At 37.7% G+C, this 224,203-nt stretch carries 253 protein-coding genes, 1 tRNA gene, 4 pseudogenes and 3 riboswitches (1 of these 261 cut by a window edge); of the genes and pseudogenes, 171 read left to right on the top strand and 87 right to left on the bottom strand.

From position 1 onward, the window contains the following. Positions 1-183 carry the 3' portion of a DHA2 family efflux MFS transporter permease subunit gene (locus ACFX40_RS07230; protein WP_028410977.1) on the top strand. 1,341 nt of this gene lie to the left of the window's left edge, so 183 of the gene's 1,524 nt are visible here — the last part of the coding sequence; its start codon lies beyond the left edge, outside the window; it ends in the stop codon at positions 181-183. A 34-nt stretch (positions 184-217) separates the two neighbouring features. Here the strand turns inward: ACFX40_RS07230 and ACFX40_RS07225 are convergent, their stop codons facing one another. After that, a complete protein-coding gene (locus tag ACFX40_RS07225) occupies positions 218-1,270 on the bottom strand; it encodes an aromatic ring-hydroxylating oxygenase subunit alpha (protein WP_063248321.1) in 1,053 nt (350 codons plus the stop codon). Positions 1,271-1,480: 210 nt separating this feature from the next. Between ACFX40_RS07225 and ACFX40_RS07220 the strand changes: the two genes are divergently transcribed. The 5 genes from ACFX40_RS07220 (at position 1,481) to ACFX40_RS07200 (ending at position 5,976) form a co-directional block, all read left to right on the top strand. Then, positions 1,481-1,553 (top strand) — tRNA-Thr (locus ACFX40_RS07220). Positions 1,554-1,818: 265 nt separating this feature from the next. Beyond that, entirely contained in the window at positions 1,819-2,769 is a 951-nt protein-coding gene (locus tag ACFX40_RS07215) for an ABC transporter ATP-binding protein (RefSeq protein WP_377254700.1), read from the top strand. Beyond that, positions 2,769-4,292, top strand: coding sequence for an ABC transporter permease/substrate-binding protein (locus ACFX40_RS07210; RefSeq protein ID WP_028410980.1), 1,524 nt, complete (start codon positions 2,769-2,771; stop codon positions 4,290-4,292). Before ACFX40_RS07215 ends, ACFX40_RS07210 begins: the two co-directional genes overlap by 1 nt. Positions 4,293-4,570: 278 nt before the next feature. After that, the gene (locus ACFX40_RS07205; RefSeq protein ID WP_377254697.1) at positions 4,571-5,317 is read left to right on the top strand and encodes a YwaF family protein; all 747 of its coding nucleotides are present in this window, start codon (positions 4,571-4,573) and stop codon (positions 5,315-5,317) included. Between the two features lie 140 nt (positions 5,318-5,457). Further along, on the top strand, positions 5,458-5,976 hold the full coding sequence (locus ACFX40_RS07200) for an NAD(P)H-dependent oxidoreductase (RefSeq protein ID WP_028410982.1): 519 nt from the start codon (positions 5,458-5,460) through the stop codon (positions 5,974-5,976). Positions 5,977-6,002: 26 nt separating this feature from the next. Here the strand turns inward: ACFX40_RS07200 and ACFX40_RS07195 are convergent, their stop codons facing one another. Both ACFX40_RS07195 and ACFX40_RS07190 read right to left on the bottom strand, forming a co-directional pair. Further along, positions 6,003-6,368 (bottom strand): hypothetical protein, encoded by a 366-nt coding sequence (locus ACFX40_RS07195; protein ID WP_014458652.1) that lies wholly within the window; start codon positions 6,366-6,368, stop codon positions 6,003-6,005. A gap of 214 nt (positions 6,369-6,582) precedes the next feature. Next, positions 6,583-7,314 (bottom strand): LCP family protein, encoded by a 732-nt coding sequence (locus tag ACFX40_RS07190; protein ID WP_371400142.1) that lies wholly within the window; start codon positions 7,312-7,314, stop codon positions 6,583-6,585. 537 nt (positions 7,315-7,851) lie between these two features. Between ACFX40_RS07190 and ACFX40_RS07185 the strand changes: the two genes are divergently transcribed. The 3 genes from ACFX40_RS07185 to ACFX40_RS07175 all read left to right on the top strand — a co-directional run bounded on the left by ACFX40_RS07185 (position 7,852) and on the right by ACFX40_RS07175 (position 10,503). Beyond that, positions 7,852-8,526: a hypothetical protein gene (locus tag ACFX40_RS07185; RefSeq protein ID WP_028410983.1), complete on the top strand. Its 675-nt coding sequence runs from the start codon at positions 7,852-7,854 to the stop codon at positions 8,524-8,526. Between the two features lie 75 nt (positions 8,527-8,601). Next, on the top strand, positions 8,602-9,702 hold the full coding sequence (locus ACFX40_RS07180) for a M24 family metallopeptidase (RefSeq protein WP_060747168.1): 1,101 nt from the start codon (positions 8,602-8,604) through the stop codon (positions 9,700-9,702). A 222-nt stretch (positions 9,703-9,924) separates the two neighbouring features. Then, positions 9,925-10,503 (top strand): suppressor of fused domain protein, encoded by a 579-nt coding sequence (locus ACFX40_RS07175; protein ID WP_013084584.1) that lies wholly within the window; start codon positions 9,925-9,927, stop codon positions 10,501-10,503. A 41-nt stretch (positions 10,504-10,544) separates the two neighbouring features. Here the strand turns inward: ACFX40_RS07175 and ACFX40_RS07170 are convergent, their stop codons facing one another. The 3 genes from ACFX40_RS07170 to ACFX40_RS07160 all read right to left on the bottom strand — a co-directional run bounded on the left by ACFX40_RS07170 (position 10,545) and on the right by ACFX40_RS07160 (position 12,757). Further along, a complete protein-coding gene (locus ACFX40_RS07170) occupies positions 10,545-11,486 on the bottom strand; it encodes a DMT family transporter (RefSeq protein WP_028410985.1) in 942 nt (313 codons plus the stop codon). Continuing rightward, the gene (locus ACFX40_RS07165) at positions 11,483-12,163 is read right to left on the bottom strand and encodes a GntR family transcriptional regulator (RefSeq protein WP_098334052.1); all 681 of its coding nucleotides are present in this window, start codon (positions 12,161-12,163) and stop codon (positions 11,483-11,485) included. Before ACFX40_RS07165 ends, ACFX40_RS07170 begins: the two co-directional genes overlap by 4 nt. A 75-nt stretch (positions 12,164-12,238) precedes the next feature. Next, positions 12,239-12,757 (bottom strand): acyl-CoA thioesterase, encoded by a 519-nt coding sequence (locus ACFX40_RS07160; protein ID WP_034649541.1) that lies wholly within the window; start codon positions 12,755-12,757, stop codon positions 12,239-12,241. 150 nt (positions 12,758-12,907) lie between these two features. On the opposite strand from ACFX40_RS07160, the gene cuyA reads away from it, so the two are divergent. Then, on the top strand, positions 12,908-13,900 hold the full coding sequence (gene cuyA / locus ACFX40_RS07155) for a D-cysteate sulfo-lyase (RefSeq protein ID WP_377254690.1): 993 nt from the start codon (positions 12,908-12,910) through the stop codon (positions 13,898-13,900). A gap of 35 nt (positions 13,901-13,935) precedes the next feature. Here cuyA and ACFX40_RS07150 read toward each other — a convergent pair whose 3' ends face one another. Together ACFX40_RS07150 and ACFX40_RS07145 are read right to left on the bottom strand one after the other, a co-directional pair. Beyond that, on the bottom strand, positions 13,936-15,285 hold the full coding sequence (locus ACFX40_RS07150) for a sensor histidine kinase (RefSeq protein ID WP_028410989.1): 1,350 nt from the start codon (positions 15,283-15,285) through the stop codon (positions 13,936-13,938). After that, positions 15,282-15,953, bottom strand: a complete 672-nt coding sequence (locus ACFX40_RS07145; RefSeq protein ID WP_028410990.1) for a response regulator transcription factor — start codon at positions 15,951-15,953, stop codon at positions 15,282-15,284. The genes ACFX40_RS07150 and ACFX40_RS07145 overlap by 4 nt, the downstream gene beginning before the upstream one ends. Before the next feature lie 222 nt (positions 15,954-16,175). On the opposite strand from ACFX40_RS07145, the gene ACFX40_RS07140 reads away from it, so the two are divergent. After that, the gene (locus ACFX40_RS07140; RefSeq protein ID WP_377254687.1) at positions 16,176-17,450 is read left to right on the top strand and encodes a S1C family serine protease; all 1,275 of its coding nucleotides are present in this window, start codon (positions 16,176-16,178) and stop codon (positions 17,448-17,450) included. Then, positions 17,447-18,349 (top strand): peptidyl-prolyl cis-trans isomerase, encoded by a 903-nt coding sequence (locus tag ACFX40_RS07135; RefSeq protein ID WP_377254684.1) that lies wholly within the window; start codon positions 17,447-17,449, stop codon positions 18,347-18,349. Before ACFX40_RS07140 ends, ACFX40_RS07135 begins: the two co-directional genes overlap by 4 nt. A 274-nt stretch (positions 18,350-18,623) precedes the next feature. Here ACFX40_RS07135 and ACFX40_RS07130 read toward each other — a convergent pair whose 3' ends face one another. Next, entirely contained in the window at positions 18,624-19,079 is a 456-nt protein-coding gene (locus ACFX40_RS07130; protein ID WP_043978416.1) for an Lrp/AsnC family transcriptional regulator, read from the bottom strand. A 120-nt stretch (positions 19,080-19,199) separates the two neighbouring features. Here ACFX40_RS07130 and ACFX40_RS07125 point away from each other — a divergent pair, with 120 nt between their 5' ends. The 4 genes from ACFX40_RS07125 (at position 19,200) to ACFX40_RS07110 (ending at position 22,431) form a co-directional block, all read left to right on the top strand. After that, complete coding sequence (locus ACFX40_RS07125; RefSeq protein ID WP_377254681.1) at positions 19,200-19,658, top strand: carboxymuconolactone decarboxylase family protein; 459 nt, start codon at positions 19,200-19,202, stop codon at positions 19,656-19,658. 115 nt (positions 19,659-19,773) lie between these two features. Then, positions 19,774-19,918, top strand: a riboswitch (cyclic di-AMP (ydaO/yuaA leader). A gap of 123 nt (positions 19,919-20,041) precedes the next feature. Then, on the top strand, positions 20,042-20,701 hold the full coding sequence (locus tag ACFX40_RS07120) for a potassium channel family protein (RefSeq protein WP_013058591.1): 660 nt from the start codon (positions 20,042-20,044) through the stop codon (positions 20,699-20,701). 3 nt (positions 20,702-20,704) lie between these two features. Then, on the top strand, positions 20,705-22,024 hold the full coding sequence (locus ACFX40_RS07115; protein WP_050689897.1) for a TrkH family potassium uptake protein: 1,320 nt from the start codon (positions 20,705-20,707) through the stop codon (positions 22,022-22,024). A 326-nt stretch (positions 22,025-22,350) separates the two neighbouring features. Continuing rightward, positions 22,351-22,431, top strand: coding sequence for a YjcZ family sporulation protein (locus tag ACFX40_RS07110; RefSeq protein WP_377255011.1), 81 nt, complete (start codon positions 22,351-22,353; stop codon positions 22,429-22,431). 186 nt (positions 22,432-22,617) lie between these two features. On the opposite strand, the gene ACFX40_RS07105 is transcribed toward ACFX40_RS07110, so the two are convergent. Next, a complete protein-coding gene (locus ACFX40_RS07105) occupies positions 22,618-22,704 on the bottom strand; it encodes a YjcZ family sporulation protein (protein WP_016765201.1) in 87 nt (28 codons plus the stop codon). 174 nt (positions 22,705-22,878) lie between these two features. On the opposite strand from ACFX40_RS07105, the gene ACFX40_RS07100 reads away from it, so the two are divergent. The 4 genes from ACFX40_RS07100 (at position 22,879) to ACFX40_RS07085 (ending at position 28,848) form a co-directional block, all read left to right on the top strand. Next, positions 22,879-23,376 (top strand): tetratricopeptide repeat protein, encoded by a 498-nt coding sequence (locus ACFX40_RS07100; RefSeq protein WP_230933405.1) that lies wholly within the window; start codon positions 22,879-22,881, stop codon positions 23,374-23,376. A gap of 409 nt (positions 23,377-23,785) precedes the next feature. Continuing rightward, on the top strand, positions 23,786-25,864 hold the full coding sequence (gene ggt, locus ACFX40_RS07095; RefSeq protein ID WP_377254677.1) for a gamma-glutamyltransferase: 2,079 nt from the start codon (positions 23,786-23,788) through the stop codon (positions 25,862-25,864). A 417-nt stretch (positions 25,865-26,281) separates the two neighbouring features. Beyond that, on the top strand, positions 26,282-27,181 hold the full coding sequence (rocF, locus tag ACFX40_RS07090) for an arginase (protein ID WP_013058586.1): 900 nt from the start codon (positions 26,282-26,284) through the stop codon (positions 27,179-27,181). A 233-nt stretch (positions 27,182-27,414) separates the two neighbouring features. Beyond that, the gene (locus ACFX40_RS07085; RefSeq protein WP_043978423.1) at positions 27,415-28,848 is read left to right on the top strand and encodes an amino acid permease; all 1,434 of its coding nucleotides are present in this window, start codon (positions 27,415-27,417) and stop codon (positions 28,846-28,848) included. 51 nt (positions 28,849-28,899) lie between these two features. Here the strand turns inward: ACFX40_RS07085 and ACFX40_RS07080 are convergent, their stop codons facing one another. The 3 genes from ACFX40_RS07080 to ACFX40_RS07070 all read right to left on the bottom strand — a co-directional run bounded on the left by ACFX40_RS07080 (position 28,900) and on the right by ACFX40_RS07070 (position 32,020). Beyond that, positions 28,900-30,072: a hypothetical protein gene (locus ACFX40_RS07080; protein ID WP_255257691.1), complete on the bottom strand. Its 1,173-nt coding sequence runs from the start codon at positions 30,070-30,072 to the stop codon at positions 28,900-28,902. A 167-nt stretch (positions 30,073-30,239) separates the two neighbouring features. Continuing rightward, positions 30,240-30,473, bottom strand: coding sequence for a YczF family membrane protein (locus ACFX40_RS07075; RefSeq protein WP_377254674.1), 234 nt, complete (start codon positions 30,471-30,473; stop codon positions 30,240-30,242). Between the two features lie 137 nt (positions 30,474-30,610). Further along, positions 30,611-32,020: a polysaccharide deacetylase family protein gene (locus tag ACFX40_RS07070; RefSeq protein ID WP_377254671.1), complete on the bottom strand. Its 1,410-nt coding sequence runs from the start codon at positions 32,018-32,020 to the stop codon at positions 30,611-30,613. Between the two features lie 157 nt (positions 32,021-32,177). Between ACFX40_RS07070 and ACFX40_RS07065 the strand changes: the two genes are divergently transcribed. From ACFX40_RS07065 to ACFX40_RS07055, 3 genes are all read left to right on the top strand, one after another. Further along, positions 32,178-32,678: an RNA polymerase sigma factor SigV gene (locus ACFX40_RS07065; RefSeq protein WP_377255008.1), complete on the top strand. Its 501-nt coding sequence runs from the start codon at positions 32,178-32,180 to the stop codon at positions 32,676-32,678. After that, positions 32,675-33,538: an anti-sigma-V factor RsiV gene (gene rsiV, locus ACFX40_RS07060; RefSeq protein WP_028411007.1), complete on the top strand. Its 864-nt coding sequence runs from the start codon at positions 32,675-32,677 to the stop codon at positions 33,536-33,538. Before ACFX40_RS07065 ends, rsiV begins: the two co-directional genes overlap by 4 nt. A 196-nt stretch (positions 33,539-33,734) precedes the next feature. After that, positions 33,735-34,265, top strand: a complete 531-nt coding sequence (locus ACFX40_RS07055) for an HTH-type transcriptional regulator Hpr (RefSeq protein WP_013058578.1) — start codon at positions 33,735-33,737, stop codon at positions 34,263-34,265. 40 nt (positions 34,266-34,305) lie between these two features. Here ACFX40_RS07055 and ACFX40_RS07050 read toward each other — a convergent pair whose 3' ends face one another. Further along, positions 34,306-35,595 carry a protoglobin domain-containing protein gene (locus ACFX40_RS07050; RefSeq protein WP_377254666.1) on the bottom strand — a complete coding sequence of 430 codons (1,290 nt, stop codon included), beginning with the start codon at positions 35,593-35,595 and terminating at the stop codon, positions 34,306-34,308. A 184-nt stretch (positions 35,596-35,779) separates the two neighbouring features. On the opposite strand from ACFX40_RS07050, the gene ACFX40_RS07045 reads away from it, so the two are divergent. The 8 genes from ACFX40_RS07045 to ACFX40_RS07010 all read left to right on the top strand — a co-directional run bounded on the left by ACFX40_RS07045 (position 35,780) and on the right by ACFX40_RS07010 (position 43,433). After that, on the top strand, positions 35,780-36,454 hold the full coding sequence (locus tag ACFX40_RS07045; RefSeq protein WP_377254664.1) for a C40 family peptidase: 675 nt from the start codon (positions 35,780-35,782) through the stop codon (positions 36,452-36,454). A 266-nt stretch (positions 36,455-36,720) separates the two neighbouring features. Continuing rightward, positions 36,721-37,068, top strand: coding sequence for a DUF2642 domain-containing protein (locus tag ACFX40_RS07040; protein ID WP_034649577.1), 348 nt, complete (start codon positions 36,721-36,723; stop codon positions 37,066-37,068). An 18-nt stretch (positions 37,069-37,086) separates the two neighbouring features. Then, a complete protein-coding gene (locus tag ACFX40_RS07035; RefSeq protein ID WP_013084559.1) occupies positions 37,087-37,287 on the top strand; it encodes a hypothetical protein in 201 nt (66 codons plus the stop codon). Between the two features lie 2 nt (positions 37,288-37,289). Next, positions 37,290-38,816: a glycosyltransferase family 2 protein gene (locus ACFX40_RS07030; protein WP_377254661.1), complete on the top strand. Its 1,527-nt coding sequence runs from the start codon at positions 37,290-37,292 to the stop codon at positions 38,814-38,816. Then, on the top strand, positions 38,809-40,032 hold the full coding sequence (locus ACFX40_RS07025) for a nucleotide sugar dehydrogenase (RefSeq protein ID WP_377254658.1): 1,224 nt from the start codon (positions 38,809-38,811) through the stop codon (positions 40,030-40,032). The genes ACFX40_RS07030 and ACFX40_RS07025 overlap by 8 nt, the downstream gene beginning before the upstream one ends. A gap of 44 nt (positions 40,033-40,076) precedes the next feature. Next, a complete protein-coding gene (locus ACFX40_RS07020) occupies positions 40,077-41,498 on the top strand; it encodes a glycosyltransferase family 2 protein (RefSeq protein ID WP_377254655.1) in 1,422 nt (473 codons plus the stop codon). A gap of 155 nt (positions 41,499-41,653) precedes the next feature. After that, positions 41,654-42,049, top strand: a complete 396-nt coding sequence (locus tag ACFX40_RS07015) for a DoxX family protein (RefSeq protein ID WP_013058570.1) — start codon at positions 41,654-41,656, stop codon at positions 42,047-42,049. A gap of 169 nt (positions 42,050-42,218) precedes the next feature. Beyond that, the gene (locus ACFX40_RS07010; protein WP_028411016.1) at positions 42,219-43,433 is read left to right on the top strand and encodes a cytochrome P450; all 1,215 of its coding nucleotides are present in this window, start codon (positions 42,219-42,221) and stop codon (positions 43,431-43,433) included. A gap of 23 nt (positions 43,434-43,456) precedes the next feature. On the opposite strand, the gene ACFX40_RS07005 is transcribed toward ACFX40_RS07010, so the two are convergent. Next, a complete protein-coding gene (locus tag ACFX40_RS07005) occupies positions 43,457-43,825 on the bottom strand; it encodes a winged helix-turn-helix transcriptional regulator (protein WP_013084552.1) in 369 nt (122 codons plus the stop codon). 239 nt (positions 43,826-44,064) lie between these two features. Between ACFX40_RS07005 and ACFX40_RS07000 the strand changes: the two genes are divergently transcribed. From ACFX40_RS07000 to ACFX40_RS06985, 4 genes are all read left to right on the top strand, one after another. Continuing rightward, positions 44,065-44,583 (top strand): enoyl-CoA hydratase/isomerase family protein, encoded by a 519-nt coding sequence (locus ACFX40_RS07000; RefSeq protein WP_223272391.1) that lies wholly within the window; start codon positions 44,065-44,067, stop codon positions 44,581-44,583. A 139-nt stretch (positions 44,584-44,722) separates the two neighbouring features. Then, the gene (locus ACFX40_RS06995; RefSeq protein ID WP_016765178.1) at positions 44,723-44,848 is read left to right on the top strand and encodes a hypothetical protein; all 126 of its coding nucleotides are present in this window, start codon (positions 44,723-44,725) and stop codon (positions 44,846-44,848) included. A gap of 244 nt (positions 44,849-45,092) precedes the next feature. Beyond that, positions 45,093-47,411 carry an RNA polymerase recycling motor HelD gene (gene helD / locus ACFX40_RS06990; RefSeq protein ID WP_279620219.1) on the top strand — a complete coding sequence of 773 codons (2,319 nt, stop codon included), beginning with the start codon at positions 45,093-45,095 and terminating at the stop codon, positions 47,409-47,411. Between the two features lie 388 nt (positions 47,412-47,799). After that, positions 47,800-48,390: a CPBP family intramembrane glutamic endopeptidase gene (locus ACFX40_RS06985; RefSeq protein WP_377254651.1), complete on the top strand. Its 591-nt coding sequence runs from the start codon at positions 47,800-47,802 to the stop codon at positions 48,388-48,390. 102 nt (positions 48,391-48,492) lie between these two features. Here ACFX40_RS06985 and comJ read toward each other — a convergent pair whose 3' ends face one another. Both comJ and ACFX40_RS06975 read right to left on the bottom strand, forming a co-directional pair. Beyond that, a complete protein-coding gene (gene comJ, locus ACFX40_RS06980; RefSeq protein ID WP_028411020.1) occupies positions 48,493-48,900 on the bottom strand; it encodes a competence protein ComJ in 408 nt (135 codons plus the stop codon). Positions 48,901-48,935: 35 nt separating this feature from the next. After that, complete coding sequence (locus tag ACFX40_RS06975; protein ID WP_377255006.1) at positions 48,936-49,310, bottom strand: NucA/NucB deoxyribonuclease domain-containing protein; 375 nt, start codon at positions 49,308-49,310, stop codon at positions 48,936-48,938. A gap of 445 nt (positions 49,311-49,755) precedes the next feature. On the opposite strand from ACFX40_RS06975, the gene ACFX40_RS06970 reads away from it, so the two are divergent. Both ACFX40_RS06970 and ACFX40_RS06965 read left to right on the top strand, forming a co-directional pair. Continuing rightward, the gene (locus tag ACFX40_RS06970) at positions 49,756-50,016 is read left to right on the top strand and encodes a metal-sensitive transcriptional regulator (protein ID WP_013058561.1); all 261 of its coding nucleotides are present in this window, start codon (positions 49,756-49,758) and stop codon (positions 50,014-50,016) included. 156 nt (positions 50,017-50,172) lie between these two features. After that, positions 50,173-52,122: an FUSC family protein gene (locus tag ACFX40_RS06965; RefSeq protein ID WP_251626457.1), complete on the top strand. Its 1,950-nt coding sequence runs from the start codon at positions 50,173-50,175 to the stop codon at positions 52,120-52,122. Positions 52,123-52,157: 35 nt separating this feature from the next. On the opposite strand, the gene ACFX40_RS06960 is transcribed toward ACFX40_RS06965, so the two are convergent. Then, positions 52,158-52,976 (bottom strand): squalene/phytoene synthase family protein, encoded by an 819-nt coding sequence (locus ACFX40_RS06960; protein WP_028411023.1) that lies wholly within the window; start codon positions 52,974-52,976, stop codon positions 52,158-52,160. A gap of 325 nt (positions 52,977-53,301) precedes the next feature. Between ACFX40_RS06960 and ACFX40_RS06955 the strand changes: the two genes are divergently transcribed. From ACFX40_RS06955 to ACFX40_RS06930, 6 genes are all read left to right on the top strand, one after another. Beyond that, the gene (locus tag ACFX40_RS06955) at positions 53,302-53,973 is read left to right on the top strand and encodes a response regulator transcription factor (RefSeq protein WP_028411024.1); all 672 of its coding nucleotides are present in this window, start codon (positions 53,302-53,304) and stop codon (positions 53,971-53,973) included. Between the two features lies 1 nt (position 53,974). Continuing rightward, a complete protein-coding gene (locus tag ACFX40_RS06950; protein ID WP_377254648.1) occupies positions 53,975-55,009 on the top strand; it encodes a sensor histidine kinase in 1,035 nt (344 codons plus the stop codon). Between the two features lie 87 nt (positions 55,010-55,096). After that, the gene (locus ACFX40_RS06945) at positions 55,097-55,453 is read left to right on the top strand and encodes a DUF1093 domain-containing protein (protein ID WP_272767013.1); all 357 of its coding nucleotides are present in this window, start codon (positions 55,097-55,099) and stop codon (positions 55,451-55,453) included. Then, positions 55,450-56,217 (top strand): ABC transporter ATP-binding protein, encoded by a 768-nt coding sequence (locus ACFX40_RS06940; protein ID WP_377254645.1) that lies wholly within the window; start codon positions 55,450-55,452, stop codon positions 56,215-56,217. Before ACFX40_RS06945 ends, ACFX40_RS06940 begins: the two co-directional genes overlap by 4 nt. Continuing rightward, entirely contained in the window at positions 56,204-58,114 is a 1,911-nt protein-coding gene (locus tag ACFX40_RS06935; RefSeq protein ID WP_028411028.1) for an ABC transporter permease, read from the top strand. The genes ACFX40_RS06940 and ACFX40_RS06935 overlap by 14 nt, the downstream gene beginning before the upstream one ends. Before the next feature lie 128 nt (positions 58,115-58,242). Next, positions 58,243-59,175 (top strand): patatin-like phospholipase family protein, encoded by a 933-nt coding sequence (locus tag ACFX40_RS06930; RefSeq protein WP_028411029.1) that lies wholly within the window; start codon positions 58,243-58,245, stop codon positions 59,173-59,175. A gap of 11 nt (positions 59,176-59,186) precedes the next feature. Here ACFX40_RS06930 and ACFX40_RS06925 read toward each other — a convergent pair whose 3' ends face one another. Further along, positions 59,187-59,552: a DUF3221 domain-containing protein gene (locus ACFX40_RS06925; protein WP_028411030.1), complete on the bottom strand. Its 366-nt coding sequence runs from the start codon at positions 59,550-59,552 to the stop codon at positions 59,187-59,189. Between the two features lie 174 nt (positions 59,553-59,726). Between ACFX40_RS06925 and ACFX40_RS06920 the strand changes: the two genes are divergently transcribed. The 3 genes from ACFX40_RS06920 to ACFX40_RS06910 all read left to right on the top strand — a co-directional run bounded on the left by ACFX40_RS06920 (position 59,727) and on the right by ACFX40_RS06910 (position 61,278). After that, positions 59,727-60,335: a hypothetical protein gene (locus ACFX40_RS06920; protein WP_028411031.1), complete on the top strand. Its 609-nt coding sequence runs from the start codon at positions 59,727-59,729 to the stop codon at positions 60,333-60,335. Between the two features lie 136 nt (positions 60,336-60,471). Beyond that, positions 60,472-60,732: a hypothetical protein gene (locus ACFX40_RS06915; RefSeq protein ID WP_016765166.1), complete on the top strand. Its 261-nt coding sequence runs from the start codon at positions 60,472-60,474 to the stop codon at positions 60,730-60,732. 195 nt (positions 60,733-60,927) lie between these two features. Continuing rightward, positions 60,928-61,278 carry a hypothetical protein gene (locus ACFX40_RS06910; RefSeq protein WP_377254642.1) on the top strand — a complete coding sequence of 117 codons (351 nt, stop codon included), beginning with the start codon at positions 60,928-60,930 and terminating at the stop codon, positions 61,276-61,278. Between the two features lie 30 nt (positions 61,279-61,308). On the opposite strand, the gene ACFX40_RS06905 is transcribed toward ACFX40_RS06910, so the two are convergent. After that, a complete protein-coding gene (locus ACFX40_RS06905; protein WP_013058548.1) occupies positions 61,309-61,782 on the bottom strand; it encodes a YtxH domain-containing protein in 474 nt (157 codons plus the stop codon). A 327-nt stretch (positions 61,783-62,109) separates the two neighbouring features. On the opposite strand from ACFX40_RS06905, the gene ACFX40_RS06900 reads away from it, so the two are divergent. Then, positions 62,110-63,585, top strand: a complete 1,476-nt coding sequence (locus ACFX40_RS06900) for a glycoside hydrolase family 32 protein (protein ID WP_060747192.1) — start codon at positions 62,110-62,112, stop codon at positions 63,583-63,585. A 50-nt stretch (positions 63,586-63,635) separates the two neighbouring features. Here ACFX40_RS06900 and ACFX40_RS06895 read toward each other — a convergent pair whose 3' ends face one another. Beyond that, positions 63,636-63,917, bottom strand: a complete 282-nt coding sequence (locus ACFX40_RS06895; RefSeq protein WP_013058546.1) for a hypothetical protein — start codon at positions 63,915-63,917, stop codon at positions 63,636-63,638. An 86-nt stretch (positions 63,918-64,003) separates the two neighbouring features. Next, positions 64,004-64,192, bottom strand: a complete 189-nt coding sequence (locus ACFX40_RS06890) for a hypothetical protein (RefSeq protein WP_013058545.1) — start codon at positions 64,190-64,192, stop codon at positions 64,004-64,006. A gap of 123 nt (positions 64,193-64,315) precedes the next feature. On the opposite strand from ACFX40_RS06890, the gene ACFX40_RS06885 reads away from it, so the two are divergent. Then, on the top strand, positions 64,316-64,606 hold the full coding sequence (locus ACFX40_RS06885) for a P-loop NTPase family protein (RefSeq protein ID WP_098249075.1): 291 nt from the start codon (positions 64,316-64,318) through the stop codon (positions 64,604-64,606). A 49-nt stretch (positions 64,607-64,655) separates the two neighbouring features. Here the strand turns inward: ACFX40_RS06885 and ACFX40_RS06880 are convergent, their stop codons facing one another. Further along, a complete protein-coding gene (locus tag ACFX40_RS06880) occupies positions 64,656-65,900 on the bottom strand; it encodes an MFS transporter (protein ID WP_231504562.1) in 1,245 nt (414 codons plus the stop codon). Further along, positions 65,897-66,640, bottom strand: coding sequence for a MerR family transcriptional regulator (locus tag ACFX40_RS06875; RefSeq protein WP_060747194.1), 744 nt, complete (start codon positions 66,638-66,640; stop codon positions 65,897-65,899). Before ACFX40_RS06875 ends, ACFX40_RS06880 begins: the two co-directional genes overlap by 4 nt. Before the next feature lie 83 nt (positions 66,641-66,723). Here ACFX40_RS06875 and ACFX40_RS06870 point away from each other — a divergent pair, with 83 nt between their 5' ends. The 3 genes from ACFX40_RS06870 (at position 66,724) to ACFX40_RS06860 (ending at position 69,701) form a co-directional block, all read left to right on the top strand. Beyond that, positions 66,724-67,404: a CPBP family intramembrane glutamic endopeptidase gene (locus tag ACFX40_RS06870; RefSeq protein ID WP_377254638.1), complete on the top strand. Its 681-nt coding sequence runs from the start codon at positions 66,724-66,726 to the stop codon at positions 67,402-67,404. A 447-nt stretch (positions 67,405-67,851) separates the two neighbouring features. Then, positions 67,852-68,598: an SDR family oxidoreductase gene (locus ACFX40_RS06865; RefSeq protein WP_377254635.1), complete on the top strand. Its 747-nt coding sequence runs from the start codon at positions 67,852-67,854 to the stop codon at positions 68,596-68,598. Between the two features lie 140 nt (positions 68,599-68,738). After that, the gene (locus ACFX40_RS06860; RefSeq protein WP_098966610.1) at positions 68,739-69,701 is read left to right on the top strand and encodes an aldo/keto reductase; all 963 of its coding nucleotides are present in this window, start codon (positions 68,739-68,741) and stop codon (positions 69,699-69,701) included. 36 nt (positions 69,702-69,737) lie between these two features. Here the strand turns inward: ACFX40_RS06860 and ACFX40_RS06855 are convergent, their stop codons facing one another. After that, a complete protein-coding gene (locus tag ACFX40_RS06855; RefSeq protein WP_050689933.1) occupies positions 69,738-70,124 on the bottom strand; it encodes a MerR family transcriptional regulator in 387 nt (128 codons plus the stop codon). Between the two features lie 185 nt (positions 70,125-70,309). On the opposite strand from ACFX40_RS06855, the gene ACFX40_RS06850 reads away from it, so the two are divergent. The 6 genes from ACFX40_RS06850 (at position 70,310) to ACFX40_RS06825 (ending at position 72,869) form a co-directional block, all read left to right on the top strand. Further along, on the top strand, positions 70,310-70,480 hold the full coding sequence (locus tag ACFX40_RS06850) for a hypothetical protein (protein WP_162871439.1): 171 nt from the start codon (positions 70,310-70,312) through the stop codon (positions 70,478-70,480). 62 nt (positions 70,481-70,542) lie between these two features. After that, the gene (locus ACFX40_RS06845; protein WP_176524057.1) at positions 70,543-70,701 is read left to right on the top strand and encodes a hypothetical protein; all 159 of its coding nucleotides are present in this window, start codon (positions 70,543-70,545) and stop codon (positions 70,699-70,701) included. Positions 70,702-71,128: 427 nt separating this feature from the next. Continuing rightward, positions 71,129-71,650: a hypothetical protein gene (locus tag ACFX40_RS06840; protein WP_136789684.1), complete on the top strand. Its 522-nt coding sequence runs from the start codon at positions 71,129-71,131 to the stop codon at positions 71,648-71,650. 64 nt (positions 71,651-71,714) lie between these two features. After that, positions 71,715-72,233, top strand: a complete 519-nt coding sequence (locus ACFX40_RS06835; protein ID WP_098792006.1) for a GNAT family N-acetyltransferase — start codon at positions 71,715-71,717, stop codon at positions 72,231-72,233. Between the two features lie 2 nt (positions 72,234-72,235). Continuing rightward, a complete protein-coding gene (locus ACFX40_RS06830; RefSeq protein WP_377254630.1) occupies positions 72,236-72,718 on the top strand; it encodes a DinB family protein in 483 nt (160 codons plus the stop codon). Then, a complete protein-coding gene (locus ACFX40_RS06825) occupies positions 72,702-72,869 on the top strand; it encodes a hypothetical protein (RefSeq protein WP_169305186.1) in 168 nt (55 codons plus the stop codon). The genes ACFX40_RS06830 and ACFX40_RS06825 overlap by 17 nt, the downstream gene beginning before the upstream one ends. An 11-nt stretch (positions 72,870-72,880) precedes the next feature. Here the strand turns inward: ACFX40_RS06825 and ACFX40_RS06820 are convergent, their stop codons facing one another. Both ACFX40_RS06820 and ACFX40_RS06815 read right to left on the bottom strand, forming a co-directional pair. Continuing rightward, a complete protein-coding gene (locus ACFX40_RS06820; RefSeq protein WP_028409778.1) occupies positions 72,881-73,522 on the bottom strand; it encodes a pyridoxamine 5'-phosphate oxidase family protein in 642 nt (213 codons plus the stop codon). A gap of 124 nt (positions 73,523-73,646) precedes the next feature. Then, positions 73,647-73,901: a hypothetical protein gene (locus ACFX40_RS06815; RefSeq protein WP_377254627.1), complete on the bottom strand. Its 255-nt coding sequence runs from the start codon at positions 73,899-73,901 to the stop codon at positions 73,647-73,649. Between the two features lie 296 nt (positions 73,902-74,197). On the opposite strand from ACFX40_RS06815, the gene ACFX40_RS06810 reads away from it, so the two are divergent. Together ACFX40_RS06810 and ACFX40_RS06805 are read left to right on the top strand one after the other, a co-directional pair. Then, entirely contained in the window at positions 74,198-75,208 is a 1,011-nt protein-coding gene (locus ACFX40_RS06810; protein WP_377254624.1) for an aldo/keto reductase, read from the top strand. Positions 75,209-75,405: 197 nt separating this feature from the next. Continuing rightward, positions 75,406-75,509, top strand: a riboswitch (purine riboswitch). 155 nt (positions 75,510-75,664) lie between these two features. Next, positions 75,665-76,543 (top strand): 5'-methylthioadenosine/S-adenosylhomocysteine nucleosidase, encoded by an 879-nt coding sequence (locus ACFX40_RS06805; protein ID WP_377254621.1) that lies wholly within the window; start codon positions 75,665-75,667, stop codon positions 76,541-76,543. Positions 76,544-76,616: 73 nt separating this feature from the next. Here ACFX40_RS06805 and ACFX40_RS06800 read toward each other — a convergent pair whose 3' ends face one another. Continuing rightward, positions 76,617-78,113, bottom strand: coding sequence for a gluzincin family metallopeptidase (locus ACFX40_RS06800; RefSeq protein WP_377254619.1), 1,497 nt, complete (start codon positions 78,111-78,113; stop codon positions 76,617-76,619). A 206-nt stretch (positions 78,114-78,319) separates the two neighbouring features. Between ACFX40_RS06800 and ACFX40_RS06795 the strand changes: the two genes are divergently transcribed. Next, a complete protein-coding gene (locus ACFX40_RS06795) occupies positions 78,320-79,870 on the top strand; it encodes an ABC transporter substrate-binding protein (RefSeq protein ID WP_377254616.1) in 1,551 nt (516 codons plus the stop codon). 166 nt (positions 79,871-80,036) lie between these two features. Here ACFX40_RS06795 and ACFX40_RS06790 read toward each other — a convergent pair whose 3' ends face one another. Then, the gene (locus tag ACFX40_RS06790) at positions 80,037-80,771 is read right to left on the bottom strand and encodes a class I SAM-dependent DNA methyltransferase (RefSeq protein WP_342839691.1); all 735 of its coding nucleotides are present in this window, start codon (positions 80,769-80,771) and stop codon (positions 80,037-80,039) included. A 156-nt stretch (positions 80,772-80,927) separates the two neighbouring features. On the opposite strand from ACFX40_RS06790, the gene ACFX40_RS06785 reads away from it, so the two are divergent. Further along, positions 80,928-82,277 (top strand): TcaA NTF2-like domain-containing protein, encoded by a 1,350-nt coding sequence (locus ACFX40_RS06785; RefSeq protein ID WP_342839692.1) that lies wholly within the window; start codon positions 80,928-80,930, stop codon positions 82,275-82,277. Positions 82,278-82,376: 99 nt separating this feature from the next. Here the strand turns inward: ACFX40_RS06785 and ACFX40_RS06780 are convergent, their stop codons facing one another. From ACFX40_RS06780 to ACFX40_RS06765, 4 genes are all read right to left on the bottom strand, one after another. Next, complete coding sequence (locus tag ACFX40_RS06780) at positions 82,377-83,102, bottom strand: AbrB/MazE/SpoVT family DNA-binding domain-containing protein (RefSeq protein WP_377254613.1); 726 nt, start codon at positions 83,100-83,102, stop codon at positions 82,377-82,379. Positions 83,103-83,570: 468 nt separating this feature from the next. Beyond that, positions 83,571-83,726 carry a hypothetical protein gene (locus ACFX40_RS06775; protein ID WP_169305187.1) on the bottom strand — a complete coding sequence of 52 codons (156 nt, stop codon included), beginning with the start codon at positions 83,724-83,726 and terminating at the stop codon, positions 83,571-83,573. Between the two features lie 144 nt (positions 83,727-83,870). Beyond that, complete coding sequence (locus tag ACFX40_RS06770; RefSeq protein WP_141425866.1) at positions 83,871-84,071, bottom strand: hypothetical protein; 201 nt, start codon at positions 84,069-84,071, stop codon at positions 83,871-83,873. Positions 84,072-84,093: 22 nt separating this feature from the next. Continuing rightward, complete coding sequence (locus tag ACFX40_RS06765; protein ID WP_028409787.1) at positions 84,094-84,612, bottom strand: ferritin; 519 nt, start codon at positions 84,610-84,612, stop codon at positions 84,094-84,096. Between the two features lie 281 nt (positions 84,613-84,893). Between ACFX40_RS06765 and pgaC the strand changes: the two genes are divergently transcribed. From pgaC to ACFX40_RS06740, 5 genes are all read left to right on the top strand, one after another. Continuing rightward, complete coding sequence (gene pgaC / locus ACFX40_RS06760) at positions 84,894-86,150, top strand: poly-beta-1,6-N-acetyl-D-glucosamine synthase (protein ID WP_098249058.1); 1,257 nt, start codon at positions 84,894-84,896, stop codon at positions 86,148-86,150. Then, positions 86,108-86,569 carry a poly-beta-1,6-N-acetyl-D-glucosamine biosynthesis protein PgaD gene (gene pgaD / locus ACFX40_RS06755; protein ID WP_098526172.1) on the top strand — a complete coding sequence of 154 codons (462 nt, stop codon included), beginning with the start codon at positions 86,108-86,110 and terminating at the stop codon, positions 86,567-86,569. The genes pgaC and pgaD overlap by 43 nt, the downstream gene beginning before the upstream one ends. Beyond that, complete coding sequence (icaB, locus tag ACFX40_RS06750) at positions 86,566-87,432, top strand: intercellular adhesin biosynthesis polysaccharide N-deacetylase (protein ID WP_060747211.1); 867 nt, start codon at positions 86,566-86,568, stop codon at positions 87,430-87,432. Before pgaD ends, icaB begins: the two co-directional genes overlap by 4 nt. A gap of 380 nt (positions 87,433-87,812) precedes the next feature. Then, entirely contained in the window at positions 87,813-89,528 is a 1,716-nt protein-coding gene (locus ACFX40_RS06745; RefSeq protein ID WP_377254610.1) for a putative bifunctional diguanylate cyclase/phosphodiesterase, read from the top strand. A gap of 84 nt (positions 89,529-89,612) precedes the next feature. Then, entirely contained in the window at positions 89,613-89,762 is a 150-nt protein-coding gene (locus tag ACFX40_RS06740; RefSeq protein ID WP_013084503.1) for a hypothetical protein, read from the top strand. Between the two features lie 24 nt (positions 89,763-89,786). On the opposite strand, the gene spoIIP is transcribed toward ACFX40_RS06740, so the two are convergent. Beyond that, positions 89,787-90,971, bottom strand: a complete 1,185-nt coding sequence (spoIIP, locus tag ACFX40_RS06735) for a stage II sporulation protein P (RefSeq protein WP_025750039.1) — start codon at positions 90,969-90,971, stop codon at positions 89,787-89,789. 190 nt (positions 90,972-91,161) lie between these two features. Between spoIIP and ACFX40_RS06730 the strand changes: the two genes are divergently transcribed. Further along, the gene (locus ACFX40_RS06730; RefSeq protein WP_162871436.1) at positions 91,162-91,314 is read left to right on the top strand and encodes a hypothetical protein; all 153 of its coding nucleotides are present in this window, start codon (positions 91,162-91,164) and stop codon (positions 91,312-91,314) included. A gap of 26 nt (positions 91,315-91,340) precedes the next feature. Here the strand turns inward: ACFX40_RS06730 and ACFX40_RS06725 are convergent, their stop codons facing one another. Then, positions 91,341-91,727 carry a VOC family protein gene (locus tag ACFX40_RS06725; RefSeq protein WP_098433133.1) on the bottom strand — a complete coding sequence of 129 codons (387 nt, stop codon included), beginning with the start codon at positions 91,725-91,727 and terminating at the stop codon, positions 91,341-91,343. Positions 91,728-91,899: 172 nt separating this feature from the next. Here ACFX40_RS06725 and ACFX40_RS06720 point away from each other — a divergent pair, with 172 nt between their 5' ends. Further along, positions 91,900-92,427, top strand: coding sequence for a YcxB family protein (locus ACFX40_RS06720; RefSeq protein WP_336128412.1), 528 nt, complete (start codon positions 91,900-91,902; stop codon positions 92,425-92,427). A 59-nt stretch (positions 92,428-92,486) separates the two neighbouring features. Here ACFX40_RS06720 and ACFX40_RS06715 read toward each other — a convergent pair whose 3' ends face one another. The 3 genes from ACFX40_RS06715 to pruA form a co-directional block, all read right to left on the bottom strand. Further along, positions 92,487-93,290, bottom strand: coding sequence for a YwqG family protein (locus ACFX40_RS06715; RefSeq protein ID WP_098433131.1), 804 nt, complete (start codon positions 93,288-93,290; stop codon positions 92,487-92,489). A 172-nt stretch (positions 93,291-93,462) separates the two neighbouring features. Beyond that, on the bottom strand, positions 93,463-94,377 hold the full coding sequence (locus tag ACFX40_RS06710; RefSeq protein WP_025750035.1) for a proline dehydrogenase family protein: 915 nt from the start codon (positions 94,375-94,377) through the stop codon (positions 93,463-93,465). 73 nt (positions 94,378-94,450) lie between these two features. Continuing rightward, complete coding sequence (gene pruA / locus ACFX40_RS06705; RefSeq protein WP_098526177.1) at positions 94,451-96,019, bottom strand: L-glutamate gamma-semialdehyde dehydrogenase; 1,569 nt, start codon at positions 96,017-96,019, stop codon at positions 94,451-94,453. 532 nt (positions 96,020-96,551) lie between these two features. Between pruA and ACFX40_RS06700 the strand changes: the two genes are divergently transcribed. The 3 genes from ACFX40_RS06700 to ACFX40_RS06690 all read left to right on the top strand — a co-directional run bounded on the left by ACFX40_RS06700 (position 96,552) and on the right by ACFX40_RS06690 (position 99,861). Then, complete coding sequence (locus ACFX40_RS06700) at positions 96,552-97,946, top strand: amino acid permease (RefSeq protein WP_377254607.1); 1,395 nt, start codon at positions 96,552-96,554, stop codon at positions 97,944-97,946. A 40-nt stretch (positions 97,947-97,986) separates the two neighbouring features. Continuing rightward, entirely contained in the window at positions 97,987-99,375 is a 1,389-nt protein-coding gene (locus ACFX40_RS06695; protein ID WP_252123732.1) for an amino acid permease, read from the top strand. Between the two features lie 372 nt (positions 99,376-99,747). Continuing rightward, entirely contained in the window at positions 99,748-99,861 is a 114-nt protein-coding gene (locus tag ACFX40_RS06690) for a YjcZ family sporulation protein (RefSeq protein WP_075419294.1), read from the top strand. A gap of 40 nt (positions 99,862-99,901) precedes the next feature. On the opposite strand, the gene ACFX40_RS06685 is transcribed toward ACFX40_RS06690, so the two are convergent. Continuing rightward, on the bottom strand, positions 99,902-100,576 hold the full coding sequence (locus ACFX40_RS06685; RefSeq protein ID WP_028409798.1) for a hypothetical protein: 675 nt from the start codon (positions 100,574-100,576) through the stop codon (positions 99,902-99,904). Between the two features lie 97 nt (positions 100,577-100,673). Between ACFX40_RS06685 and ACFX40_RS06680 the strand changes: the two genes are divergently transcribed. From ACFX40_RS06680 to sigH, 4 genes are all read left to right on the top strand, one after another. Beyond that, on the top strand, positions 100,674-101,234 hold the full coding sequence (locus ACFX40_RS06680) for a histidine phosphatase family protein (RefSeq protein ID WP_098334093.1): 561 nt from the start codon (positions 100,674-100,676) through the stop codon (positions 101,232-101,234). A 319-nt stretch (positions 101,235-101,553) separates the two neighbouring features. Next, positions 101,554-101,754, top strand: a complete 201-nt coding sequence (locus ACFX40_RS06675; RefSeq protein WP_013058502.1) for a cold-shock protein — start codon at positions 101,554-101,556, stop codon at positions 101,752-101,754. Positions 101,755-101,831: 77 nt separating this feature from the next. Continuing rightward, positions 101,832-101,987, top strand: a complete 156-nt coding sequence (locus ACFX40_RS06670) for a DUF3934 family protein (RefSeq protein ID WP_162837669.1) — start codon at positions 101,832-101,834, stop codon at positions 101,985-101,987. Between the two features lie 384 nt (positions 101,988-102,371). Further along, a complete protein-coding gene (gene sigH / locus ACFX40_RS06665; RefSeq protein ID WP_013058500.1) occupies positions 102,372-103,022 on the top strand; it encodes an RNA polymerase sporulation sigma factor SigH in 651 nt (216 codons plus the stop codon). 21 nt (positions 103,023-103,043) lie between these two features. On the opposite strand, the gene ACFX40_RS06660 is transcribed toward sigH, so the two are convergent. Next, a complete protein-coding gene (locus ACFX40_RS06660; RefSeq protein WP_025750030.1) occupies positions 103,044-103,472 on the bottom strand; it encodes a hypothetical protein in 429 nt (142 codons plus the stop codon). 254 nt (positions 103,473-103,726) lie between these two features. Between ACFX40_RS06660 and ACFX40_RS06655 the strand changes: the two genes are divergently transcribed. From ACFX40_RS06655 to ACFX40_RS06645, 3 genes are all read left to right on the top strand, one after another. Further along, complete coding sequence (locus tag ACFX40_RS06655) at positions 103,727-104,179, top strand: MarR family winged helix-turn-helix transcriptional regulator (protein ID WP_013058498.1); 453 nt, start codon at positions 103,727-103,729, stop codon at positions 104,177-104,179. Beyond that, entirely contained in the window at positions 104,148-105,347 is a 1,200-nt protein-coding gene (locus ACFX40_RS06650) for an MFS transporter (protein ID WP_377254604.1), read from the top strand. The genes ACFX40_RS06655 and ACFX40_RS06650 overlap by 32 nt, the downstream gene beginning before the upstream one ends. A gap of 179 nt (positions 105,348-105,526) precedes the next feature. After that, entirely contained in the window at positions 105,527-106,777 is a 1,251-nt protein-coding gene (locus tag ACFX40_RS06645) for a C40 family peptidase (protein ID WP_377254600.1), read from the top strand. A gap of 39 nt (positions 106,778-106,816) precedes the next feature. Here ACFX40_RS06645 and ACFX40_RS06640 read toward each other — a convergent pair whose 3' ends face one another. Beyond that, the gene (locus ACFX40_RS06640; RefSeq protein WP_377254597.1) at positions 106,817-107,356 is read right to left on the bottom strand and encodes a DUF2199 domain-containing protein; all 540 of its coding nucleotides are present in this window, start codon (positions 107,354-107,356) and stop codon (positions 106,817-106,819) included. Positions 107,357-107,508: 152 nt separating this feature from the next. Here ACFX40_RS06640 and ACFX40_RS06635 point away from each other — a divergent pair, with 152 nt between their 5' ends. From ACFX40_RS06635 to ACFX40_RS06625, 3 genes are all read left to right on the top strand, one after another. Then, the gene (locus ACFX40_RS06635) at positions 107,509-108,174 is read left to right on the top strand and encodes a sigma-70 family RNA polymerase sigma factor (protein WP_377254594.1); all 666 of its coding nucleotides are present in this window, start codon (positions 107,509-107,511) and stop codon (positions 108,172-108,174) included. A gap of 29 nt (positions 108,175-108,203) precedes the next feature. Continuing rightward, entirely contained in the window at positions 108,204-108,785 is a 582-nt protein-coding gene (gene clpP / locus ACFX40_RS06630) for an ATP-dependent Clp endopeptidase proteolytic subunit ClpP (protein WP_377254591.1), read from the top strand. A gap of 144 nt (positions 108,786-108,929) precedes the next feature. Continuing rightward, positions 108,930-109,574, top strand: a complete 645-nt coding sequence (locus ACFX40_RS06625; protein WP_028409806.1) for a Bax inhibitor-1/YccA family protein — start codon at positions 108,930-108,932, stop codon at positions 109,572-109,574. A gap of 193 nt (positions 109,575-109,767) precedes the next feature. On the opposite strand, the gene ACFX40_RS06620 is transcribed toward ACFX40_RS06625, so the two are convergent. Next, positions 109,768-110,016 (bottom strand): hypothetical protein, encoded by a 249-nt coding sequence (locus ACFX40_RS06620; protein WP_098791990.1) that lies wholly within the window; start codon positions 110,014-110,016, stop codon positions 109,768-109,770. 152 nt (positions 110,017-110,168) lie between these two features. On the opposite strand from ACFX40_RS06620, the gene ACFX40_RS06615 reads away from it, so the two are divergent. Continuing rightward, positions 110,169-110,852 carry a hypothetical protein gene (locus tag ACFX40_RS06615; protein WP_255257945.1) on the top strand — a complete coding sequence of 228 codons (684 nt, stop codon included), beginning with the start codon at positions 110,169-110,171 and terminating at the stop codon, positions 110,850-110,852. A gap of 106 nt (positions 110,853-110,958) precedes the next feature. Here ACFX40_RS06615 and ACFX40_RS06610 read toward each other — a convergent pair whose 3' ends face one another. The 3 genes from ACFX40_RS06610 to ACFX40_RS06600 form a co-directional block, all read right to left on the bottom strand. Continuing rightward, on the bottom strand, positions 110,959-111,120 hold the full coding sequence (locus tag ACFX40_RS06610) for a hypothetical protein (protein ID WP_165575905.1): 162 nt from the start codon (positions 111,118-111,120) through the stop codon (positions 110,959-110,961). A gap of 67 nt (positions 111,121-111,187) precedes the next feature. Next, on the bottom strand, positions 111,188-112,504 hold the full coding sequence (locus ACFX40_RS06605; RefSeq protein ID WP_013084478.1) for a CitMHS family transporter: 1,317 nt from the start codon (positions 112,502-112,504) through the stop codon (positions 111,188-111,190). 296 nt (positions 112,505-112,800) lie between these two features. Further along, a complete protein-coding gene (locus ACFX40_RS06600) occupies positions 112,801-113,661 on the bottom strand; it encodes a LysR family transcriptional regulator (protein ID WP_025750019.1) in 861 nt (286 codons plus the stop codon). Positions 113,662-113,845: 184 nt separating this feature from the next. Here ACFX40_RS06600 and ACFX40_RS06595 point away from each other — a divergent pair, with 184 nt between their 5' ends. The 3 genes from ACFX40_RS06595 (at position 113,846) to ACFX40_RS06585 (ending at position 116,575) form a co-directional block, all read left to right on the top strand. Next, positions 113,846-114,973 (top strand): 2-methylaconitate cis-trans isomerase PrpF family protein, encoded by a 1,128-nt coding sequence (locus ACFX40_RS06595; RefSeq protein ID WP_098334181.1) that lies wholly within the window; start codon positions 113,846-113,848, stop codon positions 114,971-114,973. Between the two features lie 94 nt (positions 114,974-115,067). Continuing rightward, positions 115,068-115,736 (top strand): cyclase family protein, encoded by a 669-nt coding sequence (locus tag ACFX40_RS06590; RefSeq protein ID WP_377254588.1) that lies wholly within the window; start codon positions 115,068-115,070, stop codon positions 115,734-115,736. Continuing rightward, positions 115,733-116,575 (top strand): GNAT family N-acetyltransferase, encoded by an 843-nt coding sequence (locus tag ACFX40_RS06585; protein WP_098334100.1) that lies wholly within the window; start codon positions 115,733-115,735, stop codon positions 116,573-116,575. The genes ACFX40_RS06590 and ACFX40_RS06585 overlap by 4 nt, the downstream gene beginning before the upstream one ends. A 27-nt stretch (positions 116,576-116,602) precedes the next feature. On the opposite strand, the gene ACFX40_RS06580 is transcribed toward ACFX40_RS06585, so the two are convergent. Beyond that, positions 116,603-117,187 (bottom strand): YjgB family protein, encoded by a 585-nt coding sequence (locus tag ACFX40_RS06580; RefSeq protein ID WP_098791987.1) that lies wholly within the window; start codon positions 117,185-117,187, stop codon positions 116,603-116,605. A 331-nt stretch (positions 117,188-117,518) separates the two neighbouring features. Between ACFX40_RS06580 and ACFX40_RS06575 the strand changes: the two genes are divergently transcribed. Together ACFX40_RS06575 and ACFX40_RS06570 are read left to right on the top strand one after the other, a co-directional pair. Then, on the top strand, positions 117,519-119,129 hold the full coding sequence (locus ACFX40_RS06575) for a putative polysaccharide biosynthesis protein (RefSeq protein ID WP_377254585.1): 1,611 nt from the start codon (positions 117,519-117,521) through the stop codon (positions 119,127-119,129). Positions 119,130-119,142: 13 nt separating this feature from the next. Next, positions 119,143-119,511 carry a hypothetical protein gene (locus ACFX40_RS06570; protein WP_098966656.1) on the top strand — a complete coding sequence of 123 codons (369 nt, stop codon included), beginning with the start codon at positions 119,143-119,145 and terminating at the stop codon, positions 119,509-119,511. 90 nt (positions 119,512-119,601) lie between these two features. On the opposite strand, the gene ACFX40_RS06565 is transcribed toward ACFX40_RS06570, so the two are convergent. Further along, complete coding sequence (locus tag ACFX40_RS06565) at positions 119,602-119,760, bottom strand: hypothetical protein (protein WP_176550097.1); 159 nt, start codon at positions 119,758-119,760, stop codon at positions 119,602-119,604. Between the two features lie 330 nt (positions 119,761-120,090). Next, positions 120,091-120,197: riboswitch (SAM riboswitch) on the top strand. Between the two features lie 75 nt (positions 120,198-120,272). Between ACFX40_RS06565 and ACFX40_RS06560 the strand changes: the two genes are divergently transcribed. From ACFX40_RS06560 to ACFX40_RS06540, 5 genes are all read left to right on the top strand, one after another. Further along, on the top strand, positions 120,273-121,283 hold the full coding sequence (locus ACFX40_RS06560) for a BMP family lipoprotein (protein ID WP_195782231.1): 1,011 nt from the start codon (positions 120,273-120,275) through the stop codon (positions 121,281-121,283). 82 nt (positions 121,284-121,365) lie between these two features. Then, positions 121,366-122,898 carry an ABC transporter ATP-binding protein gene (locus ACFX40_RS06555; protein ID WP_377255003.1) on the top strand — a complete coding sequence of 511 codons (1,533 nt, stop codon included), beginning with the start codon at positions 121,366-121,368 and terminating at the stop codon, positions 122,896-122,898. Beyond that, positions 122,873-123,940 (top strand): ABC transporter permease, encoded by a 1,068-nt coding sequence (locus tag ACFX40_RS06550; RefSeq protein WP_377254582.1) that lies wholly within the window; start codon positions 122,873-122,875, stop codon positions 123,938-123,940. Before ACFX40_RS06555 ends, ACFX40_RS06550 begins: the two co-directional genes overlap by 26 nt. After that, positions 123,927-124,844 carry an ABC transporter permease gene (locus ACFX40_RS06545; protein ID WP_377237798.1) on the top strand — a complete coding sequence of 306 codons (918 nt, stop codon included), beginning with the start codon at positions 123,927-123,929 and terminating at the stop codon, positions 124,842-124,844. Before ACFX40_RS06550 ends, ACFX40_RS06545 begins: the two co-directional genes overlap by 14 nt. Before the next feature lie 24 nt (positions 124,845-124,868). After that, on the top strand, positions 124,869-125,531 hold the full coding sequence (locus tag ACFX40_RS06540; protein ID WP_082178510.1) for a sulfite oxidase-like oxidoreductase: 663 nt from the start codon (positions 124,869-124,871) through the stop codon (positions 125,529-125,531). Between the two features lie 33 nt (positions 125,532-125,564). On the opposite strand, the gene ACFX40_RS06535 is transcribed toward ACFX40_RS06540, so the two are convergent. Both ACFX40_RS06535 and moaC read right to left on the bottom strand, forming a co-directional pair. After that, positions 125,565-126,077, bottom strand: coding sequence for a MogA/MoaB family molybdenum cofactor biosynthesis protein (locus tag ACFX40_RS06535; RefSeq protein WP_377237797.1), 513 nt, complete (start codon positions 126,075-126,077; stop codon positions 125,565-125,567). A 12-nt stretch (positions 126,078-126,089) separates the two neighbouring features. Then, positions 126,090-126,578: a cyclic pyranopterin monophosphate synthase MoaC gene (moaC, locus tag ACFX40_RS06530; RefSeq protein ID WP_377237796.1), complete on the bottom strand. Its 489-nt coding sequence runs from the start codon at positions 126,576-126,578 to the stop codon at positions 126,090-126,092. A 114-nt stretch (positions 126,579-126,692) separates the two neighbouring features. On the opposite strand from moaC, the gene ACFX40_RS06525 reads away from it, so the two are divergent. Together ACFX40_RS06525 and ACFX40_RS06520 are read left to right on the top strand one after the other, a co-directional pair. Then, positions 126,693-127,958, top strand: a complete 1,266-nt coding sequence (locus ACFX40_RS06525; RefSeq protein WP_377237795.1) for a molybdopterin molybdotransferase MoeA — start codon at positions 126,693-126,695, stop codon at positions 127,956-127,958. A 432-nt stretch (positions 127,959-128,390) separates the two neighbouring features. Further along, positions 128,391-128,777, top strand: coding sequence for a hypothetical protein (locus ACFX40_RS06520; protein ID WP_121945795.1), 387 nt, complete (start codon positions 128,391-128,393; stop codon positions 128,775-128,777). A 127-nt stretch (positions 128,778-128,904) separates the two neighbouring features. Here the strand turns inward: ACFX40_RS06520 and ACFX40_RS06515 are convergent, their stop codons facing one another. Then, on the bottom strand, positions 128,905-129,282 hold the full coding sequence (locus tag ACFX40_RS06515) for a winged helix-turn-helix transcriptional regulator (RefSeq protein WP_060747240.1): 378 nt from the start codon (positions 129,280-129,282) through the stop codon (positions 128,905-128,907). Between the two features lie 119 nt (positions 129,283-129,401). Between ACFX40_RS06515 and ACFX40_RS06510 the strand changes: the two genes are divergently transcribed. Next, entirely contained in the window at positions 129,402-129,974 is a 573-nt protein-coding gene (locus ACFX40_RS06510; protein WP_377254579.1) for an NAD(P)H-dependent oxidoreductase, read from the top strand. 277 nt (positions 129,975-130,251) lie between these two features. Here the strand turns inward: ACFX40_RS06510 and ACFX40_RS06505 are convergent, their stop codons facing one another. Further along, the gene (locus ACFX40_RS06505; RefSeq protein ID WP_377254577.1) at positions 130,252-130,596 is read right to left on the bottom strand and encodes an SPW repeat domain-containing protein; all 345 of its coding nucleotides are present in this window, start codon (positions 130,594-130,596) and stop codon (positions 130,252-130,254) included. 190 nt (positions 130,597-130,786) lie between these two features. On the opposite strand from ACFX40_RS06505, the gene ACFX40_RS06500 reads away from it, so the two are divergent. After that, on the top strand, positions 130,787-131,053 hold the full coding sequence (locus ACFX40_RS06500) for a DUF3973 domain-containing protein (RefSeq protein WP_377254574.1): 267 nt from the start codon (positions 130,787-130,789) through the stop codon (positions 131,051-131,053). Positions 131,054-131,096: 43 nt separating this feature from the next. On the opposite strand, the gene ACFX40_RS06495 is transcribed toward ACFX40_RS06500, so the two are convergent. Further along, complete coding sequence (locus tag ACFX40_RS06495; RefSeq protein ID WP_377254571.1) at positions 131,097-131,738, bottom strand: DUF1232 domain-containing protein; 642 nt, start codon at positions 131,736-131,738, stop codon at positions 131,097-131,099. Positions 131,739-131,857: 119 nt separating this feature from the next. Here ACFX40_RS06495 and ACFX40_RS06490 point away from each other — a divergent pair, with 119 nt between their 5' ends. After that, the gene (locus ACFX40_RS06490; protein WP_377254568.1) at positions 131,858-132,439 is read left to right on the top strand and encodes a manganese efflux pump; all 582 of its coding nucleotides are present in this window, start codon (positions 131,858-131,860) and stop codon (positions 132,437-132,439) included. 376 nt (positions 132,440-132,815) lie between these two features. Beyond that, positions 132,816-133,385 carry an MEDS domain-containing protein gene (locus tag ACFX40_RS06485; protein WP_377237792.1) on the top strand — a complete coding sequence of 190 codons (570 nt, stop codon included), beginning with the start codon at positions 132,816-132,818 and terminating at the stop codon, positions 133,383-133,385. Positions 133,386-133,507: 122 nt separating this feature from the next. Here ACFX40_RS06485 and ACFX40_RS06480 read toward each other — a convergent pair whose 3' ends face one another. Further along, positions 133,508-133,960, bottom strand: coding sequence for a DUF4288 domain-containing protein (locus ACFX40_RS06480; protein ID WP_377254565.1), 453 nt, complete (start codon positions 133,958-133,960; stop codon positions 133,508-133,510). Between the two features lie 168 nt (positions 133,961-134,128). Between ACFX40_RS06480 and ACFX40_RS06475 the strand changes: the two genes are divergently transcribed. The 6 genes from ACFX40_RS06475 to ACFX40_RS06450 all read left to right on the top strand — a co-directional run bounded on the left by ACFX40_RS06475 (position 134,129) and on the right by ACFX40_RS06450 (position 138,273). Then, positions 134,129-134,626, top strand: coding sequence for an ankyrin repeat domain-containing protein (locus ACFX40_RS06475; RefSeq protein WP_377254562.1), 498 nt, complete (start codon positions 134,129-134,131; stop codon positions 134,624-134,626). 101 nt (positions 134,627-134,727) lie between these two features. Next, a complete protein-coding gene (locus tag ACFX40_RS06470; protein WP_377255000.1) occupies positions 134,728-135,222 on the top strand; it encodes a DUF3267 domain-containing protein in 495 nt (164 codons plus the stop codon). Between the two features lie 631 nt (positions 135,223-135,853). Further along, complete coding sequence (locus ACFX40_RS06465) at positions 135,854-136,039, top strand: hypothetical protein (protein ID WP_377237789.1); 186 nt, start codon at positions 135,854-135,856, stop codon at positions 136,037-136,039. Positions 136,040-136,119: 80 nt separating this feature from the next. Then, entirely contained in the window at positions 136,120-136,401 is a 282-nt protein-coding gene (locus ACFX40_RS06460) for a hypothetical protein (RefSeq protein ID WP_025749994.1), read from the top strand. Positions 136,402-136,684: 283 nt separating this feature from the next. Further along, positions 136,685-137,218, top strand: coding sequence for a hypothetical protein (locus ACFX40_RS06455; protein ID WP_377254559.1), 534 nt, complete (start codon positions 136,685-136,687; stop codon positions 137,216-137,218). Between the two features lie 536 nt (positions 137,219-137,754). Beyond that, positions 137,755-138,273 (top strand): YfiT family bacillithiol transferase, encoded by a 519-nt coding sequence (locus ACFX40_RS06450; protein WP_377254556.1) that lies wholly within the window; start codon positions 137,755-137,757, stop codon positions 138,271-138,273. 204 nt (positions 138,274-138,477) lie between these two features. Here the strand turns inward: ACFX40_RS06450 and ACFX40_RS06445 are convergent, their stop codons facing one another. Then, positions 138,478-138,948: a hypothetical protein gene (locus ACFX40_RS06445; RefSeq protein ID WP_377254553.1), complete on the bottom strand. Its 471-nt coding sequence runs from the start codon at positions 138,946-138,948 to the stop codon at positions 138,478-138,480. A 4-nt stretch (positions 138,949-138,952) separates the two neighbouring features. Then, a complete protein-coding gene (locus ACFX40_RS06440) occupies positions 138,953-139,741 on the bottom strand; it encodes a hypothetical protein (protein ID WP_377254550.1) in 789 nt (262 codons plus the stop codon). A 265-nt stretch (positions 139,742-140,006) separates the two neighbouring features. On the opposite strand from ACFX40_RS06440, the pseudogene ACFX40_RS06435 reads away from it, so the two are divergent. Beyond that, positions 140,007-140,108 (top strand): annotated as a pseudogene (locus ACFX40_RS06435) (esterase); the annotation flags it as partial. Continuing rightward, entirely contained in the window at positions 140,083-140,250 is a 168-nt protein-coding gene (locus ACFX40_RS06430) for a hypothetical protein (RefSeq protein WP_165592302.1), read from the top strand. The pseudogene ACFX40_RS06435 and the gene ACFX40_RS06430, both read left to right, overlap by 26 nt. A gap of 78 nt (positions 140,251-140,328) precedes the next feature. Here the strand turns inward: ACFX40_RS06430 and ACFX40_RS06425 are convergent, their stop codons facing one another. The 3 genes from ACFX40_RS06425 to ACFX40_RS06415 all read right to left on the bottom strand — a co-directional run bounded on the left by ACFX40_RS06425 (position 140,329) and on the right by ACFX40_RS06415 (position 141,263). Next, a complete protein-coding gene (locus ACFX40_RS06425) occupies positions 140,329-140,487 on the bottom strand; it encodes a hypothetical protein (protein WP_377254547.1) in 159 nt (52 codons plus the stop codon). Positions 140,488-140,571: 84 nt separating this feature from the next. Continuing rightward, a complete protein-coding gene (locus ACFX40_RS06420; RefSeq protein WP_050690258.1) occupies positions 140,572-140,781 on the bottom strand; it encodes an alpha/beta-type small acid-soluble spore protein in 210 nt (69 codons plus the stop codon). Positions 140,782-141,098: 317 nt separating this feature from the next. Then, positions 141,099-141,263, bottom strand: a complete 165-nt coding sequence (locus tag ACFX40_RS06415; protein WP_377254544.1) for a hypothetical protein — start codon at positions 141,261-141,263, stop codon at positions 141,099-141,101. A gap of 186 nt (positions 141,264-141,449) precedes the next feature. Here ACFX40_RS06415 and ACFX40_RS06410 point away from each other — a divergent pair, with 186 nt between their 5' ends. The 8 genes from ACFX40_RS06410 (at position 141,450) to ACFX40_RS06375 (ending at position 145,124) form a co-directional block, all read left to right on the top strand. After that, entirely contained in the window at positions 141,450-141,656 is a 207-nt protein-coding gene (locus ACFX40_RS06410) for a hypothetical protein (RefSeq protein ID WP_013084439.1), read from the top strand. 133 nt (positions 141,657-141,789) lie between these two features. Continuing rightward, positions 141,790-141,972 (top strand): hypothetical protein, encoded by a 183-nt coding sequence (locus tag ACFX40_RS06405; RefSeq protein WP_025749972.1) that lies wholly within the window; start codon positions 141,790-141,792, stop codon positions 141,970-141,972. Positions 141,973-142,192: 220 nt separating this feature from the next. Then, positions 142,193-142,936, top strand: coding sequence for an HAD family hydrolase (locus tag ACFX40_RS06400; protein ID WP_377254541.1), 744 nt, complete (start codon positions 142,193-142,195; stop codon positions 142,934-142,936). Positions 142,937-143,059: 123 nt separating this feature from the next. Continuing rightward, positions 143,060-143,248 (top strand): hypothetical protein, encoded by a 189-nt coding sequence (locus tag ACFX40_RS06395; RefSeq protein WP_377254538.1) that lies wholly within the window; start codon positions 143,060-143,062, stop codon positions 143,246-143,248. 186 nt (positions 143,249-143,434) lie between these two features. Further along, positions 143,435-143,773, top strand: coding sequence for a CotD family spore coat protein (locus tag ACFX40_RS06390; RefSeq protein ID WP_377254535.1), 339 nt, complete (start codon positions 143,435-143,437; stop codon positions 143,771-143,773). Between the two features lie 201 nt (positions 143,774-143,974). After that, entirely contained in the window at positions 143,975-144,082 is a 108-nt protein-coding gene (locus ACFX40_RS06385; protein ID WP_016766356.1) for a YjcZ family sporulation protein, read from the top strand. A gap of 284 nt (positions 144,083-144,366) precedes the next feature. Next, positions 144,367-144,519: a YjcZ family sporulation protein gene (locus tag ACFX40_RS06380; RefSeq protein WP_013058439.1), complete on the top strand. Its 153-nt coding sequence runs from the start codon at positions 144,367-144,369 to the stop codon at positions 144,517-144,519. A gap of 191 nt (positions 144,520-144,710) precedes the next feature. Next, the gene (locus ACFX40_RS06375) at positions 144,711-145,124 is read left to right on the top strand and encodes a helix-turn-helix domain-containing protein (RefSeq protein WP_098334117.1); all 414 of its coding nucleotides are present in this window, start codon (positions 144,711-144,713) and stop codon (positions 145,122-145,124) included. 11 nt (positions 145,125-145,135) lie between these two features. On the opposite strand, the gene ACFX40_RS06370 is transcribed toward ACFX40_RS06375, so the two are convergent. After that, positions 145,136-145,297 carry a hypothetical protein gene (locus ACFX40_RS06370; RefSeq protein WP_176528168.1) on the bottom strand — a complete coding sequence of 54 codons (162 nt, stop codon included), beginning with the start codon at positions 145,295-145,297 and terminating at the stop codon, positions 145,136-145,138. 329 nt (positions 145,298-145,626) lie between these two features. Between ACFX40_RS06370 and ACFX40_RS06365 the strand changes: the two genes are divergently transcribed. Then, positions 145,627-146,097, top strand: coding sequence for a DinB family protein (locus ACFX40_RS06365; protein WP_098249014.1), 471 nt, complete (start codon positions 145,627-145,629; stop codon positions 146,095-146,097). Between the two features lie 92 nt (positions 146,098-146,189). Next, positions 146,190-146,603: a general stress protein gene (locus tag ACFX40_RS06360; protein WP_028409844.1), complete on the top strand. Its 414-nt coding sequence runs from the start codon at positions 146,190-146,192 to the stop codon at positions 146,601-146,603. Positions 146,604-146,701: 98 nt separating this feature from the next. Here ACFX40_RS06360 and ACFX40_RS06355 read toward each other — a convergent pair whose 3' ends face one another. The 3 genes from ACFX40_RS06355 to ACFX40_RS06345 all read right to left on the bottom strand — a co-directional run bounded on the left by ACFX40_RS06355 (position 146,702) and on the right by ACFX40_RS06345 (position 148,998). Further along, on the bottom strand, positions 146,702-146,983 hold the full coding sequence (locus tag ACFX40_RS06355) for a YrhK family protein (RefSeq protein ID WP_013084430.1): 282 nt from the start codon (positions 146,981-146,983) through the stop codon (positions 146,702-146,704). 248 nt (positions 146,984-147,231) lie between these two features. Continuing rightward, a complete protein-coding gene (locus tag ACFX40_RS06350) occupies positions 147,232-148,401 on the bottom strand; it encodes an MFS transporter (protein WP_377254532.1) in 1,170 nt (389 codons plus the stop codon). 81 nt (positions 148,402-148,482) lie between these two features. Continuing rightward, positions 148,483-148,998 (bottom strand): cyclophilin-like fold protein, encoded by a 516-nt coding sequence (locus ACFX40_RS06345; RefSeq protein ID WP_377254529.1) that lies wholly within the window; start codon positions 148,996-148,998, stop codon positions 148,483-148,485. 178 nt (positions 148,999-149,176) lie between these two features. Here ACFX40_RS06345 and ACFX40_RS06340 point away from each other — a divergent pair, with 178 nt between their 5' ends. The 8 genes from ACFX40_RS06340 to ACFX40_RS06305 all read left to right on the top strand — a co-directional run bounded on the left by ACFX40_RS06340 (position 149,177) and on the right by ACFX40_RS06305 (position 156,258). After that, entirely contained in the window at positions 149,177-150,079 is a 903-nt protein-coding gene (locus ACFX40_RS06340; RefSeq protein WP_377254526.1) for a LysR family transcriptional regulator, read from the top strand. 292 nt (positions 150,080-150,371) lie between these two features. Continuing rightward, on the top strand, positions 150,372-150,527 hold the full coding sequence (locus ACFX40_RS06335; protein WP_098249009.1) for a hypothetical protein: 156 nt from the start codon (positions 150,372-150,374) through the stop codon (positions 150,525-150,527). Positions 150,528-150,807: 280 nt separating this feature from the next. Continuing rightward, on the top strand, positions 150,808-151,137 hold the full coding sequence (locus tag ACFX40_RS06330; RefSeq protein ID WP_028409849.1) for a PadR family transcriptional regulator: 330 nt from the start codon (positions 150,808-150,810) through the stop codon (positions 151,135-151,137). Beyond that, a complete protein-coding gene (locus ACFX40_RS06325; RefSeq protein WP_028409939.1) occupies positions 151,124-151,687 on the top strand; it encodes an HAAS signaling domain-containing protein in 564 nt (187 codons plus the stop codon). Before ACFX40_RS06330 ends, ACFX40_RS06325 begins: the two co-directional genes overlap by 14 nt. Further along, positions 151,677-152,540, top strand: coding sequence for a DUF4097 family beta strand repeat-containing protein (locus ACFX40_RS06320; protein ID WP_098526205.1), 864 nt, complete (start codon positions 151,677-151,679; stop codon positions 152,538-152,540). The genes ACFX40_RS06325 and ACFX40_RS06320 overlap by 11 nt, the downstream gene beginning before the upstream one ends. 376 nt (positions 152,541-152,916) lie before the next feature. Next, positions 152,917-154,083 carry an alanine dehydrogenase gene (locus ACFX40_RS06315; protein WP_377254523.1) on the top strand — a complete coding sequence of 389 codons (1,167 nt, stop codon included), beginning with the start codon at positions 152,917-152,919 and terminating at the stop codon, positions 154,081-154,083. Between the two features lie 21 nt (positions 154,084-154,104). After that, on the top strand, positions 154,105-155,523 hold the full coding sequence (locus ACFX40_RS06310) for a sodium/glutamate symporter (RefSeq protein WP_098966706.1): 1,419 nt from the start codon (positions 154,105-154,107) through the stop codon (positions 155,521-155,523). Positions 155,524-155,871: 348 nt separating this feature from the next. Next, positions 155,872-156,258 (top strand): hypothetical protein, encoded by a 387-nt coding sequence (locus tag ACFX40_RS06305; RefSeq protein ID WP_195696205.1) that lies wholly within the window; start codon positions 155,872-155,874, stop codon positions 156,256-156,258. Between the two features lie 152 nt (positions 156,259-156,410). On the opposite strand, the gene ACFX40_RS06300 is transcribed toward ACFX40_RS06305, so the two are convergent. Continuing rightward, positions 156,411-157,523, bottom strand: a complete 1,113-nt coding sequence (locus ACFX40_RS06300; protein WP_377237925.1) for a type II asparaginase — start codon at positions 157,521-157,523, stop codon at positions 156,411-156,413. A gap of 207 nt (positions 157,524-157,730) precedes the next feature. Between ACFX40_RS06300 and ACFX40_RS06295 the strand changes: the two are divergent. After that, a pseudogene (locus tag ACFX40_RS06295) lies at positions 157,731-158,009 on the top strand (glucose PTS transporter subunit IIA); the annotation flags it as partial. Positions 158,010-158,187: 178 nt separating this feature from the next. Next, positions 158,188-158,571, top strand: coding sequence for a PTS sugar transporter subunit IIA (locus ACFX40_RS06290; RefSeq protein WP_377254520.1), 384 nt, complete (start codon positions 158,188-158,190; stop codon positions 158,569-158,571). 108 nt (positions 158,572-158,679) lie between these two features. Here the strand turns inward: ACFX40_RS06290 and bioC are convergent, their stop codons facing one another. From bioC to bioF, 3 genes are read right to left on the bottom strand one after another with little or no spacing between them, the layout of a single operon-like run. Then, positions 158,680-159,504 carry a malonyl-ACP O-methyltransferase BioC gene (gene bioC, locus ACFX40_RS06285; protein ID WP_263035569.1) on the bottom strand — a complete coding sequence of 275 codons (825 nt, stop codon included), beginning with the start codon at positions 159,502-159,504 and terminating at the stop codon, positions 158,680-158,682. Next, complete coding sequence (locus ACFX40_RS06280) at positions 159,497-160,243, bottom strand: alpha/beta fold hydrolase (protein ID WP_377237772.1); 747 nt, start codon at positions 160,241-160,243, stop codon at positions 159,497-159,499. Before ACFX40_RS06280 ends, bioC begins: the two co-directional genes overlap by 8 nt. After that, positions 160,240-161,418: an 8-amino-7-oxononanoate synthase gene (bioF, locus tag ACFX40_RS06275; protein ID WP_098433139.1), complete on the bottom strand. Its 1,179-nt coding sequence runs from the start codon at positions 161,416-161,418 to the stop codon at positions 160,240-160,242. Before bioF ends, ACFX40_RS06280 begins: the two co-directional genes overlap by 4 nt. A gap of 936 nt (positions 161,419-162,354) precedes the next feature. Here bioF and ACFX40_RS06270 point away from each other — a divergent pair. Further along, on the top strand, positions 162,355-163,275 hold the full coding sequence (locus ACFX40_RS06270) for a CPBP family intramembrane glutamic endopeptidase (protein WP_377254517.1): 921 nt from the start codon (positions 162,355-162,357) through the stop codon (positions 163,273-163,275). Positions 163,276-163,318: 43 nt separating this feature from the next. Beyond that, positions 163,319-163,465 (top strand): hypothetical protein, encoded by a 147-nt coding sequence (locus ACFX40_RS06265; RefSeq protein ID WP_169305188.1) that lies wholly within the window; start codon positions 163,319-163,321, stop codon positions 163,463-163,465. Between the two features lie 53 nt (positions 163,466-163,518). Here the strand turns inward: ACFX40_RS06265 and ACFX40_RS06260 are convergent, their stop codons facing one another. Beyond that, positions 163,519-164,232 carry a hypothetical protein gene (locus ACFX40_RS06260; RefSeq protein WP_025749947.1) on the bottom strand — a complete coding sequence of 238 codons (714 nt, stop codon included), beginning with the start codon at positions 164,230-164,232 and terminating at the stop codon, positions 163,519-163,521. A 652-nt stretch (positions 164,233-164,884) separates the two neighbouring features. On the opposite strand from ACFX40_RS06260, the gene ACFX40_RS06255 reads away from it, so the two are divergent. The 5 genes from ACFX40_RS06255 (at position 164,885) to ACFX40_RS06235 (ending at position 169,074) form a co-directional block, all read left to right on the top strand. Further along, entirely contained in the window at positions 164,885-165,454 is a 570-nt protein-coding gene (locus ACFX40_RS06255) for a TetR/AcrR family transcriptional regulator (RefSeq protein WP_098249003.1), read from the top strand. Positions 165,455-165,759: 305 nt separating this feature from the next. Further along, a complete protein-coding gene (locus tag ACFX40_RS06250) occupies positions 165,760-166,881 on the top strand; it encodes an ABC transporter permease (RefSeq protein WP_377254514.1) in 1,122 nt (373 codons plus the stop codon). Further along, positions 166,882-167,568, top strand: a complete 687-nt coding sequence (locus ACFX40_RS06245; RefSeq protein WP_377254511.1) for an ABC transporter ATP-binding protein — start codon at positions 166,882-166,884, stop codon at positions 167,566-167,568. Between the two features lie 411 nt (positions 167,569-167,979). Continuing rightward, positions 167,980-168,489 (top strand): GNAT family N-acetyltransferase, encoded by a 510-nt coding sequence (locus ACFX40_RS06240; protein WP_098579953.1) that lies wholly within the window; start codon positions 167,980-167,982, stop codon positions 168,487-168,489. A 417-nt stretch (positions 168,490-168,906) separates the two neighbouring features. After that, complete coding sequence (locus ACFX40_RS06235) at positions 168,907-169,074, top strand: hypothetical protein (RefSeq protein ID WP_176524059.1); 168 nt, start codon at positions 168,907-168,909, stop codon at positions 169,072-169,074. A 398-nt stretch (positions 169,075-169,472) separates the two neighbouring features. On the opposite strand, the gene ACFX40_RS06230 is transcribed toward ACFX40_RS06235, so the two are convergent. Next, positions 169,473-169,664: a hypothetical protein gene (locus ACFX40_RS06230; RefSeq protein WP_195696209.1), complete on the bottom strand. Its 192-nt coding sequence runs from the start codon at positions 169,662-169,664 to the stop codon at positions 169,473-169,475. Positions 169,665-170,343: 679 nt separating this feature from the next. Here ACFX40_RS06230 and ACFX40_RS06225 point away from each other — a divergent pair. Both ACFX40_RS06225 and ACFX40_RS06220 read left to right on the top strand, forming a co-directional pair. Then, on the top strand, positions 170,344-171,234 hold the full coding sequence (locus tag ACFX40_RS06225) for a LysR family transcriptional regulator (RefSeq protein WP_028409867.1): 891 nt from the start codon (positions 170,344-170,346) through the stop codon (positions 171,232-171,234). 344 nt (positions 171,235-171,578) lie between these two features. Continuing rightward, entirely contained in the window at positions 171,579-172,781 is a 1,203-nt protein-coding gene (locus ACFX40_RS06220; protein ID WP_377239000.1) for an iron-containing alcohol dehydrogenase, read from the top strand. 109 nt (positions 172,782-172,890) lie between these two features. Here the strand turns inward: ACFX40_RS06220 and ACFX40_RS06215 are convergent. Beyond that, positions 172,891-174,119, bottom strand: a pseudogene (locus tag ACFX40_RS06215) (oligosaccharide MFS transporter). Between the two features lie 395 nt (positions 174,120-174,514). Here ACFX40_RS06215 and ACFX40_RS06210 point away from each other — a divergent pair. The 8 genes and pseudogenes from ACFX40_RS06210 to ACFX40_RS27600 form a co-directional block, all read left to right on the top strand. After that, complete coding sequence (locus ACFX40_RS06210) at positions 174,515-175,507, top strand: LacI family DNA-binding transcriptional regulator (RefSeq protein WP_098334131.1); 993 nt, start codon at positions 174,515-174,517, stop codon at positions 175,505-175,507. A 239-nt stretch (positions 175,508-175,746) separates the two neighbouring features. Then, positions 175,747-177,456, top strand: coding sequence for an alpha-glucosidase (locus tag ACFX40_RS06205; RefSeq protein ID WP_377238999.1), 1,710 nt, complete (start codon positions 175,747-175,749; stop codon positions 177,454-177,456). Between the two features lie 54 nt (positions 177,457-177,510). Then, the gene (locus ACFX40_RS06200; RefSeq protein ID WP_377238998.1) at positions 177,511-179,025 is read left to right on the top strand and encodes a glycoside hydrolase family 32 protein; all 1,515 of its coding nucleotides are present in this window, start codon (positions 177,511-177,513) and stop codon (positions 179,023-179,025) included. Positions 179,026-179,185: 160 nt separating this feature from the next. Beyond that, positions 179,186-179,383: a ChaB family protein gene (locus tag ACFX40_RS06195; protein WP_028409873.1), complete on the top strand. Its 198-nt coding sequence runs from the start codon at positions 179,186-179,188 to the stop codon at positions 179,381-179,383. A gap of 438 nt (positions 179,384-179,821) precedes the next feature. Next, a complete protein-coding gene (locus ACFX40_RS06190; protein ID WP_098966727.1) occupies positions 179,822-180,454 on the top strand; it encodes a TetR/AcrR family transcriptional regulator in 633 nt (210 codons plus the stop codon). A 136-nt stretch (positions 180,455-180,590) separates the two neighbouring features. Beyond that, on the top strand, positions 180,591-182,288 hold the full coding sequence (locus tag ACFX40_RS06185) for an MFS transporter (RefSeq protein WP_272801180.1): 1,698 nt from the start codon (positions 180,591-180,593) through the stop codon (positions 182,286-182,288). Between the two features lie 200 nt (positions 182,289-182,488). Next, positions 182,489-182,995 (top strand): DinB family protein, encoded by a 507-nt coding sequence (locus tag ACFX40_RS06180; protein WP_098966733.1) that lies wholly within the window; start codon positions 182,489-182,491, stop codon positions 182,993-182,995. 72 nt (positions 182,996-183,067) lie between these two features. Next, positions 183,068-183,214, top strand: a pseudogene (locus tag ACFX40_RS27600) (SF0329 family protein); the annotation flags it as partial. Between the two features lie 399 nt (positions 183,215-183,613). Here ACFX40_RS27600 and ACFX40_RS06175 read toward each other — a convergent pair. Then, positions 183,614-183,808, bottom strand: a complete 195-nt coding sequence (locus ACFX40_RS06175; protein ID WP_043978207.1) for a hypothetical protein — start codon at positions 183,806-183,808, stop codon at positions 183,614-183,616. A 564-nt stretch (positions 183,809-184,372) separates the two neighbouring features. Between ACFX40_RS06175 and ACFX40_RS06170 the strand changes: the two genes are divergently transcribed. Further along, positions 184,373-185,818 (top strand): DHA2 family efflux MFS transporter permease subunit, encoded by a 1,446-nt coding sequence (locus tag ACFX40_RS06170; RefSeq protein WP_095378516.1) that lies wholly within the window; start codon positions 184,373-184,375, stop codon positions 185,816-185,818. 252 nt (positions 185,819-186,070) lie between these two features. Then, complete coding sequence (locus ACFX40_RS06165; protein ID WP_377254508.1) at positions 186,071-186,538, top strand: hypothetical protein; 468 nt, start codon at positions 186,071-186,073, stop codon at positions 186,536-186,538. A gap of 264 nt (positions 186,539-186,802) precedes the next feature. Here the strand turns inward: ACFX40_RS06165 and ACFX40_RS06160 are convergent, their stop codons facing one another. Beyond that, a complete protein-coding gene (locus tag ACFX40_RS06160; protein ID WP_045293495.1) occupies positions 186,803-188,101 on the bottom strand; it encodes a CitMHS family transporter in 1,299 nt (432 codons plus the stop codon). A gap of 728 nt (positions 188,102-188,829) precedes the next feature. Next, positions 188,830-189,681, bottom strand: coding sequence for a MurR/RpiR family transcriptional regulator (locus ACFX40_RS06155; RefSeq protein ID WP_048019337.1), 852 nt, complete (start codon positions 189,679-189,681; stop codon positions 188,830-188,832). 436 nt (positions 189,682-190,117) lie between these two features. Between ACFX40_RS06155 and ACFX40_RS06150 the strand changes: the two genes are divergently transcribed. From ACFX40_RS06150 to ACFX40_RS06135, 4 genes are all read left to right on the top strand, one after another. Then, on the top strand, positions 190,118-190,798 hold the full coding sequence (locus ACFX40_RS06150; protein WP_377238993.1) for an RraA family protein: 681 nt from the start codon (positions 190,118-190,120) through the stop codon (positions 190,796-190,798). Positions 190,799-190,818: 20 nt separating this feature from the next. Next, positions 190,819-191,709 (top strand): prephenate dehydrogenase/arogenate dehydrogenase family protein, encoded by an 891-nt coding sequence (locus ACFX40_RS06145; RefSeq protein WP_045293501.1) that lies wholly within the window; start codon positions 190,819-190,821, stop codon positions 191,707-191,709. A 45-nt stretch (positions 191,710-191,754) separates the two neighbouring features. After that, on the top strand, positions 191,755-191,907 hold the full coding sequence (locus ACFX40_RS06140; protein ID WP_377238992.1) for a hypothetical protein: 153 nt from the start codon (positions 191,755-191,757) through the stop codon (positions 191,905-191,907). A 1,023-nt stretch (positions 191,908-192,930) separates the two neighbouring features. Further along, positions 192,931-193,407: a hypothetical protein gene (locus ACFX40_RS06135; RefSeq protein ID WP_377238991.1), complete on the top strand. Its 477-nt coding sequence runs from the start codon at positions 192,931-192,933 to the stop codon at positions 193,405-193,407. A gap of 244 nt (positions 193,408-193,651) precedes the next feature. Here ACFX40_RS06135 and ACFX40_RS06130 read toward each other — a convergent pair whose 3' ends face one another. Genes ACFX40_RS06130 through ACFX40_RS06120 form a run of 3 tightly spaced genes read right to left on the bottom strand, consistent with a single transcriptional unit; the run spans position 193,652 to position 195,001 of the window. Then, positions 193,652-194,062: a DUF5360 family protein gene (locus tag ACFX40_RS06130; protein ID WP_377238990.1), complete on the bottom strand. Its 411-nt coding sequence runs from the start codon at positions 194,060-194,062 to the stop codon at positions 193,652-193,654. A gap of 4 nt (positions 194,063-194,066) precedes the next feature. Next, entirely contained in the window at positions 194,067-194,429 is a 363-nt protein-coding gene (locus ACFX40_RS06125) for a DMT family transporter (RefSeq protein WP_328107772.1), read from the bottom strand. A gap of 14 nt (positions 194,430-194,443) precedes the next feature. Then, positions 194,444-195,001 carry a TetR/AcrR family transcriptional regulator gene (locus ACFX40_RS06120; protein ID WP_328107773.1) on the bottom strand — a complete coding sequence of 186 codons (558 nt, stop codon included), beginning with the start codon at positions 194,999-195,001 and terminating at the stop codon, positions 194,444-194,446. Positions 195,002-195,272: 271 nt separating this feature from the next. Between ACFX40_RS06120 and ACFX40_RS06115 the strand changes: the two genes are divergently transcribed. The 9 genes from ACFX40_RS06115 (at position 195,273) to ACFX40_RS06075 (ending at position 202,111) form a co-directional block, all read left to right on the top strand. Then, positions 195,273-195,638, top strand: coding sequence for a DUF2089 domain-containing protein (locus tag ACFX40_RS06115; RefSeq protein WP_377238989.1), 366 nt, complete (start codon positions 195,273-195,275; stop codon positions 195,636-195,638). Between the two features lie 11 nt (positions 195,639-195,649). Beyond that, complete coding sequence (locus ACFX40_RS06110; RefSeq protein ID WP_016766321.1) at positions 195,650-196,039, top strand: SHOCT-like domain-containing protein; 390 nt, start codon at positions 195,650-195,652, stop codon at positions 196,037-196,039. 10 nt (positions 196,040-196,049) lie between these two features. Next, positions 196,050-196,331, top strand: coding sequence for a hypothetical protein (locus ACFX40_RS06105; RefSeq protein ID WP_377238988.1), 282 nt, complete (start codon positions 196,050-196,052; stop codon positions 196,329-196,331). A gap of 539 nt (positions 196,332-196,870) precedes the next feature. Further along, entirely contained in the window at positions 196,871-197,269 is a 399-nt protein-coding gene (locus ACFX40_RS06100; RefSeq protein ID WP_377238987.1) for a DoxX family protein, read from the top strand. Between the two features lie 141 nt (positions 197,270-197,410). Next, a complete protein-coding gene (locus tag ACFX40_RS06095; RefSeq protein WP_060747307.1) occupies positions 197,411-198,349 on the top strand; it encodes a ring-cleaving dioxygenase in 939 nt (312 codons plus the stop codon). A gap of 155 nt (positions 198,350-198,504) precedes the next feature. Further along, complete coding sequence (locus ACFX40_RS06090; RefSeq protein WP_028409904.1) at positions 198,505-199,071, top strand: NADPH-dependent FMN reductase; 567 nt, start codon at positions 198,505-198,507, stop codon at positions 199,069-199,071. A gap of 174 nt (positions 199,072-199,245) precedes the next feature. Next, positions 199,246-199,890, top strand: a complete 645-nt coding sequence (gene ycaC, locus ACFX40_RS06085; RefSeq protein ID WP_377238985.1) for an isochorismate family cysteine hydrolase YcaC — start codon at positions 199,246-199,248, stop codon at positions 199,888-199,890. Positions 199,891-200,146: 256 nt separating this feature from the next. Continuing rightward, positions 200,147-201,238 carry a low temperature requirement protein A gene (locus tag ACFX40_RS06080; RefSeq protein ID WP_141235301.1) on the top strand — a complete coding sequence of 364 codons (1,092 nt, stop codon included), beginning with the start codon at positions 200,147-200,149 and terminating at the stop codon, positions 201,236-201,238. A gap of 36 nt (positions 201,239-201,274) precedes the next feature. Beyond that, complete coding sequence (locus ACFX40_RS06075) at positions 201,275-202,111, top strand: alpha/beta fold hydrolase (RefSeq protein WP_217598715.1); 837 nt, start codon at positions 201,275-201,277, stop codon at positions 202,109-202,111. 337 nt (positions 202,112-202,448) lie between these two features. Here ACFX40_RS06075 and ACFX40_RS06070 read toward each other — a convergent pair whose 3' ends face one another. Together ACFX40_RS06070 and ACFX40_RS06065 are read right to left on the bottom strand one after the other, a co-directional pair. Then, positions 202,449-203,066, bottom strand: coding sequence for a methanogen output domain 1-containing protein (locus ACFX40_RS06070; RefSeq protein WP_098334154.1), 618 nt, complete (start codon positions 203,064-203,066; stop codon positions 202,449-202,451). A gap of 303 nt (positions 203,067-203,369) precedes the next feature. Next, positions 203,370-204,269 (bottom strand): alpha/beta hydrolase family protein, encoded by a 900-nt coding sequence (locus ACFX40_RS06065; RefSeq protein ID WP_377254505.1) that lies wholly within the window; start codon positions 204,267-204,269, stop codon positions 203,370-203,372. A 210-nt stretch (positions 204,270-204,479) separates the two neighbouring features. Here ACFX40_RS06065 and ACFX40_RS06060 point away from each other — a divergent pair, with 210 nt between their 5' ends. The 3 genes from ACFX40_RS06060 to ACFX40_RS06050 all read left to right on the top strand — a co-directional run bounded on the left by ACFX40_RS06060 (position 204,480) and on the right by ACFX40_RS06050 (position 206,537). Further along, positions 204,480-205,262, top strand: coding sequence for a GNAT family N-acetyltransferase (locus ACFX40_RS06060; RefSeq protein WP_377254502.1), 783 nt, complete (start codon positions 204,480-204,482; stop codon positions 205,260-205,262). Positions 205,263-205,512: 250 nt separating this feature from the next. Next, the gene (locus tag ACFX40_RS06055) at positions 205,513-205,944 is read left to right on the top strand and encodes a terpene synthase (protein ID WP_377254499.1); all 432 of its coding nucleotides are present in this window, start codon (positions 205,513-205,515) and stop codon (positions 205,942-205,944) included. A 167-nt stretch (positions 205,945-206,111) separates the two neighbouring features. After that, positions 206,112-206,537: a GrpB family protein gene (locus ACFX40_RS06050; RefSeq protein ID WP_377254497.1), complete on the top strand. Its 426-nt coding sequence runs from the start codon at positions 206,112-206,114 to the stop codon at positions 206,535-206,537. A 622-nt stretch (positions 206,538-207,159) separates the two neighbouring features. On the opposite strand, the gene ACFX40_RS06045 is transcribed toward ACFX40_RS06050, so the two are convergent. After that, positions 207,160-207,639 carry a LysE family translocator gene (locus ACFX40_RS06045; protein WP_377254494.1) on the bottom strand — a complete coding sequence of 160 codons (480 nt, stop codon included), beginning with the start codon at positions 207,637-207,639 and terminating at the stop codon, positions 207,160-207,162. A 113-nt stretch (positions 207,640-207,752) separates the two neighbouring features. Between ACFX40_RS06045 and ACFX40_RS06040 the strand changes: the two genes are divergently transcribed. Continuing rightward, a complete protein-coding gene (locus ACFX40_RS06040; RefSeq protein ID WP_028409913.1) occupies positions 207,753-208,307 on the top strand; it encodes a helix-turn-helix domain-containing protein in 555 nt (184 codons plus the stop codon). A gap of 748 nt (positions 208,308-209,055) precedes the next feature. Here the strand turns inward: ACFX40_RS06040 and lepB are convergent. Then, the gene (lepB, locus tag ACFX40_RS06035) at positions 209,056-209,610 is read right to left on the bottom strand and encodes a signal peptidase I (RefSeq protein WP_377254491.1); all 555 of its coding nucleotides are present in this window, start codon (positions 209,608-209,610) and stop codon (positions 209,056-209,058) included. Positions 209,611-210,170: 560 nt separating this feature from the next. Then, positions 210,171-210,575 (bottom strand): hypothetical protein, encoded by a 405-nt coding sequence (locus tag ACFX40_RS06030; protein WP_060746384.1) that lies wholly within the window; start codon positions 210,573-210,575, stop codon positions 210,171-210,173. A gap of 704 nt (positions 210,576-211,279) precedes the next feature. Here ACFX40_RS06030 and ACFX40_RS06025 point away from each other — a divergent pair. The 3 genes from ACFX40_RS06025 to ACFX40_RS06015 all read left to right on the top strand — a co-directional run bounded on the left by ACFX40_RS06025 (position 211,280) and on the right by ACFX40_RS06015 (position 213,525). Next, on the top strand, positions 211,280-211,492 hold the full coding sequence (locus ACFX40_RS06025; RefSeq protein WP_377254488.1) for a hypothetical protein: 213 nt from the start codon (positions 211,280-211,282) through the stop codon (positions 211,490-211,492). 450 nt (positions 211,493-211,942) lie between these two features. Further along, on the top strand, positions 211,943-213,106 hold the full coding sequence (locus ACFX40_RS06020) for a DUF418 domain-containing protein (RefSeq protein ID WP_377254485.1): 1,164 nt from the start codon (positions 211,943-211,945) through the stop codon (positions 213,104-213,106). A 131-nt stretch (positions 213,107-213,237) separates the two neighbouring features. After that, the gene (locus ACFX40_RS06015) at positions 213,238-213,525 is read left to right on the top strand and encodes a 3-isopropylmalate dehydrogenase (protein ID WP_377254482.1); all 288 of its coding nucleotides are present in this window, start codon (positions 213,238-213,240) and stop codon (positions 213,523-213,525) included. 90 nt (positions 213,526-213,615) lie between these two features. Here the strand turns inward: ACFX40_RS06015 and ACFX40_RS06010 are convergent, their stop codons facing one another. Beyond that, entirely contained in the window at positions 213,616-213,753 is a 138-nt protein-coding gene (locus ACFX40_RS06010) for a hypothetical protein (RefSeq protein ID WP_182030138.1), read from the bottom strand. Between the two features lie 294 nt (positions 213,754-214,047). Here ACFX40_RS06010 and ACFX40_RS06005 point away from each other — a divergent pair, with 294 nt between their 5' ends. Beyond that, complete coding sequence (locus ACFX40_RS06005) at positions 214,048-215,457, top strand: glycoside hydrolase family 1 protein (protein WP_034267302.1); 1,410 nt, start codon at positions 214,048-214,050, stop codon at positions 215,455-215,457. Positions 215,458-215,497: 40 nt separating this feature from the next. On the opposite strand, the gene ACFX40_RS06000 is transcribed toward ACFX40_RS06005, so the two are convergent. After that, positions 215,498-216,385: a MurR/RpiR family transcriptional regulator gene (locus tag ACFX40_RS06000; RefSeq protein ID WP_033580092.1), complete on the bottom strand. Its 888-nt coding sequence runs from the start codon at positions 216,383-216,385 to the stop codon at positions 215,498-215,500. Between the two features lie 31 nt (positions 216,386-216,416). Between ACFX40_RS06000 and ACFX40_RS05995 the strand changes: the two genes are divergently transcribed. Together ACFX40_RS05995 and ACFX40_RS05990 are read left to right on the top strand one after the other, a co-directional pair. Beyond that, positions 216,417-217,826 (top strand): PTS transporter subunit EIIC, encoded by a 1,410-nt coding sequence (locus ACFX40_RS05995; protein WP_220462343.1) that lies wholly within the window; start codon positions 216,417-216,419, stop codon positions 217,824-217,826. 23 nt (positions 217,827-217,849) lie between these two features. Then, positions 217,850-218,326 (top strand): PTS sugar transporter subunit IIA, encoded by a 477-nt coding sequence (locus ACFX40_RS05990; RefSeq protein WP_098626308.1) that lies wholly within the window; start codon positions 217,850-217,852, stop codon positions 218,324-218,326. 154 nt (positions 218,327-218,480) lie between these two features. Here ACFX40_RS05990 and ACFX40_RS05985 read toward each other — a convergent pair whose 3' ends face one another. Genes ACFX40_RS05985 through ACFX40_RS05975 form a run of 3 tightly spaced genes read right to left on the bottom strand, consistent with a single transcriptional unit; the run spans position 218,481 to position 220,192 of the window. Next, a complete protein-coding gene (locus tag ACFX40_RS05985; protein WP_034267293.1) occupies positions 218,481-219,008 on the bottom strand; it encodes an NAD(P)H-dependent oxidoreductase in 528 nt (175 codons plus the stop codon). A 49-nt stretch (positions 219,009-219,057) separates the two neighbouring features. After that, positions 219,058-219,705 (bottom strand): SDR family NAD(P)-dependent oxidoreductase, encoded by a 648-nt coding sequence (locus ACFX40_RS05980; RefSeq protein WP_028414818.1) that lies wholly within the window; start codon positions 219,703-219,705, stop codon positions 219,058-219,060. Between the two features lie 49 nt (positions 219,706-219,754). Beyond that, a complete protein-coding gene (locus ACFX40_RS05975) occupies positions 219,755-220,192 on the bottom strand; it encodes a MarR family winged helix-turn-helix transcriptional regulator (protein WP_014458900.1) in 438 nt (145 codons plus the stop codon). A gap of 226 nt (positions 220,193-220,418) precedes the next feature. Between ACFX40_RS05975 and ACFX40_RS05970 the strand changes: the two genes are divergently transcribed. Beyond that, positions 220,419-220,832 carry a DUF6892 domain-containing protein gene (locus ACFX40_RS05970; protein ID WP_377254477.1) on the top strand — a complete coding sequence of 138 codons (414 nt, stop codon included), beginning with the start codon at positions 220,419-220,421 and terminating at the stop codon, positions 220,830-220,832. Positions 220,833-221,059: 227 nt separating this feature from the next. On the opposite strand, the gene ACFX40_RS05965 is transcribed toward ACFX40_RS05970, so the two are convergent. Beyond that, on the bottom strand, positions 221,060-221,881 hold the full coding sequence (locus ACFX40_RS05965) for a MerR family transcriptional regulator (RefSeq protein WP_377254474.1): 822 nt from the start codon (positions 221,879-221,881) through the stop codon (positions 221,060-221,062). Positions 221,882-222,073: 192 nt separating this feature from the next. On the opposite strand from ACFX40_RS05965, the gene ACFX40_RS05960 reads away from it, so the two are divergent. Together ACFX40_RS05960 and ACFX40_RS05955 are read left to right on the top strand one after the other, a co-directional pair. Next, positions 222,074-222,955, top strand: a complete 882-nt coding sequence (locus ACFX40_RS05960; RefSeq protein ID WP_377254471.1) for an ABC transporter six-transmembrane domain-containing protein — start codon at positions 222,074-222,076, stop codon at positions 222,953-222,955. A gap of 105 nt (positions 222,956-223,060) precedes the next feature. Beyond that, positions 223,061-223,630, top strand: coding sequence for a GNAT family N-acetyltransferase (locus tag ACFX40_RS05955; RefSeq protein WP_377254469.1), 570 nt, complete (start codon positions 223,061-223,063; stop codon positions 223,628-223,630). A 262-nt stretch (positions 223,631-223,892) separates the two neighbouring features. On the opposite strand, the gene ACFX40_RS05950 is transcribed toward ACFX40_RS05955, so the two are convergent. After that, positions 223,893-224,203: DJ-1/PfpI family protein (locus ACFX40_RS05950; RefSeq protein WP_377254466.1), on the bottom strand; the 311-nt coding region annotated here is incomplete at its 5' end.

The following is a 224,203-nucleotide window of genomic DNA, read 5'->3' as shown; positions in this document are numbered from 1 at the left end:
GCTCAAATGAAAGAACAGATTGGGATGCAGGCAATGGTACAAGGGATTAACGATGCGTTTGCCGTCTCAGTAGTACTAGTGGTGGTTGCCTTAATTCTTTCATTGTTTATGAAACGCGCCACGCCGGCAAGTGAAGATGAAGTGGTAAAGGAAAAAGCAGGACGCGAGCAGTTTGCTAAATGAAAAAGAAATCCCCGCTGAGACAGCGGGGATTTCTTTAGCTTGTATATCTAAAGCTTAAGCCCATTTTCTTTAATAATTTCCGGTAGCCGATGGACGTTTGATCAGCCATAATATGCGCTTCCATCTGCAGGTCTAAAGGCAAGTCTTCAGGCTTTTGGTTTTCAACCATTTCACGGTCTTCGTCAAAGACCCGAAGGTTAAAGTCATACACACCTTCAACGGGAGAATCTTTGTCAAAGTTTCGAGCGATTGGTGCGAATAAACGTGTTTCGCGGGCTGAAATAGGAGAGACTGCATTCATAATCCACAGCTCTGCGCCTTCTGGGAAGTATACTTTTAGCGTAGCTGTAAACGGCGGATAAACATCAAAGACGCGAAGCCATTTAAAATCAGGTGGATTTAAATGCTGCTGTTCTTTGGAATAATTGCTCACGGTGCTTGTATATTCTACATGAAGCCCATAATCTGTATCGCTTACTTTATATTTAGGCACAAAGGCGTTGTTTCGATCACCAAATGTGTCCGTGTGAACCCAGGCAAAATGAGCTACGTCTAAAAAGCCTTCCATTTGACGACCGGCCGAACCCATGATATCAAAGCTCGGACAAACAATCTGCTGAAAATCAGGATCCTCCCACGCATCGAAGTAAGGCAGGTTATCTTGTTCTCCTGTCAGGGAAGTCCACACTAATCCAAATCGTTCAATAACTGGATAGACGGCCATACACAAGCGGGGAGAAATGTTGGCATCAGGGTGAGCTGGAATCGACGTGCATGCGCCGTCCGTTGCATAGCGGAAGCCGTGGTAAGGACAGACAATTTCATCATCTTCCACCCAGCCCATGCTAAGCGGGGTGCCTCGGTGAACGCATAAATCACGAGCTGCTACTACTTTGTGTGTGGTACGGTATAGAACTAGATTTACATCTAGCAGTTTTACGGACGTTGGTTTCTCTGTTACATCACTGCAGCGTGCGACGGGGTACCAATACTTAGCGAGCGTCGTCCAATCTTCCAGGCTGAACGTGCAGTCTCTTGGGTAGGGAGTTGCCGTTTTTGATTTTGTCATGGTTGGTTGTTGTTCCATCTATTTTCTTCCCTTCTTTTGTAAGCTCTTTTACTAAGGGTAATATAAAAAAAGAAAATTCACACAATTTATGTAAGGAGTTCTAACATAAAATATGGAACTTTGTAGAAAGTGAGAATTTCAGAAGACGCAAATTAGAGAATATATCAATAAAAAAAATTAAAAAAGCGCTTCCTAAATGAATTTAAACGTGATATAATTTTCCAAGACGCTGGTGTAGCTCAGTAGGTAGAGCACTTGCATGGTAAGCAAGAGGTCGCAGGTTCGATCCCTGTCGCTAGCATACTAAAAAACCTTCTTTCTTGTTGAAAGAAGGTTTTTTTATTTGTGTCGGCTTTAAAATTATTCTCCAAATTATTCTTTCCTGCCTTGTGAAAACTTTAACAGTTTGATAGCCTTACTAGGAGGCTGTGAGAAAATATGTGTATCTTTTCCACTATGTCTTATGAATCATATTTAGAAATATTCTTAAAAGAATGTTTATTGCCTCTAAGTATTGGGTACACGAAACTAGGGCTTAAATTTCAACAGGGAGTGTGAACGATAATTTGATTACGTTTAAGAATGTGTCAAAGCAATATCCAGACGGTACGACCGCCGTGAAAAATATTAATCTAGAAATTAAAGAAGGAGAGTTTTTCGTTTTAATTGGTCCGAGTGGGTGTGGGAAAACAACCACCTTAAAAATGATTAACCGTCTCCATGATATTACCGAAGGAGAACTATACATAAAAGATAAGCTCGTATCGGACCACAACATACATGAGCTACGCTGGAACATTGGTTATGTCCTACAGCAGATTGCTCTTTTTCCTCATATGACCATTGCTGAAAATATAGCCATTGTACCCGAGATGAAGCATTGGAAGAAAAATAAAATCAAGACGCGCATTGATGAACTGCTTACCTTGGTAGGACTAGACCCAAAGCAGTATCGAAACCGAAAGCCGTCTGAGCTCTCAGGTGGCCAGCAGCAACGTGTAGGTGTAGCACGTGCCCTCGCAGCTGATCCCCCCGTTATTTTAATGGACGAACCCTTTAGTGCCCTCGATCCGTTAAGCCGCGAACAGCTTCAGCAAGATGTTATTAGCTTAAAAGAAAAAATCAAAAAAACATTTGTGTTTGTTACGCACGATATGAGCGAAGCCATGACGCTTGGAGATCGTATCTGCCTAATGAAAGATGGGGAAATTGTTCAAGTTGGAACCCCGGAGGAATTCATTCAAAAGCCTAAAAATGAATTTGTAAAAACATTTATTGGGAATCAAGGAAATACTTTATTTGAGACATTGGATATGTTTGTCAAAGAAAGTGAACAGCCAGACGTAGAACCTACTGAAGAGCTAGCTTCAACCGCTACTGTTCAGCAGGCAATGGACGCCCTTTACGACCATGAAGCAATAGCCGTGAAAAAAGGGAGCAAACGTATTGGCGTTGTAACGCGCAAAACTCTATTAGCGTTTCTTTCTGATAAAACGAAAGAAGGAGAAACGCTGTAATGAATGCACTAAGCACATTATTAGATCAACGAGGAGATGCACTGTTTCAAGCTCTTCTTGAACACATTCAAATTTCAGTACTGGCTCTTGTTATCGCCGTATTAATTTCAGTGCCGCTCGGACTGTACTTAACGAGGCATGACCGCATTGCTGAACCGATCATTGGTGTAACAGCCGTACTGCAAACCATTCCTTCACTCGCTTTATTAGGATTACTGATTCCTCTTGTCGGAATTGGAACCTTTCCCGCGGTTATTGCACTGTTTTTATATTCGCTTCTTCCTATTGTACGAAATACATATACCGGAATTAAAGAAGTGGACCCATCTTTAATTGAAGCATCCAAAGCCATGGGGATGAACTCATGGAGACGATTAATTAAAGTAGAACTTCCTCTAGCGCTTCCTGTCATTATGGCCGGAATTCGCACAGCGATGGTACTCATTATTGGTACAGCAACAATCGTGGCTCTTATCGGAGCGGGCGGACTCGGAAGCTTAATTTTGCTTGGTATTGACCGAAGCGATAATAGTTTGATTTTATTAGGAGCCATTCCAGCAGCATTATTAGCGCTTATTTTTGATGGAATTCTGCGAACGATTGAACACTCAGCTAAAAAAGGGTCCAAAAAACGCTCGTTTATTATGATCCTCGTATTAATACTCATTCTTGTTTCTCCGTTTGCAGCGATGAGCGCAACAAAACCAGACCTTGTTATCGGAGGGAAAATTGGTGCAGAACAAGATATTTTAATTAATATGTACAAAGAATTAATTGAAGATCAAACCGATATGAAAGTAAATCTTCGTTCGTCGCTTGGGAAAACGGTATTTGTATTTGAGGCTCTGCGTAACAAGGAAATTGATTTGTACCCTGAATATACGGGTACAGCCATTGTGACGCATCTAAAGGAACAGCCGGACAGCAAAGATGAAACAGAGGTGTACAAGCAGGCAAAAGAAGGATTTCAAAAGAAATTCGGCCTTGTCTATTTAGATCCAATGAAGTTTAATAATACGTACACATTGACCGTGACAAAAGAATTTGCCAAAGAAAACAATCTAACGACTGTTTCAGATTTGGCAAATGCAACAGATAAAGTAAAAGCAGGATTTACGCTTGAGTTTAAAGATCGTGAAGACGGCTATGTAGGCATTCAAAAAGAATATGGCCTTACCTTCCCGAATATTAAAACGATGGAGCCGAAGCTTCGCTATCGCGCTGTAGAAAAAGGCGATATTAACATGCTTGATGCTTACGCAACGGACCCTGAAATCAAACAGTTTGGTTTAAAAGTCTTAAAAGACGATCAGCAGTTCTTCCCTCCGTATCAAGGAGCGCCTGTGCTTCGTGAAGATACGCTAAAAGAGCACCCTGAACTGAAAAAAATCTTAAATCAACTGGGCGGTAAAATCAGTGATGACGAAATGCGTGAAATGAACTATCAAGTAAATGCGAAAGGAAAAACGGCTGAAGAAGTTGCTCATCAATTCTTAGTGAAAAAAGGATTAATTAAAGAGTAAAAACGAAGAAACAGAGCTAGGACAACAGTATGTTAGTTGAAAGAAGATCCGAATGATGAATCGTTCGGATCTTTTTAGTTTAGTTGTTTCTAGCAGTTGATTTCCCTGCAAGAAGGGATCTATACTCGATTATTTACTCCATTCGTCCGTCTTTAGATTGGCGTGATTTTGTTATGTCTCAATCTCTTTTTAATGCGAGAGAAGCATTAATGAAAACGAGGTCTTATGAACAAGCTAAAGGTACCGAATTTGTTTTCTGATGGAAGGAAGGCGCTTTTATGAATTCATTTTTTACGTGTCATCCTGTACAACATTCCTTTCAGCTTTTTTCAGTTGAACATCTTGTAACTTTAGCTATTATCGTGATCATAGGAGCATTTATTTTTTTGTGTCGAAAGCAGCTGCGAAAAAAGAGGTTTGTGTTTATTTTGCTTTCACTTATTCTAATTGCTTCAGAAACAGCCTACCAGGCTTGGGAAATCGGATGTCATCAGTGGTCTACTGAAACTTCCTTGCCTCTTCAGCTCAGTGATATAGTCGTGCTGCTGGCTGCTGTTATGCTGATAACCAAAAGCAGGTTTCTTTTTTATTTTGTGTACTTCGCCGGAATCAGCAGCTCTGTTCAAGCGATGATTACCCCAGACCTTGGCGGCTATGCGTATGCCCAGTTTCGCTATGTGCAGTTTTATGTATCGCATGGCGGTGTGGTACTTGCTTGCTGTATGCTAATTGCTGTCTGCAAATATGAGCCAACGTTTCGTTCTTTATGGGTAAGCGTAGTAGTTGTTAATCTGTACGGAGGTTTTATCTATGTCATGAATCGTTTACTCCATGCGAATTATTTATACATGATGAAAAAGCCAGAGCACGCTTCCTTGCTGGATGTTCTTGGACCTCATCCTTGGTATTTAGTATGGATTGAGGGAATTATGATTCTTAGCTTTCTTGTCCTTTATCTGCCGTTTTGGGTACATAAAAAAATTAAAGGTGATAAAAGCAAAGTCAATTTTGTTGAAGCAAAATGATAATACTGGTAGTTTATAAGTGTAAACTAACTCGGATTTCCTGAAGGAAAAGGAAAGAATGACTGAACGAGCTGTGAGAGGCAAGCGTAAAAAATAGAAAAGAAAAAAGCAAGCACAGACATCAGAAGGAGAGTATCAAAATGAAAACACTGGTTATTTTAGCGCACCCAAACTTAGCATCTTCTCGTATTAATAAAGCGTGGGCAGAGCGAGTGAAAAAAGAAGAGAATGTGTACGTTCATGATTTATACGCAAACTACCCCGATTTCAAAATTGATGTAGAAAAAGAGCAGGAGTTAGCTGTTCAATTCGATCGTATTGTTTTTCAATTTCCATTTTACTGGTACAGCTCACCAGCACTCTTAAAAGAGTGGCAAGATGTTGTCTTAACATACGGATGGGCTTATGGAAGCAAAGGTACTAAACTTCAGGGAAAAGAGTTTGTCGTAGCTACTTCGACAGGAGGCCCTGCGGAAGCTTATCAAGAAGGGGGATACAACCGCTACCCAATGAATCATCTGCTTCTTCCGTTTCAAGCTACGGCAAATTTAACAGGTATGAAGTTCCAAACGCCATTTCTATTTCAAGGAGCAGGCGGTGAGCTGAGCGACAAAGTCATTCAAGATAGTGCTGAAAGCTACGCTCAATTACTAAGGTAATAAAAAAAGCCGCGTTAACGCGGCTTTTAATTTACATTTGTTCGTGAAAAAGAAGTAAGCAACTTTTGAGGAGCGATATCTAATCCTTCAATTAGTAATCCTGTCATAGCCGTTAGACTCCCGACTTCAAATGATTCCCCCGCTCTCCAAAATGCGGATTCACCTTGTTTGATATAAATTTTCAGTCCGTTATCGCCAGCTACCCAGCCTTCCCCGTGAACGACTAGTAGAAGCTGTGGAATCGTAGCTTCTTGACGGGGGGTATAATCATTTTCTTGAAAAGATAAAAAGCTGATTTTGACATCTCCAGTATGAGAAAGCAAGGGGTTTACTTTATAGGTAGAATGAAGAAAGGAACGCTCTTCTTCAGATTGAAAACCATATAATTTCATACGTTCATCTCCTTGAATCAAAAATATAAAAAAGAAGTCCTTCTCTTTTCATATACGCCTGTAACAGCAAAAATAGAACTTCAAAGAAATAGCTGTTTCCTGGAAAATGACTTCATTTTTTGTCGAAGCTGAAAATTTTTTGAAGGATAGGGAGGAAAAACAGAAGTTTTTTTGAATAGTATAAAAAAAGGTGTCCGCTAATGGACACCTTTTCCTAATTTAAAAATGACTGTAACGCTTGTTTGTTTTCTTCAAGGTCGATGCTTAAAACAGCACCAATACCGGATACTCGTTCATTTGAATAGGAACCTTCGACCGGTAAACGAAGAGATTTTAAATCTGGCTGATTCCCAACTAAGAAATCTTTTCCTATCACGATAAATGTTTTTGGCGGAATATTTGTATCCACATATGGATCAATGACGCCCCATAGCTTAGGAGCTTTCGCCAGCGTCTTTACTTGAAGAGCTTCATCCATTAATTTACCTATTACTTCTTGTTGACGCTTCACGCGCCCGAAATCACTTTGGCTATCATGTCGGAATCGCACGTATCCTAGTAATTTATCTCCGTGAAGAGTTTGTTTTCCAGGTTTTAGCGTCATGCCAATTCCTGATGACATTTCGTGCGGCACGGTAACCGTAATTCCCTCAGGGGCAATCGTATCGGCAACTTTAGAAAAACCTTTAAAATCAACAACGGCATAATAGTTTACATCTACGCCGAAATTTTCTTTAATTGTCTTACGCATTAATTCAGGCCCGCCAAATGCATAGGCTGAATTTAATTTGTTTTTGCCATGTCCAGGAATATCCACATATGAATCACGCATCAAAGAAATAATTTTAGGCTGATTGCTGTCTTTGTCATAATGAGCAATCATGATTGTATCGGCACGCGAATGTTCTTCACCTCGAGAGTCAATTCCAAGAAGCAGTACATTCATGCTATCTAAATTGGCACTTGCACCATTAAAATCAAATTGTCCATCTTTCCCAAAAGCTCCGTCTGCTTCTGCTAACCCTTGTTGGTATTGATAATACACATACGCACCAGCGGCGATTACAAGAATGAGAAAGAAAAGAAGTAGCTTTCTAAAGCGTTTCTTTTTTCTTTGCTTTTTTCTTTTATGTTGTTTACGTTCTGTACGTTCTTCCAAATGTCTCACCATCGCATTCAAAAATATTAATACTTTTTTGTTTGAAACCAATTATGCAAAAAATTATAAAACGACATAATAAAATTACCACTAAGGAATTAGATTAGCAAGTACGTTCACTAGTAAATCTGCGAAGACAGCTAAAATGAGAGAAGTGTACAAATAGAAGAAAGAGGAAATAAAGGTTATTTTTTTCGAGGATATTTGTTATAATCTATCATAGTTAGGGAAAAAGTTCTGCCTTTTAAGAATGGAATAAGAGGAAAGTCTCTGTTTGTGGAGAATCAAATATAGGTCTAAATGTAGAAAAAAGGAGTGAAGCGAATGAGTATATATGTGTCATCTTCGAACCTTGTGCTGATTCCAGAAGCGGCGTTAAGTCATTGGAAACCTTATGGCGCGGGGGAATTGACCGGAGCTATTATTTCAGGTAAAGATAGTGCTGAAATAATTAAAGAGCTTAATCAATCGTCTATTCTGCCTTTTACAAGTTTTTTCTATCGAAAGCATTTTGTTATTCTGTTTGATAAAGAACAAGTAAAAAATCATTTTGAACAGCTGCTTTTATTATATAAATCTCAGGGTTATATTTTTTATTCTTCTACTTTATACGATGATCACTGGTCCCAGGTCCTTGAAGGAACGAAGCAGCTGCTAACGGTAAATGGACAAGTGGTGCCGGTGCTCGAGCTTGAACAAAACGGTGAATTTGATGTTGTGCGTGATGAATGCGGTCTGCACATTGTGATAGATGAGGACGAAGACGAAGAGAAGCAGCTAGAAAAAAAAGTTCATGAGCTTCCGCTTGAAGAAGGTACCTATTTTATTGGCGATCCGGGATTTGTTGAAAACCGGGACATGCTGGTAAAAGAATATTTTTCTAAAGGTACGTACGAATTTATTTATAGATACGGAGAAAATGGCTGGCTGATGAAAGTAAGTATTCAGCGAAAAGCGATTAAAGAGCAGCTTACTACTCTTCACGCGGCTTTGTCTTAACCTCTATTCATTGTACAATATTGCTAAATAACTATGTTATAATAGTAATATTGCACAATGAAAGGGGTTTTTTTAATGGAAGCACGTTTAGAAAAAGTTGTATCGTGGCTGGAAGAAAAGAATGTAGAAACGGCCTTTATTTCGTCAACCGAAAACGTATTTTATTTAACTGGATTTCATACGGATCCGCATGAGCGTTTACTGGGCTTATTTGTGTTTAACGAAGCAGAGCCGATGCTTATTTGTCCATCAATGGAAGTGGGACAAGCAAAAGAAGCCGGCTGGAAGTTTGATGTGATTGGATATGAAGATCATCAAAATCCTTGGGAACTGATTAAAGAAGCTTTACATAAACGAAACGTAATAGATGTGAAAAAGGTTGCTGTAGAGAAAGAGCAGCTGCTGTATGCGAGAGCCGAAGAACTGCTTAGCCTATATCCAAACGCTGAGCTAGTCGGAGCAGAAGAGAAATTAAATCAGCTGCGTTTAATTAAAGATGAGCGTGAAGTTGAGATTTTGCAAAAGGCAGCTGATTTAGCTGATTTTGGTGTAGAAGTAGGCGTAGCGGCTTTAAAAGAAGGCGTTACGGAAATGGATGTTCTGGCTAAAATTGAATACGAGTTAAAGCGAAAAGGAATTCGTGAGATGTCGTTTTCAACGATGGTTTTATTTGGTGAAAAAACGGGAGAAGCGCACGGGAACCCAGGTCTTCGCACGTTAAAGCCAGGAGATATGGTTCTGTTCGATTTAGGTGTAGTGCTAGACGGATACTGTTCAGATATTACGCGTACAGTCGCTTACAAGTCTATTAATGATAAGCAAAAAGAAATTTATGAAACGGTACAGCGCGCTGAGCAGGCAGCTCTTGAAGCTTCCAAGCCCGGCACTCGCATTGGCGACTTGGACATGGTAGCACGCAATATTATTACAGAAGCAGGGTATGGAGAGTATTTCTTGCATCGTCTTGGTCATGGTCTTGGTATTAGCGTGCATGAGTTTCCTTCAATGAGCCGCAACAATGATGATGTGCTTCAAGAAGGCATGGTATATACAATTGAACCGGGTATCTATATTCCAGGACTTGGAGGCGTGCGTATCGAAGATGATGTAATCATTACAAAAGATGGATACGAAACGTTAACGAAGTACCCAAAAGAATTACAAATTATTTCATAATAATGTCATAAAAAATAGAGGCTGCCATGGTGCAGGCTCTATTTTTATGGGAAAAGAAAAAATTGGCCAAGGTTTCTTGTTTGCTTCTTGATACAATTTCATAGTATGTTACGAAACGATAACATTTCTATCACATTTTCTAAAAACTATATCGTAAGCGAGTGCAGTAGTATATGCTGTACAGTAGGGAGCTTTTTAAGGTCGCAAGCAAGGAGGTTTTTTATGAGTAATTTTACAAAAGATGAAGAATTAATTATACATAAAGCAATAGATGTATTTGGTCAAAAGGATCGAATTGAAGATTATTCAGATGAAAGAAAAAAGCATGGTATTCACGTTGTGGCGTGTGAAAATCATCCGCGTCAAGACGTAACCGCGTATGCAACGCTCGGTGGTCATCAATGTCCGACAGGCTATACAGTTGGGGGGATCCCGCTTCGAATTGAAATCGTTGGGGCTTGTCATGAGGAATTCGGTATTTATTCTGCTATTTTAGCAAACTGTATTTTCCATATGATGAAATCTCATGTGTCCATCTTCCCAGGAGCTATTTATAAAGACGTTATTGCAGTCCTTGATGACAGCTTTCACATGCAGCATATTTTGCTGATTCCGCCGTTTTTATGGGATAATTTTTCAACGATTGAACTATCTGATAAAAAAGTAACGTTCCTGCAGGCCGTTCCGATTTCAGAAAATGAACGTGCTTTTGCACTTGAGTACGGAGTAGATTCGTTGCTAAGCCGCTTTGATGCTGAGCAGGTGAATGTTTTCAATTTAGAAAGAAGATCTGTTGTATAAACAAAAAGAGCGCCGATTAAGACGCTCTTTTTTGTTATTAATTAGTAGGTCAATTCTTTTTGCGGTATAGCTTTTTTATGACTTGTTTGGTAGCTGTGAAGTACCATGCCTGCTATGATAACTCCCATTCCAACCCAAGAAAGAATCGATGGCAAAGGACTTGATAGAAGGAAGACCTCTCCTAGCAGGGCAAATAAAACTTCCATCGATTGTGTAGCTTCAACTGCACCTAGCTTTTGAGAATCTTTTTTAACAAGGTCGGTTGCTGCAAAAAATAGAACTGTTGCACATACTCCTGAAAGTAAAGCAACTAAACTGCTTTGATAAATCTGAGTTGTTTTTGGTAGTCCATCGGTCACGCAGGCATAGAAAGAAAGAATAATCCAAAACGGCAGGCTTGAAAGCGTCATTCCAAGCACGCGCTGAAACGTATTAAGTGACGACACTTCCATCATTTTACGGTTGCCAAGCGGGTACGCAAAAGAGGCAATTAAAATGGGAATGGTACAAAGCAAGGCAGTAGCGGCTGACAGTTCAGTCGCATGCTCAAGCTGCATGAGTACAACTCCTATTAAAATAATAAACGAAAAACCTAGCTGCTTGAAGGGAATGCCTCCTCGCTTCTTTCCTTCCTTGTAAAACAAAGGAGCTAGGAGAGACCCTGATAAAATTGTGATTTGCCAAGTTCCTGCAATAAGCCAGCCGGGACCGTAGGCTGAAGCAAAACAAAGAGGAGCGTAAAATAACCCAAATCCAACCGTGCTCCAAAGCAGCCATTTTTGAGGCTGGGCTTTGATTTCTGCCACCACAGGTTTAATACCACCCCAAAAATAAACGAGCACAAGTAAAAGAGGTACCATAAAAAAATAGCGCAGCGACGCGCTCCACGCCCAGCTGCCTCCGGATAAATCCATCGCTCTATTTAAAACGAATGTAAAAGCAAAAAAGAATGAGGCAGCAATGCCTAATAAAAGAGGCTTCACTTGAATTCCTCCTCACTTGTCAGCGCTTCACCTAACGTCAGCCAGTTCGTTTCGACAAGCTGCGATGTCAGGGCGGAATCTTTTTGACCGCAAGCGTTTATGATTTCTTTGTGCTGATCAACAGAAGCTAGGCTAGCAAGAGACGAAAAGCGAGCGATTTCCAGACGCTGAATTTTGGCGCTTGTTTGTTTTACAACACGTTCTAGCTCTATATTGTTCGCCCGTTTTAAAAAGACGGAATGAAATGCTTCATCTGCTTCGATCGCTTTAAGGACATTTCTTGTTTTGATTGCATGTTCTAGAGATTGATTGTGTTTGATTAGTTCGCCCATATCTTCTTCTTGTAACGAAGTACAAGCCAGCTTAGCAGCAAGTGCATGAAGAGCTGCGACGACAATAAAAGATTGTTTTGCCTCCTCAAGGTTTAATGGAGCCACTTTTGTAGAAGAGCCAGGTGTCGTTTGGACAAGGCCTTCATCTTCAAGCCTTTTTAATGCTTCTCGAACAGGAGTGCGGCTAACTCCAAACTGCTCAGCCAGTTCTTTATCCTGAAGCTTTTGTTCGGGCTGAAATTCAAGCATGACAATATTGTGTTTAAGTGTTTGATAGACTTCTTCCCTTAAAGAAAGTCGTTTGAGAGGTTGAATGTTATTTTTCATAAAACCAATATATCGCATATTACATTAAATAACAATGTGAAAACTAAAAAAACTTCGTCTAAAAAGCAGACAGCTGCTTTTTAGATGAAGAGCTTAATTACTGCTGCGCAAAGATTTAGATAAAATGCTCGCAATCGCTTTGCTGTGCTCAACCTGCGTTTTTTTGGATTCTTTTCGTTCAAGAGCTACTTTTTGAAGGCTTTTTTCTTCTTCAGTTTGAGCAATAACTTGAGGAACGGAGGCAGGTTTCCCGTTTTCTAATGCAACAAAGGTGAGAAAAGAAGTAGCTGCGATACGCTTAATGCCCGTTAATAAATTTTCGGCAATCACTTTAACAAAAATAATCATGGAGCTTTTTCCTGTAACAACAACGAATGCTTCATATGAAATAAAATCTTCTTCGGTGACGGGTTCGATAAAATCAACGTGATCAATGGAAGCCGTAACACACGTCTTTCGGGAATGTTTAGCTGCTGAAAGAGAAGCCGTCATGTCCATGTCAGCGACAATTTTTCCTCCAAAAAGGGTGTGGTGATTGTTTAGGTCATTTGGAAAAATGTGCTGTGATTTGACTACTCGTGAGACGCTGCAAAGTACTGCTTTTTCACTCATTGAAAACACTCCTTCAAACTGTTTATATGGTTTAATGTATGTTGACTACTTGTTCTTATGTATACAAGTTATAGAAAGCCCTTTCGTAAAAAGCTCTTCAAAAGCTTCTATATGGTAAAATAGAACAAATATGAAAGAGAGGATGAGAGCATGAACTTAACTCAATTTTCTAGAAGAAAATATACAGATTCCCCTACACCTTTAGAAAAGCTATCGGTTTTATCTCAGCAGTTAAATGGACCTTCAATTTATATGAAGCGAGATGATATGCTTGGACTGACAGGTGGCGGAAATAAGACGCGCAAGCTTGAATATTTAGTAGCTGATGCAAAGGCGCAAGGAGCAGACGTGCTTGTAACGTGCGGTGCGATACAATCCAATCACTGTCGTTTGACGCTCGCTGCGGCTGTAAAAGAACAAATGAAATGCGTGCTCGTATTAGAAGAAGGGGAAAATAAAGCAAGTGATCAGCCGACAGGGAACTATTTTCTTTATCATTTATTAGGCGCTCATGACATGCGGTTTGTCGCTGAAGGTTCTGATTTGACAGCCGAAATGAAAACAGTAGAGCGAGAGCTAATTGAAAAAGGTCATAAACCGTATTTAATTCCAGTAGGAGGTTCGAATATTATCGGTGCAACCGGATACGCTGCCTGTGCACAAGAGCTGCTTATGCAAAGCTATGAGCAGCAAATAAAGCTTAGCCACGTGGTTTGCACAAGCGGCAGCGGAGGCATGCACGCAGGATTAGTGGCAGGCTTTCAAGGTCTTCAAAGTGACGTATCCGTTATTGGAATGAATGTTAGTCGTGCTAAAGAAGAACAAGAAGTAAAAGTTGCTAAGCTGACGAGTGAACTTTATGATCATTTACATAGTAAAACGCTTTTTAAAGAAGAAGAGATTGTGTGTATGGATGAATACGTAGGTCCAGGGTATGCTGTTCCGACAGAAGAGATGGTGGAAGCAGTCAAACTTGTGGCCAGTACGGAAGGGATTTTATTGGATCCTGTGTATACGGGAAAAGCGATGGCTGGTCTGATTGATTTAATTCGAAAAGGTTACTTTAATAAGGATGAAAATGTGGTGTTCGTCCACTCAGGCGGTTCACCGGCTCTTTATGCCTATACATCAATTTTTTCATAAAAAAGCAAGGGATTCGGCTCCCTTGCTTTTTTAGTTTATATAGGGATAGTAAGTGAAAACGTTACTCCGGTGTCTGTATTTTCAGCCGTAATTGCTCCGTCGTGCATTGTAACAATACGCTTTACGATACTTAAGCCGATACCGAATTCACCGTTTGCGCCTTTTTTAAACGGTTCAAACAAGTGTTGAAGCACGCTTTGATCAATCGGCGGACCATCGTTGCTGATTGTACATTGAACGTTCGTTTGGTGTTTAGCAAGTGAAAGTGAAACCTTCGTCTCGGCATAGCGCAGCTGGTTGTCGAGTACATTTTCAAGAACTTTTGTCCACAGCTCTTTGTCTCCTTTAATCGTTGCGTTTGCGTCGTCAAATTCCCACTGTATTTCAGGGCGCCTCCACCGCAAGCGATCCACTACTTCATGAAGTAGTGCAGTAAAATCAAAGTCATCTTGTGCAAGCTGATGAGTGGACATATAGTCAAGCTTGGTTAAGTAAAGCAAATCGCGGATTTTTTTCTCGAGATTTTTGGATTCATCTTCAATAACTTTTACCGTTTGCGATAAATCACCTTTTGGATAAATGCCGTCTTGAATCGACTGAGCGTAGCTTTGAATCACCATAACCGGTGTTTTTAAATCATGTGAAATATTTTGAAGCAGCGTTTGCTGTGCTTCATCTTTAGATACGAGCCTTTTGCGCATTTGCTCGATGGACGCGCCTAGCTTGCCAATTTCATCTGAACGGTTCACTGTAACGGGCTCATGCCAATTTTGTTCGGCAATTTTTTTCACATCTTTTTCAAGCGATACAAGCGGCTTGCTTAAATATCTTGATAGCCAAATAGATGGAAGCCAGCTGAATAGAAATACAATTGAAATTACAAGAAGCAGCTGTTTAAACAGAGTAGAAGTGAGCGCGTTGCGATACGTATCCCACGAAAATGAAAGTAAAAAAGCAGGCTGTCCGTTTACACTTACTTTTCGTATTACATAAAAAAGCGTCCGGTTGCCAAGATCTTTTTCATAGCGAGCGACGATTTTTCGCTGATTGATTGCATCTTCCTGTGCTTTTCTCAAAAAGTCTTGAGGCAACACCCGTGATGAAAAATAAGAGATATCCGCATGTTCAGGCAATAAAATATGATCCACGGTTCGATTGCCAAGTGTTGGTTCACTGTCTTCATTGCTAAAGTAGTATTCACCTGAGCGGCTTGGCAGGCCGTATTCTTTTAAAATATGCTGTTCATTTTCAATAGTGGTATAAATTTCATTCGTGAAAAACTGCCTGAGCGTCGTTGGGAATAAAATAGCGAGCAAAATTGAAATAAGCAGTAAAATACCGGAGATGACGAGCCAAATTTGAAATGCAAGCGACTTGTTTTTCATGCTTTCATCATCCGGTATCCATATCCGTAAATCGTTTCAATTCGTGCTTGCGGCATTTTTTTACGCACGCGCCTTACTAAATCATCCACCACTCGGTCTGTGCCAAAATAATCTTCTCCCCAAATGAGATTCAGCAGCTGCTCCCGTGAAAAAGCCTGTCCAAGGTCTTTTGAGATAGTGACAAGAAAATCAAATTCTTTAGACGTTAAATCAATTGGCTTTCCATCTTCACTGACTGTACGGGTATGTAAATCGATCTCATAAGGAGTCAGCGTAATGGTATCGGTTTTCTTTTGATTGGAACCATATACGCGGTTTAGCAGTTTGTTTGCTCGAATAACTAGTTCACGAGGCAAAAAAGGCTTTGATAAATAGTCGTCGCTGCCCATTTCAAGCCCAAGAACCCGGTCAATATCGGCATCGCGGGCTGAGATAAAAATAACAGGCACTTGCGGCGTTTGCTGCTTGATTTCGCGAATGAGCTGATACCCGTCAATGTCAGGCAGCATAATATCTAAAATCCACAGATGCGGAGGAGTTGCAATCATTTCTTTGGCTTCCGTGCCGTTAAAAAATGAGCGAACGTCCCAGCCTTCTTTTTGAAGGTAAAGGGTTAAAACTTCGTTTAAATTTTGTTCATCCTCTACTAAATATAGTGTAAAGCTCAAATTTGACACCTTCCTCTGAATATATGAAAATTAAGGTAAATAAAGCATATTGCGCCATCTATGCGCGTGTCTTTAAAGGTCTATGTACCCGCTATTATACTACGTGTTTGCTGTTATAAAGAAATTTTTCACAATTTCACACATTGTTTTGATACTTATCCCAAACTTTTATTTTATAGTATAGATAACATAAAATTTGCTACGTTAAAAGGAGTGTTTTTCATGGATCCACGTGATTATGAAAGAGAGCAAGAACGAAAAGAAGAATACGAAAATCGCCAGCAGCGCTACGATCAGTATCAGCCTGCGTCATCATCACAGCCTCCAAGAAGACGCTTATTTCCAGTGATTGCATCTTCTATCGCCGGAGCAGTACTTGGAGGAGGAATTGTGTTATACGGTGCTCCCCAGCTGGGGTTAATGGATTCAGCTGATACGCAAACAGGGAATCAAACAACGCAGACTCAAACGGCAACAACAACGAGCACAACGCCTCGAACAGTAAGCACAACCGTCAATCAGTCAGATCTTGTTTCAGTTGTAAATAAAGTATCAGCTGCTGTTGTAGGCGTGAACAATATTCAGCAGCAAACAAATCCATTTTCTGGAGATACCCAAACGCAAGAAGCAGGAACGGGTTCCGGTGTTATTTTCAAAAAAGAAAATGGAAAAGCATACGTTGTGACCAATAACCACGTTATTGACGGCGCAAGCGAAGTAGAAGTGTCACTTTCAAATGGACAAAAAGAAAAAGCTAAAATTGTCGGAGCTGACGCGCTAACGGATTTAGCGGTGCTTGAGATGTCTGACAAAAATGTTGAACAAGTGGCGAAGTTCGGGAAATCATCGGATTTAGTAGCGGGTGAAACGGTGCTTGCAATCGGAAATCCTCTTGGTGAACAATTTTCTCGTACGGTCACACAAGGTATTGTGAGCGCAGCAAAACGCTCTGTCCCTATTTCAGAAAATTGGAACGTAGATGCAATTCAAACGGATGCGGCGATTAATCCAGGAAACAGCGGCGGTGCACTTATCAATTCTTCCGGTGAAGTAGTCGGCATCAACAGTATGAAAATTTCAGAAGACAATGTAGAAGGCATCGGCTTTGCTCTTCCAAGTGATGAAGTGCAGCCGACGATTGAACAGCTGATGAAAAACGGAAAAATAACGCGTCCATATATGGGGGTAGGTCTTCAAGATGTAGGTCAGCTTTCAGCTGCAACAAAACAAAACCAGCTAGGCCTAACAAGCGATACGTCTGAAGGAGTTGTCGTAACGACGGTTGAACCATTCTCTTCTGCTTCTGATGCAGGTTTACAATCAAAAGACGTGATTGTTGCCATCGATGGAAATGAAGTCAAAACATCCAGTGATTTACGTCAATATCTATACACAAAACGCAAAGTAGGAGACACGGTAAAATTAGACGTGTATCGAAATGGAAAAAAACAAACTATTTCTCTGAAGCTTTCAGAGCAGCAGGATAACAATGGATGAGTTCAACACCGTTAAAGCTGCTGCTAGCAGTATTAACAGCGTTCGTATTTTTAACCGGCTGCGGAGGGAAGCATTCAAACACGATGTTTCCTTCTGTAGAAATTAGTCAGCTATCTTCTACCAAAGAACTGGCAGCGTATGAGGGAGGCAAGGTGACAGGAGCTGAATTCAACCGTTTTTTAGCCGTTGAAGGGTTCTTAAATCCAGATGCTCCGCTAAATGATACAAGCTACCGCAAAGAGTTATTGCGGCAGCTTGTTATGCAAAAAATCTTAATTTCGCATCTAAAGACAAGCGATAAAGTACAAAAACAAGTCGAGGATATGTGGAAGCAAATTAAACGCTCATATGACGAGGATACAAGAAAACAAGGTTATGAAGTGTTAAATATTCGTTCCAGTGATGTAACCAACCAGCTAACGAATCAATTTAAATTAGAAGAATATTTCCGTAAACAAATTACGTCTGATGAACTAACCGCTTATTATAAACGTATTGAAAACGATCTGACGCGCGTATCTTTTACGCAGCTGGCTTTTTCCACTTTACATGGTGCCGCTGCCGCTGCGGCTGAACTGCAAAAGGGAACATCGCTTCAGGACGTTCAAAAAAAATATGCTGAATTCCAGACAGTGAGCAAAATAGAGAATGCTGATAATCTAAAGCTTTCAAGTCTATCTCCTTCTTTTATAGATGTGTTAAAAAAACAGCACATCGGAGAGAGTAGTGAGCCCATTAAAATGGGTAAAGTCTATTATATTTTTATTTTAAAACAAAAAGATAAAAAAACGGAATCAGAAGTCAAAGAAGAAATGATGAAAGAACTTGTTTTGAATCATATCAACCGGTATATCCAGGATGAACTGCCAAGGTTTCACGTGACGTTCAGCCTTAGGTAGTTCCCTTTTATATAGATTGATTGTTTTCAAAAAACAAGCAGGTAAAAGAGCTTTCTATTAATAGAGAGCTCTTTTACATTTTTAAGTAGACAGAAATGTCGGCACCTGATAAAATGAAGTTGTAAAACTTTCATTATTCGGAAAATTTATACCCTCCAGCTTTGGAGGGTTATTTTTTATGCTGTTGGACGAATAAAAGAGGCTGGGACAAAAGTAGTGTAATGGAAAGAAGATCCGAACGATGATTCGTTCGGATTTTTTCGTTACGTTTCAATCACTTTTCATCTTTTAAATGACTCAATAATGCAGGAGCCATCTCTACGTGAGAAAGGGCGATGTGTGAAATCGTTTTGGCATAAGGTGTAATTTCGTTAATAAATTGTTCGAGTATGTGCAGGTGAGGAAGCTGAAGCTTTGTAATAAAGCAGGCTTGCCCGGCGATGCGTTCACAGAATAAAGCGTAGGGATACTGAGAAATAAATCGTTTAAAACGCTCGTGCTCGCCGTTTTTCATCGTTACTTCAATAAAACACGACACGGGCAAATGCAGCTTTTCATAATCAATATCAATCGTATACCCTTTTATAACACCAAAGCTCTCTAGCTGGCGTACTCGCTCTGCCACCGAAGGAGGAGACAAATTAATTTGTTTTCCTAGCTCTCGTAAGGAAAGGCGGCTGTTTTGCTGCAGCGCCTGCAAAATCGATAAATCAATTTCATCAATTTTCAATTGAAAACCTTCTTTCTCATTAACGTTTCATTTGATTAGTAATAGTCGATAAGATGTTTTATATGTAATCTGAAATTTCCATTTTTCTTACTATAATAATTAAAAAGGAGTGAGTAAAAAATGGCAAGAGTTTTGTTAGCAAACGAAGAGGGAACAAATTTTGAAAAAGCATTGAATTTAATTCCGAATGTAAAAAGATTGTATGATGAGCTTTACGACACGCTTTGGAACAGCGATATAGTAGAGAGAGAGACTAAGGAAAAAATCAGGCTTTATCTAGCAGGTGTTAACGGCTGTGAGACATGTATGAGCATGTCATATGTAGGGGATGAGACGCTTAATCAAAAAGTGTTAAGAGAAAAAGAGCTGGAACAAAAAGATCGACTGCTGTTTCGATTTATTGATGTGTACCGAGTGCGTCCAAGGGAGTTGACCGATGCTGACATGGATCAATTAAAAAAATTTTACAGTGATACGCAGCTGTTAGAGCTTTTGGCTGTTATTAATTTATTTGATCAATTTCACAAAATGATTGTCAGTTTAGATTTATATGATTTTTGCAGCTTGCAGCGCAAGTGAGGCCTTCGCTAAAAATATCTTGACAGACAAAATCCACAGGAGTAAGATAGCTTTCGTGAAGTGAAACGTATCATGAATCGAATCGATTATTCTAAAAAATAGATCAAAGACATTTGAATAAAAATCGCTTAATCCATTACGGAGCGGAGGACCCATTATTTACGCACATATTGTGCTCCGGGGTGAATCCTTAAAAAGGTAGGGTTACTCTTAAAACCCGAACCCGACAGCTAACTTCGCAAGCGTTTTGAGGGGGAAGAGTGTGAAAAAACACAGGAGCCTTCCTGTGTTTTTTTGCGCTTTTTTAAGAAAAAGATGTAATTTTTTAGAAAAAGTATAAGCTAAGAGAATACACAGCAGTTGAAGAAAGGAATAAATACATTATGAAAAAACAGTTTGCTGTATTGGGATTAGGTCGTTTTGGAGGAAGTTTGGTTGAAGAGTTTGCTAATCTGGATGTGGATGTGCTCGCTATTGACCGCAATCAGGAGGTAGTAAATAAATTTAGCAACTCAGCTACATATGTTGTGCAAGCAAACGCGATTGATGAAGCTAGCTTAAAGGGGCTAGGTATCCGCAATGTTGATCATGCTCTTATTTCGTTTGGGGATGATATCGAAGCAAGCGTACTCGCAACGATGCTTTTAAAAGATATGGGCGTTAAGCAAGTATGGGTAAAAGCAGTGAATATGTATCATCAAAAGGTGCTGGAAAAAATAGGAGCGGACAAAGTCATTCATCCTGAGCGCGATATTGCTAAGCGTATTGCTCATCACGTGGTGTCAGAAAAAATCATTGATTACATTGAATTGTCAAAGGATTATAGTATTGTCGAAATTGTTGCCTCTAAAAAACTTCATAATAAAACGCTGTTTGATTTAAACATTCGTGCCAAGTACGGCTGCAACATTATCGGCTTTCAGCGAAAAGACGGGGAAATGGTGATTTCGCCTACCGCGCATGAAATAATTGAACAAGGAGATATGCTGATTGTTATCGGACATAATCGTGATTTGAACCGTTTTGAAGAAGAAGGAGTTTAACTTATGAAAAAACAAATCATTAAACTCACTCCTCCGCAGCTGCTTGTCTCCATTTTTGGCGGAGGAATTATTATAGGCGCTCTTCTATTGATGCTGCCTTTTTCTACTACTGAGCCAATCCGGTGGGTAGACGCCCTTTTTACGTCTACTTCCGCTATGACAGTGACCGGCTTAGCCGTCGTAGATACAGGTACGCGTTTTACCGTCATCGGTCAAACGATTATTATGCTGTTAATTCAAATAGGCGGTCTTGGCATTATGTCATTTGCCGTGTTGATTTTTATGATGCTAGGTAAAAAAATTGGATTTAAAGAGCGTATGCTCGTTCAGCAGGCATTAAATCAAACGAGCATCGGCGGAGTTGTCCTGCTAGTTAAAAGACTGTTTATCTTTTCATTTTTAATTGAGTTTGTTGCACTTATCTTTCTAGCGATACGCTGGGTTCCGGAATTCGGATGGTCTAAGGGGCTGTTCTTTAGCTTGTTTCATTCAATTTCAGCTTTTAATAACGCAGGGTTTGGACTATTATCTGACAGCCTGGTTCAGTATGTAGGAGATCCCATTATTAACATAACGATTTCTTTTTTGTTCATTATCGGTGGATTAGGGTTTACCGTCCTTGCAGATATGTGGGTAAAAAAATCCTATAAAAAGCTAACGCTACATTCGAAAATTATGATCATCAGCACGTTTGCTATTAACGTGGTTGCCATGCTTTTTATTTTTTTCTTGGAGTACAGCAATCCACATACGCTCGGAAGTTTGTCATTAGGAGACAAAGTGTGGGCATCTTATTTTCAAGCTGTAACGACACGTACAGCAGGTTTTAATAGTATCGATATAGGAAGTTTGCATGATTCCACTATATTCTTAATGGTTATGTTAATGTTTATTGGTGCAGGAAGTGCGTCAACAGGAGGCGGTATTAAACTAACAACGTTTGTGGTGATTATTTTTTCTGTATGGGCATTTTTACGAAGCCGGGAAGATATTGTGCTATTAAAGAGACGACTTCTTCCTCTTCACGTGTTTAAGGCACTAGCCATCACGATGATTTCAATTATGTTTGTATTTGGGGCCATTTTCCTGTTAAATATTTCGGAAAACCTGCCGTTTGTAAAAATTATGTTTGAAGTTGTTTCTGCATTTGGAACAGTAGGTTTATCGATGGGAGCAACTCCTGAACTTTCGTACTTTGGACGCGTGATTATTATCTTTATCATGTTTTTAGGAAAAGTGGGGCCATTAACGCTTGCGTTTTCATTATCTAAGCAAAAGCGTGAAGCCGTTCGTTATCCAAATGAAGATATAATGCTGGGGTAGAAAAATCGCCTTCGATGAGGCGATTTTTTTATATTATTTATACGTTCAAGACATATAAGAGGTTACACACAAAACAGTTGCGATGAATAAAAAGAAGGCAAAGACAAGAACAATGGGCAATTTAGAATGTCGGCGCATTAAAGGCCCCCCTTTTTTATAGTAAAAAAATCTCTTACTATATATAACGAAAGAAACAAAAATATGATTCACTTTTTTGACGAAATTTGAAGGTTTTTCCCGTTAAAAAAATCCGCACCCCTGTCCTAAACATTTTGCCAAGCTGTTGCATACACTAAAAGCAGATAACAGGAAGTGAGGGATGGTACGTGGGAAAACAAAATTTTGCGTTAATCGTTGTGTTATTTGTTTTACTTGTTATTGTAGGTGCGTCTAGCTTTCGCTTTTAAACGTTAACTTTATTTACGCATAGCTCCCGTCAAAAAGGGCATACTAGGCGGAAGTAAAAACCAAAAATTTCTTCAATATTGCCGAACAATGAGTCCCTCTACTCATTCATCTAATCGGTATGTAGCCATGCGAAAGCATGGTTTTTTTGACATAAGAGGATGAATGATGTTCATCCCCTCTAGAAATTAGTAGTAGCAAGAACATCCTACGATTACTAATAGAATAAATAAAACAACGATAAATGAAAAACCAAAACCGCCTTTTGCGCCCATATGTGTAACCTCCTTTAGTAAAAGTCTCTATATCCTATGTACTAATTGGGTTAAGTGATTGAGAAATCTGCCTATTTTTTAACGGTAACGATCTTTTGAGAAGAATGAAGAACACTTACTTTTTTCATTTGTGCAGAAATCCTTTATGATAAAGAGGAAAAGGAGGGCAAAGTGGTGGGAATACATGTAGAATACGTCATGAATCAGCTAGAAGAGGGAAAGTGGAAAGAGATCAAACGCGAAATTCAACAAGAAATGAAGAAAAAACCTCAAGCATCTGATTTGTACTGTTACTTAGCGGTTTGTTTAGCAAAGCAAATCGAAGAATCAATTATTTTTGAAAAAATGGTATTAAATTTAGAAATGGACCGAGCTCTTCATCAGGCATTAACATTAAATCCATCTTCAAGCTTGGCGCACTTCGTTCGAGGAATAAAATACCGGGAAACTCCGCTTATGTTTGGAGGGGATTACGAAAAATCGCTGTCTTATTTGCAGCGGGCGCGAGATCTTGGTTTTGAAGGGATTATGCTGCCGCTCGAACTCGCCAAAACCTATATTCAATTAAAAGAAATGGAAAAAGCGAAAGAACAAATCGCCTATGCCCGGGAAATCAATCCTACTCACGGAGATATTAAAAAAGTCGAAAACATGCTGCAAACAGGACGGTGAATCAAAAGTCCTGTTTTATTTTTGGTTTTGAGGAAACATATGCTGATTTTCATAAAGAATTGCTTTTTATATAACAATAAGAATATTTATAAAAATTTTAAGAAGTGCATGTAAGTCCAACGACTTCTTAACTGCTAGATTTTCTACATTATTAGAGCGTTCAGTCTACATAATTCCAAAAATAGTAAGAAACTATCAGCCTATGGATAAATTGTTAGAAAATATAGATAATTGTAAATGAATAGAGAGAAAAGTTAAACATGCGACTAACTAAAAAAGCAAAGGTCTGATTTACTTTGCTTTTTGTTTATACACATATGTAAAAAATATCATAATAAACCAATTTATTCTTTGTGAAATCCATCGTTTCAGACGATGTGAAATAATGTATTTGAAGGAGGAGACCCAGATGAAGGTTATGAAGATGTTGGTTATTGCATTATTTAGTTTAAGTTTAGTTGTCACACCAGCTGCTGCTGAAGTTCCGGGTGTCGACCATTCAATGAAACGAGGTGCTACACAAGGAATTGTAGCGGCATCTCACCCGCTGGCTGCTGAAGCGGGAAGGAAAGTTTTAGCTGAAGGCGGAAACGCTGTGGACGCGGCAGCTGCCATTCAATTATCTCTCAACGTTGTGGAACCGATGATGTCAGGTATCGGCGGCGGCGGCTTCATGATGATTTATGAAAAAAAGAAAGATAAAATTACGATGCTAGATAGCCGTGAAATGGCACCAGCTGATGTCACACCTAAGCTGTTTTTAGATTCAAAAGGAAAAGTCATCCCTTTCAGTAAGCGTCACATAACAGGAAAAGCAGTTGGAGTTCCTGGTACGCTAAAAGGAGTAGAAACAGCCCTTAAAGATTATGGAACAATGGACTTATCAGATGTTATTAAACCAGCTATTACTCAAGCAGAACAAGGAATCAAAGTAAATTGGTCGATGGCTCAGTACATTGATGAAAATGTAGACAAGCTTGAAAGGTACCAAACGGCCGGTAATGTATTTGTGCCGAATGGCAAGCCGTTGAAAGAAGGAGATAAGCTTGTTCAGCCGGATCTTGCTAAAACATTAAAGCTTATTCAAAAAGAAGGATCAGACGCTCTTTATAAAGGAGAAATTGGAAAAGCGCTTGTTAAAGAAGTTCAAAAACGCGATGGAAGCATGACCATGGATGATTTGAAAAATTACGTTGTAAAAGAACGTGAGCCGGTCAAAACAACTTACCGAGGCTACGATGTGGTCAGTGCGGCTCCTCCTAGCTCCGGCGGATTAACCGTGCAGCAGATTTTAAAGCTAATGGAAGGTTATGATGTAGAAAAAATGGGTTCCAATACGCCTCAGTATTTGCAGCATTTAACGGAAGCGATGCACTTAGCTTTCGCGGACCGCGCGGCGTATATGGCAGATGAAGACTTTTACGAAGTGCCGAAAAAAGGACTGTTAGATGAAGATTATATTAAAGAACGTCGTAAATTAATTAATCCAAACAAAGCAACGCCTAATGTCAAAGAAGGAGACCCTTGGAAATATGAAGGAAAAGAAAATCCAAATAAAGCAACAGTAAAGGAAGAAAATCCAATCGGCCAAACGACTCATTTCTCTGTTGTAGACAAATGGGGAAACATGGTTTCTTACACGACTACCATTGAACAAGTTTTTGGTTCAGGAATTATGGTTCCTGACTACGGATTTATGCTCAACAATGAAATGACGGATTTTGATGCCACTCCAGGAGGCGTGAACCAGGTTGAGCCTAAAAAACGTCCTCGAAGCAGCATGTCTCCAACGATGCTGTTAAAAGACGGAAAGCCGTTCATGGCAATTGGTTCACCGGGAGGCCCAACCATTATTGCGTCTGTAGCAGAAACGATTATGAATGTTATTGACCATAAGATGCCGATTCAAAAAGCGATTTTAACACCTCGTATTTATTCAGGCGGCTATCCAACCGTAAGATGGGAACCTGGCTTTAGCCAAGATACGATTCTTGAAATGATGGCTAAAGGACATGCGTTTGAAGAAAAGCCTGAGCATATTGGAAACGTTCAAGCGGTTATCTATGACTATGAAACGGGGAAAATGTACGGAGGCGCTGATAATACGCGCCAGGGCACGGTATTAGGAGTAGACGCAATTAAATATGTATCCAAACAGCCAAAACCAATTAAAGAAGAGAAAAAAGGAGAGTTTACGGTTGAAGTCAACCGTGCCGTTTATCCATTTACTGATAAGCAAGTGAAGCTGATTGATGGAAAGCCTTACGTTCAGTCGGATCGCCTGCTGTTAGGCTTAGGCGTCATTGATTTGAGTGACTTAAAGCTGTATAAACCAAATCATCACTCGTATTTATCAGTTATCAAAGTAGCCAAATCACTTGGCTACAAAGTGAAATGGGATGAAGAAAAGAAAGTGGTCTCATTAGAAAAAGATCCTGGTGAAAACGATAGCGGCGATGATGAAGATGGAGACATTATTACAAATTAAAAAAGTTGCTGGGATAAAAGTAGTTTAGTTGAATGAAAATCCGAACGAGGAATCCTACTCGTTCGGATTTTTTTATTGCTATGGTGACCATAGTTTTCGTCGATGTAGTAGCTTCTAGCTGTTGAATGGAATTTATTATGTCGCAATCTCTTTTTTATGAAAGCAAATAAAATTGGCGATTTTAAACCAAACGACAAAAAAATTTGCGTGGTTTGCCAAAAAGTTGTAGGAATCGACAGTTTTTTTGGCATGTGTAAGAAAACCCGTGATAAAAAGACTGATAGAATGCTACAAACAAAGTTGGCATCATTTTTGCATAAGAAATAGATGAGGGGCTGTATCAATGAAAAAAATACATAGTTACATAAACACCTATGTTTACTTCACACAGAATAAAATGCAACGGAGGTATAGAAAATGAAAAAAGACATTTCAATTATCGGTGTACCAATGGATTACGGACAAACAAGAAGGGGTGTAGACATGGGGCCGAGCGCGATCCGCTATGCAGGCATGAATACACGCTTAGAAGCTCTTGGCTATACCGTACACGATGAAGGCGATATTAAAGTAGAAATTAAAGAGCGGGCAGACGTAGATAAAAATACGAATTTGAAAAACTTAGCGGCTGTAGCGAGCGGAAATGAACAGCTTGCTGCACGAGTTGAAGAAGTGAGAGAGCAAGACCGTTTTCCGTTAATATTAGGCGGAGACCACAGCATTGCAATTGGAACGCTTGCAGGAGTCGCAAAAGGTTCAGAAAATTTAGGCGTTATTTGGTATGATGCTCACGGTGATTTAAACACCGCTGAAACATCTCCATCAGGCAATATTCACGGCATGCCGCTAGCGGTGAGCCTTGGTATTGGACATCCTGTACTTTTAAATATTGGAGGGTATACCCCAAAAATTAAACCTGAAAATCTAGTTATTATCGGTGCACGCTCATTGGATGATGGTGAAAAAGAGTTAATTAAAGAAAAAGGAATTAAAGTGTATACCATGCATGAAATTGATCGTTTAGGTATGACGCAAGTGATGAAAGAAACGATTGATTATTTAAGCGGTACAGACGGCGTGCACCTGTCGCTGGACTTAGACGGCTTAGATCCGGATGATGCACCAGGCGTAGGTACACCTGTAAAAGGCGGCATCAGCTACCGAGAAAGTCATTTAGCAATGGAAATGCTAGCGGAAGCAGATATGGTGACATCTGCTGAATTTGTAGAAGTGAACCCTATTTTAGATCAGCATAACAAAACTGCAGAAGTAGCGGTTGCGTTAATGAGTTCATTGTTTGGAGATAAGCTTTTATAAGAAAGAGCTACTTAATAGGTATCGTGTAGAAGAAAATCTGTTATGATCCAATAAACGTTCATGCAGGGCTAAGCGGCTGCCATCCTCGCTACGGGGCTGGCGCCATTTGAAAAACATCCGGCATTAATGGACTTGAGCCATGAAGAGCTACCTAGTAAGCGCCTATAAAAACAAAATAAACCTAAAAAAATGAAAGCGATTTCATTTTTTGTGCAGCAAAGGGAGGAAATGGGATGAATATTCCACAGGGACAGCCAGGAGAATTAAAAAGAACGATGAAAACAAGGCATCTTTTTATGATATCACTAGGAGGATGTATTGGTACCGGTTTTTTTCTGGGTTCAGGTTATACCATCAATGAAGCAGGTCCGATGGGAGCAATGATTTCCTACTTAGTAGGAGGGATCATTATGTATCTAACGATGCTGTGTCTTGGAGAATTATCCGTTGCTATGCCAGTTGCAGGATCGTTTCAAACGTACTCCACTAAATTTATCGGCCCTGCAACCGGTTTTGCGATTGGATGGCTGTACTGGCTAGGATGGGCAGTAACGGTGGCACTTGAGTTTTTAGCTGCCGGGCAATTAATGCAAAGATGGTTCCCAGACTCGCCCGTTTGGTTATGGTGCGCCATTTTTGGAGCGTTAATTTTTTCACTAAATGCACTTTCAGCTAAAGCATTTGGTGAAACAGAATTTTGGTTTTCAAGCGTTAAAATTTTCGCCATCATTATGTTTATTGTTGTAGGCGGAGCGGCGATGTTTGGACTCATTGATATGAAAAGCGGACAGGAAGCACCGCTTCTATCAAACTTCTTTGCCGAAGGGCTGTTTCCAAATGGCGTAACGGCTTTGCTGATTACAATGATTACGGTGAACTTTTCGTTTCAAGGAACAGAATTGATTGGAATTGCGGCAGGAGAAAGTGAAAATCCGGAAAAAACAATTCCAAAAGCGATCAAGCAAACGGTTTGGCGTACGCTTTTCTTTTTCGTCTTATCCGTGTTTGTCCTAGCAAGCATGATTCCTCGTGAAAAAGCAGGCGTCGTAGAAAGTCCGTTTGTTGTTGTGTTAGACAGTGTAGGTGTACCTTACGCGGCGGATATTATGAACTTTATCATTTTAACTGCTCTTCTTTCAGTCGCAAACTCTGGATTTTACGCGGCTACACGTATGCTTTATTCTCTTTCAAGAGAAGGAATGGCAAGTCCTGCGCTTGGAAAAGTTAACAAAAGAGGAGTTCCGTTTAATGCACTATTAATTACGCTTGTAATTTCATGTTTTTCGCTGCTTTCAAGCGTAGTGGCAGCTAAAACCGTTTTTGTATGGCTGATTTCACTAGCTGGACTCGGTGCTCAAATTGGCTGGATTGCGATTACAGCTTCACTGCTTGCGTTTCGTCGTGCTTACGTGGCTAAAGGTGGAAAAGTAGAGGATCTGAAATTTAGAACACCTCTTTATCCGGTTCTTCCTATCGTAGCGCTTATTACGAACTGTATCGTTATGATCAGTCTTGCATTTGATCCTGAACAGCGAATGGCATTATACTGCGGAGGTATTTTCTTTATAGGCTGCTATGTTTATTATTATTTGAAAATTCGAAAACAAAATCAGTCAAAACAAGAGCAAGAAGTTCAGCTTGCGGAAAATAAACGAATGATTATTTAACATAAAAAACCCGGAAAATCGTGATTTTCCGGGTTTTTCATGTACTCGTTTTTAGCTATCTAGTGTTGTGTCTTCATTTTTACGGCGGCGGAGCCTCCATAGCGTGATAAGAGCAACCAGTGTAAGAACAATACCGCTGCCGAGCAGGATATGACTCACTGTTTTATCCTGCTTTTTTTGGCCTTGCTCAAAATATTTCTTGTACATTGCCACCGCAGCTTTATTTTGCTTGTATTTTCTGGGAACGCTCACTTCTTTTCCGAGTTTCCAGCCGTCTTTATAAGCTTTTTGCTGTAAAGATTTCACATCTTTATTCGAATAAAAACCTGCTTTGTACCATTTTTCTAGCTCAGGCTTGTCCTGAAGACTTTTAGGCGCTCTATAGGTCTGATAAGTGAAAGCTGAGTCGTATCCGTCTGCTTTTACGTCTTTTTGCTTTTGTTTCTGTCCTTTTTCATATCCTTGCTCAAAGGCTGTTTGCAATTCGCCTTCTGCTTCTGCAGGTACTTCGAGTGGAAGGTCGTGATAGCCTTGTACGTAGCCCTGCTTTTCAAACTGCTTTTTTTGGTGCTTCAGCACTTCGGCTTGAGCGGTTTCAAAGCCTTCTGTAAAAGCCTGACGTGTGACATCCTCATCATCATACATGCTCGGAACACTCATTGAATCATTTTCAAGACCTTGGTCATAGCCTTCTTTTTTTGCTTTAACAGATAAGTCCATTAAAGAAATAGCTTTTTTGTAGCCTTGAACATACCCTTTATTCCAGTCGGATGACTTAGAAGGAAAAGGGTCGATTTCTGACTGAATAGTAGCATGTTTGTAATCAAGGACGCCTTGCTGATAGCCTTCCTCTTCGCCGGCAGCCATTTCATTTTCTTGTTCAGTCTTGAGTTCTTCCTCTTTTTGCTGCTGTCCTTTTTTATATCCTACCGTATACCCCATCATAAACCACGTGAATTCTTCAGAAGATTTGTCCAGTCCTGTTGTTTGATCAAACTGCTCGAATTTTTTCTGTGCGTATCCATCTTCTTCTCCAAGCGAATAGCCTTCTTGATAGAGGGAGTCAAAAATTGCTTTTACATCTTCAGTTGTATCCACGTCTGTTGACTGGTCCAAAACGTCGGAAGAGGAGTCCGGGGAATCGGGAGTAGCATAAGAAGGGATGGGATCACTTGCAAGAATAAGTAAGCAAGCTGTACTAATAACGGCTAATTTTTTTTTCATCATTTCTTCACCTTTTAGTTCAAAGTCAATGTTTATTTTGTAGTTTAAGCGTACAGCTTTCCATGTAGAAAGGCGTGTAAAAGTTTTTCCAATTATGAAAATTATAACATTTAAATGAGAAGGAGAATAGGTGGTAAAAAGGAGAAATATGTGTTTTTTACAGAGTTTTATTTTTGTCGCTGTTTTGCTTTTTTCACTTTAAATGAACGATAAAATACTTCAGCTACAAAACAGAACAAAAGGAAAAAAAGGACAAATAGTTCAGCGAACTCCATAATCCGAAACGGACTGTAGGCATTTTGCAAGGCCATGGAAAAACTAAATCCTTGTATCATATCCACTCCGATAGAAAATCCCATTAAGCATCCTAACAGCAAAGCTGATATGTAAACGATTTTCATATGTCTCACCCTCCGTTTTTATTTTTTTTCTTACGCTTTGATTGCTCTATTAAAAATTGCATACAAAGCATTTATTTGGAAAAAGCTAAAAAACAAATGCGGTGCAACCATCATGATGATTGCACCGCATTCTTCTGCTACTGCGCACGTAGCTGCTCTCGCTCTTTTTTTACTTGTTCTAGCTGTGAAATCGTAACAAGCTGATACCCTTGTGCGTGAAGCTGCTTCATAATTTCAACCGCTGCTTCGGCACTTGTTTGATAAATATCATGCATTAAAATAACTTTTCCGTCTCCGACTTGGCTCATAACTGCTTGAACGGAGTGAGGAACGTTTCTATATTTCCAGTCTTCGGGGTCGATATCCCATAGAGTCACGCCAACATTTCCGATATAACGTCTTACATTTGCGTTCACGGCTCCATAAGGAGGGCGTACGTGCAGCGGTTCATAGCCGCTCACTTGTTTAATGAGCGCTTGGGTATCGCCTATTTGATGTTTGACCTGCGCTTCGTTCAACCGTGTGAGCTGAGGATGATCCCAAGAGTGATTTCCGACTTCGTTGCCTTCCTTGACCATACGTTCGATTGTTTCAGGATAATATTGAACGCGGCTTCCTAACACAAAAAAGGTAGCGTGCCCGTTCACTTCTTTTAATCCATCTAAAATCCCATTGGTAGATGCAGGGTTAGGTCCATCATCAAAGGTCATCGCAACGACTTTTTTAGTTGGATCAATAGGCGCTCCTTGCTGCGGCATTTCGTTAACGATATGTTTTGGAGGCGTTTCTTTGACTTTATTTTTATTTGCTGCTTCGTCTTTGTAAGCATCGCTCAGCATGTCTTTAAATAAATCTTTTTGGATAGCGATTGTTTTGGTTTTCGTTTGTTCAGCACCTAGCTGATAAGGTTTAAAATAGATCACAATACTGTTTTCAAGCAGCGCAAACTGACTGAAATTTTGATCAGCTGCCTGAGTTCCTTTTTGAAGGTCCGGGTCAAAATCAGCTGTTTTCATTTGTTTTTTTAATTCAGCATATGAAATAGCCGAAAGGCGATCTAAATAGTTTGCATCCTCGTTAAATAAATCCTTTAACGTCATTTGTTTTTGATTAGGCAGGTCAAATGTAAAGGTTTTGAGAGAAGACGTTCCTTTCTCTCCATTTACAGATTCATATTCATCAAAGACAACGCTTAGCGTTTGCTTGCTGTAATGGACAATTTTATATGTAATCGTTAATTCAGATTTTTTCTTTTTTGACTGCTTCTTCAGCTTTTTCTCATAGTGTGCGACTTGATCTGTTACGTAAGCTTGAATGGATTGATCGATTTCTTTTTTACCAAAGGAAGGGTAGCTAATGGCATAGCCTCCGTCGGTAAGGTCTTTAACTAGCGTTTGAATTTCAACGTTTGGATAGGTTTGATCTGCTTGAATGTTTGCCGTTTTTTTCTCTGTACTGTTTGCTTTGACGATATACCCTGCTGTACCAAGAAACAAAATACAGCATCCAAGCAGTGTCAAAATACGTTTGTAGCCCATGGTTTTCATGTAGTAATATTCCCCTTTTTGTATATATCTACCTAATAGACGCATGAGACGATCATTTAGTTTTACTTTTTAAAAAAAAACCAAACTATTTTTCTACTTATTCCGTCTACCTTATAGATGTACTTCAGCAAGAGAAAATAGAAGGGTATGAAAGATGATGAAAAAACATGATGCACATCAGATGCTCGTAGCGTGCATAACCGAGCATAAAGAGGATTTTTACCGGCTTGCTTTTAGCTATGTAAAAAATCAAGAAGATGCGCTTGATATTGTGCAAGAATCGATTAAAAAAGCACTCATTTCAATGGACAGTATCAAGGATATTCAATCGATTAAAAGCTGGCTTTATAAAATTGTTGTACGAACAGCAATCGATTTCCTGCGCAAGCATAAACGTTTAACGCTTATGGACGATGAAGCGCTTGAGTACTTGAGCAGCGGACGTGAAGATCAGTATGAAGATATCGATTTAAACCAAGCAATGGATCAGCTGCCGGTTAAATATAAAACCATTATTATTCTGCGTTTTTTCGAAGATTTAAAAATGGACGAAATTGCGGAAATTATTGAGGAAAATGTAAATACGGTCAAGACAAGGCTATACAGAGCGTTGAACCTGTTGCGGATTACGATGACGGAGGAGGACTTAGAACAATGAATGAAAAAATAGAAAAGTTAAAGAAGCAGTATCATGACATTCCTATTCCAGAGGAATTAGATGATGTTGTTGCAAAGGCACTTTCTTCATATTCTCGTAAAAAGAAATCCTATATTTGGCCGAGCGCAATTGGGGCAGCAGCGATGATTTTTATCACAACGGTGAATGTGAGTCCAGACGCGGCAAATGCAATGGCAAAAATTCCTGTGCTTGGAAAAGTAGTAGAAGTGATCACATTTGATGAACTAAAGCAAGAAGAAAAGCATTCTCGTATTGACGTGAAAACACCATCGATTTCAGGCTTGGAAAACAAAGGTCTCCAAACAAGCTTGAATGAAAAGTATATAAAAGAAAACGAGCAGCTGTATGAACAGTTTAAAAAAGAGATGAAAACATTACAAAAAGGAGAGAAAGGAAACGTGGCTGTCAGCAGCGGCTATGATATTATGACGGATACCGATGATTTGCTTGTGGTTCATCGATATGTGGAAGAATCGAGAGCTTCAACGTCGAGCGTCAATCAGTACGACACGATTGATAAAAAACACGAAGTGCTCGTTACGCTTCCAAGTTTGTTCAAAGATAAAAGCTATATAAAGGTCATTAGTGAAAATATTAAACAGCAAATGAAAGATCAAATGAAACATGAAGAAGGCAAAATCTACTGGCTGACTGAAGAAGATATGGATCCTTTTAAAGAGATTGATGAAAATCAAAGCTTCTACATTACGAAAGATCATAAGCTTAGAATTGTATTTGATAAATACAAAGTCGCCCCAGGATATATGGGAAACGTTGAGTTTGAAATTCCAACGGATGTTATTTCAAACCTTCTGGTTGGTAAACGGTATATTCATTAAAAAACAGGCGTGAACGCTGAACGTTCACGCCTGTTTTTTTACATAAAGAAACGTTTGGATTTATTTTTATGCAAAATAAGTTGAAATATATAAGCAATCATGTATAATATTTTGTATATATTTTCATTCTTTTTGTTTATAAAGTCTTAGGGGAAAATGATGTGAACGGTTGCATTTCTAGAGAGGAAGTGAAGAGGTGAAACGCACGTTAAATCAAGATACAATTAAAGATGCCATGCTGTTTAATCAGCTTGTGATGCAAGTAAGTAAAGCTCTTTGGAAGTCTACTGAAAAGGATTGGGAGCAGTGGGTTAAGCCGTACGATCTGAGCATTAATGAGCATCACATTTTGGGGATTGCTTATCAGCTGGAAATTGCGTCGATGACCGACATTTCAAAGCTAGGCGTCATGCATTTATCCACAGCTTTTAACTTTGCAAAAAAATTGCACTTGCGGGGCTATCTTACCCTTTCTAAAAATGAGAAAGATAAGCGGAATACATACGTACAGCTCACAGAAGAAGGAAAAAAGATGTTTTTAAAAACGCTTGAGGATTATAACCCTCTTGAAAATCCTTTGTTTCAAGGAGCGATGCCGCTTCGAGATGTTTACGGAGAGCTGCCTGACTTTGTGGAACTGACGGCTCTGATTCGAAGCATATACGGAGAGGATTTTGTCCAGTTTATCGAACGTTCTTCTCAAGAGCCCGCTAGCTTAAAAAAATAAAAAAGCCTTCTTGTGCAAGCTGAGAAGGCTTTTTTGCATATTAACTTTTTTCAGTTAACCGTTCAAGTTCTTCTGAGGAATGGGCCATCTTCTCAATACGCAGAGACAGCTGCTTCATTACATCGTCTATTTTTTCAAGTTCTTTTTTTGTTAGAACGGTTTGCTGTTTGTTCTCGGTTGTTATGCTAAGAACGTTCGTGAAAAAAGAAGTAATGTTGTTCATATTGTCAGCCGTATCTTTTGTTAATGTAGCGACTTCTCCGCCTAGCGCCGAGACGCTTTCGATTTGTTTTTGAATGTCTCCGATAAAAGTGGAAATATTAGCAATCGATTTCTTCGTTTCTTCTGCAAGCTTCCGTACTTCCTGTGCCACCACTGCAAATCCTTTTCCATGCTCGCCCGCTCGAGCAGACTCAATTGAAGCGTTTAGTGCTAATAAATTCGTTTGCTCGGCAATAGAAGTAACAATCGAAACGATTTGATGAATTTGTTGTGATGTGTGTTCGAGCGTTTTCATTTTGTTTTGAATGAGCGACGTGTTTTTTTGTATGCTTCCAAGCATGTTTTGTTCTTCTTTTAATTTTGCTTGACTTGTAACAGATTCTTTCTCAATGACTTCTGCTAGTTCAGAGCTTTTGTTTGCATAGGAAACGACGTCAGAAGACTGACTGTGCATTTGATTCATAAACGTTTTCGTTTCTTCAGATAACGAAGAAAGGATAGAGGATGTACGCGAGATTTCTAGCTGAATTTTCTCTTTTTGAGTCTGAAGTCCAGCGCGCTGCTCGTCATATTCAAGCTCATAGGCTTTTAACACAATTTGCTGCTCTAGACTAATAAGCTTTGTCATACTTGCAATAAAAGCCAGACATTCTTCTTTTGATTCCATCGTACGTTCACATACTGAAAGAAGCGACGTAAATAAATTTTGAAATGCGCACAAATACCAGTTTGGCTCAAGTCCAATTTTAACGTGCATCTTGGAGATTTTTTGACGTTTTACCACAAAAGCATCGTCTATTTGTCCATCAAACATTTCTAAAATATGCCGTTTTAACGTTTGCTTTAATGCATAGACGCTGCTGTGCTTTTCGATAATCGCAACCAAATGAGCCTGTTCGCCAATAGCTTTGTAAAAATCGTTCACGATCTCTTCGATGGCATTCAGCGCGTGAACTTGAAATCTGGCAATCCGTTCGAGATCCTCTGCTGTTAAGGAAATCATGTTAATCTGCTTTTTTATCATCGGGTCCGATACATGAAGCTTTACAGTGATGGATTCGACAGCCGCTGCTTCGGTGTGCGCTTTGTTTCGTTTAAACCAATTCATGTTTATCACCTTTATTTGCTAGAATAGTTGTTTTCTCTTCTTCTTATATTTCGGCGTTTTACATCCAAGAGTTGAGGCTGTTTAAGAAGATTGTTATCAAATTGTTATCTTCTATTAATTTAATTGTTATCCGCAGATGGTATGGTTGTACGGTGCTTAAAACATGATTCGGGGAGGAAACGAAATGAAAAAAATGCTATCGGCGCTTCTTGTAGGAGGAGCTTTATTTGCAAGTCCGTCAATGGGACATGCTGCGTTTGGCGACACGGTTTTAAAACAAGGGATGACAAATGATGATGTTGAACAAGTTAAAACGGTGTTAAAAGATAAAGGATTTTTAAAAGGCGAAGTATCGCGTTATTTTAATTATGAAACAAAAAAAGCGGTTATGGCTTTTCAAGAGAAACATAATCTAGAAGCAGATGGAATTGTTGGAGAGAATACATACAATGCATTAGGTAAAGGCGGCGTTGTAGAAGGCAAATCAGAAGTGAATACGGATAAAGTAATCAGCAAAGCAAAATCCTTAATGGGCACGCCGTACAAATGGGGCGGCACCACACCTTCAGGATTTGACTGCAGCGGATATCTTCAGTATGTATATAAAGAAAGCGTAGGCGTTGATATTCCAAGAACGGTTGAAGATATCTATAAAGCAGGTGAAAATGTAAGTGAACCGCAGGTAGGAGATCTTGTTTTCTTTGAAACGTACAAAGAAGGTCCTTCTCATGCAGGCATTTACCTTGGAGACGGAAAGTTTATTAACGCATCGTCTTCTAAAGGCGTTACAATTAGCGATAAAAATTCAAGCTATTGGAAAGAGCGCTATATAGGAGCAAAGCGTATTGCAGCCAACTGATTCATCATTTAATAGATAAGACAAGACAAAGCTTAGGAGCTTTGTCTTTTTTTTGTTTGGGTTTCAGTAGGTAGTAGGAAGTAGGAAGTAGGAAGTAACCATATGCAAAACGGGCTAGTCATGTGCGTATTTGTATGGAAATATGATAAAAGTTCTGTCACCTTTCTGATAAAGCTTGTATATATTGATAAAGTAATCTCTTAGGTTACGTCAATTGTTGTAGGTAATTTGAAGGGATAACAGTATAAAAAGGAGGAACAAATTTTATGTTTTTTTGTTGTTACCGTCGCTATATAGAAAAGATAAAACACCTGTTGTTTTCAAATCGATTTGCTGAATTTATTCAGGAAAACACAAAGAAAGCAGTAGAAGAAGTCGTTTATTCTGACACGTTCAAAGAATACGTAATAAGTATTATTAAAGAATCTCAAGAATCACCTTTTAAAGAAATTGCCGAGCAGTATATCGGAAAAGAAGTTGTGATTGAAACAACTGCTGGTCCACTAGAAGGTGTTGTGACATTTGTAGGAGATGATTATTTAGAATTAGTAGAGTCTCCAACATCAACGGTACTACTTCCATTTACAAGCATTGTTACTATTCAAGGCGCTTAAACGAAAGGAGAGAAAAGTATGTTTCAAGATACATTACGAGAAAATGTTGGCTCATTTGTGCAAATCATCACAGCTATTGACGTTATTAATGGGACACTGCTTGCTGTTACGGACGCAGCGGCTGTTGTACGTACATCAAGCTCATATGGTGAGCCAACGGACGTAACCATTCCACTAGTAGCTATCACGTATGTTCGAATTTTCAGCGGAGTTGAGTGAGTTTGAAAGTATCAGTGATTATTCCAGCCTGTAACGAAGAAGATTCATTATTAACTGTGCTTAAAGAAGCTCAAAAAATAAAGCCGTTTGAGATTATTGTCGTAGTAAATGGATCTAGTGATGCAACTAAGGCAATAGCCGAGGATGCAGGCTGCCGCGTCATTTATTATGAGGAAACTCTTGGCATAAATATCGGAAGAGCCATTGGGGCTAAAAAAGCAAAAGGAGACATTTTGCTTTTTTTGGACGGAGATATCGCGGTTCCTCATCAAGAGCTGATAAAATATAAGCAAGCTATAGAAACCGGTCATGATATAGCGTTAAACGACCTGACGTGGATTATGAAACGAAAGGTACGTCCTCATTCTGTTTCCATTGCGAAATACATGCTGAACTTATGCTTACAGCGTGAAGATTTATCCGTTCAAGCCTTAACAGCCATTCCTCATGCTATCAAAAAAACATCAGCAGCTAAAATCGGGTACGAGAACTTAGCTCATCCCCCGCTCGCTCAAACGATTGCTCTTTTAAAAGGAATGTCAATCGTTGCACCATGTTCTTCAGACGTTATTTATACCAATAAGATTAGAACCACCCACAAAACAATTCCTACCAATTCACCTTTTCCTATTTCCACTAATTATATTATTGGAGATCACATTAAAGCGTTAGCTCATCTTATCGAAGAAAAAGGCATAAGAGGCGGACTAACAGACGGCGATCGAAATCGAGAAGTTGTTTCCGCTTATACACCAAGCGTGAAGCGGAAAGCAGGCGTTAAGTACAGTGCTGTTATTCCAGTAGGTGAAGAAAAAGAAACGATTGCAAACGTGATCCAAGAAGTAAAAAAAGCCGGAGTGGAAGAAATCATTGTGGTTGCCAACGGAGCCGATGAAGTGACGGTTAAGCGAGCAATTGAAGCGGGTGCTACTGTTCTTCATTACAAGCAGCGGCTCGGGCATAATGTACCTCGAGCAATCGGTGCGATGTACAGCAGCGGTGAGATTTGCTTGTTCATAGATGGAGACATTGTGATTTCCGCGGAAAATTTACGTCCGTATTTAGAAGCAGCTGACCAAGGCATTGATGTAGCGCTTAATAATTTAGAGTGTCTGCTTGACGAAGTGCATCCTATTCACTCGGTAAGTACTGCCAAATATTTTCTGAACCTTGTCTGTAAACGTCCTGATTTGACAATTAATACAACAACGGCTATTCCACATGCCATTAAACGAGGTGTAATGGAGAAAGTAGGCTACGAATCTCTTATTATTCCGCCTTTATTTCAATTAAAAAGTATTATGTACGGCTTTAATGTCCAGCCTGTTCACTTTGTGGATGTGGCGCGAACAAACCGGATTCGAAAAGAGCATATGAAAGTCAAAGGTCTAGCAGCATCAACTCAGCGAATTTTAGGAGATTATGTAGAGGCCATGGCGTATTATATTAGCCAAACTAGCGAAAGAGGCGAATTTCTTCCCGACATCCGAAGACATGATCTTTTGTTTGAGGTGTTGAAGAATGAATAAAAAAGTTGCCGTTATTGGTCTAGGGTATGTGGGACTGCCGCTCGCTCTTTTGTTTGCTAAGAAAAACTATACCGTGATTGGACTTGATATTGACGAGCGGAAAATTGAAGCGCTAAAACAAGGGAAAAGCTATATTCCAGATGTACGTAATGATGTGATTCAAAGCGAGAAAAACTTTCAAGCATATGAATTGAAAAAAGGGATTTCCGCATTTCAAGCATGCGATTATGTAGTGGTAACCGTGCCAACTCCTATTACAGAGAATCATAATCCAGACCTAGGACCCGTTATTAGCGCATCTACGTTTTTGAAAGAACATATGGTAAAAGGGCAAACCGTTATTTATGAAAGCTCCACCTATCCAGGCACGCTTGAAGAAGTCGTTTTACCTATTTTAAAGGAGTCTGATTTGCAAGCGGGAGTTGATTTTTATTTAGCTTATTCTCCAGAGCGAGTCGATCCAGCAAACAAGTCGTATGACATTGAATATATTCCAAAAGTGATTAGCGGGTACAGTAAAGACTGTCTTTATCACGTGCAGACGTTTTACGAAAGTATTTTCCAGCAAGTCGTACCTGTTTCTTCTCCAAAAGTAGCGGAAATGTGCAAGCTGTTTGAAAACATTCAGCGCCTTGTCAATATTTCGTTGGTGAATGAAACAAATGAATTGTGTGAGGAATTAGGGATTGATTTTCATGAGGTCTTACAGGCGGCATCTACTAAGCCGTTTGGGTTCACACCGTATTGTCCAGGTCCCGGAATTGGAGGACACTGCATACCCGTTGATCCGCTTTATTTTTTATGGAAACTAAAGCAAAATGGGTTAACAAGCGAACTTATTGAAGCTGCTCATCATATTAATGAAGAAATGCCAAATAAAGTAATTAGACGTGTTGAAAAGCAGATCGAAGCAAATGAGAAACGTGTGTTTGTTGTAGGCATGGCGTATAAAAAAGACGTAAATGATATGCGTGAATCGCCGGCGCTGACGGTATGTGAAGGTCTTTTAGCAAAAGGATATGAGCTGACGTATCATGACCCTTATATTGACTCCGCTATATTAAATAATCAAACGTATTTCTCTGTCCCGCTGACAAAAGAAGAAGTTAAAAAAAGCGACGTTGTACTTGTGTTAACCGATCACAGTCAAATCGATTGGTCGATTGTAAAATACGCAAAAAAAGTTGTGGATACAAGAGGTATTTTAAATGAATGAAGCCGCTGAATTGTTCAGTGGTTCTTTTTTTAGGGGGGATATTAATGAAAACTCTTTCTGTCGTTCTGCCCGTTTACAATGAAGAAGAAATGTTAAAAACCGTGCTTAAGCAAATTAAAAAAGTGAATGTGCTTGAGATTATTGTGGTCGCAAATGGCTGTACAGATGCTTCAGTAAAGATAGCGAAAGAAGAAGGGTGCACGGTAAAAGTAATAAAAAAGCGTATGTCTCCACATGAAGCGAGAATGGAAGGGGCAAAGACTGCCAAAGGAGATGCCGTCTTGTTTGTAGACGGAGACATTATTCTTTCGGCTTCCGAGCTTGAGCGTTTTGTTCAGCCGCTGTTATTTGAACATAGCGATGTGGTGCTAAACAAGTGGGGGAAAATGAAAATGAATGCTTTTAACCGCAGCGAGCTGATGTGGAGTACGGTTTTGCATCATGCGATTGGGAAGCCTCACCACGCCAACGCTTATTTAAAAGCGCCTTACGGGGTACACTTAAGCGTGTTGAAAAACTACTGGGAGCTGCCGCCTCTTTCGTTATTTGTGACATTTTTAACACAGTACCGCGTAAGCATGTCTATGTCGATTGAAACACAGGGGAAAGGAAGCTTTCGTCCATTTGATCGCCCGCTGCGCACCAAAGAGCGAATTCAATCCTATCAGCAGCTTCTTCAAACATACTATACGCTTGCGTCAAATCGTAAAAGGCGAGTGGATATGCTTGCGCAGCCCATTCCAGTTGTTGAGCACGGCTGGGGGAAATTATCTTCTTTTTACGGAGGCAAACAGCTGTCTGTTATTGTTCCGGTTTGCAACGAAGAACAAACAATCAAACAAGTGATTGCAGAAGCAAGAAAACTTGAGCCGTTAGAAATCATTGTCGTGATTAACGGTTCCACTGATCAGTCGGAGGCGTATGCCAAAGAACAGGGTGTCAAAACCCTCGTCTACGATGAGCGGTTAGGGCATGATTGCGGAAGAGCTGCGGGGGCTCTTGCAGCAACGGGAGATATTCTTCTCTTTATAGACGGAGATTTTGTTCTTTCAGCTCAAGAGTTGTATCCATTTGCTTCAGCGGTAGCGAGCGGCGTTGATGTAGCTTTAAACGTATGTGAAGATGAAGCGAAGCTCACGCATGTTGTGCAGGGGTGGAAGTACGTGTTAAACGAGACGGTAGGAAGAAAAGATTTATTAATGAGCTCGATGACAGCTGTTCCTCATGCCATAAGCAGAGAGTGCCTGCAAAAAATTGGGCTCCAGTCTCTTGTAATACCGCCTTTTGCTCAAGTAAAAGCGATAATAGAAGATTTTCGTGTGCAGGCCGTTCACCATGTTGACGTAAATAAATTCAATCGGTTTCGATATTCTGAGCACATTCCATTAAAGAGCCATTCTCCTACGGCAGAACTCATTATTCACGATCATATTTTTGCTTTTCTCTCTTATCTTCAGCGTGACTGAGCAGGGAGTATTGCCTTACTTCTAAAAGAAACGTTTAAAATGAGATAAAGAAATTTGCTGATATCTTGTTTTTCTGTTCTAACCCCTTGAATTTGTTCACAGTTGTAACTAAAATTGTTACATGTGCAGACAAAAGTAAAAAAGGAGGAAAAGAAATGAAAAGCTATCAGCTTGGAACGTTTTTACTTCGTCTTATGTTAGGGCTAACGTTTTTTATTCATGGCCTTGGCAAATTCCAAAGCGGTATTGATAATACGGTCGGTTTTTTCCACAGCATGGGCATTCCTGCGTTTTTCGCTTATGCGGTTGCGGTTATTGAATTCGTAGGGGGAGCCGCTATGATTCTTGGATTTCAAACGCGTTTAATTGGTGTCTTGTTTGCGATTGTAATGATTGGCGCTATTTTTACAGCGAAAAGCGGTGCTGGTTTTACAGGCGGCTATGAGCTTGAGGTTGCCCTTTTTGTCGTTTCGCTTCATATGATTCTAGCAGGAAGCGGCGCGTACGCGTTAGACAACCGGTTACAAAAACCAGAAGAACATTATTCTTAAAAAGGTAGGCGCTATGTGCCTACCCTTTTTTGTAAAAAATATCCTTCTATCGATTCATTTTTACTAAAATATACAGCTATCATTTTTAAGAAAATTCGTATATATGGTACTATTTGGTCATAGATGACTATACAGTCATTCTATTTGAACGATACGGGGAGGTTTTAACATGAAAACCGAAAGAGAAAACGGAATTGTCCGTCAAGTGAATACGATTCAAACAAAAGAAGAGCGATTTAATCCTTTTTCATGGTATGAAGAGATGAGAAACAGCGCGCCTGTGCAATGGGATGAAGAAAGGCAGGTATGGGATGTTTTTCACTATGACGGGGTCAAAGAAGTGCTAGAACAAAAGAATGTTTTTTCTTCTGATCGAAGACCTCCACAAAACCAAAGACAAACTGCTCTGGGAACGAGCCTAATTAATATTGATCCGCCTAAGCATGCTGAAATGAGAGCGCTTGTCAATAAAGCTTTTACGCCTAAAGCAATGAAAGCATGGGAGCCTAAAATTGCGCGTATTACAGCTGAATTATTACAAGAAGTTGAGCATCTTGAAGATATTGATATAGTCGAGCATCTGTCCTATCCGCTTCCGGTTATGGTAATTGCCGATATTTTAGGCGTGCCGATAGAAGATCAGCGTCAGTTTAAAGATTGGTCGGATATTATCGTAGCGGGTCCTTCTAATAACGAACGTGAAACGCTCGAAAAATTGCAGCAAGAGAAAATGAAAGCAAATGATGAGCTAGAAACTTACTTTTATCGAATCATTGAAGAAAAACGCACGCGTCCAGGAGATGATATTATCTCCGTGCTTCTTCAGGCAAAAGAAGAAGGGAAACAGCTAACGGATGAAGAAATCGTCGGTTTTTCTATTTTGCTGCTGATTGCAGGAAACGAAACAACCACAAATTTAATTTCAAATACGATTTATTGTTTAATGGAAGATAAAGCTTCTTTTGAACGACTCAAACAAGAGAAAGAACTTTTGCCTTCTGCGATTGAAGAAGTTCTTCGCTATCGTTCACCCGTTCAGGCTCTTCACCGAATTGTAAAAGAAGATGTGACTCTTGCAGGTCAGAAACTAAAAGCGGGCGAACACGTCGTTCCATGGATGGGATCTGCGCATCGAGACGCTCAGTATTTTGAAGACCCGGATGTATTTAAAATCGATCGAAAGCCAAATGTGCATATGGCATTTGGAAGAGGCATTCATTTTTGCTTAGGAGCACCGCTTGCTCGAATAGAAGCAAAAATTATGCTGGCTGAGCTGATTGACCGCTATCCGCAGATGGACTGGAGCCCGTCATTTGAGTTAAAGCCGATTGAAAGCACGTTTGTGTACGGGTTAAAAGAATTATTGATTCGTAAACATGTATAAAAAAAGCACGCTTTGCGTGCTTTTTACTCTTTCTCTGCTTGAATTCTCGCTTCAGCAATTTTATCCGTATGATCATATCCCCATTTAAACATCAGCTCGATAATAGGGATGAGCGTTTCTCCAAAAGGTGTTAAATAATATTCTACTTTAGGCGGAACTTGTTTATAGACTTCGCGGTGGATAATTCCGTCGCGCTCGAGTTCGCGAAGCTGCAGTGTGAGCATTCGCTGCGTCACGCCGGGAATGAGTCTGCGCAGTTCATTAAAGCGCCGGCGTTCCTTTGATAATTGATATAAAATGACGCTTTTCCATTTGCCTCCGACTACATCAACGGCTGCTTCCACAGGGCAAGAATAGCCGTGAGGCTCCCATTTTGTTAAGTCGTATTTCATAGTGATTACTCCTTTTATCAGTGAGTTCAGCTGCATTTGTGCTGTTTATACTATAGCACGTCTTATTTGATAAAAACATGGAAATGATTCATGGAATTATTGACGGAAAATTAAAAAAGTAATGGAAATAATTATGAGTTTGTTGTATGATGAAACTATGAAAATAACTTTTCTATTAAAAAGCGAAATGTTTTGAAAGCGCTTTATTTATAAAGGACGACAGGGGAAAGGGCGGAGGAATGATGAAAAGATTTATCAAAGTAGAAAAAAGAAATCATGTGGCGGTTGTACGAATGAATCAGTCAATGCTCAATCGTTTGAACAGTGAAGTCATGTATGAGCTGCAAGAAACGATGAATGAGCTACAGCACGATGCGTCGGTTGGATCTATTGTATTTATGGGAGAGTACTATAAAATGAACGGAGATCATAGAACAACTTCTTTCCTACGTGAAGAAACAGGAAGGCTTTATCAGCCGATTCATGCAGTAGCAGCTCGGGCGATTTTTCAGCGTATTTCATGCAGCTCCAAACAAACGATTGCGCTTCTTACAAACTTTACATTTGGCGGAGGGTATGAGTTAGCTTTAGCGTGCGACGTACGAATTGCGGAAGAACCTGTACAGCTCAAGTTAACAAACGGCATGACCGTTAGTGCGCAAGAAGCGTGTAATATGGGCAAAGTGCAGCACGTTGTGCAAAAAGGAAAAGGATTAGAATATTCACTTGCGCTGAACGCATTAGAAAAGGAAGCTTAAAAAACGCTTTCACTTTATTTTTATAAAGTGAAAGCGTTTTTATTTTATTTTGTTGATAAAAAGGTATTGAAAATTCTGAAAAAAAGAGTAGAATGATAACAAATCTACTTATTTTAAATAAGCAAAGGAGCTGGTATCAATGCCATTCATTTTTAAAGAAGCGGTAGTCGGATTGTTTACAGCGGCAGCAGCAGGTTTACTGGCGTTTCAAGGGGTAGAAGTGGTGTCAGCCATCATTCATCTGCTAACTTTTTGGAAACAGTAATAGCTAATAAGTAGAGGAACGACCTATAAAGATAAGGGGCTTGAGACTTTCTCAGCCCTTTTTGTTGTGGAGTTCATTATTTTTCAGTATACTAACGGTGGAAATTAAGACATAATATGGTTACATAGCAGGGATTTACGAATTCAGTAGGGAAGTATGTAGACTCTGAAAAAAATAAACAACGATCGCTTTTACCCGGTAACAAGTTTTGTTATCGGGTAACGTGTGTAAGGGGTGTGGATAAGTGAAAGACAAAAATTTAACAGAAGAACAGCAGCGAGTTGATTGGGTAGTAGAAGAAATCAGCCAAAAAGCTGAAAAAATAGGCAAAAGCGTAGGAAACGTAAAGGGCGAAATTGTCGATTTGCGAAGCACGTTTTGGGACGATGTCACGGTTAATATGGATGAGCCGGATGACGTGATTGAGACATTTACGAGTATTAAGCAGCAGGCAGAACTTTTAGCTGAGCGTGAAATTACCCATAGACAAGCGTATGATCAATTAAAAACATTAAAAAAACTGACGCAATCCCCTTATTTTGGACGTTTTGATTTTATAGAAAATGGTGAAAAAGAAGCGGAAGCTATTTATGTGGGCGTGGGCTCTTTAATGGATCAAAAAGATGAAGAGTTTTTAATTTATGATTGGCGTGCGCCTATTTCGAGTCTTTATTATGATTACTCACCGGGAAAAGCGCAGTACGAAACGCCAGGTGAAGCGATTAAAGGCGAGATGAAGCTAAAGCGTCAGTTTATTATCGAAAATAGCGTAATTAAAAGCATGTTTGATACAGGGATTACCATTCGAGACGAGCTGCTTCAAGAAGTGCTCGGACACAATGCAAGCAGTCAAATGAAAAGTATTGTAGCGACCATTCAAAAAGAACAAAACCAAATTATTCGAAATGAAAAAAACAAAGTGCTGATCGTTCAAGGAGTAGCAGGGAGCGGTAAAACGTCTGCGGCTCTTCAGCGCGTGGCTTATCTTCTCTATCATCACCGAAAGCAGCTGACTGCAGAAAACATGATGCTGTTTTCACCAAATCCGCTTTTTAACAGCTACGTCTCAACCGTTCTTCCGGAGCTTGGAGAAGACAATATGAAACAAACAACGTTTCAGCAATATGCCGATGGCCGGTTAGGAAACGAGTTTGAAGTGGAGGACTTGTTCGTGCAAATCGAATATTTGCTAACGGAAAAAGATGCTGCGGCAAAAAAGCAAAAAATGCAGGAAATTCGCTACAAAGCAAGCCGTGAATTTAAAAAGCAGGTAGATGCGTATATTGAAGAACTGTCTACTAAAGACATCATTTTTAAAAACATTAAGTTTCGCGGCGAAATCGTGTTATCTGCTCGGCGTTTGCTGTCTTATTTCTATTCGCTTGATACGGGAATTTCCATTCCTAACAGGATGCAGCTCGTAGCCGAGTGGGCGCTTAAGCTCATCAACCAGCTTGAAAAACTGGAGCGTAAAAAAGATTGGGTTCAAGAAGAAATTCAGCTTTTAGAAAAAGAAGATTATGTGGAGGCCTATCAGCACCTGCAGAAAAAGGAAGGCTATACGGAAAGCTCATTTGATGATTTCGACCGGGAACAAGCGTATTTAGCCAAAGCGGTTGTAGCTAAGAAAATGAAATTTATTAAGCAGGCGATCAAGCACCTTAAATTTATCGACATTCGCCGTATCTATATGCAGCTGTTTGAAAGACATCACCTTTTTTCCTACGTAGAGGGATGGGAAGACACTGCTAAAAACACGGTGCACAGAGTCATGAACATGAAACTGTCTTATGAAGACGTAACGCCTTACTTATATATAAAAGATCAAATTGAAGGGCGCAAAGCCAATCCTGTCATTCGCTATTTGTTTATTGATGAAGCACAGGACTATTCACCGTTTCAGCTGGCGTTTTTAAAAGAGCTGTTTCCGCATGCCAGAATGACGCTGCTTGGAGACTTGAATCAAGCGATCTATGCGCACGCCTTGAACGCACCGACTATTCTTTCAAGCGAACTGTACGAAGAGAAAGAAGCAGAAACGTTGACTCTTACGAGAAGCTACCGATCAACACGTCAAATTGTCGAGTTTTCAAGGGATATGGTAGCAAACGGTCATTTAATCGAGCCGTTTAATCGAGACGGTGCGAAGCCAACCGTTACGGCTGCAGATAACGTCCAAGACCTGCATGAGGCGATCATAGACAAAATTAATAAATTGAAGGAACAAAACTATAAAACGATTGCCGTGATTGCCAAAACTGCTGAAGAAAGCCGAGAAGCATTCCAAGCATTGCCTGCTTCGATGTCTGCAAGGCTGCTGACAAAAGAAACAAGTTCATTTGAAAAAGGAATGCTTGTCCTGCCTGCTTATTTAGCAAAAGGAATTGAATTTGATGCCGTCATCATTTACAATGCATCGAGTGAATGTTACCAAGATGAATATGAGCGAAACTTATTTTATACCGCATGCACAAGAGCAATGCATGAGCTGCACCTGTTCTCGCTTGGTGAAACCAGCCCGTTTATATCAAATAAAGAAACTTATGAATACCAAGGTAAATAAACAGAGAACGGTCAGTGTCTCGAGTGTCTGAAATAGTAGTACGGAAAATAGAGGATGAAATCGCAAAGGTTTTGCCCTCTATTTTTTATTTTTATGGATGGATTCAGTTTATTTTCATTGCTTAAATAAAAATTGTTTGGTCAAAGTCTAGTTACCATAAAGCGAATCAAAAGGACGGTAAAAGGAGGAGTTTTATATCCAATATTTACGAATAAATGTATTACTCATCTTTATAATAAGTTTATTTTTCTCGGGTATTATTCTTTTTTCTTATAAGTTATTTGCTTGGGGCATGCTACCCATCATAGCCTTGCTGTTCAGCTATGCTTTAACCTCTAAATATCGTTCAACGGTTTCTCTGTTTCTATTCTTTTTAGTAGGGATATGTATGTTTCAAGTAGGAAGCAATTATTTCATCGAATGGGATCTATCGAAAAAGATGAACATCATGATAAACAGAGTTTTACTTCTGTTTATCATAGGTGGACTATTGCTTTCCATTTTGTTGTCCAAACAAAAGGTATTTCTTTTTGCATCGTTACCAGACTGGCAGAAACGTATAGTGATGCCATATCATTCGATTAAGCTAACGTACTTTTTACTGTTTGGTCTAATTGGTTCGGCTACAATCTTTGTACCGTTACTGTTCGTTGAAGATATAAGCTATACAAAATCATTCGTCATATACGGTATAGTATTCTCCGTTATAAACGCTATTTTAGAAGAGTTGCTTTGGAGAGGGATCATGTTATCTCATTTAAAAAGTAATCTTTCCACTTTTTATGCTGTTTTCATTACGAGTATTGGATTCGGTCTTTTGCACATATCAATAGGAATTCCTGTAATCATAAGTTTACTTTTTTCTCTTGGTGGACTTTTCTATGCATTTGTCGTTTTAAAGACGAAAAGCATATACCCGGCCATAGTTTTTCATTTTATTATTAATTTAGGTATGGTTTTTAACGGATGGATATTTTAGCATCTTGCACCAAAAAGCTCAGAGCGATATATCGCTCTGAGCTTTTTATGAGTTATTACTGTTGTATATTGCCTGAACTGTTTACAGTAGGCCGCCTTCTTTTTATTGACTTTCAAAATGCAGCAAATACTTCACTAAATAAAGGCCTGAGTTTGTTTTTTCTTGAAGAGGAATGGTCAGGCATGTGACGTAATAATACCCGTTTGGAATATCATAGCTTAAGGTTTCAGATAGGACACTTTTGATTTCAATCCCATCGCTTTCGACGTGAAAAGGAAGGCGAGTGGTCTTTTCAGCCCGGGATGCGTCTGGAGTTTCGTTTACCCACACTTCAATAATGGCTTTTGTGTTCGATACGGCTTCAAATGAAATAGCTTTATCGTCTGCGACATATCCTTTTTGAATATCTTCATCACTCCAGTCGTGATGGGGCTTTGGCTGTCCCTTTTGAAACAGCGTAAACTGATGATAAGACATGGTTAGCTCTTGTTCTTTCCATTTTGTTTTCATGATTTCACCTCTTCAAAGTAAAGCTTGTTCTGCTATTATTGAACGATAAATTGTACGCGTGTACCATCTGGATACTGTTCTAACTGATTTCCAACCCATGAGCCGGCTCCGCGGTTATCAGAAGGTGAAATATAGCGAATGTCAGCTCCTGCTCCGCCTTCTTCGCACATAGCCATTGGCCATTCATCACGGTCATAGCCTGTTTTTGTTGGATATCCTTTCAGGGATTCTTCTCGGTTCGCTTCAGCACCGTCGCGATCAATTGTGCAAACGGCAGAGTGCCCAGCGGCAATTGCGTCACGAATATGATCACCCGTTTCAGGATATCGGTCTAACGGAAAATAAAGCGTCGCATCATAGTTTACTTCAGCTTCCGTTTTTTCAGGAGCTAAAAAAGCCCCATGTCCCATAAACCCTAAAATACATGCCACGATAATGAATAGACTTGCCATTAATTTTTTCCCGTATGTAGCCATCTCAAACCTCCAGTGTAAGTCGTTTTTACAGCTTAACTATACTCTCAGATTGCTAAGTTTAGATTACAGGACAATAAATACAGTGTAAACAAGGATTAACATTTATGTAAAAATGATCTTTTTTTCTTATCTGTAAGGAGTAGAAAAGTTCCTTAATATTCCGGGAATTATCCTTTTTATTGTGAACCTGCTTACCAGTCAGGTTAAATGTAGTGTGAAGAGGTAGGTAACGAAAAGAAATCTTAGCAGTGCAAAAAAGAGTAAACTTCCTTTACTTGACATCATACCCTAATAGGTATAAAGTTGTGTATACATTTACTTCTTGCGTACAGCTTAAAAGCAAGAAACGCAATCATGCATGAGCGGAGGTAGTAGTATGATGGAATATGATAAGCAAGTTAAAAATCGTTTGAAACGTATTGAAGGTCAGTTAAAAGGTGTCTTAAATATGATGGAACAAGGAAAAGACTGCCGTGACATTGTGACACAGCTCTCAGCAGCCAGAAGCGCAATTGATCGCACGATGGGTGTTATTGTCAGCACCAATCTTGAACAATGCGTAAGAGAAAGCATTGAAAAAGGCGAGAATACCGAAAACTTAGTAAAAGAAGCAGTAGAGCTGTTAGTAAAAAGCAGATGAGACATTCGTTTCATCTGCTTTTTGTTTTTACTGTACGCTGCTCATAAGGATAAAAACCGCTGTTCCTAAACACAATACGGATAGGAACAGCGGTTTTTTAGGTTTATCTCGTTTTAAGAACAGGAAAGATATATGGAGAGAAAGGAGGAGGTCAAGGTGAGTGATGACAAAAAGTCACCAACATATAATCATACGGAAATTCATCATAAAATTGAGGCTTCTCCAAAAGCGCCGGGAATCAAAGCTGCTTTTCGCTTTAACCACGCTTCTTCTCCTTGGGTAAGAGGAATTAGCTCAGGCTTGTCTTCAAGTTTACCGATTTTGATAGGGATTTTGTTTGATCATTTGCAGTACGGACTCATTGCAAGCATTGGCGGCTTTACATATTTATATACAAAAGATGAGCCTTATGCGCAGCGTGCCGTTAAGTTATTTTTAGCTTTGCTTGGCGTTACGCTGTGCTTTACACTCGGCTCGTTATTTGCTGACGTAGCTTGGATGAAAACTATTTTATTTGGTCTTATTGGAGCTGTATCGGTTTATGTTTTCGGAGCGTTAAAAATTCCAGGGCCTTCTGCCATGTTTTTTGTCCTTTCATTTGCTGTGAGCACGAGCATTCCAGCGCCGAATTTGCAGGCTGTTTTTTTGCACGCAGGACTCGTTTTTTTAGGAGGAGCACTATCTTGGTGTATTAGCATGAGCGGCTGGCTTATTAATCCGCGCGGACCTGAAACCGCTGCTGTGGCGAAAGCGTACAGGCAGCTAGCTTCATTTGTCGGGTCTCTTGGTACGGAATCGTTTCACGCCGAGCAGCATAAAACGGTTGTAGAGCTTCGGGCAGCGGAAACGGCGATGAAACAAGCGAAAATTAATCGGAAAAAATCATCGTTTGCGCATCGCCTGTTTTTATTAAATCAAAAAGCCGAAGGGCTGTTTATCTTTGTAATGGCCGCTGCGAACGATTTTAATCCGGCTGTTTCTAAAAAAGCACAAGCGGTGATTGAAACGTTCGCATCCGAAATGGCCACGCTAAAAAAACATAAAAAAATCCGAGACGTGCGTGAAGAAATTGAAGAGCTGTCCATCAAAGAAGAGCTGCGCACATTATTATTGGATGTAAATGACGTTCTTCAAATGAAGGAATTAAAAGAAACGGAGTACATTCAATTTTCACAAGGTAGCGTAAAAACACGGTTAAAAGCTGCTTTTCACAAACGTTCGTATGTGCTTAAAAACGCTTTGCGCTATGGAATTATTATGATCATTGCCGCAGCCGTTGCCTACACGACAAATATTCCTAGGTCTTACTGGATTCCGCTTACGTGCGCGGGAGTGATGCTTGGAGCAACCGTTCGTGCAACGGTTCAGCGAGGTATTCAGCGTTCGGTCGGAACGATTTTAGGTATTTTAATTGGGACCGGAATTTTAATGCTTGAGCCCACAGGAATCGTGATTGCACTCATTGTCTTTGTGCTTCAATCGACAATCGAGATTGTAATTGTTAAAAACTACGCTCTCGGCACGCTCTTTATCACACCAAATGCTCTTTTAATCGCTGAAAGCGGTCATCCGGATAAAGCGATTAGCTACTTTACGTCCGCTCGGGTGATTGATATTGTTATTGGTTCTATTATCGGAGTGGTCGGTACCGTATTAGTTTTTAAACGAGCTTCTTCGCTTCGTTTGCCGTATTTGCTCGGAGATGTGATACGAAAAGAAGGACAGTTTTTAGAAATGCTAAGCACCGAACAAGATGAAGAAAGAATTAAACGAGAAAGAAATAAGCTTCAAGGGGAACTCGTTAATCTTCGGGCGCTGTACGATAATGTGATTGGAGAATATTCTAAAACGGCCGTCAAACTAGAAGGATTGTGGCCTGCCGTTGTCGCTACCCAGCAGTTAGGTTATATGCTTCTTGCGTCGTTTGAAGGATATGAGCTGTCAGAAACGGAGAAACGAGAGCTTAAGGAAACATTTGCTCAGCTAGCTGCAGCAGCTGAGCAAAAACGAGCGCCAAAGCTTTCAAGTGTTCCAGCCCTGAAACGATACCCTATTATTCAAGGGGAAATAGTCGCTTTATATGAAAGTCTGCAGGTGGAAATATAAAAAGCACGGAACCCAGGGGCTCCGTGCTTTTGTTTTTACATATCCACAACTTCATTTACCGTTTTATTTACATCGTCACGCGTCATTTTTTCTTTTCCTTTCATCAATGCGTTTAATGTTCCATCAGCAAGCGCTAACGGAATTTTACAGAAATGAAGGATCGGAAGCGATTTGACATCTTCTAAATATTTCTTTCCTAGTGAAAGATTGCGGCGAGCGTAGGCAAACATATCTTCTCTGCTCCAATTGTTAGGAAAGAAGCTGACTCCGCGCTCTGAATCTTCCGAGGTATTACGCAGGATATTAACAGACTGCAAGCCGCGTCCGAACGCAATAGCTAATTCTTTGTCTGTCTCCGTGCCGTCATACCATTTCCAAATGTCATTAAGCATCACACCTACTAGACCAGCTACGTAGAACGTATAGTCATCTAAATCCGCTTCATTTTGAATATGCCAGTCTTTTTCTACCCAATCGGCCATTCCTTTGGCCATAATAGAAGTTGCATCTAATACTTGATCTGCAACTCCAGTCGGACAAAGCGCAATCCAGTTGCCGAGCTGAAGCGTTACGTCAGGTAAATCAGCTTGATAAGGACCTACTAATGCCATGTACTCGTCTTCGTTAAAAGACTTTTTTAACAGGTCACTAATGTCGTAAAGCAAGCGGCTTTTTACACCGGCTTCTAGCTCAGGGTGATCTTCAATTTCATCAATTGCCCTCATACATAAGTAAGCAGATCCTACTGCATCCTGCAATTCTGCCGGCAAGTGGCTAATTGGAATAAAAAATGTTCGGCTTGTCTCTTTTAACATCACCATTGCGTTGTCGCGTAATTTGTTGGGTACACTCATTGATAACTAGCTCCTTTTTACATATCCACATGTCAAATTAGTTTAAGTTTTCATCTTATATACTATAGTAACAAAAAATGAGCATTTAATGGAGTTTAAAGATTACTTATTAACGATATTGTCATTATTTTGTAGTATTTGAACAGAGAAACTTGTAACATATACAAGTTTACACTACGATAATACTCGTTCATTCTTCGTTTTACAGAAATAAATGGTTTATTTTTAAGAAAATTGCTGTCATGCTAATGAATTAGATGAGCTTTTAAGAGAGTATTCAACAGTAGGTTATACATAATACATAGGACAATACAGAGGTGAATGTATGAAAATTTTAATTGTAGAAGACGATGATAAAATATATGAATTAGTGAAAGAGAAATTTGAACAGTGGTCATTTGAAGTGGCTGGAGTAGAAGACTTTCAAAAAGTAATGGAAGTATTTATTGCAGAAAGCCCAGAGCTTGTTATTTTAGACGTGAATTTGCCTGTATATGACGGGTTTTACTGGTGTCAGCAAATACGTGCAGTTTCAAAAACTCCTATCGTCTTTCTTTCCTCTCGTGAACATCCAATGGATATTGTTATGGCAATGAATGTTGGCGCGGATGACTATATTCAAAAGCCGTTTAACTTGGATGTTCTTGTTGCTAAAGTGCAGGCGCTTCTGCGCAGAACGTATTCATATGGAGATACGATTTCGGACGTTATCGAGTGGAACGGCGCGGTGCTAGACTTAAAAAAAGGAAGTTTGCATTACAACGACCAAGAAATTCATTTAACGAAAAATGAATTTTTTATTTTGCGGCTTCTTTTGGAAGAACGAGGCAAGATTGTATCGCGAGAAGAGCTTATGCGAAGGTTATGGGAAGATGAGAAATTTGTAAGTGACAATACGCTTTCTGTCAACATCACACGCATTCGCACCAAGCTGGAAGAAATCGGGCTGAATGATAAAATTGTGACTAAAAAAGGCCAAGGATATTTGGTGAATTAAGATGTGGAAAAGTTTTTTAAGAGAAAGACTAAGCTGGATTTTATTTGTTCTTATATGGCTGATTGTAATCGATGCTCTGCTGCTGCTTGAGTATGATATTAAGGTGTCGTCCACTTCGTTTTGGTATTTAAATCTATTAACGCTGTGTCTGCTGATTCTGTTTCTTTTATGGAGAGGAATAAAAGAAAGAAAATTTCTAAAAAAGTTGAGCTTAACGATGCGGAATGATGCGTACGATTTGCAAGAAATGCAGCCATATGTTCGAACAAAAGCAGATGAAGACATGCTGAGTTTGCTGCAGCATATAGATCGTGTGTATCGCAGACAAACTCATGCTCTTCACGTACAGCAGCGAGAGCAGCAGGAATATGTAACGACTTGGGTTCATGAGATCAAGACGCCGCTTACTGCGATGAAGCTGCTTATTAATGCTCATCGTACAGAGCTTTACAAATGGCCTTGGCTAAAGGATATTGAAGATGAGTGGATGAAAATTGACGGATTAGTAGATCAGAATTTATATTCTGCACGCCTGCAGTACTTAGAAAAAGATTATCAGGTGCAGGCAGTGTCGCTAAGCGAACTTGTTTTTCCAAACGTTGCGTACTTCTCAAAATGGTGTATTGAAAAGAAACTGGATATTGATGAAAAAAATCTAGACATACTGGTACACACTGATTCAAAGTGGATGCAGTTTGTTGTGAGGCAAGTGCTGTCTAACGCCATTAAATATAGCCCTCTAGAAGGAAAGCTTTCTTTTTTTAGTGAAGAAACTCCAAAGTACGTAAAGCTATTTATCGCTGATCAAGGAAAAGGGATTCCGACTCAAGATCTTCCCCGGGTTTTTGAAAAAGGATTCACAGGAAATGCGGGAAGAAAAACGAAGGGAGCTACGGGGCTAGGACTGTATTTTTCAAAAAAAATTACAGATGCTCTTGGCCATCGAATAGAAGTGAATTCACTTTTACACGAAGGCACCACGGTGATCCTGACCTTCTACAAACCGAATTCTTTTGATAACCTTTCAAAAATGTAAGATTGCACGCTGAGATTGTCATCTGCTTCAAACGAATCTTTCCTTGTTTCAAAGTAAGATAGAGCTATACACAAGGAGGGAACGTACATGAAGCGAAAGTGGATTAGCCTCTTAGCTCTGCTTTTGGTTGTAGGAGCAGGTATAGGAGGAATAAAGATTTATCAAAAAGCCGCAACGGAGCATCAATACGGGATTATCCCAAAAGAAGCAAAAAAAGTGGATGAGTATGGACGAGTTCAATATACCATTTCAGTGATAAACGAAAAAGGACAAACAACGTTTCAAACATTTACAACGATTAAACAGTTAAAAGAAGGAACGGTTATTGACCTTTTTGTTCGAGGCAATGAAGTTCGGAAATATGACATTATAACAAAGAATGAGCTGCCGCAGCGAGTGAAAAGCGTGTGGCCTATAAAAGAACGAAAGGAGGAGGAAAAGTGAGCGTTGTTCTTGAAGGGAAAAATGTAACCAAAACGTTTGGATCAAGAGGAAATGTATACGAAGCGCTGAAAGGCATTGATTTTACAATCGAAGAAGGAGAGTTTGTCGGTATTATGGGACCATCTGGAGCGGGAAAAACGACGCTGATGAACATTCTTTCAACGATTGACCGTCCCACCGATGGCGAGATATGGATTCAAGGAGAAAACGTGGCGCTCATGAAAGATAAGAAGCTGTCTGCTTTCAGACGCAATCATTTAGGGTTTATTTTTCAAGATTATAATTTATTGGATACGTTAACGGTAAAAGAAAATATTCTTCTGCCGCTTACGGTTACAAAAATGTCTAAGAAAGAGATGGAAGCGAAGCTTAAAGACACCGCAACGCGACTAGGCATTTATGAGCTGGCGGATAAGTATCCGTATGAGATTTCTGGCGGACAAAAACAGCGCGTTGCAGCAGCGAGAGCAATGATTACGAATCCAGCTGTTATTTTCGCCGATGAACCTACCGGAGCTCTTGATTCGAAAGCTGCTTCAAGGCTGCTTGAAAAGCTGTCGCAATTAAATCAAGAAGACCGTGCCACGATTATTATGGTGACGCATGATCCGCTGGCTTCAAGCTACTGCAGCCGCGTGCTGTTTATTAAAGACGGACAAATTTACACGGAGCTGTTTAAAGGCGAACAAACGAGACAAGCATTTTTTAAACGAATTATGAACATTCAAGGCGCATTAGGCGGTGAAGGCTATGACCGTATTTGATCTTGTTAAAAAGAATATGCGCAAAAATATTAGCCGGTACAGCCTTTATTTCTTTTCAATGATTTTTAGTATTATTGTGTACTATGTGTTTGCTACGCTTCAGTACGACCAATCGATTTCAAAGGTTATTGGAGAAGAGCTGAGGCTGCAGGGCATTTTTAATGCTTCAAACTACGTTTTGCTTACCTTTATTGTTGTCTTTATTTGGTACACAAACTCATTTTTCATCAGGCAGCGTAAGAGAGAGCTCGGGCTGTATCATTTAGTCGGCATTGAAAAACGTACGATTGGAAAAATGATTTTCTATGAGAATATGCTGCTGGGAATTTTTTCTTTGGTGGTCGGTATTTTACTAGGTACCGTGTTTTCAAGGCTATTTGTGCTGTTTTTACTAAAGCTTATGGGACTGTCGCTTTCTATTACGCTCACATTTTCTTTTCAAGCGGTTTTAAAAACAGCCGTAGTGTTTTTGCTTGTTACCATTTTTATATCGTTTCAAGGCTATTTTATTATGTACCGCTATACGCTATTAGATCTGTTTCAAGCAGAAAGCAAAAGTGAACGCGTAAATAAAATGAATTCGAAACGCTCAATTGCAGTGGGAGGACTGGGTATCTTACTCGTTGGCTACGGATACTACCTTTCATCGGGAAACATTGTGACGCCTAAGTTTTTTCTAATTGTAGCCGTTGTACTGTTCTCGGTCATTTTCGGTACATTTTTACTTTTCAAAGCCACAATTGAGTGGCTGATGGGGCTTTACCGAGAGCATGCAAGCCGATATTATTCGTTTGCAAATATGCTAAGCGTTTCTACCATGATGTATCGAATTAAAGCAAATGCACGAGTGTTAACCCTAATTACGATTTTGTCGGCTACTACACTTGTAGCAGTTGGTGTGACGTATTCCTCGTACTATAATACAAAAGCCGACGCCAGAAGCATGCAGCCTTATGACTATACGCTGCACAGCAAAAAAGCAGCGCAAGAATTTATGGATGTACTGGATGAGCTAGATATCCAATCAAATCGGTATGTCTATCATATCGTGAAGCACTCTGCTGATTTATCGGATTTTCGATTTATTACATCGGGCTACTATAAAGATAGGGAACAAATCAGTTTTTTAGATGAAGAAGAAGTGCGGAAAAATGGCGTTTCGGTTCCTGCGCTAAGCGCAAACGAAACTGTTATTTTTGATTCAATGGCAAAAGGAAAAGTGTTTAAGCCTAGTACAGGTAAAACCGCAGCTGTGCAGCTGAACAAATCAGAAGAGCTTACTTTAAAAGTCGTTAAATCCGAGCCTTTGCTCATTCTTGATTCTGACAGTGCCGGCTATCAGTTTGTAGTCCACCACGATACATTTAACAAGCTTTTAAAAGCTGGACAAAAGCAAGCGGTGTACGTATTTAATACCGATGATGGAAACAAACAGAATGAACTTGCTAAGAACTATCATCAAATCGCAAAAGAAGCTGGCGAAAGCCGTACTTCATACTATGATGTGTTTCAGGCAGGCTTAATGAGTAAAGGATTGTTTATTTTTATTGGAGGGTTTTTAGGGCTCGTCTTTTTGATGGCAACGGGCAGTATTATTTATTTTAAGCAAATCTCTGAAGCGGAACAAGAGCGCAAAAGATTTGAAGTTCTGCGTAAGCTTGGGTTTTCAGTGTCTCAAATGATGAGCGCCGTTCGAAAGCAGCAGCTGTTTACGTTTGGTTTGCCTTTAGTGATTGGCATCTTGCACAGTCTATTTGCGCTGAAGGTCATTACGAACCTAACCGGTGAAAGTCTGATAGTCCCTGTTTTAATAGCGGATGCAGTATACGGGATTATTTATTTCTTTTTCTACTGGCTGACAATGAATTACTACCGAATGGTAATAAAGCGACTATAAAGAAAAGACTGTTTCGATCAAAGAAACAGTCTTTTTTTGGTTGGGAAAATAAAAGGTATGGAGTAATGAAATCCTGAATATAAAAAAAGGGTATATAAAAAGTAGAGAGTTGTATTGGAGGGGAAAATGTGAAAGCAGATGCTGTATTTGAAGGGGGAGGCGTTCGAGGAATTGCATTCACGGGTGCGATTGAAGCGATGGAAGAAAGCAATGTAGAATGGCAGCGTCTAGCAGGTACGTCAGCGGGAGCGTTAATTGCGGCACTTTTAGCGAGCGGCTATAAAAGCGGTGAAATTCGCAGAGAGCTTCAAAACATGGACTATGCTAAGTTTCGCGGGAAAACGATCATTAACCGAATTCCTCTGATTGGAAACTTGATTGAACTGATGGTTCATTTAGGTTTTTATAAAAATGATTATTTGGAAAAATGGGTGTACGGTTTGCTGCGTGAAAAAGGAATCGAAACGTTTGCGGATTTGCCGGCAGATAGGCTGAAAATTATTGCCTCAGACATTTCGAACGGGCAGATGCTTGTGCTGCCTGACGACTTGCCTCGCTACGGAATGCAGCCAAGCGATATGAAGATTTCACAAGCCGTGATGATGAGTGCGTCCATTCCTTTTTTCTTTCGTCCGGTCATCTGGAAGTCCAAAGGGTTCAAGAGATCATACATTGTCGATGGAGCGCTTTTAAGCAATTTTCCAATTTGGCTGTTTGATACGGAGCATCCGCGTTTCCCGACATTTGGTTTTCGATTTGTCAAAGAAGAAATTGATACAGCCGCTATTATTCCGACGCCGGTCCATTTATTTAAAAGTATGTTTACGACGATGCTGCAAGCTCATGATTTGCGGTATTTGAACGCGGAGACAAAAGAACGAACGGTGCAAATTCCAACCGGTGTGATTACGGCAACGGATTTTGCCTTAAAGGAAGAAGAAATCGAATTTTTATATGAATCTGGTTATATATCAGCAAAGCGCTTTTTAGAAAAGTGGGATTTTGAACAGCATAAAATGAATCGGACCGGACGGCAGCTGACACGAAGAAAGCTCCCGTAACAGGAGCTTTTCTACGGCTGTTTTAAAATGTTGACTTCAACAGATTCGCCTTTTGCCGGAACGGAATACTGAACGCTTTTGTCTTTTTTGAGCCATGCTTTAACGAGCTGTCCTTTTTTGTATGTTTGATCATCCGAAACTTTTACATAAATAGGCTGTACATCGCTAGAACCAAGTATTTCTTTTGTTGTATAGTCAAGCGCGGTATCTCGCGGAATGACGTTTGCAATAAGAATTTCATCCTGTTTCACTTCTAAAATGCGCCCTTGAACTAAATAGCCGGCCGGCTTTTTTGACTGCTCGGCGTTATCAGAACAGCCGCTTAAACAAATAAAAAAGAGAAGAAAAAGTGCAGTTGATTGAACGGTAAACTTCATAAAATCTCCTTTCCGTTTCAACATGACTACCATTATAACGCGTTTGACCATTTCTTTTCCAGTTTTCGGAGAAAGCAAGAGGTAATCGTTGACGTTATTTCAGCACGCATGATATGTTTTAACTCATAAACGCTATTTTTACTAGAAGTCACGCTTAGTACGGGAGGTCCTTATATGGATGTTACCTTTTTAACCAATGTTATTCGACATATATTAGAACGAGATAATTTTGTCATTGACTTTGAAGAATCAGATGAACAAAATATTCACTTTTGGCATCGAGACGAGCCGTTTCGCCTTTTTATTTCAGAGCAAACGGAAAGTTATTTAGTATGGACCGTTTTTGAAGATGAAAAGGAACAGTGGAGCGGAAAAACATTTCTCCAAGAAGTGACGAATACGTGTAAAGACTGCAGTGAGCCAATTGCGCACTGGATTTATAAAGATGGAGGCAAAGCAGGTTATTGCGATCATTGTCTTCAAACGTTTGGAAATGCGTATTTTACAAATGCTGATGATATCAAGCAAAACCTTCATTTAATTGACGGTTCTATTTGTTTTATTACCGATGAAACCGGAAGCGATTGGTGGATTGCATATGAGGGATTCAAACGAGTAATTGCAAGATTAGAAGAAAATCCCGATCAGAAAGTCGAAATGTACAAGCCTGAATATCCGGTCTTTAAATGGGAAATACATTTTCTAACGGAAAACAATTCTGCTAGCTTTAAGTTCAAAGATGACTTTGCATCTGGAATTTTACCGAAGGGAAGAATACTCTAACATCCTTGTTATAAGGGTGTTTTTTCTTATAATGGGAAGTTTTTTTGAAAAAAATAATTAATTTAGGTTAAAAAGAAGGAATTAAAGGGTAAAGAGTAGAAGATATATCACTATAGGAAGAATGGGGGAAATAATTATGACAACTACAACAAATTTAACACTGGGGTACAAAATGTACACGATTGATTTTAGCCGTCCAACGCAGTCTAACGAGGCACTGCTTGATTTTTTTAAAGATGTGCAGCATAGACAGGGAAATAATGCAGAAAGCTTTTCTAAAACATTAATGGAAATCGAAGAAATCAAAACAAAATATGTAGATCATGAAATCGTACTGCTGGCTAAATCGCTTGAACAGCAAATAAGCCGCTCAAATGCAGAAAAACTTGAGGTCTGATAATCACCAGAAATGGTCGATTTATCAGACCTTTTTTATTTCTATCGATGCAGCACTTTTGGGGTGAAGTCAAGGGGACAGGATATCTGGTAGTATAGGTTTTTGGTCGAAGATAAAATTCTGTACATGTCAACGGATGTTTGATTTCATCAAAAGTTGTAGATGAATAGACTATCAAGTCGTTGGAGGCGTTGTATGGTTGGAATTTGCAGCTGGAAGTGTGCAGTGAGTGGAATAAGTATTGCCAGTGTCTACAGTAAGCAGCCGTCATGGCAGCGGGAGTGTTATTTGGTGACACCTGGTAAAGTTTATTATGAGTCGTGCTATCAGGGGTACGGAGAGTTTGCGGGAATGGATATTTTTTGTTTGATAAGAGAAAGCAGAGCGGAGAAAGAAGACAGTGAAGAGGTAGTGGCTTTTAAGCCTAAGATTGTGCTGGCGAAATATTACAGCGGACAGCGTTATGAAGAACTGCCGGAATCAGAGCCGTGTCCGTACGGAGGCTATTTTTTTGAAGGGTGGAAGGAAGGTAGCGAATATACATAAAAGCTGTAGAGATATCTCTACAGCTTGTTATTAACGTCTTGTTTCATCGACAGATTGTTCTAAGTCACTTACTTCTTGCGTAATTGTATTTAATTCTTCTTGCACCGCTTCAGCTTCAAGAACAGGATCTTGAACGATTTCTGTCGTTTCAAGCTCTTCTGCTGCAGCCGTTTCTGCAAGCGGCTGTTCTTTAGCAGTGCGCAGAGATTTCACTTTGTTGACAACTTGCGAAGACTGTTCGGAGACTTTTTGTGAAAGACGAGCCGTGCGCTGTTTGAGATCTTGGCCTTTTGCATATACCGTTTCTTTCACTTGACCTGTTTTAGCAAGTGCTTGATTCGCTCCATCTTGAATAGAAGCACGCAGCTCTTTTCCTGACTTTGGCGCTACTAGTAAAGCTGTTGTTACACCCACTACGCTACCTACTAACGTGCCGACTAATAACTCTTTGCTTCCACCTTTTGTTTCTTTACCCACTGTTTCTTTTACGTTTTCTTTTGTCATGACATTTCCTCCTTTTATAATATGTAATATGAAGGGTTTACCATTTTGTTGAATACTTCCTGCAAAACGCAAATGATTCGCTAAAAAAATCTGCAAGTGCCGTCGGACGCTCGTACAGGCTGGTGAAATTTGATTGTATATAGTATTCAACCACCTGACAGAAAAACCTTCTTTTCTGCTATAAAAACAAAAAAAAACTTATCTATAAAATCCGACACAAGAAAACGACAACATTCGTTCTTTGGTAGCATTTTCACTTGAAATTTTATATCATAGAGGGCAAGGAGAATACGTTCTCTTTTTTTAGATGCTGGAGGGATTGAAGAAATGGCTGAATCGAAGTACAGAACGATTTTAGAAGCAAAATCTGGAGAGTTAGAAGCATTAAAAGACAAAGCAATCAAAGACAGCTGGCAGCCGATTTATCATATTCATCCACAGTACGGGCTGATGAATGATCCAAACGGATTGGTTCAATTAAACGGTGAATATCACGTGTTTTATCAGTGGTATCCGTACGGCGCGATGCATGGAATGAAGCACTGGGCTCATGTGAAATCTACGGATTTAGTAACGTGGGAACGCCTTCCGGTTGCGTTAACGCCAACGGAAGAATATGAATCGCACGGCGCATACTCAGGCGGCGCGATTGAAAAAGATGGTCAAGGGCTGCTGTTTTATACGGGGAATGTAAAATACGAAGACGGCTCACGTTCAGCTAATCAGTGTATCGCGATGCTAAACAGGGATGGAAGTGTAGAAAAATACACGAATAATCCAGCGGTACGAGGCGTTCCTGATGGGTATACAGGACATGTGCGCGATCCGAAAGTATGGAAAGAAAATGATACATATTATATGCTGCTAGGCGCTCAGCGTGAAAACGAAACGGGCGCGTTAATTGTGTATGAATCAAGCGATGCGCTTCAGTGGTCATTTAAAGGTGAAGTTAAAACATCGCTTCCTGACTTTGGCTATATGTGGGAGTGCCCGGATTACTTTAAACTGGACGGAAAAGATGTGTTTGTCTTTTCGCCGCAAGGAATCAAAGCGGATGGCCACGATTTTCATAATATTTATAATGTGATTTACGCGGTGGGAACATTTGATGTGGAAAGTTTAACGTTTGAAATGGAGTATTACCGTGAAATTGATAAGGGGTTTGACTTTTATGCACCGCAAACGTTCCAAGATGAAAGCGGACGTCGCTTGCTGTTTGCATGGATTGGAAACCCGGACGTTGACTATCCGTCAGACGAATATGGATGGGCTCATGCCTTAACGCTTCCTCGTGAGCTTTCGCTTGAAGGAAATGAACTTGTTCAAAAGCCTGTAGAAGAGTTAAATAAGCTTCGAGATCAAGCGGTTCATTTTAGAGGAACGCTAAAAAATGAAGAAGTGATCATTGATGAAGCAACAAACAATGCATATGAAATCAATATGACGTTCCGCGAGATAGAGGCCAAACAGTTTGGTTTAGAGCTGTTTAATAGTAAAGAAGAAGAGCTTCGCCTCGTGTTTGATACAGGAAAGCAAGAAGTACGACTCGACCGTTCTTCATTCCACCATCAATATGCAACGGAATACGGTGTGGTTCGCTCTGAAAAATGGACAGCGTCAAATGAAGTCGATGTTCGCGTATTTGTCGACAAAAGCATCGTCGAAATTTATATAAACGGCGGCAAAATTGTCTTCACTTCCCGGGTATTCCCGAAAAAAGATTCCAAATCAGCTGTAAATGTATTTGCAGAAGGGGCCGTGGACTACCGTATTGATTATTACGGCATGTCCCGCGGTATTTAATATAATAAATGAGAAAAGCCAATGAATATCATTCATTGGCTTTTTTGTTTCTATAAAAATAAAATACAAATACATGAAGCAACTAAGTGAGGAACAGCTGCAATAATAAAACGTTTCATCCACTCTGTATCCTCTCGCTGCCGGACGGGTGTAAAGTAAGGACCTCTCGTTTCAAATCGAAATGCGTCGAGAAGCGTAACGAGTGCAATCGCTGTAAGTAATATGCCAAGAGGACCTGAAATATAGTAAATATACTGCCAGTTGCCTGCTGTAATAGAAATGATAATCACAATAATTAAAGATATAATGCCAGATATTAATCCTGTTTTCAAACTCAAAATCTCCTTACATCCAGTTTTTGCTTATCTATTTTACCATAACCGAATGAAGGTTTGTATATACGGCTTGGGGCGGATATTTACTTCTTAATTGACCTTCTATGTAAGTATCTTCTCGTATAAAATGAGTTTCCTAGCAAAAGCAGTGTCCCTAGAATCCAGCCAGCTGCAGGGGAATAAGGAAAGATATTTTTTAAAGCCATCCCAAAAGAAATAGAGGCTGCTCCGAGTATAAATAAAAGCAGCGTGATTCCTTGACGTTTTTTCATATGTACCACCTCTCTTACTAATTTTACCATAAAATGTGAGTGTAGTAGAATAAAATGTAAGTTGTCATACAAAAAAAGAAGTATATGGTAAAATTTAAGGGGTAGGAAGGGAAGAGGGATGCAGTGATTAAAAAAGGATTGATAGCAGGTATCGTGATGGTCGGGATTGTTCTTGCTCTTGCTGCTTTTACAGGGAAGTGGAGCTATCTCTATTTTGTGTCAGGCACAATGGGAGCAGTGTCACTGGTTTTAGCTTTGGCATACCTTATTGACAGTATCGTGCTAGGAAGTACAGGCACATTCTTTTCAGTCAAAAAGACGCGCAGGGTGAGCCGAGTTGAAGATGCAAAACGATTTGGAGCTATTGCAGTACCGAACGTATTAGCTGCTTTGATTTATGTAGCCGCTGGTTGATGAACAGAAGTCTATAAAAGCAGCTTGAGGTGTAACCTCAAGCTGTTTTTTATGCGTCAATCTGAACGTTTCTTTCCCGTTTATCACGCAGAGGCATCAGCATACTCACAAATCCAACGCTTACAATGATGATTGCCGCCGTTAAAAAAGTTGTCTGAGCACCTGCAAGCTTTACAACCATGCCTCCAAGAAGAGGAGCAGTAAGTAAAACGGCACTCGTTAAGGTGTTGATGAATCCGTACACTTTTCCGAGGTGTTCCTTGTCGCTGTATGTTTGAACGATATAGTTAAACAGCAGTAAATTAAGCCCAACTCCGGCTCCTCCAATAGGTGCAGCAATCAAAATGAAATAGCGTGACATAACGGCTGGATTAAAGCAGCTAATGAAAAATAAAGCCCCTCCAAATAGAAGCAGTCCAAGTGATAACAGTCTAAATGGATGGTGAACCTGTTTTTTTCTATTAAGATACATTCCTGTTGCTAGCGCCCCCAGTCCGATTCCAGAAAGCAGCCAGCCGAGCATTTCCGGATGATGAGGCAGCACATCTCGTAGGAAGATGCTGATTTGAGCGTCAACAAGCATCACTACAAAATACGAAAGGTGAAACAAAATAACGGCGCGTAAAAGGATTGAGTGCTGAAAAACGATTTTCCAGCCGTTTGAGTACGTTTCTTTCAGTTGATGGGAAGAACGAGCAGCTTGCCCTTGAATGTTTTTACGTGCTTTTTTAAGTGAAAACAGCACGCCAATAGAAATCATACAAGCTGCGGCATTAGCTAAAATGCATGCTTTTGGCGTTGTAATCGTCAGCGCGGCGGCTCCGAGAAACGGCCCCACAACTTTGGCAATTTGAAACATAATGTTTTGTAAAGTAGAGGCCTGCAGCAGCTGATCTTCTTTGACCACTTCTCGAACGTAAGAGAGCTGTGCGGGCACTTTCATAACAGAACTCATAGAGCGCAGCATCAGCACCCCAAGTGCCAAAAGCGGTTCATTTGTAAAAAATAACAGACATGTGAACAGAAGACGGACTAGTTCAGACAGAAACATCAGCTGTACTTTATCATAGCGGTCGGCTAAATTTCCTGCTGCTTGACTTAGCAGGATGCTAGGTAAAGCGTACGCGACAGGAATAAGCGTAATCCAGAGGGAATTTGCGTGCCACACGTATGTAAAAAGCGTCATCACCGCAAACATATCAAATAAATCTCCGAAGCTTGCTGCAGTGCTTGAAATAAATAATTTTTTATAAGAAGAATTAGCAAACAGCTTTTCTTTTTTCAATACCTTCATTCCTTTATGTGTTGTTCGTAAAAAATAATCGCATCTTCAATAAATTGAAGGACTTCGCTGTCAATAGGGTAGAGATTAAGTGAACTTGATGCCTCAGGAGATTTGCGAACATCCCAAAAGGCTTTTTCTAAAGCCGCATGAGGGCCAAATAGCTCACTCGATAAAAACAGTATATCAGCTGCAATCAGCTGTCCATCTTCAGATTGAGGTGCACGCTGGTGCTTTAAGCAAAGCTGAACTCGTTTTATGATGTTAATCCATTTATCGGCACTCGCATTCTCCATTTTAGGCAAATCATGCTGCAGAATCTCACTTTCTTCTATTGAAAGCGAAAGGAGATCCGTCCAGCTGCTCTTGGCATTAGTTTCATTGTCAACTAAAGGAAGGAGCTGCTTCCAGTTTAATTCACCTTCTATTTTTATACTGTTGCGAAGCGTGTGAGTATGTTCTAAAGCTTGTTGAATTTCCATCGCTTTTTGCTGAAGCTTTTGCTGATGAATCGCTAGAAGTTCATCGATACTCACTTGATGAAGAATAAGTTCAATATCTCGCAAAGGAACGGCTAAGTTTTTTAAAAGAGTAATTTTCTCTAGTGTGACTAAATCCGTTTCTGAGTAGGACCGCTTTCCGTTTTCGGCTTTTGACGATGGATGAAGCAAGCCGATTTGATCGTAGTAACGAAGCGTACGCACCGTAAGGCCTAGTTTTTTAGCGGCTTGCCCAGTAGAAAAATAAATCATTTTTAACCCCTCCAAAAAAATGCTTGCAGGTAACGTTACGTCACCTTTTACACTGAATATATGTAAAAGGGAGGCGAAGTAAATTGAAACAAAAAAATCAAGGATTATGGACAATAAAATCATTCGTAATTATGCTGGGCGTCACGTTTGTTGGTGTGCCTATCTTAATTGAAGGCATATTGCAGGATGCTTTACATTCCCTGTTTAAAAATGACCTTTATGCTGGAACAGCTACTGGATTTTTTATGGCAGCTGTGTTTTTATCAGCTCTGTATGGGCTGATGGTTCAGGCTGGTGATAGAAAAATTGGTTTTCAATCGTTTTCAAAACGGCACTGGCCGCTCATTCTTTTTTGGCTTTTTGTGCTGATCTTAGGAAGTGTGGGGATTGTTGTACTCATGGAATGGCTTGGTATAACACATGAAAATAAAAAAACAGCTAGTTTGCAACAAGATCTGTCGCTGTTTTCATTTATACTTGCTTTTGTTTCAGCCGCTGTGATCTCACCTTTTTATGAAGAGATTATCTACCGAGGATTTTTTTATACGTGGCTGAAACGTAAAGGAGGGATTGTCGTTGGATTAGTGGGAAGTTCGTTTATTTTTATGCTGGTGCATATTCCAACGTACAATACCTTGCCCGTTAACTTTTTATCAGGTCTCGTGTTTGCATGGGTGTACGAAAAAACAAAGTCGCTGCTTCCAAGTATGATCATTCACGCTTGTTTTAATGGGATTGCCGTTATTTTAACAGCGGCAGCTTAATGTAGTTTAGGTGACAAGTAAGCTATGATTTATCTTACCATATTATGTCTACTGAAGAAGCGAATTGCAAAAAAATAAGTGAAACAGGTAAAGTGTACTTGAAGGTGCCTATAACAAGAAAAATATAAAAATAAAGGCTCAAAGCCCCCTCTGTGACAAGGCAGAAAAGGGACACGTACATATTGGTCTAGCGGAATGCTGCATATGTTATTGGAGCCGCTCTAAGTATAATAGCTGCTTTATTTTTAAGAATATGTAGCATACAATCCTTTGGTTGATAAGCTTTCGAAGCGCTGAAGAAAAATATAAGAAAAAATTCATTCAAAACTCTTGCGTTAAAGAGAACTTTAGCAGATAAGCTTGTTGTATAAGTTTTTACAAAAACAAAAATGATAAGTGATGTTGGTTTATAAAAAGCTTATCAGACGAAAGGATTGGTTATCAGTCATGTCTAATACAAAAGGTAAAGTTGTTATTATTACGGGTGCTTCTAGCGGAATCGGAGAAGCAACAGCAAAAGAACTTTCATCAAAAGGAGCAAAGCTTGTTTTAGCGGCTCGCCGTGAAGATCGTTTGAAAACATTACAAGAAGATATTAAAGAAAACGGCGGAGAAGCGATCTACAAAGTAGTGGACGTGACTTCTCACGACCAAATGCAGGAGTTAGCACAATATGCGCTTTCAGAGTTTGGACGCATCGATGTGCTTGTAAACAATGCAGGACTTATGCCATTATCTCTTCTACGCAACCAAAAAGTAGATGAATGGAACACAATGATTGATGTGAACATTAAAGGCGTTCTTTACGGAATCTCAGCAGTTCTTCCAGCGATGAGAGAGCAAAAAGACGGACACGTGATTAACCTGTCTTCCGTAGCTGGTCACGCAGTAGGTGCCGGAAGTGCGGTATACAGCGCAACAAAATTTGCGGTTAAAGCGATCACAGAAGGTCTTCGTCTAGAAGAATCAGCTGGCGGAAGCAACATTCGCGCAACGAATATTTCTCCAGGAGCAATTGCAACAGAATTAAAAGAAACAATCACGGATACAGATTTAAAATCAGGTATTGATGAATTTTATAAAGGTGCCATCGAAGTGGAAAGCATCGCACGCGCAATTGCGTTTGCCATCGAAGAGCCAGCAGGTGTGGCAGTAAACGAAATGATTATTCGTCCTGTACATCAAGAATGGTAATAAAAATGAAAGAAAAACGGTTAGAAGCACTGCTTCTAACCGTTTTTCTTATATAAATGTACGATTGTGACTTGTCTTAAAGTTTACTTTAAGGTGTATGATAGTGGAGACTATAAACAAATATGAAGGAGAGGGTATCGATGCAATATCGAAAGCTTGGAACAACAGGTCTGGAAGTATCAAATTTATGTCTAGGTACCATGGCGTTTGGACGATGGATTGACGAAAAAGCGTCGGCAGCTATTTTACATAGCGCCATTGAAAACGGAATTAACTTCATTGACACAGCCAACTATTACGGAAAAGGGCAGGATGAAGAGTTTAGATATGGCACAGGGGAATCTGAAGAAATTATTGGACGTGCGTTAAAAGGAAAACGGTATGATGTTGTACTTGCAACAAAAGTCGGGATTGCCGTAGGAAAAGGCAAAAATGATAAAGGCCTTTCACGCACACACATTATGAGAGAAGTGGATAATCAGCTGCGACGACTGCAGACAGACTACATTGATCTTTATCAAGTTCATCTTTTTGACCACCATACACCTATGGAAGAAACGCTTCGCACGCTAGATGATTTAGTTCGTCAAGGTAAAGTTCGTTATATTGGCTGTTCTAATTATGCTGCGTGGCAAATCGCAAAGTCTCATCATATTAGTGACAAAATGAACCTTGAAAAATTCATTTCCGTTCAGCCCCAGTATAATCTTCTCTCTCGTGAAATTGAACAAGAGCTGCTGCCGTTTAGTCAATCTGAAGGTGTAGGCGTCATGGTATACAGTCCGTTAGCGCGCGGCATGCTTTCAGGTAAATATAAAACACCAAATGACGTGCCGCCAGAAAGTCGCGCTGCGCATGGTGAAAAGCTGCTGCGAAACTACTTTACAGACCAAAATTTTCAGCTGGTGGAGCAGTATCGCAAGTTAGCAGAACAAAATGAAGTAAGCTTGTCTCAGTTTGCTCTTTCATGGGTATTAAATCAGCCCGCTGTAACATCAAGCATTATCGGAGCTAGCAAATTGCACCACGTAACAGATGCGGTTGAAATCAGCGATTGGACATGGTCAGAAGAGCTGTTGAATACCGTGAATTCACTCTATTAATAAAAAGTCCGCAGGTACACCTGCGGACTTTTGTGTTTAAATTTTAATTTCTTTTTGCGTTAATCTTGCTTCTAGCGAGTCGTACAAAGCGAGCTTATAGTTAATTTGTTCAAGATATTTAAAGGTTTTAGCCATTTCTTCTTCCACCGCTTCTTTATGCTGAAGCATCATGTTTTTTCGTTCTTTAATCGTGCTTTCGCCTTGTTTATAGAGCTCTACGTAGCGCTTAATTTCTGCAAGCGGCATGCCCGTTGAGCGCAGAGCCAAAATAAAACGGATCCATTCAATATTCGTATCATTATAGAGGCGCTTTCCATTTTCATCACGCTCTACAAAAGGAAGAATTCCTTCTTTTTCATAGTAGCGTAAAGTCGGTGCGGAAAGCCCGGTTTTTTCATTCATTTCTTTCATGCTATAAGACAAGATTGTTCACTCCCACTTATGAATCGTATAGCTTACTTTAAGGTATATGATAATCGATAGTTGAACGTTTTATCAAATTCTTTTTCGTTTTTTGAAAAAATATGGAACTTTTATACAGTTTGTCCGTAATAACAAGTAGACAATAAGAAACTTACTGTAAAAGGTTAAGTAAAGGGGATAGAGTAATGAAAAAAGTAAAATGGATTAGTTTTATCCTGCTGCTGATTTCAAGCGGAGTGTTTTTTATCAATCATCAGTACGCCATTTTACTAGCGGCTTGGACTGTGTACGGAATGGCTTTATCAATCCTGGTTTATTTCTTTTCATACGATATGAGTGATTCAAACAAAGAGTAAAAAGCGTATACGCGTTTCTTATTGTCTTCAACATAAAAGCAGAAAATGAAAGGGTGGAAGAAATGGGAGAACTTTTTTGGATGATTTTGTTCGGAGCGTGTATTTGGGTGCCGCTAATTTGGAATAAAATTGTGATTGGCAAGCGCATCGCACACGAAGAAAAGAAAGCAGGACGTGATTTAACAGGGGAAATCAATCCGTTTACCGGAGGAAGAATGTAAATAGGCGTAAAAAAAGCTGTGACAAAAGTATTTTCGTTGAAAGAAGATCCGAATGATGAATCGAGATTTTTAATGCAGAATCAACTTCGTTCGGTTTTTTTATTAGTATGGTGAACGTAGGTGTCATGTATATAGTAGTTTCTAGCTGTTGATTGGAGGATAAGGTGAAGACTCCTGCGGGAAAAGCGGAACAGGTGAGACCCACGAAGGAACGCAGGCGAGGCCGCCCGCGGAAAGCGAAGCCTTGCACGGAAATCAACAGCGGTGTAACCAGCAGTCCAGCTTATTTATCCCATTTGTTCGTCTTTAGGTTGGAGTAATTTTGTTATGTCTAAGCCTCTTTATTAGTAAAGAAAACAATAGTTTAATTTTGTTATTAATAGTATAATTAACCATATTTCTTTTGGATAGAAAGGCTGATGAAAAGGTGTTCATATTCTTTTTAGCCGGCATGGTACTTGTGCTGGCGATGATTGTTTTTTCGCGTACGCTGTGGGTGCCCGGCGGAATGGTAGAACGTCTTAGCAAGAAAAAGTGGTTTCAAAACCATTGGCTGAGCGGAGGCTATTTGTTTGGCATTAATGCTTTATATTTTGGTACTACAATATTTTTACTCTATCTTCTTATGTTTACAGATATCCCTTATCTACATATTGTTCTTATGTTTTTAGCGACGATTGTAAGTATTTTCACGTGGAGCGCCTTTAGTGCCGCATGGACAGGGTCATTTAAAAACCGTCTTAAAATGGCTTTAACGGGAAGCAGCTTTTATTTAATATTGGCATTGATTATGGTGATCCAGTGGGTAAACGTTAAGCCTCTGTATCCCAATGAAGATACGTTTATGCGAGCTTTAGGGTGGATGCTTGGCTTTTTCGTTTCAGCCGTCGCTTTTAGTGTATGTTTTATCTTCACGGCGTTTCTTGGAAAACGTTCAGCACGTGTGTAAGGATATCATCCGTTTTTTCGCGTTTTTTTCTAGTTAACTACTATTCACGAAAGCAGGGGTAAACGTGATTCGAGAAATTTTAGCTTCCGATGCAGCTGCTTTTTTAGCGTTAAATAAAGAGCTTGATAAAGAAACAACATATATGCTGTACGAGGAAAATGAGCGTGCGACTACGCTTGAACAGCAGAAAAAAATGATTACAACTTTTTTAAAGATGCCGAACTCGACCATTTTAGTGGCGGAACAAGACGGACAGCTCGTCGGACATTTATCTGTGATTGGCGGAAGCGTTAACCGAAAAAAACACAGCGCATACTTAGCTGTTGGCGTGCTTCAATCTTACGGAAACCGAGGTATCGGCACTTCGTTGTTTAAAGAAATGGAGAGATGGGCAGCACAGAGCGGCATTAAACGAGTGGAGCTAACGGTGATGACCCACAATGAACCGGCCATTTCGCTGTATAAAAAGATGGGTTTTGAAATAGAAGGGAAAAAAGTATGTTCGCTCGTTGTAGATGAAAAATCAGTCGATGAATATTATATGGGGAAAGTTTTTGAAAAAACGTGCTTAAAGGAGAAATGAACATGGAAACGACGATTGCTCAGTTAGATGAATGGGTGATAAAGCTCCCTAAAAAGCTTGAAGTATTCTCTGAAGCAGCGGCGTCAAACCGTCCTGCTCCTAAGAAGTGGTCACCGAAAGAAATTGTCGGGCACTTATGTGACTCAGCCATTCACAATTTACAGCGCTTTATCAACGTGCAGCATGAAAAAACACCTTTGGCTCTGACGCCTTACAAACAAGATGAATGGGTAGAACTGCAGCACTATCAAGATACGTCGATGGAAGAAATAGTTGCCCTATGGCGCAGTTTAGATAAGCAAATTGCTTCCGTTCTTTCGCATATACCAACAGAAAAGCATATGTATCAATTCGAATTAGAAGATGGAACATTCGTTTCGCTCCAGTGGTTGGCTAAAGATTATATTGCTCATTTAGAGCATCATATTAAGCAAATTGACGCTCAACTGCCGCTAGGAGGCAAAGAGGATGAAAAAAGAACATAAAAAAGAAAAATCTCAGGTGAAAGTCGATTTTAGAACAGGCCGCGCCTATGGTGATCATGAATACATAGGAAGTTCAAAAAAAGGTGTGCTTCTTGCTTTATTACCAGTTCTAATCATTGCCGGAGGTATACTGTTTCTGATGGTAAAATGACAAAAGCCGCATTATAGCGGCTTTTTTTCATAGAGGTGCTGAGTTTTGCTTTCTTCGGGATTGTTGCGGCTTTCTAGGGTGGAAAAGCCTGCGTGCTCTGCGACAATTTTAGCTGCGGAAGGAAGCGTTTCGACTCTTTCCCAAGATGCTGGATCCCACAGCTTTGATCGCTTGAATGCTTTGCTGCAGTGGAGAAAGCATTCTTGTACTTCAACGCCGATAGCGAGCAGCGGAGTTTTATTGTGAACCGCCATTGTTTCAAGCAGCGCTTTTTCTTTTACAATGCAAGCTTTGCCGTTAATCCGCAGCGTTTCTTCTATGCCTGGAATTAAAAAAAGCAGCCCTATTTGAGGATTAGATAAAATATTTTCCAATGAATCTACTTTTTGATTGCCGCGCCTCTCTGGAATCAATAGTCTTTTCTCATCGACGACTTGTACAAAACCAGGGTGATCCCCCCGCGGAGAACTGTCGCAAATTCCTTTATAATCAGCTGTAGCGATGATAACAAAAGGGGAATGTTTAATAAATTCCCGGCAGTGTCGATCTAAATAAGAAATTATTTTTTGATGCGCCAATTTGTTAGGCGCTCCGACTATACGGCGAAGCTCTTCCTTCGTTTTTACTTGTTCTTTAAAATGACTGTTTTCCATTCCTTTTTTCACTCCTACTTTTTGCGTATACTGAAAATACCATTTTTACATGTGAAATACTATATTTTTATATTTAAAAAACAGAAAAATCAGTATATTAAAATGGAGTAGAAGTGCTATAACGCTAGCTTTGGTCTTTTTTTAAATTTTTGATTGCGTTATCAAATATGTCATTAACCGTCTTCATATGTTCGCTGACGAGATGATTCGAGTCTTTTTCTCGCTGGCGCATGTCTTTCAACAAATCATCCATATCATCTAGCAGACTTTGAAAATATTCATCTTTTTGTTCTTCTTTCATTGTGGAATCGTCCATTTCATCAAGCTTATCGAGCTTATCTTCAATTTTTTTGAAGTATTCATCTCTCAAGAATCTCACCTCATTTATAAAGTAGCTTTCTGCTTATTGTATGCAAAATGTTTGTTTGCATGAGTAAGAAGTAGAAAGTACATAAATAAAAGGAGAGTCTGAAAAGCTCATTTACTCCTTAGTAGGTTACTTTTTAGTTCCCATATTACTTTGAAGTGCGTACTTTTTTTTATTGTGTATATGCTTCATAATAAATTTTGTCAGGAGATAATATGACATTTAATGAATAGATCAGTCGTTGAGTTTACCTTCATACTGATCAATTTCTAAAATAGAATTATAAAATTTCAGGAGGTTTTATGAATATGAGAGAGATACTGCAAGGAAAACTAGGTTTTGGAACGGCACCTCTGGGCAATATGTATCGTAATATTCCAGAAGAAGAGGCCATTGCGACGGTCGATGCAGCTTGGGAAAGCGGCATCCGTTATTTTGATGCAGCTCCTCTTTACGGAGCTGGCTTAGCCGAGATACGCCTTGGTGAAGCACTATCAAAAAGAAATCGCGATGAGTATGTGCTAAGTACGAAAGTAGGTCGCGTTATTTCAGATGAACTAGAAGACACATCTTCACGTGATATGGGAGAAAAAGGCGGGCTTTTTGAATTTGGCCGTAAAAATAAAATTATCAATGACTACAGCGCAGATGCCACTCTTCGTTCGATCGAGCAAAGCTTAAATCGTTTAAAAACAAATCGCTTAGACTTTGTGTATATTCATGATGTTGCGCAAGATTTTTATGGAGATGAGTGGGTAGGACAATTTGAGTCTGCTCGAACGGGCGCATTTCGTGTGCTTACACGTTTGCGTGAAGAAGGAGTTATTAAAGGATGGGGACTTGGAGTAAACCGAGTAGAGCCAATTGAAATCATGCTGGAGCTGGAAGAAGCAAAGCCGGATGTCTCGTTGCTAGCTGGCCGTTACACGTTATTAGATCATGAGCGTGCGCTGCAGCGAGTAATGCCCGAAGCCGTAAAGCATAATATGGACATTGTTGTCGGCGGACCATACAGCTCAGGCGTTCTTGCTGGAGGTACGCACTTTGAATATCAAAAAGCATCTTCAGACATTATGGCAAAAGTAGAAAAAATCAAAGCTATTGCAGATCGTCATCAGATCAGCATTAAGGCTGCTGCTGTCCAATTTTCACTGGCTAATCCAGCGGTTGCCGCTGTTATTCCTGGCGCTAGTCGTCCTGAGCGTATTGCTGAAGATAAAGCAGCATTAAACACCGCAATTCCAGCAGCCTTCTGGGAAGAAATGCGTGAACAGAAGCTTGTAGCTCCTCATGCACCGCTGCCAATTAACGTGAAGTGAAGGTGGAAAGATAAATATAGGTTTTCAGTAAGTATAAAAAGTGTCTCGAAGTTTCGGTTTTGAGACACTTTTTTTGTATTGAGATAGAAATTAACAAAAGATTCAGCAGGTTTCAACCGTAAAAACGAACGTTTAAACAATTTTTTAATTAAAATATTCGTCTATATATTGAATAACCATTTTGTATTTGATACATTTAGAAAGTGAAAAATATTACTCGTATATGCTTGGAAATATGGTCTGAGTGTCTCTACTTGGTTCCCATTCAAAGAACTGGACTACGAGTTAAAGTGTAAAAACGTTCGGTTTATCAATACATAAATGTTATTCCGTGCTTAACTTCTTATACTTTGACTCTAAAAAGCTTAGAAAATCAAAAGTGTTCTAGGTTTTTTCTTTTGTCCAATCATCGAGTGTATGAAACAACAAAACGAAATGGAGTGAAAGTAACAATCTATGAAGAACAAGATGCTAAAAACAGGGGCTTTACTTACTATTGGTATGATTTTATTATTATCTGTACTTGCCGGGTGTAACGCAGCTTCAAAAAAGGAAGCCGGAGATAAACAGAAGCAGAAGCCTATTATTGTTCAAGGGCCGATGCCGATAGAAGCGCAGAAATTCGCTAAAAAATTAGAAAATGTAAAAGAAGAAAAGTCAGGGAATTTTGTTTTTTACAAAGGAACTGTCGATAATTATCCGGTTATTGTAGTTAAAACGGGAAAAGGAATGGAAAACACGGCAGCTGCTACAGCGGTAGCTATAGAAAAATACCATCCTAGAGCAATTATCAATCAAGGAACATCAGGCGGACATGATGAAAATCTGAACGTGTTTGATATTGTATTAGGAAAGAGAACAACGAATATAGGCTCTTTAAAAACAGAAGATAAAAAAGAAGGCGAAGGAATGGATCCTGCTGCGTGGAAGCCGATGGATTTAATGGCTTCTGAAGGAAGCGCTGGTGAAGATCCTGATGCTGAAAAAGCTCGCTATTATGAAGGAGATAAGAAGTTACTGGCGGCTGCAAACGCAGTAACAGATACATATAAAAAAGGAAAAGTGGTGGAAGGAACGATAGGATCAGCGGACACGTGGAATAACGAAGTGGATCGAATTAAGTGGTTCCATACTAAGTACGGGACGTCTGTAGAAGAAATGGAAGGCGCAGCGGCAGCACAAATTGCAAGAAGCTATGACGTTCCATTCTTAGGTATTAGAGTGCTATCTAACAACAAAGTAAACGGTGGAAAATATAATCCAAACACAGCAGCAGCTTGCCAAGACTATGTTTATGAAGTAATTAAACATTATATTAGCACAAACGCTAAGTAAATCTTTCTTTAAAAAAGCATCAAAGATTTTGTTTCTCTAACAAAAGGCTTTGATGCTTTTTTTGATGGCAAATTTAAAGTTTGTATAACCCTTCATATTTTTTCGTCAAATAATTAATTAACGGCTGAGCATCAATTCTAGCTATAGAAAGGCTCGTTAAGATCTCTTTTGGCGTTTTTAGTTTTCCATACTGGTGGATATGCTGTTTTTGCCAGTCTGCTATAAGCGATAGATTTTGACTCGAAATGATTTCATCAAAGTCAGGATGGTCTTTGATCATGGATTCTCTTAGCTGAGCTGCATAAATAAAGCCTAAATTGTAGGAAGGGAAGTAGCCAAACGCTCCACCGTACCAGTGGCCGTCCTGCAATACCCCGTCACGGTCTGTTTCCGGTTTAATTCCTAAGTACGCTTCATATTTTGTATTCCATGCGGAAGGAAGGTCCGAGACGCGAAGCTTGTCAGCGAATAAATCTCTTTCTAGTTCGTAGCGAATGATAATATGGAGCAGATAGGTAAGGTCATCTGCTTGCAAACGAATGAGAGAAGGTGTGACTTCATTTAAGGCAAAGTAAAGAGTTTCAAATGAAATATCACCGTAGATCGCAGGTTCTAACTCTTTGAATAAGTGAGCGTGATTTCTCCAGAAGCCTTCGTGTTTTCCAATGATACGTTCCCAAAAAAGAGACTGAGATTCATGCAGTCCCATAGAAGTGTATGCGCCCAATCCTGTGTCAAGCAAGTCAGAGCTAATTTGCTGGTTATAGATAGAATGTCCGCCTTCATGTAAAAACATAAAAGCTGCCAGTTTTACATTGTGTTCGTCGTATCTTACTGCAAGCCGTGCGTCTTGCGAGTGAATGCCTGCACTGAACGGGTGGGTCGTGATACCGATTTGGCCAGACTTAAAGTTATAGCCAATAGCAGTGAGAAGGTGTTTTCCGAGCTTCTGCTGATTTTCGATTGAAAACGGCTTGCTGATAAATGATGTATCATGTGTAATCGAAGAGCGTTTAATTTTTGTCAGCAAAGGAAGAATAGCATCTTTAATTTGTTGAAAAAGCGAATCGATGGTTTCACTAGAAACGTCGGGCTCATATTCTTCTAAAAGCTGTTCGTAAGGAGCGAGGTGAGGATTACGGTACTCCGCAAATCTTTTATGCATATGAATCATCTGCTGCAGGTTGTCTTCGACGAGTTTAAATTCATTTTGCTCTCTAGCCTGTGACCAAAGAGCATGAGTAGCAGCTTTTAAAACGGAAAATTGATGATAGTCTTCCAGTGGTACAGCGGAAAGTTTTTGATAGATGTTCCAATAGTGCTGTACTTGTTTTTGCTGTAGTTGATTTAGATTGTGTTCTTGAAGATGCTGCAATTCTTTTGCAAAGGCTGGATCTGTTTGCAGCAGGTAAAGCTCTTTTGAAAGCGTGCCTTGAATGGTTGCATGCTGCTTTTGGCTATTAAGAGGAGCGGATGCTTTTGCGTCCCACGATAGAAGAGATAAAGCTTGCTTGTAGTGTTCAATCGTTGCAATATGTTCTTTAGTATGAAGACGGATGGCAGAGTTCATAATATCCTCCTTTAGATAAAATACTTTACTTATAAACATACTAAGAATTAAGAGTTGGAACAAGATAAATTGAATCAGTAATTGCAAATAAATAGTTTAATTTTTCTAATTTAACAAACAAATGGAAAGGTGGTAGGATGGTTTATATTCCTACTAACCTTACAAAAATAGTAGGTTTTTAAGAAGCGATTTTAACTATTGGGGGAATGACGTTGAAAAAGGTTAAGGTGAAATGGTTATTATTTATTGTGATTGCTTTATTTGTTGCCGGGTGCAGTAATAATCAAGCAAGCTCAGGCGATCAAAGCACCAGTGCCGCTTCAAAAGACGGAGGTACGCTAAACATTGCGTTTCAAAGCGAGCCAACAACTTTAGATCCTCAGATTACTGGGAATTCTTCGGTTAAAGATGCGGCGCGAAATATTTACGAAGGACTCGTTATTTTTGATAGTAAAGGTAATGTAGAACCTGATTTAGCAGAAAAAATTGATATAAGCGATGATAAAAAAGTCTATACGTTTCAGCTGCGAAAAGGCGTAAAGTTTCATAATGGAAAGGAAATGACAGCAGACGATGTAGAAGCTTCGATTAACCGCTGGATTAAGCTGTCTTCACTTGGCAAAACAAACTTTGTTGGTGCACAAGTCAAAAAAACAGGAGACTACACGGTTGAGCTTCATTTGAAAACACCAAATGTGAATACGCTGGCACTGCTAGCAGACCCAATTCCAGCGGCCGCTATTTTCCCAAAAGAAATCATCGAAAAAGCACCTGCTGAAGGAGCTACTGAGTTCGTTGGCACAGGTCCATTTAAAGTGAAAGAATGGAAAAAGAATCAATATATCACGTTAGAAAGATTTAAAGATTATTCTTCAAAAGGACGCAACATCAAAAAGACTCCTCACGTAGATGAAATTAAAATTAGCTTTTTAAGCGATGAATCTACTAGAATTTCAGGCATTACAGCCGGACAGTTTGACATTGCATTAGGTGTTTCAAGCGACAATGCGGCTCAAATTGAAAGTACGCAAAACGTTAAGAACAAGCTGGCTCCAGGCGGATTCATTGGTTTATTTTATAACACGCAAGAAGGGTTCTTTAGCGATTTAAATGCTAGAAAAGCTGTAAATGCTACGATTAATGCAAAAGACATTTTATCAAGTTCATACGGGGGTTCTGATTACTATGAACTGACTTCATCGATTGTGAATAAAAAGTTTCCGAACTACTACAGCGAAGCAGGAAAAGAAGAGTACAATCAGCATGATGAAAAGAAAGCAAAAAGCTATTTGAAAAAGGCTGGATACAGCGGGCAGGAACTGCGCCTTTTAACGTCACGCGATTATCAAGATCAGTACAATACGGCTGTTATTGTACAGCAAGAGCTTGAAAAAATCGGTGTGAAGGTAAAGCTGGAAGTGTATGACTGGGCAACGTTTACGGATAAAGTAAATGATCCTAAAGCATGGGATATTTACCCCGTAGACTGGGCGGCGCGTTCAACCATTTTCCAAGGCTTTTGGACGTCAGGAGGAGCTCCGGTTGAAAAGTCAACGAAATACTTAGATAAAATCAAAGCCGCTGCTTCTGTAGAAGATGCACGACCAGCTATTGATGCTACGCAAAAATACGTATGGGATGAGCTTCCGTTTACGTTAATTGGCCATAAAGTCAATATTAACGCCGTGTCTACACATGTAAAAGGCTATGATTTTAACTTAGGTCCTGTATTTTATAACGTGAGCGTGAATAAATAAAATACGCTAAGTTTAAACAAAAAGCGGTTTTATACGAAGAAAGTTAGGAAAGAAGCTGGGACAAAGGTAGTTTAGTTGAAGGAAGATCCGAACGATGAGTTGAGATGCTTAATGGGGAATCCAACTCGTTCGGATTTTTTATGGTTACGGTGAAAATAGGTTTCATTTATCTGTTCTTCACGCCGCTCATCAGTAAAAACAAAGGAATACGCATTCGACGCTCGTAAGTTTCAGCGCTGTCGAAACGTTCTTTTTGAGGACATGCTTCTTTTAAATTTGTAACGGTGAATCCGCTTTGCTGCATCAAAGAAAAGTACTCTTCAAGCGTGCGATGATACTTTTGAACGTATCCGCCCATCCAGTGCTGCTGACGGAATCCCATTGAGAAGTAGTTATCCACGGTCCAGCTTGTGCGCAGAGCAGAAGGCTGCAAAGTGGAAGTAATGACTGGATGTTCCACAGAAAAGATAAATCTTCCTTCAGGTTTGAGTGCTTGATTCACTTTAGTGAAAATGGAGGCTAAGTCTTCCATGTAGTGGAGGGACAGTCTTGCAGTAACCAAATCGTATTCGGTGCGTGGTGGAGTATAATGCTCCATCGATTCATGAAGCACTCTTGCATTTGGATAGTTTAAAAGCTGTTGCTGAGCCGCGTTTATCATATTGATCGAGCCGTCTACTCCGGTATAAGAGAAACATCCCTGTTCAAGAAGCTCCACGCCAAATCGGGCGTTTCCGCACCCTAAATCTAAAACGTTTGCATCTGTAACATCACCTAGAAGCTGTAAAATGGCCGGTTTTTCAATCGTATCGTTGGCATTTTCTTTTTGCTGCCGACGTTTTGTATAGGCCAAAAACGTCTCGTCATTATCGTAAAATTCAGCTCCTGTTGAGATCTTCAACTAAATCAGCCTCCTCTATGCAAAGTACCTCATTATACACATATATTGAAATTATTTACAACAATTTTGATGGATATGGAAATTATGTTTTATTTTAGTATAATTGTAGTGTTAATGAATCATTCTGTGTAACTAGATAAGAAAAGAGGAGAAGTCATGAAACGTTCCACTATAAGCGTCAGTGTGGTTAGTATTCTGCTGTCGGTTAGTTTACTTATAAGCGGCTGTCAGCAAAATGAGGTATCTTCCCGCGACGAAAAAGAAAGCATCACTTCAAGTGCTCAACATCCTGAACAAAAAGAAAGTGCTATTCACACATCGGAGCAAAATGATGATAAGGAAAAGGGCAACCATCAAAAGTCAAGCACTCCTTCAACAAATACTACATCTCCTGCTAAAGATGAAAACAACGTATCTACCCCTACAAAACAAACGGCTAATGTATTAATCAAGTCATATTTGCAAGGTTTAATAAAAGGAATCAACAACGGTTCTTTTAAAGAAGTAAAAAGCTATCTGGTGAAAGGAAGCTCTCTTTATAGAGATCAGCAGTCTTTAATTAGTCATTTACATGGCAAAGGGATTCAAGAAAGATTAGTAGAATATGAAGTGGTTGATTTTAAAAAAGCAGGCTCTGCTTATGATATCCAAACCCATGAAGTGATTATGATTGTTCAGCCTAATGGTTCAGAAACGATAAAGGAGTACGATTGGGTATATTCAGCCGTATGGTCGGATGATCAATTACGCTTAAAGGATATTTCTAAGGCAGAGAACACTGCTTCAATCAAAGCATCAGCACCATCGACGCAAAACAGCGGAAACTATGACGGAGAATGGTCAAGAGATATTCATCATCAAGAAGCAGGATTAACTATCACTAATTCAACAAGCGGCTCTTTTGATTTTACAATAGGTGCAGTATACGGTGCGAATGCAGGAGGAATAGAAGGAAAAGCAGAGGTGAAAGGAAATAAAGCTGTTTATAAAGACACGGAAGAAGCTACGGAATGCATACTAAGTTTCACGTTAAGTCAAAAAGAAATCAAAATTGATGCTACTGCAGGCTGTTCCTATTACGGCGGGTTGAATGTTTCTTTTGACGGCACGTATAAAAAAGGAAAGATCACAGAACATACGAAGACCTTATCAGAACTCGATATCCTTCCAAGCGAACAGGATGAAAATGTGAAAAAACTTGTAGGAAATGACTACGAAACGCTTGTTGATAACTTTCAAATCGTCCATGATGAAAAAGATTTAGACGGCTTAGGAGCGACAGCGCTATCAGGTGGAGTAACCGGTTTGTACACGCTTATGGAAGGAATCATTGAGTATGATAAGCAAGGCTATTATTACGTAGCGTTGATTGTTGACAGTGACAAAGTGAAATTCTACACGAATAATCCCGCATATCGAGATCGTATCACACTCACAGTAAAAGAGTGGATGAGCCGCTTTAGCGATTATCCAGTAGAGACAATATATAAAGAAATAAAAAGATAAGTCTAAAAGCTAAGAGTTGAGTATAGAAAGGGTCAGTCTATGCCTAACTCTTAGCTTTTGCTTTGAAGCTGTAGGAAACCATTTGTTTTGGCGTCGTTCTTATTTCGGTAATTTTTCAACAATTGCTGCGTCTATTTGCTGAGATAATACGCTGCTAATCTCTTTTTCATTCTCCACTTTTTCTAAAATGAGCTGCTTATTACCTGTCTTGACTTTTAACATCGTACCTGAGTGGATGGAGAAATCATCTCGCAGCTTTTTAGGAATAGTAAGTCGAAAACGGTCATCAATTTTTCGAGATTGAGCCGTAAATGTTAAAGTCGTTTTCTTACCAAAATTCATTTCATATTTTTGAATTACAATGTTATTTTCTTTGTTAATAAAAAATTGAACCTCCATGTTTGCATCCAATTCGACGGACGTTAAAAGTTCAGAAGTGAGCTGAATCTGCCGGCCGGTTAATGTTGCATAATAAAGAGGAGCCACCGCAGGTTTTTTTGAAAGCGCTATCGATTTTTCGTCTCTTTTTTTCATAACAATTTGCTGTTCTACCATGTATAGTTCTACATAATCAAAGGGCTTAAGTTCATAGTCATCTCGCAGGGATCTTGGAATGACTATTCTACCCATATGGTCAATTGTTCGAATGAAGATATGAGAAGGAACCGGGACATTTTCATCATGATGATCGATAATAATCCAATCATCACAGCTCCGCAAAAAAACTTTGTCGTTTGTCTCGAGTTTTGTTAGTTGCATAAACAAAGAAGGAAGGGATACTCTTCCCATTTCGTCAATTATACACTCTTCTTTTTTTGTACGCATCTTGCTACTTAATCCTTTCTAAAAACATTTTAGATGGGGTATGTTACTTAAATTACACAGCATTTATTTCTTTGTCAAATGAAGCAAATGAGTATTTATTCATCCTACAGATTGAGAAATACAGGAAGTTTGACCTCATTCAGTAGATGCACAGCTGTCCCATGTAAAAGGTCATCATCTGAAGAAAACAGTTAATCTGTTAATTAGAAAAGCATAGAATAAAAGCGTTTTTCTTTCTTTTGATTTTATTGTCAGAAACAAAGGTTTAAAAAGGAGCTTCCTTCCTTTTCTAAAGAGTAGGTTTTTTATTAACAAAATGCAGCCGGATTTACGCTGAATGATGAATAGATTTATGCATATTAAGTCGAGAAAAAAATTTCAAGCGGAGCTTTTTTTACTTGTTTTGAAGAGCGGTTATAGTCGAAGGATAAAGAAAAAAGCTCAAAGCAATGAGCTTTGAACCAATTTTTATCGTTTTTCAACCAGCAGTAAGCTGAAGGTAGCCAGCGGTCCTAAAGCAAGAGATAATAAGAACCAGTTCAGACCCGTTCGATTTTTACCTTGCGCTAATCCGGCATTAATTAAAGCCAGCGTTCCCCATCCTACAACGTATTGATTATCCATATGACACCCCGCTAATAATTGTTTCTTTATTTGATTAACAAAACCTATATTAGCATAAATATCCATATTTTTGATTGGAATTCCTGAATTAGGGTGGAGAAACGGTGAATTTCTTCAAGAAGCAAGGTTCTTATTCTCCTTAACTTAGTGAAGGTAGTAGTGAATAAGAGAAGGGTGCACGTAGTAGACGTGAACATATTGAGGTCGATGATAGTGAAGCTGATGCATATATTGATTCATAAGCCTTTGAATGGCGTTATACACATTAGGCGGATAGCCATAATAGCCGTGGTGAATACCAACTCGAAACAAGGAAACGGGCGTCGTGTTATTGGTTCTGCACATTGTTCTACACTCTTCTGCGCTTTTAACCTTGCGCAGCTGCTCCACCCGCTGGTGCAGCTTTTCGCTGTCCTAGTTCTTGATCGAGTATAAAAATAGCTGCAGGGTTATTTTGAGCGATTTTTAGACGGTCTACAATCGTTTGAGCTTGAGCTTCTTCGTCGACTTGTTCTCGTAAAAAGTCCTGCACGATGACTAACGTTTGAGGGTCATTCGCTTGGCTTATAAATTGAAACGCTTGACGATAAGAGTTCGTGACGAACTTCTCATGCTCCAATACTTTTTGAAACGTTTCTAACGGTGTCCCAAACTCACTCGGCTGAGCAGGCAAAGAGCTTAATTCTACCGTTCCGCCGCGGTCAACTAAGTAGTCAATAAGTTTTAGCATATGAGTGCGCTCTTCTTCAGACTGTAGACGCAGCCAGCTGCCCATTCCTTTATAGTTTAATCGATTCATATAGTTAGACATAGCTAGGTATAAAGTCGAAGAGACGTGTTCAAGTTGAATTAAGTTATTGAGCAGCTTTTGAATTTGTTCGTTCATATTTGTTATTCCTCCTTAGGGAAAGGGTTTCTGTCGTATACTACCTGCAACCATCACGCTTTTAATCTACAAAGATACTATATGTCACTTCTTTAAGTAGGTAACTTGCCCATCCTTTATTGGTGCTTCTTGCTTACATCTAAGGGTTGTATAATATAGGAATAAAAGTAGTTTAAAAGTATCTTTTTTTAGATGGTTAAAATTACTATGTTCTATTTAACCAATTTAGTGATAAAATTGTCACTCTGTGCAATTTTAATTGGTGTGAAGGAGTCAGAAAAATGAATATGCAACACGTATTAATACCTGGATTTGAAAAGCTTGCGAGCTTTGTTTTCTGGTATCCATTTATTATGTCTTTATTTTGGATTGCAGGCACGCTTATTTACATACGCTATCGCGACCGAGATCCTAAAGTTGATTTTTCAACAATTGACTGGCCGTTAGTGAGCTTTTTAGTGCCTTGCTATAACGAAGAAGAGACGATTGAAGAAACGCTTAAGCACCTTTTGGCGTTAGATTATCCGTCTAAAGAAATCATCCTTATTAACGATGGCAGTACGGATGGAACAGCTGCTATTTTAAAGGAAATCAGCAGAAATCACCCTGAAGTTCGTGTGATTCAGCTTTATGAAAATAAAGGAAAAGCCAACGCGTTACATTTAGGTGCGCACGCATCTAAAGCTGAGTTTTTAATCTGCTTAGATTCCGACGCTATTTTAGATCAAGACGCTCCATATTATCTAATCCATCATTTTCTTCATAAAGGGGAACGGCTGGGAGCCGTTACCGGAAATCCGCGCATTCGAAACCGTAATACGCTGCTGAGTCGCATTCAGCTAGTTGAGTATTCTTCTATTATCGGTTCTATTAAACGAACACAGCGAATTTTAGGAAAAGTAATGACGGTCTCAGGCGTAGTAGTAGCTTTTCGAAAGAAAGCACTTGTGGACGTCGGACTGTGGGATCGTGACATGATTACGGAAGATATCGCCGTGAGCTGGAAGCTGCAGCAGCGCTTTTGGGATATCCGCTATGAACCGCGCGCATTGTGCTGGATGCTTGTGCCCGAAACCTTAAAAGGAATTTGGAAGCAACGAGTACGCTGGGCTCAAGGCGGACAAGAGGTAATGCTTCGCCACTGGAAAGTGTTATTAAAATGGAAGCAGCGCAGAATTTGGATTGTATACCTAGAGCAGTGGATCAGTACCCTTTGGTCATTTGCATGGCTATTTGTGACTATCATGCTGCTTGTTACGGCGAGCAGCCCTCAAGACATGCTGTTTTGGTTTACGTTTACTTCATTTTCCCTTGTATTTATGAGCTTAATTCAGCTGTTTATTGCGCTGAAAATTGATTCAAAATACGACAACGTGAAGCGGTATTACGTATGGGCTGCATGGTACCCAGCTCTTTACTGGATTGTGAATACGATTGTGGTAGTGGGCGCATTTCCTCGTGCTATCAGATCTAGAGTGAAAGGAGGCTATGCTACATGGAGCAGTCCAGACCGCGGCTTAACGAAGAGCAAATCATGATTCAAGCCAAACAGCCTCTTGCCCGATTAGTGATAAGCATCATTATTTCATCTGTTTTTTGGCTGTATTGTGCCATTGTTCTTTGGTTTTTCCTTTCAGCTGTTATCGGCGTAAATGACCGTTACAGCGGGGTATTAAAAATTGCGTTCAAAACGACGAACGGCGAAATTCGAACATTTTTAGTAATTGGACTCGCTATTTTTTGCTTCTTTTTCCTGGCTCTGTTTTTATGGAGATCCTACAACAAAAAGAGATTTGGAAGCTTAAACCGACGAAAAGAGCCAGCGTATACGAGTATTAAAGATTTAGAGCGTCTTGAGCTTTTATCCAAGGATCAAATTCAAGAGCTTCAGCGTGCACAGTACATCGAGTTTGATGTTAATCCGTTAAAACATACTGAAGAGAGGAAGCACGCATGAAGAAATATGTATTCTTTCTTTTGATTGCGGCATCGGTAGTTGGTTTTGTTTTCTTTAAAGTAGTGAATTGGGAAGACAAGGCGAAAGCAACAACGACCGTGGAGCCAGCGCTTGAGACGAACGGATGCTTAGGCTTAAATTATCATCGCGTGCGCAAGCATAATTGGTTTAACCGAATTATCAGCTCAGTTACAAAGTCTGACGAGCTAACAGAGTACAGCGTTTACAGCAATGATTTTGAACATCAGTTAAAAAAGCTGAAGGAAATTGACGCTACGTTTGTTACGCCAAAAGATATTGAAACGTATCAGCAAAAAGGTACGTTTCCAAAACGCTGCGTATGGATTTCATTTGATGATATCGACCGTACTGTTTATCAAAACGCGTTTCCAATTTTGAAAAAGGAAAACATTCCGTTTACGCTATATGTAATCGCAGGACAAGTGGGAGCAGAGGACTTTCAAAATTTAAACATGGCTTCGTGGAGTCAGCTAAAAGAAATGAAAGACAGCGGCCTTGCGACAGTCGGTTCGCATACATATGATATGCACCGTTTAGAAGAAGACAAGCCTTTATTTCTGACGCCTGCTAAATACAGCGCGTTTGCTGAAGATTTACGAAAAAGCAAAGAAACGATTAAGCAACATTTAGGAGTAGACCCTGTTTACTTTGCGTATCCATACGGCAATACAAATGATGACGTAGCTAAAATTGTAAAAAATGCTGGTTTTCACCAAGCAGCTATCCTAGCGCCGCACCTTATTACAAAAGATAACGATCCGTATTATCTTAATCGAATTGTTGTATACAATAAAACCTTTCAAGACCTTATTCTTCCGTGGCTGAACCGTACAAGCTCGTAAGAAGAAAGTGAAAAAAGCCTCTGTTTAAAGCAGGGGCTTTTTTCTTTTTACCATCAAAATGTATGTCAATTACGTGAAGAAAGTACACTTTCATTTCTATAAAAATCATTTTAATGGTACCATAGAAAAGTTGTGATAACAGATATGGATAAACGAAACTATCTATCAACCCTTTTACAAACTGCGTGTAAGAAGTTTGTAAAGGTGTAAAGAGGAAAAGCGGCAATTGTACGCTTACTATTTTACGAATGTAAGGCAATAGGACAAACTAATTCGCTGTCCATTGCTAATTAAATTGTATTCATTATTCACGATTCCTCTCTATCATTTCGTCATGGGTTTTGTTTTATCGTTAAAATTTTGATAAAGGTGTATAGGATATGGAAAACAGGCATTTTGAATATAAATTTAAAGAGGCGCTGAAAAAACTAAATGATATTGAACTTGCGTTAAATGAATCATCAATCGTAGCGATTACGGATAGTCGTGGATTCATCAATCACGTGAACGATAAATTCTGTGAAATTTCTAAGTATGAAAGACATGAGCTTCTCGGGCAGGACCATCGTATTATTAATTCGAAACATCATTCAAGCTTGTTTTTTAAAGAGTTATGGAGCACGATCAGATCCGGTAAGGTATGGCACGGAGAAATAAAAAACAAAGCAAAAGACGGCTCGTACTACTGGGTGGATACAACCATCGTTCCTTTTTTAGATGAGCGGGGTAAGCCGTATCAGTACGTATCGATTCGTAATGATATTACAAAACGAAAAGCATATGAAGAAAAAATTAAGCAAATGGCTTATTATGATCCGTTAACCAATTTACCTAACCGCTATTGGTTAAACAAACAGCTGAAAAAACTGTTTATAGATGAGGAATCTCCAGAACTGCTGGCTATTTTATTTTTAGATTTAGACCGCTTTAAATCAATAAATGATACGCTTGGCCATCATCACGGCGATGTGCTGCTGAGGCGCGTAGCAGAAAGGTTAAAAAAATGTATTCCGTCCTCTGATTTTATCTCGCGGCACGGGGGCGATGAGTTTATTTTAGTGCTGCATACACTAAAAACTGTTGAGGAAATTGAAGAAATGACCGAGCAGATTGTAAAAGAAATGTCTCTTCCTTTTTATATAGACGGTGATAAAGTGCTAACCTCTACAAGCGTTGGCATCAGCTTGTTTTCAAAGGAATGTCAGCAGCAAATTGTCCCAAAAGACGCAGATGAACTAATTGATCGGCTGATCAAGCAAGCAGATATTGCGATGTATGTAGCAAAACGAAATGGACGAAACACATATGAAATGAGTTCATCTTCATCAAATGAACGAATAATTAAAACAATCAGCATGGAGAATGAGTTAAAGTATGCGTTAGAAAGACATGAGTTTCAGCTTGTTTATCAGCCGTTAATCGATTTGAAAACGTCTGGTGTGATAGGGGCAGAAGCGCTTATCCGCTGGAATAGCGCAAAATTTGGTACCGTCTATCCAAATGAATTTTTGCCTATTTTAGAAGAAGTGGGTCTGATTGTGCCGGTTGGCAAGTGGGTGTTAGAAGAAGCGTGTAAGCAAATGAAAGCATGGACAGAGCTGAATTCAAAAGCGAGCAAAATAGGAGTGAACGTATCACCTATTCAGCTGAAGTCCTCACGATTCGTAGCGGAGATTGAACAAATCTTGCAAAAAACAGGCCTTGAGCCGCACTTTCTGGAACTTGAAATCACCGAAAGCGTTATTCAAAACAGTCAAGAATCGAAAAAAGTGCTAAACCGCCTGCGGAGTCTAGGGATAAAAGTGGCGATGGATGATTTCGGAACGTGCTATTCTTCTCTTAGCTATCTGAAACACTTGCCGATTAATACGTTAAAAATTGATAAATCATTTATTGACGACTTAGACGAAGTTGGAAAAGTGCTGGTTGAAACGATTATTCAAATGGGAAAGAAACTTAACTTTGATCTCACTGCAGAAGGAATCGAAAACGAAGAACAGCTGCAGTTTGTGACAGAACAAGGCTGTCATATCGGTCAAGGCTATCTATTTGATAAGCCGCTTTCTCCCGAGGAAATGAGCCGTTTGTTGCAATGAAGGAAAATCCTATGTACGGAAAGAAGCTCTTTAATAGAGCTTTTTTTTTATGGTTTTTAATCGTATGTAAGGAGTGAGAAAGTCATGAAAGAGTACGTTGGAATCTGCACAGTATGTCAAAAGAACGTATACTGTTTAGAGGGATTTTTAAACGGTGTGGTTGTTGAAGGGAAGCTGGTGTGCTTTGCGTGTGAAGAAGAGGAGAAGCGTGACTCTCATAAAAACAAAAACTAGCTACCTGGGATAGCTAGTTTTTGTTTACTGCGCATTCACTTTTTCAGCTTGCCAGTAATACTCGCTGAACACATCAGAAAAAGCTTTGACGGTATTTGTGAGTTCTTCCATATTGTTATCGACGCCCCCTACTTCGATTAAAATGGAGCGGTCGGATAAGTCTTGATTATATAGCCCGTTATTGCCGCTTGTTTTCTTTTTGCTTAACACTCCGCGGCTAAGGCCTGGATATTTTTCTTCTAGTTTTTCATGAATCGCTTTAGCCATTTTCACGTTTTCATCAAATTTCGGGTTTGCTTCACCTAATACAATCATCATTTTAGCGTACGATTTGCCGTTAATAGCAGCCGTTGTTTTTTCTTGGCGCAGTGAATCACGATGAATATCAATTAAATAATCGACGTCTTTGTTTTGCTGAAGAGCTGTTTCCACTACGCTGCGAGACATCATATAGGCTCGTCCTGTACCCCAGCCTTTTTCATTCAGCTTTTGCGTCATATTGGTTGTATCTACTTCCGAACCGATTCCGTCTGCTTTTAATTCCATTCCTAGCATTTGACCAACGAGCGTGATGTTGGTTTTGTTATCAACTGCTTTATTTTCGTTCGCTTCACCTTGCATACCAAGTAAAGGGAAATAAGATTCCCAGCTGTGCGTGTGGTAGATGTACACAACTTTTCTGTCTCCCGTGCTTTGCTTGGCCTGTGTTTGAGACTGTTTTTTGCTTTCTTCGTACGTTTTGCTTTCAGCAGGATCCAAATCACGCTCGCCTGAAATGCTTTCGAGCGGAGGAGCCGATTCATGAGGAATCGTGGTATAATCCGTTCCTTCACCGGCTAATAGAATATGGGAATCAAAAATAGAAAAGCCGGGCAGTTCTGATCCAAATAGACTTCTTGTATCTGCCACGCGAATATTCGTCGCCAGCTGAAGGGCGACAGAAGAGAGAGGAGGCGGAGAGAAATCTTCTTCAAAGGCATGAGAGAAATGATGGTTTTCCGTATGCATGAAGTAGAACAAGCTTTGTGCTTTATAATTTGATAGTGCTTGATAGACAACGTTCGAGCGCAGCGTATGCTGAAGAGTTGAATACGTGACGGTAAAAATAGCGGCTGATGTTAAAAGAACAAATAGTATAGCGATAATTAATGATTTATAAGAAAGGATCCAAAAAAGCTTTTTGGGCTTTTCAGTAAACTTGTTTTTCATAGAGTAAACCTCCTCTAATAAAATTTTGAAATCAGCGGATGAGAACTCTAAGAGGAGAATGTTATGTATCTACTATTTACTCTATTAAAAAGAAATAGAAATATGATAGAAACCATGATATTTAACACAACATAAAAAAGTGTATATTAGGGCATACTGTAAAAAAACGGTGCGTATTGGAGCTGGTTAGATGAACGACTCATGGGTTTATCATCATTTTATTAATACATTTTTATTTCCTTTAACAATGTTTGGCGTGGCATTTTGTGTGCTGGGACTGTTGCTGTACATGCTGTGGAAAGAAAAGCAAAAAGAAGGACCAAAAGAAAACAAGAGCTCTTAAATAAGAGCTCTTGTTTTGTCTAACATTCAGTTAGAAAAAGGGAGATTCACTCTCTCTAAGAACTCCATTCGGTTGCCGAAAGGATCAGCCACGTAAATTCTTTCGACACCGGGAATGTTTTTGTCTTCCATAAAAGAAATACCGAAGCTAGTCAAATGATCTTTGAACTCAGGGAGATTTTTGACGTGAAAGCCTGGATGCGCTTTTTTTGCGGGTGAAAAGGCAGGTTCAACACCAATATGCAGCTGATAAGAACCAAATTCAAACCACACGCCGCCGCGCTTTTTTAGACTTTCCGGTTTTTCGACTTCTGTTAATCCAAGAACAGTTCCGAAAAAGTGCCGTGCTTCGCTTTCTGAATTCGGTGGTGCAGCTAGCTGAATATGATCAATATGCGTCAGTGTAAAAGTCATAAACATTCCTCCTTAAACAGTAGAGTACTAGTTAAGTTTACGTGATGTATACGTGTAAATAAATATAAAAAATATGATACTTTTCATAAGAAAAACTTATTATTCTATATACATATAACACCAAATGAGGTATATTTTATTTTGTTGTTATTTAGGAGAATTGGAGATTAATATGGAATATCACTATACGTTAACAAAAGAGGATTACGTAGCTTTTAACATGCATCACGCTCAACATTCGGAAAGAGTACAAAAAGTGCTGAGAGTTCAGCGATGGATGTCGCTTATTTTTCTTCTTATTCCTTTGCTTGTTTCGTGGGGTGAAGGAGAATTTTTACTCGGCATGTTCGTAGCGTTTGCACTGCTTGCGGTACTGTGGTTTTTATTTTATCCGAAGTACTTTTACGGAAGTATTAAAAAGAACATTGTAAAGGTAATAAATGAAGGAGATAACAGCAGTCTGACGGGTGAGCATACTATGATGGTTACGGAAGATGGCTTGGTAGAGAAAAGCTCAAAAGGAGAAGTGAAGACTCCTTGGTCAAGCATCACTCAAATTAGAGAAACCGATGAACATATCTTTATCCTTGTTAGTGCAATGAGCGGATATGTTATTCCTACAAGCGCATTTACAGATGTAAAAGCGCTACAGCAGTTTAAAGAAACGCTGAATGCTGCAAGAGACGAAAAAACAGGCTGAGTAGTAAATAATAATGTGAAAAAACGCCCTCCTAGACACTTTTCTAAGAGGGCGTTTTTTTAACAGCAGTCCCAGTTGTACAAAACATCTCTAAAGTTACGGTGGCGAAGGTCTTCTTCTTTAATGAAGAAATTGGCTACTCCCGCATCACCAAACATAATATCCGCTTCGTCGTCCATAGCGAATTGAAGAAGCAGAACATCGTATGCTCGCAGCGCTTCATCGTAGTCTCGAGGATCGCTTTGAGTGAAAAAAGCGTATCCGCCCATTTTATGATACTCGCCCGTAAGCTCATCCCAGTAGATTTCTTCCGTTTCTTCATCTTCAAATAAATCTGATTCTATATCATTATATCGATAGTCAGTAGGGGAAACGGGTTCAATTTTTATTTCAAACTGTAAGCCTACTTCTTGAGGAATAGGGAACATATCCCGGTCAATGTCTTCAAGATACGTAAAATCGGTTGTTAACTTTTTTTCATCTGTGGTTACGTCTTCATAAAAAACGATGCGAAAGTCTTTTTGAGCCGTAGGATGGTCAAAATCAAGACCGTACATATCGCCGGTGCTTTCGTTATCAGCTCCGCAAATGAAAAATTGAAGCATGCCTTGAGAGGGCATATTTTCATAGGAAGGAACTTCAGAAAAATTGATTTGTGCCATCAGGAGCATCGGCTTGCCCTGAGAATCAAGAGGATGACTTGCTTCTAAAGGAAGATAAGGGTTGCCGCCGAACTTGCTTTCATATAATTTTGGACTGTTCATGACCGTATGGAGGTGGATATAAGGCTTACATGTTTGTTCGATTTCTTTTCGGTAAGGTTCTAGCTTAGGAGGCAGTTCTAATTTTGATAGAGGATTCATATGTATTCTCCTTTTTGTTTGGAATAGAAAGAACGTTTGTTCGTATTTATATTTTAGCGTAATACACACGAAAAGGGAAGAGAAATCGTATAAAAAATCCCTTTGCAGAAGCATCCGCAAAGGGCACAAAGAAATGATAGCGTTTTCATTACGGAACTTACTAAATGAATGCTTATTTAGAAAAGAATCCTTTTAAAGCAAATGCGACGTTTTGCGGTCTTTCCGCTAAGCGGCGCATAAAGTAGCCAAACCAGTCGTTGCCAAATGGAACGTATACGCGCATTGTATAGCCTTCTTTTGCAAGGCTAAGCTGCATATCTGTGCGGAATCCGTACAGCATTTGAAATTCAAACTGCGTGCGCGGGATGTTGTTTTTGTGAGCGAACTCTTTTACTTTTGCAATAATATTGTGATCGTGAGATGCAATAGCCGTGTATGTTCCGCTCAGCAGATGCTCTTCAATAATTCGCATATAATTCTCGTCAATTTGGGCTTTGTCTTGAAACGCCACGGTTGGTGATTCTTGATACGCGCCTTTTACCAATCGAAGAGGAATGCCTTTTAGCTCTTTTACGTCTTGTTCAGCGCGGAACAGGTAAGCTTGAATAACCGTTCCAACATTATCAAACGTCTCGCGAAGCTCTCGTAAAATATCTAGCGTCATTTGACAGTGAGCATAGTCTTCCATGTCGATTCGGACGAAGTTATCGTATTTTTTCGCTGTTTCAAGAATGCGGCGCATGTTCTCAACGCAAAAACTGCGGTCAATATCCAAACCAAGCTGCGTCATTTTGACAGATAAGTTGCACGTTACACCGGCTTGCCCCATAGCTTCCAGCGTTCTGACATTATATTGAGTCGCTTCGATAGCTTCTTCTCTGCTTGAAACAAATTCCCCTAAATGATCAAGCGTACAAACAAGTCCTTTTTCATTCAGTTCCCGTACTTTTTTGATCGCATGTTCAATCGTGTCGCCAGCTACCACTTGAGCTGCACCAAAGCGAAGACCCCATTTTTTCGCTGCTTTGTTTAGCGCTTTATTTTGGGAAGCGTGAAGAAACACATTTTTAGATACCTCTGCTAACATAAATATCTCCCCCTATAGAAAAAAATCCCTTGTTGTTTTAAGATAGAGCAGCCTAAGGCTGCTCTACTGAGTATTAAAGCGTCGTGCTTGTTGTTTTTGCTTGCAGGTGCAGAATCAAGTAATCAGGACCGCCAGCTTTTGAATCTGTTCCTGACATATTAAATCCGCCAAACGGCTGGTACCCAACGATGGCACCTGTACAACCGCGGTTGAAGTAAAGGTTTCCGACGTGGAACTCTTCTTTTGCACGTTCGATGTGCTCAGGCGTATTTGAAAGAAGGGCACCTGTTAAGCCGTAGTCTGTATTATTAGCAATTTCCATCATATGATCGAAGTCGCGCGCTTTGCAGAATGCTACGACTGGGCCGAAGATTTCTTCTTGCATTAAACGTGCTTTTTCATCTACATCTGCAATGATCGTAGGCTGAATGAAGTAGCCTTTTGAATCATCCGCTTCTCCGCCCGTCATTAAACGGCCTTCTTCTTTACCGATTTCAATGTACTTTGTAATTTTGTTGAAAGAAGCCTGGTCAATAACAGGTCCCATATACGTGTTCACATCTTCAGGACTGCCCATTGTTAATGTTTTTGTCAGCGCAACTGCTTTTTCAAGAACGATATCGTATACGTCTTGGTGAACAACTGCACGAGAGCCTGCTGAACACTTTTGTCCAGAGAAGCCAAATGCTGAATATACAATAGAAGAAGCAGCTAAATCTAAATCAGCATCTTTATCTACAACGACGGTGTCTTTACCGCCCATTTCAGCAATAACGCGTTTTAGCCAGATTTGACCAGGCTGTACTTTTGCCGCGCGTTCATAGATGCGGCAGCCTACTTCACGAGAGCCTGTAAATGAAACGAAGCGTGTTTTTGGGTGATCTACTAAATAGTCGCCAATTTCGCTTCCGCTTCCCGGCACGTAGTTCAGTACGCCGTCTGGAAGGCCAGCTTCTTTCATGACTTCTACAAATTTTGCTGCGATAACCGGTGTGTTATTAGCCGGTTTTAATAGAACCGTATTTCCTGCTACGATTGCTGCTGCTGCTGTTCCAGCCATAATCGCTAACGGGAAGTTAAACGGTGAAATAATAACGCCGACACCAAGTGGAATGTAGTTAAATTTATTTTCTTCACCTTCGCGGCTCTCAACAGGCGCGCCGTCTTTTAGCTGCACCATTTGGCGAGCGTAGTATTCAAGGAAGTCAATTGCTTCTGCTGTATCAGCATCTGCTTCGTTCCACGGTTTTCCGGCTTCTTTCACAAGGTAAGCTGAAAATTCATGCTTGCGGCGGCGAATAATGTCCGCTGCGCGGAAAAGAATATCTGCTCGTGCTTCAGGCGCTTCTTTTTTCCACGTATTAAAGGTAGAAAGTGCTGCTTGCATTGCTTTTTCAGCCAAGTCTTGATCTGCTTTTGACACGCGGCCGATAACTTCTGTTTTATTTGCTGGGTTAATGGACTGAATTTGATCTTCTGTTGTAATTAATTCTCCGCCAATTACAAGAGGATAGTCCTTGCCAAGCTCTGATTGTACAAGTTCCAATGCAGATTCAAATGCATCTTTGTTTTGTGCAATCGTAAAGTCTGTGAAAGGCTCGTGTTTGTATTGTTTGATTTCGTTGATATTCATTGTGTTCATTTTCATTACCCCTTTTTTTAGAAAATTTTAAACATAATTAATATTCCAACACCCTATACCTGTATTATAATCACCTTATTATCGTTTTGTACATAGTTTTTTAACAAAAATGTTCAATAATTTTTATAAATAAACACTTTTGTTTAAATAAACAATCAATTCTTCGTTTTTATAGTGATTTTGAACAAAAAGCACAATAAAGGACAGAGGTAAGCAGAAGTAAAGATGTTTTGAACTAAAGAATTACGATAAAAGAAAGAGTTTATCGTTAGTAAATGAAAATGATCTTCCTTTCAAAAAAACAATAGACAAAGTTGTTCAAAATAAATTATCATATAATTCGAAAAGTAATTTTTGTCGAATGAAGCTGTCTTTTTCGTCAAGTGAAGGCTTCATTTGAATGTACAGATAGAGGGAGGGTAGGAAAACGGCAGTTAGTTGTCCACAGTATTGAAAGGGCTTACATATTTAACGCGCGATGCGAAGAACGTGTAATTCTTTAAATGACGGTTTTTATGAGGAGGATTTTAACATGAGTCATCAACCGCCTGAGTTAAAAAAAGAATTAAAAATTCGACACATAACCATGATTTCTTTAGGAGGAATCATTGGTGCCGGTTTGTTCATTGGAAGCGGATCACTCATTAACGCAGCAGGTCCTGGTTCCATTTTTTCGTACGCGTTTGCCGGTTTGCTGGTGATTTTAGTGATGCGAATGCTGGGGGAAATGTCTACGGCTAATCCTTCAAGCGGCTCGTTCGCGACCTATGCCAGAGAAGCACTTGGACCGTGGGCCGGCTACACAATCGGCTGGCTGTACTGGTTTTTCTGGGTAATTGTTATTGCAGTTGAAGCGATTGCGGGTTCAACAATTATTCAATATTGGTTTCCGTCTTTACCGTCTTGGGGCGTGAGTCTCATCCTGACGTTTTTATTAACGTTAACGAACTTATACTCTGTTAAATCATTTGGTGAATTTGAATACTGGTTTTCACTTATTAAAGTAGTTAGTTTAGTGCTGTTTTTACTTTTAGGAGGAGCGATCATCCTCGGTTTAATACCGGGAGTAGAGTCTCCGGGAGCATCGAACCTTCTTCATAGAGGCGGATTTCTTCCAAATGGAATCAGCTCCGTCTTTTTAGGAGTGGCGATTGTGATGTTTTCTTTTATGGGAACAGAAATTGTCGCAACAGCCGCTGGAGAATCGGCTCAGCCTGAGCGAGCGATCACCATCGCAACAAATACCGTTATTTATCGTATTTTAATTTTTTATCTTGGGTCGATTTTAATCTTAGTAACGATCCTTCCGTGGGATTCTTCAAGCTTGATGAAAAGTCCGTTTGTTTCGATATTAGAGCTGGTAAACGTTCCGGCAGCGGCTCAAATTATGAACTTTATCGTACTGACTGCTGTTTTGTCTTGCTTAAATTCAGGTCTATACACGAGTTCTCGTATGCTGTACTCAATGGCGCAAAAAGGAGACGCGCCGCGCATGTTTTTGAAAGTGAATAAAAAAGGCATTCCATTTAATGCCATTGTAGGATGTACCGTGATTTCTTACATCAGCGTTGGTTTTAACTATCTTTCACCTGATAAAATCTTTTTATTTTTAGTAAACGCATCGGGAGGCGTAGCGCTTCTTGTGTACCTTGTTATTGCTTTTTCACAGCTTCGCATGAGAAAGAAATACGAAAAAGAAAAGCCGGAAGCATTAAAAATCAGAATGTGGCTGTTTCCTTATTTAACGTATGGAACGATTGCGGCAATCACAAGTATCTTTATTGCGATGGCATTTATTGATTCACTTCGCACTCAGTTTTATCTCACGCTGCTGATTGCTGTATTTGTGGTATGTTCATACTTCTTTGTGAAAAAGAAAAAAGATGATAGTTCTCTTTCAGGACAGGGGAATAAAAGAATTTCTTAATAGAAGAGAAAATCATCACGAGGGGCTAGGGGGAAGTAAATTGGCAAACAAAGAGTTAAAAAGAGGGCTTGAATCTCGTCATATCCAAATGATTGCTCTTGGAGGAACGATTGGGGTAGGGTTATTCATGGGTTCAGCAAGCACTATTAAATGGACGGGGCCATCCGTCCTGCTTGCATATGCTATTTGCGGCGTTTTTATTTTCTTTATTATGCGTGCAATGGGTGAGATGCTTTATTTAGAGCCAAGTACGGGTTCGTTTGCGACATTCGGTCATAAATATATTCATCCGTTAGCGGGTTATATCACGGCTTGGAGCAACTGGTTTCAATGGGTGATTGTGGGCATGGCAGAGATTATTGCAGTCGGAGCTTATATGCAGTACTGGTTCCCGCATTTACCGGCGTGGGTTCCGGGAATTGTCGCCATGGTCATTCTTGGTGGGGCCAATTTAATTTCGGTGAAATCGTTTGGAGAGTTTGAATTTTGGTTTGCAATGATTAAAATTGTCACGATTGTTCTCATGATTATTGCCGGTCTTGGCCTTATTTTTTTCGGTCTTGGAAACGGCGGCGAAGCGCTTGGCCTGTCGAATTTGTGGGCAAACGGCGGTTTCTTTACAGGCGGATGGTCAGGCTTTTTCTTTGCCTTGTCCCTTGTTATTGCTGCCTATCAAGGAGTAGAGCTTATTGGAATTACAGCAGGAGAAGCAAAAGATCCTAAAAAAACGTTAACAAGTGCAATTCAAAGCTTAATTTGGCGTATTTTAATTTTTTATATCGGCGCCATCTTTGTGATTGTAACGGTGTATCCGTGGAACGAGCTGGATTCACTCGGCAGTCCGTTTGTTTCTACGTTCGCTAAAGTAGGAATTACAGCAGCGGCGGGCATTATTAACTTTGTTGTCATCACAGCGGCCATGTCTGGGTGCAACAGCGGAATTTTCAGTGCGGGACGTATGCTTTACACGCTAGGTGTAAACGGTCAGGCTCCGGCTTTTTTTACAAAGGTTTCTCGAAACGGTGTGCCTATTTATAGTACCGTGGCGGTGATGATTGGCTTAGCTGCGGGCGTTGTCTTAAATTATATTGCACCGCCAAACGTTTTTGTGTATGTGTACAGTGCGAGCGTGCTTCCAGGTATGATTCCGTGGTTTGTGATTCTTATCAGTCAAATTCGTTTTCGAAAAGCAAAAGGAGCGGCGATGGACCAACATCCATTTAAAATGCCTTTTGCTCCCGTGACGAACTACGTAACAATCGCGTTTTTATTGATGGTGCTTGTAGGCATGTGGTTTAATGATGAAACGCGCATATCGCTGATTGTCGGCATTATCTTTTTAGGTATTGTTGTGCTGAGCTACTATGTACTAGGTATCGGTAAGCGTACGGAAGTACGGTCTTCTGAAAGACGTAAGCTAGTGAAATAAATGATTTTGTAAGAGAGCTGAAAAGCACTTTAGTTTAAGGAGAAGATCCGAACGATGAATGAAACGCGTTCGGATTTTTTTATTGATATGGTGAACGTAAGTTTCAGCTTATGTATCTCATTTGTTCGTCTTTAGATTGAATTGATTTCGTTATGCCTTAATCTCTTTTGGACAGAGGAGAAGAACCGAAGTCAGCGCTTTTCTTAGGCTGTTTTCTTCTTTTATTAATGAGGTGCATGGCAAGAAGGAAAAAGAAAAAAGAAAAAACCAGAGTCAAAAGGGCGCGTTTAGGCATAAGATAATCCAACTCAAGTGAAATGCAAGCGGCGTTTTTCTTGAGGAAAGAGTATTTAAAGAAAAGGAAGTGTTCGTATGTCTGGAAACCCTGGATATGGTCATGGATCTGGTTTTGCTTTATTAGTTGTATTGTTTATTTTATTAGTGATCATCGGCTGCAGCTGCTACGGCGGAGGCTTTGGCTGGTAATTCACTCATTTCAAAAGCCCTATAAGGGCTTTTTCTATGCTTATAAATAACGCTTTTTTCCGTTTTGATAAATGTTGACGTGAAAGCCGTTTACTTCACCCATAAAGATTTTAGAAGGAAATCCTGCTGCTTTGACAGATGAAGTGATTTCGACAGTTTGATACGTTTTTGGTTCCAACGTAACAGTATGAAGCTTAGGTTTATTCATCATCACTAAAAAAGGGGTATCTTCTTTAAAATAGGAGCGTTCATCCAGTGCTACTTCAAACGTAACGGGTTTTGAGCTGTGATTTTCAAATGAAAGGTCACAGGTGCCTGTTAATACGGTTTCTTTTTTATTTCTCTCAAATGTACAAATGCTGTTTTCCACATCGTAAGAAACGGCATACATACCTGGTAATACGGTCTTTTGCATCGCTTCAACCATATGACCAGGACCCGATATGACAATAAACGCAGCAAACATCGTTAGTTTCAAACGATGCCTATTTAAACTTTTGTAAAGGGCAAAAAGACCAAGTAAAAGTATAATTCCCCACGCATTGCTAGCATATTGAATTCCCGTCATTGTTTCTTCATCTCCATAGAGGGGAAGACCTAAAAAAGAAAAGACAGAATGACTGAGCGGCGTTGAGTTAGGAAAAGGGATGTTTAAAATAAAAACGGCTAGTAAAAAGGTGAGTCCTTTTATCAAAAGTGATCGTTCACGAATCATGTTGTTCCTCCTTAGCTATAAATCACGTATCATTATATACTATTATTATCTTTTTTTGTAATTAATGGTTATTTTACTGCGCCTGGAGGGAAGATGAATGAAAACTTTTTTATTAGTTAGGCATTGTGAAGCAGAAGGGCAAGAAGCAAAAGCATCACTGACGGAACAAGGCATACAGCAAGCCCAGCAGTTAATGTATTATTTGAACAAGCTGAGTTATCCCATTGATAAAATTATTTCAAGCCCGTACAAACGAGCCGTTCAAACAATTGAACCTTATGCAAAAGATACCGGTCTGTCTCTTCATATAGATAAAAGGCTAGAAGAAAGGCGTTTAAGCGGACAGCCTCTTTTCAACTGGATAGAAGTATTGAAAAGAACTTTTGATGACATAGACTTTAAGGTAGACGGAGGAGAATCGACCAAAGAAGCCACGGTACGTGTTTTAGAGCTGTTTAAAGAAGTAATGAATGAAAAACAGAAAACAACTCTGTTTGTTACGCACGGCAATTTGATGACGTTAATCCTCAGATATTTTGATCCGAAATTTGGGTTTGGTGAATGGTCGCGTTTAACAAATCCCGATGTATATCACATCGATCTCCAAAAGAAGAACGTTTCCATTACAAGGCTTTGGAATGAGCAGAAAACAAATTGATGAAATAAAAGATTTTTTGTGCAGATGATAAGTTTAGCTCAATATAAAAACCTTAAGCCGCATCACAATCCAGAAATGTGGGTAGCCTCAAAGCTGCCCCGTAGGCTTTTAACAGATACATAATTAGGTTGAAGCCTGTCTTAGAACAGAAACTTGCTATTTCTAAATTGATATGTTACACTAAGGTTAATTATTTTTGTTCGGTATGAAATTGAAAGAAGAGAAATATTCTTCAATAGAAATTTTTATCTGGAAATAGTACGATTGAGCAAGGGTAGTAATATATGCGTGGAGTAATTCCACCACTGGAGGAAATAGTATGACTGAAGGTACAGTAAAATGGTTTAATGCAGAAAAAGGTTTCGGTTTCATCGAAATTGAAGGCGGAGAAGATGTATTCGTACATTTCAGCGCGATTCAAGGCGACGGATTCAAATCTTTAGACGAAGGTCAAAAAGTGACTTTCGACATCGAGCAAGGTCAACGCGGTGCACAAGCTGCTAACGTTGTAAAAGCATAATTTTATGCAATCCAAAAAAGACTCCGACTTTGGACGGGGTCTTTTTTTATTGTAACAAACACGCAGGTAACGGAGGAATACGTATGAGTAAAGCAAAAGGTAAAGGCGGCACGGGGCGAGGCACCGGCAAAAAAGGGTGGAACCGCTGGCAGGCGAGTGCAAAAAAGAAGAAAAATGCAAAGCCTTATAAAAGCAAGGGAACAAAAAATGCTGATAAGCCGGAAGGCAACTAATCCTATATGCGCAGTATCATCTGCAACTTCGACTTACTCTGCTTGAGTAAGTTTATTTAATATGGAATTATTTTTTTATTGCTTTTTTGACAGATTGCTGTCACTATATGAAATAATAAAGTGATTTGTGTGAATTTTCTATAAAAATTGATTTTTTTTGCAAACACTTTCATATTTCGACAACCTTTTTGATTTTTATCGGTTATACTTCTTTATAATAGATTATAGAAAGATGCAGGGGAGCATAAAGTGAGAGAGGAAAGCGACAGTTTACCTGTACGCTTTTTACGTTTCTGGACCGTATTGCAGTAGCGTCGTAACAAGTAGATCATGCATCAGTTTAGAACACATCAAAACTCAACTAAGTGTAACGGGGGGATATGAGTGAGCGTAGGCATCGTAATTGAAAAAGTTCAAAATTATGCTATGTTAGAAGATCATGTTTTGGTTGAAATGGTTCACAGCGGAGATGAAAAATCATTGGAGTATTTAATCAATAAGTATCAAAATCTTGTGAGGGGTAAAGCAAGAAAATACTTTTTGATTGGTGCTGAAAAAGAAGATATTGTCCAAGAAGGAATGATTGGACTGTACAAAGCAATTCGCGACTTTAACGAAGACAAGCTAACATCTTTTAAAGGGTTTGCGGAGTTATGTATCACAAGACAAATCATTACGGCGATTAAAACGGCTACTCGTCAAAAGCACGGTCCGTTAAATTCGTACATTTCATTGGACAAGCCTCTGTATGATGAAGAATCAAACTATACGCTGATGGATATGATTCCTGGCGATCAAATTGCTAATCCGGAAGCGGTGCTGATTCATCAAGAAAAAGTGGAAGACCGCGAGTTGAAAATTGCGGAAACACTTAGTGAATTGGAAAGAAAAGCATTGACGCTGTATATGGACGGCCATTCATACGCTGAAATTTCGAAAGAATTAAATACGCACGTCAAGTCAATTGACAACGCGCTGCAGCGTATCAAAAGAAAGTTAGGTCGAGACGTAGAAAGCAGACAAGCTATTTCATAATAGGTAAAAAACAGCCGGACCTCAAAGGGGTTTCGGCTCTTTTTCACGGTCTTTTAAAATGTCTTGAATAATTTCAATATGAACAGAAGCCCACGATTGTTCACGGAAATGAAGAAACACGCTTGGAATGAGAATAAAAACATACAGCACCACAAAAATAATCCAAAGCCAGCTGCCGTCTTTAAATAAAAATTGCTGCAGCCGCTGCGAAAATAAAAAAAAGAGCCAAGGCAAAGCAGAAACAAGGATGGGAATGACGCCGGAGCCGTTTTTTTCTTTAGTCATTCGGTAATACACTTTTCGCAAAGTAGCGCTTTCGAGCGTAAGGTAAAGCTGCCGGATTTCTTCCATTTCCGCTAATTCATCAATTTCTTCTGCGTTTTGGTTTTGATGAGCTGCTTTTTTCAGTTTAAGGTAGACTTTATGAGCATCGCCGCGCAGTGAAAACATATACCAGCCTCCCGCATAGTGTTTCGTCTTCTTTAACAGAGTTTGCAGGTGCATGTAAATATATACAAAAAATTTCGTGATACGAAAGAATAAGAAAACAGAAGTGAAAGCGTAAATCATTAGTAGAAAAAGAAAGAAAACAGCTGATTTTCGCCCTTTTTAGCCACCTTTACACATCAAGTAGCAGCACATATACTAATAAAAGAACAATTAGTTACCTAGGTAAATAAAATGAAAAGGTGAGGTGGGAAAAAGTGAATAACTTGGTGTTTCATGAGCTTCATCAAAAGTCGAGATTGTCTATTAAAGAAGTAAATGAAGTGTTAAAAGCGTACGGGCTATACAGCTCACAGTATTCAATTTTATTTTGTTTAAAGCGATTCGGCTCGATGACGCAAACGGAGATTTGGCAGTATTTAAATGTCGAAGCGCCAACGGTTACCCGCACGTTAACAAGGCTTGAAAAAAGCGGATGGATCGTTCGAAAAGCAGGCAGTGATAAACGAGAGCGCATCGTTTATTTATCTCCTCAAGCGAAGAAAAAACTTCCGGAAATTCAGCAAGAAATTGAACGTTTAGAAGAAAATTTGCTGATTGCTTTATCCGACAGCGAACAAGATCAGCTTATTTCGTTATTAAAGAAAATTTGTAAATCTACAGAAAAGGGTGAAATGAATGACGAACCAGCAGGAGCCAATCTGGACTAAAAGTTTTATCAGCATTGCGATTACCAACTTTTTTATTTTTGTTGTGTTTTATGCATTGCTGACGCTGCTGCCGATTTATGTATTAGACGCCTTAGAAGGCACGAGTACGCAGGCAGGGCTTGTTGTTACCATCTTTTTATTATCTGCGATTATTGTTAGACCGTTTTCAGGGAAAGTCATTGAAAACATTGGAAAGAAAAAAACGCTTGTATTTAGTACCCTCATTTTTGCGCTTTCTTCCTTCTTATATATGTTTATCCACCATTTTAACGTGCTTTTATTATTGCGCTTCTTCCAAGGGATTTCATTCAGCTTAGCGACAACCGTCACCGGAGCGATCGCAGCGGATTTAGTTCCCGCTAAACGACGAGGAGAAGGGCTTGGCTACTTCGGAATGTCAATGAACTTAGCCGTTGTTGCAGGGCCGTTTTTAGCACTAACGCTTCATCAATACATGGCATACAACATTATTTTCTTTGTATTTGGCGTGATTATGCTCGTTGGCTGGCTGTGCGGAATGATGGTCAAAAATCTTCAAGAAAACGCTACTCCGTCAGTAAAGAAATCATTTTCACTGAGCGATTTATTTGAAAAGAAATCCATGCCGATTTCATCTGTAGGTATTCTCGTTTCTTTTTCGTATGCAAGTATTATTTCTTTTATTTCTGTGTACGCACAGTCGCTTGGATTGATTAAAACAGCAAGCTTTTTCTTTGTCGTGTTCGCAGCTGCGATGCTGATTTCACGACCGTTTACAGGAAGATTATTTGATAAATCTGGCCCAAACATTGTGATTATTCCATCATGTATTGTTTTTGCGATTGGTCTATTTAGCTTAAGCCTTACACATTCTTCTTGGATGCTGCTGTTTTCAGGTGCATTAGTAGGACTAGGCTACGGAACGCTGCTTCCTAGCTTCCAGACGCTTGCAATTCAAGCAGCGCCTGCTCACCGAAGCGCATATGCAACTGCCACGTTTTTTACGTTTTATGATAGCGGTATTGCGGTTGGTTCGTTTGTATTAGGAATTGCAGCAGGTGCTTTAGGGTATTCAAAACTCTACTTTGCGCTTGGTATTTTTGTTCTTTTGATTACACTTTACTACAAGTGGATTGCAAATTTGCGTCAAAAACAAAAAGCGGCAAATATCCAGGTGGGCATGAAATAAAAGAGCTCGGCGTAATACGCGCCGAGTTTTTTTCTGGATTTTTTACAGGACTTTGGAAGGGAAGCATATTTAAGTCAAAAGGTACTAGCCAATTCCTATCCATCTGCACCATACTTTAACAGGGGAACCATTTACATATAAAACTTCTTGGATGAAATAAAAAACAAAGGAGAACAAACATGAAAGTAATGAAACCTCTTATGGTCACAGCGTTAGGACTTAGTCTTGCCACTTTTTATGACGGCGCTTTTCCTGCAGAAAAAGTTGTGCAAGTACAGGCTGCCACAGATGAAAACGTGATTGCTGATAAAGCAAAAACGTATGAAGGAGCGGATTATACATCTGGAGGCGAAACGTTAAGCGAAGGGTTTGACAGCTCTGGCTTCGTTCAATATGTGTTTAAGCAAGCGCTCGATACAACGCTGCCTCGTTCCGTGAAAGAACAGTCAGAGCTTGGAACAAACGTCGATAAAAACGAGCTGCAGGCAGGCGATGTATTGTTTTTTGACACCAATGAAAACGGTGAAGTGAACGTAGCCGCTATTTATATCGGAGACGATGAGATGATTTATGCATCTTCTTCAGACGGAAAAGTCGTGGTGAAAAACATTTCAAGCAGCGCGTATTGGTCATCACATTTTGCCAAAGCAAAGCGCATTACAGGCGCACCGGAAATTGCAAAAGATAATGAAGTCATTGCAGAAGCATTAAAACATCTCGGTACACCATATGTATTCGGAGGCGAGTCGCCAACGGACGGCTTTGATTGTTCCGCATTTGTTGCCTATGTATTTCAACACGCATCGGACGTGTACCTTCCGAGATCAACCGATCAGCAGTGGCAAGTTGGAGAAGAAGTTGCCCGCGAAGATTTAAAACCAGGCGACGTTATCTTTTTTAAAGATACGTATCGTGAAGGGATTTCACACGTCGGTATCTACGCAGGCGGCAATCAGTTTATTCATGCCAAGCGCAGCGAAAATGTGACGGTGGATTACCTGACAAGCAGCTACTGGACGTCTAAGTACGCAGGAGCGAGACGCTACGATGACTTATCGCTGTCAAAAGACAATCCATTTGTGACGGAATCTCTTAAATATGTAGGAGAAGTACCTTACGCACAAGGTGGGACAAGTCCTTCTACAGGTTTTGATACGGCTGGTTTTGTTCAATATATTTACAAAGAAGCTGCTGAAAAAGACATTCCGCGCTATGCGAATCAGCAGTGGGAAGCAGGAGAAACCATTTCACCATCTGACTTGAAGCCAGGAGACCTCGTCTTTTTTGAAGGAAGTTCGCTTATTCCATCTATCTATATTGGAAATGACTATGTCGTTCACGTATCCACATCTGAGGGCGTAAAAATTACAAACTATAAAGTAGACAGCTACTGGGCGCCTAAATACTACGGAGCAAAGCGCATGCCATAAAGGTAAAAAACCAAGACAGTCTGGGGCTGTCTTGGTTTTTTAATAGGTAGTCAATTGTTTTTGGATTTCCTTAATTGGCTCTAAGGTTATCCCTTCCCTCTGCTCGACGGCTAAAGGGTGATCGGTTGGCTCTAACTTGATGAGCGGTCTTGTTCCAACAGATCTTGTATGGACATTTGTTTTTAAATTTAACGTTTCGGGATAGCCTGGAATGGAAACTGAAAACCAGCCGAAATAAGGCGGTTCATTTTCTCTTTTGTCACTTTCCCATAAATCGATCATTCGATGAAAATTTTCTTCGCTTAAAGAAACCCATATGTTCCAAGTGAAAAATTCTTCTTCATTAAGAACAGGAATTTCAACACAGCCTCTTACGAAAAAATGTTCTTGATTCATGATACAAATCTCTGAATATAGTTCAAAGTCGTTTTGTCTTTCATCGTCTGACGCGTCATAATAGTAAAAAGGAGCTTCACTTGTATAGCTCATAGGCAAAGCAGGCTGAGGGTGTTCACAGGTTAAGTCTTTATAGTGAAGTTTGTTCGTTTTCTTCTTGCCGTATAATCGTCTTCTTCGCATATTATTTTAGACTCCTCAGATAAAAGTATCTTCATTATAATACAAAAAAATGACTGCTTAAGCGTATAATGTGTAAAAAAGTTTGATTCCCCGTATCTTTTGAACTTCCTTCAATCGTTTAGTAAATAGAGAGTGCAAAAGGAGTGAAAATCATGTCACATTCAAAAAAAATTGAAACACAAACAGAAAGCTTTGACGATACCTGCTGGAACGAGCATTACCCAAAATTGCAGCAGTACTGCCGTTTTTTAACGCAAAATGCGTGGGACGGAGACGATATTGCCCAAGAAACGTTTTTAAAAGCTCAGCGATATAAAGATGAAGAGCACAAGCTGTCTTCTGCGCTGTTAAATAAAATTGCGTATCACCACTGGATTGATCTGCTGAGAAAACGAAAGCGTGAAGTAATAGCCGCAGAAGAAGTTTTGAACCAACAAGACGGCAAGCAGGCGTTTGATATGAAAGGACACTCGGTCGAGTTGCTCCTTAGTCAGTTTACGCCGAAGCAAGCGGTTATCTTTTTCTTAAAAGAAGGCTTTCGCTATCAGCTAAAAGAAATAGCGTTGATTTTACAAACGTCAGAAACAGCGGTGAAAAGCAATTTACATCGTGCTAAGCAGCGGTTAGAAAAAGACGGTGAGCCGTTTTCTACAGATTCTTTTTGGGATGAAAAAGAGCGTAATGAGCTGTCAGAACTGTTTTATAAAACGTTAGAAGCGCAGGACCCAGCACTTTTGATTCGGGCTTTGCCTTCCTTAAAAAGCGTCATTCAAAAACCAACGTATACTCCGACGTGCACTCTCTGCATGGCTGCATAGCCATATTACGTATGATAAGGAGGATATATATGAGTACGATTCCATATGTAATTGAACAAAGCAACCGAGGTGAACGTTCGTATGATATTTATTCGAGGCTGTTAAAAGATCGAATTATTTTAATTGGTGATGAAATCAATGATTATATTGCCAACAGCGTGGTCGCGCAGCTCTTATTTCTCGCCGCAGATAATCCTAAAAAAGATATTTCACTTTATATTAACAGCCCCGGAGGTTCCACTTCAGCAGGGTTTGCGATTTATGATACAATGCAGTACATTGAGCCGGATGTTCAAACAATTTGCACGGGCATGGCTGCTTCTTTTGGCGCACTGCTTCTCCTAGCAGGAGCAAAAGGAAAGCGCTATGCACTTCCGAACAGTGAAGTTATGATTCATCAGCCGCTAGGAGGGGCTAGAGGGCAGGCGACTGAAATTGAAATTAGCGCCCGGCGGATTTTAAAATTGAAGCAGCATATTAATGAAATCATATCAACACGAACGGGGCAGCCGGTTGAAAAAGTGGCACATGATACGGAACGAGATTATTTTATGAGTGCTGAAGAAGCAAAAACTTACGGAATTATTGACGGTATTCTGTTGCCGAAATAAAGGTATAATAAGGAAGCATAGACAGCAGCGTCTATGCTTCCTTTCTATAAAAATAAGAAAAAAGACCTTATTATTATCTTTATTTTTCTTTAAAAGGTAGGTATTATATAAAATATAACAGATTTTAGAAAGAAGGTTTTACACATGCAAGAAGTGATTGGAGTAGAGCAGCGGTCTCTGTTTCAAAAAGTATTAGTAACATTTATTTTTTCGTTATTTATTTCAACAGTTGGCTTATATGTAGGTCAATATGTGCCTCCGGCTTATTTCCTTCCGTTAGCGATTGCTGAACTTGTGATGCTGGTTGCCGCATTTATGTTACGAAAGAAAAAAAGCGTAGGATATGGCTTTACATATGCTTTTTCATTTATATCAGGCATCACGCTGTTTCCGATTGTCAGCTATTATGCATCAGTAGCGGGGGCGCAAGTTGTTCTTTATGCCTTTGGAAGCACGTTCGTTATTTTTACGGTGATGGGTGTAATTGGGGCAAAAACAAAAAAAGATTTAGGGTTTTTAGGCAGCTTTTTATTAGTAGCGCTGTTAGCACTAGTGTGTATCAGCATTTTCTCGCTGTTTAGTCCCTTAACAACGCCCGGACTCATGGCATTTTCAGTGATTGGTACCATCGTTTTCTCACTTTATGTACTGTATGATTTTAATAAAATGAAGCACGGTGAAATCACAGAAGAGCTTGTTCCACTGCTGGCACTATCTCTTTATTTAGACTTTATTAATCTATTCATCAACTTGCTTCGCTTTTTTGGTATTTTAGGCAGCGATGATTAATAAGAAAGAGGCTGGGACAAAAGTGTTTTAGCTGAAGGAAGATCCGAACGATGAAGATTCTTGATGGAGAATCAACTTCGTTCGGATTTTTTATTGGTAGGATGAGCGTAGATTTCATCTATTTAGCTGCTTCTAGCTGTTGATCTTTAGATGGGATTGATGTAGTTATATTACAATCTCTTTTTTGTTTTAGTTATTCTCCGCCGTCCCCATCTCCATCTCCATCCTCGCTAACGTCATCCTCTGTTTTTTCATAGTTTGGTCCGGTAGCGTAAGGATCTTTAAAAAACTTTTCAAGCCACGTGGAACTTGTAGCGACCGCGCCGTTTTTAGCGTGAATAAATTCACTGATTGTATATATTTCAACGACTTGCTTTCGATATTTCCGAAATAAAAATGCGCTGGCAACGACGCCAATGCTGATGATTATATACGTATTCATGAAATCCTCCTTATAAAAGGGTTAGTGTTATGTATGCCAGATAAGAAAAGGATATGCGAATCTAAAACAAGTTCGTTTAGTGGTGCGGGTCTTTGGAAAAGTGGTAGTATAGAGCAGGTACATAGAGAACGTAAACTTTTTTGGAAGGATGCATGTTAGTGGTGAATTTTAAAGAGTTTTTTACTATTTCTTCGTATGAAGTAATGGAGCATTTGAGTCGAAAAGAAAACGGAAAGAATATAGATGAATACGAAGTGATGTTATATAACGAAAACGTTAGTCAAACAGAAAATGTGATGATTAAGTTTAAAAAGGTGAGCGATGAAATAGCAGTGGAAAAGGTCCAAACGTTCTCTTACTTTGATCAACAGAGTCCCAAACATCCCTGTAAGATTTGCGGCAGTGAAGTGATGGTAAAAGAGAACAGCACTGAAGAACTAAATGTTTACGCACATAATTGTTCATTTAACTATGAAGAAATAGAGTGCTGTTTAAGAGAACTAGTACAAAATGAACTTTTACAGGATAGATTTACTCAAGAAGAATTCGACCGGAACTATGGAGTTAACTATCGTGATGACGCTAACCAGCAATATAGCTTTTACGATGCCCAGCAAAGAGATACTTTCTACACCATCTTTAACGATAGTGTTTATCACACCTCTTACGCAGGACCACAAGAGCTCCGCTGCAAGTTTTGCGGGATGGATGAAGAGCTGCTTGTTGTAGACGGAGCCTTCTACCAAAAGTGCACAGTGCTAACTCCACATACAAATCAAATTATTAATATGATTGAAGCAAGAAAACAAAACGAACCAGACGTAACAAAACGTTGAGGAGAGAAAAGGGGACGAAGTCTCAGAAGAACATAAAAAAAGAAGCTTCCTTTTGAGCGAAAGGAAGCTTATCAAGTTTGTACCTATAGGGTTGAGTGGTGCATAATTAAATAGCTACCGGAATAACCGATGAATCATTAAAGTAAACAACTTCTGAAAGAATGGTGCAGCCTTTCAGGTTTTTGAGCTGAGAAAGGGCTTCTTCTTTGCTATCAAACTCGTACATTCTCATTTCACCTTTTCCTACATAACACGTAATTACATACATTTTAGAAGTACCTCCACCTATCATTTATCAATTTATTAATAAAGAGCCATAACGGCTTTTATTCCTATTAAAATAGCGTAAGTGCGCCTGTGACAATAGCAAGGACAATTAGAACAAGAGACGTTAAAATGGCCCATTTAAATGCAAATCGCTGATGTTCACCAAGATCAACACCTACCATACCTACAAGTAAGAAAGTAGACGCAACGAGCGGGCTTAACAGATGAACAGGTTGTCCGAGCACTGAAGCTCGCGCAATTTCCATCGGATCAATTCCGTAAGAAGCAGCTGTTTCAGCGAATATTGGTAAAACACCGAAGTAATAAGCGTCGTTACTCATCACGAATGTAAACGGCATGCTTGTTAAAGCAACGATCGTCGGTAAAAATGAACCGAGTGAATCAGGAACTAAATGAATTAACAGGCTTGCCATTTCATCAACCATTTTAGTGCCGGATAGTATTCCTGTAAAAATACCGGCTGCAAAAACAAGTGCTGCCACGGTCAGTGCGTTGCCTGCATGAGCCATTAAACGTTCTTTTTGATCCTCAAGTTTTGGATAGTTAATCATAAGAGCAAGCGCAAAGCCAATCATAAATAAAACAGAAACTGACCAAATGCCTGAAACCAATACGACCATGAGTGCAATGGTTAAAGCTAAGTTGATCCAGATTTTTTTAGGCTGTGTAATATCTTCTTGAGAAGTTAAAGATGCGTCTTCAGCAAACGCAAGCGAGCTTTTTAATTCAAACTGCTCGATGTCAATAGCACCAAGTCGTCTGCGCTCTTTTTTTCCAAGAATATAGCCTGTAAAAACAACCCACAAAGCTCCGCCAATTAGCGTTGGAAGAAGTGGAATAAAGAACTCTGATGCATCAAGGTGAAGGGCGACAATCGCACGAGTAGCCGGGCCTCCCCAAGGCGTCATGCTGCTCATAATACTAAGAGAAAGCATCGCAACTGTCGTTAACACTAACGGACTCATATTCAGGCGTTTATAAAGTGGAAGAAGAGCAGAAACCGTAATCATATAAGTGGTTGTACCGTCTCCGTCTAGTGCAACTAAAAGCGATAGAAGAGCCGTTCCGATGACGATTTTAAGCGGATCGCCTTTTACGATTTTTAACAGCTGCTTAATTAATGGATCAAACAGTCCGGCATCAATCATAACCCCAAAATATAAGATGGCGAACAGCAGCATCGCAGCTGACGGAGCTACTTGTTTTAGACCTTCTAGCATCATGTCTCCGACGCCTTTGCCAAACCCTCCAATCACTGCAAAAAGAAGTGGAATGACCATTAAAGCTACGATAGGAGACATCCTTTTTGACATAATGAGATACGTAAAGACAATAATCATTGTAAAACCTAGTAGTGCTAGCATTCAAACAACCTCCTTTATTTTCCCTCTTTTCTCTGAAAGCGTTTTCTTTTAGAGTAAAAAAACGTGACTAACATCTCTCATCCCCATGTATGAGCCGTAGTTTGATTATTAAGAATTTTTAAAGCCGCTCTTTACTCCCGCTGATGTTTCTTGTTTTCATGTTAGTACATTTTTAAAAATAAAGGAAATATAGGTTTTTTTAGAAAGTTCATAAAAAATTTTTATAATGGTAGTCTAGAAAAAAGCTTGGTCTAAAAGAGAGATTCTTCCAAGACGCAAACTTTTTAGCTTTGGCTTTATTTTTCACTTAGCTTTAAAAAGTCAATAAACGCTTTCACGACCGATAGATTCAAGTAAGAAGGATCGTACATGAGCCACGTGTTTCGAAGCAAAGGTGATTCATCTCGGTACGAAAGTCCGTATGTATATAAATTGTCGCTGGAGTGAAGGCAAATTTCTGGTAAAATCGCAAAGCCTAAATCATTTTTGACCATTTCTTTGGCCGTTTCTTGCCGGTCAACTTCCATCGCTACAAACGGAGGCTCTGAAAACTTGTCATGCCACCAGTCTTGAATGAGATCTTTTAGCGACGTATCGGTTTTATAGTTAATATAAGGCAGGTTCGGCAAGTCATCGATCGCAATCTCTTTTTTCGAAATTAAGCATAGCCGTTCTTTCGTCAGCAGTGATTTCTCTCCGTTCCACGGGTAATTGCCTCGTAAAATGCCAACGTGCACACGCGAAGAGTCTAATAGATTCATAACTTGCGTACTCCAGCCCGTATTGACGCTGAACTGTACATTTGGGTAGTGAAGAGAGAACTGTTTTAAAATTTTAGGAAGCTTATGCTGTGCAAAGTTACTCGATACCCCTAAGCGAAGCGTTCCCGTAACGGTTTCGCTCATATTACGCATGCTGTCTTTTGTTTCCTGCAGCTGCTTCCACATATTTTCCGCATAGCGAACAAGATGCTCACCTTCAGATGTAAACTCAATTCCTTTTTTCGTTTTAAAAAAAAGCGACACGCCAAATTCTTCCTCAAGATTTTTAAGGCGGTAGCTTAAAGAAGGCTGCGATACGTAGAGCCTTTCAGCCGTTCGCGTAATGTTCTTTTCTTCGTGAAGAGTTTTAATTAATATCCAATCTTTTTGATCCATCCCGATTCCCCCTTGTATTTAGATTATAAAAAAATTTTTAAAAAGACAATAAATTTTATGTATTTTACTTATGACCACCTCTATTATACGATAAATGGCAAATGAACCGGTTCTAAATAGTAAAAAAATAAAATGGTTTGATGAACGCCTCGGCGTTTGTTAGTAGGAGAGAAAGGTGATTAATATGACGCGTATTCCTGTAACGGTTATGAGAGGTGGAACAAGTAAAGGGGTTTTTATCAATCATGAAGAAATGCCTGTGAACAAATCGGATTGGGAACCGTTTTTGCTAGATATAATGGGAAGTCCGGATCAACGTCAAATTGACGGACTCGGCGGAGCTAATTCGCTGACAAGTAAAATCGCGATTATAAAAAAATCAGATTTAGAGAAAGCTGACGTAGATTACACGTTTGCGCAGGTTAGTATCAGCGAATCTCTCGTTGATTTTAAAGGAAACTGCGGCAATATCTCTTCAGCGGTCGGACCTTATGCAATCGAACAAGGACTTGTACAAGCTGTGGAACCGGTGACTAAAGTGCGGATCTATAATACAAATACCAAAAAAGTAATCGTAGCGGAAGTAGAAGTAGAAAACGGGAAAGTGAAAACAGAAGGATCCTGTATGATTCCTGGAGTGCCAGGTACGGGTTCACCCATTTATCTTTCATTTGAAAACGGAGAAGGAGCCGTTACTGGAAAACTGCTTCCAACCGGGAACGCTATCGATCTTCTGCAAACATCCATTGGGACGATAAAAGCATCAATTGTTGATGTAGGAAATCCGCTTGTATTTGTTAAAGCAGAGGATATTGGCCTAAAGGGAGCAGAACTTCCGCATGAATACACGGACAAACAGCTGAAGCTATTTGAAGAAATTCGCTCCATTGCAGCGGAAAAAGCGGGGCTCGCACCTCAAGACAAAGCAACTAAACTATCACCAGCGGTTCCAAAAATGACGATTATTTCTCCTCCTATGGACCATCGCGACGGGACTGGCAGAGAAAAAGCTGCTTCTCAAATGGACGTATTAATCCGTATGATGTCGATGCAAAAACCACATCAAACGCTTGCGATTACAGGAGCAATTTGTACAACGGCGGCTATCTATACAAAAGGCACGCTTCCGTCAGAAATGGTTCAATTAAAAGGCGATACCGTTCGACTTGCTCATCCAATGGGAATTATGGAAACCAGTGTGGATCTAAAAGATGGACAGGTTAACGGAATCAAAGTAGTGCGTACAGCCCGTCTTATTTTTGAAGGATTTGTTTATACAAAGCATACGTATGATGTATGTTTATCAAGTTAATAATGTTCTCTAAAAAAAGCTCTTTCTAGGAAACTAGGAAGAGCTTTTTTATGTTAGAATATTTTTACTGAATATTGAAAAAGTGGGTGGAGGTATGAAAAAAAGAACGTATATTGATCTAAGCCACATCATTGAAGACGGAGTTATCACACATAAAGGCTTGCCGGCACCGATCATTTGCGACTATTTAAGCCGAGAAGAGTCTAGAAAGCTTTATGAATCAGGCACTGAATTTCAAATCGGTAAAATTGAAATGGTCACGAATACCGGTACGTATATTGATGTGCCGTTTCACAGATACAAAGACGGAGCGGATTTAGCTCAAACGGCTATTGATAAAACAGCCGGGTTAGAAGGAATAGTCGTTTCAGTTGATCCGACTTTAAAAGCGATTGATGAATCTCATTTTCAACATGTAGATGTAAAAGACAAAGCGGTATTAATTCATACAGGATGGGATCGCTACTGGAATACAGACGATTATTTAGAAAATCATCCATACTTAACAGAAAGCGCGGCAGCTTATTTAGTGTCTCAACAGCCCGCTCTTGTTGGAATTGATTCGATGAATATTGATGATACAAAAGGAAAAGCAAGATCAGCTCATACGCTGCTGTTAGGGGCGGACATTGTGATTGCTGAGCACTTATGTCACTTAGATCAACTAACGGCGAAGTCCTTTTTATTTTACGCCGTGCCTCCTAAAATAAAAGGAGTTGGAACGTTTCCGGTAAGAGCATTTGCGGAGGTAGAAAGAAAATGATCCAGTTACATAGATATAGAGAAGTGCAGGAATTTAAAAACCAAGTAGAGCCGCTTTTATCAAAGAATGAAGTTCTTCATAACTTAGCGCTCGGCATTTTACACAGCTTGCAGGAAAACAGCAAACCAAATTTTATGGGTGTTATTTTAAAAGACAGCCGTGCTGCGCTTGTGTTGCTGCAAACCCATCCTAAGCAAATCATACTGTCTCACATACAGAAGCTAACGGAGGGTGAACTAAGCGAAGCGGCAGAGCTGCTACAAGAAATCGACATACCGGGTTTAGTTGGAGAAAGACAAATGGTTTTATATCTTTCTCAAAAGCTAGCAGATTTAAAAAATCAAGAAGCTTCTTTGAAAATGGATCAGCGCATTTATCGGTTAGACAAAGTAAAAAAAGCAGCGGATGCTGAAGGAGTGCTGGTAAAAGCAAGGTTGGAGCATCTTCCGCTCGTGACAGAATGGATTTGGGAGTTTATGGGCGTCATTGGAGAGCCTGTATCAAAAGAACAAGCTGCCAAAACAGGAGAAGCTTTTATTAAAGCTGGAAGGTTATTCCTATGGGAAGTGAATGGCAAGTATGTGTCGATTGCCAATGCTACGCGTCCAACGGCCCATAACATTACGATTAACTATGTGTACACACCTCTTGAAGAACGTAAAAAAGGCTATGCCTCAAGCTGTGTATCCACGCTTTCTCAGCTTATGCTAGACGAAGGATTTCAAACAACAAGTTTATACACAGATATGACAAATCCTACGTCTAACAAGATTTATATGGAGATTGGGTATGAACACGTAGCGGATTCAGCATTGGTTTTATTTCATGAAAAAAAGTAGCAGGCAGCCTGCTACTTTTTCTATTACTTAAGGTTTTTTAACTAAATTAACGTGATTTAACGTTTTGCTATCATCAAAAATGAATTCAAGATCATAGGCGCCGGCGTGATAGGTGTACTTCGTTTGAGTAGTACCCTCACCTTTTACTTTGCCTGTAAAGTTCGGCTGACCTAATTCTTTCTTTAAGTTAGCTTGGGTGATGGAGCCTAGATTTGTTTGACGCTCTACATTTGTACCAAAATAGCGGATTTCGTTAATGACGTTATTTTGATCATAGCCAAATGCGTATCCAGGGTGACCCATTTCCGCGTGATAGTAGTCAAAGTTGTTTGATGAACCTTCAGGCGGGGGACCGAACTGATCGCGAACGTCTTGACGCAGTGTTTTGCCAATTTTGAAGTCTGCCGTTAAGCGTGGCACTTCACCTTTTACTGCGGCGTTGTAAATTTCATTAATGTTTTTTACAGCTGTTTGACTTTGACTGCTTGTTTCTTGAGATGTAGCTGCATGTGCTGGTGTATCAAGCTGAGCGACAGGAGCAAATCCAAACGCAGCAATTCCTGTAATCGTTGCAGCCGCCGCTGCTTTTGATAGTCGTTGTTTCATTTTCATGATTTTTTCCTCCTATATATAACGATTTAGCAACCTCAGTCTACCTAAAAGAGCAGGTAGGCCAGAATAGTCAAGGAGTCTTAGTTGAGTTGGTAACTGATATATATAATGTAACACGTCTTTTAAAATGTAAACGTCAGGTAAAGTAAAAAGCAAAAAACGATTCATTTATCATAGGTTAAAAGATTGGTTTATATTCCTTTATTAGGTAAAAAACGTAATATAGAGAGGGTTCTAATGTTTTATAAAAAACTAGATAATAATTGTAAGTATGATACAATAAATCAAGTATTTGTTAAAAATACAATATTTATTTCTGGGGTTTTGATGTATGGAAAAAAATTTGATGAGAGGTACGCTTTTGTTAACAGCGTCTTCTTTGCTAACAAAAATTTTAGGTTTTATTTATATTATTCCGTTTACGGCCTTGGTGGGAACGTCAGGATACGCGCTTTATAAGTATGCATACGGTCCATACACCTTGATGCTAAGCTTGTCGACGATGGGTCTTCCGCTTGCTGTTTCAAAGTATATATCAAAATATAACGGTCTTGGAAACTACCGTGCTGGACAAGATCTATTAAAAGCAGGACTTCTATTAATGACGATAACGGGCATCATAGGCTTCTTAGTCCTCTATACGATGGCGCCGTGGCTTTCTGAGCTAGTGATTAACGGAAAAGATTCCTCAGGAAATAGTCAAAAAGACGTAGTATACGTGATTCGAATGGTGAGCTTTGCTTTAATTATTATCCCGCCTATGAGTCTATTACGAGGCTACTTTCAAGGTAACCAGTCCATGGGACCATCCGCGCTAAGTACAATTATTGAACAAATAGTGCGCGTGCTGTTTATTTTAGCAGGAGCATACGCTGTTATTCACCTTTTTCATAGCACGATGACAAAAGCTGTTGGAATCGGTACGTTTGGAGCGTTTGTTGGAGGCGTAGGGGGTATAGGAATTCTCGGTGCGACTTATCTAAAACGCAAGCGGCTGATTATGAAGGAAGTAAACAGCGGAAAGAATAATAAATTCATTTCGTTCTCTTCAATGTTCAAAGAGCTTGTGACGTACGCTGTTCCATTTGTCTTAGTTGGTTTAGCGATTCCAATCTATCAAAATATTGATACGTTTACGATTAACATCCTTTTTCAATCAATAGGGTATGGACAAGCTAAAGCCGAAATAATCAACTCTGTCATTGGATTAGCTCAGATTTTAGTGATGGTGCCGGTATCGCTAGCCACCGCCTTCAGCATGTCGCTGATTCCCGGCATTACATCTTCTTTTGTGCAGGGAAATTTACGAGAAGTAAAAGGAAAGATTACAAAAACGCTGCAACTGCTGTTATTTTTTACTCTTCCTGCTGCTGTGGGGCTTTGTTTATTAGGCAAGCCGGTATATATGATGATTTTTGGAGCAAAAAACAGTCCTGAAATCGGTGGAGTTGTTTTACAATGGTACGCGCCTGCTGCCGTTTTATTTGCTCTTTTTACAGTAACAGCCGCAATTCTCCAAGGAATTAATCAGCAAAAGAAGCTAATTTTAGGCTTGGGCTTAGGAATTGTTGTGAAGCTAGTATTAAACGTACTGTTGGTTTCAAGCTTAAAAGAAATTGGACCGGTTGTCGCGACTTACGGAGGGTATGGTGTATCGGTTATATATAACTTTTATTTAATTGAAAAATCCATTTCTTACCGAGTTCAATCACTGGGACAAGCTGCGTTGACACCTGTTTTATTAGTAAGTGTGATGTCAGCCGCTGTGATTATCGGCAATTATACTTCTCACTATTTTTTAGAAAATAAGCTGTCTGCATCTTCACTTGCAATTAGTACATCTTGTATTTCAATTGCTTTAGGTGCTGCCGTGTATCTAGGACTTGGCGTAAAAACAAGTTTAGGGCAATCCATTGTATTAAATAGAAGAAAAAGAATGTAAAGGAGAGAAAGTAGTGTCAAAACGATTTGTACTAACCGTAGCGGCTGGAGGATGTATAATAATTTCCGGCGCGCTGCTGCTATTAAATTGGGAAAGAGTGTTTGGAGATTATCGTCCCATTCAAACAGCAACAGCTGTATTCAAGTTAGAAGTGGGAAGTCAAGATGTAGCAAAGACTACGGATTCAGATGATGCTCTTCACTATATGGTTAAAAAAGGGCATTTAGATGAATATATTCAACTGATGAATGAAAAAGGCTATGTGTTAAAAGAAAAAGATATTAATCATAACCGACTTGTTTTTAACGATGGACAAGAGGATGAGCAAATTTACTACAAGCGCTTTGCTAGGAAGTATACGATGATTGATGGAGAAGGGTAAAAGCATTCACTGAGAATAACTACATACTAAAATCATTAAAAGAAAACACCACCTTGCGAATAAAAGGGGGTGTTTTTTAGTTAGGTTATCTTATCTTAGTTTCGCTCTTGCTATACCTGTTACGACCATACTAGTAATAAAAATAACTACGATTCCAACATTGGTTGGGGTATCAAAAAAGATTTTTGAAACCGCCAAAGCGATAATGAGTCCAATAGCTACTCCAGATAATTCTTTCATCAATTTCAACGTTAACACCTCTTAAAAAACATCACTCAGGAAAAGTCTAACATTCTTGGTAAAGTGTTTTCAATCGATAGTGGATTAACAAAAGAGATGTAATAAAAGTGCTCTGCTACACATGACCCTTCTAGAAGACTAGCTGACTTACCGTAAGCGCTTGCTAGGGGGCATACGATGATTATTAATTTATAAGGTTGATCTGTATTTTAGTAGACTAAAACCGTATAATCCTATCTGTTTTTATAGTTTTTTTGCGTAAAAAAGAAAAATAATATTGACAATTGTTAAAAAACTATTAATATTGACTATATTACATAAAACAAATAGCTATTGTTTTCCTTATCAAGAGAGGTGGAGGGACTGGCCCTGTGAAACCCGGCAACCGCTGTCTATGACAGAATGGTGCCAAATCCTTAAGAACAGTATGTTCTTGAAGATGAGGAAGAGACGTTTGGTTAACGAGCTCTTCCTTTATATAAAGGAAGAGCTTTTTTTATATTATAGGGGGAGTAAGTTAAATGAAGAGATTTCTTATTTTAGCAGTTGCGCTTGTACTACTCGTAACTGGCTGTCAGTCAAAAAGCACAAAAAGCAGCGGAAGTGAAGAGAAAGGAAAGAAGCGAATTGCTCTTGTTTTACCTGAAAAGATTGGAGTTAACCCGTTTTTTCAACAAATGGATGATGGAGCAAAACGCGCTGGAAAGAAGTATAACATTGATGTGAAGACAATTGAATCCACGGACCAAGCAGCCATTGAAAGTAATTTGCGTGCTGCCGTAGCAGAAAATTATGATTTGATTATTACATCTTCTTTTGAATCCGAAGATGCGTTGAAAAAAGTAGCTCAAGAAAACCCGCAGCGTCAATTTGCGATTATTGATACAGTGGTCGATTTACCAAATGTAAGAAGCGTTGTATTCCGTGAACAAGAAGCTTCATATTTATTAGGAGCAGCAGCAGGATTGGTTACAAAAACGAATAAAGTAGGAATGGTTGCAGCAGATGATATTCCATTATTAAAAAAATGGACGGTAAGCTTTAAAGAAGGATTACAATCAACAAACCCCAAAGCCGAGTTTCTAGTAAACTACGTTGGAAGCTTCTCTGATCCAGCTAAAGCAAAAGAACTTGCTATTTTACAGGCTTCAAAAGGAGCTGACTTTATCGCCGGAGCTTCAGCGGTAGGCGACTTGGGTGTATTTGAAGCAGCAAAAGAAAAGGGTTTTTATACGGCTGGCCAAGATATTGACCGTACGGAAGTAGATCCTGAGCATATCGTTTTATCGCAGTTAAAAGGATCTGATGCGGCTGCTTATGAAACGGTAGAAGCACTCGCAAATGACAAATTTAAATCGGGCGTAGTGACATACGGCTTAAAAGAAAAAGGTGTTGGGTTAACGTATGTGACTCAAGACAGCAAGACACCTCTTAATGACTTTGTAGGGCAAGATGTAATTGATCAATTAAAAGAAATTAAAGATTCGATTATTGATGGAAAAACCGTGGTAAAAGATCCGTTAGCCAAGTGAGTTGAAAAGAGAAGTCGAGTAAGGCTGGCTTCTCTTTCTTATTTTTGAAAAAATCCTAAAGTGGAAAGGAGCAATGAATGGAATGAGTGAGCTGCTGCAGTTAACGAATTTGACGAAAAAATACGGTTCGTTTTTAGCGAATGATAACGTGTCATTTACGCTGAAAAAAGGCGAGGTTCACGCGCTGGTTGGAGAAAATGGCGCTGGAAAAACGACGTTAATGAGGATGCTTTACGGAATGGAAAAGCCGAGTTCAGGAAGTATTCAGCTACATGGGAAAACCGTCTCGTTTTCATCTCCTGCAGATGCCATTAAAAACGGAATAGGCATGGTGCATCAGCATTTTATGGTTTTTCCTCATTTTACAGTGGCTGAAAACATAGTTTTGGGGCATGAGCCAAAGAAAGGCGTCTTTTTTAATAGAAGGCAGGCGAAAGCAGATGTACAGCAATTAACCGAAACGTATCAAATTTCAGTAGATGTTCATAAAAAAGTAAAGCATTGCTCGATTGGAGAACAGCAAAAAATTGAAATTTTAAAAGTGCTGTATCAAGGAGCAGAAATCATTATTTTAGACGAGCCTACCGCCGTTCTTACTCCTCATGAAGTGAAAGAACTATTAAAAACAATCCGTTTTTTAGCTTCTCAAGGTAAAAGTATCGTTATTATTACACATAAGCTGCAAGAAGTGATGGAAGTAGCGGACCGCATTACGGTTCTTCGAAATGGTAAAGTAGCCGGCGTCACAAATAAAGAAAATACTACCGCTCACCACTTAGCTAAGCTGATGGTAGGGAGAGAATTAAAAGAGCGTCCTGCAAGAATGCCATCAAAAGGAACCTCTCATTTAAACGTACAAAATCTCTTTCTAAAAGGAAAAGGACAAAAAAACGTATTGCAAAATGTGTCTCTTCACGTTTCTGCGGGCGAAATTGTCGGTATTGCAGGCGTGTCGGGAAATGGACAATCAGAGCTGCTTCAAGCCATTGCTGGATTAGTAGAAACAGATAGTGGCAGTATCAAACTTGGCGATGAGCACCTTACAGGGCGATCTGTGCGTGAAAGAAGAGAAGCAGGCATCGCTCATATTCCAGAAGACCGCTATATGTGGGGAGCCTCCAAAGACGATACGATTGAAGAAAATGCACTGATGGGCTATCAGTATAAACCTTCATTTTCAAAAATGGGCTGGTTAAAAAGAAAGATATTCAGTTCTAGTGTGAATGAATGGATAAACGAATTTTCGATTAAAGCCACTTCATCTAAGCAAAAAGCAGGAGAGCTGTCAGGGGGAAATCTGCAAAAATTGATTGTTGCCAGAGAGCTTGGCCAAAACACTTCTTTTCTACTTGCTGCTGAACCAACGCGAGGAGTGGATATTGGGGCAATGGAACGTATTCATGATGCCTTGATTCAAAAAAGGAATAATGGCTCCGCTATTTTACTTGTATCTTCGGAACTGTCGGAGATTATCTCCCTATCAGATCGAATTTTAGTTATGTACGAAGGCAGTATTGTCGGAGAGCTTACAAGGGAAGAAGCAACGGAAGAGAAACTAAGCATATTAATGGCAGGAGGAACGATAGAAGGTGATACAGTTGCAGAAACTTCTTAAATCATTAATCCAGCCGGTTATTGCAGTCATTTTTGGCTTAGCAGTAGGAGGCGTTATTATTTCCTTAACAGGTGGTTCGGTTCTTCAAACATATACAGAGCTCTGGAATGGAGCGTTTGGTAATTTTTATTTCTTCACCACTACGCTGGCTCGCGCTACGCCTATTCTTTTAATTGCGTTAGGTGTCGGGTTTGCTTTTAGGGCAGGTGTGTTTAATTTAGGAGGAGAAGGACAGATGGTCGTTGGAGCGATTAGCGCGGCGATTGTCGCTTATTACATACCCGCTCCGGGGATAGTCAAGCTTATAGCGGCTATTGCAGCTGCCGTTGTGGCAGGAGGTTTGCTTTCCGTTTTAGCCGGTTGGATGGAAGCCGCGTTTAAAATTCAGCTTGTCATTTCAACACTTTTGTTAAATTATATCGCTGTTTTATTTGCAAGCTATTTAGCAGGTCATCCGTTTCAAGATAAAACAGGCTCAGCTGCTCTCGCTCAAACGCCTATGATTGAGCAATCGGCTTGGCTTGGAAAAGTATTTCAAGGAATGCCTCTTCATATCGGATTTATCATTGCTCTAATCGGTGCGCTTCTGCTGTGGACGGTGCTTCGCTACTCTGTGTTTGGGTACGAAGTGAACGCATCCGGAAAAAATCCGTTGTTCGGGGCGTATGGAGGTATTCATCAAGTAAAAGTCATGCTGCTTAGTATGTTTATTAGCGGGAGCTTGGCTGGATTAGCTGGAGGATTTGAAGTTCTTGGTTCACAGTATCGTTTTGTAGACGGTGCGCTGACCGTTCCTGGATATGCGTGGACTGGAGTGATGGCTGCTTTGTTAGCAAACTCGAATCCGATCGGCATTGTTTTTACGTCTCTTTTACTTGCCGCTTTGCAAACAGGAGCGATGGGGCTGGAGCGTAATACAGAAATTCCGTTAGAAATTGCGAGTATTATGCAAGCTGTGCTCATTCTATTTATCTCAGCAAAATTCACAAAGCAGTGGTGGAGAGCAAAAAAGAAAGGAGCTGATATTCGTGGAGCTGCTTGATTGGTCACTGTTAAATGCAACGTTACGAATGGTTGCGCCTATTTTATTAGCGGCGCTGGGCGGGATGCTTTGCGCGCGCGTAGGCATATTTAATGTAGGGCTAGAAGGTCTGATTTTGATTGGAGCTTTTAGCGGGGTTGCCGGCAACTATTATACTCATAATGTCTTTTTTGCGATCGTGATTGCTGCTGGAGCAAGCTTGCTTTTTGCGTTGCTGTTTGGAATGATGGTCGTGGTGTTTAAAGCGAACGAAATTGTGGTTGGGGTGTCTATTAATTTTTTAGCACTGGGCTTAACGACCTTTTTACTCCGGACAATTTTTCATACAAAAGGTGCTTATTACGATAAAAACATGCACGGAATAGGCACATGGGATATTCCTTTGATTAAAGATATACCTGTCATCGGCGAAATTATTTCAGGACAGTCGCCGCTTGTCTATTTTGCTTTTATAGCAACTATTGCTTTTTATATCTTCTTTTATCGAACAATTTTCGGTTTTCGGCTCCTAGCAGTAGGTTACAATCAAGTAGCAGCAAGTACGCTTGGTTTAAAAGCGATCAGATATCAGCTGTTTGCGATTGCAGCATGCGGAATCCTGTGCGGGATTGCCGGGGCGCAGCTTTCATTAGGACAAGTGACGATGTTCTCAGAAGGTATGACTTCAGGGCGTGGATTTATTGCACTTGTTGCGATGATGCTCGGTCAGTCTCATCCGCTCGGTATTTTAGCATCAAGTATACTTTTTGGCTTAATGGATGCGGTGAGCACACGACTGCAAGGTTTTTCAATACCGACCGAGTTTACGATGATGGTCCCTTACGTGCTGACATTAGCAGCGATGTTTTTCTTGCGGGATAAAGGAGTCGAAACGAATCAAACAAGTCAGCAAAGTGCACGCTGATAAAAAAATAAAGAGGTGGTACCTATGAACAAAGCAGACCGTATTAAACGAATGAAAACACCAGAAATTGATCCAAAGTATGAAGGACGAGTGCCTCCGGGGCAAGTAGTGACAGAGCGCTTTCCGATTTTACATGAAGGCGACGTGCCGGAGTATAACTTAGAGGAGTGGACGCTTCGAGTGTTTGGATTAGTAAACAAGGAAGTAACGCTTTCGTATCAAGATATATTGGACATGCCGCAAACGACGGTGAAATGTGATATTCACTGCGTAACGAGATGGACAAGGCTTGATAATGAATTTACGGGCGTGCTGTTTACAGACTTTTTAAAAGCAGTTGGCGTGGAGTTAAAAAGTAAATACATCATGCTGCACGGAGATCATGACTATACGTCAAATATTGAAGTGAAAGATTTACTGAGAGACGATATTCTTCTCGCTCATTCCTTTAACGGAGAGCCGCTTACACCTAAGCATGGATATCCGCTGCGATTAATTGTTCCTCATTTGTACTTTTGGAAAAGTGTCAAATGGCTTCGAGGCTTTGAAGCCATTGATGAAAACCATCCTGGCTTTTGGGAGCAAAACGGCTTTCATCTTAGAGGAGATCCATTTAAAGAAGAGCGTTTTTCTGGAGAAGATTTAGGCATTCCAGAAGATGAGTGGGTACATAAAGACTATGATTAATAAAAATGCCTATGCGCGCGCATAGGCATTTTGTCAGCGCTGGCGGTTTAATTCCCACACAACGTGGCGAAGTTCAGGCAAAATTAGTTTGGTCATAGCTAGGCGAACAGCACCGCTTGATCCTGGTGTAGAAAAAACGGCTTTTTCGTTAATCGTCCCGGCAATTGCCCGGCTCATAATCGCTGCGCTGCCAATATCTTCGGTGTAGCTAAGCATGCGAAACAGCTCGCCAAACCCAACGATTTCTTTATGAATCAGCGCTTGAACGGCTTCAATCGTAACGTCTCGTTTGGTAATGCCAGTCCCACCGTTTGTGAGAACAACGTCAATGTCCTCAGCACTGCATCCGGCAAGTAGCGCTTGTTGAATCGACGTTTGGTCGTCTTTTACAATTTCATAGGAAGCGACCTGCATGTCGTGTTCTTTCAGAAGTTGGATCATTAGCGCGCCGCTTTTATCGGTTTCTTTTGTACGTGTATCGGATACCGTAATGACTTTGCAGCGAACGGGCTGAGTTGCTTTGGATTTATGTTCATGTACGCTCATTATGTACCTCCTTTACGCTTTCGTACGCTTGTAGTCACCATTTTTGCCGCCTGATTTTTCAAGCAGATACGTTTCGCCGATAATCATGCCTTTATCAATGGCTTTGCACATATCATAAACGGTTAGAGCGCAGGCAGAAGCGGCAGTTAAAGCTTCCATTTCAACGCCCGTGGAGCCTTCGGTTTTAACAGTTGCTTCTATTACTAAACGGTACTGATCATTGCTTGTATCCCAGTCAAATGAAAGGTTTACGCCTTTTAATAAAAGAGGGTGACACATCGGAATAATGTCAGACGTGCGTTTTGCTGCCATGATTCCCGCTACTTGTGCGACAGCAAGAACGTCGCCTTTTCCGATCTTATGTTCTACAATGGCTTCGTGAATTTCTTTGTTAACAAGTATGCTTGAACGAGCGGTTGCAACGCGGCGAGTGATAGATTTTTCGCTAATATCGACCATGTTGGCACGGCCTTGGTCATTAAAATGTGTAAAAGAAGACATCGGTGTTTTCATCCTTTTTCAGTAAATTTTGTTGTATGATAGAAATAGTGAGATATGCTATGATTTTACACCATAGCGTAAAAAGTGAACAGACATAAAGGAAGTGAAGAATGTATGTTAGAAAGCAGAACACCTATTTCAATTCCTGAAGCAATTGAAAAAGTCATGACATATAAAAGAAAAGGAAGCATCGAACGCGTATCGATCACCGAAAGCTACGGACGCTATTTAGGAGAAGATATTATCGCTGATCAAAACGTTCCTCATTTTAATAAATCGCTTTATGACGGCTTTGCGGTTCGAGCGCAAGACTGCGTAGAAGTCTCAAGTGAACATCCTGTGGAGTTCGAAGTAGTAGGTGAAATCGGTGCAGGCTCTGTTTTTGAAGAAGAACTAAAGCCGTTTCAAGCAGTGCGTATTATGACAGGAGCGCAAGTGCCTCATTCATGTGATGCGGTTGTAATGCTTGAAGTAACGAAGTCGTATGAAAAAGAAGGCAAATCGTATATGGCGTTAAGCCGTCCTGCTTCAAAGTGGGAACACATTGCGTTAAAAGGAGAAGAAACAAAAAAAGGAGACGTGCTTGTTTCAAAAGGGACGCGAATTAATCCAGGCGTCACCGCTTTTTTAGCTACGTTTGGCTATGCGGATGTAGCCGTGGTGAAGCAGCCGGTGGTTGGCGTGTTAACAACAGGAAGCGAACTGCTTGATGTGAACGAGCCGCTAGAACCAGGAAAAATCCGCAACAGCAACTCCTATATGGCACTCGCGCAAATCGTAAGAAGCGGGGGAATTCCGAAATATTTAGGGAAGCTTGAAGATGATTTTGACCGCTGCTATGAAGCGGTAGAAAAAGCGCTTGAAGAAGTGGATATTCTATTAACGACCGGCGGCGTATCCGTTGGCGACTATGATTATTTGCCGGCTATTTACGAAAAGCTTGGTGCGAACGTGCTGTTTAACAAAATTGCGATGAGACCGGGAAGCGTCACAACAGTCGCAGAACGAAACGGACAGCTGCTGTTTGGACTATCAGGAAATCCATCTGCTTGCTATGTCGGGTTTGAACTGTTTGTTCGTCCGATTGTTCGTAGCTTTTTACATTCACCAGCGCCTTATTTACATAAAACAAAAGCGGTATTAAACGGCCGTTTCAAAGAACCTAATGCTTTTACGCGAATGGTGCGAGGAGAGATTTCAGACCAAGGCGGAAAGCTTGTTGTGACGCCTGTTGGCATGGACAAGTCAGGGGCCATTTCATCATTAGCTGCAGCAAACGCGCTGATTGTTCTTCCAGGTGGAGAGCATGGGTATGATAAAGGAACAGAAGTGAACGTGCTGCATCTTGAAAACGAAGGCACGAGTTCGCTTTGGGTATAAAAATAGTAGTCTGCTTATTGCTTGTCCTTTTTTTCAATAAGAACTTGAAGCAGCCTCGGCATTGGCAAGCGAGGCTGCTTTTTTGTAAGGGTTCATTTATACGTATCGCAGCATAAATGACTACTAGATTTTAACATGTTTTTAAATGTAAATACTACTTTTGATGTGCTTTAACGGGTGTATAAAAGGTTTGCTTTTTATGCGAGAGTTCTTCATTTCTATCGAAATGAAATATTGTTAAATCAGGGGTGTATAAAAAAGCCCATAAAACGAATAACACCCTATCGAAAACCTCTTGTGCGCCAAGGGTTCTTTTTTTGATGTGTACTGGAAAGAGTGTTTATGTAAACCAGGAATGAATTATACATTTTTCTCCTTAATTGAAATTGGATGTGTTAACATAAAAATAGATATTATTAGGAGGATTTAAATTTGAAGTTTAGACAACTCAGTTTAGTCATCGTATTTAGTTGTATATTGATTCTTCTTGCTAGCTGTAGTGAAGAAGATAAGACTTTACGCTTTGAAGGGGAAAGTGAGAATTGGAAGTCTCAGTATTTTTTAACTCAAGATAAAGATAGGGAAAATGGTGAAGGAAGCATTATTTATAAAGGACCCAATAAAGATAATATTGGAGAAGTTACATATAAAATTGAAGGTAGTTATGGCAGTATCGATGTAACTTCAACACCAGTGGATGGCAAAATGGGTATCAATGATGCTTGTGAAGGGTGTGCAAAACAAGATAGTTCTGATCCCTTTCATGTAACTATCAAATGGGACGGTAAAACAGAAGAATTTGATTTAAAAGCAAAATAAAAGGTGGTGAAAGAGAAACTTCTTTCACCACCTTTTATTTTTACTACCTAGAATGGTAATTACGGTAACTACTCGTGTATAGGCCATATCTAAAATACACTAATTTATTAATTAATATATTCGATGTTTAAATTTCTTCTTTTTCTACTGTTCTCGCACTAATAATTCTGTTCTTATGTGTTTCTCCCCAGTCTTTCATAAGTAAAATGATTGGTTCGAGAGATCTTCCAAATTCGGTTAGGGAGTACTCTACTTTTGGAGGAATTTCTTTATAGATCTCACGGTGAACAATCCCGTCCTTTTCTAATTCTCTTAATTGCAAGGTCAGCATCCGCTGGGTAATGGCAGGATATAGTTTTCGGAATTCATTAAAACGTTTCTTTCCATCGATAAGGTGATAAAGTATAATCCCTTTCCATTTTCCCCCTATTACGTCTAATGTGGTTTCGACCGGGCACCCGACTTTAGTGGGGGGGTAATCAAATCCCATTTTTTGGTTTCTCATCCATTTTCACTCCCTGTAGTATACAGTTTTATACTATGTTTAATTAATGTGCGTACTTCTTCTAATTTATTACAAAATATACAATATAATCATACCGAAAATAACAAGGAGGTCTAGATATGAAAACATTAGTGCTTATTGCACATCCAAATATTGAATCTTCCCGAGTAAATAAAAAGTGGAAGGAATCAGTTTTGAATGAAACGGATCTAACAGTTCATGACCTTTATGAAACATATTGTGATCAGCCTATTAATGTGGAATTTGAACAACAGCTGCTTCTTGCCCATGATCGTATTGTTTTTCAGTTTCCACTGTACTGGTATAGCAGTCCGCCACTTTTAAAACAGTGGTTTGATGAAGTGTTTACCTTTGGCTGGGCTCATGGTCCTGGCGGAACGAAGCTGATAGGAAAGGAGTGGGTATTGGCTATTTCTATCGGTTCACCTGAACATTCTTATCAAGCAGGCGGGTATAATTTATTTTCGGTAAGTGAATTAACAAAGCCGTTCCAAGCATCTGCTAGTTTAGTGGGGATGAGTTATCTTCCTCCTTTTGTCGAGTATCGTGCAAATAAAATCAATGACTATGATATCATTCAAAGTTCAATTCGCTATGTAAAGCATAGTACAAATACAGAATTAAATCCGAAAATTCGCCTTCGTAACTATTTGAAACAGCTAGCCGAATAATGTGTGAGGAACTGACTTTATAGAATATTTAATTTTAATTTTATGGGAAATGAGACGGTAGATCATTTACTATTTAGAAGTATTGGATATCTTGAGGATGACGCGTATAAAGATATGTAAAAAAGTTGAAGATAAAATTAATTATCACTTTTTTTAACGCAGAAAAAGCTCCCTATTTCCGTAGGGAGCTTTTCTGCTAGGAGAATTATTTCTCACATAGTCGATACGTTGCGGTATCTTGAGTAGTTTAAGCAAAAAGTGGAATATTATTCGCTTTTTAACTTACAGCTTTTAATTTTAATCTTGCTTTAGAGTTCAAGCTCCATAAACTAAGTAATATGGTCATTAACCCAAGTACGACGCTAGACCAAAGCACCCCGTCTGTTAATGAATAAATAAAGGGGAAAAGAATAAACCATAATCCGGTAATGAGCGAAATCCAATTTTGCCATGAATTCCATCCGGGTTTAGTAACTCCCCAAAAAGACATAATCACTTGAAGGCTTCCAAATACAATACTTGCTGAAGTAGCTCCCGCATCGTATGAAAAACCAAGCATCCAGGGGGCAATAACAAACCAAATACCGATTACAGCGTTAATAAAACCTCTTGTTTTCACCATTATCCCTCCTCGATATATGACACTCTTTATGCTGTCATTACTAAACTATATGTTTGTAAGGGACGTGTGTTGAGTATTCTTCAACGCCTGTTGAGATTTTTTCAACTTTTAATATAGGAACAAGCACTTGTGTTGATGAGTTCTCATAAGATGTTTCAAAATCAAATATAAGAAAGAGAGTGGAAAACGAATGTACTATTGCGTTACTTGCTGCAGATTGCAAAATGAAAATGTTATTAAGAGTACGCTGTTTGAAAATGGATTTTATATAGATCCATTTTTAGGAGAGAAAATTCCTTTAGGTATGTGCGCGCATAGATGTAACTATGAGTCATACAAGCCAGGTGAAAAAGAAAAAATCATCAAAAAGATTGTGCCAAAGGAATTATTTAAATTAAAGAAAGCAATAGAGTATTTACCTGCTCATCGTTCAGAAAAAGTTCCGTTTTCACAATAAATAAGGGCATACGGCGTTCAGTTCCCTTAATAAAACTCAGTTTTTATTCCGTAAGTTGATTCATTACCAGTTGTACAGCTATTGCATCGTCTAAATAGCCGATTGGAAAGACATAGTCTGGGATAATATCGGTAGGCAAAATAAAATACAGTAGCGCACTTCCCAATATTGAGCGCTTGGCAGCTGATGTTTTTTCATCACAATATTCAAGATACATTTGCTTTAATTGATCAATAAAGGTTCCGACGCTGCCGACTTGCTCTATTTTGGTTTGAAAGTTATTACAAATCATGCTGTGTCCTTCGTCTGTTTGTGCATATTGCTTATATTTTGTTAGTTCTTGTTCGACACGTTCAATCGTAAAGTTTGTATCTAATATATTAAAAGATTTAAGTATTTCTTGAATTTTATCAATGGAGTAATGAATACCTGTTTCTAATTCATTTTCTGTATTGTTTGAAGCAGCTCCGGCAGGGTCAATTAATGCTTCAAGAGGAGTATTTAAATAGTGTGCAAATTGTTTTAAATGATGTAGATTTGCTTGCTGTTTTCCATTTATAATCCGTGAGATAGTTGCTGTATCAATCCCCGTAAGTGAGCTAAGTTTCCGCATAGATAAAGTATTTTCCTTTAATAAAGACCTCAATAACAAACCAAGACTTTGATCATTTTGGGTGTTAGACATAGCGATTCACCTCTTCATATTTTTCAACGCGCAGTGATTCTTTTATTGAAGGTTTATCAACAATATATGCAACAAATAAGCAAATCTCCTCAACATTATCAACAAAAGGAGAATACAAAATGGAATGGTTATTCATATTAGGTTTTGCATTATCATCGAGTATAGATAACTTCGGTGTAGGAATATCATACGGAGTTCGAAAGGTAAGGATAAAAGGGCTTTCTAATTTACTGATAGCGGCTATTTGTTTCCTCTTTAGCATGGTGGGGATTACGTTTGGAAGATGGATTTCAACCATCTTGCCAGGAGTGTTCCATGTTATTGTAGCCGTCGTATTATTAACGCTAATTGGGGTTCGTATTATTTTATTAGTTGTATCCCAAAGAAATAACGGAAGTGATGAAATAGATAGTGGTGGTCAAGAAAACGTACGATATATTGGTTGGATCGAAAGCAGTGTCCTAGGTGTTGCACTTTCAGCAAATGCACTTACAAACGGCCTGGGAGCGGGCTTACTTGGTTTATCACCTTTGGCTATTTCGCTTACATCAGCCTTTGGCAGTTTTATCACCGTATGGATAGGAGTAATGGTGGGGGAAAAAGCAGCAAATGTTCACATTGGGAAATTTACCTTGAGTCAATTTGGAACGTTAATAAGTGGGGTTACGATTTTAATTGTAGCCTTTGCGCAAATATTTTAAAAGAAAAGGCGCTACTTGCTAAAACAAGTGGTGTTTTTTCTTTGTATTTTGTAGCAACTAGTTTTAAATAGGTTATACAAAGTAAAAAATAAATGGCTAATACTCCTATCAATGCTGCATGAGAATTTATTTTAATGAAAGGATAAGTAAACTTAAGTCTGTCATTATTTTTTATTAGGTTTTAATCATATTCAAAAAGGGTATAGTATCCTTTAGTCAAGGCCTCAGAATAACTGTCTCACCTCAAAATAAAGGCTAGAACATCCAGCTTTGACAGACAAGAGTGCGAAGCGTAGAATCGTTCTAATAGATAGACAGTTTACTAGTTTAAGCATTTTTAAAATTAGGTTGATCTTATATAAGGGAGCGTACACACTTGAAGAATCAGTTTGCTCAATTGATAGAGAATAATGAAAGCGTTCATATTTACTATAATATTGACGATATGAGAAGTTACGTAGACAATCTTGTGTCTTATATTGTTTCGGGGGTTGAACAGGAGAGACATACGTTAGTGATAGAAAGTGAAAGACTAATTCCGCTGATTTTCAAAAGATTAGAGGGGATTTTAACTAAAGACCAATTAACATATATACATACCATTAATAATTTTGATTATTACTGTTCAAGTGGAAGTTTTCAGCCTGCCATAATTTTTGAACATCTTTCTAAACATTTAGATCCTTTCTATAAAAACAATACATCTTTTCAAATATGGGCTCATGTAGAATGGGGACAGCAAGAAGGAATCATACCTATTTTAGAAGAGTTTGAAAATGAAGCAGACACCTTAGTAACCGAAGGCGGATTATATTTAGTATGCGCGTATGATGAAGAGAGAGTACCAGAAGCTCTGAAACTCGCTTTAATGAAATGCCATCCATACTTAATTTTAGAAAACAAAATTAGGTCATCTGATTTATATATAATGACAGATGCAGTGTAATTAATAGTGTGCTTGAGCTTTTATTCTTGAAAAACAAAGGTAAATAGAGAACAAATAAAGAGCCTTATTTAAGGCTCTTTGTTTGTTGTTTCCACAGAGTATGGATACCATATACCGAATCTTCAATTAAAATCTCTATCCCTTAAAATGAAGTTTTTCCGTATCTGCTCTGTTTCATTTTCCATAACTTCTGGATAGTGCCTAGATAAGACATTAGCTAAACTTTCTTCTTTAGGTATATGCAAAAAACGTGAATATACTTCCGTACCGCTTGGTAGCTCATCTTCTTCACACAAGAGAAAGGCATCTAAACTCTCAATCAATTGGAAGTTCACAGTCTGGTCATAAACGTTGATATAGCTATCTTCATATTCTTTTGCTTTCTTTTCTGCAATTTCATAGGCTTGGTCAAATGATCGGGCTTTAATTAATAAAATACTTTCTTCAAATATCTGATGTTCTTCATAATTTTCGTCAATCTTTTCTATATTAGGTTTATCCACTATTAAGTACTTATAAAGAACCTTTACGCCATACCACTGGAAGTCTAACTCTTCGCTATTAGTTGTTTTCATATCAACTCTCCATTCTTAACTAAAGGAACTATAATAATTAATTTTATCATCGTATTCTTTATTGGATTTCTTACTTATATACCTAAGTTTGTATGTCGTGTTCATCCACTAACCTATGATAAAATGGAAATATAATCAAGGTATTTCTATATATTAGGGGGATGTAAAATGGAGTATATTGATCAAATAACAAATGCGGCGGTGAATGGAGAAAGTGAAGAGATAAAAGCGTTATTAAATAAAGAGCCATCTTTACTTAACGCTTTTAATTCAGATGGGTGGACGCCTTTACATTTAGCTTGTTATTTTGGGCAAGTGGATAGCGCTAAGTTATTGTTGTCGCTAGGGGCGGATATTCATATTAAGGCTAAAAATTCGAATGAAAACATGCCTCTTCATGGAGCAGTAGCAAATAAGCAAATTCAAGCTGCAGACTTGTTGCTTACAAAAGGCGCAGATGTAAATGCAAAACAAAGCGGTGGATGGACGAGCCTTCATGAAGCCTCGTTGCTAGGAGATGAAAATATGATTAAACTTCTCATCGAAAAAGGTGCAGATATTGAGATACAAAAAGGTGATGGGAAAACACCTTTAGAGGTTGCAGTAGAGAAAAAACAAGAGAGCGCAGTTCATTTGCTTACTCAGTATTTAAATAATAAAGCTTAATATAGAGTAGGAAATTCTATTTTAAATAAATTAGCGGAAGTTTACATGAAGGAGAGGGAACGCCTATCATCATTTGGTTTCGCCACTTGCCACAAATAAGCATGAACTTTTCTGAATGGACGCCTTTTATCCAGAATAAGTGGTATCGAAAACACTATATGAAGTTTGTATATTTACTTCAAATTATTATTCTATTGATACCTTATTTCTTTGGAGCAGGCTTTACTCACACAAATCTATTTTATCTCATCATAATAGGTATCGTTGTCTTTGTTATTCACGAATGGCTACACGTTTTAGTCGTATATAAAAAAGGTGACATGAGCTTGACATTTAGCGGGATATTTTTCTGGCTCAATACAAATGCAACTCTATCTAAAACGAGATATTGGATCTTTATGAGCTTGCCTTTTCTTGTATTATCGGTAGTTCCAGCTATTACGTCGTTCTATGTATCAGGAAACATCAAATCAATCTTATTATTTGTATGCTGGATAAATGCATTCATTTCTGGCTCGGATATCTATAATTCATTTTTAATTGCGATTAAACCGAAGAACTCGTTTTTTTGCAGAGGTTATTATCAAGTGAAGTAGTAGGACAGGGGTCTAGTTGTATTAATACCTAAAAAGGAGCACTTATAGTAATTAGGTGCTCTTTTTGTGCTGATAATCGGTTTTATACTAGTTCATTTCGCATAACATATCTCTGTTAAAACAGTACCCTGAAGGTATGTTAAAATGTAATTATAAGGAAGAAGAGGTGAATATAGTTATGTTGACTGCAGTAGCTGTAACTGTTTCTATTTTGGCGTTAGCTTGGGTTACTGGACAAAGAGAACAACGCCAGTAACTTTATATATTATTTATATATAGAATTGAGATGGTTATATAAATGAGCAAAAGAAATGTTTTAGTCAAATTGATGTTCTTTTTGGGATCATTTTCTATTATAATTTTTGGGTTTGTTTTAAAACAAGGATTAACAGGACTACTTTTATCGGCTGCTTGTATTATATCCGCAGGGTTTTTAATGAAAACTTGAGTTACAAAAAGAAGGGGAAATTAACGCAGCTTAGCTTTTGCTTCTTTCTCCTTCTTATAAAGTACTACGGTGACTACATTTAAATATTGTACACAGTGTAAAAATGGAAATAACTATTTAATAAGTGAAAAAAACATAATTATGTTAATATATAACTATATTTGTTTTTTGGTGGTGAAATAGATGGATAATCGAAGCTTGGGATTAGTTCTAGTCGGTACAGGAACAGTCTTTTTGATTTTGACTTTAACATTACATATTACGGGATTACTATATGGTGTTATTTTAGGTAGCAGCATCGTATTAAATGTTTCAGGTGCAGGTATACTTATGAAGTCTATAGCTGATAAAAAGCTGGCTAATCTGTAGAGGCCTTATAAAGTAAGGTCTTTTTTTTATGAATTTTATGATGGGATTTATTTTATGAGTATGTTTGGAGGTATCCTACTTTGGAAATGAACTTTTTTTGGTTAGCGTTAGGATTAGCTGCCCTTGGTTATTTTATAGGCGATGGTTTAAAGAATTTCAGCAAACCTCAAAGAAAATCAAAATATCCTTATTTGATTAAAGAAAAAGATCTACACTATCACTTTCACTTAAGCAAAGGTGAAATTGAAGAACTGTTAACTAAATATCCCGGAGCTCCAAAGATAGAGCTGAAAGGGACTACCTATTATCCGTATCATCAATTCGTTGACTGGCTGTCGTCTAATGAAATTTATAAGGTGTAAAGGAGAGGAAGCATTTAGTCTTTAAAGGCTAGATGCTTCTTTTTTGAAGGTTGGATTCTAATGCCATCGTCACTAAAAATAAACGCTATATCACTAAAAAAATAATTTAACCTTATTAAGATTCACCATTAAAAAGTGCAAAAGTAGAACCGTTTGGAAATATAAAAATTCATGCATGTCATCCTTAGCTGGTTTATCTTTGCTTGAAATTATTGCAGCATTACATAAACCTTCAATTTTAGGTAATAATATTTCCGAAACTATAGTTTGAGGAGAAAATTACATGCGTAAGTATAAAAGAAAATTGATCATTTCTTTAAGTGTACTAATTTTCCCATGGTTAACCGCGCCTTTTATAGGAACAAAATCATTTGTCCGCTTTTTGCCTGTAGCTACTTTCGCTAACCTATTCATCATTGTGTTTACCGTCATTGCCAATCAGAAAAAATGGTTTAGAAACAACAATCCTTTATTTCCTAAAGCTCCGATAGATTTCACTTATATTTTAGGTCCGCACTTAATAGGAACGCTTTGGATATTTAAGCTAACGTACGGCTCCTTTCTAAAATACATACTTGCCAATACGGTGTTAGACTGGTTTAATATTTTTCCTTTTGGCGGTGCCTTGAAAAAAGCGAGTATATTTAAAATGAAAAGGATGTCGCCAAGCATGTACTGGGGAATGACTACGGTTTTAGCCGTTGTTTTATATGGATATCAGTACATCGTGGAAAAAGTGATTAGGCAAACAAATGATTCTCAATCAAGATTACAAACGCTTAAAGCAAATATCCAAAAAAGACCTTCCAATAGCTGAAGGTCTTCTTTTATTTCTGTGGGGATTATGACGTATTTATTTAACTCTTTTTATTTTCCATAATAAGTTTGCAAGGAAGGCACTAAAAAAGCCAATAGAAATTAAACAAAAACCAATTTGATACAAGATGAAATTCCAGCTGTCTCCAAAAGAAAAAAGTGTGATTCTCCCTGATTCTATAATATCAACACTAATAAATAAGGAAACGGTAATAAAATATATTAAAAAGAACTTACTGTAGAAATAGCTTTTATAATCACTGCTCAATTTGCTCACCTCAACTTAATTTTACGGCCAGTTTATCTATATGTTTATTGTTTTAATTAAAAGGGGCCTAATTCAGGAAAATAATTATCATGAATTATAGCAAAGGCAGTTCTTTGTACTGCGGAGAAGGTACATGATGATAACTGAAAGTACATACCGTATTTATAAATTATAATTTTTCATCTATATTTAATTCTGAATATTTGAATTTATTTATATTTAAAATTGCTATAATAGATAGTAATAAAAATAGAAAGAGAGGCAGAAATATGTTTAATCAATATCCTATTGGGAAACTTACGGTGAAAGAAAATATTCAGAAAGAAGATATTCAAGGGTGGATTCATGACATTGGAGATGCCCCAAAGCAATTAGCTGATGCTGTAGAAGGACTGACAAAAGAACAATTAGCCACGCCTTACCGAGAAGGCGGTTGGACATTAAGTCAAGTTGTCCATCATTTAGCTGACTCACATATGAATGCTTATACTCGTTTTAAACTAGGCTTAACAGAGCAAGCGCCTACTATTAAGGCCTATGATGAAGTGGCTTGGTCAACTCTGCCTGATAATGATTTACCGATAGAAGTTTCTTTTCAACTTTTTTCAGCTTTACATAAGCGTCTTCATAAAGTGTTGAACTCACTTGATGAAATAGATCTAAAGAAAACGATCCACCACCCTGAAAACGGGGAAGTGACGATTGAACAATTAATAGCGACTTACGCTTGGCATGGAAAGCATCATATTGCTCATGTTACCACATTAAGAAATCAAAAAGGATGGTAGAAAGGCATTTAACATATGTTAGAACCAAAAAAGCTCTTTTTAAAAGTTTTTTGGTTCTAATAAATGACATTATGCTAATTAAAGAGTATACAGCTTAAAAACAGAAAAACCCCCTCAATGTGTCAAGGAAGTTATCTCTAATCCTAAATAGTAATATCATTCATTCTGTATCTCCATATTATAGTGGACGGTGCTGCCTTATTTTTATAAGCCATCAGATCTGACTTTTGAAACACCTAAGGCAAGGTTTTTCCACAAAGTTTGTTCAATTATTTCGGCATCTACCGTATGACAATCCACAATGAGTATGACTTCTGAATGTTTGCCACGCAGAAGTCGTTGATTTTTCCTGATTACTTTAAATATAAATAGTTTAATTCCCAGTCCTAAGATAAATCCGATAAAAGCACTAATAATTCCCCAATAAATAGGTCCCCAGCTTAGTTTAAAGCCAATGCTTGCACCAATGACGGAAAAGGCTGTGGCTAAAGCCATTCCTAAATCAATAAGAGAAACTCCATCTGCTCGATGAAGGCTATCAAAAATCCGTCGATTTTCTGTTCGATTATTAAGAGGAACAATAAATATATCCTCTTTCTTTATCCCTTTTCTTTCTAGATCCGAAACAGCTAACTCTATGTAACTGGAGTATTCAAATGTAGAAAAAATCTGCATGTTTTCACTCCACCTTTTTTCCTTTCATAATACAAAAGCTTGGATGTTGATACGTTTTCTCGAAGAAATTTTTTTGCTCTCTTTCCACAAGTTTATTGTTCTCAACAGTATTCATGTAGGAATCAAAAGTAGCAAAACCATATAGAGAAGGGAAAAATAACAACCATTCTCTATTTAAAACTGAAGTAGCCTGTTTTATTTCTCCTAAAAATAGCAGAGAAATCCCTTCAAGCAGGTGAGAGTAATAAAAGAAAATGACTGCCCAAATGATAACAAAGAAAGCACCAATGATCCGATGAATATAAAGTTGTCCTAGACCTGGCATCAAAAAGGACCAGGCAACCGACAAGATGGGATTCCGTTTATCTAAATAGTTTATTTCCATGGCTCCTATACTAAAGGAGTTGAACCGATGATTTTCTCTTTCAGCTAACACGTATATTTTATTTAAATCAACGGTTGTTCGGTAACTATCCCATATAGCAAAAATATAAACGGGAATATAAATAAGAAGCCATCTTGTATTAAGCACGTCTTTGGCCATATCAATGTTTCCTTGAAAAGAATAAATCATTGCTAAATTTACATGAGATTTAAGGTTTATGACGACCTCCCATATAAATAACACAAAGCCGCGAAGATATTTAGACAGTAGCAAGTGTCCAAACCCAGGAAAAGCTGCTGACCACCAAGCAACAATATAGGGGTTTCTTAAATGAATTTGAGTCGTTCCAAATATACTAACATGAGCAATATAGCGTCTTGCAGTATTGTCATTTTTATAATTATTCATATACGATCTCCTATGGTTTGGAAGGAAATATGCTTTTTATACCTATCATTCATATTTAATATGGTCTTGTTTACTTATTTTATGCAATCCATTGATATACACTTAATCTTTGTCAAAATGGAGAATTTGTTGATAAGAAAAAGCTCTTTATTTTTCGATAGAGAGCTTTTTTACATGTTGTTTCTAACAATTGGTATTATGTTAATAAAGAGGTGGTTAGATGCTTCATGGCGTCTTGATTGGTTTGTTCAAGATATAGAAATATATTCAACTTTATGGCATTGGACATATTGGGTTGCTTTCAAATAGTCAGGTTAACGGGTACATAAAAGAAGGGCTGAATGGCGACGGACAAAATACAAACTAATTATTTTTCAGGTGGACAAGGCAGGCTCGCCTTTTATATATTTGGGATTAGACCGTTTGCCTTTGTGTTTCACCAGTATGGACCTGATGAAACACACCCGAAGTCACAGTATCTCCCGCATCAAAATAGAGTAGACTGCTAAAAGTACCTCGGTTAATTGAGGTACTTTTTTAGGTTTTTGTACAAAGAATCGATGATTAAAAACCGCTCAAATTGATTCTTAATCGCGCATTGCGCCTGCTTTTCGAGAAGTCATTGCACCTTGTCCTTCATTTACGTCTCTTTGGATTTCTTGTTTTACTTTTTGTGGATTTGTTGCAGAAGCTGCTGGTTTTTCAGTAAAGCTAGCATTTTCTTTAGCCGGTTGATTTTGCTGCATATAATCTTTCCTTCCTTTTTTATTCGTACAAAAAGGAAGAGTGGATACCCACTCTTCCTTCAGCCATCACATTATAAAGTTGTCTTAGAAGCGTCCGCCGCCAAGTTGTTGCTCAGCTAATTGCACAAGACGTTTCGTGATTTCACCACCTACTGATCCGTTTGCACGTGCAGTTGTATCAGCACCAAGGTTTACACCAAATTCGCTAGCGATTTCATATTTCATTTGATCGATTGCTTGTTCAGCACCGTATACTACTAATTCATTGTTGTTGCTGCTTTTGTTGTTTGCCATGTTGTGTCACCTCCTTGTTTTTCTTAAGTTTCCTAGGGAACAAGAGGTATATACATGGTAATTTGTGGGTGTTTATTTTCTTATCAGAATGACATACTAGTTTTTAGAAACAACCGACACTGTAAAAAGTGGAATTAGATGTTTCATTTCCTTGTGAAAAAACTATATCCTTGCCATGTGTAGGAGAGAGAATGACATTTTGTTTGTCATTCTTTTTTCATGTTCATGTGTATACCATGTAAATGACAAATGACTAACATCTTTTGTTGATCCATGAAATGTCCTCCTCGTTATGTAAAAAGATAAAGTGATCAAGCTTATTTATTTTCTCTTCTTTCTTGCTGATTCTGTACTTTTTCAATTCCAGTGTTTGATTCAAATCCGACTCGATAAGTTCCAGGTTTTTGTTGCTTTACTGAATCTGGCATTTGATACTGCTTTAAATCATCCTGAAACTGTCTTGTGCTTGGATTTCTTTCCACTTATATTCCTCCTCAGTAAATTAAATTTTGACGTTTTAGTTTCCCCAGTTCGTAAAACAATTAAGCATGTTATACATGTCTCTTAGCAACCAGTAGCTAATTAATTCTCGGGAAATAAAAATATAACTTAACCTTCCACTTATTTTATCTTCAAATTTTCAAACAATAGGGCTAGGAGGTGTTTTTATGCCAAAGAAAGACTTTACAGGCGTTGATAATTCAGGAATCGCAGAAAGAGTTGATTATAACAACTATAAAAATAAAGATAGCAATAATGATCCTACGCTTAACCGTATTGTCGAAGAAGATGGGCGTGCTCTCGACCCAAGGGAAACCTTAGAAAATTTCTTTACTGACCTTGAAGGTGAAGAGCCACAAGAAATTACAACTTAATAAAAAAAGTAGAAAATGACGGATCTTTTTTTGCGAAAAGACCTATGAAACGCAGATATTTTCATTAAAGAACCTGCTGTAAACGAGTTAACAGGATTTAGAAAAATGAGGGCTATTAATAGAGGTGAAGTTAATGTCGCACACAGAAACTGAACGAACAACGTATATGTATGATCCTTTCACTATACAAGGTCTTGAAATGAATATACCTAAAGAAGGCGAAGGCAGCCAACCGCTAATAAATCGTTCAGGACTGAGTACCTCTACGTTCAAAACAAACATGAATAGAAAACATTTTGAACGTTATATTTATTAGCAGGAATATCTTGCAGCTTTTTATCTTATAAAAAGATCCTTCTATTTTATACGCTAGAAGGGTCTTTCCACTAAATATTCTCATTTCAGTATAGTAATCAATTGCTTGTGCCTAACGTATTGGGAAATTCACCTTCGTGTTAGGTTTGGATAGGTAACAAAAGTGGTTAGTGTTTTTTTATATATTGTCTGTACATCCATTGTAGAAAGGATTTAACGAAATGCAGAAGCAAACCTTACTTTTTAATTTAGACGATACGCTTGTTCACTGTAATAAATATTTTAGAGACACCATAAATGCTTTTGTGGCTCAATTGCAGGAGTGGTTTGAGAATCTGAATAAGGAAGAAATAAAACAAAAGCAGTTAGAGATAGATTTAAAAAGTATCGAAAAGTATGGCCTTCACTCTTCCCGCTTTCCAGAATCATTAGTAGCTACTTATTTATTTTTTAATGAACAAAATCATCAAGATATCCATGACGATAGAGTCGAAAGAATCAAAAAAATTGGTCAAAGTGTATTTGAAGTACCGATAGAGCCTTTGCCAAATATGTATGAAGTATTAGATAAGCTAAAAGAACAAGGACATAATCTCTACTTACATACAGGTGGAGACGAGGAAAATCAAGGTAGAAAAATTGTTCAGCTAGAGCTAGCTAAATACTTTGAAAAAAGGGTGTTTATTTCTGAACAGAAAGATACATCTGCATTAAAAGAGATACTAAACCAAATTAAGTACGATCCAAAAAAGACTTGGATGATTGGCAATTCATTAAAAACCGATATAAGACCGGCAGTAGAAGCTGGAATACATGCGATTCACGTGCCTTCTGAACTGGAGTGGAGCTACAACGAAGTTAAAATTGATATTGCGCCAAAAGGTAAATTGATAACCGTTCATTCACTGCTGGAAGTTCCAGAAATCATCCAAAAGCACGCTCAAGAAACGGTTGTATCTACCTAATATTAGCTCATATGTAAACACAGTATACAAGAACAGCTAACCGTTGATTAAACCTTACTCAACAGTAGTCAGATAAAGTTCTTATGTTTTTTCTAATCATAATATACAGAGGAGGTGACTGATATGGCGGATCAATCCAAAGAATCAGAAAAAATGATATGTGAAGATCATAATTCTCCAGTTGATGAAAGAAGCTACGATTTATACAAAGCGACGCGTAATTCACTTTTACGTAATGAATTAGACGATAAAAACAAAACCATTTTAAATAATATTGATAACGGAGCGATGGATGTTAATCTTGAGGAATAATGGGCATTAAAAAACCTTTTATTTCTTAGTATCATAGCTATGTTACTAAGGATACACGTTTCTTTTTCTCTTAGTAAAGAAGACCCTAAATGATTAGGGTCTTTTTTAGGTATTTGTCCAAACATTCTATGGTTGTTTCACATACAGTAATAGGAGTCTACTAACAGAAAGGAGAAGATTTTTAATATGAGAAACAACTATCCTTATCCGCACTCTAATTACGGTGGTTATCAAGGGGCTATGTATCCTCAGCAAGGTAACTCCGGTTATCGACAAGCTAAACCATGTGGTCAATTGCCTCCTCAAACCATGCCTGCTCAGTATGACCCAGTTAAACAAAATACATCTTTTACTGGTCAAGATGTGTTTGTACCAGTGGTGCATCCTAGTCATACCACAAATGTTTATCAAAAAAAATATAAATATATGCACTCATTCCCGCATACAGAATCCGTTGTATGTCAGGAAACGCATCAACATTTTTGTGCTCCAAGCTGTCCTCCTAGACCTCATCCTTGGTGCTGATAGCCAAAAAATCCCCTTCATTTTAACAATGAAGGGTTTTTACTATGTGAAATTCATAATGTTATCTAGCTATCGTTAAACAAAGTAGCCTATTTTTGACCAAAATCCAATCGATATGAGCTATGTCTACATATAATACCTTAACCCATGTATATTTAAAGTTTTTTCCTTTAGTTAAATACCACGAAAAGAGGTGTTTGTATGTCTAGTTATGGTGGAGCTGGTTCTGGTTTTGCTTTATTAGTTGTCTTGTTTATTCTTCTTGTCATTATTGGATGCAGCTGTTACGGCCGCGGATTTGGCTATTAATAATAATAAAAAAGTCTTTCTCTAATGTGAGAAAGACTTTTTTATTCTAGGTTGTGCAGGGAGTGCTTTTATACGCAATAGAACTGATTGGGCGGAATTCAAACAATCTATTGCAGAGGGTGTACAACTCATATATGGGATCTGAGGATGCTTCATTGTATGTAAAAGAAACTAAAAGGTTATTGTTTTTTTATAGTGGTATAAAACGTAGTCTATCCACTTCGTGGAGCACATTTCGTTTTTTATCATATGCTAAATGTATGAAGAAGAAGGAGGTGGAGTTTATGTTCTTTGGCGGTTATGGCGGAGGTTGTGGCTATGGTTATGGCGGCGGCTGCGGTTACGGCGGTGGCAGTGGTTTTGCTTTAATTATCGTGCTGTTTATCTTATTAATCATTATTGGCTGTGCTTGTTGGGGAGGATTTGGCGGTTGCTAATTATTAGCCTGCCTTTATCTCTAACTTAAAAAAGTTAGCTTTATGCTAGCTTTTTTTCTGTGTTGAATTTGTACATGTCCAGTGATTAGGCTTTATATTTGCCGCGTTAACCAATGGTTTACAGCTTGTTACTAAGCGTTTATGGAATTTTTTACATATTTATTGTAAGCTAAGCCTTAGAGGTGATGAAGGTGAATTTAGGGGAACAGCTGCAGAAGTTAAGAGAAGAGAAAAAGATGTCCAGGGAAGAATTAGCTGGGGAAATGAATGTATCTAGACAAGCTGTATACAAGTGGGAGAACAACAAAGGGTATCCGGATATTGAAAACCTTATTAAGTTAAGTGAGTTATATGATGTGACGTTGGATGAATTGATTAAAGGGGATCAGAAGTTTCAAAAGAAAATTGCAATAGATGAAGAGGAAGAGGAGCCATCTACTCCAGGGTTTGTCATAGGGATTATCATTGTATTTATAGGAATATTTTTTGACTGGGGTAAATTTTCATTCTGTGTTTCGATACTAGGGTTTGCAATTATGCTTTTTTATAACGAATTAAAACAAACGTTTTGGAATATAAAAAAGGATTTTAAGGAAGAAAGGTAAGTAAACAGGCTTTAAGTTCTCTTAAAGCCTGTTTTTGTAACTTCAGTTTTCATTAAGAATCCTGCCAAGATAATAAAGGCAGCAGATAAAAGTAATGCGGTTAATCCCTGTTTTAAAATAAATCCAAAAATCGTTATAGAAAATGATCCTAAAAAGAACGTTAATTTGACCAAAATATTTCTCTTACTCATTTATAACATCTCAATTCTACATACAGATCATCCATAAAGTTACTGATATTGCCTTCTTTGTCCAACGCTCCAAGCCAAACCTAATACAGAAACAGTTACAACTATCGCGGTCAACATAACTATATTCACCTCTTCTTCCTTATAATTACATTGTAACATAGCCTCAGCATGCTGTTTTAAAAGAGATGTGAGAATGACTAATATATTATACTCAGCATAAGAACCATGAATATTTGAAATAAGTTTAATTAAAAATTCACCTCTTTGTTTTGGGGGAATCATGTAAAATGATGATAAGAGGAGGGATGGAAATGAATGGAACAGATGCAATAGTATTAAATATAAAAGAGATTAGAAGAAGAAGTATAAAGGTTTGGCAAGCAATTCCTGATGATAAACTCGATTGGAAGCCAGATAAAGAAGCTATGACATGCATAGAAATGGTTCGTCATGTCTTGGAGTCAGAATACTATTATCATCTAGCTATCAAAAATTTGGGCAGCTTAAAGGAATTTGATTCTCCTTTTGAAAAAAGACCCTTACAATCTATAAAGGATGAATTGGAGTTTGCAGCATCATACCACCAACAATTTTTAGACATGATTACTACTTTTTCTGAAGAAGATTTAACTAACATTCAAATAGACCGTTCAGATGTTGGTTATATTCGTTCTTTAGGGGATATGTTGATGCGGATAGGCTATCATGAATCCGTACACGCTGGACAACTCTTACAGTATTTGAGAATCATGGAGGTTGATCGACCTAGAATATGGGATTAAATCAATTAACTATGGATCTATTGTTAATAAGGGGAGAGTAGCGGGTACATAAAAAGTAAGGAGAAAAGATCTTAATGAAGGAGGAAAGCTCCATGAGTAAAAGTATTATAGGCGTATATGAGTCACCGGAAGAAACATTAACTAGAATTGAGAAATTAAGAATGATAGGGTATGAGGATAATGAAATTACAGTTCTAACTAATCAAGAGACCGCAGCGGGCAATCTAGCTTATCGAACGAATGTAAACGTGGATAAGCTATCTGCTGTTGACCAAGATAAAGTCACTCAGGAAGATATGACTGGAGGGGCCCAGCCGGATTCTTTTTTAGATAAATTAAAGAAATTTTTTGTGGTGCAAAATTACTCAAATGAAGAAGATCGTGCAACAAATTTAGGTATTCCCACAGAGGAGCTAACCTCTCATAAAAAAGATTTGGATGATGGAAAGTTTGTAATTGCTGTGACTTCTCATAAATTGAATGAAAAAGGGTTAGACCTAGAGTGATATATTTGATTTAAAAGTCGAACCAAAAGGGGGTGTACGCTAACGCGTACACCCCCTTTTAATATATAGAATTCAAAAGAAAAATATTTAAAGGAAGATTATTTATTACGATAACCTTCCTTTAAATATTTTCGTAGGTGGAAATCATGCACTAATTTAATCGTTGGACGAATGAGCAATTGCACGCTCCCAAGAATAAATAACCAAATCCCTATATTTTTTAAGGAATCATAGAAGAATAAAATACTGCCAATTAGGAACCAGATGCCTATCAAGAAGTCATTAATCGTATTTATAACTTTATAACTCTTTTTAAAGAACAATTCGTATTTACCTATTTCAATCTCCCCGTAGTCTTCTTTTCTTCCCATTTCTGACATTGTAACTCCCTCTTTTTCTTGAATTACTTTTTTAATTCCCTTAGCAAGTCATAAAAAAACGTCTTTTGTGACAGGTATATGATAGTAAGGGAACAAGCGTAACTTTATTGTATTTTTCCATCTCAAATCTCCATTTTTTATCTATTATGTAAGCATTGACTAGAATAGATTTCTGCTCTTCATAGATGTAATAAAAGAAAACAAAGGGATCCTGCATAGGGACCCCCAAAAAAAGCTGCGTTGATGTGTTATTTTGAAAGTCGACTTACAGGACGATGCATGTAGCTTCTTGGTAAAATAAATACTACGCTCAATACTAACGACAAGATCCCCACTAGTACGACGTATTCTGTACCCATTCCTGATATAAATAGTCCACCTACAGCTGTACCAATCGTTGTTCCTAAGTTAACGGATGCTAAAAATAGTCCGTTTGCGAAATCAGGAGCTTCTGGAGCTGCTGAGGAAATCCAATATTGATTAATGTTCGTTCCTATACCAGCGAATATTCCCCAAACTAAAGTCGTGATAGCCATCGGCCAAGTAAACTGTCCGGTGAAGAATAAAATGATGTAAACGACTCCCAATGCGAAAGGGAAAACTACTACAGTTTTCAGTGCATTTTTCGTAAGTAACTTCCCCGCGATAATGTTTCCAATAATATTGGCCGCACCGAATAGAATTAACATAAAGCTAATTAATTTTCCAGAGATGTTCGTAACGGTTTTAAGATACTCAGCAAGATAGCTGTATACCCCAAATACTGCGGAATTCAGTAAAAGGACGGCCATAATAGAAAGCCAAGTAACGGGGTTTTTTAATACGCTGAGCTGCGCTCCGTAGGAAAGTCTTTCTTTAACAGGCATAGAAGGGAAGAATGCCCATGTAGCAATAAATACTATAGCGTTAATAACAGCGAAAAATACCATTGATAGTTGAAACGAAACTGTGCTTGCAAGAAAGCTTGCGATTGGTACACCAAGTACCATACCTGCAGATACGCCAATAAAGACTTTTGAAACAGCTTTTGGAGCGTCTTCCTTGCTGACGGAGTTCGCAGCCATTGTAAAAGCTGCTGAAAAATAAATTGGATGAAAGATAGCTGGAATCACACGCGCAATTATGGCAACAGCAAAGTTAGACGTAAAGATAGAGATAATGTTACCTAAAACGAAAATACCAAGTACAAGCAACATCGCTTTCTTACGATTGACTCCTGAAAATAATAACGGCATAGTTGGACCGGATATTGATACAGTAAGAGCAAAGAGACTCACCAGCCACCCGGCCTTTGATACACTGATATGAAAGTGATCCGCAATGTAGGGCAGTATCCCTATAACTCCCATTTCGGTATTTATAATCCCGAAAGCTCCTAAGGTTAAGACAAATATAAGTAGCTTATGTTGTTTAGACATAAAATCAAATTCCTTCTTTCTAAAAAGCGTTCTGTTCTAGCTGCTTCAAAGCGGGCTGTTTAACGAGCAACCGTCATGTTTTTACTTAGTCACTTTTTCAATGGTAACTGTAAAATCACCATGAATATTTTCAACGTTTTCTTTTCCAGACTCAATTTGACCTAGTATGATAAGGTCATTTGTGGCATCCTCAAAACCTTTATAAAAAATCGCTATATTTCCCCAAGGAGTGTAATAAGCAAAGTCGCCTTTTTTTGATGGATCTCCAGCTTGTCCATCATCTGCTGATAATCTTTTTTGTAAAATACTAATTTTCTCTTTACCTATATAATCTTCAAAAGTGACTTTTAAAGGCAATTGAGCTAGAAAAGCCATACTTGCTGAGTTATCGTACATCCTAATCAAGACTTCTTTATCGTTAAACGTTAATTTGATTCTTGTAGCTGAAATACGATTTTCTTTTGGCTGCTCTGGTGCTTGCTTTAAAGGGTTACTTGTATTACGATCTCTGTCCGCTGCAGATGAATTATTGTTGCTGCAAGCAGCGAGGCCAAAGCTTGTTACTAAGATAGAAGACAGACATAAGAATTTTTTCATTTTAAGCTCCTTTCAATTTTGAATATTTAAAAGTGTTGTTTTCGTGATATGAACTTTGTTGCTATTTATTTTAATGGCTCCTTTTAAATATAGAAAATACTTATATCTTATATCGTGGTATGCTTGATAAGCATTTCTGAGACGTATACACTAAAAATTGTGAAAGGGGGAGCGGTATATGGAATTTCGAGTTTTACGCTATTTTCTTACGGTTGCAAGAGAAGGAAACATCACGAGAGCTGCTGATTTTTTGCATGTGACACAGCCAACTTTGTCGAGACAATTAAAAGATCTTGAACAAGAGTTAGGTAAAAAACTATTTATTCGCAGCAGTCATAGTGTCATTCTGACAGATGAAGGAATGCTTCTGCGAAACAGGGCAGAGGAAATCGTTAATATGATGGATAAATTAGAGGCGGAATTTAGTTCGATGGAAGAAACAATAGGTGGTGATGTCTATATAGGCGGCGGGGAAACTGAAGCGATGAAACACATTGCACGAGTAGCAAAAGATGTACAGGTACGTTATCCCAATATACGATATCATCTCTACAGCGGAAACGAAGAAGATATAACGGAACGGCTAGACAAGGGTCTGCTTGATTTCGGTATTTTAATTCAGCCAGCCGATATTTCAAAATACAATTATCTTAATATGCCTGCCAAAGATGTTTGGGGCGTCGTTATGAAAAAAGACAGCTCTCTTGCCGTCAAAGAAAGCATTCAAGCTGCGGATTTAGTAAACGTTCCACTGATTTGTTCACGACAGGCCGTGAAACAGACTTTTTCAAAAAATGAATTTGCGGATTGGTTTGGCGAAGATTTTCATAAATTAAACATCGTCACTACATACAATCTTGCCTATAATGCGGGCATTATGGTTGAAGAAGGTGTTGGATATGCCATAACACTTGATAAAATAGTCAATACCTCTACTACTAGCAACCTTTGTTTCAGGCCGTTACAGCCAAGGCTTGAATCAGGTTTAAATATCGTGTGGAAAAAGCATCATGTTCTTTCAACTGCGGCGAATGCGTTTTTAAAAGAACTGCAGGAGGAATTTGCATCACCTAGAAAATGAAATTTTTAATAGCAGTCTACTTTAAAACAGCCATAAAATTGGCTGTTTTTTATTGTGTAAAAATGTAAAATAGTGGTTTATTTTTTCTTTAATTTATTACAAAAAATCAAATGTACTTAAGGCATTTCTATCAATTATAGTAACAATTGTTAAATTTTATCTTAAAGGTGATATTCTTATAAATATTCAATCAGTATGCTTTCAAAGCTATTTATGGATTTAATGTTAGAGTATGAAACAAGTACGGAGAGCCACGATTACTTTATTATTTTAAACGAAGGATGAGTGATGTATGAACAAGCTTATAATACCAGCCGTATTAGTGATCTTCGCTTTATGGATTTTATTACAATTGGCTTTAGGAGGGGATATTTTCAAAAATCCACTAAATTATTTTATCTTAATAACGGTTTTCTTTTTATTTATCCAACAAGCAAAAGAAAAATAGCCTGGCTTGATCGCTGCTGTGTAGTCTATAGCTATAGACTACTTTTTCTTTTGGGTACGTTACAATAATTTTATCTACAAGCTAATTAGAAAAGAAGGTTGAACCTTGCTTTATAAAAAACACCTTACGACTGTAAAAATGCTTAAAATTTGAAAAAATATTAAACAGTACCTTGCAATAAACAATAGCTGGTGATATATTGTAATTATTAGGAAATCATTATGAATCAGTACTATACAATAAACAGTAGTGAACTGTGAAAAGAAAAGGGTGAAGAACAGTGAACGTACAATTTAAAAAAGGAGTTTTAGAGCTTTGTGTCCTTGTGTTGCTTGATAAAAAAGACCGCTATGGATATGAACTAGTTCAAAAAATCTCCGATCAAATTGAAATATCAGAAGGGTCCGTATATCCTTTGCTGCGCCGGTTAACCAAAGAAGAATACTTTACAACGTATTTAAAAGAATCTACAGAAGGTCCTTCAAGAAAGTATTATCAGCTCACAGATAAAGGAAGAGATTATTTATATGAACTTGTCGATGAGTGGAACGAGTTTTCAAGAGGTGTTAATCAATTAATTAAAGAAGGTGTGAACAATGTCAAAGAGTAGCTTTTTACAGCAATTAAATGAATCCTTAAAACCATTGTCTTCAAAAGAACGAGCAGATATTTTACAAGATTATGAAGAACATTTCTCCATTGGCTTAGAAGAAGGAAAAACAGAAGAAGAAATTGTAACGTCGTTAGGTTCTCCGAATCAAATAGCTAAAGAACTGCTGGCAGATTATCATGTTGAGCAAGCAACAGCTAAGGCAACAACTCAAAATATTTTAAGAGCCACGTGGGCCGTAATTGGTTTAGCTTTTTTTAATGTAGTGATTGTTCTTGGACCCGCCGTCGCATTAGCTGGCTTTATTTTGTCAGCTTGGGCCATAGGTCTATGTTTCTTGCTATCTCCGATTCTAGTTCTTGGTGAGGCTATTGTACATTCGAGCGGCTTTTTTCTCTTTAATTTATTTATGTCTTTAGCATTTTGCGGAATTGGATATTTTATTATGTTAGGTATGTTAGTTGTAACGAAGCTAGCTATAAAAGGCTTTGTACGTTATCTAAAATACAATGTATCACTCGTGAAAGGCGGTTTAAAACGTGCTGAATAAAAAGAAACTCTCCATTCTTGCAGGTATTCTCATCCTTGTTGGGATTATAGGAGGCCTCCTTACGTATCGTGCTATTGATCCTGAACCTATTTCAAAAGAAAAAACGATCAACAGTAATCAAGTATCAAAGGTAAACATCGATACGGATAATACTCGTGTTCATGTATACCCTAGTAAAGGCAATGATATCAAAGTAACATTAAAAGGCGAAACATCTCCTAATATAAAAAGAGACTTCACTACTGACGTTAGAAATTCAACGCTTTTTATCTCTTATAGTGAACGACAGCGCAGCTGGGTCAATTTTGACATTGTTAGTGTATTAAAACCGCTATCCATCAACGTTTATCTGCCTGAAAAACAGTATAATTCATTGGGGATTTCCAGCAACAATGGGTATGTGTCTGTTAAAAAGTTAAGCGCAGCAGATGTTTCCATTCGTGCAAACAACGGACGTGTAGAATTAGAGAACATTGATTCACAAAACTTGAACACCAGCGTACACAATGGACTTACAAGCATAAAAAATGCTGCAGCAAAAGCGGTTCAAGCAAAAGGAAATAATGGAAAAATAACGCTGAGTAACGTGGAAGGTAGTTTAGAAGGCGAAACGCATAACGGAAGCATCGCTCTTGAAACAGAAGAACTTGATCGAGATATTGACTTTAAAACGCACAATGGAAAGATTAAGATTACGACGGAAAAAGAACCAAGTAACGTTCAATTTAATGTTTCTGTCGACAACGGGAAAGTAGATATCTTGAATAAATATGATGGGGACGCTGTTATTGGAAAAGGAAAGAATATCATTAAACTAGCTACTCATAACGGCAGTATTTCAGTAATAAAGTAGCCTGTTAGCTATACGGCACAAAGCTCACCTGCAAAAAAACAGAAGCACAGCTAGCCGCAGATACTCAAAAAAGGGTTTCACTCATTGAACGTTGATGAGTGGAACCTTTTTTTCTATGCAAGGTTAATACGGTAACAGCTTGTTATGATACGTGTAAACAGGTGTTGATTTCAAATTCTTTTGAATTTTTATTCATTTTAATTTATAATTTGGTAAGTAAATGCAGAATAAGGTTCTATTAGAACAATCTCTCCAAAGTTTGTGTGTAGCAAGATAAGGTACATTTATTTTAGTCTGAAAATTTATAATATTTTCTTAAAATTTAAGACCACGCATCAAGGAGAGGCATTTACAAAACTAACTTAGGGGGATCAACATGGTATTTGGCGTATTAAAAGATAAGAAAGTGGGAGAATATCGAGTCATTATGACACCTTTAGAGGTTGCTGCTATTAAAGACGATGGCCATACGGTTCTTGTTCAAAAAGATGCGGGCGCCTTAGCGGGATTTACGAATGAACAGTATGAAAAAGAAGGGGCGGAAATAGTAGAAACAACAGAAGAGATGTATGAAAGATGTGACTTTATAGCAAAAGTTAAAGAAATTGAAGAAAATGAGTATAAGTTGCTCAAGGAAAATCAAATTATCTATACGTGTATACATCCAGCGGCACATAAAGAGCAGGTACAAGCTATACTCGATAGCAAATGTATTGCATTCACAGCGGAGGATTCACATCGATTTGGTTCAGTAAACTGTGAAGCAGCAGGAAAACAAGGCGCACTAATGGGGCTGCAAGCCATGCTGACGATTAACGGAGGAAAAGGAAAATTTGTTAGTGGCTTAGCTGGAGCTCCCGGTATGAAGGTAATGATTCTTGGAGGAGGACTAGTAGGAAGGTCAGCTCTGCAGGTTTTACATTCATTAGGTGCGTGGTGTACGGTTATGGATGTAAATTACGGAACGTTAAGAGATATCGGCAAAACGTATAATGAAAAAGTGAATACACAGCTATCAACTAAGCAAAATATTAAAAAATTGCTTCCTGAAACTGATATGGTAATTAACTGTGTGAAATGGCCAAAGGAACGCAAAGATTATTTAATAGAGCGTGATATGCTCAATTTAATGGAAAAAGGATCAGTTATTGTAGATATTAGCAATGATACGGATGGTGCAATTGAGTCTTTTCGTGAAACAACTCATGCACATCCTACATATATTGAAAATGGAGTCGTTCATTACTGTGTAAGTAACATCCCTGGAGCGATTGCTAACTCTACTTCTGTAGCTTATGCAGCGTCCGTGCTGCCACATATTCAGTCCATCCTAAATTCGGGTGTAAAATCAGCCTGTATCAAAGATGGATTTTTAAGACGCAGCTTAACCGCTTATAAAGGATACCTTACACATGAAGAAACAAGTGCTATACAAAATAGACCTTGGGTCAGACCAGAGGACGTATTACATATACAAGGGGAAAAGCTAGACCCAGCACCACCCGCTACATCAACAAGATCAGCTAATTTGTTAAGCATTTAAAGTTGCAAAAGGAGGGTACAAATGACTGTATACACGATATTAGTAGATTTTGCTTGTGCGAGTGTTCTGATTTTAATAGGCATGCTGCTTCGTGCAAAATTTAAATTTATCCAAAGAAGTTTTATTCCAGCAAGCTTATTGGCAGGTTTTTTAGGTTTAGCATTAGGACCTAGCTTTTTAAACATCCTACCTTTTTCTGAAGATATTAGCTCCTACGCAGGGATTATTACCATTTTTGTATTTGCGGCAGTCGGAATAAACGGGTTTTCTTTTTCACCCGGCAATATGAAAAAAGATATTAATCGAATGGGCGCATATGCCACTTATAAAATTCTTTGTATAGGCCTTCAAATGTCTATTCCGATTGTCTTTTCTATTTTAGTGATTTCAAAGTTTGCTCCAGAAATTAATAACGGATTTGGTTTACTTTTAGCAGCCGGATTTTATGGAGGTCATGGAACAGCGGCAGCGGTAGGTACAACCTTTGAAAACTTAGGCTGGGAAAATGCAACGGACCTAGGAATGACCGCTGCTACTGGCGGTATTTTAGCAGGTATTTTTGGTGGACTTATTTTTATAAAATGGGCAACTCGAAAGGGATACACTCATTACGTAAAAGACTTCTCGGAAATTTCGGAGGATTTAAAAACAGGATTAGTTCAGCCTAAAAATAGAACGGCAATGGGGGATGATACTATTTCACCAATTGCGATGGATCCATTAGCCTTTCATTTAGCATTATTAGTGGTGCCATCAGGTTTGGGATACTTATTAAATAATTATATTGCGACTGCTTGGGGACTAGAATTCCCAACGTTTACAATAGCATTTTTGATAGCGCTGCTTATGTACATATTGCTAGGCAAAGGAGAAAAAGGGGTTTATAAATACGTCGATAGTAAGGTAGTCGATCGTTTAGGCAGTGCAGCAACCGATTTTCTTGTATTTTTTGGTGTAGCTTCAATTAAATTACCTATTGTTGTGGAATATGCACTTCCACTTGGTTTATTAATGCTTTCAGGTATAGCAATAGTAGTGGTGATGCTAGTCGTAATTGGACCGGCTATGAACTATGAAAGCTGGTTTGAACGTTCCATATTTGTGTATGGCTATTCAACAGGTGTATTTGCTATCGGACTTACATTATTAAGAATTATTGACCCTAATAATAAATCAAAAACACTTACAGATACAGCAGTAGTTGGACCGCTTAATACGCCGTTAGAATTATTTGCGTGGTCAGCGGGGCCTGTTATGCTGCTAAGCGGACAGCACTGGACGTTTGTTGGGATTTTTGCAGGCATATCTATTCTATGTTTCGTCATCGCTAGAATCTTCAAATGGTGGCACTGGAAGGTTCCTTTAGGCGAGCGTCCTCCTGTTCCATTAGATAGAAATGAAGGGTTTATTCAAATGACTGGAGAACATATTGAAAAATAACGTAGGTTAAATAAAATATGCATACTAAACTCATTGTATTTATATCTTATGAATGAGAGACAAGAGCCCGTAAACATATGTTTACGGGCTCTTACAATGCAACGAGAAGCTTGGGATAGAGAAGGGGAAATTCTTCAGTTTTCTAACAGGATTTTTCTCTTGTCTTTCCTGCTGAACGAATTGTTCGCAATGGACTTACATTAAGCTCGTGATAAGTCCTATTGTACTCTCCGTAAGCAGAAAACTTTAAAAAATATACCTTCTTTTATGCTAAAAAAGGAATATTTTTTAAAGTGATACGATACTATTTTCTGATACAACCTATTCCTGCGAAAGGAGCAAAAATAAATGAAACGATATATTGCATACGGTTTGTTACTCACAGTGTCTTTAGTATTTGCAGTTTTTTTAATTGTTGATTGGCGCCAATACGAAACTGGGTTAGAACACGCTATTAAGCCTGCTGATAATAACTATGAGAACAGCGAAAGCTATGTTTCTGACAAACGTATGATAGATGTCATTGTGAAGCTAACGGCAGAAAGCCCTGCAACATTTGGAACAAGATTAAAAAGTGCGCAAAGAATAGATGAGAAACGTGTCCATGTGAATACCAATAAGCTAGAAGGCATTATCGAGTTAAAAGATATAGAAGGTAAGACCTTGGTATGGCGTGTGCTAGACAACACATCAAATCATTTAATTATAGAAAGCAAGAACTGGGGAAATGAATAAGGGACCTGCGGATAGTTTCTTTCCTAATTAAAAGAGGTTGAGAAAAAGTATGTTAGTGATGTCTCAACCTCTTTATGTCTTTCTTATAAGCTGGCATTACCGATTGTTCTTAAAAAATTCAGTCAAAACAGAGGAGGAAAAATATTTTTGATTTAATACTCATTAAAGTAAGTTTGAATCTTTTGAGGATCCTTTGTTTTCGTTAAAGCAAGCATTAAAAGAATACGGGCTTTTTGTGGATTTAATGAATCGGATGTAACAAAAGTATCTTTATCATCTGATTTTTCATGTGTCACAACTCCGCTTCCTACCCGGCTAGATCTCACAATAACTACGCCTTTTTTTACCGCATCTCTAGCACCTGTTAGGGCAGCATCAGATAGCAGTCCATTTCCTACTCCTGCAACGACGATTCCTTTTGCTCCAGCTTTTACGGCTGTGTCATAAAAATTCCTAGAATCGTTTTGATACCCGTATATGATCTCTACTTGAGGAAGCTTATCTAATTTTGATACATCGAATATTGATTGTGTTGTATGTTTGCGAGTTGGTTTGTTATAAAATAATACCTTATCTCCAGCTATTTCTCCTACATATCCTTGTTCAGGGGATTTAAACGTATCTACTGCCGTTGTATGTGTTTTTGTTATATAACGAGCTGCACCAATTCGATCGTTGAGCGCTACTAAAACACCGGTATTTCGTGCTTCTTTTGTAGAAGCAATTTTCACTGCATTATACAAGTTTAGCGGTCCATCTGCACTTATAGCGGTAGCTGGTCTCATTGAACCAACCACAACCACAGGTTTGTCACTCTTTACTACTAAATTTAGAAAATAAGCCGTTTCCTCCATCGTATCAGATCCGTGCGTCACGACAATTCCGTCAACATCCTTAGAAGCTAATAGTGTATTAATTCGCTTCGCTAACTTTAACAAAATGCTGTTATCTATATTTTGACTTCCGATATTTACGACCTGTTCTCCGCTTACATTCGCTACTTTTTTTAACTCAGGAACAGCTTTAATGATGGCTTTAATATCAAGAGCTCCTGATTCATATCCAGTTGTGTCTGTGCTGCTTTCAGAAGAGCCTGCAATCGTACCTCCAGTGGCCAAAATTTTTATATTGGGCAGCTCTTCTTTCATTGAATGTTTTACAGTCATTTTAGAATCATTGACCGATGCATTGACCAATGATAAAGGTCCCGAAAATAAGATAACGCTTGATAAAAAGGTAAGGCCTACTATTCTTTTCAGTTCCATCATTACTTAGCTCCTTTTAGGCAAAAGACATGTAACGGTATTATTGGTAATTTGAATTTAAAATATCCAATCATTTGTCCGCACGAAGAATAAATGGATAAACGCATTATTCTTATGAGATCCTTCTTGTTTTTTCTGCTTTTTAAGATACATGATATAAACGTAAAACGGATTTCAGAAAGGGGTAAAGCAGTCTAGTAGCATCCTCTTCCTGTCGGAATATTAGGTATTGGAGAACCACTTATTTACGGAGTTATTCTTCCATTAGGACGCCCGTTCATTACGGCTTGTATCGGTGGAGGAATTGGAGGAGCCGTAATTGGAATGTTCGGAAACGTTGGTTCCATCGCTATCGGTCCATCTGGTCTAGCTTTAATTCCATTAATTGCTCACGGTTTATGGCTGAAATATATCATTGCCTTACTTGCAGGATATGCTGGAGGGTTCATCTGCACATATTTATTTGGCATACCAAAAGAGGCTATTGCAGAAGGCTCTAATAACAAAGAAGTACCTGAAGCGAAGACAAAAATTAAAGTTGCTGCAACAGATGAGCAAAAAGAAATGAACGATACAACTTTAGGGAGCGCATTCAAACTTCCGTTTGACGGATATATTGTGCCTCTAGAAGACGTCCCTGATACTGTTTTTTTCTTCAAAGATGATGGGAGACGGTTTTGCCATCGAACCAACTAATAATATTCTTGTTTCTCCTATCAATGGGGAGGTTGTTAGCATCTTTCCTACAAAACATGCCATAGGTCTAAAAACAGATCAAGATCTAGAGTTATTAATTCACGTAGGGTTAGAAACAGTGAACTTGAACGGGAAAGAGTTTACATGTCTAATTAAAGAGGGAGAAAAGGTTACACAAGGAACCCCGCTTTTAAAAATAGACCTAAACTACATTAAAGAAAATGCTAAATCACTTGTTACACCAATCATCTTTACAAATTTATCTGAACATAATCAAATACAGTTATTAAAAACAGGGTACAATGAGCAAGGTATAACAAATATTATTGAGCTAGTTTCTAAAAAACAGTAAGTTAATTAAATCTAATTGATTATTTAAGGGTACTTTTCTAAATAGAAGAGTACCCTTTTTTACTGGCGGCAATTCATCACCTCTAGAGAGTAACCAGGGCTGGATTGGCTATTGGTTCGTTTTTGTAATATTAAACATTAAGCAATGATAGGTTACTTTTACGCCATTTTCGTCACGATGATTATTTTCATATAAATTGATCAACTGACGAAAAAAGGAAGGGCGCTGACAGTAGCTTTCCTCGTTACTGTTACTTGCTCCAATCTTTTTTATTGATGTAAAAAATGCCTGGACCGTCGGAAAGTATTGAATCTCTAGTTTCTCCATTTTTGATAGTTTAAATGGATGCTCTCTCAATGGAACTAATGCTTGTTCACAAATTTGAGACAACTCTTCAAGAGAAAAAAACGATTGGCCAGGTGAACTGTTATTGAAAAGACCAAGCTTTTGTTTCGCATGGCTGTAGCATGAGTGAAGCTCTTGAAATGTACGGTTACCAAAGGTTGAAAATAGTAAGCTGCCTGTAGGCTTAAGTTGTTTATACAATTTTTTAATTGTCGTATGAAGACTATTAAACCACTGAAATGTTGCATTCGAAATAATAAGGTCATAATGTTTTTCTATACTTAGTTCCTCGATATCTCCGCATATGAAAGAAACTCGATCTTCCCTTATTTTTTTCTTTGCTAACTCAATCATTCCTGATGACAAATCAACTGCTGTAATAGCGGCCTTAGGAAATTTTTTGCACAATAATTGTGTTAAATAACCCGTGCCGCAGCCAACTTCAAGAATAGCTATTTTCTGGTTAAAGAAATTAGTGGGAAGCTGATCTATTAACTGGTTTGCCATGCTTTTTTGTACATCGGCATAAGCATCATAAGTTTTAGCATGATTATTGAACCTTTTCTTTAAAAGTTGCTTATTAATCATAAATGAGCTCCTTTTCGAGAAATTTTTCTATAAGTTGCGTACAGTGCTGAGGCTTTGTAAAAAAAGGAATATGGCCAGCTTTTTCTAAAATACACAGCTGCGCTTTTCCACCAATTCTTTCAGCTATGAAAGAAGAAGACTCAGGTAAACATATTTGATCATCTTTTCCATGGATCAACAAACAAGGAGTTTGAATTTGATTAAGTTGCATTCTAACATCTTTTTGGAGTAAATAATCCAGCCCTGTAAGGAGGGAGTACGTACTGTCTCCTTGATAATCACGCTGAACAACTTCCATAAATTGATGATGAAATTCTTCTTCTTTTTCAGATTTAGTGAACATAGCGTTATAAAATGAAGTAAGGGTTTTTTCTTTATTACGCTGTAGTTGCTTTTTCATACGTTCAACGATACGTTGTTCCCATCCAAATGTATTATGCACGTCGTTTGTAAAGCGACTAGTTCCGCCGATTAATATGAGTCCTTCTATCTTGTTAGGGTATAAACTAGCAAGTTCAAGCGTTACAAGGGAACCTAATGACCAACCCATTAAATAAACAGTACCTGCAGTAGAAGTAAGCAATTGGATTGCTCGTTCTCTAAAGTCACTTAGTTCTTTTAGACCTTTCCAGTCTGTGCACAAAACGTTACATATAGCAGACAATGATTTTATGATTGGGTGAAACGCTGCTTTTTCCATTCCCCATCCGGGAAATATTATAATAGTGGATGGTTTCATTGAATCACACTCATTTCTTTTCCAATTAGAGAAATTCTCTTTATGGCCCAATCTAAATCTTCTCGAGTATGATCGGCTGTTACAGTAAAACGAATTCTTGCTTTATTCTCAGGAACAGTAGGGGGCCTAACTGCAATAGCAGCAATTCCTTCTTTCTGTAAACGCTCTGCAAACTGCATTGTTCTTTTGTTTTCTCCCGTCAAAATTGGAATGATTTGAGATTGACTTTCGCATGTGTCGAATCCTTCGTATGTAAGTGCTTTCCTGAAAAATAGTGCATGTTGTTGAAGAAGTGCGCGACGCTCTGTGTCTTGTTGCACCTTTTCAATCGCAGCCGTTATTGCACCGAGTATAGCAGGGGGAAGAGCAGTTGAATAAATGAATCCTCGCATTCTATTTTTTAAATAATCTATGACCCACTGTTTTCCGGTAACATAAGCTCCAAATGACCCCAGCGCTTTACTAAACGTTCCCATTTGAATATCAATTTTATCTTGCAGATTAAGAAAATGCGCATATCCTTCACCATTTTTTCCGTATACACCGCTTGCGTGAGCTTCATCAACCATTAACATTGCGTTATATTGCTCTTTTAATTTAACAAGATCCTCGAGCTTGGCAAAATCACCATCCATGCTGAAAACAGTATCTGTTACAATTAACTTCCGTGACTCCATGGGAACTTTTTTTAATGAATTTTCTAGGTGGTTCATATCGTTATGGCGATAGCGTTGAAGTGTTGCGCGGCTCAGTAGGGCGCCATCAATGATACTTGCATGATTTAACTTATCGCTGAAGATGAAGCCGTTACGCGGAACCAAGGCTGAGATGATTCCTAGGTTTGCATTATAACCACTATTGATAATAAGTCCTGCCTCAGCTTTTTTCCAATTAACAAGTGCTTTTTCTGCTTTCTCGTAAAGAGAGTGATTTCCTATTATTAAGCGTGAAGCTGTTGCTCCTATTCCATATGTCATCACAGCATCACTCATTGTTTTCTTCAGGCCATTATCTCCTGCGTAGCCTAAATAGTTATTAGAGGCAAGGTTTAACATCCTATGTCCATTGACTATAAGCCATGGTTGTTCAGCAAATTCTGTAGTAACAAGGTGCCGTTTTTGAAAAATTTCATCTAAATAGGCAAGTTCTCTTTTAATATCTTCTTCCCAATCCAATACGCTTTCACCACCGACAATAAGATTAGTTAACTTTAATTTCAATATGGTTAACATACATATCTAATCACTCCTTTAGAAGAGTGTCAAGATAAAATGATTAAGTGTCATGTTAAATCAGGAGACGTAGTTTATAGCTTATTACTTCATAAATCTCAACACTACATGAGATGAAAGAGGTTATAAAAACAACTCTTAAATAAAAGAAACAAACTCCTAATGGTAGGGAGTTTGCTTCTTTTTGTTTTTTTAATACTGCTGTTTAATAACAAACGTCTTTTCCAACATGTTTTCGATTTATTTACACGCATCATATTAATCTAGCAATTTTATTTGCTTTACTAAACACTTCATATTGATTATCCTCTTTTTCTTAGTTATAATGTAATTGTTACATTTGTAATAATAATGTAATATATTTGTAACTTATATCATTTTTGCGATGTTAGATAGAATGGTAGCTAATTTTAAAAAATGAAAAGCTGTTTATGGATAAGCCCTTAGCGGTTGTGGTAGCAGCTGTGAGGGGAAAACTTTAGATAAAAAGGTGAGGACGATGTTGAAAAAAATATTTATTTTAGTTGTTCTAGGATATATATTCTTGAGTAGCAAGTATTTTCTTCAAAATTATGTGTATGCGGGCACGTATGAGCAAGATATAAAGATTAACGATGACTTGGTGTCGAGTCTTCTTTTAGAAAAAGCTGTTTTTTAACGGCTTTTAAGACGCTAAATTTTATATAAAGAGGTAATGGGTAGAGTTGTAATTTCTGAATATTGTCAGTCTCTTTCCTTATCTTCAAAGGTAAAAAGCAGGCGGTAGTTAAAATGATTGCAGGACTTCGGTTCCTAATAGATTTTTACATTGCCTAGACAATAACAAAGTAGAGAAGAAAGATGTAATTGAGAAGAGAAGGCTGAGGGAGTAAGAATAAAATGAAAAACTATTTAAATGTGGAAGAAGGAAAAAATAGCTGGAAGCGTTATGTAAGTACAACAATCCTTGCTTCTATGTTTATGCTGTTAGGATCAGTTATTTATATTATTGCTGAAATGATAATGGTTGCAACTGATGAAAGTGGAAAATCATATGTTGATTTTGATAGCGGAGTAGCTGTGGGAATCAATGCTAATCTTGATTTTCTGTTGTCTCATATTATGTACATATGCTGGATTTTTGGTTTATGGATCGGGATTCGTTTTATTCACAAACGAAAAATGAAATCATTAATCACTGCTAACAAACGTGTGAATTGGAAGAAAGTAATATGGGCTTTTGGAGCTTTTAGCCTGTTACTAATCATTTCACAATTAATTGATGTTGTGTTTAACCATTCGGATTATTCATGGAACCATGTAAGTGTAAAAGAGTATGTACTATTAATACTTATTACATTTTTGTTAGTACCTATTCAAACAACAACGGAGGAGCTTTTCTTTAGAGGACTTCTTCTTCAATGGGTGAGTAAGAAAGTGAAGCGTCCAATTTTACTTGCGATTATTGTGGGACTAATGTTTTCAATAGGTCATTTTGCTAATCCTGAAATGAATAAATCCATTATATTGGTGGGACTAGATTATATTGTAGCTGGTTTTGCTCTTACATATATCGCGATTAAAACAAAAAGCTTAGAAATTACCATTGGCGCACACGCAGCCAACAACATGTTTCTCGCTCTGTTCCTTACAACGGACGATTCTGTTTTCGGATCTATACCGAGTTTGTTTAAGGTAGCTGACACTGAGCCAGGAGCTAATCTTATTTGGTCGATTGTTATGTTTAGTGTTTTCTATATCTTATGTAGAGGGAAGATAAAAAAGGAAGAAGCAGCTGACAAAGATCAGCTTATTGCTTAAATTGGCAGAACCAATAACTAAACAGGATAGGAGATGTAACAGAGTGAGTGGAAATCACGATGAAAATAAACCATTGACTCGCGCAGAAATGAAGCGGGGCCACTTAGCTACTCAACATCGCATTTTGAATGTACTTATCGTTCTTGCATCGATTGCTGCAGTGTATCTAGCAATAAAAACCATACTTTAAAAGAGCAGCATTAAATGCTGCTCTTTTTGTTTTGTAAAAACACGCGCACGCAACTACCAATTGAAAAAAGCTTTTAACGAAATCATTGTAGCCGCGTAGATAAGAGATGAGATTAAAAAGGTAGGCAAATGCGCATGTTTTTCAAAAGGAAGCTCTTTACTGATCACGTTAAATAACATTGCACCTGAACTAAAAGCAATCATCGACTCAATGAGCAGTCCTGATGAAGGGCCGAAAACGCCCAGAATGGACCCAAGAAAAGTTGCTCCGGCCAGCATATAGCGACCTCTAGTTTTGTGTAAGCGCGGATGTTTTTTTCCTAGATGGTAAGACCACCCGATAAAATGAAGGCTGATAGCCAGTCCGTAGAATACTGATTCAACTCGCTTAACATCGGTTGAAAATACGACGTAAGAAATGATAAAAGAATAAACCATAAAAAAACTAGCCTGTACCATGTACACGGTCAGTTCCGTTAGGTGTGTGGCTGCTTTTGTCTGAGCAAATGAATACACAGAAAAATAGACGAGTAAGCCGAGAAGACCAAGAAAATATAGTTCAGTATCAAGGGCTAGCGACCCTCCAAACTCTTCTTGTTTCTTGTGAAGCGTCGGTAAGATATAAATAAATACATAGGCAATAGCTACACCGCCTGATAATGAGAGCAGCTTTTGCTCCCCGATTGGAGAACGTTCGACAATCGTTAATGCGTATAGTTGAATGAGGATAAAAACAATACCTATTATGATTGATTCAATTGTAACCATGATGGTCTCCTTTTAAGGTTCACTTTTATGGTTTAATTCCCTTTAATAGAAGAAGAGAAACCATACTTTAAGTGGATACTTCTTAAAGAGGCGCGTTCATTAATGGGATATTGTACCTTAATTATTTCTTAAAACGTATTATTAAAAAGATTTGCTTTTGGTTACCACAAACATGAGAAAACCTTGTTTGGTATACTCTGTTCAATAACCTGTTTGTTTTGACTTTATGTTACAATAAATTGATATCTAAATGAGAAAGAGTGATAACTGCCGTTTATCGGATATGAATGTGTATCAACTTTATTGAGAAATTTAGAATTTTAAACAGAAGCACTAATGAACCACGGGTGTGCAAAAGTTTTTTACGATAAAATGAGTGGAGAAACAAAATAACGACCTGGTCTAGAATTGGTGAAAATATCAACACAAAACATTACAATTTTTTACGAAAGTAGCAAGGACTACTCTTGGCATCATTTAGTAGAAGATCATCCATATAGCCAGCTCTGAAGTACAGTAATAGATAGTGTTAATACGGGACTTTATGGGTTAACGTTACGGGACTGAACAAGCAGAAAAAAAGGAAAGTTTAAAAGTGATTAAAGAACGATTGTGAAAATCACGCGGGAATGAATTGAAAAGAGGTTATAACATGGCTAGAGGTCGGAAATTTGATACAATTGACTTATTCCGTTCTACCAAAAAGCTTATTATCCAAACTGGATATGAAGGGTTTACAATTGGTCAATTAGCGAAAGAATTAAATGTTACACGAGCAGCAATTTATAAATATTATCAAAATAAAGATGAATTGCTATTAGACTTTATGTTAGATGAAATAACAAATACATTAACAAGCTTTTCCTCTATTCCAAAGGAATTACCTTTCTTAGAAAAGATAGACTTACTCTTGGAAAAAATATTCATGTACAAGGATTTACATTTAATTCTTGGAATTGGAATACCTACAAAAAATATCCCTTTGCTAGAAGCTAAGAAAGAAAAGCTTTCTCATATGCACCATGAGCTATACAAGCCTCTTATACATATAGTGCAGCAAGGAAAAGAAGAGGGCTTCATTGAAATGGATATGCCAAATGAAATGTTGTTAGGGTTTATATTTCAAAGTATTTCTATTCCTAACCATTCTGGAATGGACGCTGAACAAGTACTCATCTATACGAAAAAGTTAATTTTAGACGGTATTATAAAAAGAAAGTGACAAATGTGTAACTTATGTATATAATAACCTTTGTACGACACATAGGTTATTTTCGTTCAAAAGTAACAAATATGTAACTTATAGATGCAGTGAGTGGTGCGAAAATCACATCTGTTATTTTTTTGTTTGAAAGTAACAGATGTGTAACTAATTTTAAAGGGAGAGTTTAAATTTATTTTTAGAAACTAAGTAATTAACTTACACATACTGACCTGCATATATAGTAATTTTTTTAAAAGTATATAAGTTATTTTTTTGTTTGAAAGTGACAAATGTGTAACTATTTTTGAAGGGAGAGGTTAAAGTTGTTTTTAGCAATTAAAGAATTAAAACATGCTAAATTTCGTTATGTAATGATGAGTATTATCATCGTTTTAATTGCTTGGCTAGTGTTTATTTTATCGGGACTGGGAAATGGCCTTTCGACATTAAGTGCTGCCACAATTAAAAACTTAGATGCAGATTATGTAGTTTATGAGAAAAGTGCTGGTACTACGTTTAGCAAATCTATCATGTCTGGTAATTTAATTAACGATATTAGAAAAAACACAGATGTAAAAGATGCCGCTGTTTTCGGATCATCAATGGGAGCAATTTCTAAAGAAAAAACGGATGATAGCAGCAAGAAAACAGATGTAGCAGTAGTTGGAATTACTGCAGGATCCTTCATTGAGCCAACCGTTATAGAAGGGAAGCAACTTTCAATTAACAAGAAATTTGGCGTTCTAGCCAATAGTAATTTGAAAGATGAAGGGTATAAAGTTGGGGATGAAATTCTTGTTTCTAATTCTAAATTGAAATTAACTATTATTGGTTTTGTCGAGAATGAAACATTCAACCATTTACCGGCGTTATTTACGAATATGGACACTTGGAGAGAGTATCAGTATGCAGCACCAGGGGCTGACAACGGCATTAAAAATCCAGTGCAATCTATTATTTTAAAAGCTCCTCAATTAGATGCAGCTAAGCTGGATAAACAGGTGGAAGGAATTAAAACTGTTACAAAATCGACCGCTGTAAAAGGAATGCCTGGTTATAAAGAGGAAAATGGAACAATTTTAATGATGCTTTCATTTTTGATTGTTATTTCAGCTTTTATCATCTCAGTTTTCTTTTATGTTATAACAATTCAAAAAACTCCTCAATTTGGTGTAATGAAAGCAATTGGAGCTTCAAATCGATTTATTTCTAAAGCTATTGTTGCACAGGTATTTATTCTGTCTTTCTTTGGAATTTTGGCAGGGATAGGCATAACATATGTAACGGCTCTTTTCTTCCCTAAAAATATGCCTTTTGATTTAGATGTTAAATTAGTGATTTTATATGCAATTACGTTATTAGTTATCAGTCTATTAAGTTCTATTGTTTCAGTCCGACAAATTACAAAAATTGATCCATTAACAGCTTTAGGGAGGGTGGAATAAATGAGCAGTATTCAGTTGCACCAAGTTACAAAACAATATACGGAGGGAACTTCTACTCTAACAGTTTTAAAAGAAGCTTCTTTAAAGGTTAATCCTGGAGAGCTGGCAGCGATTGTAGGACCATCTGGTTCAGGAAAGAGTACTTTACTATCTATTATCGGTGCATTAATGAAGTCAACATCTGGAAAAGTAATTGTAAATGGAAAAGATGTAGGGCTATTAAATGAGGAGCAGCTAGCCAAATTTCGTTTAAACGAAATAGGTTTTATTTTACAATCATCTAATTTAATTCCTTACTTATCTGTAATGGATCAGTTAATTTTAATTAAAGTAATGGCTGGTAAAGCAAGTAATGTGGATCGTCAGCTTGCCAAAAAAATACTGAATGAACTTGGGTTAGGAGATAAGATAAACAAAATGCCTAATGAATTATCTGGCGGTGAGCGACAGCGCGTAGCAATTGCCCGGGCCTTTTTTAACCAGCCAAGCGTTATTCTCGCTGATGAGCCAACAGCAAGCTTAGATTCAGAACGTGCTCATGAAGTAGTGCAATTAATTGCGGGTGAAGTGAAAAAACAAAAAAAAGCAGCAATCATGGTCACGCACGATGAACGTATGTTAGCTTACTGCGACCATGTATATCATATGGAGGATGGAAAACTAATATTAACTAATATTATTAACTAAGAGATAGAGATAACGACGCTTGATGTCACTAACCTTATTATTCTTTCTTTTATAAGGTGAATAACTAAACTAGTAGCTAACTAATTGCTTTGCATGGTGATTTTGCGACAGTTGGCGAATAAGAAATATTGGTATTTGTATGTGAATCTACAAACCTAACTAGACTTATAAAATATTCCCTCTGTGTCTAATAAATAAAAAACCTTTGCCCAGAAGGGCAAAGGTTTTTTATTTAACTATTTCTTAAGGAAGAAAACGAAATCCTTGAAAACAGAATTCCTTTAATTATAATTAATGGTAAAATAATCAATATAAAAAGAAATAAGATAACTGATTTAATATCTCAAACTAATGAATTAACTCTAATTAAGGATAAAGATTGAATATACGTAAAAAGGAGTAGATAAATAAATGAGTACAAAAAAAATACACCTTACGCCGTTTGAAACAGCTCATATTCAATACTTACATAAATGGTTAAATGATGAACGGGCAATACGAATGGTAGGCAGAACACCTTTAACTTATGAAGAGGTAGTGCAAGAAGTAGAAAAGAAAAGAATGAACAACGATTTAATTTTAGGAATTGAAAGCGAGGAAAAAGAATTAGTTGGATGGGTATTTCTAAAAGATATAGAATACGCACATGGAAGAGCTAGTATAGGAATTCTTTTATCTTCAGAATCTAGAGGGCAAGGATACGGTCAAATGGCCATGGAGCAAATGATTGATCTAGGGTTTAAACAGCTCCGTCTAAATAAAATCTATTTAACTACAAGAGGAATAAACGAACAGGCAATTGCATTGTATGAAAAAATCGGTTTTGTTACCGAAGGGAAATTAAGAAATCATGCCTATGTGGATGGGAAGTACGTAGATACATACTTTATGGGTATACTGGCATCAGAATGGAAAAAGTAAACTTACTTCTTCACCATAAAAAGCTAAGCTTACAGACTATCATGAAAGTAAAAAAGCTAGTGCTTGTATTGTACAAAAGTCACGATTTCATATATCATTTATTTGCCGCCCGTAAGCGCAAATGATAAAAATGATAAAACTGTAATAATATACGAAGTACTTTAGTATTTACTAAATAAACTATGAATCTCAGGTAAGAGAAAATTAGAGTGATTATAACATTTTTAAACTTTGTATGTATATGAAACTACAAATCTGGCCACACTAATAACGTATTCTCCCTATTACAATAAAGTTAAAAATCCTTTGCCTGCATGAGGGAAGGATTATTTTTTTATAAATCCTGCTTTTATTGGTTGTTAATCTAAATAAAAGGGAATCACATATATTAAGAGCACACAAAGGGGATAAATAGTAGTGACAAATTATAGGTACTATACGGGATCCCTGTTCGTCAGGGAATTAGAACGTTTAAAAGAAGAATATATTCAACTTGATTTCGACGATGTGAAAAAAATGGTTGAAGAAGATATTTTACTGTTAGAAAAAGCGGTGAATATGTTGTCTACGAATACAGTTTATTAAATTAAGCAACTTACTTAAGATGTAATAAAGCATTATCTAACAACTAGTGTAAATTCAAATTTAACAAAAGCTACCTCTTTTGACTGGGAAGAGGTGGTCTTTTTCAATTTCTAGACTGGATAAAATATACTAAGTAAAAAAAGCGTTTGAAAGCACTTTATAACATTTACTAGTTTCTAAGAAATGTTGCCCAAACAAAAAAGGACATTTCTTATATGTCCTGTTCCCTCGTATCAGCCCCGCCTACGCTAAATACTATGACAGCCACTCATGCCATCCAACCTATACTTAGTATAAACGAAAGCGTTTACAAAGTAAAGATATTAATGAAATATTCTGTCTATTTTTATATGAAACTTATCTATATCGAATAATATCAAACATGATAGGTGACATTTTTAATGTCTAGAGATTAATTCACTCATTAATCTGTTTAAAGCAATGTGTAATATATCATGTTCTGTATACTCTTGTTCAAAGGCTAGACTTCTTTTTTCTTTTTTCTTCAACAACTTTTTAATTTCATCACATAAATAAATTTGAGAATCCAAAAGTTTTATTTCTCTTCTATCTTTTATTTGTTTAGACATGAAATCAACTCCTTTATGATTCTTTAAAGAACTATTCTATCTTAAAAAGTAAAAATCCTTCTTCTATTACATCGGATTAGGGGGAATGGTCCTGTTTTTTGAGAAACAATGTGTCAACAATGCTACAAGATGTTTCATTTTCTATACATAAATGTATCAGCTCTTATAAAACTTAATTCTCATGGTATACTACCGGACAATGACAAAACATTGTATATGCCATATGTTTTGTTCATTTTCTGCTTTGAACAAACAAAAAACTACTGTTTAGGTCCAGTGGTTTTTTGCTTTTTAGAATTGGATATGTTTTTGTAATTTAAACAAACTACTTAAGCTTTCATAAAGTATCATGAGATAAAGTCGTGAAATAGAAAAACCTACCTTTTTTGACTGGAAAGAGGTAGGTCTTTTCTGTTTTCACTCTGTATATCGTGTTCAATCTTAGTTACTATAATCATTTTTAAAGGAACCAATCAAGTAGAAGAACCCTTGGATCAGTCCTATTCACTGTCCAGGGTTCTTTTTCCGAAATAAGCAGCTTTGCATCATACATTCTTGGTATGCAAACGTTCCTCTGAGAAGCGAGCAGTGAAAGACATTATGCTTACAAGCAGCACGAGTGAAATGATATATTTAGAATAATATTATTATTGGTGAAAATGATTTAGGAGAGAAAACTATGGAACTCAAACAGTTAAAAATTTTTCAAATTGCTGCCAGAGAACTAAACTTTACTCGAACAGCTGAAATTCTTCACTATGCTCAATCAAGTGTAACAGCTCAGATTAAATCTCTTGAGGAAGAACTTGCTGTCCAACTTTTTGATCGGTTAGGGAAGCGAGTTATCTTAACTGACGCTGGAAAGCGCTTTAAGCTATATACGGACAAGGTGCTTGATTTAACCGAAGAGGCAAAGGAAACTGTAGGTGGGAATGAAGAGCCTAGTGGAACGTTAACAATATGTGCTTCAGAAACCCAATGCACCTATCGCTTACCAGCTTTGCTGAAACTATTTCAAGCTCGTTTTCCTAAAGTGAAACTGATTTTCCGACCTGGAATTTCTGAAAATGATTTTGAGGATTTACTTGCTCAAGGTCTCATAGATGCTGTTTTAATATCGATGACTTGCATTAACTCGGATAAGCTGATTGCCGAGCAGCTTGTCGCGGAACCTATTGTTATAGTAAGCCCGCCGAATCATCCTTTAGCCGATAAATCTGAAGTAAGGCCTGCGGACCTAGACGGTCAGTCGCTGCTTTTTACTGAGAAGTGCGATTATCGAAATATATTTGAAGCATCACTTGTTGATGCAGCCGTTCAACCGTTATGTGATCTTGAACTTGGTGATGTAGAAGCTATCAAAAAATGTGTAATAGCTGGAATTGGAATAGCAGCACTGCCTAAGCTAGCAGTGGAGAAGGAAATAGAGGAAGGGAGTATGAGTGTATTAAGATGGAAAGGTCCAGAGTTTCCAATCGTAACTCAGCTGGTCTGGCATAAAGACAAATGGGTGTCTCCAGCTTTGAGTGCTTTTTTAGATGTAACTAGAGAAGTAATACTGGATCATTAAGGGGATTAGTATTTGAATCTATTTTTATTGAACAACAAGATTGGGCTGCATAAATAAATTGATTACATAGTATAGAGGTTACTAATCGGTTTTTTAGATAGTAACAATCTAAATATTCATCTGTAATGATTGGGGCCGGGCTTGTATTATATATGATAAGAAGTTTGTTGGATATACATATAGTTTATTTATGTTCTCTACTACATTACTATTCTGTATGTGTATTGCCTAAACCACTATAAGTATAAGTTACCTGCAGCGTAACAGTTGAATCTGCTAATTGTAGAGAAGGTTAAAATTTAATTAAGGTATGTATTTGATTTTAGACAATGGGAGGGGTATAAATGAAATCCTATAACTATTTTTGCTCTACTCAAATTGAGGTAGGGACGGGAAAAGCTAAAGAATTGCCAGAAATGCTAAAATCTCTAAATATTGGTTCATCCATTTTAATTGTGAGTGATCCAGGTGTGGTCCGTACAGGACTAGTTTCACCAATTATAACGGCCCTTGAGGCTTCTGGTTATCGCGTATTATTATTCGACTCCATTGAACAAAATCCTCGAGATAAGAATTGCTTGGAAGGTGCTAAATTATTTCGTGAATTTGGTGCAGATGCAGTTGTTGCCGTTGGTGGCGGAAGTGCAATGGATACAGGAAAAGCTATTGCACTGTGCGGTCCAAACGGCGGGGAACCATCTGACTATGCAGACGGCCGACTTTTGTATTCAAACATTGCACCAGTTATTTGTATTCCAACTACTTCAGGTACGGGCTCAGAAGTTACTCGTTCTGCTGTTATTACGGAAGCATCTACACATCGAAAAATGACACTCAAACATAGTTTGTTAAGACCCGTCTTAGCGATTCTTGATCCTGAACTAACATTAAGTCTTCCGCCTTCTGTTACTGCTGCTACTGGCATTGATGCACTCGTTCATGCGATTGAAGGTTATACGTGTAAAGTAACAAATCCTATTTCACAAGCGCTCGGAGCTCAAGCAATGAGAACCATTGTTTCGGCATTGCCTATCGTTTTCCGCGATGGCAAAAATGAAGCGGCTCGTCAAGATATGCTGGAAGGAAGTCTCTTAGCAGGCCTTTGTTTTGGATCTGCAGATGTTGCTTCAGTACACTGCTTAGCAGAAGCGCTTGGAGGACTTTATGATACCCCGCATGGAGTTGCTAATGCTGTATTTTTGCCATATGTATTAAGATTCAATTCTATGGAGAATAAGCAATTGCATGCGACATTAGCACGGTATATGAACTTTGCCAAGGATTCAGATTCAGATGAAATAGCTGTTGAAAAATTAATTCAAGGGATTATAGAGTTAACCGAATCATTAAATATTCCTAAATTAAAAGATTTAGAGGGTGTAAAGAAAGAAGACTTTCCGAGCATTGTAAGGTTGGCCATGCAAAACAACTCAACATCAAGTAACGTCCGTTTAATTACGGAGACTGATTATATGCAAATTCTTGAACATGCTTACTTTAACTCTGTAGATCGAAATTGGAATTCTGGAGTAGAGAGCTTGAATTAAAAGATAAAGAGTAAATATAGAAGACACTCATCAAAAAGAAGCCCTTGATACAATTAGCAAGGGCTTTCAAAAATATGAGAATCACAGTTAATACATATTTTTCCTGGTTCTAAGCAGTAAGCTTTGAATCATTATTATCTTTAGATGCTTGATTCTTGTTTCTTAAAAGAAATGCACCAAATAGAGTAAAGATAGTAACAATAACCCCCATGATTAAGTATGTTTGACGAAAGCCAATGGAATCGTATAGATTTCCTACGATAGGAGAGAGTATAACAGCCCCTAGCTGCATTGCGAACTGGTATCCAACCAAATATAAAATTGAAGAGAATTTTGTATCAAAATGTGTAGCAAGATATTTAAACACAGAAACGATGATAATGGCAAACTCTGGTGCGTTAAGAAGCTTAATAAATGAAATGCTGTATGGATCTGATACTAACCCTGAACCTATCACGCGCAAAATCATAATGATTCCCGCTAAAATTAAACCTCCTTTAGGACCGACTTTACGGACAATGAATGGAGCAACTAACAGCATACCTGATTCCAAAAAGACCTGACCTGCGTTCAAGTAACCGAATATTTGGTTACCTAATTGTTCGGTTGGGAACAAAGAGGCATAATATACAGGGAATTGCTGATCAAACACATTATAAATACAGCCCGTCCCGAGCATGAAAATCATAAAAACCCAGAAATCTTTTCGTTTAAATAAACTGCCCAAATCTTGAATAGAAAGGGACTTTGCCTTTTTTTCTTCGATAGTGGATACTTCTACTTTTGTAAGAAAAATAACAAGTAATAAGAGAATGCCTGACCCGATGCAATCCAAAAGTTGATATCAGGGTTAATATTAAGCATTCGTCCCCCGATGGCAGCTGCAACGGCAGCTCCTATTGATCCCCAAAGTCTTGCACGACCGAATTCAAACTCGTACTTTCTTCCAACTTTTTCAATATATGACTCGATAGCTGAGATACCAGCTAAAAAAGTGATGGCAAGATAAGACCCACCTGTCAGAGCTCCTAACCAAAAATTCCAGTTTAAAAGTGGTTGATAGATAAAAATGAGAAATGGTCCAGATAAAATAACTAAAATTGAAATGAAGTATAATAAATTCTTTCGTAAGCCCAATTTGTCAGAGATATATCCATAAAGCGGTTGGAAAAGCATAGTAAAGACAGCGTTTACAGAAAAAACAATACCTGTTTGTGCTCCGGAAAGGTTAAGGCTTTGTCCCAACCAGATAGCAAAAAAAGTGAAAATAGAGGCAATAGATAAGAAGAACAAGAAAAAGAAACTGCTTAGCTTCCAGTAAAGTTTATTGTTTTGCATATTTAAATCCCCTTTGCTGTTTATGTATCTAAATTTTATTTAGAAAGCGTTTTCGATTTGATTGTATTATATATGGTACCGATTTCATATGTCAATAAGAAATTAATTAACAAAAACACCTTTTAAAAAAGGTTTATTTAAGTATAATGTGTTTTTTTTGAGTATGGTACTGATTTCTTACTTGTGAAACAAACACTTTTAAGTACGCTGATTTATTAAGCATGAAACATTTTATATAAAAAGGTTCTGTTTTGAATAGTCACAGTGATTTTACTGGTAATCTTATTGAACGCATGATATAGAGATGCAAACGAATTCATTCATTGCATTGTGGCTCTTTCTTAACGTAAAATAAGTATGAAACTGATTTCAGTTAGTGATGGAGTGATAAATAAATGCCTACCATATATGACGTAGCAAAATTATCGGGGTTATCAAAAACAACCGTTTCCCGTGTTATAAACAATCATTCGTATGTTTCAGAGGAGAAAAAAAATCTGGTGCTAAAAGCAATGAAAGAGCTTAACTATACCCCGAACCCTTCAGCAAGAAAGTTAAGGGGACAGGTAACGACTACAATTGGTGTCATTGTACCAAGAATCGTAAATCCTTTTTTCTCTTATTTAGTCGATTCAATTGAACAAATTGCTTATAAAAACGGTTATCATGTATTAATTTTTCAAAGTAATGAAGACAAAGAGAAAGAATTGGCCTTTTTAAATTTACTAAAAACAAAGCAAGTTGACGGAATTATTATGACCTCTATTGAGAATGACTGGAGTATCATAGAACCGTTTACTGAATCTGGTCCTATTTTGTTATGCAATGAATATGTAAACAACGCAAGTGTTCCAATCGTTCGATTAGATCAATACAAGGGTGCGTATATAGGCGTAAAGCATTTACTTGAAAAAGGCCACCGGAAAATTGGGTACTGTACAGGTGGATTGTTTGCTGAGGAAGGTAAGGACAAGGACCGTAATCAAGGTTACCAAAAAGCACTTCAAGAGGCAGGGATCGAGCCAGATCCAAAATGGATCTTTGTTAATCAACACAGTATTGAAGATGGAAAACAAGTAGTTAAAAAAATCCTGTCAATGGAGGATCGTCCAACAGCTATATTTACAGGAAGTGATGAAATTGCCGGGGGAATGATGATTGAAGCCAAAGAGTGTGGTCTAAAAATACCTAATGATTTGGCGATTATTGGCTTTGATGATCAACCTCTTGCACAAATGTTAGATCCAAAGCTAACGACTATACGACAACCTATTGATCAGATGGGGATTAAAGCAATGGAAACCCTTATTGATATGTTGAATGATTCGGAAGTAAAAGTGGAAACTTTTGAACTTCCAATCGAGCTGGTTATCCGAAGTTCAACGTAATAGGAGGTCACATATGAAGGTGAGGACTGAACTTATTCGTTCTCACCTTTTTTGAAAAATTTTCAGAAAAATCATTGAAACCGTTCCCATGATGTAATACAATAAATTTATCTTAAAGAAGAAGGGTCATATCAGACTTTTTAGTAGCATAAATTTTTTTAATCATATATGGTATCGATACCATATAAACGAAGGATAAGTACATAATCTTAATACAAAAATATGGGAGCTGATAAGAAATGGTTCAACTAAGTGAAAGAAAGAATGAAGAGAGCGCTACAATAAAGAATAGACAATGGTGGAAGGAAGCTGTTGTATATCAAATTTATCCGAAAAGTTTTTATGATTCTAATGGTGACGGAATTGGTGACTTAAAAGGAGTTATTCAAAAATTAGATTACTTAAAAGAGTTAGGTATCGACGTTATTTGGTTAAGCCCAGTTTATCAATCACCAATGGACGATAACGGATATGACATCTCTGATTATCAAGCAATTGCAGAGGAATTTGGCTCTATGGAAGATATGGATCTATTAATCCGTGAAGCTAAAAAAAGAGATATAAAGATTATTATGGACTTAGTTGTTAACCATACTTCGGATGAGCATGAATGGTTCATAGAATCAAAAAGTGATGTAAATCATCCTAAAAGAGATTGGTATATTTGGAGAAACGGAAGAGAAGACGGGACTCCGCCTAACAATTGGAAATCTATTTTTGGCGGTTCGTGCTGGGAGTATGATGAGAAAACCGGACAGTATTATCTTCATGCATTTTCTAAAAAACAGCCTGATCTTAACTGGGAAAATCCTGATCTTCGAAATGCCGTTTATAAAATGGTCACATGGTGGTTAGATAAAGGAATTAGCGGCTTTAGAGTAGATGCCATTACATTTATAAAAAAACGACAGGACTTTGCTGATTCGCAGGATGGAATGAATGTAATTGAAACCAATCAACAAGGCATTCATGAATTTTTAAGTGAATTAAGTAAAGAAGCTTTTACTTCACATGATATTTTAACCGTGGCAGAAGCACCTGGGGTATCACACAAAGAACTACCTATTTATGCCGGAGAAGACGGGCACTTTAGTATGCTTTTTGAGTTCGATCATGTCGATCTAGATGTAGGAAAAGAAGGAAAATGGTATGAACCGTATAATTGGAATCTACTTGATTTCAAAAAAGCCATTTCTGACAGTCAAACGTTCTATAACAACACAGGGTGGGGAGCGCTTTATTTAGAAAACCATGACCAGCCTCGTTCTTTAAACAAATTTATTAAACCAGAAGATATAGGACCTATTCCAGCTAAAATGTTAGCTACCGTCTATTTCTTCTTAAAAGGAACGCCATTTATCTATCAAGGGCAAGAAATTGGAATGACAAATGTAGAGTATCCATCAATTGAGCATTACAATGACTTGGCTTCAATCGATCAATATTACTCTGCGCTGAAAGAAGGATTCTCAAAAGAGGAAGCATTAGCAGCGATTTGGAGACGCAGTCGTGATAATTCTCGAACACCTATGCAGTGGAATCATTCTGAACATGCAGGGTTTAGCCAAGGTACACCGTGGCTAGAGATAAATTCTAATTACTCTTCTATTAACGTCGAGAATGCTTTAAAAGATCGTAATTCTTTATTTTATTTCTATAAAAAGTTAATTAGTTTAAGAAAAAGCAGTCCATATTCAGATGTTATTGCTTTTGGTAAATATGAAGACATGTTTAAAGACAGCCTACAAATTATGGCCTACACGAGAGAGTTGAACGATAAAAAAATAGCGGTGATTGCTAACTTTGATAATAAAGAGTTAACTCTAAACTTAGATTGTAATATAAAAAATGTTATTTTATCGAACTATGATCATTTAGAGTTACACCTAAATCAAATAAAATTGCGACCTTACGAGTCCATTGTTTGTGAAATCGATTCATCATTTTAATCTCTTTTTATCATAATTGACTCATTCACGTATAGAAAGGCAGGGTGAAATCTTTTGAAAACATTAAGAAATCAACATCAAGAAAAAATCTCAAAGGCAATGGAATCTGTGTTAAACGAGCAGGAGTCTGTTGATCAGAATCATTGGCGACTACAATACCATGTGTCTACACCAGCATTCTGGATGAATGACCCAAACGGATTCAGCTTTTATAAAGGTGAGTATCATTTGTTTTATCAACATCATCCTTACTCTCCCGAGTGGGGGCCAATGTATTGGGGGCATATAAAAAGTAAGAATCTTACTCATTGGGAACACCTTCCGATCGCTCTTGCTCCGAGTGAAGAATACGATCAAGACGGATGTTTTTCAGGAAGTGCAATTGAAAAAGACGGAAAACTTTATGCAATGTATACAGGGAATGTGTGGACAGGGGATAACTATGATACGGACTTAAGACAGGTTCAGTGTCTTGCTGTAAGCGAAGACGGCGTTCATTTTAATAAAGTGCCTCAAAATCCAGTTATTGGTTCAGTGCCTGAAGGGGATATTCATCCTCATCATTTTAGAGATCCAAAAGTATGGAAGAAAGACGACTATTATTATTGTGTTCTTGGATCACGCACAAAAGATCATGAAGGCCAAGTTCTTTTGTATCGTTCAAGAGATCTGTTGAAATGGGAGTTTATAAATGTAATGGCCAAAAGTCAAGGGGATCTTGGTTTTATGTGGGAGTGCCCGGATCTTTTTAGTCTCGAAGGACAAGACGTGCTTGTTATATCGCCTCAAGGAGTAAAACCAGAAGGAGATCTTTATCATAACTTACATCAAGCTGGATACGTAAAAGGGAAATTAGACTATCAAACAGGGCTGCTTCAACATGAAGACTTTCAGCTTTTGGACTATGGGTTTGATTTTTATGCTCCTCAAACGACAGAAGATGAACACGGCAGACGTATTATGATAGCGTGGATGGATATGTGGGAAAGCAGCATGCCCGAACAAAAACACAATTGGGCAGGCGCAATGACTATTCCGCGTGAGCTTTCTATTAAACAAGGGAATATAATTAGTAAACCAATTCCAGAGCTTAAGCAGCTTCGTCAAAATCAGGTGCAATATGAAAATATTATCGTTAATGGAGAACAGGAACTTGCAGGTATTTCAGGTGATTGTTACGAACTTGAAGTGAAAATTAACGCAAAAGCTTCTTCAAAATTTGGCATAAAAGTGAGAACACATAACGGAACTCATCAAGAAACGCTTTTAACCTACGATAAATTAGAAAGTTTGTTTATCTTTAATCGTGATAACTCAGGCAAAGGCGACGGAGGAGTAAGAAAAGCACCTGTTGGATTAAATGATAATCACTTACATCTTCATCTGTTTGTCGATAAATCGTCCATTGAAGTTTTTATTAATGAAGGCGAGAAAGTGATGACGAGCAGAATCTATCCTGGAGACAACGCGAAAGGTATTTGTTTCTTTGCAGATCAAGAAATTGAATTGGTTACCTTAAATAAATGGAACCTAAGCAAGGGCGTTTCCCCATTGGTTTTTAAAGGGTAATTAGATTTACTTGAAGAACAGACTTCCTAGAGAGGAGCTGTTCTTTTTTATGGAGTCAAAACTCCAATTCGTTTTCAAGCTTTATTATTTATTAAATGTTTATACTCATTAAGAACAGGTAAATCAGTAGTAAACGATGTTTTCAAGGAGGAACACGATTATGCCCTACAATTCGTTAAAAGAATTGCCTGATGGAGTAAAAGATAACCTTCCTCATCATGCTCAGGAAATTTATAAAGAAGCATTTAATTCAGCTAGTGACGAATACAAAGAAGAAGCTACGGCTCATAAAGTCGCTTGGAATGCAGTGAAAACAAAGTACAAAAAAGATGATGATGACAACTGGGTGAAAAAGTAGCGAGAAAAGAGCTTAAGAGTAGTTTAGTGGAATGGAGATCCGAACGATAAAATGTTCGGATCTTTTTATTGTGATTTTGAACGCAGGTTTCCTGTATGCAGGTGCTTCTAGCTGGTGCATACTCAACTAAGTGATTGATTTCACCATTACCGTTTCTTTTGAACGTTTCTACAAAAGATTTTGTTCTTGCGTTCACGCCATCCATACCTAACAACCAAATGATTCGTTCTTAATCAGTTTTTGATATTGACAGATTGGTTATATTTTGTGAGACTTAATATACATAATGTTCATTAGTTTACATCGTGTGCAGAATGTATGTTGATGATACAGGGCAGTTTAAATAGTTAATCACCAGAAAAGGTCTAAATGGCTGCACCTATACAAGTCATAATCATATGCCTGAGACTCAATAAAAGTTATACAAGGAGACGAACGATGTCTAAAAAAACAAAAGTAGATCCTAGGATAAAAAGAACAAATAAATACTTAAGAGACGCTTTAGTCGAACTTCTTAAAGAGAAAGACGTTACATCTATTACGATTCAAGAAATTACGGAAAAAGCGGAATTAACGCGAGGAACATTTTATTTGCATTACCAAGATAAGCAAGACTTTCTCATGCAGAGTATGAATGAAGTTCTAGAAGAGCTAATAGAGAAAGTAAAGCCTAAACAAAATAATGAGGATTTCGCAGCAGTAGAAGAAAATGATGAATCCGTTTCTTTCTTAAAGCTTTTTGAATTCATCTATGACCATTCCGATTATTTTAAAGTTATGCTAAGCGATCGAGGATTACCTCAATTTAGAAGTCATATGACGGAAATTGTAAAGAAAAGAGTGTATGGAGAGTTAATCTCTTCGATTGGAGAAGCAGAGGATGGACTTGATATCCCTGAAGATATTCTGATTAGCTATATCACATCAGCTCATATAGGTGTCATTTGTTCTTGGCTAGAAAGTGATATGAAATTCAGCCCTGCATTTATGGCTGAAAAATTAACTCGCCTAACGCTTTTAGGACCAATTCGAGTAGCAGGCTTAGAAAATAAAATAAAGCTTCCTTACTGAAGCTTTATTTTTTAGTTTGTTCAAATGCGGATAAACATCTTTCTTCTTTACCCTAGCTACTGTGATGGTTGGAAGAAACATGAACGCCGCATTTTTAGTTTTTTTACAATCATGAAAGGCAGAAAGGAATTGTAGTATGAAAATAGAAAAACACTGGGGGATTTCCTTACTGGCAGTTTTAGCTATTGGTCCTGGTTTAATGTTAAACACGTCATTAAATTCTATACGTGAAATTCTCCAACAAACGTTTAACGATGAATCTTATATTTCGATAACACCGGTTTTAATAGGGGTTATAAGCTTTGCATTTTGTATTCCATTTGGACCTATCCTTCGACACAGAATAGGGGAGAGAAGGACGTATGTTCTTTCGATGTGTTTATTTCTTATAGGAGCTATCGTAAGTATTGCGTCTAACAGCTTCTTAGGAATGGGCATTGGTCGTTTTTTACAAGGAACAGGAACGGGTTTAGCACTTATGATGATGATTCCAATGCTGGTTCTTTCTTTTCCGATTCAGAAAAGGAACTTGGCATTATTGATTCTTATTGGCGGATTTTATGGATCTAGCGTTGTGGGCATTTTTCTCGGAATGTTAGTGAACAGCTACGGACACTGGAGAGGGTTATTCTATATAGCGGCCGTACTTTCCTTACTGGGAATATGCTTCAGCTACAAATTTTTAACAAATGATCACGCCAAGCAACAGCACAAGCATCATGAACCGTTTGACATCATCGGTGTAGCGTTAATGTTTATGGTTACTGCATTTATTACCTTTACATTACTTAATCTCCAAAAATCAGGATGGGCATCTACTTATGTATGGATAGGCATAGTGGGAAGCATCATCTTTCTATGCTTTTTATTCGCAGCAGAATGGCATATTAAAAATCCGTTAATTCCCTTTAGATTAGTGGCTTCTCGAAAACCAGCTCTTGCTATCCTGATCGCTGTTATAGGCAATATTAGTATGAGTTTAACTCTTTTATCTCTACAAGGATTGCTTAAAAACGGATCTAGTTTTGATAAAGGAGACACTTCACTGATCTATATCGGGCTTTTTGCTGGAATAGTAATTGCCGCCATATTAAGTGCCGTATTATATGATAAAGTTGGACCGGGCGTATTAGGTATTATAGGAGCGGTTATTATTACGGGAGTGAACATACAGTGGATGTATGTAGACGGTCATGCTTCAGTTTTTCTCTTTGTTAGCAGCTTTGCCGCTTTAATCGCAGGAGTAGGGTTCACAGTTGCTGCAGGTCTTATGGGTGCAGCTTTAGGCGGACCGCTACCAAGTTTAGTCCCTCGGATGGTCACCGTTCAATTTATAAGAGTTACAGTATCTGCGGTCATCCCTGTAATCAGCAGTATCGTCTTTGCAAAGGTGTATAAAGATCACCTTGCAACAGTAAGCGCAGAGAGCCAGGTGGCTAGTAAAGAAAATTTCACGCAATCTCTACATGTAAAATCTGAAATCATTACGTATCATACATTTTCTACGTTTTCCTGTGTATTGAGCATGGTGGTATTAATTCTTTCGTTTTTGATGTTCCTAACAGGTAAAGGACATAAGCTGGCTCACAAGCCGCATGACAAAGAAACACATAAAGAAAAGCAGAGTACGGAAGAGCTTCCCAATAAAAAAGCTACTCCCGTTGTTGAACGTTCATCTAAAGAGGTTATTTCGAATCGAGTCATTGGTGACAGCGAGTATAGAGCAGCTTTGAAAAAGTTTGGTCAATCTAAACCTTCTGCTGATAAAATGCTGTATATGAGAGATCAAGAATATAGAAAAGCTCTTAAGAGAATGAAGGATATAGGACAATAAGTTAAACTGAAGAAATTTGAATAAAGAACAGAAAGAGCAAACTCACGTGTCAGGGAGTTTGCTCTTTTCATTTCTACACGTGCGCTTTGCAGATATGTTGTTAATAAATTAATAACTAATACAAAAATACAGTGCAAATATGTGTTGAATTATGTATAATTATTTATAATATAGAATAAAAATCCAAAAGGAGAAACTAGATGAATCCCTTCATAAAAGAAAGCATTGAATCCCTTGATACACAATTAGATATAATCCAAACCTGTATTAGTAGATTAGCAGATGATGATATTTGGAAAAAGTTCCGCCAAGAAACGAATAGTATTGGAAACTTATGTTTACATCTTGCTGGCAGCGAATATGCATTTATCGTCAGCATAATTGGTGGTAAGCCTTTTATTAGACAGAGATCCAAAGAATTTACTGATAACAGAGTAATGGATTCCGAGCAGCTAATAGAAAATTTAATCTTTACACGACAACAAAGTAAAGAAGTTATCGCAAATTTTGATTTTAACGATTTAGAAAAATCCATACAAATGCCTTCTACAACAAGTACATTAATTCCAGAACCAGGCAAAATACAGTCCTGTTTAAGTGTTATCTTATATGCCGTTGAACATTATGCTTATCATACGGGACAAATCGTTTATATGACAAAGCTGCTTCAAATGGAAAATGAACATATCTTAAAATGGAGACATTGAATTTAATAATCCTGTTCAGAAATACTAATTATCCATATAAAATTCAACTAATGCTGCAGGTTAATTTTTAATGTAATAAAAATATTGTGTGTGTTGGACCGCCGTGTAGGGAAAAGAATTTTACGTAAAATGAAAGAATTCATTTTAGAAGAAAATACATTAGTTCAGGATTTTTATAAATTACGTTTTGACGCGGAAAATATACATAATAGTGAATAAACAAAACAGAGCTTTCATAAAATAGGGAGTTCTGTTTTTACGCTTAATATCAATATTAAAATTTGATGGAGCCTTTTGTTTAGATGAATTTAGTATGTGAATTCGAGTTATTTGTCTCAAAAAACAATTTCCTCAGAGAGCGTTTGTCTGCACATTAAATGCATGTATTTAGCTTGTTTCTTACTTTATCTAAAAAGTATGAAATAATGAATTTTATCCAAAAAAGAAAAATTAGTAGACTAAATTAAAGGTACGCTTAGAGGGCGCAAAATCTATTTTGGCTTCAAGTCGGAGAAAAATTTTAGTGACTAGAATAGGAAAAAAGAGACTACCCTATAAGATAGTGTATGGATAGAAAAGGACATTACTTTTGTAGATAACGTCCTTTTACATAGCTAATTATTCTTTTTCAACTACTGTAAAGTATTGGACGTTTCTTTTAACAATGACCAACTCATTTGATAAATCCAATATTTTACTTTTGTCTTCAAACCTATACTGTATGTAGTTCTTTGCACGAATAAGTGATTTAGCTTCAACTAAATGACTTATTTCACCGTTAATTAGATGAAACGTTACTTCATACTTTTTCATAAGAAAACACCTCCATAGTATCAATTTTTACTATTACTTCATTTCTGATACTATTTCTTTTGGATGATGATTAAAAAGTTAGTTGTATTCTGTTAGGGCAAACGGAACAAAAAGCATATAACAGAACCAAATTTTAATTGTCACAGAGCACTAAGTTAGGTATATAGCTGTTGTTATTTAGTATATTTTAGATAGAAACAGTACTTATAGCTGTGTTACAATATTCCTGTTATGTAGAGTGAAATTCATTTTATAGTTCTATTTCGTTTTAACTTGCTTATTAAAAATTTCATATTAGGAATAGAAATTAGTTTACATAGGAAGGTTTCTAAAGCTGATTTAGAAATGAAATGGAGAGGGATCTGTGGAAAGAAACGAATTTAGAAGACAAAAAGCACTTCGGTCAAAAGAGAAGAGAAAGAAAAAGCTTAGTCAACATAATGCCTTAAATCTATCTTTAATCTTTATATCAATATGCATTGTTTGTCTGCTAATCAACTTATCATTGAGATAGAAAAAACGTTCACCAAAAAGAGTACGTAAAAGAGAGGAAGACAATTTAATATGAGTAATCAACAAACAGCAGCCGAAAGCTCTAACATCAAAGTGCTGCCGATTATTACGTCGTTTCTTATTGCTGGATTTATCGGTTTATTTAGTGAAACAGCTCTGAATATGGCGTTAAAGGAGCTAATTTCTGGCTTTGGCATTCACGAAACAACCGCACAGTGGCTGACAACAGGGTATCTGTTAACGTTAGGAATTTTGGTACCTATTTCGGGTTTTATTCTTCAGCGCTTTACAACCAGACAGCTTTTTATAGCATCTCTAATTTGCTCCATTATTGGAACATTTATTGCCGCTATTGCACCAACGTTCGGGGTACTCATGATTGCCCGTGTCGTGCAAGCCGTTGGAACTGCTTTACTTTTACCGCTTATGTTTAACACGATTCTTGTTATTATCCCGCCGCATAAACGTGGAAAGTCAATGGGGATCATCGGCCTTGTTATTATGTTTGCGCCAGCTGTTGGACCAACTGTATCAGGCTTAATCTTAAAAACATTAACGTGGCACTGGATTTTCTGGATTTCACTTCCACTGTTATTTGTTGCCTTAGTGTTTGGAGCTTTCTTTATGCAGAACGTTACCACACCAACGAAGCCAAAAATCGATATGATTTCTGTTGTTCTTTCAACAATAGGTTTTGGCGGAATCGTATTTGGATTTAGCAGCGCCGGAGAAGGCGGAGGCTGGGGAAGTCTACAGGTTATTCTAACTCTTGTGATTGGAGCTATTGCATTAGTTGCATTCTCTATTCGTCAAACGAAGATGAAAGAGCCAATGTTAGACCTTAAAGCCTTTAAGTATCCGATGTTTACAATTGGTCTTTTATTAATTCTAGTCTGCATGATGGTACTGCTGTCTGCGATGATGATTTTACCTTTGTACTTACAAACATCATTAGCTTTATCAACCTTTGCCGCTGGCCTAATGCTTCTTCCTGGAGGAGTGATTAACGGAATTCTTTCACCGGTTATGGGGGGATTATTTGACCGCTTTGGTCCCAAATGGTTAGTTATCCCTGGACTTGTGATTGTAGCCGGCACCATGTATGGTTTTTCAACCGTAACGCTAGAAACGTCAACAGGGTTTATCGTTGCTCTGCACATTGCGCTTATGATAGCCATTTCGATGATTATGATGCCGGCTCAAACAAACGGATTAAACCAGCTTCCACCTGAGCTGTACCCGCACGGAACAGCAATTATGAACACTTTGCAGCAGGTTTCTGGCGCAATTGGAACAGCTGTTGGAATTTCCATTCTTTCATCAGGTTCAAGAAGCTTCCTTGAGACGGTATCAGATAAAATGGATCCATTAAACCAAGTTCTTGCCTTTACCAACGGTGTTCAACATGCGTTCATCTTTGCGATTATTGTTTCAATTGTTGGATTGGTTATCTCGTTCTTTATCAAGAGAGTCAATGTTGAACAAAAAGCACATTAATAAAAAACACAGACCATCCAATGGTCTGTGTTTTTTAGATTTACGAGAAAATTTTAAGGTTCTGTATCAGCCGTATTAATTTTTGAAAATCTGAGGCATTTGATTTATCCTGCTGCGACTCACCTCCAAGCACATTTTAAACAAAAAGTGAAGGCCATTAAATAGAAATTCATTGCTTAAAAGAAGGTTTTTTTTGTAATAAGTGGACACTATAAGAAGAACTAGATAAAGTACGTTGAGGTGAGTTCGCTTATGATATCAAGAAAACACTTAGGATTTAATCTATCTATAATAGCGATTCCATGGTTGTCGTTGTTATTTATAGGGAAACGCAGCATAAGACGTTATTCGTTAGCAGGGGTTTTTATTATTATCTTAGAAATTATTAATCATTTGTATGGGCATCAGAGGAAGTGGTGGAGGTTCTACGACAAAAAAGATTCGTTTATAAAAGATGAACTTCCTTTTAGCATTGGGCCTTATATGCCACTTTCAATGTGGCTGCTTAAATCTTCGTATGGCAACTTTAAGAAGTTTATATTATTGAATATTATAGTTGATGGAATCTTTGCTTTTTACTTTATTGATGTTCTTAAAAGGTTGAAAATTGTAAGTCTAAACCGATTCAGTCATTTTCAATTTTTTATCTACCTTCATTACAAAGCATATTTGTTATATGGAGTGCAGTATTTATTTGAAAAGGTGAAAAAATGGAGTTAATTTAAAACCCTAAGTGGGATTACGTAGGCATCATTTTTTAATTTGGCGGATATAGACATCCCCTTATTATTCAAGCAATTGAACATGAATTTGATGTCTAAACTGTTGAGATCAAATTGACAAACGGAGATACTGTATCAGTCATGATTGATTAGTGATTTGCTTATGTTATATTTCAATCTTTAATGTAATTTAAAGTTAAATATATAGAAGAGAGCTGTTTTGAAGAATCAGCTCTCTCTTTTGTATGTTCCCATAAATCATTCATATAGATAGTATTCCAAATAATACAGCCACAATCGTCATAACTAACGCTGTTCCAATGGCATACTTGGCAGCAAAGCGAATATGGTCACCTATATCAATGCCAAGGAGTCCTACTAAGACATAAATAGAACCTTGAAGTGGACTTAATAGATGCAAGGGTTGCCCTAGTAAAGAAGCTTGACCAATTTCTAGTGGAGGGATGCCAAAGTGAGCAGCCGTTTCAGACATAATAGGAATAATCCCGAAATAGAAGGGGGCATTTGCCATAAAAAATGTGAATGGCATACTTATAAGGGCAACAATTACTGTTAATTTTGGGCCAAGAGCATCAGGAATAACGGCTATTAAAGTATCCGCCATAGCTTTAACAATACCTGTTCCATCTATAATTCCAGTAAATATACCTGCAGCAAATATCATGGAAACCACCGTTAATATATTCCCTGCATGAGCATGCAAACGTTCCTTTTGATCTTGTAAATTTGGGTAATTAACAATCATCACGATAGCAAAACCAATCATAAACAAAGCTGGTAATGGTAAGAACCCTAGAACTAAAGCAGTAAGAAGTAAAAGTGTTAAAGCTAAGTTAAACCAAAATAATTTTGGACGCTTTATTGATGCATCCATTCCTACATCAAGAGCTGCAGCAATTTCATTATTAAATTCTGTATCTATATTGATAACTCCCAGTCTTTTACGCTCGCGTCGTCCAAGGAAATAAGAAACCCCTAAAACCCAGATAGTTCCTGCAATCATAGAAGGAATAAGTGGTAATAGCAAGTCTGTTACATCTGCTTTTACAGCCGCCGTAGCTTGTACAGCAGGACCACCCCAGGGAGTCAAATTCATAATACCCATTGCTAACGCAGGAATACAGGCTAGAATAAGTTTATTCATACCTAATCGATTGTATAGTGGGAGAAATGCAGTTACTACAATTAGATATGTAATGGTACCGTCACCATCTAAAGCAACTATTAAAGAAAGTACTGCAGTACCCATTACAATTTTTAGAGGATCACCGCCAACCATCTTTATAATCTTCGCTACTAAAGGATCAAATAATCCTGTATCAATTAACACCCCGAAATAGAGAATGGCAAAGATAATCATAATTGCTGTCGGAGCAATGGTTTCAAGACCCTTCATCATCATTGGTCCTAAATCAGTGAAGCCGCCCAATAAAGCAAAAACAATAGGAACCACTGTTAATGCACTGAAGGCAGACAAACGCTTACTCATGATTAAATACATAAATACTACAATCATCGAAAAACCTAAAAATGTTAACATATTATACCCCCTCTAGAACTTTCTTTCATTTTCCCTCTTGTTTATCTTTAATGTCATACTTTTTAAATTCTCATGAAACTATTTAACTATCATTCTTTATTATAAAGCTGCTTTGCACAATCATTCATTAGTAGAAAACAATTGGCTTTTTTTACATATTATTGGTTTAAAACCTGGTATCAGAACGAATGTAAGGGTTTACAAAAAATCTAGCGTGAATTCCCCGCTTAAGCCCACTGTATATATAGAATCATTAATAGATTATTTTCTATTCTCGTGTTTCTTTAACTAATCACTCCTTTACTAAAATCTTTTGTTGATGATTGCTTAGAACCAAAGGTAGCGCTCTCATCATTTTCGTGTTAACAAGCAAAATACAAGTGTTAGGATTAATAAACTTATAGTCACTTTGTAATATCTTAGTAGGGGAGCAGTCAGATATCTCCGGATGATATCTAAAAATGATTTTACAGAACTAACTATATTCATTATTACAACTCATCGTTTGAAGTAATAATTATTACTTTTTTATTTAATTGTTGTAATAATTGTGACTATTTAAAAGTATACTATCATGGCTTCTAATGAAAAGTAAATGTTTTTTTATAGAAATGAAAAGTGAAAGGGAAGTATTAGACTTAACTGAAAAAATAAAAAAGTGGTAAAAACATAAAATATCGAATTATTTTATACATTCGATATTTCATGCTTTTACCACATTCGTAAATTTAATCAGTGTAATGATAATTAATTTTTGTAAGGATTGAAGTGATTTTATCGAGACGATCCTTTGTCTTTTCTGGATAATTTATAGCTATCGCACTTACAAGATAATCGGCCACAAGTAGCGACGCTATAGGTGAATTATGAAAAGCGATACTACTCGAGCTACAAGTCAGTACTAAATCTGAGTACTTAACTAAAGGAGAAGAATAACTGTCGGTAATCGAAATGACCTTGGCATCGTTACTTTTGGCAGCTGTTACAAACTCAACAGTTCTTCTAGCGTACCTTGGAAAGGAGGTTGCAATAACTAAATCTTTAGAAGTTAAAGTAATTCCTTTATCCACCCAATCACTTAAGTCAGAGACAATTAGCTCACAGTTTCCGAGTAGTCGATTAAGCCCAAAAGATAGATGCTGTGCCACGGGTAAACCACTTCTAACGCTTGTACAAAATATTCGGTCTGCAGAGACAATCATTTCTAACGCTTTATTTAGGCTCTCTGTAGAAATCATTTCTACTGTTGATTGAATGTTATTGAATTGACTTTCTGCACAGCGCATCCACAAATCACTCTCATCTAAGCCCTTCAAATTTGTTTCTAATCTGATTTGAGGAGCAGCATTGTTACGTAAAAGCTCCTGAAGTCCTTTTTGAAACTCTGCATATCCAGAATAGCCTAGACTAAAAGCTAATCTCATTATCGTGGTCGTACTAGTTTTTACTGTCAAAGCCAATTGATCAACCGTTAAAAAAGCTACATCGACAGGATTTTTAAGGATATAGTCTGCTACTCTCCGTTGAGTTTCTGTTAGTTGTGAGATATTATCTTTTAATTTTAATATTGGATTTTCCATACCTTCGCTCCAATTAAACAGATTATATTGTAAATTTTATTTTTTTAAGCATATAAAAAGTATTTATCATAATACTTACTTGAATTTTAGCATGTTTACTTTTTTATGTAAAAATGTTTCTTCTAAGTAATAAAGCTTAGGATATGTTTTTCCTGTGCTTTATTTATAAAAATAGATTTACTTTATTAGGTACCGGTGATAAGATACATTTAAGATTATAGTAATAAATATTACTTAAATAAAAAAAGTAGTAATTTTTATTACTTTATTTATTTTTTACGATGTTTTTCTATCTTTTTCAAAAATGCAGCAAATAAACTGTAGATATTCTGCGAATAGGGGGGCAATATCTAATTTTATTACTTTAATTTTGTAAGCGTTATCCTGAGTAGAGCATTGATTAGAATATATTAAAATTGAAGAGGAGTGTATATCAGTGAGTAATTTAGCACCAGTATTATCTGAAGACATTATTAAGAGAGTAAACCTTCTTAATACAACTCTTATATCCGATGCAATGGGGTGTACAGGCTCAATGGATTATAAAATTAAGCCTGTATCTACAGGAATGAAGGTAGTTGGAACCGCTCTAACTGTAAGTTTAAGACCTGGAGATAACTTATTTCTTCATCAGGCAATCTATGACGGTACAGAAGGATATGTACTAGTTGTAGATGGAAAGGGGCATATGGCAAATGCTTACCTTGGAGAATTAATGGCAGCTGCAGCTAAAGCTATTGGACTTGAGGGGATTATTATAGATGGGGCAGTTCGGGACAAAGAGACCCTTAGTCAATCAGGATTTCCTATTTTCTCAAAAGGATTTATTCCGAATGGTCCTCTTAAAGATGGTCCAGGTGAGTTACATAAACCTATTTCTTGTGGAGGCGTAGCTGTTATTCCAGGAGATCTAATTATAGGTGATGATGACGGAGTTGTTGTAGTTCCAAAAGAAAAGATTGAAGAGGTTCTTTTTAAAGCCGAAAAAAAACTAGAGTATGAGAAAACACGTTTAGAAACGATCGAAGCATTTGAAAGAGCGCGTCTGCAAGGTGAATCTGGAGGTAACATTCAGCCTTCATGGTTAAGAGAACAGATGAAAGCATATGGATTATAAACAGAAGGGAGAGCTTTAAAGTGAAATTAGGTTTTATTGGATTTGGAGAGGCGGCCTTTGAGTTATCAGTTGGCTTAAAAGGCGAAGGTTTAGAAACCATTTTTGCTCATGATGTTATGATAGACCATCCTACATATGGTCCACAAATTAAAGAACGAGCTGCTCAAGCTCAAGTAGAACTTCTTTATAGACCCGAAGAAGTTTTAAAACAAGTAGATATAGTAATAGTAGCAGTACCCGCAGATAAAGCACTTGAAGTTAGTGAGATGCTAAAACCATTTATAAAGAAAGAATGTATCTATGTAGATGTATCAGCTTCCACTCCTATCGTGAAGCAAAAAATTAACATAAATATACAAGAGAAGAATGCATTCTTCGCAGATGCCGCAATGCTAGGTCCCCTGCCAGTTTATAAACATAAGGTTCCTATTTCAGCAAGTGGTAATGGTGTAGATCGACTGATTTCTTTAATGACTCCGTACAGTATGGACATAACTAAAGTAAGTGAAAAACCTGGTGATGCCTCTGCTGTAAAGCTAATTCGCAGCATTTATATGAAAGGTGTAGTTGCTCTTTATCTAGAGTTATTAGAAGCTTCTCATGAATTTAATGTAGAACAATTAGTCTTAGATTCTATTAGTGAAACTTTAGATAGTAAGAGCTTTAGAGAAACAATGAACCGATTGGTAACTGGAACCTCTATACATGCATTAAGAAGATCAATTGAGTTAGACGGCTCTATTCAAATGCTAGAGGCTTCTAATTTAAATTCTGTTATGTCTAGAGCAGCAAAAAGTAAGTTAGAAACATTGGCTTCATTTAATTTAAAAGAAAAGTTTAAAGGACAAAAGCCAGATCATTGGTTGGATGTTATCAAAGCATGTAAAGAAGATGCTGCTGTAAACAATTAAATAAACTAATCTATTATATCAATAGTAAGAGACGGGGAGATTTACTTGGGAACATGGAATTTTCAAAGCGGTTCTATTTGGTTAGAAAAGGGGTTTATTCCTAATAAGTCTACAAGTATAGCAGCTACTCATAATATTTCCAGAGATGTTCATTTATCAGAATCAAATTTAATTGTAACAGCCCTAGGAGATTTTTGATGTGGGTGGTTACTGTAATCAATGCTTATTCAAGAGAACATAATATTATCATGTTTGAATTTAACACAGAAAGGGAGGCAAGAGAAACTTTCGTGAAATTACAAAACCATAAAATTTTTTCTGAAATTATCTGTTGCTATAATCCAGCTTCTACTCTAGCTGTTAACTGAGTTCTTTTAAGCTTAGGAAATCTACTAAAAAAAGATAGTAAAGAAAGCCAAGCAAAATGAGTGAGCACGCAAATATAGTAATTCTCCAGAGCTTGACAATAAAAGAGATGTAAACGTTATGTTTAAAAATAAGATAGTGTTGGTAGCCAATGGCGGCCCAGGAATTAGAAAGGCTGCTTTCCATGATCAAACTTGTGGAAATTAAAAAATACCTCATATGACACTTATATAAAAGATAATTGCAGGTAAGGAATTATAAAAGAGGTTACAGGAAGAACTGTAACCTCGATTCAAACAACTAGAATTATATGTGTGTGAATTCTTATATAAGTGATTTTGCATTTCTCCCTAAAATATAAAAGCTACGTTAGAAATCCTCTTTTATTAAGTAGCACCTCAGTTGATCTCATTTCTTTCCTTTGAATCCAAAACTCGCGATATAGGCTATTACTAACGAAATAACCGCAGCAACACTAATTTTTATGTAAGAAATCCCCAAAGCCCAAGGACCATATTTATGGGAGTTCAAATGATACATAGACCACCATTCTCCACCTTGGCCTTTAGAAAAAGAGAAGATGATCCATAGAAGAAGCAAGAACAGAAACCACACAAAAAAGACGATAATATTAGCGGTTTTCTTATTTATTGGTTAACCCTCCATCTCATAATTTATAGGTAATGTGCTTCTTTCTTATTATAGTAACAATAATCAGAAAAACGTAAGAGTTTTTATTGAAAGGGGCTGAGTAATCTAATTGATGTCTGCTTTGTGTAATACTAAAATTAAATGTAGCAACCTAAAAACATATTTCTCCATAAGTAGTAAAAGCATAGAAGGGAGGGGGAATAAATGAGTGGTCTTGAGTTCTCTGAACGAAACTATACAATCTCTGACTTCAAACAAAATGGGTATGAAAAACTTGTCCTATCTAAACCATTTGATCAATACGAAGCGGAAGTTCCGGTTACAAGGCAATGGTTTTGGAGTACGGATATAGGAGAATGGGAAGAAGTTGAAATTACGATAGAGGGAAATAGTGAAAAGCCATACGAGGAATTTGTTGAAATGGCTGATTGTATATTGAAACAATTACATATCTATCTTAAAAGGTCATTCGAATATTTAGAGCAGTTCATCTCTGCACAAAAATTTAGTGTCTATTATCTGTCCGCTGTAAGTTTTGGGCGGCTTTTAAATTTTGACGGACATATTCTTGCAGGATGTTCTTTAGCTTTTGTTTACGGCGATTATCCCAATGTATTTCAATATAAAGTAAAGTTCAATAGAAGCGGATGGCCTATTGGTTTTGAAGGTGGACCGCTATAAAGAGATAAAAGCAGAAAACTTAAGTTTATTTGAGAACATAGTTATGAACAAATATATTGAATTCACAAGAATATCGCACCAAATGAATAGTAGAAGAGATAAGAAGCAGAACTTTTCTTGTAGGCCAGATTTTAATTGATTCCTAGAACTAAATTTGTATGAAGTGACGTATATAAAAAAGAAAGCCTCCTTTGAAGGCTTTCTTACTCGTTAACAATTACTTAAACTCATTTTACTATCTTTATTATATGGAAAGATTGCTTTTTTGATTGTCGCTATTTTTTATAACTAATTTTATAAAGAATAGGGGGTAAATCATCAAGTACAAATTAAAAGCCCACCATGTGAAAGCGAAATCTTTAATAAATACCCAATACGCAATGGCTTGTAGCCCTGAGCAAAATGTTAACACTAGAGAAATTAAAGCGTATCCTTTCCATGATTCTCTATGCAGCTTGTATAAATATAGGCTAAATAAGCCAGTGAATGAAATAAGAATATCTAGAGGGAAGAACGACCAGTTCCAAGCCATGACTATAGGGTTATCATAATCTTTGAAGGCTGCACTTTTGGGTATCCATTCAAAGTAAGTAACAATCCAATAGATAATAAACCCAATATCTGTGACAAGAAAAAAAGGTTTTAAATATTTCATCTTTTTACCTCATGTGTTCTTCTAAAGTGGATTTACTAGTATCAGCTTCTTTTTCATCGGTCATATTTAATGTCACCACGCCGATAATAATTAGAGCTATAGCAACAATTTTTAGCAGGCTTACACTTTCATTAAAGTACATAAATCCAATTAGCGTAATAATTATAATCCCCATACCTGACCAAATAGCATAAGCAATTGAAATCTCTAAACTTTTTAAAGTTAACGTCAAAAAACACAAACTACAAATATAAAAAAATATGAGCAACACACTTGGTATAACTTTAGTAAAGCCGTCTGATAGTTTCATGGATGTAGTACCAGCCACTTCAAAAAGAATAGCTAAACATAGATAGAGCCAATGCAAATCTTTTCGCCACCTTATTTTTTTATAGAAATGCCATTCAAAAGAATATCAATAACAGATTTTAATATTTCACTCATTGTTAAGTTAGATTTTAGAGAGAAGCTTGGCTGATAAATTTGGTTGATTGCGCCTAGGTATAGCTCTATAAATAGTTGTGAATCAATTTCACGTAGAACTCCCGTTTCTATTCCTTTTTCCATCAGTTTTACCACTAGATCCCACTCTTGCTTTAAAAATTCATCTATCTTAACCCATTGATTATAGTGAAGGCGTTTTAAATCTATTAATAGGCGAATTTCCATTGTATTAAACTCTTCAGGAACACATATAAGAACTTGAGTAATCTTTTCAAGTAAACTTAGACTTTCATCATGGAAGATTTCTTCTTCTTTGTTCTTGATCTGTAGGATGAGATTTTCAATTATCGAGTCAATGATGTCGTCTTTGGAGCTGAAATGTTGGTACATGGTTCGTTTGCTAGTTCCTAAGCTCTTAGCTAAATCGCTGATAGTAAAAGAAAGTCCTTTTTGTTGAATTAAAAAAATTGCTTCATTTGTAATACGCTCTTTCATAATAACCCCCATTTGGTACCAGGAATAATTTTGTGGTACCGAATGTATTTTACAATATAATATTCCAAAAATAAACATATTTTTATCTTTTTTACTTTTTTAGATTAAAAGCATTCGAGATCTCATTGCTTGTGTTTTAAAAGAGTTAATTAATATTATTTAGATGATAATTTATATTTTTAATTTATTTGTTAAATTTATTTAATTTTATTGTTTTTTAAATTAATTATTTGTTATATAATCAAATTAACTAAAAGAAGGAGATTTGATTATGGCTTATAAAGTACTTACAAATTGTCCTGTCTGCAGTGAAACGTTAAAAATTACAAAGCTGCAGTGCACCCATTGTCACACAACGATTGAAAATGAGTTTGAATTGTCTAAGCTGGCATCCTTATCAAGTGATCAGCTTCATTTTGTAGAAATATTCTTAACGTGCAGAGGAAATATCAAAGAAGTCGAAAAGGAACTAGGAGTTTCGTATCCAACCGTTCGAGGCAAGCTTACTGACATCATTTCATCTCTTGGATATGTAGAGAAGAAGAAAAATGAAGTAGATGAGAAAAAAATTGTGTCTATGTTAGAAAATGGTGAAATTACAGCAGAAGAAGCCATTAAGCTCTTAAAAGAAGAATAGGGGGATTGTCTATGAAAGAGGAAATTACAAAAGTATTAACGATGGTTCAAGAAGGTAAAATTGATGCAGAAAAGGGATCAGAACTGATTCAAGTATTAAAAGAAAAAGAAGAAACAGGCAATAAGCTTTTGAAGAAACCGAATGCGTATCTAGATAAAACGTTAAAAATTCGAGTTGTGTCAACTGAAAATGATAATGTGAAGGTTAATTTGCCGATAAAGCTTGTCAAGCTGGTATTAATGGCGGGACACAGCATCGCAGCAAGTATTCCTCAATCAGAAAAATATGTGAAAGATATAGACATAAACCTTATTGTTGAAGCAATCGAAAACGAGTTAGATGGTCAAATTGTTGATATTAAATCGGCAAACGGCGATACCGTTTCAGTCATCATTGAGTAATGGTTCGCTTATGATTCATGTAAAAGTGAAAACCAAAGAAGCTCGGTTTAACATCCCTATTCCATATGCTCTTTTAAACGTTGCTATTAGCGTTGCTTTTTCAAAATTTATACAGAAGCATGCGGATAAATGGACAAAAGAACATTTTAAAAGAAAAGGGCTGAATTTCACTTTTCCGATAATAGATAAAAGCATGCTAAAGCCTATTGTTAAGGAACTGAAGAAGCATAAGGGAATGATACTAGTAGATGTCAAAGCTACTGACGGTACGGAGGTAAGAGTTAAACTATGATTTAGTATAAAGTACAATTAGCTTTAGAGAACTAAATTCCAAATGGCTCCGCGTGTTTGAGCTCATTTAATAAAAGGTCTTAAATATTTAAAAATAGAAAAAACTTTCGTTAGTCATACACACAAGTACTATCTAACAGTTGGGTATTCTCTATGTGCCTAAATAGAAGGAGCAAACTCTGGGGATAGGAGGATGCTTCTTTTATTTATGTATAAGCTTCTGTTTATAGGTCTTGAGATAAGTTTTGATACAAAAAAGTGTCTCAATTTGGCTTAGAATCATTAAGTATAGTTGCGTTTCGAAAACCATTCCACTTTTAATAAGAATAACAAAGTCCACCCATTATATTTTCCGTTCCCACGCTCATATCCATATAAAATGATGAATATGTTTTTAATACGTCGTTAAGCGTTTCAACTAGCTACAAAAAAATATAAAAATTTATATTGACAGGGGAATCATATAATTTTATAATTATACTTAATTCAAGATATTTTAATTCGAGATTTTAAATTGATGAAAAATAGGAGGAATAAAAAATGGTGAGCATTGGTTTATTGTTAATACGTTTAGTCATTGGATTATCTTTTATGGCACATGGAACTCAGAAATTATTCGGATGGTTTGGCGGCCACGGATTAGAAGGAACGGGCGGCTGGTTTGAATCGATCGGAATGAAGCCAGGTGTTAGAATGGCGTTAATGGCTGGATTATCCGAGCTAGTAGGAGGAGCTTTATTTGCTGCAGGACTTCTTACACCGCTAGGAGCGCTTTTGATTGCGGGAACAATGGTCATGGCGATTGTGAAAGTACACGGTCCGAATGGATACTGGGCAACACAAAATGGGTATGAATATAACCTTACGCTTTTAGTTGTAGCAATCGGTGTAGCAATTGCAGGACCAGGTTATTATGCACTAGATACGTTTATTTTCTAAAAGAGAAAATGGGTTGAATAAGAAAGACGCTTTTATTTTTTGACTAATATCTCGAATTCGAGATATTTGCGATAAATAGTTGTAATTGTAAAAGGGATCACGAAACATTTGACGAAAAATGTATCGAAGGAGATGGTGGTAATGAGTAAAAAAACAGCGGGTATTCATCATATCACGGCGATTGTAGGTCATCCTCAAGAAAATGTTGATTTCTATGCGGGCGTGCTAGGATTACGCTTGGTCAAACAAACGGTAAACTTTGATGATCCAGGAACGTATCATCTTTACTTTGGGAATGAAGGGGGAAAACCTGGAACGATTATTACATTCTTCCCGTGGGCAAATGCACGACAAGGAAAAATAGGTGACGGGCAAGTTGGCGTAACTTCCTATGTGGTTCCAAAAGGTGCGATGGACTTTTGGGAACAGCGATTAGCAAAGTTTGGGGTTCCAGCTACAAAGATGGAGCGATTCGGAGAACAGTATTTAGAGTTTGACGACCCTCATGGTTTGCATCTAGAGATTGTGGAAAGAGAAGAAGGAGAAAAGAATACGTGGCAAGTCGGTGAAATTAAACCTGAAGTGGCTATTAAAGGATTCGGAGGCGCTACGTTATTATCTGTTAAGCCTCATGAAACAGCTCAGTTATTAGAAAACGTAATGGGTCTACAAAAAGTAGGGCAAGAAGGAGATTTTATACGTTTTCAATCATCAGCTGACATTGGAAATGTGATTGATTTAAAATTAACAACCATTGGACGCGGGCAAATGGGCGTTGGAACGGTTCACCATATTGCATGGCGAGCAAAAGATGATGAAGATCAATCAGAATGGCAGAAATACGTAGCCGACAGCGGATACGGAGTAACGGCTGTTCGAGATCGAAATTACTTTAATGCGATTTATTTTAAGGAGCACGGAGAAATTCTATTTGAAATTGCAACAGATCCTCCAGGCTTTGCTCATGATGAGTCACTTGAAACAATGGGAGAAAAACTCATGCTGCCTGAACAGTACGAAACCCATCGAGATCAAATTGAAAGAGCTTTGATTCCTTTTGAAGTGAGAGAATTAGACTGAATTTTGCTAAAAGAATTCTTTTAGTAATAGTAAAACGCTAGTTCAATCCCGAATTAGGTATAAAGAAGGAATTAATTTATCTATATATAAAACTAATATCTATATTTGAAACACCGTGGTAATATGAAATTAATTCCAAGTAAGGAGGTGAATAGATGACGAAAACTATTGGTCTTATTTGTGGAAGCTTACGAAAGAATTCGTATAACCGAATGATTGCTGAGTCATTGACTACATTAGATGACTCAGCTCAATATCGCTGGATTGAAATAAGCAGCCTGCCTTTTTTTAATGAAGATTTAGAAGCTGACGGATCACCAGAATCTGTCGCATCCTTTAGAGCTGCGATTCAAGATGTTGACGGCGTTATTATAGTTAGCCCAGAGTACAATTCAGGAATTCCCGGAGTGTTAAAAAATGCCTTGGACTGGGCATCAAGACCTCGGACCTCTTCTGTTTTAAACAGAAAACCAGTTGGCCTAATTGGAGCAACTCCAGGAGGCTTCGGTACGGCTTTTGCTCAAATGCAAACGAGAGAAGTACTGGAAGCTATGCAAGTCAACGTTTTACCATTTCAAAAAATGCTGATTTCGCAAGTTCATGAAAAAGTTGATGCTCAACAAAAAGTACTAACCGATGAATCAACAAAACGTTATCTTCAGCGCTACCTACAGCAGTTCATTCATTGGGTTGATCAAGCGCCTGTTCCTGTTCTAGATTAAGAAAGAGAACACACCTCACGAACCTTCACCTCAGAAATAGCTTTTCTTTCTATACATGTTTTACCTAACAGATCATAAATGAAATCCAAAAAACCGTTCAAATTATAGACCGCTTGTAAGGAATGGAAGAGGTACATGTATCCTTACTTGCCTTAATTTAAGGAGGATTATAAAATGTCTGATCTTTACTCTCGCCTTTCAAAAGATGATGCTGCCGTGCTTTTAGTTGACCACCAAACGGGGCTTATTTCCGGCCTTGTACGTGACTATGGTGTTGATGAATTTAAAAACAACGTATTAGCTCTTGGTCATACAGCTAAATTCTTTGATTTACCGGTTATTTTAACAACTAGCTTTGAAAATGGACCCAACGGCCCGCTCATGCAAGAACTCGTTGATCTGTTTCCTAATGCGCCAAAAATAGCTCGTCCTGGACAAATTAACGCGTGGGACAACGAAGAGTTTGTTAAAGCCATTAAAGCGACCGGGAAAAAACAGCTGATTATCGCCGGTGTAGTGACAGATGTCTGCGTTGCTTTTCCTGCACTTTCTGCCATTAAAGCAGGCTACGAAGTGTTTGTTGTGACGGATGCTTCCGGAACGTTTAATAAGCAAGTCGCAGATGCAGCATTAACGCGTATGGCTCACGGGGGCGCACAGCTTATGAACTGGTTTAGCGTAGCGTGCGAGCTGCAGCGTGACTGGCGCAACGACGTTGAAGGTTTTGGCAATTTAATTTCTAGTCATCTTCCTGGTTATCAAAACTTAATGGGCAGCTATAGAGGAGCACAGCGGGATTTCACCAAGCAAAGTGTCTAACATAGCGGAGCTTCATTTTGCTAAAGGTCGTTCTCTTTACATATAAGACATGAAAGTAGAATGGCATCTGTGGATCATTTATGTGACGGAGAAAACGTAACGACATAAAAGTAATTGTTAGATAGGTGAGCCGACTGATAAACAGCTGGCTCACCTATCTTTTACTACGCTACCTGTCATGAAATATGCGTCTCTTGTATATAAAATAAAGTATATTCACGACAGCCTGATAAATGATAGGAAGGGATGCGGAGTAGTGGAAGAAAAAAAAGTTACGTGGCTGGAGCTTTTTTATGATTTGTTATTTGTGGCAGCCGTTGCGACTGCTACGCATGTTTTGCTTCACGTTGAACAAGGGTATATTCATGGAGAGTATTTGTTAAAGTTTGTACTGATCTTTATTCCGATATGGTGGGCGTGGACGGGACAAACGATGTTTATCAATCGATTTGGACAAGATTTTTTGCATCAGCGCATCTTTATGATTCTTCAAATGCTGTTTGTTCTTATCATGATCTCAAGCCTGTCCGTAGATTTTGATCAATATTACGTGTCTTTTTTGATTGGCTATATCGGGCTAAGAGCGTTAACCTCGATTCAATATCTTATTGTCCAAAAATTTGAACAGAGTGAGAGAAAAAAAGTTGCTGTGTTTTTAGGAACATGCTTTGGAATTGGGATTGTTATCTCGCTTCTGTCGCTCTTTTTCGATTCCTGGGTCCGCTACGCCGTGTTATATACGGGAATTGCAGTGGACATGATTTTACCTATTTTAGGACATAAGCGACTGGCGAAATTACCGACCAACACGGCTCATTTGTTAGAACGCTTTGCGTTATTGACATTAATTTTGTTTGGAGAATCCGTTGTCAGCATTCTTGCTGTGATACAGCCACAAAAAGGGGACTGGAATACCATTTTATTTTCGGTTATTTCATTTGTCCTGATCATCGCCATGTGGTGGCAGTACTTTGAGAACGTAGAAAAGAAAGTGAACAAGTCTATTCAAAGAGCCGGACAAACGATTATTTACGGACACTTACTTATCCTCATGTCTCTAAGCATGATTGCAGCATCGATTAAGCTCATGTTTTTACATGAAGTTCAGTACACATTCAGCTTATATTTTGTATTCGGATCCGTGCTGCTTTACTTCATGGCAACCACTCTTGTTTTTCACCAGTATAGATTCGAAGAACATCGTTTGAAAGTGTATCATTTAGGCTTGTTTTTAGGGATTTTAGCTGTGTTTTTTATTATTAACTTACTTTTAGTCGTCCCGAACACCCTCATCATAGGAGAGTTAGCCATCTTTTTTATTATCTACGCTAGGTTTACGACCACTTAACCAAATAAAGAACGACTATATACTGGAGGTAGCGAAATGGCAAAAATTAATGTAGGAACAGAAAATGAAGCACCTATTGAACTATACTACGAGGATCACGGGACAGGAAAGCCGGTTGTTTTAATTCACGGCTGGCCATTAAGCGGACGATCTTGGGAATATCAAGTTCCCGCTCTTATCGAGGCTGGATACAGAGTCATAACGTATGACCGCCGAGGATTCGGAAAGTCTTCTCAGCCATGGGACGGCTACGATTATGAAACATTCGCTGCTGATTTACATCAGCTGCTAGAACATTTGGATTTAACAAATGTGACGCTAGTCGGGTTTTCAATGGGCGGCGGAGAAGTAGCTCGTTATGTAGGAACTTACGGAACAGATAGAGTAGAAAAAGCAGTATTTGCAGGAGCTGTACCACCATTTCTTTATAAGTCAGAGAATCATCCTGAAGGAGCATTAGATGATGCAGGAATCCAAGAATTTGAAAACGGCGTAAAAAATGATCGCTTAGCTTTCCTTGATGATTTTACAAAAACATTTTTTGGGGTTGAAGACGGAAATGACTTAGTCAGCGAACCATTCCGACTTTACAACCGCGATATTGCAGCAGCCGCATCGCCTAAAGGGACGCTAGACTGTATAGCTGCTTTCAGCAAAACAGATTTCAGAGACGATCTAGCCAAGTTTACAATACCTACTCTTATTATTCACGGTGATGCAGACGAGATCGTTCCATTTGAATATAGCGGAAAGCGAACGCATGAAGCCATTTCTGGTTCCAAGTTAGCTTTAATAAAAGGCGGTCCGCACGGCTTAAATGCAACGCATGCACACGAATTTAACGAAGCGCTGCTGTCATTTTTAAGAGACTAAATATAAATGATTATTTTGTAAGTGAAAATCTGACGTATGAATAGGAAAAGCGAAAAGAAGTTGCCGGAGGGCGCTTCTTTTTTATCAGTTCATGCAATTAACAAAGGCATCTGATCGCTCCAAGGATTCTTTAGGGTGACGCATCTGATTACAAATAAAATCCCTAAATAGCTATAATAACTTTTACTTTATTTTTTCTGCTTACCATAATAATTAAAATGATTGATGAAAACAAAGAGCAACCCTTTAATTAAAGGCTGCTCTTTGTTTTATACATCTTATTTTGCTTTTCTAACTAAAACAAAATGTCTTAATAGTTAAGTGTGGTAATACAATGCTATTTACGTAATTCTTCTAATTCCGCAAGAAGAGCTTCAATCATTTCATCGCTTCTTCGAAGTTCTTGATTAAGCATATGAATCGTTTCCTCTTCCCAATTGAAAGGATTACCATAAGAAGGCGTAATAGGAAGATCTTCATACACATCTCCATTTTCTTCACTGTGTTTTGTAAAATATATAGCAACTTCACACATTGGATGACCAAGAGCAATACGCTGGCGCAAGCTCACTTTTCCATAGCCAAATTTCCGAGCTGCAATTCCTCCAAACACACTAGACGTCATCTTACATAAATGAGGAGCATCCTGTACGACGTCACCAAATGGACATTGGGTAGCGCTTACAACCACATGGTCTGGATAAACCGACACAATTTCAAAGTGACCTCCAATTGAATTTTTAAGGTCAATTATAACTTCTGCATATTCCTCTACCGTCCACTTTTCATGCTTATCGCTATAAAAGTCTTCCATCCATTCTCCAGTACGAATACCAATTTGTTTAATATATTCTTCAGCTACGGGGCCTACCGTTTTTTCATGAATCATTGCGTACTGTGTAATAAGTTTAGACAAAAATATATGTCCGCTTAGCTGACCTTTTTTTAAAGCCATATTGTAAATCCCCCTTTTGTTTTGTAAAAGAGTAAAAATATCAATTCAATAAGCAGCACTTTTTCTATATATCTCTATTTCTTAATTATTACAGATTAACAAGATCATATGTTATCTTTTTTGAATTTAAAAATATTTATTTGTAAATGCTGGCTGCTTTTTAAAAAGAAAGAAGGAGACTAGCATAATGGGCTTTATGGAAAATGAAAATCCCTTAGAAGCTCATCAGTTTCTAAGAGATTTTCATTTCTTTTTCGAGATATAATTGCTTCAAGAGAAAAGGTGGTACAACTGACTAATCTGTTAAAAAGAACGTAATAAAAAGTTCAATATAGTGTTTTGAAGGTCCTCATGAAACTCCTTGCGATTAAAGCCTGCCGGGTCCTGAGAAGGGGGGAAAGAAGGAGATTTCATAAAGTCGGGAAATGGGCTGAGAAATGAAAAATGCCCTCCATTTTCTACAACGATATGCTGAACTTTTTCCTTATCAGAAACGCCATTTAACACAAATTCTCCGTGAAAAGAAGGAGTAATCGTATCCTTTTTGCCTGTAATCATTAAAATAGGTATATTCACGTCTTCAAGAGCGCCTTTTTCCCTGAACCATCCGGCGGCTGGCGCTAAAAGAATAAGTGATTGAACCCGCTTATCATGATCAACAGATAAACAATAAGGCTTTTGATCAGGAGATTCAGAAGGAAAAGAAGTGGGAACTCCACCTGCTACAGCAAGAGCCGTATATCCTCCCATTGAATGGCCAATAAGAGAAATATTATTTGATTTAATGGATGGAGAAAAGGAACTTTCTTTTAAAAACCAATCGATTACAGTACGTATATGGGTAGACCGATTTTTTAGGTTATCTATTGTTCCAGATAGCGTATTATCCTCTCGATTATTAAAGAGATGTTGTGGTATTCCTACAATAAAACCATTACGTGCTAAAAACTGGGCAATGGTTCGATAAGCAAGAGGCGTGCTTCCATCTCCATGAGAAAGAATGACTAAAGGAAATGATCCATCTGAAAGCGGAGCATTTTGCGCAGCGCTTATCGTGTAAGGTCCCATCTTTTCAACTTGTTCTTCTTTATATGTAGGATACATAATAAGGAGAGGCAAGGCGTGTTCATTTGCTTGATCTTCTATATCTACGAATTGACATCCGGCATAAAATGACTGTCTTTCAAGTTTTCTTATTTGCACTTACATACTCCTCCTTGCTTTTAACAATCTTTATTATAACAAACTTATATATGAATTTTTTTTGATTTAGCTCTCTTGAAAAAGGGTAATTAACCTTTATTTTAATTATTCGTCGGGCTGTTTTTGTATCGATAAAGCACATTATGATAACTAAATTTATGCATACACTTATATAATGAAGACAGTGATATGTATTAAGGGGGAAATAAAATGCATTGTTTAGAACCAAAAGATTATTACAAGATAAATAACATGTTAGAAGCGTCATTTAAGACTCCTACCTTTGCTTTTTCTGTCGTTAATCATGTTATTCCAGGAGCTGTGTACGTAAATGATATTGTGAGGCCATCATCAGGATTTCTTAGAATACGTGCAGGTGACTATTATGTATTTGGACAAGGGAATGACGAGGTATTTAATAACTTTCTCTATCGTTATTTTGTTGAGAACGTGTATGGTAAGGAGAAACGGTTTACAGTTTTTACTCCATCCACTGACTGGGAAACTGTTTTTGACGAAACTTTCAAAACGTATGTAAAGAAAATGACGCGTTCTAAGTATAGGTTTCTTCCTTCAAAAGTGCATTCTACATACAGCTTGTCCAATCCCTATGAGTTACAAGATTTTAACGCTGATTCTTTAAGGAAAAGTGAGAATTTCAATGAATCATATATAGTGGAGTACTGGGGATCAGAAAAAAATTTTCTGAAAAACGAATTAGGAGTTTGTCTAATCCATAAAGAAAAGATTATCGCTGAATGTGTGTCTATTTTTCATAGTGGAACCATAGCTGAAATCGATATTGTGACTAATCCTAACTATAGAGGACAAGGATTGGGAAAGATAGTGGGCCAGGCGTTTATAAATAAATGTTTAGAAAAGAATGTTATGCCTGCTTGGGATTGCGATAAGAACAATAAAGCCTCGAAAGCACTAGCCAATAAACTTGGGTTTTCGAATGAAGAGGATTACGCTTTATATGTATTAAAATGAAAAGAGAATGAGACATAAATAAATCAATACAATCTACAGACGAACGAATGGAATGCATGAGCAAATGGCTTGTTACACCGCGGTTGATTTCCGTGTAAGACGTTGCTTTCCGCAGGCGGCCGATAAGCCTTGCCCTCTAATTACCAGCACACAAGATGATTTTACTGTAAACTGAATCCTATGCTCGTTAGGTTTAACAGTATCTACTTTATTAAAATATCCTGAATTCTTATTTGGGTAGGAGGACCTTATGATATCGTTTAATAGAATTATAAAATTGCGAGATTTGGAAATTTTTCGAGTGTCAAAAAACGGAACAATCTTTTCTTATGTAGTTATTGAAGACACGAGAAAGCCATTTACAGAAGAAGATAAAAAACTAGATCCATTATGTTATATGGAGGAAGAAGATATTAACGCGATTTTAAATGTGTTTAGGATTTCATTAGTCAATGATGAAAAATTAAGTGAAGAAGAGTCACTTTTTCTAAAATCGTTCTTTTCAGATTTTGTTAATAATACAAATTTAACGAATTTTATTATTACGGAATATATTCAAGAAGATTTGTATGATCATGACGTTAATATAAAATTTTTCAATAAAATTTTAAAGGATATAGGTTCAAATTATATTATTGAAGAATTTGATGAAATGAACTGGATTTATTTATCTCAAGATTAAAATATAACGATGTGTACTATATACAAAGCTAGTTTACATAAACACTTTTCTAAGAAGGCATATATTATAATTTAGAAGATACTAAGATTTTTGCAATCAATTTAATCCTTTAATATATTGTCCATGTGATCAAGGATTAAGGGGGAGAAAAATGAATATTACAGTAGTTGCACATAATCCAAATTGGAAGTACTTCTATTCAAAACTTAAAAGCAAAACCTATTATTGATATTCTATTGGTAGTTAATTACATTAGCAGGTTAGATAATTACTCAGACCAATTTGAGAAGCTCGGATATGAAGTAATGGGGGAGTTTGGAATCAAAAGAAGAAGGTATTACCGTAAAGGTGGGGATAATCGCACCCATCAAATTCACGCTTTTCAGTATGATAATATTCAAGAGATTGAAAGACACTTATCTTTTAGGGATTATCTTCGTCAAAATCAAATGATAAGCAATGAATATGGAGCATTAAAAGCTGAGTTAGCTCATAGATTTCCCAATGATATCGAGGGCTATAGTGATGGTAAGGATGCATTTGTTAAAAGAATCGAAAAAGAAGCGCTTAAATGGCATTGGCTTAATCGTTGAAATTAAAGAAAAAGAGTTAAACTAGTTAATATAATATTGTGTCTCAATACATTGTATACTCCATCAAAGTTAGTTACCATGATCATTCTTTCCCTAATTTATAAAAGAACGATCTCTTAATACACAGGGGATCGTTCACTTTTTGACTCTCTCATTTATACACGACTTTATACATTGTTAAATTATCAACATTTCTATCACTCGTGAAACTGGAAGACTTGCATGAAAAACACTCTTTTTTATAAATATGGTAGTATTTTATATCTTGTCTTATATCTACCCTGAAATTTTCTAACCTAATTTTTGTGTAGAAATGGGCTGCTGTAGCTAAATATTAAATAACTATTGAAATTTCATAACAAATTAATATTGATCATATTTTATAAAATTAAAAAGGTAAGCAAATCAATAGATACATAAGAGTATCCTTCTCGAATTATGCATAACTGGTCAATTTATATTTTTAAGTAAAATAGTGATATAAAGTACAATATGTACGTTATAACGTTCAAGGAGGGGTTAATATTTCGCATAAGAGAAGTACTGACTCTTCAATAAAACGAATATTTCTAACGTTAAAATGATTCCATTGTTAAAATGGATCCTTAATCAAATAAGCAAGTTATTTGATAAGAATGGAGACTGCACTATACATTAATAATAAAGCCATAACTATATTAAACTGGCTTTTATACTTTGAGAGAAATTTTTGAAAAACCGAACCAAATAAACTCCAACAGAAAGTACTTACAAAGCCCACAAAAGCTAGAAATAAAGAATACATTATTAAACTAAAATTCGAGTTGTGATATGGAAGAATAAAGGTTGCTATAGCCGTTATACCATACAGAATACCTTTTGGATTTATAAATTGTAAAAGCATCCCCATGAAAAACTCAATTTTCGGGATGGAATTTTGGAGTAAAACATTAAAATAACTACATAACAACATTACTACGAGAAAGCCTGCACCTACTCCTAAACAAAATTTTGTAGTCTTTCTCAAACCGTATTTGTTAGCAAATAACATGGCCATAATATTGTTAGGACCAGGGGTAAAACTGGTGACAAAAATATATAGCAAAAATGATAATAATGGCATATTTGTACCTCCTCTAATATGTATATTATAATGTTCAAAAAGGACGATATAACGTCGTGCTTTTTATTTTACATTACGGTCGTTATATTGTACATAGTGATAGGAGTGTATTTATGGAGGAAATAAATCTTATTATCGCCAAAAACCTAAAAAATTTTAGAGAAAGTAAGAAATTAAGTCTCGAAAAAGTTGCAGAATTAACTGGGGTAAGCAAGACAATGATAGGGCAAATTGAAAGAGGAGAATCGAGTCCTACAATTACAACTATTTGGAAAATAGCTAATGGATTAAAAATTTCTTTTACTTCATTAATAAATAATCCTCAGCCAGACACCAAAGTCATTTCAAAAACCGACATTCAAATATTATCTGAAGACAACGGAAAATATCAAGTCTACCCTTATTTTCCCTTCGAGGATGATAGACGCTTTGAAGTTTATTCTGTAGAAATAGAAGAAGGTGGATCTCTAGACGCTGATTCGCATAGGGAAGGGACTGAAGAGTTCATAACTGTCTTTGAAGGTGAACTCACTATAAGTGTAAATAGCAATGAATATACGATAAAGAGTGGGAATGCTATTAGGTTCAAAGCTGATAGAGCTCATTCTTATTATAATCGCGGAAAAACATTAGCTAAATTAAGTATGATCATATATTATCCAGTTTAAATAGCGTTCTTCAAGAACGCTATTTTATTTTTGTATTAAACCGGTACAACTAATGAAAGATTTAATGGCCAACCAATAAAGCATTGAATCGTTAGATACTATGTAGAGCGGTTAACCAGTAGCGGCATAGAAAGTGGAAAGACTACTTCCTATGATTCTTGAATTTTTGTATTATTTAGGTGTTTATGTTAAGTTATGGATATCCTTCTGTTGTGTTAGAAAGGAGTGAATTCATATCTTAAAAATAGCAATTGCTTCAATCATTGCAGGCCTTTTATTTAGTCTTTGTGCAAAATTAGTGATGTATACGAGATGGTCTAAGCTGTTTGTAAAGGCTAATGAAGATACTCATAAACCAATTAACTTTGTTCTTCAGGGGGCTTTATTTGCCGTTATTATGTTCATCATGTTTTTAATTGTAAAACCTTTTACATAGGAATAACGTTATAGCTGGAGTGATCAATTATTAATCTTTCATATTTAGGAATAGGTTTTGTAGCTATTTTTCTATCTGCATTTTTGATGAAGGCGTTTGTTGCCAATGATACGCTATCTACTATTTTTTCAGTTTTGACTGCTGCTGTAGGAGCAGCAGCAATTTCTCACTTTCGCGGAAAATATAAGGAAAAGTGAATTTAAACAGGGGCTGCAGTTAGTGTAGGGCTTAAAGCAACAATGCTTCATTTCCTGTGACGGACTGGCAAAGAAATAGAAAAAGCTCCCTTTCATAAGGGAGCTTTAAAAGATTTTACTTAATCCATTCAAATTCTTTTAAAGGCCAATAAGCTAATTTAGCTTTTCCTACAATTTTGTCTACGGAGATTGTTCCTACTTCAGCTGATCTGCTATCTAAGCTGTACATTCTATTATCTCCCATGACAAATAATTGACCCTTTGGGACAGTTTTGCTGCCTATATAATCTTCAAGTTTAAAATCCTCAGTTAATGGGCCTGTTCCTATTTCTTTTTTATATTGATCTAAATAAGGCTCTTCATATCTTTTACCGTTTACATATAGCGTGTCATTGCGATATTCTACATGATCACCAGGTAAACCAATGACTCTTTTAATATAGTCTTTTTCCTTTGTAGCATGAAAAACGATAATATCAAATCTTTTTATATTATCTGGGTTATTTTTACCCACTTCATTAAGAATAATGTGTTCACTGTCTTTTAAAGTCGGCATCATCGATTCACCGTCTACTACTATAGGTGTAAATAGGTACTCTCTTACCACAAAAGCCAGAATACAGGCAATGATAATGGATTTAATCCACGAAAAAAGCTCTTTCTGTTTCAATTGAAAACTCCTCTACAAGCGTAATACATGTTTAAAAGTATAGCATAATATATAGAAATAAACCTTTAATTTAACAATTAAAGGTTATATATGCTAGCATTTACAGCGGAAAAGAAGTAATTAATTCTGAGTATATTGGAAACTATAATTATGCATATACAGGAGAATTAGTATTTAGTAAAAAATCCATACTTATGGGTGGCGGTGGAGTAGGGGTTGGACGACCAGAAGATTCTAAAGATAAAGATACAATAAAAAAGGATTATAATGCTGCTTCGTACTCGGATAAGTATGAATGAACACTTATAAAGAGCAACCTCATCATTGGCAAACGAGGCTGCTCTTAAATTTTTTTTGGTACTTGTCATACAAATTTTATTTTTCATCTTCACACGCAGAAAAGTTTGTGATATAATTCACATGTGAAGATATCCATAAGGATCTAACACACTCTTGAATGTAAAGTAGAAAAAGCTATTTCACTCCGATGCCAATACGATTGAAATAGCTTTTTTTGCGTTCAGATTATAGATGCGAAAAAATTGTTAGCATAGGGAAGTTTATTTTTCGATTCTAACTAATGTTTTTTCAGGCATCTCAATAGCATCTATATCAAAGTAATGGATGTTTAAAGTTAGTTCTCCTTTTCGCTTTTCAGCTTCTTCTCCTATCCAACAGCTATACAATTCAAAAAAATCTCCTGATTTAAGATAGTGATCCATCAATCGACATAGTGCAAGTAGTTTCTCTTTTGATTCTTTCAGTCTGCTTTTATTCATATATTCCGTAATTTCAATTCCCCAGTCACTTGACACTTCATAAACATAAGAAGTAGTAAAATGATGCTTTTTTATGTTTAATCGATGCATTTCATCTGAAAAGCAGCTTCCAATAGTAACTATATCATCCATTTCGTCATTAATAGGTAATTCTACATTCGAACCTATATAGGTGGCTAAACTCATTTGTATTCACTCCTTTTTCCTTCTGAATAATCTATTACATTTCATAGAATGAACCTAATAAAAACCTACATAGTATGATCAAAAAGGTTTTTCCTTAAATTTTATTATAGATGATCAGGTTTTATTCGAGCTTGACTATTATTCTATTTAATATAAAGGGTAAAATTCTAATTTTTATAAAAAGAAAATGAAGAAAAACGTAAGATTTAAGTAATAGAAAAGAAAATTTCAATTTATATAATAACAATATAAATTGAAAAGGGGAAAATAGCAGTATTTTTTCAGATATCTACGACTTGTTTGACGAGATTGAAATGTATAGTATACCTGTTGACAAAGAAGATGGATTTTGGGCGTTCTATAAAACTTCCGCACGGGAAATATAGGAAGGTGAAACAAAAGCCATTGTAGAATGGTTTGAAGAGTTTCGGAATAAGGCAGACAGAAAGAGTAGTACGTTATCTACCTATTTTAGTTTTCATGATTATGATACATGCTATGATTTGCAAAATGATAAGTGGATTACGGATGGAGATAAATGGGAGGGTTAAACTCTAGCATTTGTTCACTCTTATGTATGGTCATTTAATAAGAGGTAGAGCAGCAAGGAATAGGTCTTGATGATATGCTTTATACCGAGATGAGGCACCAGCTTTTTCATATGAGAAGGCTGCCAACAACAATTATAAAAAGGAGAGACTTAAATGAAATTTGATGTAGCTGAATTAGTTGAAGCAAAGCGTCAAATCGATTCAACTTTACATAAACTCAGACAGACAGTAAAAACGTTTGAAGCTAAAGAAAATGCTGGTAGATATAAATCTCAAATCACCTTAGCTAAAAGACGGATACAAGCATTTGAGCTTTCAGTGGCTCTTATTGAAAGAGAAATAAATGATTCTGAGAAACAAAGCTAGGTATCAGATTTTAAAAAGTGCGTATTTGACGACGTTATTTACTGTATGAATTACAAAACGCCGGAAACTGCTATATCGCGGTAACAGCATTTTAATTCATCTTCAATTGTCGCTTAGAGTGGAATATTTTAAAAAAAGAAACCTTGAAAATACTAGGGTTTCTTTTTTTGTAATTAGTACTCTGCAGACGCCAGTATACCTTTTGGATTTTGGCTAAACCTGTTTCCAAAGCGGGCAGTCTTTGCACTTCTCAAAACGTATCCACGCTTTCTTTATCTCACTAAAAATAATTCATTCATTTATTTAAAATATTTAAAAATAAGGGTTGAAGGTGACGCAACGTAATCTAATATAGTTGAACTATGACATACCAAGAAGGAGAGTAACAAAAATAAACAATCCTTTTTAGGAACGTTATTAGAGTAAATGTAACGGATGGAGAGATGAGAAGTGAAGAATAAAGAACGAATTCGCTCTTTAGATATATTAAGAGGATTAGCGATTCTGGGAACACTAGGAACGAACATTTGGCTGTTTGCCTATCTGGGAGATATAAATTATATATTTACTTTTACCCATAACAAATGGTGGTTATCAGGAGATGATTTTTTAAGAATTCTTTTTCTATCCTTAATTAACGGGAAATTACTCGGCCTCTTAGCTATTATGTTTGGTGTTGGTTTAGAACTGAAATATCAGCAATCAAAACGATTAAATCAGACTTGGCCGGGAAGGTACATATGGCTGTCTTTAATCTTATTAACAGAAGGGCTTTTGCACTTTATTTTTGTCTTAGAGTACGACATTTTAATGTCTTATGCAGTGACTGCCATTGTCGTATCGTTTATCGTGAAAATGCGGAAGACGATGATACGAATAACAATGATTAGTGCAGCAGCGATTCATCTTTTCTTTATAGTACTTGTGTTCTTAGGTGTGCTAACTAACTCAATAGGAGATGAGCTAGTTGCTGTCCCAAAAGAAGTGGTGAACCTTTATCAACATGGATCGTGGATGAACCAAATGCAGTATCGACTTTTTCATTTTTGGGAGCTGCGCACAGAAGCAATTTTCGTCATTCCATTTAATATATGCATGTTTTTAATTGGTGTTTTACTAGTGAGAACAGGGGCTTTTGACAATAATTCCAATGGTATTAATATCAGAAAGAGGATGATGAAGGCGGGACTTTTAGTTGGGCTACCTCTGAACCTATTATTATTTGTTCCTGGAGGATACTTTGATTTTCCAGTGAGGTATGTATTTGCCCCTATTTTATCGCTTGGATACATGGGAGCCATTAGTTTCCTAATTGAAAAATTTCAGGACTTTTCATTATGGAGCGTTTTAGAAAAAGTAGGTAAGATGTCTTTAAGTTGCTATGTGTTACAGAATGTTTTAAGCTCAATTTTATTTTATGGATGGGGCTTTGGGTTGGGTGGACATCCTCGTTCATTCTTCGTCATTTTTGTTTGGATACTAATCTGCTTGTTTCAAATGTTATTTGCTGCTTTGTGGCTTCGTTATTTTAAAATGGGTCCTATGGAATCAGCGCGTAAACGCTTAGCCAGTTTAGGTATAAAGAAAAATATAAAGAAAGATCTTAAATTGTAAGTCAGCTTCTTTTTGATGAATATAAAACATGTTATAAGAAGCAAAACTTTCACATAGAATGTTATGTTAAAGTTATATTAGATATTGATAATTTTAACCAATTAATAGTCCGTAGAGGAGAATTAAAGAAAATGGCTAACTTTTTCTTAATACTTATCGGATTCTTTATTATCATTTCAAATATCGTTGGATTTATATCCTACAAAAAAAAGAAAAGTTTATACGCTGCTGCTTTTACAATATTGATACTGGCGGCTTTATTTGGGGCAATAGGCGGTACATTAGCACTGTTGATCATTAGAGACGCGTTTGCCATATTTTATGGTTTACAAGTTGGATCTTATTTACTTATGAACAGCGCAATTGTTCTGTTAATAGCAGTTATAGTCACAGTTATAAAACAATATAACAATAAATAAAAAATTTGCTTAGTAAGACTTATACTTTGTAAGTTTGTAGTTACCATAATCACCATTGTAGAAATAAAAAAACCTATTTGATGTAAATAGTCAGATAAGCTTTCCTTTTTCTTTAAAATCCTTTTCATTAACTTCCCAAACATCATATTCTTCACCAAATTTATCTCTGGTGTCCATAGCCATTAAATCAGATAAAACCTCATAATTATCTGTTATAGATTCATCCAATATGTCTTCATTAGGATCTCCTTTAACCGTATCCCATTTAATAAACCTTTCATCATTACACTTACGATATAGAAATACCTAGTCCTGAATTTAATTTATTTTGCTTGTAGCTTCAATCTCTGCACCAGAACCCAATGAGGTATTTCAATTGTAGATTTTGCAAGATGACTATCAGGATTTTTCTGTTTTTATAAAAATCTCTGCTACTTTCTTTCTGAATCTTTCAGATATATTGTGGAGTATGCGTTTTCATAATATGGTATACATACAAAATCAATAAAAAAGGAGAATACTATGAAACAGTCATTAAAAGAATTTCCTAAAGATTTTATGTGGGGCGGTGCAATCGCAGCCAATCAAGCAGAAGGAGCTTATTTGGAAGACGGAAAAGGTTTAGATATATCATCTGGATTCGCAAATGGGATTAAGCATGCTCATGATAAAGTAATTGACGAGAATAAATTTTATCCAAACCATGAAGCGATAGATTTTTATCACCGGTATAAAGAAGATTTAGCCTTGATGGAAGAAATGAATTTTAATGTGTTTCGCACGTCTATTAATTGGTCCAGAATTTTTCCAAATGGAGATGATGTAGAGCCAAATGAAGCTGGACTAAAGTTTTACGATGATTTATTTGATGAAATGATTAAAAGAGGCATGAAACCCTTAATTACGTTAAGTCATTATGAAACGCCTTTACACCTTGTTGAAAAGTACGGGAGCTGGAGAAACAGAAAGTTAATTACTTTCTTTTTAAATTATTGTGAAACAGTGTTTGAAAGATACAAGGACAAAGTAAAATATTGGCTTACTTTTAATGAGATTAATAATATGAGAAGAATGCCTGGCGGAGCTGGCGGTATCTTTTTTGAAGAAGGTGAAAACAGACAGCAAGTAGTCTATCAGGCTAGCCATAACATGTTTGTAGCGAACAGCTTGGCTATTAAAAAGTTTAGAACGATTATTCCTGATGGTAAAATTGGCTGCATGCTTTCACTGAGCAATGTTTACCCGCATACATGTAAGCCAGAAGATGTATTTGAAACAATGGAGTTACGCAGAAGGTCACTGATGTTTGGAGATGTAATGATCAGAGGGGAGTATCCAAGCTACACTTCAAGAATTTGGGAAGAAGAAGGCGTAGAAGTAAACATGCAGCCGGGAGATGAAGAAATTATTAAATGTTATACGAGCGATTTCCTTGCTTTAAGCTACTACAGAACTTCAACTCATGAGTATGGCCAGCCATTCTATGGTGATACAGGAGGAGATCAAGGAACGCCAAATCCGTATATTGGTACTACTCCTTGGGGGTGGCAAATTGATCCTCTAGGGTTAAGATATACACTTAACGAACTTTATGATCGATATCAGCTTCCACTTTTTCTTGTGGAGAATGGACTAGGTCAAATCGATGAAATAGATGAGAATGGTGAAATTAACGATTTTTATCGTATTGAATACGTGAGGGATCATGTGAAAGCCATGAAAGAAGCTTTACAAGATGGGGTAGAAATTATGGGCTATACTTATTGGGGACCCATTGACATTATCAGTGCTGGGACGGCTGAAATGAAAAAAAGGTATGGTTTCATTTACGTTGATCGTGACAACGAAGGGAACGGCACCATGGAGCGAAGAAAGAAAGCTTCATTTGATTGGTATGCAAACTTAATAAAAAATAATGGAAACAATATCTAGAAAGCACAAAGCAGAAAGCACGCTCAGTGCCTTCTGCTTTCTATTCAAGATTATTGTTTTTGTAAAAGTAATCTCTTTCTGTTTTTCTTTTGGCAAAAGTAGATAAATTATTACTATTTTTCTTATAGTTAAGGCTAAATAATTCACCGAAGACGCAGTCAAGGACGTAGAGCATCGCATTTCTCGATGTAAACGATCCCATTTTATATCTGCTTTCTGTCGAATGAATACGCAACGTCACATGAGCTAATTTTTCATATGGCCAAGCGTTTTTAGAAGCAGTCAATAAAATAAATGGAATGTTGTTTGTTACTAGTTCATCGATAATGTAATGCATTTGATGACTATTAGAATACTGGGAAATTACCACTGCTGCTTTTTTAATATTTGTAGGATTATCATCTCGAAAACTTTGAGCTTCCTGAAATCCATTTAATGGCTCAAGAACGGATAGAAGTCCTAACCGAATCATTTTATAGTGTAAGTCTTCTGCAATGATTAATGATTCTCCGCGTCCATAAATATAAGTGATGTCTGCTTTATTAATCAATTGCGCAGCCATTTTAATATCAGAAATGTTCAGTGCTTTGTACTCATATTCTAAGGCTTGAAGTGACAGGCGATAGAACGTATTAGCAATTTCTTCTGTTGTAGCTTCCTCTGGGATTGGTAAATCAACAGACGGCATTTGTCCATCAAGTGCAAATGATGTCAATTCAGAAGCAAGTTTAATCTTAAAATCAGAAAAACCTTTTACACCTAATTTCTTACAAAGACGAATGATTGAGGCCTGAGAGACGTGACATTCTTCACTAAGTTCTTCTAATGAAATGTTAACTACTATTCTTGGATATTCTAAAATAAATGATGCAATAACATTCTCTGTACTCGTAAGATTATTTGTTTGTTTTAAATTATCAAAAATCATATTTATCACCTAATAGAAAGTAGGAACAACAATGAACCATAGAGAGATTGCCAAAAAAATAATAGAAGAAAGTGGCGGTATAGAGAACATTTCCAGCGTCACTCATTGTTCTACTCGATTACGAATCTTTATTAAGGATAAGTCTAAAGTAAATCAAGAACAAATACAAGCTATAAAGCCAGTTTTAGGAGTGGTTTTCCCAGAAGACGAACTGCAAATTGTGCTTGGTCAAAATATGATACCTATTTATGAAAGCGTTTCTAAAACATTTGAATCTCAATCAGCAAATAGCAGTGCTAGCACAAATGAAACGCAAGAAGCTAGTCAAAGTAGTCATACGACGAAGAGTACGGAAACTGGTAAGAAGACGATCGGTAAATTTTTATATAAAGTTCTTGCTTTTGTATCGGCTGCAGTTACACCAATGATTCCTGGTCTTGTTGCTGGAGGTATGCTAAAGGTATTTCTTTTATTAGCTACACTTGTATTTCCAGCATTCGAGAGCTCTTCTACGTATTCGATGCTAAATATGTTAGCGGATGTACCATTTTACTTTATGCCTATTTTTGTCGCTTATGGTGCTAGTAAAAAACTAGGAGGTACGCCTTTATATAGTATGACTGTTGCAGCAGCACTTGTTTATCCTACTTTTATGACTGCTGTTACGGAAGGGACAAGTTTATCACTTTTAAATATCCCAGTGACACTCGTAAAGTATAATAGCACGCTGCTTCCAGCATTATTAATTAGTATATTTGCTTATTATTGCGAGAAATTTTTAGTGAAAGTAATTCCTGGTATCATTCGTCCAGTATTTGTTGGAATGCTGACTATTACAGCTGCATATATCCTTGGAATTACAGTACTAGGGCCACTAGGTGATATAGTTGGTAGCTATGTTGTTCATATTTTCTTATGGTCATCAGTAAATATTGGACCTTTTGCTGTGGGTATTTTAGCAGCATGTATGCCTTGGCTAGTAATGACAGGTATGCATCATGCCGTCACACCATTTATGGTACAAGCTATTACAAACCCTGGATATGACGGATTATTCAAACCAGCATATCTGCTGCATAACATGGCTGAAGGCGGAGCTTGTTTAGGGGTAGCTTTACGTACGAAAGACAAGGCTTTAAAAGCAGAATGCTATAGTTTGGCGGTGGGGTGTATTTTAGCTGGCGTTACTGAACCAGCGCTTTATGGAGTGAATTTAAGATTAAAAAAGCCCATGTATGGTGTAATGGCTGGCAGTGCTTTAGGGGGGATTGTAGCAGGACTAATGGGTGCAACAGCATATGTATACGGCTATTCTACTATACTAGCAATTCCAATTTTCCAACAAACTATCATGGCAATTGTAACCGCTATTATCGTCTCAATTGTCTCAGCTTGTATCATAACGATCATTATTGGATTTGACGAAGAATTACTTCGATAATTATGTAAAAGGATGGGAGAATAATGTTTAATATTTTCAAAAAGAAAGAGAAAGTTACCGAGATATATTCACCTGTAGAAGGGATTATTCATCATTTAGAAACTGCTTCAGACCCCGTTTTTAAACAAAAAATAATGGGAGACGGGTTCTATGCGTTACCTCATGCCAAAGAAATATATGCACCTATCGAAGGAGTAATCGATTCTATTTTTCCAACTAAACATGCCTTTACAATGAAAACTGACAGTGGAATCAGCATTTTGGTTCATATTGGTACCGACACAGTACAGCTAGAGGGCATCCCTTTTGAACTCAGTGCTAAAGAGGGAGACTATGTGAAACCAGGTGACTTACTCGGTACTGCTGACTTTGATTATATAAAAGACAAGGGTAAGGGAACAGAAGTGTATGTGGTTTTTCCAGAACTTGATGATTCAAGAGAATTAACGCTGACTAAAAGGGAGAGAGTTAGTAGTCAAGATGTTATTGGTACGATTTGATTGTTCGGCAAACATAGAAGATAATGGTGTCTGCATGTAGAATAGTGAAAAGAGGTAACAAAAAAGACTAAGCGCCTTCGCGTTAGTCTTTTTTTATTTGCGCTACAATTTTTGTGAGAATATATCAGATGTTTTGTACAAAGATTGTCCGCGCTTAAAAGGTAATTTTGAGGTGATGCAACAACTCTTCAGCACTTTCATGGACTTGTTCGTTCGTTAAGATACGTGCTCCTTGTTTTATGAAAGAGGGCAAAAATCGCATACCGGTCAAGTTTGCTGTTGCTTGAAACGGTTTGGTTAGTTCACTCATGCTGAAAAGGTTAGATCCACCAGCTTGATAGGCTGCTTCAGGTCCGCCTGTTGAAATGGCTAACATAAACTCTTTTCCATGCAATTTTGTGCCTTCAGATCCGTATGCCCAACCATAACTAAGAACAACATCCTGCCACTCCTTTAATAAAGAAGGACTGCTGTACCAGTAGAGCGGGAATTGAAACACAATCCGTTCGTGTTCAAGCAGCAATTGTTGTTCGTAAGCAACATCAATAGTACCGTTTGGATATGTGGCATATAAATCATGAACAGTAATGTCGCTCTCTTGACTCAAGCGATCTTTCCATGTTTTGTTAATAGTTGAAGTGGTTAAATTGGGATGTGCAACAATAACTAATGTTTTTTTCATAAATAAACTCCTTTTATATTTGTATATACAAATGATGTGTTAAAAATTTTTACTTTTCTTCAAAAGTGACCTCTACGTCTTTTCGGTTTTCAAACATGTGATAGAAGGTCTCAGCAATATTTGCAGGTGAGACGTAAGTTCCTTCTTCAACAAAACCCTTAATAGTCAATGTTCCAACGTAAATTCCTTTTGAAGCAAGTTCTTGATTCAAGCTATATGCTAAATTACGAATGCCTGCTTTTCCAATCGCTAATGAAGAATAGTCAGCATATGGATGAAGAGCTAATCCGCCGCCTGTTAACAAAATGGCTCCGTTTTGCATATGGGGAACTGTTTCTTTAACAGCAGTAAGAGCTCCAGCTACACTGATTTTAAAATCTTCTACTAATTGATCAGCGCTCAATGTTGTTGGTTTGCCAGGTCTTCCTGAAGCAGCATTGTATAAAAGAACATCAACTTTTCCATAGGTTTTAATTACTTTATCGATGGCTTTTCTTAAAGATTCTTCAGAAGAGACATCACCTGGAAATCCTTTTGCTATAATTCCGTCGTTTTTAAGCTCATCTTCATATCTCTGTAAGGAGTCCATACTACGGGAAATCATAGCCACTTTAAATCCTTCTTTTCCAAATTTTCTTGCTGTATTTAAGCTAATCCCTGGACCAGAACCAACAATTAGTAATAGTTTTTCAGACATATTGAATCCTCCTATTATATTTGTATATGCAAATGAAGGGGTAAAAAAATTACGATTCTTTCTCTAACTTATTGCTCGCTTCATGCAGCATTTTACTTAAATCTTTACTAAATTCATCTCCTAATATTTCTGAGTAATTAGTAAACAATTCTTTTAAAGAAACGCGAAACTGATGATACACTTTTTCTCCTTCATCCGTTAACGAGATCCTCGTCTGCTTTCCATCCATTTTTTTGACGACAAGCTTTAATTTTTCAAGTTTATCAATAAACCTCGTACTTGTAGAAGGGGCAATCGATAACTTGTGGCACAGTTCTTTCTGTGTGATATCCGGATGAAACTTTACAATCATAATCATGTAAAGATAGGAAGGAGCGACGTCACCAAAATCAAATGTTTTTTCAGCTAATTTTGTAATGTTACGAGCAAATCGGCTAGCTGTAAAGTAAAGACAGTGTATTAATATTTGTTCTTCTTCATTATTCATGTAATCATTCCTTTTCTTCATTTGCATATACAAATTAACACGTAATAAAAGTAAAGTCAACTAAGTTGTGGTTGAATGTTTGGTTCAGTTGTGCCGTCAACGAGAAAATAATAAAAACGAAAAATATACGTGAAAACCCAGGTTTTGTTTATAGGTGATTGTTATAATACGAATAGCGCAGGGGCGATTGCAAGCCTAATACAGAGATAAAATCGGAGGTAGCAAAATGGGGAAAAGTGGAATGTTTAAAGATTTTAATTTTAAACTAGTGGTCAATGAAGCTTTATTAGATCAAGAGCCATTATTTCTAGAAGAATTAACCGATTTAAAAGATAAGTATACCAATAATTTTGAATGGTATTCTGGTGCTGGCCCAATTGTTGAGATCAAAGATTATTTAGAAGAGTTAACTCTGGAAAAGAGTGATTTGGAAAAGGTTGAATGCCTTTGCTTTGATGGAGGTAATGAAATTTATCATATCCTAAAGCCAGATTGGGACGGTGAAGACAGTTTATTTGATGTACGGTCTGTTGAAGGATTTCAGAACTTAACGAATTTAAAAACAGTGGACTATATTTCAATGTGTGATCCACAAGTATTAGAACCATTTAAGCAAGCTGGAATTGAGATTGAGGATTAATGAGAAAGACGTTATTGTGCTAAAAGAAGCAATCCGTCTTTATGAAGAATAACGTTTCCTCATTATTGCCATCTAGAAAAATCAATAAGCAATTCTCCTATACTCCGTTTACAAAAACAGAAAACCCAACCTTTAGAGCTCAATGGTTGGGTTTTCTGTTTTTAGTCTGTATACGCCACATATGTTTAGTAAATACAATACCTCTTTGCAATACAAACTAAAAAACGTTATTGGCTTTGAATTTGAAGTTGAATTCTTGTAATTGAATTCTCTATTCCATCCGCCATTACCTCATCAATCACGTATTCCTCATATGCATACTTCCCTATTTTTAACCCTTTTTCTCTAACGAATTGAATAATTCGATCGTAAGCATGTTCGGTTTCGGCACCTTTTTGATACCCAACAACATATAGTCCCTGGGGACGTGTATGACAATGAATTTTTTCTATCTCTTCTGGGATTTTGATATACAAATGTTCGTAATTGTAAAACTCTTTTTTTTGAATTTGTTCTCTCGCAAGCATTGCTCCAATTGGATATCCTCGATCTAATTTATGAAGTTGAGTATAATGAATGAGCTCCGGAATAACTGTAGTATATTTTTGTCCGGCTTCTTCTAAAATATTTTCACTAATCATAAAGGTTTCTTCATCTAAATATTGCAATGAAATAGAAGAAAAATCAGTTTTTAAAGCATGTTCTGCTAACTGTAAACGCGTTTGAATAATTGCTTGTAAATGATTAAGGCTCTTAATTTTTTCTTCAATTTCAAAAGATTTTTCCTTTAAAAGGGTAATCATATTTATTGGTTTTTTATCTTTTAAAAGAACTTTTATCTCTTTTAATGGAACACCAAATTCTTTAAATAAGGCAATCACTTGAAAGACTTCAAATTGTTCATACGAATAGTACCTATATCCATTCTCTCTTTTTATTTGAGGTGAAAGTAACCCTATCTCGTCATAATGAAACAGAGTTTGCTTTTTTACACGACAGAGATTCGCGAATTCACCAGTAGTAAAGTACTTTTCCAACTCTTCACTCATAAAATCCTCCTTGACTATACGGTAACCATATACTTTATGATGTTCATTGTACTGGAAAGGAGATATAAACAGCAATGACGAGTCCTTTATTTCATTAAAGTAAGTGAAAAGGCAAATTGATGATGAATTTGAAGATAAAGCAATGAATAGAATTAAAGTTTGTTTAATTAAAGAAAAGAAAGAGTAGATAAGATGCAAATGATAAAAAAGAAAAAATCCTCCGTAGGTCAACTCCTTCAAGGTATATGGTCAAAAAATCGTAAAGGAATTAGCCTTACCTATATGCTCACTCTTGTTGAAAATGTTTGCGATCTTCTTTACGCTGCAACAATTGGTTTTGCAATCGATGGGTTGCTTAAAGGGAATCCGGCTAGCCTTATACCACTTGCTCTACTATGGATCCTTCACCTAGGGGTTGGCTTGTTCAGACACGTTTACGATACCAAAGTATTCGTTGGAATTTATTCTAATGTTGCCGCAGAAATGGTGGAGCGCCAGCGTGCTGATGGAGTAAAAGGAACTCGAATTGTAGGACGTGTCTCATTGTCTCGAGAGGTAGTAGATTTCTTTCAGATGGAGCTGCCAGCAGTTGTAACAACGGTTATTCGATTTTTAGGCGCTATTATCATGTTATTTCTTTATGACCAGTTTATTGGGTTCTTAAGTTTATTGGCACTAATTCCAATACTAATCATAAACTATTGGTTCGGTCGACGTTCTTATCGTTTGAATCACGCACTTAACAACCGGATTGAAGAAGAGGCAGATATAGTCGTTCATCGTCCACTTACCATTGTGCAAAAACATTTTGCACGATTACGTTTGTGGCGTGTTGCTATTTCTAACGCTGAGGCTAAAACATGGGGGATGATGGAGATTGTCGTCATTCTCTTAACCCTAGCTACACTACTTAGACTTACAGGTATTCAGGGTACTACGCCTGGTGCTATTTATGCAGTTCTAGCTTATATTTGGATGTTTCAAGAGGCAGTAGTTGGTCTTCCTGAAATTGTGCAAAATATTTCGCGTGTACTTGATATTGGTGAACGCGTTGCTGAAGACGTTAACAGCTAAAACCACAAAAGCTTAGCCAACCATTATTGTTATGTTATCCTCTAAATTATTGTTGTTGTCTTTTCAGGGAAATAAGCCCATAAATATAGATTAGGAGGATTTTTAATGAAAAAGATTGAAACTGATCGATTACTATTGAGAAACTTTTCTAAAGCAGACTCTCAAGCTCTTTTGGAATACTTGGCTAATCCAAGGGTAAACTGCTTTCTTGAAGACAAAGTTCACACAATAGAGGAAGCTGCTTTAAAAGCTCAAAAAAGAAAAAAAGATGACTCTTTTGTTGCAGTCTGCTTAAAAGGCAGTGATTATCTAATAGGAGAAATATTTTACTTAAAGGAAGATCCAGATACTTATTCCATTGGTTGGCACTTTAATGCTCAATATGAGGGGAAAGGGTACGCAAGCGAGAGTGTGAAGGAGTTCCTTGGGTATCTGTTTACTCAAAAGGGCGCAAGAAGAGTCTATGCATACGTTGAGGAGGATAACTACAAATCACAAAAACTATGTGAAAAATTAGGAATGCGTAAAGAAGGACGTTTTGTTGAGTTTATTTCGTTTACTAAATACGAATATGGAACACCTAAGTATGAAAATACTCTTCAGTATGCATTATTGAAAAAAGAGTGGATAAAAAATACTTCTTTTAATGAACCTGAGGAAAAAGTATCTCCTTAATTCATCTAGATAAACAGAATTATTATTAAATCCATTAATATTTAGTAATCTAAGATATAGGCAATTTGTAGAAAAGCTATGTATTTGTCGTTATCTAATGTAAACATTAAAACCTTTATAATAAAAAACCCCAGATATTTTGATTATCTGGGGTTTAAGGAGGGTAGACAAAAGCTGTTTTTAACCATTTTTTTATCTATTTTTACGTATACAAAAATAAAAAAGAAAATTATTGTAATCCACCTTGTATATAATTAGGAATCTATATTGAGCTCATTAACTGAAAAAAGTATTCAGACTTCTGAGTTTTATTTAAGCTATACCATGAATCTAATGTATTTGATGCGAATACATCTAATTTTTTTAATACGTCCCTCGCGAATTCTAGAGGTGCTATTCCTGAAGCAGTAATCATGTTATTATCGGATACTACAGGTCCAATCTCATACAACTTCTCTCCTTTATAATTAGGACAGACCATTTTTGTATATTCTAGGTTATTAAGCGTATGCTTTCTAGAATCTAAGTATCCACTATTTGCAAGGGCATCAGTAGCACCACAAATTGCAGCTA

The organism is Priestia sp. YIM B13552, from assembly GCF_042787775.1.
In the GTDB taxonomy this organism is placed as follows: domain Bacteria; phylum Bacillota; class Bacilli; order Bacillales; family Bacillaceae_H; genus Priestia; species Priestia megaterium_E.
This window is presented reverse-complemented; position numbering and strand designations above follow the sequence as displayed.

Bases quoted from the DNA above. Each gene is read 5' to 3' on its own strand.
- ACFX40_RS06785 (WP_342839692.1), top strand. From the start codon at position 80,928: ATGAAACGTTCCACTATAAGCGTCAGTGTGGTTAGTATTCTGCTGTCG.
- ACFX40_RS07150 (WP_028410989.1), bottom strand. From the start codon at position 15,285: ATGAAAAACAAGTCGCTTGCATTTCAAATTTGGCTCGTCATCTCCGGT.
- ACFX40_RS06560 (WP_195782231.1), top strand. From the start codon at position 120,273: ATGAAGAGATTTCTTATTTTAGCAGTTGCGCTTGTACTACTCGTAACT.
- ACFX40_RS06325 (WP_028409939.1), top strand. From the start codon at position 151,124: ATGTCAAAGAGTAGCTTTTTACAGCAATTAAATGAATCCTTAAAACCA.
- ACFX40_RS07135 (WP_377254684.1), top strand. From the start codon at position 17,447: ATGAGTTCAACACCGTTAAAGCTGCTGCTAGCAGTATTAACAGCGTTC.
- ACFX40_RS06185 (WP_272801180.1), top strand. From the start codon at position 180,591: ATGAAAATAGAAAAACACTGGGGGATTTCCTTACTGGCAGTTTTAGCT.
- ACFX40_RS06030 (WP_060746384.1), bottom strand. From the start codon at position 210,575: ATGAGTTTAGCCACCTATATAGGTTCGAATGTAGAATTACCTATTAAT.
- ACFX40_RS06645 (WP_377254600.1), top strand. From the start codon at position 105,527: ATGAAAGTAATGAAACCTCTTATGGTCACAGCGTTAGGACTTAGTCTT.
- ACFX40_RS07035 (WP_013084559.1), top strand. From the start codon at position 37,087: ATGTTTCAAGATACATTACGAGAAAATGTTGGCTCATTTGTGCAAATC.
- ACFX40_RS05960 (WP_377254471.1), top strand. From the start codon at position 222,074: ATGCAAATGATAAAAAAGAAAAAATCCTCCGTAGGTCAACTCCTTCAA.
- ACFX40_RS06135 (WP_377238991.1), top strand. From the start codon at position 192,931: ATGAGTGGTCTTGAGTTCTCTGAACGAAACTATACAATCTCTGACTTC.
- rsiV (WP_028411007.1), top strand. From the start codon at position 32,675: ATGAATGAAAAAATAGAAAAGTTAAAGAAGCAGTATCATGACATTCCT.
- ACFX40_RS06770 (WP_141425866.1), bottom strand. From the start codon at position 84,071: ATGTGCAGAACCAATAACACGACGCCCGTTTCCTTGTTTCGAGTTGGT.
- ACFX40_RS07025 (WP_377254658.1), top strand. From the start codon at position 38,809: ATGAATAAAAAAGTTGCCGTTATTGGTCTAGGGTATGTGGGACTGCCG.
- ACFX40_RS06495 (WP_377254571.1), bottom strand. From the start codon at position 131,738: ATGTCTAACACCCAAAATGATCAAAGTCTTGGTTTGTTATTGAGGTCT.
- ACFX40_RS06525 (WP_377237795.1), top strand. From the start codon at position 126,693: ATGTTAGAAAGCAGAACACCTATTTCAATTCCTGAAGCAATTGAAAAA.
- comJ (WP_028411020.1), bottom strand. From the start codon at position 48,900: ATGAAAACAAAATGGAAAGAACAAGAGCTAACCATGTCTTATCATCAG.
- ACFX40_RS06610 (WP_165575905.1), bottom strand. From the start codon at position 111,120: ATGTATGTAATTACGTGTTATGTAGGAAAAGGTGAAATGAGAATGTAC.
- ACFX40_RS06825 (WP_169305186.1), top strand. From the start codon at position 72,702: ATGAAAAAAGAACATAAAAAAGAAAAATCTCAGGTGAAAGTCGATTTT.
- ACFX40_RS06070 (WP_098334154.1), bottom strand. From the start codon at position 203,066: ATGGCTTTAAAAAAAGGTCAGCTAAGCGGACATATATTTTTGTCTAAA.
- ACFX40_RS06260 (WP_025749947.1), bottom strand. From the start codon at position 164,232: ATGGTTACAATTGAATCAATCATAATAGGTATTGTTTTTATCCTCATT.
- ACFX40_RS05980 (WP_028414818.1), bottom strand. From the start codon at position 219,705: ATGTCTGAAAAACTATTACTAATTGTTGGTTCTGGTCCAGGGATTAGC.
- ACFX40_RS07175 (WP_013084584.1), top strand. From the start codon at position 9,925: ATGAGTAATTTTACAAAAGATGAAGAATTAATTATACATAAAGCAATA.
- ACFX40_RS06730 (WP_162871436.1), top strand. From the start codon at position 91,162: ATGAACGACTCATGGGTTTATCATCATTTTATTAATACATTTTTATTT.
- ACFX40_RS06900 (WP_060747192.1), top strand. From the start codon at position 62,110: ATGGCTGAATCGAAGTACAGAACGATTTTAGAAGCAAAATCTGGAGAG.
- ACFX40_RS07105 (WP_016765201.1), bottom strand. From the start codon at position 22,704: ATGGGCGCAAAAGGCGGTTTTGGTTTTTCATTTATCGTTGTTTTATTT.
- ACFX40_RS06290 (WP_377254520.1), top strand. From the start codon at position 158,188: ATGGGAGACGGTTTTGCCATCGAACCAACTAATAATATTCTTGTTTCT.
- icaB (WP_060747211.1), top strand. From the start codon at position 86,566: ATGAAGAAATATGTATTCTTTCTTTTGATTGCGGCATCGGTAGTTGGT.
- moaC (WP_377237796.1), bottom strand. From the start codon at position 126,578: ATGTCTTCTTTTACACATTTTAATGACCAAGGCCGTGCCAACATGGTC.
- ACFX40_RS06395 (WP_377254538.1), top strand. From the start codon at position 143,060: ATGGCGGATCAATCCAAAGAATCAGAAAAAATGATATGTGAAGATCAT.
- ACFX40_RS07185 (WP_028410983.1), top strand. From the start codon at position 7,852: ATGAGTATATATGTGTCATCTTCGAACCTTGTGCTGATTCCAGAAGCG.
- ACFX40_RS06810 (WP_377254624.1), top strand. From the start codon at position 74,198: ATGAGAGAGATACTGCAAGGAAAACTAGGTTTTGGAACGGCACCTCTG.
- ACFX40_RS06595 (WP_098334181.1), top strand. From the start codon at position 113,846: ATGACGCGTATTCCTGTAACGGTTATGAGAGGTGGAACAAGTAAAGGG.
- spoIIP (WP_025750039.1), bottom strand. From the start codon at position 90,971: ATGAAAAACAAGTTTACTGAAAAGCCCAAAAAGCTTTTTTGGATCCTT.
- ACFX40_RS06720 (WP_336128412.1), top strand. From the start codon at position 91,900: ATGGAATATCACTATACGTTAACAAAAGAGGATTACGTAGCTTTTAAC.
- ACFX40_RS06165 (WP_377254508.1), top strand. From the start codon at position 186,071: ATGATATCAAGAAAACACTTAGGATTTAATCTATCTATAATAGCGATT.
- ACFX40_RS05965 (WP_377254474.1), bottom strand. From the start codon at position 221,881: ATGAGTGAAGAGTTGGAAAAGTACTTTACTACTGGTGAATTCGCGAAT.
- ACFX40_RS06950 (WP_377254648.1), top strand. From the start codon at position 53,975: ATGTGGAAAAGTTTTTTAAGAGAAAGACTAAGCTGGATTTTATTTGTT.
- ACFX40_RS07200 (WP_028410982.1), top strand. From the start codon at position 5,458: ATGAAAACACTGGTTATTTTAGCGCACCCAAACTTAGCATCTTCTCGT.
- ACFX40_RS06210 (WP_098334131.1), top strand. From the start codon at position 174,515: ATGCCTACCATATATGACGTAGCAAAATTATCGGGGTTATCAAAAACA.
- ACFX40_RS06970 (WP_013058561.1), top strand. From the start codon at position 49,756: ATGGAATATGATAAGCAAGTTAAAAATCGTTTGAAACGTATTGAAGGT.
- ACFX40_RS06345 (WP_377254529.1), bottom strand. From the start codon at position 148,998: ATGAAAAAATTCTTATGTCTGTCTTCTATCTTAGTAACAAGCTTTGGC.
- ACFX40_RS06115 (WP_377238989.1), top strand. From the start codon at position 195,273: ATGGCTTATAAAGTACTTACAAATTGTCCTGTCTGCAGTGAAACGTTA.
- ACFX40_RS06580 (WP_098791987.1), bottom strand. From the start codon at position 117,187: ATGAAAATGAAACAACGACTATCAAAAGCAGCGGCGGCTGCAACGATT.
- ACFX40_RS06450 (WP_377254556.1), top strand. From the start codon at position 137,755: ATGTTTAATCAATATCCTATTGGGAAACTTACGGTGAAAGAAAATATT.
- ACFX40_RS06985 (WP_377254651.1), top strand. From the start codon at position 47,800: ATGTTTCAAGTAGGAAGCAATTATTTCATCGAATGGGATCTATCGAAA.
- ACFX40_RS06555 (WP_377255003.1), top strand. From the start codon at position 121,366: ATGAGTGAGCTGCTGCAGTTAACGAATTTGACGAAAAAATACGGTTCG.
- ACFX40_RS06795 (WP_377254616.1), top strand. From the start codon at position 78,320: ATGACGTTGAAAAAGGTTAAGGTGAAATGGTTATTATTTATTGTGATT.
- ACFX40_RS06910 (WP_377254642.1), top strand. From the start codon at position 60,928: ATGGTTGGAATTTGCAGCTGGAAGTGTGCAGTGAGTGGAATAAGTATT.
- ACFX40_RS06015 (WP_377254482.1), top strand. From the start codon at position 213,238: ATGGCTAACTTTTTCTTAATACTTATCGGATTCTTTATTATCATTTCA.
- ACFX40_RS07050 (WP_377254666.1), bottom strand. From the start codon at position 35,595: ATGAATTGGTTTAAACGAAACAAAGCGCACACCGAAGCAGCGGCTGTC.
- ACFX40_RS07140 (WP_377254687.1), top strand. From the start codon at position 16,176: ATGGATCCACGTGATTATGAAAGAGAGCAAGAACGAAAAGAAGAATAC.
- ACFX40_RS06360 (WP_028409844.1), top strand. From the start codon at position 146,190: ATGAGTAAAAGTATTATAGGCGTATATGAGTCACCGGAAGAAACATTA.
- ACFX40_RS06540 (WP_082178510.1), top strand. From the start codon at position 124,869: ATGAACAAAGCAGACCGTATTAAACGAATGAAAACACCAGAAATTGAT.
- ACFX40_RS06505 (WP_377254577.1), bottom strand. From the start codon at position 130,596: ATGGTGAAAACAAGAGGTTTTATTAACGCTGTAATCGGTATTTGGTTT.
- ACFX40_RS06510 (WP_377254579.1), top strand. From the start codon at position 129,402: ATGAAAACATTAGTGCTTATTGCACATCCAAATATTGAATCTTCCCGA.
- ACFX40_RS07225 (WP_063248321.1), bottom strand. From the start codon at position 1,270: ATGGAACAACAACCAACCATGACAAAATCAAAAACGGCAACTCCCTAC.
- pgaC (WP_098249058.1), top strand. From the start codon at position 84,894: ATGAATATGCAACACGTATTAATACCTGGATTTGAAAAGCTTGCGAGC.
- ACFX40_RS06680 (WP_098334093.1), top strand. From the start codon at position 100,674: ATGAAAACTTTTTTATTAGTTAGGCATTGTGAAGCAGAAGGGCAAGAA.
- ACFX40_RS06535 (WP_377237797.1), bottom strand. From the start codon at position 126,077: ATGAGCGTACATGAACATAAATCCAAAGCAACTCAGCCCGTTCGCTGC.
- ACFX40_RS06130 (WP_377238990.1), bottom strand. From the start codon at position 194,062: ATGAAATATTTAAAACCTTTTTTTCTTGTCACAGATATTGGGTTTATT.
- ACFX40_RS06350 (WP_377254532.1), bottom strand. From the start codon at position 148,401: ATGTCTAAACAACATAAGCTACTTATATTTGTCTTAACCTTAGGAGCT.
- ACFX40_RS06465 (WP_377237789.1), top strand. From the start codon at position 135,854: ATGGATAATCGAAGCTTGGGATTAGTTCTAGTCGGTACAGGAACAGTC.
- ACFX40_RS06095 (WP_060747307.1), top strand. From the start codon at position 197,411: ATGAGTAAAAAAACAGCGGGTATTCATCATATCACGGCGATTGTAGGT.
- pruA (WP_098526177.1), bottom strand. From the start codon at position 96,019: ATGAACACAATGAATATCAACGAAATCAAACAATACAAACACGAGCCT.
- ACFX40_RS06995 (WP_016765178.1), top strand. From the start codon at position 44,723: ATGCCATTCATTTTTAAAGAAGCGGTAGTCGGATTGTTTACAGCGGCA.
- ACFX40_RS06710 (WP_025750035.1), bottom strand. From the start codon at position 94,377: ATGTTAGCAGAGGTATCTAAAAATGTGTTTCTTCACGCTTCCCAAAAT.
- ACFX40_RS07005 (WP_013084552.1), bottom strand. From the start codon at position 43,825: ATGAAATACGACTTAACAAAATGGGAGCCTCACGGCTATTCTTGCCCT.
- ACFX40_RS06865 (WP_377254635.1), top strand. From the start codon at position 67,852: ATGTCTAATACAAAAGGTAAAGTTGTTATTATTACGGGTGCTTCTAGC.
- ACFX40_RS06380 (WP_013058439.1), top strand. From the start codon at position 144,367: ATGTTCTTTGGCGGTTATGGCGGAGGTTGTGGCTATGGTTATGGCGGC.
- ACFX40_RS06640 (WP_377254597.1), bottom strand. From the start codon at position 107,356: ATGCGAAGAAGACGATTATACGGCAAGAAGAAAACGAACAAACTTCAC.
- ACFX40_RS06590 (WP_377254588.1), top strand. From the start codon at position 115,068: ATGAAAAAAAGAACGTATATTGATCTAAGCCACATCATTGAAGACGGA.
- ACFX40_RS06925 (WP_028411030.1), bottom strand. From the start codon at position 59,552: ATGAAGTTTACCGTTCAATCAACTGCACTTTTTCTTCTCTTTTTTATT.
- ACFX40_RS06935 (WP_028411028.1), top strand. From the start codon at position 56,204: ATGACCGTATTTGATCTTGTTAAAAAGAATATGCGCAAAAATATTAGC.
- ACFX40_RS06390 (WP_377254535.1), top strand. From the start codon at position 143,435: ATGAGAAACAACTATCCTTATCCGCACTCTAATTACGGTGGTTATCAA.
- ACFX40_RS07205 (WP_377254697.1), top strand. From the start codon at position 4,571: ATGAATTCATTTTTTACGTGTCATCCTGTACAACATTCCTTTCAGCTT.
- ACFX40_RS06280 (WP_377237772.1), bottom strand. From the start codon at position 160,243: ATGAAACCATCCACTATTATAATATTTCCCGGATGGGGAATGGAAAAA.
- ACFX40_RS06915 (WP_016765166.1), top strand. From the start codon at position 60,472: ATGACAACTACAACAAATTTAACACTGGGGTACAAAATGTACACGATT.
- ACFX40_RS06410 (WP_013084439.1), top strand. From the start codon at position 141,450: ATGCCAAAGAAAGACTTTACAGGCGTTGATAATTCAGGAATCGCAGAA.
- ACFX40_RS06715 (WP_098433131.1), bottom strand. From the start codon at position 93,290: ATGAATCCTCTATCAAAATTAGAACTGCCTCCTAAGCTAGAACCTTAC.
- ACFX40_RS06255 (WP_098249003.1), top strand. From the start codon at position 164,885: ATGGCTAGAGGTCGGAAATTTGATACAATTGACTTATTCCGTTCTACC.
- ACFX40_RS06155 (WP_048019337.1), bottom strand. From the start codon at position 189,681: ATGGAAAATCCAATATTAAAATTAAAAGATAATATCTCACAACTAACA.
- clpP (WP_377254591.1), top strand. From the start codon at position 108,204: ATGAGTACGATTCCATATGTAATTGAACAAAGCAACCGAGGTGAACGT.
- ACFX40_RS06475 (WP_377254562.1), top strand. From the start codon at position 134,129: ATGGAGTATATTGATCAAATAACAAATGCGGCGGTGAATGGAGAAAGT.
- ACFX40_RS07080 (WP_255257691.1), bottom strand. From the start codon at position 30,072: ATGAAAAAAAAATTAGCCGTTATTAGTACAGCTTGCTTACTTATTCTT.
- ACFX40_RS06315 (WP_377254523.1), top strand. From the start codon at position 152,917: ATGGTATTTGGCGTATTAAAAGATAAGAAAGTGGGAGAATATCGAGTC.
- ACFX40_RS06060 (WP_377254502.1), top strand. From the start codon at position 204,480: ATGCATTGTTTAGAACCAAAAGATTATTACAAGATAAATAACATGTTA.
- ACFX40_RS06700 (WP_377254607.1), top strand. From the start codon at position 96,552: ATGAGTCATCAACCGCCTGAGTTAAAAAAAGAATTAAAAATTCGACAC.
- ACFX40_RS06890 (WP_013058545.1), bottom strand. From the start codon at position 64,192: ATGAAAAAACGTCAAGGAATCACGCTGCTTTTATTTATACTCGGAGCA.
- ACFX40_RS06675 (WP_013058502.1), top strand. From the start codon at position 101,554: ATGACTGAAGGTACAGTAAAATGGTTTAATGCAGAAAAAGGTTTCGGT.
- ACFX40_RS06205 (WP_377238999.1), top strand. From the start codon at position 175,747: ATGGTTCAACTAAGTGAAAGAAAGAATGAAGAGAGCGCTACAATAAAG.
- ACFX40_RS06690 (WP_075419294.1), top strand. From the start codon at position 99,748: ATGTCTGGAAACCCTGGATATGGTCATGGATCTGGTTTTGCTTTATTA.
- ggt (WP_377254677.1), top strand. From the start codon at position 23,786: ATGAAGGTTATGAAGATGTTGGTTATTGCATTATTTAGTTTAAGTTTA.
- ACFX40_RS06625 (WP_028409806.1), top strand. From the start codon at position 108,930: ATGCAAGAAGTGATTGGAGTAGAGCAGCGGTCTCTGTTTCAAAAAGTA.
- ACFX40_RS06585 (WP_098334100.1), top strand. From the start codon at position 115,733: ATGATCCAGTTACATAGATATAGAGAAGTGCAGGAATTTAAAAACCAA.
- ACFX40_RS07000 (WP_223272391.1), top strand. From the start codon at position 44,065: ATGATGAAAAGATTTATCAAAGTAGAAAAAAGAAATCATGTGGCGGTT.
- ycaC (WP_377238985.1), top strand. From the start codon at position 199,246: ATGTCTGATCTTTACTCTCGCCTTTCAAAAGATGATGCTGCCGTGCTT.
- ACFX40_RS06620 (WP_098791990.1), bottom strand. From the start codon at position 110,016: ATGAATACGTATATAATCATCAGCATTGGCGTCGTTGCCAGCGCATTT.
- ACFX40_RS06300 (WP_377237925.1), bottom strand. From the start codon at position 157,523: ATGGAACTGAAAAGAATAGTAGGCCTTACCTTTTTATCAAGCGTTATC.
- ACFX40_RS06830 (WP_377254630.1), top strand. From the start codon at position 72,236: ATGGAAACGACGATTGCTCAGTTAGATGAATGGGTGATAAAGCTCCCT.
- ACFX40_RS06490 (WP_377254568.1), top strand. From the start codon at position 131,858: ATGGAATGGTTATTCATATTAGGTTTTGCATTATCATCGAGTATAGAT.
- pgaD (WP_098526172.1), top strand. From the start codon at position 86,108: ATGGAGCAGTCCAGACCGCGGCTTAACGAAGAGCAAATCATGATTCAA.
- ACFX40_RS06860 (WP_098966610.1), top strand. From the start codon at position 68,739: ATGCAATATCGAAAGCTTGGAACAACAGGTCTGGAAGTATCAAATTTA.
- ACFX40_RS06160 (WP_045293495.1), bottom strand. From the start codon at position 188,101: ATGTTAACATTTTTAGGTTTTTCGATGATTGTAGTATTTATGTATTTA.
- ACFX40_RS06660 (WP_025750030.1), bottom strand. From the start codon at position 103,472: ATGTTTTCACTGCGCGGCGATGCTCATAAAGTCTACCTTAAACTGAAA.
- ACFX40_RS06455 (WP_377254559.1), top strand. From the start codon at position 136,685: ATGCGTAAGTATAAAAGAAAATTGATCATTTCTTTAAGTGTACTAATT.
- ACFX40_RS06945 (WP_272767013.1), top strand. From the start codon at position 55,097: ATGAAGCGAAAGTGGATTAGCCTCTTAGCTCTGCTTTTGGTTGTAGGA.
- ACFX40_RS06405 (WP_025749972.1), top strand. From the start codon at position 141,790: ATGTCGCACACAGAAACTGAACGAACAACGTATATGTATGATCCTTTC.
- ACFX40_RS06100 (WP_377238987.1), top strand. From the start codon at position 196,871: ATGGTGAGCATTGGTTTATTGTTAATACGTTTAGTCATTGGATTATCT.
- ACFX40_RS06615 (WP_255257945.1), top strand. From the start codon at position 110,169: ATGTTAGTGGTGAATTTTAAAGAGTTTTTTACTATTTCTTCGTATGAA.
- ACFX40_RS05995 (WP_220462343.1), top strand. From the start codon at position 216,417: ATGAACCATAGAGAGATTGCCAAAAAAATAATAGAAGAAAGTGGCGGT.
- ACFX40_RS07065 (WP_377255008.1), top strand. From the start codon at position 32,178: ATGAAAAAACATGATGCACATCAGATGCTCGTAGCGTGCATAACCGAG.
- ACFX40_RS07160 (WP_034649541.1), bottom strand. From the start codon at position 12,757: ATGAGTGAAAAAGCAGTACTTTGCAGCGTCTCACGAGTAGTCAAATCA.
- ACFX40_RS06055 (WP_377254499.1), top strand. From the start codon at position 205,513: ATGATATCGTTTAATAGAATTATAAAATTGCGAGATTTGGAAATTTTT.
- ACFX40_RS06480 (WP_377254565.1), bottom strand. From the start codon at position 133,960: ATGAAAACAACTAATAGCGAAGAGTTAGACTTCCAGTGGTATGGCGTA.
- ACFX40_RS06650 (WP_377254604.1), top strand. From the start codon at position 104,148: ATGACGAACCAGCAGGAGCCAATCTGGACTAAAAGTTTTATCAGCATT.
- ACFX40_RS06420 (WP_050690258.1), bottom strand. From the start codon at position 140,781: ATGGCAAACAACAAAAGCAGCAACAACAATGAATTAGTAGTATACGGT.
- ACFX40_RS06800 (WP_377254619.1), bottom strand. From the start codon at position 78,113: ATGAACTCTGCCATCCGTCTTCATACTAAAGAACATATTGCAACGATT.
- ACFX40_RS06605 (WP_013084478.1), bottom strand. From the start codon at position 112,504: ATGCTAGCACTACTAGGTTTTACAATGATTATTGTCTTTACGTATCTC.
- ACFX40_RS06600 (WP_025750019.1), bottom strand. From the start codon at position 113,661: ATGGATCAAAAAGATTGGATATTAATTAAAACTCTTCACGAAGAAAAG.
- ACFX40_RS06040 (WP_028409913.1), top strand. From the start codon at position 207,753: ATGGAGGAAATAAATCTTATTATCGCCAAAAACCTAAAAAATTTTAGA.
- ACFX40_RS06745 (WP_377254610.1), top strand. From the start codon at position 87,813: ATGGAAAACAGGCATTTTGAATATAAATTTAAAGAGGCGCTGAAAAAA.
- ACFX40_RS06240 (WP_098579953.1), top strand. From the start codon at position 167,980: ATGAGTACAAAAAAAATACACCTTACGCCGTTTGAAACAGCTCATATT.
- ACFX40_RS06960 (WP_028411023.1), bottom strand. From the start codon at position 52,976: ATGAGTGTACCCAACAAATTACGCGACAACGCAATGGTGATGTTAAAA.
- ACFX40_RS06905 (WP_013058548.1), bottom strand. From the start codon at position 61,782: ATGACAAAAGAAAACGTAAAAGAAACAGTGGGTAAAGAAACAAAAGGT.
- ACFX40_RS06740 (WP_013084503.1), top strand. From the start codon at position 89,613: ATGAAAGAGTACGTTGGAATCTGCACAGTATGTCAAAAGAACGTATAC.
- ACFX40_RS06430 (WP_165592302.1), top strand. From the start codon at position 140,083: ATGGCGACGGACAAAATACAAACTAATTATTTTTCAGGTGGACAAGGC.
- ACFX40_RS07190 (WP_371400142.1), bottom strand. From the start codon at position 7,314: ATGAATGTACTGCTTCTTGGAATTGACTCTCGAGGTGAAGAACATTCG.
- ACFX40_RS06245 (WP_377254511.1), top strand. From the start codon at position 166,882: ATGAGCAGTATTCAGTTGCACCAAGTTACAAAACAATATACGGAGGGA.
- ACFX40_RS07210 (WP_028410980.1), top strand. From the start codon at position 2,769: ATGAATGCACTAAGCACATTATTAGATCAACGAGGAGATGCACTGTTT.
- ACFX40_RS06780 (WP_377254613.1), bottom strand. From the start codon at position 83,102: ATGCGTACAAAAAAAGAAGAGTGTATAATTGACGAAATGGGAAGAGTA.
- ACFX40_RS06400 (WP_377254541.1), top strand. From the start codon at position 142,193: ATGCAGAAGCAAACCTTACTTTTTAATTTAGACGATACGCTTGTTCAC.
- ACFX40_RS07040 (WP_034649577.1), top strand. From the start codon at position 36,721: ATGTTTTTTTGTTGTTACCGTCGCTATATAGAAAAGATAAAACACCTG.
- ACFX40_RS06920 (WP_028411031.1), top strand. From the start codon at position 59,727: ATGGATGTTACCTTTTTAACCAATGTTATTCGACATATATTAGAACGA.
- ACFX40_RS07045 (WP_377254664.1), top strand. From the start codon at position 35,780: ATGAAAAAAATGCTATCGGCGCTTCTTGTAGGAGGAGCTTTATTTGCA.
- ACFX40_RS06305 (WP_195696205.1), top strand. From the start codon at position 155,872: ATGAAACGATATATTGCATACGGTTTGTTACTCACAGTGTCTTTAGTA.
- ACFX40_RS06385 (WP_016766356.1), top strand. From the start codon at position 143,975: ATGTCTAGTTATGGTGGAGCTGGTTCTGGTTTTGCTTTATTAGTTGTC.
- ACFX40_RS07075 (WP_377254674.1), bottom strand. From the start codon at position 30,473: ATGAAAATCGTTTACATATCAGCTTTGCTGTTAGGATGCTTAATGGGA.
- ACFX40_RS06270 (WP_377254517.1), top strand. From the start codon at position 162,355: ATGAAAAACTATTTAAATGTGGAAGAAGGAAAAAATAGCTGGAAGCGT.
- ACFX40_RS06955 (WP_028411024.1), top strand. From the start codon at position 53,302: ATGAAAATTTTAATTGTAGAAGACGATGATAAAATATATGAATTAGTG.
- ACFX40_RS06765 (WP_028409787.1), bottom strand. From the start codon at position 84,612: ATGAACGAACAAATTCAAAAGCTGCTCAATAACTTAATTCAACTTGAA.
- ACFX40_RS07010 (WP_028411016.1), top strand. From the start codon at position 42,219: ATGAAAACCGAAAGAGAAAACGGAATTGTCCGTCAAGTGAATACGATT.
- ACFX40_RS06805 (WP_377254621.1), top strand. From the start codon at position 75,665: ATGAAGAACAAGATGCTAAAAACAGGGGCTTTACTTACTATTGGTATG.
- ACFX40_RS06075 (WP_217598715.1), top strand. From the start codon at position 201,275: ATGGCAAAAATTAATGTAGGAACAGAAAATGAAGCACCTATTGAACTA.
- ACFX40_RS07120 (WP_013058591.1), top strand. From the start codon at position 20,042: ATGAAAAAACAGTTTGCTGTATTGGGATTAGGTCGTTTTGGAGGAAGT.
- ACFX40_RS06425 (WP_377254547.1), bottom strand. From the start codon at position 140,487: ATGCAGCAAAATCAACCGGCTAAAGAAAATGCTAGCTTTACTGAAAAA.
- ACFX40_RS07070 (WP_377254671.1), bottom strand. From the start codon at position 32,020: ATGAAAACCATGGGCTACAAACGTATTTTGACACTGCTTGGATGCTGT.
- ACFX40_RS05970 (WP_377254477.1), top strand. From the start codon at position 220,419: ATGGGGAAAAGTGGAATGTTTAAAGATTTTAATTTTAAACTAGTGGTC.
- ACFX40_RS06775 (WP_169305187.1), bottom strand. From the start codon at position 83,726: ATGGATAATCAATACGTTGTAGGATGGGGAACGCTGGCTTTAATTAAT.
- ACFX40_RS05990 (WP_098626308.1), top strand. From the start codon at position 217,850: ATGTTTAATATTTTCAAAAAGAAAGAGAAAGTTACCGAGATATATTCA.
- ACFX40_RS06005 (WP_034267302.1), top strand. From the start codon at position 214,048: ATGAAACAGTCATTAAAAGAATTTCCTAAAGATTTTATGTGGGGCGGT.
- ACFX40_RS06875 (WP_060747194.1), bottom strand. From the start codon at position 66,640: ATGATTTATTTTTCTACTGGGCAAGCCGCTAAAAAACTAGGCCTTACG.
- ACFX40_RS06000 (WP_033580092.1), bottom strand. From the start codon at position 216,385: ATGATTTTTGATAATTTAAAACAAACAAATAATCTTACGAGTACAGAG.
- ACFX40_RS07195 (WP_014458652.1), bottom strand. From the start codon at position 6,368: ATGAAATTATATGGTTTTCAATCTGAAGAAGAGCGTTCCTTTCTTCAT.
- ACFX40_RS06195 (WP_028409873.1), top strand. From the start codon at position 179,186: ATGCCCTACAATTCGTTAAAAGAATTGCCTGATGGAGTAAAAGATAAC.
- ACFX40_RS06340 (WP_377254526.1), top strand. From the start codon at position 149,177: ATGGAATTTCGAGTTTTACGCTATTTTCTTACGGTTGCAAGAGAAGGA.
- ACFX40_RS06500 (WP_377254574.1), top strand. From the start codon at position 130,787: ATGTACTATTGCGTTACTTGCTGCAGATTGCAAAATGAAAATGTTATT.
- ACFX40_RS06470 (WP_377255000.1), top strand. From the start codon at position 134,728: ATGAACTTTTCTGAATGGACGCCTTTTATCCAGAATAAGTGGTATCGA.
- ACFX40_RS06225 (WP_028409867.1), top strand. From the start codon at position 170,344: ATGGAACTCAAACAGTTAAAAATTTTTCAAATTGCTGCCAGAGAACTA.
- ACFX40_RS06045 (WP_377254494.1), bottom strand. From the start codon at position 207,639: ATGCCATTATTATCATTTTTGCTATATATTTTTGTCACCAGTTTTACC.
- ACFX40_RS06365 (WP_098249014.1), top strand. From the start codon at position 145,627: ATGAATGGAACAGATGCAATAGTATTAAATATAAAAGAGATTAGAAGA.
- ACFX40_RS06105 (WP_377238988.1), top strand. From the start codon at position 196,050: ATGATTCATGTAAAAGTGAAAACCAAAGAAGCTCGGTTTAACATCCCT.
- ACFX40_RS06845 (WP_176524057.1), top strand. From the start codon at position 70,543: ATGGGAGAACTTTTTTGGATGATTTTGTTCGGAGCGTGTATTTGGGTG.
- ACFX40_RS06025 (WP_377254488.1), top strand. From the start codon at position 211,280: ATGAAATTTGATGTAGCTGAATTAGTTGAAGCAAAGCGTCAAATCGAT.
- ACFX40_RS05985 (WP_034267293.1), bottom strand. From the start codon at position 219,008: ATGAAAAAAACATTAGTTATTGTTGCACATCCCAATTTAACCACTTCA.
- ACFX40_RS06575 (WP_377254585.1), top strand. From the start codon at position 117,519: ATGGAAAAAAATTTGATGAGAGGTACGCTTTTGTTAACAGCGTCTTCT.
- ACFX40_RS06850 (WP_162871439.1), top strand. From the start codon at position 70,310: ATGAAAAAAGTAAAATGGATTAGTTTTATCCTGCTGCTGATTTCAAGC.
- ACFX40_RS06190 (WP_098966727.1), top strand. From the start codon at position 179,822: ATGTCTAAAAAAACAAAAGTAGATCCTAGGATAAAAAGAACAAATAAA.
- ACFX40_RS06310 (WP_098966706.1), top strand. From the start codon at position 154,105: ATGACTGTATACACGATATTAGTAGATTTTGCTTGTGCGAGTGTTCTG.
- ACFX40_RS06820 (WP_028409778.1), bottom strand. From the start codon at position 73,522: ATGGAAAACAGTCATTTTAAAGAACAAGTAAAAACGAAGGAAGAGCTT.
- ACFX40_RS06230 (WP_195696209.1), bottom strand. From the start codon at position 169,664: ATGTCTAAACAAATAAAAGATAGAAGAGAAATAAAACTTTTGGATTCT.
- ACFX40_RS06635 (WP_377254594.1), top strand. From the start codon at position 107,509: ATGTCACATTCAAAAAAAATTGAAACACAAACAGAAAGCTTTGACGAT.
- ACFX40_RS06170 (WP_095378516.1), top strand. From the start codon at position 184,373: ATGAGTAATCAACAAACAGCAGCCGAAAGCTCTAACATCAAAGTGCTG.
- ACFX40_RS06515 (WP_060747240.1), bottom strand. From the start codon at position 129,282: ATGAGAAACCAAAAAATGGGATTTGATTACCCCCCCACTAAAGTCGGG.
- ACFX40_RS07115 (WP_050689897.1), top strand. From the start codon at position 20,705: ATGAAAAAACAAATCATTAAACTCACTCCTCCGCAGCTGCTTGTCTCC.
- rocF (WP_013058586.1), top strand. From the start codon at position 26,282: ATGAAAAAAGACATTTCAATTATCGGTGTACCAATGGATTACGGACAA.
- ACFX40_RS06120 (WP_328107773.1), bottom strand. From the start codon at position 195,001: ATGAAAGAGCGTATTACAAATGAAGCAATTTTTTTAATTCAACAAAAA.
- ACFX40_RS06880 (WP_231504562.1), bottom strand. From the start codon at position 65,900: ATGAAGGTATTGAAAAAAGAAAAGCTGTTTGCTAATTCTTCTTATAAA.
- ACFX40_RS07020 (WP_377254655.1), top strand. From the start codon at position 40,077: ATGAAAACTCTTTCTGTCGTTCTGCCCGTTTACAATGAAGAAGAAATG.
- ACFX40_RS07180 (WP_060747168.1), top strand. From the start codon at position 8,602: ATGGAAGCACGTTTAGAAAAAGTTGTATCGTGGCTGGAAGAAAAGAAT.
- ACFX40_RS06685 (WP_028409798.1), bottom strand. From the start codon at position 100,576: ATGATTCGTGAACGATCACTTTTGATAAAAGGACTCACCTTTTTACTA.
- bioC (WP_263035569.1), bottom strand. From the start codon at position 159,504: ATGATTAATAAGCAACTTTTAAAGAAAAGGTTCAATAATCATGCTAAA.
- ACFX40_RS06220 (WP_377239000.1), top strand. From the start codon at position 171,579: ATGAAATCCTATAACTATTTTTGCTCTACTCAAATTGAGGTAGGGACG.
- ACFX40_RS06975 (WP_377255006.1), bottom strand. From the start codon at position 49,310: ATGGGACATGGGGCTTTTTTAGCTCCTGAAAAAACGGAAGCTGAAGTA.
- ACFX40_RS07125 (WP_377254681.1), top strand. From the start codon at position 19,200: ATGGCAAGAGTTTTGTTAGCAAACGAAGAGGGAACAAATTTTGAAAAA.
- ACFX40_RS05955 (WP_377254469.1), top strand. From the start codon at position 223,061: ATGAAAAAGATTGAAACTGATCGATTACTATTGAGAAACTTTTCTAAA.
- ACFX40_RS06355 (WP_013084430.1), bottom strand. From the start codon at position 146,983: ATGTCAGAAATGGGAAGAAAAGAAGACTACGGGGAGATTGAAATAGGT.
- ACFX40_RS06090 (WP_028409904.1), top strand. From the start codon at position 198,505: ATGACGAAAACTATTGGTCTTATTTGTGGAAGCTTACGAAAGAATTCG.
- ACFX40_RS05975 (WP_014458900.1), bottom strand. From the start codon at position 220,192: ATGAATAATGAAGAAGAACAAATATTAATACACTGTCTTTACTTTACA.
- ACFX40_RS06110 (WP_016766321.1), top strand. From the start codon at position 195,650: ATGAAAGAGGAAATTACAAAAGTATTAACGATGGTTCAAGAAGGTAAA.
- ACFX40_RS06180 (WP_098966733.1), top strand. From the start codon at position 182,489: ATGAATCCCTTCATAAAAGAAAGCATTGAATCCCTTGATACACAATTA.
- ACFX40_RS06440 (WP_377254550.1), bottom strand. From the start codon at position 139,741: ATGAATAATTATAAAAATGACAATACTGCAAGACGCTATATTGCTCAT.
- ACFX40_RS06175 (WP_043978207.1), bottom strand. From the start codon at position 183,808: ATGAAAAAGTATGAAGTAACGTTTCATCTAATTAACGGTGAAATAAGT.
- ACFX40_RS06725 (WP_098433133.1), bottom strand. From the start codon at position 91,727: ATGACTTTTACACTGACGCATATTGATCATATTCAGCTAGCTGCACCA.
- ACFX40_RS07085 (WP_043978423.1), top strand. From the start codon at position 27,415: ATGAATATTCCACAGGGACAGCCAGGAGAATTAAAAAGAACGATGAAA.
- cuyA (WP_377254690.1), top strand. From the start codon at position 12,908: ATGAACTTAACTCAATTTTCTAGAAGAAAATATACAGATTCCCCTACA.
- ACFX40_RS06445 (WP_377254553.1), bottom strand. From the start codon at position 138,948: ATGCAGATTTTTTCTACATTTGAATACTCCAGTTACATAGAGTTAGCT.
- ACFX40_RS06335 (WP_098249009.1), top strand. From the start codon at position 150,372: ATGAACAAGCTTATAATACCAGCCGTATTAGTGATCTTCGCTTTATGG.
- ACFX40_RS07165 (WP_098334052.1), bottom strand. From the start codon at position 12,163: ATGCGATATATTGGTTTTATGAAAAATAACATTCAACCTCTCAAACGA.
- ACFX40_RS07015 (WP_013058570.1), top strand. From the start codon at position 41,654: ATGAAAAGCTATCAGCTTGGAACGTTTTTACTTCGTCTTATGTTAGGG.